Source organism: Brevundimonas sp. SL161 (assembly GCF_049896985.1).
Taxonomy (GTDB): domain Bacteria; phylum Pseudomonadota; class Alphaproteobacteria; order Caulobacterales; family Caulobacteraceae; genus Brevundimonas.
Genome location: NZ_JAFCVJ010000001.1, coordinates 111,171 through 333,501, shown reverse-complemented (window position 1 = coordinate 333,501; position 222,331 = coordinate 111,171). Strand labels below are relative to the sequence as shown.

At 67.5% G+C, this 222,331-nt stretch carries 221 protein-coding genes, 3 tRNA genes, 1 other RNA gene and 1 pseudogene (2 of these 226 only partly in view); 108 read left to right on the top strand and 118 right to left on the bottom strand.

Features of this window, described 5'->3' with window-relative positions; genetic code table 11:
* A protein-coding gene (locus ACP7AU_RS01675; protein ID WP_426050310.1) for an acyl-CoA dehydrogenase crosses the window boundary here: on the top strand, window positions 1-115 show its 3' end. The gene continues 1,670 nt to the left of window position 1, outside the view; 115 of the gene's 1,785 nt are visible here — the last part of the coding sequence; the start codon falls outside the window, past its left edge; the stop codon is at window positions 113-115.
* Between the two features lie 470 nt (window positions 116-585).
* On the opposite strand, the gene ACP7AU_RS01670 is transcribed toward ACP7AU_RS01675, so the two are convergent.
* A complete protein-coding gene (locus tag ACP7AU_RS01670) occupies window positions 586-1,377 on the bottom strand; it encodes a trypsin-like serine peptidase (protein ID WP_426035533.1) in 792 nt (263 codons plus the stop codon).
* 88 nt (window positions 1,378-1,465) lie between these two features.
* Here ACP7AU_RS01670 and ACP7AU_RS01665 point away from each other — a divergent pair, with 88 nt between their 5' ends.
* Entirely contained in the window at window positions 1,466-3,682 is a 2,217-nt protein-coding gene (locus ACP7AU_RS01665; RefSeq protein WP_426050309.1) for a S9 family peptidase, read from the top strand.
* Window positions 3,679-4,227: a GNAT family N-acetyltransferase gene (locus tag ACP7AU_RS01660; RefSeq protein WP_426050308.1), complete on the top strand. Its 549-nt coding sequence runs from the start codon at window positions 3,679-3,681 to the stop codon at window positions 4,225-4,227. Before ACP7AU_RS01665 ends, ACP7AU_RS01660 begins: the two co-directional genes overlap by 4 nt.
* Here the strand turns inward: ACP7AU_RS01660 and ACP7AU_RS01655 are convergent, their stop codons facing one another.
* On the bottom strand, window positions 4,228-4,683 hold the full coding sequence (locus tag ACP7AU_RS01655; RefSeq protein ID WP_426050307.1) for a response regulator: 456 nt from the start codon (window positions 4,681-4,683) through the stop codon (window positions 4,228-4,230). It lies immediately after the preceding gene.
* A gap of 133 nt (window positions 4,684-4,816) precedes the next feature.
* Between ACP7AU_RS01655 and ACP7AU_RS01650 the strand changes: the two genes are divergently transcribed.
* Window positions 4,817-5,419, top strand: coding sequence for a sensor histidine kinase (locus tag ACP7AU_RS01650; protein ID WP_426035525.1), 603 nt, complete (start codon window positions 4,817-4,819; stop codon window positions 5,417-5,419).
* A gap of 47 nt (window positions 5,420-5,466) precedes the next feature.
* On the opposite strand, the gene ACP7AU_RS01645 is transcribed toward ACP7AU_RS01650, so the two are convergent.
* A tRNA-Gln gene (locus tag ACP7AU_RS01645) sits at window positions 5,467-5,540 on the bottom strand.
* Between the two features lie 155 nt (window positions 5,541-5,695).
* Here ACP7AU_RS01645 and ACP7AU_RS01640 point away from each other — a divergent pair.
* Window positions 5,696-5,772, top strand: a tRNA-Pro gene (locus tag ACP7AU_RS01640).
* A 68-nt stretch (window positions 5,773-5,840) separates the two neighbouring features.
* On the opposite strand, the gene ilvC is transcribed toward ACP7AU_RS01640, so the two are convergent.
* On the bottom strand, window positions 5,841-6,857 hold the full coding sequence (ilvC, locus tag ACP7AU_RS01635) for a ketol-acid reductoisomerase (RefSeq protein WP_426035523.1): 1,017 nt from the start codon (window positions 6,855-6,857) through the stop codon (window positions 5,841-5,843).
* On the opposite strand from ilvC, the gene ACP7AU_RS01630 reads away from it, so the two are divergent.
* From ACP7AU_RS01630 to ACP7AU_RS01605, 6 genes are all read left to right on the top strand, one after another.
* A complete protein-coding gene (locus ACP7AU_RS01630) occupies window positions 6,856-7,398 on the top strand; it encodes a DUF924 family protein (protein WP_426035521.1) in 543 nt (180 codons plus the stop codon). The two genes, ilvC and ACP7AU_RS01630, sit on opposite strands and share 2 nt — an antisense overlap.
* A gap of 323 nt (window positions 7,399-7,721) precedes the next feature.
* Window positions 7,722-8,579 carry a thymidylate synthase gene (locus tag ACP7AU_RS01625; RefSeq protein ID WP_426050421.1) on the top strand — a complete coding sequence of 286 codons (858 nt, stop codon included), beginning with the start codon at window positions 7,722-7,724 and terminating at the stop codon, window positions 8,577-8,579.
* Entirely contained in the window at window positions 8,576-8,890 is a 315-nt protein-coding gene (locus ACP7AU_RS01620; RefSeq protein WP_426035519.1) for a phosphoribosyl-ATP pyrophosphohydrolase, read from the top strand. The genes ACP7AU_RS01625 and ACP7AU_RS01620 overlap by 4 nt, the downstream gene beginning before the upstream one ends.
* Window positions 8,891-8,983: 93 nt before the next feature.
* A complete protein-coding gene (locus tag ACP7AU_RS01615; protein WP_426035517.1) occupies window positions 8,984-9,199 on the top strand; it encodes an aquaporin in 216 nt (71 codons plus the stop codon).
* A gap of 173 nt (window positions 9,200-9,372) precedes the next feature.
* Window positions 9,373-9,900 carry a dihydrofolate reductase gene (locus ACP7AU_RS01610; RefSeq protein WP_426050306.1) on the top strand — a complete coding sequence of 176 codons (528 nt, stop codon included), beginning with the start codon at window positions 9,373-9,375 and terminating at the stop codon, window positions 9,898-9,900.
* A gap of 17 nt (window positions 9,901-9,917) precedes the next feature.
* A complete protein-coding gene (locus ACP7AU_RS01605) occupies window positions 9,918-10,238 on the top strand; it encodes a YbjQ family protein (RefSeq protein WP_303695630.1) in 321 nt (106 codons plus the stop codon).
* On the opposite strand, the gene ACP7AU_RS01600 is transcribed toward ACP7AU_RS01605, so the two are convergent.
* The 3 genes from ACP7AU_RS01600 to ACP7AU_RS01590 form a co-directional block, all read right to left on the bottom strand.
* Window positions 10,205-10,969, bottom strand: coding sequence for a sterol desaturase family protein (locus ACP7AU_RS01600; RefSeq protein ID WP_426035513.1), 765 nt, complete (start codon window positions 10,967-10,969; stop codon window positions 10,205-10,207). The genes ACP7AU_RS01605 and ACP7AU_RS01600 overlap by 34 nt on opposite strands.
* Window positions 10,970-11,012: 43 nt before the next feature.
* Entirely contained in the window at window positions 11,013-12,110 is a 1,098-nt protein-coding gene (locus ACP7AU_RS01595) for an NADH:flavin oxidoreductase (protein WP_426050305.1), read from the bottom strand.
* A 250-nt stretch (window positions 12,111-12,360) separates the two neighbouring features.
* Window positions 12,361-13,410 (bottom strand): Mrp/NBP35 family ATP-binding protein, encoded by a 1,050-nt coding sequence (locus ACP7AU_RS01590; RefSeq protein ID WP_426035509.1) that lies wholly within the window; start codon window positions 13,408-13,410, stop codon window positions 12,361-12,363.
* A gap of 70 nt (window positions 13,411-13,480) precedes the next feature.
* Here ACP7AU_RS01590 and miaA point away from each other — a divergent pair, with 70 nt between their 5' ends.
* Window positions 13,481-14,350, top strand: a complete 870-nt coding sequence (gene miaA / locus ACP7AU_RS01585) for a tRNA (adenosine(37)-N6)-dimethylallyltransferase MiaA (protein ID WP_426035507.1) — start codon at window positions 13,481-13,483, stop codon at window positions 14,348-14,350.
* Window positions 14,351-14,378: 28 nt separating this feature from the next.
* Here miaA and ACP7AU_RS01580 read toward each other — a convergent pair whose 3' ends face one another.
* Together ACP7AU_RS01580 and ACP7AU_RS01575 are read right to left on the bottom strand one after the other, a co-directional pair.
* A complete protein-coding gene (locus ACP7AU_RS01580) occupies window positions 14,379-15,779 on the bottom strand; it encodes a TonB family protein (RefSeq protein ID WP_426050304.1) in 1,401 nt (466 codons plus the stop codon).
* 58 nt (window positions 15,780-15,837) lie between these two features.
* The gene (locus ACP7AU_RS01575) at window positions 15,838-16,242 is read right to left on the bottom strand and encodes a BlaI/MecI/CopY family transcriptional regulator (RefSeq protein ID WP_426050303.1); all 405 of its coding nucleotides are present in this window, start codon (window positions 16,240-16,242) and stop codon (window positions 15,838-15,840) included.
* Between the two features lie 210 nt (window positions 16,243-16,452).
* Between ACP7AU_RS01575 and ACP7AU_RS01570 the strand changes: the two genes are divergently transcribed.
* Window positions 16,453-16,674: a hypothetical protein gene (locus ACP7AU_RS01570; protein ID WP_426050302.1), complete on the top strand. Its 222-nt coding sequence runs from the start codon at window positions 16,453-16,455 to the stop codon at window positions 16,672-16,674.
* A gap of 46 nt (window positions 16,675-16,720) precedes the next feature.
* On the opposite strand, the gene ACP7AU_RS01565 is transcribed toward ACP7AU_RS01570, so the two are convergent.
* Window positions 16,721-18,415 (bottom strand): bifunctional protein-serine/threonine kinase/phosphatase, encoded by a 1,695-nt coding sequence (locus ACP7AU_RS01565; protein WP_426050301.1) that lies wholly within the window; start codon window positions 18,413-18,415, stop codon window positions 16,721-16,723.
* 174 nt (window positions 18,416-18,589) lie between these two features.
* On the opposite strand from ACP7AU_RS01565, the gene ssrA reads away from it, so the two are divergent.
* The 4 genes and pseudogenes from ssrA to ACP7AU_RS01545 all read left to right on the top strand — a co-directional run bounded on the left by ssrA (window position 18,590) and on the right by ACP7AU_RS01545 (window position 20,984).
* Window positions 18,590-18,957: a transfer-messenger RNA gene (ssrA, locus tag ACP7AU_RS01560) on the top strand.
* Between the two features lie 138 nt (window positions 18,958-19,095).
* Window positions 19,096-19,581, top strand: coding sequence for an SspB family protein (locus tag ACP7AU_RS01555; RefSeq protein ID WP_426035497.1), 486 nt, complete (start codon window positions 19,096-19,098; stop codon window positions 19,579-19,581).
* 186 nt (window positions 19,582-19,767) lie between these two features.
* Window positions 19,768-20,523 (top strand): C13 family peptidase, encoded by a 756-nt coding sequence (locus ACP7AU_RS01550; protein ID WP_426050300.1) that lies wholly within the window; start codon window positions 19,768-19,770, stop codon window positions 20,521-20,523.
* Between the two features lie 61 nt (window positions 20,524-20,584).
* Window positions 20,585-20,984, top strand: a pseudogene (locus ACP7AU_RS01545) (GFA family protein).
* On the opposite strand, the gene ACP7AU_RS01540 reads toward ACP7AU_RS01545, so the two are convergent.
* Window positions 20,981-21,274, bottom strand: coding sequence for a RusA family crossover junction endodeoxyribonuclease (locus ACP7AU_RS01540; protein ID WP_426036060.1), 294 nt, complete (start codon window positions 21,272-21,274; stop codon window positions 20,981-20,983). The pseudogene ACP7AU_RS01545 and the gene ACP7AU_RS01540 sit on opposite strands and share 4 nt — an antisense overlap.
* A gap of 62 nt (window positions 21,275-21,336) precedes the next feature.
* A complete protein-coding gene (locus ACP7AU_RS01535; protein WP_426050299.1) occupies window positions 21,337-21,951 on the bottom strand; it encodes a peptidylprolyl isomerase in 615 nt (204 codons plus the stop codon).
* Between the two features lie 97 nt (window positions 21,952-22,048).
* Between ACP7AU_RS01535 and fumC the strand changes: the two genes are divergently transcribed.
* Window positions 22,049-23,440, top strand: a complete 1,392-nt coding sequence (fumC, locus tag ACP7AU_RS01530; protein ID WP_426050298.1) for a class II fumarate hydratase — start codon at window positions 22,049-22,051, stop codon at window positions 23,438-23,440.
* A 2-nt stretch (window positions 23,441-23,442) separates the two neighbouring features.
* Complete coding sequence (locus tag ACP7AU_RS01525) at window positions 23,443-24,174, top strand: AAA family ATPase (protein WP_426050297.1); 732 nt, start codon at window positions 23,443-23,445, stop codon at window positions 24,172-24,174.
* A 7-nt stretch (window positions 24,175-24,181) separates the two neighbouring features.
* Here ACP7AU_RS01525 and ACP7AU_RS01520 read toward each other — a convergent pair whose 3' ends face one another.
* Both ACP7AU_RS01520 and ACP7AU_RS01515 read right to left on the bottom strand, forming a co-directional pair.
* Window positions 24,182-24,574 carry a YccF domain-containing protein gene (locus ACP7AU_RS01520; protein WP_303695611.1) on the bottom strand — a complete coding sequence of 131 codons (393 nt, stop codon included), beginning with the start codon at window positions 24,572-24,574 and terminating at the stop codon, window positions 24,182-24,184.
* A 108-nt stretch (window positions 24,575-24,682) separates the two neighbouring features.
* Window positions 24,683-24,925 carry a DUF2171 domain-containing protein gene (locus ACP7AU_RS01515; RefSeq protein ID WP_425987210.1) on the bottom strand — a complete coding sequence of 81 codons (243 nt, stop codon included), beginning with the start codon at window positions 24,923-24,925 and terminating at the stop codon, window positions 24,683-24,685.
* A gap of 66 nt (window positions 24,926-24,991) precedes the next feature.
* On the opposite strand from ACP7AU_RS01515, the gene ACP7AU_RS01510 reads away from it, so the two are divergent.
* Together ACP7AU_RS01510 and ACP7AU_RS01505 are read left to right on the top strand one after the other, a co-directional pair.
* On the top strand, window positions 24,992-25,168 hold the full coding sequence (locus ACP7AU_RS01510; RefSeq protein ID WP_426050296.1) for a DUF4169 family protein: 177 nt from the start codon (window positions 24,992-24,994) through the stop codon (window positions 25,166-25,168).
* A 3-nt stretch (window positions 25,169-25,171) separates the two neighbouring features.
* Window positions 25,172-25,351 (top strand): hypothetical protein, encoded by a 180-nt coding sequence (locus ACP7AU_RS01505; RefSeq protein ID WP_426050295.1) that lies wholly within the window; start codon window positions 25,172-25,174, stop codon window positions 25,349-25,351.
* Here the strand turns inward: ACP7AU_RS01505 and ACP7AU_RS01500 are convergent.
* Both ACP7AU_RS01500 and ACP7AU_RS01495 read right to left on the bottom strand, forming a co-directional pair.
* The gene (locus ACP7AU_RS01500) at window positions 25,348-26,262 is read right to left on the bottom strand and encodes a DMT family transporter (RefSeq protein WP_426050294.1); all 915 of its coding nucleotides are present in this window, start codon (window positions 26,260-26,262) and stop codon (window positions 25,348-25,350) included. The genes ACP7AU_RS01505 and ACP7AU_RS01500 overlap by 4 nt on opposite strands.
* 102 nt (window positions 26,263-26,364) lie before the next feature.
* Window positions 26,365-27,126 carry a Coq4 family protein gene (locus tag ACP7AU_RS01495; RefSeq protein WP_426050293.1) on the bottom strand — a complete coding sequence of 254 codons (762 nt, stop codon included), beginning with the start codon at window positions 27,124-27,126 and terminating at the stop codon, window positions 26,365-26,367.
* A gap of 75 nt (window positions 27,127-27,201) precedes the next feature.
* Here ACP7AU_RS01495 and ACP7AU_RS01490 point away from each other — a divergent pair, with 75 nt between their 5' ends.
* Both ACP7AU_RS01490 and ACP7AU_RS01485 read left to right on the top strand, forming a co-directional pair.
* A complete protein-coding gene (locus ACP7AU_RS01490) occupies window positions 27,202-27,426 on the top strand; it encodes a ribbon-helix-helix domain-containing protein (RefSeq protein ID WP_426050292.1) in 225 nt (74 codons plus the stop codon).
* Between the two features lie 42 nt (window positions 27,427-27,468).
* Window positions 27,469-28,185 carry an SIMPL domain-containing protein gene (locus ACP7AU_RS01485; protein ID WP_426050291.1) on the top strand — a complete coding sequence of 239 codons (717 nt, stop codon included), beginning with the start codon at window positions 27,469-27,471 and terminating at the stop codon, window positions 28,183-28,185.
* 55 nt (window positions 28,186-28,240) lie between these two features.
* Here the strand turns inward: ACP7AU_RS01485 and ACP7AU_RS01480 are convergent, their stop codons facing one another.
* Window positions 28,241-28,567: a hypothetical protein gene (locus ACP7AU_RS01480; RefSeq protein WP_426050290.1), complete on the bottom strand. Its 327-nt coding sequence runs from the start codon at window positions 28,565-28,567 to the stop codon at window positions 28,241-28,243.
* Complete coding sequence (locus tag ACP7AU_RS01475) at window positions 28,568-28,759, bottom strand: hypothetical protein (RefSeq protein WP_425987218.1); 192 nt, start codon at window positions 28,757-28,759, stop codon at window positions 28,568-28,570.
* Window positions 28,760-28,882: 123 nt separating this feature from the next.
* On the opposite strand from ACP7AU_RS01475, the gene ACP7AU_RS01470 reads away from it, so the two are divergent.
* The 4 genes from ACP7AU_RS01470 to parE all read left to right on the top strand — a co-directional run bounded on the left by ACP7AU_RS01470 (window position 28,883) and on the right by parE (window position 35,231).
* Window positions 28,883-31,258: a UvrD-helicase domain-containing protein gene (locus ACP7AU_RS01470; RefSeq protein WP_426050420.1), complete on the top strand. Its 2,376-nt coding sequence runs from the start codon at window positions 28,883-28,885 to the stop codon at window positions 31,256-31,258.
* A 136-nt stretch (window positions 31,259-31,394) separates the two neighbouring features.
* A complete protein-coding gene (locus ACP7AU_RS01465; RefSeq protein ID WP_426050289.1) occupies window positions 31,395-31,799 on the top strand; it encodes a hypothetical protein in 405 nt (134 codons plus the stop codon).
* A 41-nt stretch (window positions 31,800-31,840) separates the two neighbouring features.
* Window positions 31,841-33,187, top strand: coding sequence for an O-antigen ligase family protein (locus ACP7AU_RS01460; protein WP_426050288.1), 1,347 nt, complete (start codon window positions 31,841-31,843; stop codon window positions 33,185-33,187).
* Complete coding sequence (parE, locus tag ACP7AU_RS01455; protein WP_426035469.1) at window positions 33,153-35,231, top strand: DNA topoisomerase IV subunit B; 2,079 nt, start codon at window positions 33,153-33,155, stop codon at window positions 35,229-35,231. The genes ACP7AU_RS01460 and parE overlap by 35 nt, the downstream gene beginning before the upstream one ends.
* Here parE and ACP7AU_RS01450 read toward each other — a convergent pair.
* On the bottom strand, window positions 35,228-36,592 hold the full coding sequence (locus tag ACP7AU_RS01450; protein ID WP_426050287.1) for an MATE family efflux transporter: 1,365 nt from the start codon (window positions 36,590-36,592) through the stop codon (window positions 35,228-35,230). The two genes, parE and ACP7AU_RS01450, sit on opposite strands and share 4 nt — an antisense overlap.
* 125 nt (window positions 36,593-36,717) lie before the next feature.
* Window positions 36,718-37,077 carry a hypothetical protein gene (locus ACP7AU_RS01445; RefSeq protein WP_426050286.1) on the bottom strand — a complete coding sequence of 120 codons (360 nt, stop codon included), beginning with the start codon at window positions 37,075-37,077 and terminating at the stop codon, window positions 36,718-36,720.
* Window positions 37,078-37,375: 298 nt separating this feature from the next.
* On the opposite strand from ACP7AU_RS01445, the gene ACP7AU_RS01440 reads away from it, so the two are divergent.
* From ACP7AU_RS01440 to ACP7AU_RS01430, 3 genes are all read left to right on the top strand, one after another.
* On the top strand, window positions 37,376-38,971 hold the full coding sequence (locus tag ACP7AU_RS01440; protein WP_426050285.1) for a DEAD/DEAH box helicase: 1,596 nt from the start codon (window positions 37,376-37,378) through the stop codon (window positions 38,969-38,971).
* Window positions 38,972-39,084: 113 nt separating this feature from the next.
* Window positions 39,085-40,140 carry a GGDEF domain-containing protein gene (locus ACP7AU_RS01435; protein WP_426035461.1) on the top strand — a complete coding sequence of 352 codons (1,056 nt, stop codon included), beginning with the start codon at window positions 39,085-39,087 and terminating at the stop codon, window positions 40,138-40,140.
* 66 nt (window positions 40,141-40,206) lie between these two features.
* Window positions 40,207-40,992 carry a lysophospholipid acyltransferase family protein gene (locus ACP7AU_RS01430; RefSeq protein ID WP_426035459.1) on the top strand — a complete coding sequence of 262 codons (786 nt, stop codon included), beginning with the start codon at window positions 40,207-40,209 and terminating at the stop codon, window positions 40,990-40,992.
* Here the strand turns inward: ACP7AU_RS01430 and ACP7AU_RS01425 are convergent.
* The 12 genes from ACP7AU_RS01425 to ACP7AU_RS01370 are packed head-to-tail and all read right to left on the bottom strand — an operon-like array spanning window position 40,982 to window position 50,735.
* Entirely contained in the window at window positions 40,982-41,350 is a 369-nt protein-coding gene (locus tag ACP7AU_RS01425) for a TfoX/Sxy family protein (protein WP_426035457.1), read from the bottom strand. The genes ACP7AU_RS01430 and ACP7AU_RS01425 overlap by 11 nt on opposite strands.
* Window positions 41,351-41,353: 3 nt before the next feature.
* A complete protein-coding gene (locus tag ACP7AU_RS01420; RefSeq protein WP_426050284.1) occupies window positions 41,354-42,157 on the bottom strand; it encodes a MetQ/NlpA family ABC transporter substrate-binding protein in 804 nt (267 codons plus the stop codon).
* A 20-nt stretch (window positions 42,158-42,177) separates the two neighbouring features.
* Window positions 42,178-42,840: a methionine ABC transporter permease gene (locus ACP7AU_RS01415; protein ID WP_426035453.1), complete on the bottom strand. Its 663-nt coding sequence runs from the start codon at window positions 42,838-42,840 to the stop codon at window positions 42,178-42,180.
* Window positions 42,840-43,835 carry a methionine ABC transporter ATP-binding protein gene (locus tag ACP7AU_RS01410; RefSeq protein WP_426050283.1) on the bottom strand — a complete coding sequence of 332 codons (996 nt, stop codon included), beginning with the start codon at window positions 43,833-43,835 and terminating at the stop codon, window positions 42,840-42,842. Before ACP7AU_RS01410 ends, ACP7AU_RS01415 begins: the two co-directional genes overlap by 1 nt.
* Window position 43,836: 1 nt before the next feature.
* Complete coding sequence (locus ACP7AU_RS01405; RefSeq protein WP_426050282.1) at window positions 43,837-44,256, bottom strand: HesB/IscA family protein; 420 nt, start codon at window positions 44,254-44,256, stop codon at window positions 43,837-43,839.
* Between the two features lie 9 nt (window positions 44,257-44,265).
* Window positions 44,266-44,652, bottom strand: coding sequence for an SUF system Fe-S cluster assembly protein (locus ACP7AU_RS01400; RefSeq protein ID WP_303695925.1), 387 nt, complete (start codon window positions 44,650-44,652; stop codon window positions 44,266-44,268).
* 5 nt (window positions 44,653-44,657) lie between these two features.
* Window positions 44,658-45,899: an aminotransferase class V-fold PLP-dependent enzyme gene (locus tag ACP7AU_RS01395; RefSeq protein ID WP_426035447.1), complete on the bottom strand. Its 1,242-nt coding sequence runs from the start codon at window positions 45,897-45,899 to the stop codon at window positions 44,658-44,660.
* On the bottom strand, window positions 45,878-46,900 hold the full coding sequence (gene sufD / locus ACP7AU_RS01390) for a Fe-S cluster assembly protein SufD (protein ID WP_426050281.1): 1,023 nt from the start codon (window positions 46,898-46,900) through the stop codon (window positions 45,878-45,880). Before sufD ends, ACP7AU_RS01395 begins: the two co-directional genes overlap by 22 nt.
* Window positions 46,897-47,646, bottom strand: a complete 750-nt coding sequence (sufC, locus tag ACP7AU_RS01385) for a Fe-S cluster assembly ATPase SufC (RefSeq protein WP_426035443.1) — start codon at window positions 47,644-47,646, stop codon at window positions 46,897-46,899. The genes sufD and sufC overlap by 4 nt, the downstream gene beginning before the upstream one ends.
* A 14-nt stretch (window positions 47,647-47,660) precedes the next feature.
* Window positions 47,661-49,127 (bottom strand): Fe-S cluster assembly protein SufB, encoded by a 1,467-nt coding sequence (sufB, locus tag ACP7AU_RS01380; RefSeq protein ID WP_426050280.1) that lies wholly within the window; start codon window positions 49,125-49,127, stop codon window positions 47,661-47,663.
* Between the two features lie 4 nt (window positions 49,128-49,131).
* Window positions 49,132-50,274 (bottom strand): cysteine desulfurase family protein, encoded by a 1,143-nt coding sequence (locus ACP7AU_RS01375; protein WP_426035439.1) that lies wholly within the window; start codon window positions 50,272-50,274, stop codon window positions 49,132-49,134.
* Window positions 50,271-50,735 carry an Rrf2 family transcriptional regulator gene (locus ACP7AU_RS01370; RefSeq protein ID WP_426050279.1) on the bottom strand — a complete coding sequence of 155 codons (465 nt, stop codon included), beginning with the start codon at window positions 50,733-50,735 and terminating at the stop codon, window positions 50,271-50,273. The genes ACP7AU_RS01375 and ACP7AU_RS01370 overlap by 4 nt, the downstream gene beginning before the upstream one ends.
* Window positions 50,736-50,891: 156 nt before the next feature.
* On the opposite strand from ACP7AU_RS01370, the gene ACP7AU_RS01365 reads away from it, so the two are divergent.
* Window positions 50,892-51,542: an alpha/beta hydrolase gene (locus tag ACP7AU_RS01365; RefSeq protein WP_303695578.1), complete on the top strand. Its 651-nt coding sequence runs from the start codon at window positions 50,892-50,894 to the stop codon at window positions 51,540-51,542.
* 71 nt (window positions 51,543-51,613) lie between these two features.
* The gene (locus ACP7AU_RS01360) at window positions 51,614-52,435 is read left to right on the top strand and encodes a transporter (protein ID WP_426050278.1); all 822 of its coding nucleotides are present in this window, start codon (window positions 51,614-51,616) and stop codon (window positions 52,433-52,435) included.
* A gap of 1 nt (window position 52,436) precedes the next feature.
* Here ACP7AU_RS01360 and ACP7AU_RS01355 read toward each other — a convergent pair whose 3' ends face one another.
* The gene (locus ACP7AU_RS01355; protein ID WP_426050277.1) at window positions 52,437-53,636 is read right to left on the bottom strand and encodes an exo-beta-N-acetylmuramidase NamZ family protein; all 1,200 of its coding nucleotides are present in this window, start codon (window positions 53,634-53,636) and stop codon (window positions 52,437-52,439) included.
* Window positions 53,633-54,139 (bottom strand): DOMON-like domain-containing protein, encoded by a 507-nt coding sequence (locus tag ACP7AU_RS01350; protein ID WP_426035431.1) that lies wholly within the window; start codon window positions 54,137-54,139, stop codon window positions 53,633-53,635. Before ACP7AU_RS01350 ends, ACP7AU_RS01355 begins: the two co-directional genes overlap by 4 nt.
* Before the next feature lie 191 nt (window positions 54,140-54,330).
* Here ACP7AU_RS01350 and tyrS point away from each other — a divergent pair, with 191 nt between their 5' ends.
* The 4 genes from tyrS to ACP7AU_RS01330 all read left to right on the top strand — a co-directional run bounded on the left by tyrS (window position 54,331) and on the right by ACP7AU_RS01330 (window position 58,110).
* Complete coding sequence (gene tyrS, locus ACP7AU_RS01345; RefSeq protein WP_426035429.1) at window positions 54,331-55,590, top strand: tyrosine--tRNA ligase; 1,260 nt, start codon at window positions 54,331-54,333, stop codon at window positions 55,588-55,590.
* 150 nt (window positions 55,591-55,740) lie between these two features.
* Entirely contained in the window at window positions 55,741-56,193 is a 453-nt protein-coding gene (locus tag ACP7AU_RS01340; RefSeq protein ID WP_426035427.1) for a peroxiredoxin, read from the top strand.
* Window positions 56,194-56,390: 197 nt separating this feature from the next.
* Entirely contained in the window at window positions 56,391-57,539 is a 1,149-nt protein-coding gene (locus tag ACP7AU_RS01335) for a peptidoglycan DD-metalloendopeptidase family protein (protein ID WP_426050276.1), read from the top strand.
* A complete protein-coding gene (locus tag ACP7AU_RS01330) occupies window positions 57,529-58,110 on the top strand; it encodes a bactofilin family protein (RefSeq protein ID WP_426050275.1) in 582 nt (193 codons plus the stop codon). The genes ACP7AU_RS01335 and ACP7AU_RS01330 overlap by 11 nt, the downstream gene beginning before the upstream one ends.
* 55 nt (window positions 58,111-58,165) lie before the next feature.
* Here the strand turns inward: ACP7AU_RS01330 and prfB are convergent.
* From prfB to ACP7AU_RS01315, 3 genes are all read right to left on the bottom strand, one after another.
* Window positions 58,166-59,288 (bottom strand): peptide chain release factor 2 gene (gene prfB, locus ACP7AU_RS01325; protein WP_426035421.1). Its coding sequence is split into 2 segments (ribosomal slippage): window positions 58,166-59,218 and window positions 59,220-59,288, totalling 1,122 coding nucleotides; the frame shifts between segments, so codons are not numbered across the junction.
* A 147-nt stretch (window positions 59,289-59,435) separates the two neighbouring features.
* Window positions 59,436-61,862, bottom strand: coding sequence for a penicillin-binding protein 1A (locus tag ACP7AU_RS01320; RefSeq protein WP_426035419.1), 2,427 nt, complete (start codon window positions 61,860-61,862; stop codon window positions 59,436-59,438).
* A 76-nt stretch (window positions 61,863-61,938) separates the two neighbouring features.
* On the bottom strand, window positions 61,939-63,159 hold the full coding sequence (locus tag ACP7AU_RS01315) for an N-acetylmuramoyl-L-alanine amidase family protein (protein WP_426050274.1): 1,221 nt from the start codon (window positions 63,157-63,159) through the stop codon (window positions 61,939-61,941).
* Window positions 63,160-63,685: 526 nt separating this feature from the next.
* On the opposite strand from ACP7AU_RS01315, the gene ACP7AU_RS01310 reads away from it, so the two are divergent.
* From ACP7AU_RS01310 to ACP7AU_RS01275, 8 genes are all read left to right on the top strand, one after another.
* Entirely contained in the window at window positions 63,686-66,379 is a 2,694-nt protein-coding gene (locus ACP7AU_RS01310; protein WP_426035415.1) for an Rne/Rng family ribonuclease, read from the top strand.
* 55 nt (window positions 66,380-66,434) lie between these two features.
* Complete coding sequence (locus tag ACP7AU_RS01305; RefSeq protein WP_426050273.1) at window positions 66,435-67,859, top strand: M48 family metalloprotease; 1,425 nt, start codon at window positions 66,435-66,437, stop codon at window positions 67,857-67,859.
* Between the two features lie 22 nt (window positions 67,860-67,881).
* The gene (locus ACP7AU_RS01300; protein ID WP_426035412.1) at window positions 67,882-68,679 is read left to right on the top strand and encodes a thioredoxin domain-containing protein; all 798 of its coding nucleotides are present in this window, start codon (window positions 67,882-67,884) and stop codon (window positions 68,677-68,679) included.
* Between the two features lie 231 nt (window positions 68,680-68,910).
* Window positions 68,911-70,350, top strand: coding sequence for an IS1182 family transposase (locus ACP7AU_RS01295; protein WP_426050272.1), 1,440 nt, complete (start codon window positions 68,911-68,913; stop codon window positions 70,348-70,350).
* A gap of 164 nt (window positions 70,351-70,514) precedes the next feature.
* The gene (locus ACP7AU_RS01290; protein ID WP_426050271.1) at window positions 70,515-71,198 is read left to right on the top strand and encodes a glutathione S-transferase family protein; all 684 of its coding nucleotides are present in this window, start codon (window positions 70,515-70,517) and stop codon (window positions 71,196-71,198) included.
* Between the two features lie 320 nt (window positions 71,199-71,518).
* Window positions 71,519-72,465, top strand: a protein-coding gene (locus ACP7AU_RS01285; RefSeq protein ID WP_426050270.1) for an IS630 family transposase whose coding sequence is annotated in 2 segments (ribosomal slippage) — window positions 71,519-71,855 and window positions 71,855-72,465 — 948 coding nt in all. Because the reading frame shifts where the segments join, the coding sequence is not laid out codon by codon here.
* Between the two features lie 72 nt (window positions 72,466-72,537).
* Window positions 72,538-72,831 carry a VOC family protein gene (locus ACP7AU_RS01280; RefSeq protein WP_426050269.1) on the top strand — a complete coding sequence of 98 codons (294 nt, stop codon included), beginning with the start codon at window positions 72,538-72,540 and terminating at the stop codon, window positions 72,829-72,831.
* A 254-nt stretch (window positions 72,832-73,085) separates the two neighbouring features.
* Window positions 73,086-73,523 (top strand): BLUF domain-containing protein, encoded by a 438-nt coding sequence (locus ACP7AU_RS01275; RefSeq protein WP_426050268.1) that lies wholly within the window; start codon window positions 73,086-73,088, stop codon window positions 73,521-73,523.
* 321 nt (window positions 73,524-73,844) lie between these two features.
* Here ACP7AU_RS01275 and ACP7AU_RS01270 read toward each other — a convergent pair whose 3' ends face one another.
* Complete coding sequence (locus ACP7AU_RS01270; RefSeq protein ID WP_426050267.1) at window positions 73,845-74,741, bottom strand: sigma-70 family RNA polymerase sigma factor; 897 nt, start codon at window positions 74,739-74,741, stop codon at window positions 73,845-73,847.
* Window positions 74,738-75,040, bottom strand: coding sequence for a putative quinol monooxygenase (locus ACP7AU_RS01265; RefSeq protein ID WP_426050266.1), 303 nt, complete (start codon window positions 75,038-75,040; stop codon window positions 74,738-74,740). Before ACP7AU_RS01265 ends, ACP7AU_RS01270 begins: the two co-directional genes overlap by 4 nt.
* On the opposite strand from ACP7AU_RS01265, the gene ACP7AU_RS01260 reads away from it, so the two are divergent.
* Window positions 75,039-75,278, top strand: a complete 240-nt coding sequence (locus ACP7AU_RS01260; protein WP_426050265.1) for a hypothetical protein — start codon at window positions 75,039-75,041, stop codon at window positions 75,276-75,278. The genes ACP7AU_RS01265 and ACP7AU_RS01260 overlap by 2 nt on opposite strands.
* 205 nt (window positions 75,279-75,483) lie before the next feature.
* Window positions 75,484-76,068, top strand: a complete 585-nt coding sequence (locus ACP7AU_RS01255; protein ID WP_426050264.1) for a hypothetical protein — start codon at window positions 75,484-75,486, stop codon at window positions 76,066-76,068.
* A gap of 224 nt (window positions 76,069-76,292) precedes the next feature.
* Here the strand turns inward: ACP7AU_RS01255 and ACP7AU_RS01250 are convergent, their stop codons facing one another.
* From ACP7AU_RS01250 to thiS, 4 genes are all read right to left on the bottom strand, one after another.
* Window positions 76,293-78,002, bottom strand: a complete 1,710-nt coding sequence (locus ACP7AU_RS01250) for a hypothetical protein (RefSeq protein ID WP_426050263.1) — start codon at window positions 78,000-78,002, stop codon at window positions 76,293-76,295.
* A gap of 69 nt (window positions 78,003-78,071) precedes the next feature.
* The gene (locus ACP7AU_RS01245) at window positions 78,072-78,575 is read right to left on the bottom strand and encodes a DUF3224 domain-containing protein (RefSeq protein WP_426050262.1); all 504 of its coding nucleotides are present in this window, start codon (window positions 78,573-78,575) and stop codon (window positions 78,072-78,074) included.
* A 57-nt stretch (window positions 78,576-78,632) separates the two neighbouring features.
* Window positions 78,633-79,439, bottom strand: a complete 807-nt coding sequence (locus tag ACP7AU_RS01240; RefSeq protein WP_426050261.1) for a thiazole synthase — start codon at window positions 79,437-79,439, stop codon at window positions 78,633-78,635.
* 40 nt (window positions 79,440-79,479) lie between these two features.
* Window positions 79,480-79,677, bottom strand: a complete 198-nt coding sequence (gene thiS, locus ACP7AU_RS01235) for a sulfur carrier protein ThiS (RefSeq protein ID WP_426050260.1) — start codon at window positions 79,675-79,677, stop codon at window positions 79,480-79,482.
* Window positions 79,678-79,806: 129 nt separating this feature from the next.
* Here thiS and aroQ point away from each other — a divergent pair, with 129 nt between their 5' ends.
* The 4 genes from aroQ to aat are packed head-to-tail and all read left to right on the top strand — an operon-like array spanning window position 79,807 to window position 82,860.
* Window positions 79,807-80,268 carry a type II 3-dehydroquinate dehydratase gene (gene aroQ, locus ACP7AU_RS01230; RefSeq protein WP_426050259.1) on the top strand — a complete coding sequence of 154 codons (462 nt, stop codon included), beginning with the start codon at window positions 79,807-79,809 and terminating at the stop codon, window positions 80,266-80,268.
* A gap of 25 nt (window positions 80,269-80,293) precedes the next feature.
* Window positions 80,294-80,806 (top strand): acetyl-CoA carboxylase biotin carboxyl carrier protein, encoded by a 513-nt coding sequence (accB, locus tag ACP7AU_RS01225; RefSeq protein ID WP_426035386.1) that lies wholly within the window; start codon window positions 80,294-80,296, stop codon window positions 80,804-80,806.
* A gap of 4 nt (window positions 80,807-80,810) precedes the next feature.
* On the top strand, window positions 80,811-82,163 hold the full coding sequence (gene accC, locus ACP7AU_RS01220; RefSeq protein WP_426035384.1) for an acetyl-CoA carboxylase biotin carboxylase subunit: 1,353 nt from the start codon (window positions 80,811-80,813) through the stop codon (window positions 82,161-82,163).
* A 1-nt stretch (window position 82,164) separates the two neighbouring features.
* Complete coding sequence (gene aat, locus ACP7AU_RS01215; protein ID WP_426035382.1) at window positions 82,165-82,860, top strand: leucyl/phenylalanyl-tRNA--protein transferase; 696 nt, start codon at window positions 82,165-82,167, stop codon at window positions 82,858-82,860.
* Here the strand turns inward: aat and ACP7AU_RS01210 are convergent.
* Window positions 82,827-83,492, bottom strand: coding sequence for a DUF2155 domain-containing protein (locus tag ACP7AU_RS01210; protein WP_426050258.1), 666 nt, complete (start codon window positions 83,490-83,492; stop codon window positions 82,827-82,829). The two genes, aat and ACP7AU_RS01210, sit on opposite strands and share 34 nt — an antisense overlap.
* Complete coding sequence (locus tag ACP7AU_RS01205; protein ID WP_303695551.1) at window positions 83,489-83,881, bottom strand: NADH:ubiquinone oxidoreductase subunit NDUFA12; 393 nt, start codon at window positions 83,879-83,881, stop codon at window positions 83,489-83,491. The genes ACP7AU_RS01210 and ACP7AU_RS01205 overlap by 4 nt, the downstream gene beginning before the upstream one ends.
* Before the next feature lie 205 nt (window positions 83,882-84,086).
* Here ACP7AU_RS01205 and ACP7AU_RS01200 point away from each other — a divergent pair, with 205 nt between their 5' ends.
* The 4 genes from ACP7AU_RS01200 to ACP7AU_RS01185 all read left to right on the top strand — a co-directional run bounded on the left by ACP7AU_RS01200 (window position 84,087) and on the right by ACP7AU_RS01185 (window position 88,803).
* Complete coding sequence (locus tag ACP7AU_RS01200; RefSeq protein WP_426050257.1) at window positions 84,087-86,855, top strand: TSCPD domain-containing protein; 2,769 nt, start codon at window positions 84,087-84,089, stop codon at window positions 86,853-86,855.
* Window positions 86,856-86,861: 6 nt separating this feature from the next.
* Complete coding sequence (locus ACP7AU_RS01195; protein WP_426050256.1) at window positions 86,862-87,284, top strand: acyl-CoA thioesterase; 423 nt, start codon at window positions 86,862-86,864, stop codon at window positions 87,282-87,284.
* Between the two features lie 65 nt (window positions 87,285-87,349).
* Window positions 87,350-87,832 (top strand): pentapeptide repeat-containing protein, encoded by a 483-nt coding sequence (locus tag ACP7AU_RS01190; protein ID WP_426050255.1) that lies wholly within the window; start codon window positions 87,350-87,352, stop codon window positions 87,830-87,832.
* A 62-nt stretch (window positions 87,833-87,894) separates the two neighbouring features.
* On the top strand, window positions 87,895-88,803 hold the full coding sequence (locus ACP7AU_RS01185; protein ID WP_426050254.1) for a pentapeptide repeat-containing protein: 909 nt from the start codon (window positions 87,895-87,897) through the stop codon (window positions 88,801-88,803).
* A 41-nt stretch (window positions 88,804-88,844) separates the two neighbouring features.
* On the opposite strand, the gene aspS is transcribed toward ACP7AU_RS01185, so the two are convergent.
* Window positions 88,845-90,680: an aspartate--tRNA ligase gene (gene aspS, locus ACP7AU_RS01180; protein ID WP_426050253.1), complete on the bottom strand. Its 1,836-nt coding sequence runs from the start codon at window positions 90,678-90,680 to the stop codon at window positions 88,845-88,847.
* A gap of 382 nt (window positions 90,681-91,062) precedes the next feature.
* On the opposite strand from aspS, the gene ACP7AU_RS01175 reads away from it, so the two are divergent.
* The 3 genes from ACP7AU_RS01175 (at window position 91,063) to ACP7AU_RS01165 (ending at window position 95,540) form a co-directional block, all read left to right on the top strand.
* Window positions 91,063-91,746: a chromosomal replication initiator DnaA gene (locus tag ACP7AU_RS01175; RefSeq protein ID WP_426035366.1), complete on the top strand. Its 684-nt coding sequence runs from the start codon at window positions 91,063-91,065 to the stop codon at window positions 91,744-91,746.
* 93 nt (window positions 91,747-91,839) lie between these two features.
* On the top strand, window positions 91,840-94,056 hold the full coding sequence (locus tag ACP7AU_RS01170; protein ID WP_426035364.1) for an RNA degradosome polyphosphate kinase: 2,217 nt from the start codon (window positions 91,840-91,842) through the stop codon (window positions 94,054-94,056).
* A 62-nt stretch (window positions 94,057-94,118) separates the two neighbouring features.
* Window positions 94,119-95,540: a Ppx/GppA family phosphatase gene (locus ACP7AU_RS01165; protein WP_426036055.1), complete on the top strand. Its 1,422-nt coding sequence runs from the start codon at window positions 94,119-94,121 to the stop codon at window positions 95,538-95,540.
* A gap of 9 nt (window positions 95,541-95,549) precedes the next feature.
* Here ACP7AU_RS01165 and rnd read toward each other — a convergent pair whose 3' ends face one another.
* A complete protein-coding gene (gene rnd / locus ACP7AU_RS01160) occupies window positions 95,550-96,698 on the bottom strand; it encodes a ribonuclease D (RefSeq protein ID WP_426035362.1) in 1,149 nt (382 codons plus the stop codon).
* An 80-nt stretch (window positions 96,699-96,778) separates the two neighbouring features.
* On the opposite strand from rnd, the gene purM reads away from it, so the two are divergent.
* The 4 genes from purM (at window position 96,779) to ACP7AU_RS01140 (ending at window position 102,122) form a co-directional block, all read left to right on the top strand.
* Entirely contained in the window at window positions 96,779-97,810 is a 1,032-nt protein-coding gene (gene purM, locus ACP7AU_RS01155) for a phosphoribosylformylglycinamidine cyclo-ligase (protein ID WP_426050252.1), read from the top strand.
* 203 nt (window positions 97,811-98,013) lie between these two features.
* Window positions 98,014-99,390, top strand: coding sequence for a M28 family metallopeptidase (locus tag ACP7AU_RS01150; RefSeq protein WP_426050251.1), 1,377 nt, complete (start codon window positions 98,014-98,016; stop codon window positions 99,388-99,390).
* Window positions 99,387-99,989 (top strand): phosphoribosylglycinamide formyltransferase, encoded by a 603-nt coding sequence (purN, locus tag ACP7AU_RS01145; protein ID WP_426050250.1) that lies wholly within the window; start codon window positions 99,387-99,389, stop codon window positions 99,987-99,989. Before ACP7AU_RS01150 ends, purN begins: the two co-directional genes overlap by 4 nt.
* Before the next feature lie 90 nt (window positions 99,990-100,079).
* Window positions 100,080-102,122, top strand: coding sequence for a M13 family metallopeptidase (locus tag ACP7AU_RS01140; protein WP_426050249.1), 2,043 nt, complete (start codon window positions 100,080-100,082; stop codon window positions 102,120-102,122).
* Window positions 102,123-102,216: 94 nt separating this feature from the next.
* Here the strand turns inward: ACP7AU_RS01140 and ACP7AU_RS01135 are convergent, their stop codons facing one another.
* Both ACP7AU_RS01135 and ndk read right to left on the bottom strand, forming a co-directional pair.
* Window positions 102,217-102,426, bottom strand: coding sequence for a hypothetical protein (locus ACP7AU_RS01135; protein ID WP_426035352.1), 210 nt, complete (start codon window positions 102,424-102,426; stop codon window positions 102,217-102,219).
* A gap of 182 nt (window positions 102,427-102,608) precedes the next feature.
* Window positions 102,609-103,028 (bottom strand): nucleoside-diphosphate kinase, encoded by a 420-nt coding sequence (gene ndk / locus ACP7AU_RS01130; protein WP_425987315.1) that lies wholly within the window; start codon window positions 103,026-103,028, stop codon window positions 102,609-102,611.
* Between the two features lie 149 nt (window positions 103,029-103,177).
* Here ndk and ACP7AU_RS01125 point away from each other — a divergent pair, with 149 nt between their 5' ends.
* Both ACP7AU_RS01125 and ACP7AU_RS01120 read left to right on the top strand, forming a co-directional pair.
* Entirely contained in the window at window positions 103,178-105,058 is a 1,881-nt protein-coding gene (locus ACP7AU_RS01125) for an ABC-F family ATP-binding cassette domain-containing protein (protein ID WP_426035350.1), read from the top strand.
* Window positions 105,058-105,300, top strand: coding sequence for a DUF2164 domain-containing protein (locus ACP7AU_RS01120; protein WP_426050248.1), 243 nt, complete (start codon window positions 105,058-105,060; stop codon window positions 105,298-105,300). Before ACP7AU_RS01125 ends, ACP7AU_RS01120 begins: the two co-directional genes overlap by 1 nt.
* A gap of 378 nt (window positions 105,301-105,678) precedes the next feature.
* On the opposite strand, the gene pyrC is transcribed toward ACP7AU_RS01120, so the two are convergent.
* Genes pyrC through ruvX form a run of 4 tightly spaced genes read right to left on the bottom strand, consistent with a single transcriptional unit; the run spans window position 105,679 to window position 109,381 of the window.
* Window positions 105,679-106,956, bottom strand: coding sequence for a dihydroorotase (gene pyrC / locus ACP7AU_RS01115; protein WP_426050247.1), 1,278 nt, complete (start codon window positions 106,954-106,956; stop codon window positions 105,679-105,681).
* Entirely contained in the window at window positions 106,953-107,933 is a 981-nt protein-coding gene (locus ACP7AU_RS01110; RefSeq protein ID WP_426035344.1) for an aspartate carbamoyltransferase catalytic subunit, read from the bottom strand. The genes pyrC and ACP7AU_RS01110 overlap by 4 nt, the downstream gene beginning before the upstream one ends.
* 48 nt (window positions 107,934-107,981) lie before the next feature.
* Window positions 107,982-108,905: an AEC family transporter gene (locus ACP7AU_RS01105; RefSeq protein WP_426050246.1), complete on the bottom strand. Its 924-nt coding sequence runs from the start codon at window positions 108,903-108,905 to the stop codon at window positions 107,982-107,984.
* A complete protein-coding gene (ruvX, locus tag ACP7AU_RS01100) occupies window positions 108,902-109,381 on the bottom strand; it encodes a Holliday junction resolvase RuvX (protein WP_426035340.1) in 480 nt (159 codons plus the stop codon). The genes ACP7AU_RS01105 and ruvX overlap by 4 nt, the downstream gene beginning before the upstream one ends.
* 72 nt (window positions 109,382-109,453) lie before the next feature.
* Between ruvX and ACP7AU_RS01095 the strand changes: the two genes are divergently transcribed.
* From ACP7AU_RS01095 to ACP7AU_RS01065, 7 genes are all read left to right on the top strand, one after another.
* Window positions 109,454-109,990: a hypothetical protein gene (locus ACP7AU_RS01095; protein ID WP_426050245.1), complete on the top strand. Its 537-nt coding sequence runs from the start codon at window positions 109,454-109,456 to the stop codon at window positions 109,988-109,990.
* Window positions 109,991-110,064: 74 nt separating this feature from the next.
* Entirely contained in the window at window positions 110,065-110,352 is a 288-nt protein-coding gene (gatC, locus tag ACP7AU_RS01090) for an Asp-tRNA(Asn)/Glu-tRNA(Gln) amidotransferase subunit GatC (RefSeq protein ID WP_426035336.1), read from the top strand.
* Window positions 110,353-111,831 (top strand): Asp-tRNA(Asn)/Glu-tRNA(Gln) amidotransferase subunit GatA, encoded by a 1,479-nt coding sequence (gatA, locus tag ACP7AU_RS01085; RefSeq protein WP_426035334.1) that lies wholly within the window; start codon window positions 110,353-110,355, stop codon window positions 111,829-111,831.
* A 252-nt stretch (window positions 111,832-112,083) separates the two neighbouring features.
* Entirely contained in the window at window positions 112,084-113,271 is a 1,188-nt protein-coding gene (locus ACP7AU_RS01080; RefSeq protein WP_426036053.1) for a thiolase family protein, read from the top strand.
* Entirely contained in the window at window positions 113,271-114,245 is a 975-nt protein-coding gene (locus ACP7AU_RS01075) for an alpha/beta hydrolase (RefSeq protein WP_426050244.1), read from the top strand. Before ACP7AU_RS01080 ends, ACP7AU_RS01075 begins: the two co-directional genes overlap by 1 nt.
* 195 nt (window positions 114,246-114,440) lie before the next feature.
* Window positions 114,441-114,782 (top strand): VOC family protein, encoded by a 342-nt coding sequence (locus ACP7AU_RS01070; RefSeq protein ID WP_426035330.1) that lies wholly within the window; start codon window positions 114,441-114,443, stop codon window positions 114,780-114,782.
* Complete coding sequence (locus ACP7AU_RS01065; protein WP_426035329.1) at window positions 114,779-115,183, top strand: YkgJ family cysteine cluster protein; 405 nt, start codon at window positions 114,779-114,781, stop codon at window positions 115,181-115,183. Before ACP7AU_RS01070 ends, ACP7AU_RS01065 begins: the two co-directional genes overlap by 4 nt.
* 131 nt (window positions 115,184-115,314) lie before the next feature.
* On the opposite strand, the gene ACP7AU_RS01060 is transcribed toward ACP7AU_RS01065, so the two are convergent.
* Window positions 115,315-115,716, bottom strand: coding sequence for a hypothetical protein (locus ACP7AU_RS01060; protein ID WP_426050243.1), 402 nt, complete (start codon window positions 115,714-115,716; stop codon window positions 115,315-115,317).
* On the opposite strand from ACP7AU_RS01060, the gene ACP7AU_RS01055 reads away from it, so the two are divergent.
* Window positions 115,709-116,311, top strand: a complete 603-nt coding sequence (locus ACP7AU_RS01055) for a hypothetical protein (protein ID WP_426050242.1) — start codon at window positions 115,709-115,711, stop codon at window positions 116,309-116,311. The genes ACP7AU_RS01060 and ACP7AU_RS01055 overlap by 8 nt on opposite strands.
* A 108-nt stretch (window positions 116,312-116,419) precedes the next feature.
* Here ACP7AU_RS01055 and cydB read toward each other — a convergent pair whose 3' ends face one another.
* The 4 genes from cydB to thiE form a co-directional block, all read right to left on the bottom strand.
* Window positions 116,420-117,457 carry a cytochrome d ubiquinol oxidase subunit II gene (gene cydB, locus ACP7AU_RS01050; protein ID WP_426035323.1) on the bottom strand — a complete coding sequence of 346 codons (1,038 nt, stop codon included), beginning with the start codon at window positions 117,455-117,457 and terminating at the stop codon, window positions 116,420-116,422.
* Window positions 117,454-118,899: a cytochrome ubiquinol oxidase subunit I gene (locus tag ACP7AU_RS01045; protein ID WP_426050241.1), complete on the bottom strand. Its 1,446-nt coding sequence runs from the start codon at window positions 118,897-118,899 to the stop codon at window positions 117,454-117,456. Before ACP7AU_RS01045 ends, cydB begins: the two co-directional genes overlap by 4 nt.
* 120 nt (window positions 118,900-119,019) lie before the next feature.
* The gene (locus ACP7AU_RS01040) at window positions 119,020-120,690 is read right to left on the bottom strand and encodes an ATP-binding protein (protein ID WP_426050240.1); all 1,671 of its coding nucleotides are present in this window, start codon (window positions 120,688-120,690) and stop codon (window positions 119,020-119,022) included.
* Window positions 120,691-120,774: 84 nt separating this feature from the next.
* Complete coding sequence (gene thiE / locus ACP7AU_RS01035) at window positions 120,775-121,413, bottom strand: thiamine phosphate synthase (protein ID WP_426050239.1); 639 nt, start codon at window positions 121,411-121,413, stop codon at window positions 120,775-120,777.
* Window positions 121,414-121,544: 131 nt separating this feature from the next.
* Here thiE and ACP7AU_RS01030 point away from each other — a divergent pair, with 131 nt between their 5' ends.
* The gene (locus ACP7AU_RS01030) at window positions 121,545-121,730 is read left to right on the top strand and encodes a (2Fe-2S)-binding protein (protein ID WP_426035317.1); all 186 of its coding nucleotides are present in this window, start codon (window positions 121,545-121,547) and stop codon (window positions 121,728-121,730) included.
* A 145-nt stretch (window positions 121,731-121,875) separates the two neighbouring features.
* Window positions 121,876-122,376 carry a bacterioferritin gene (gene bfr, locus ACP7AU_RS01025; RefSeq protein ID WP_426035315.1) on the top strand — a complete coding sequence of 167 codons (501 nt, stop codon included), beginning with the start codon at window positions 121,876-121,878 and terminating at the stop codon, window positions 122,374-122,376.
* A gap of 137 nt (window positions 122,377-122,513) precedes the next feature.
* Here bfr and ACP7AU_RS01020 read toward each other — a convergent pair whose 3' ends face one another.
* Both ACP7AU_RS01020 and ACP7AU_RS01015 read right to left on the bottom strand, forming a co-directional pair.
* Window positions 122,514-123,239 (bottom strand): ABC transporter permease, encoded by a 726-nt coding sequence (locus ACP7AU_RS01020; RefSeq protein ID WP_426050238.1) that lies wholly within the window; start codon window positions 123,237-123,239, stop codon window positions 122,514-122,516.
* On the bottom strand, window positions 123,239-124,183 hold the full coding sequence (locus ACP7AU_RS01015; protein WP_426050419.1) for an ABC transporter ATP-binding protein: 945 nt from the start codon (window positions 124,181-124,183) through the stop codon (window positions 123,239-123,241). The genes ACP7AU_RS01020 and ACP7AU_RS01015 overlap by 1 nt, the downstream gene beginning before the upstream one ends.
* A 70-nt stretch (window positions 124,184-124,253) precedes the next feature.
* On the opposite strand from ACP7AU_RS01015, the gene ACP7AU_RS01010 reads away from it, so the two are divergent.
* The 6 genes from ACP7AU_RS01010 to ACP7AU_RS00985 all read left to right on the top strand — a co-directional run bounded on the left by ACP7AU_RS01010 (window position 124,254) and on the right by ACP7AU_RS00985 (window position 128,275).
* Window positions 124,254-124,778: a DUF2975 domain-containing protein gene (locus ACP7AU_RS01010; protein WP_426035311.1), complete on the top strand. Its 525-nt coding sequence runs from the start codon at window positions 124,254-124,256 to the stop codon at window positions 124,776-124,778.
* A complete protein-coding gene (locus ACP7AU_RS01005) occupies window positions 124,778-125,020 on the top strand; it encodes a helix-turn-helix domain-containing protein (protein WP_426035309.1) in 243 nt (80 codons plus the stop codon). The genes ACP7AU_RS01010 and ACP7AU_RS01005 overlap by 1 nt, the downstream gene beginning before the upstream one ends.
* A gap of 63 nt (window positions 125,021-125,083) precedes the next feature.
* Window positions 125,084-125,641 (top strand): tryptophan-rich sensory protein, encoded by a 558-nt coding sequence (locus ACP7AU_RS01000; protein ID WP_426050237.1) that lies wholly within the window; start codon window positions 125,084-125,086, stop codon window positions 125,639-125,641.
* A gap of 83 nt (window positions 125,642-125,724) precedes the next feature.
* The gene (efp, locus tag ACP7AU_RS00995) at window positions 125,725-126,294 is read left to right on the top strand and encodes an elongation factor P (RefSeq protein ID WP_426035305.1); all 570 of its coding nucleotides are present in this window, start codon (window positions 125,725-125,727) and stop codon (window positions 126,292-126,294) included.
* A gap of 121 nt (window positions 126,295-126,415) precedes the next feature.
* Window positions 126,416-127,222 (top strand): inositol monophosphatase family protein, encoded by an 807-nt coding sequence (locus ACP7AU_RS00990; protein WP_425987344.1) that lies wholly within the window; start codon window positions 126,416-126,418, stop codon window positions 127,220-127,222.
* Window positions 127,223-127,264: 42 nt separating this feature from the next.
* Entirely contained in the window at window positions 127,265-128,275 is a 1,011-nt protein-coding gene (locus ACP7AU_RS00985; protein WP_426050236.1) for a glycerophosphodiester phosphodiesterase, read from the top strand.
* On the opposite strand, the gene ACP7AU_RS00980 is transcribed toward ACP7AU_RS00985, so the two are convergent.
* Window positions 128,272-130,128, bottom strand: a complete 1,857-nt coding sequence (locus ACP7AU_RS00980) for an ABC transporter transmembrane domain-containing protein (RefSeq protein ID WP_426050235.1) — start codon at window positions 130,126-130,128, stop codon at window positions 128,272-128,274. The genes ACP7AU_RS00985 and ACP7AU_RS00980 overlap by 4 nt on opposite strands.
* A gap of 133 nt (window positions 130,129-130,261) precedes the next feature.
* On the opposite strand from ACP7AU_RS00980, the gene rpmE reads away from it, so the two are divergent.
* Together rpmE and ACP7AU_RS00970 are read left to right on the top strand one after the other, a co-directional pair.
* Complete coding sequence (gene rpmE, locus ACP7AU_RS00975) at window positions 130,262-130,486, top strand: 50S ribosomal protein L31 (protein WP_303695506.1); 225 nt, start codon at window positions 130,262-130,264, stop codon at window positions 130,484-130,486.
* A gap of 158 nt (window positions 130,487-130,644) precedes the next feature.
* Complete coding sequence (locus tag ACP7AU_RS00970) at window positions 130,645-132,234, top strand: L,D-transpeptidase family protein (RefSeq protein ID WP_426035297.1); 1,590 nt, start codon at window positions 130,645-130,647, stop codon at window positions 132,232-132,234.
* Between the two features lie 308 nt (window positions 132,235-132,542).
* On the opposite strand, the gene ACP7AU_RS00965 is transcribed toward ACP7AU_RS00970, so the two are convergent.
* Window positions 132,543-133,061, bottom strand: coding sequence for a DUF1465 family protein (locus ACP7AU_RS00965; protein ID WP_426036049.1), 519 nt, complete (start codon window positions 133,059-133,061; stop codon window positions 132,543-132,545).
* A 132-nt stretch (window positions 133,062-133,193) separates the two neighbouring features.
* Window positions 133,194-133,436 (bottom strand): DUF1192 domain-containing protein, encoded by a 243-nt coding sequence (locus ACP7AU_RS00960; protein ID WP_426050234.1) that lies wholly within the window; start codon window positions 133,434-133,436, stop codon window positions 133,194-133,196.
* 41 nt (window positions 133,437-133,477) lie between these two features.
* Between ACP7AU_RS00960 and ACP7AU_RS00955 the strand changes: the two genes are divergently transcribed.
* Complete coding sequence (locus ACP7AU_RS00955) at window positions 133,478-134,449, top strand: NAD(P)H-quinone oxidoreductase (RefSeq protein WP_426050233.1); 972 nt, start codon at window positions 133,478-133,480, stop codon at window positions 134,447-134,449.
* A gap of 4 nt (window positions 134,450-134,453) precedes the next feature.
* Here ACP7AU_RS00955 and ACP7AU_RS00950 read toward each other — a convergent pair whose 3' ends face one another.
* Both ACP7AU_RS00950 and ACP7AU_RS00945 read right to left on the bottom strand, forming a co-directional pair.
* Window positions 134,454-135,128 carry a beta/gamma crystallin-related protein gene (locus tag ACP7AU_RS00950; protein WP_426050232.1) on the bottom strand — a complete coding sequence of 225 codons (675 nt, stop codon included), beginning with the start codon at window positions 135,126-135,128 and terminating at the stop codon, window positions 134,454-134,456.
* A gap of 101 nt (window positions 135,129-135,229) precedes the next feature.
* Complete coding sequence (locus tag ACP7AU_RS00945) at window positions 135,230-135,790, bottom strand: beta/gamma crystallin-related protein (RefSeq protein ID WP_426050231.1); 561 nt, start codon at window positions 135,788-135,790, stop codon at window positions 135,230-135,232.
* Between the two features lie 199 nt (window positions 135,791-135,989).
* Here ACP7AU_RS00945 and ACP7AU_RS00940 point away from each other — a divergent pair, with 199 nt between their 5' ends.
* Window positions 135,990-136,655: a DUF1013 domain-containing protein gene (locus ACP7AU_RS00940; protein WP_426050230.1), complete on the top strand. Its 666-nt coding sequence runs from the start codon at window positions 135,990-135,992 to the stop codon at window positions 136,653-136,655.
* An 89-nt stretch (window positions 136,656-136,744) separates the two neighbouring features.
* Here ACP7AU_RS00940 and ACP7AU_RS00935 read toward each other — a convergent pair whose 3' ends face one another.
* A complete protein-coding gene (locus tag ACP7AU_RS00935; protein WP_426035285.1) occupies window positions 136,745-136,918 on the bottom strand; it encodes a YdcH family protein in 174 nt (57 codons plus the stop codon).
* A gap of 137 nt (window positions 136,919-137,055) precedes the next feature.
* On the opposite strand from ACP7AU_RS00935, the gene ACP7AU_RS00930 reads away from it, so the two are divergent.
* Genes ACP7AU_RS00930 through ACP7AU_RS00920 form a run of 3 tightly spaced genes read left to right on the top strand, consistent with a single transcriptional unit; the run spans window position 137,056 to window position 138,389 of the window.
* Window positions 137,056-137,658, top strand: a complete 603-nt coding sequence (locus ACP7AU_RS00930) for a UbiX family flavin prenyltransferase (protein WP_426050229.1) — start codon at window positions 137,056-137,058, stop codon at window positions 137,656-137,658.
* On the top strand, window positions 137,655-138,125 hold the full coding sequence (locus ACP7AU_RS00925) for a TIGR02444 family protein (RefSeq protein ID WP_426035281.1): 471 nt from the start codon (window positions 137,655-137,657) through the stop codon (window positions 138,123-138,125). Before ACP7AU_RS00930 ends, ACP7AU_RS00925 begins: the two co-directional genes overlap by 4 nt.
* A 39-nt stretch (window positions 138,126-138,164) precedes the next feature.
* Window positions 138,165-138,389: a YdcH family protein gene (locus tag ACP7AU_RS00920; protein ID WP_426035279.1), complete on the top strand. Its 225-nt coding sequence runs from the start codon at window positions 138,165-138,167 to the stop codon at window positions 138,387-138,389.
* A gap of 187 nt (window positions 138,390-138,576) precedes the next feature.
* On the opposite strand, the gene ACP7AU_RS00915 is transcribed toward ACP7AU_RS00920, so the two are convergent.
* Entirely contained in the window at window positions 138,577-139,164 is a 588-nt protein-coding gene (locus tag ACP7AU_RS00915; protein ID WP_426035277.1) for a GGDEF domain-containing protein, read from the bottom strand.
* A 123-nt stretch (window positions 139,165-139,287) separates the two neighbouring features.
* Between ACP7AU_RS00915 and purE the strand changes: the two genes are divergently transcribed.
* Window positions 139,288-139,779, top strand: coding sequence for a 5-(carboxyamino)imidazole ribonucleotide mutase (purE, locus tag ACP7AU_RS00910; RefSeq protein ID WP_426035275.1), 492 nt, complete (start codon window positions 139,288-139,290; stop codon window positions 139,777-139,779).
* Window positions 139,780-140,880, top strand: a complete 1,101-nt coding sequence (locus ACP7AU_RS00905; protein ID WP_426050228.1) for a 5-(carboxyamino)imidazole ribonucleotide synthase — start codon at window positions 139,780-139,782, stop codon at window positions 140,878-140,880.
* Between the two features lie 171 nt (window positions 140,881-141,051).
* Here ACP7AU_RS00905 and ACP7AU_RS00900 read toward each other — a convergent pair whose 3' ends face one another.
* Window positions 141,052-141,717 carry a COQ9 family protein gene (locus ACP7AU_RS00900; RefSeq protein ID WP_426035271.1) on the bottom strand — a complete coding sequence of 222 codons (666 nt, stop codon included), beginning with the start codon at window positions 141,715-141,717 and terminating at the stop codon, window positions 141,052-141,054.
* 185 nt (window positions 141,718-141,902) lie between these two features.
* Between ACP7AU_RS00900 and rpsU the strand changes: the two genes are divergently transcribed.
* Window positions 141,903-142,142 (top strand): 30S ribosomal protein S21, encoded by a 240-nt coding sequence (gene rpsU / locus ACP7AU_RS00895; RefSeq protein WP_298161710.1) that lies wholly within the window; start codon window positions 141,903-141,905, stop codon window positions 142,140-142,142.
* A 232-nt stretch (window positions 142,143-142,374) separates the two neighbouring features.
* Here rpsU and ACP7AU_RS00890 read toward each other — a convergent pair whose 3' ends face one another.
* The 6 genes from ACP7AU_RS00890 to ACP7AU_RS00865 form a co-directional block, all read right to left on the bottom strand.
* Entirely contained in the window at window positions 142,375-143,760 is a 1,386-nt protein-coding gene (locus tag ACP7AU_RS00890; protein ID WP_426035269.1) for an ABC transporter permease, read from the bottom strand.
* The gene (locus ACP7AU_RS00885; RefSeq protein ID WP_426035267.1) at window positions 143,757-144,722 is read right to left on the bottom strand and encodes an ABC transporter ATP-binding protein; all 966 of its coding nucleotides are present in this window, start codon (window positions 144,720-144,722) and stop codon (window positions 143,757-143,759) included. Before ACP7AU_RS00885 ends, ACP7AU_RS00890 begins: the two co-directional genes overlap by 4 nt.
* Before the next feature lie 112 nt (window positions 144,723-144,834).
* On the bottom strand, window positions 144,835-145,443 hold the full coding sequence (locus ACP7AU_RS00880; protein ID WP_426035265.1) for a M23 family metallopeptidase: 609 nt from the start codon (window positions 145,441-145,443) through the stop codon (window positions 144,835-144,837).
* Window positions 145,444-145,733: 290 nt separating this feature from the next.
* Window positions 145,734-147,539 carry an SGNH/GDSL hydrolase family protein gene (locus ACP7AU_RS00875; protein WP_426050227.1) on the bottom strand — a complete coding sequence of 602 codons (1,806 nt, stop codon included), beginning with the start codon at window positions 147,537-147,539 and terminating at the stop codon, window positions 145,734-145,736.
* Window positions 147,540-147,629: 90 nt separating this feature from the next.
* Window positions 147,630-149,522: a phosphoglycerate dehydrogenase gene (serA, locus tag ACP7AU_RS00870; protein ID WP_426050226.1), complete on the bottom strand. Its 1,893-nt coding sequence runs from the start codon at window positions 149,520-149,522 to the stop codon at window positions 147,630-147,632.
* Between the two features lie 51 nt (window positions 149,523-149,573).
* The gene (locus ACP7AU_RS00865) at window positions 149,574-151,019 is read right to left on the bottom strand and encodes an SDR family oxidoreductase (protein WP_426050225.1); all 1,446 of its coding nucleotides are present in this window, start codon (window positions 151,017-151,019) and stop codon (window positions 149,574-149,576) included.
* Between the two features lie 173 nt (window positions 151,020-151,192).
* Here ACP7AU_RS00865 and ACP7AU_RS00860 point away from each other — a divergent pair, with 173 nt between their 5' ends.
* Window positions 151,193-152,122, top strand: a complete 930-nt coding sequence (locus ACP7AU_RS00860; protein WP_426050224.1) for an Hsp33 family molecular chaperone — start codon at window positions 151,193-151,195, stop codon at window positions 152,120-152,122.
* Here the strand turns inward: ACP7AU_RS00860 and ACP7AU_RS00855 are convergent.
* The gene (locus ACP7AU_RS00855) at window positions 152,116-153,918 is read right to left on the bottom strand and encodes a gamma-glutamyltransferase family protein (protein ID WP_426050223.1); all 1,803 of its coding nucleotides are present in this window, start codon (window positions 153,916-153,918) and stop codon (window positions 152,116-152,118) included. The genes ACP7AU_RS00860 and ACP7AU_RS00855 overlap by 7 nt on opposite strands.
* 173 nt (window positions 153,919-154,091) lie before the next feature.
* Here ACP7AU_RS00855 and ACP7AU_RS00850 point away from each other — a divergent pair, with 173 nt between their 5' ends.
* Window positions 154,092-154,973: a bile acid:sodium symporter family protein gene (locus ACP7AU_RS00850; RefSeq protein WP_426050222.1), complete on the top strand. Its 882-nt coding sequence runs from the start codon at window positions 154,092-154,094 to the stop codon at window positions 154,971-154,973.
* On the opposite strand, the gene phoB is transcribed toward ACP7AU_RS00850, so the two are convergent.
* The 6 genes from phoB to ACP7AU_RS00820 form a co-directional block, all read right to left on the bottom strand.
* Window positions 154,949-155,638 (bottom strand): phosphate regulon transcriptional regulator PhoB, encoded by a 690-nt coding sequence (phoB, locus tag ACP7AU_RS00845; protein WP_303695483.1) that lies wholly within the window; start codon window positions 155,636-155,638, stop codon window positions 154,949-154,951. The genes ACP7AU_RS00850 and phoB overlap by 25 nt on opposite strands.
* 13 nt (window positions 155,639-155,651) lie before the next feature.
* Window positions 155,652-156,389: a phosphate signaling complex protein PhoU gene (gene phoU, locus ACP7AU_RS00840; RefSeq protein ID WP_426035251.1), complete on the bottom strand. Its 738-nt coding sequence runs from the start codon at window positions 156,387-156,389 to the stop codon at window positions 155,652-155,654.
* Entirely contained in the window at window positions 156,386-157,189 is an 804-nt protein-coding gene (gene pstB, locus ACP7AU_RS00835; protein ID WP_426050418.1) for a phosphate ABC transporter ATP-binding protein PstB, read from the bottom strand. The genes phoU and pstB overlap by 4 nt, the downstream gene beginning before the upstream one ends.
* Window positions 157,190-157,307: 118 nt before the next feature.
* On the bottom strand, window positions 157,308-158,621 hold the full coding sequence (gene pstA, locus ACP7AU_RS00830) for a phosphate ABC transporter permease PstA (protein WP_426035249.1): 1,314 nt from the start codon (window positions 158,619-158,621) through the stop codon (window positions 157,308-157,310).
* Window positions 158,614-160,056: a phosphate ABC transporter permease subunit PstC gene (gene pstC, locus ACP7AU_RS00825; protein ID WP_426050221.1), complete on the bottom strand. Its 1,443-nt coding sequence runs from the start codon at window positions 160,054-160,056 to the stop codon at window positions 158,614-158,616. Before pstC ends, pstA begins: the two co-directional genes overlap by 8 nt.
* A 147-nt stretch (window positions 160,057-160,203) precedes the next feature.
* Window positions 160,204-161,604, bottom strand: a complete 1,401-nt coding sequence (locus ACP7AU_RS00820) for a sensor histidine kinase (protein WP_426035245.1) — start codon at window positions 161,602-161,604, stop codon at window positions 160,204-160,206.
* Window positions 161,605-161,778: 174 nt separating this feature from the next.
* Here ACP7AU_RS00820 and ACP7AU_RS00815 point away from each other — a divergent pair, with 174 nt between their 5' ends.
* A complete protein-coding gene (locus ACP7AU_RS00815; protein WP_426050220.1) occupies window positions 161,779-164,076 on the top strand; it encodes a response regulator in 2,298 nt (765 codons plus the stop codon).
* 92 nt (window positions 164,077-164,168) lie between these two features.
* Here the strand turns inward: ACP7AU_RS00815 and ACP7AU_RS00810 are convergent, their stop codons facing one another.
* Window positions 164,169-164,387, bottom strand: coding sequence for a hypothetical protein (locus ACP7AU_RS00810; RefSeq protein WP_426035241.1), 219 nt, complete (start codon window positions 164,385-164,387; stop codon window positions 164,169-164,171).
* Window positions 164,388-164,406: 19 nt separating this feature from the next.
* Window positions 164,407-165,687: an isocitrate lyase gene (aceA, locus tag ACP7AU_RS00805; protein WP_426050219.1), complete on the bottom strand. Its 1,281-nt coding sequence runs from the start codon at window positions 165,685-165,687 to the stop codon at window positions 164,407-164,409.
* A 188-nt stretch (window positions 165,688-165,875) separates the two neighbouring features.
* On the opposite strand from aceA, the gene ACP7AU_RS00800 reads away from it, so the two are divergent.
* A complete protein-coding gene (locus ACP7AU_RS00800) occupies window positions 165,876-167,318 on the top strand; it encodes a helix-turn-helix domain-containing protein (protein ID WP_426050218.1) in 1,443 nt (480 codons plus the stop codon).
* 130 nt (window positions 167,319-167,448) lie between these two features.
* Here the strand turns inward: ACP7AU_RS00800 and ACP7AU_RS00795 are convergent, their stop codons facing one another.
* The gene (locus ACP7AU_RS00795; protein WP_426050217.1) at window positions 167,449-168,435 is read right to left on the bottom strand and encodes a helix-turn-helix transcriptional regulator; all 987 of its coding nucleotides are present in this window, start codon (window positions 168,433-168,435) and stop codon (window positions 167,449-167,451) included.
* A gap of 89 nt (window positions 168,436-168,524) precedes the next feature.
* On the opposite strand from ACP7AU_RS00795, the gene ACP7AU_RS00790 reads away from it, so the two are divergent.
* Window positions 168,525-168,755, top strand: coding sequence for a hypothetical protein (locus tag ACP7AU_RS00790; protein WP_426035233.1), 231 nt, complete (start codon window positions 168,525-168,527; stop codon window positions 168,753-168,755).
* Here the strand turns inward: ACP7AU_RS00790 and ACP7AU_RS00785 are convergent.
* Window positions 168,752-169,171, bottom strand: a complete 420-nt coding sequence (locus tag ACP7AU_RS00785) for a DUF1801 domain-containing protein (RefSeq protein WP_426050216.1) — start codon at window positions 169,169-169,171, stop codon at window positions 168,752-168,754. The genes ACP7AU_RS00790 and ACP7AU_RS00785 overlap by 4 nt on opposite strands.
* Window positions 169,171-169,599, bottom strand: a complete 429-nt coding sequence (locus ACP7AU_RS00780) for a cupin domain-containing protein (RefSeq protein WP_426050215.1) — start codon at window positions 169,597-169,599, stop codon at window positions 169,171-169,173. Before ACP7AU_RS00780 ends, ACP7AU_RS00785 begins: the two co-directional genes overlap by 1 nt.
* 328 nt (window positions 169,600-169,927) lie before the next feature.
* On the opposite strand from ACP7AU_RS00780, the gene ACP7AU_RS00775 reads away from it, so the two are divergent.
* Window positions 169,928-171,199 (top strand): lytic murein transglycosylase, encoded by a 1,272-nt coding sequence (locus ACP7AU_RS00775; RefSeq protein WP_426050214.1) that lies wholly within the window; start codon window positions 169,928-169,930, stop codon window positions 171,197-171,199.
* A gap of 5 nt (window positions 171,200-171,204) precedes the next feature.
* Here ACP7AU_RS00775 and ACP7AU_RS00770 read toward each other — a convergent pair whose 3' ends face one another.
* From ACP7AU_RS00770 to ACP7AU_RS00735, 8 genes are all read right to left on the bottom strand, one after another.
* Window positions 171,205-171,639, bottom strand: a complete 435-nt coding sequence (locus tag ACP7AU_RS00770; RefSeq protein ID WP_426050213.1) for a hypothetical protein — start codon at window positions 171,637-171,639, stop codon at window positions 171,205-171,207.
* Between the two features lie 38 nt (window positions 171,640-171,677).
* A complete protein-coding gene (locus tag ACP7AU_RS00765; protein ID WP_426050417.1) occupies window positions 171,678-174,884 on the bottom strand; it encodes a discoidin domain-containing protein in 3,207 nt (1,068 codons plus the stop codon).
* A 2-nt stretch (window positions 174,885-174,886) separates the two neighbouring features.
* On the bottom strand, window positions 174,887-175,702 hold the full coding sequence (locus tag ACP7AU_RS00760; RefSeq protein WP_426035221.1) for a carbohydrate ABC transporter permease: 816 nt from the start codon (window positions 175,700-175,702) through the stop codon (window positions 174,887-174,889).
* Complete coding sequence (locus ACP7AU_RS00755) at window positions 175,699-176,589, bottom strand: carbohydrate ABC transporter permease (RefSeq protein WP_426050212.1); 891 nt, start codon at window positions 176,587-176,589, stop codon at window positions 175,699-175,701. Before ACP7AU_RS00755 ends, ACP7AU_RS00760 begins: the two co-directional genes overlap by 4 nt.
* A complete protein-coding gene (locus tag ACP7AU_RS00750; protein WP_426050211.1) occupies window positions 176,586-177,842 on the bottom strand; it encodes an extracellular solute-binding protein in 1,257 nt (418 codons plus the stop codon). Before ACP7AU_RS00750 ends, ACP7AU_RS00755 begins: the two co-directional genes overlap by 4 nt.
* Entirely contained in the window at window positions 177,839-179,275 is a 1,437-nt protein-coding gene (locus ACP7AU_RS00745; RefSeq protein WP_426035215.1) for a glucoamylase family protein, read from the bottom strand. Before ACP7AU_RS00745 ends, ACP7AU_RS00750 begins: the two co-directional genes overlap by 4 nt.
* Before the next feature lie 92 nt (window positions 179,276-179,367).
* Window positions 179,368-182,373 (bottom strand): TonB-dependent receptor, encoded by a 3,006-nt coding sequence (locus ACP7AU_RS00740; RefSeq protein WP_426050210.1) that lies wholly within the window; start codon window positions 182,371-182,373, stop codon window positions 179,368-179,370.
* Window positions 182,370-183,410, bottom strand: a complete 1,041-nt coding sequence (locus ACP7AU_RS00735; RefSeq protein ID WP_426035211.1) for a LacI family DNA-binding transcriptional regulator — start codon at window positions 183,408-183,410, stop codon at window positions 182,370-182,372. Before ACP7AU_RS00735 ends, ACP7AU_RS00740 begins: the two co-directional genes overlap by 4 nt.
* Window positions 183,411-183,679: 269 nt before the next feature.
* Between ACP7AU_RS00735 and ACP7AU_RS00730 the strand changes: the two genes are divergently transcribed.
* Window positions 183,680-185,026, top strand: a complete 1,347-nt coding sequence (locus tag ACP7AU_RS00730) for a GH1 family beta-glucosidase (protein ID WP_426050209.1) — start codon at window positions 183,680-183,682, stop codon at window positions 185,024-185,026.
* Window positions 185,027-185,159: 133 nt separating this feature from the next.
* Here the strand turns inward: ACP7AU_RS00730 and ACP7AU_RS00725 are convergent, their stop codons facing one another.
* Window positions 185,160-186,686: a carboxylesterase/lipase family protein gene (locus ACP7AU_RS00725; protein ID WP_426050208.1), complete on the bottom strand. Its 1,527-nt coding sequence runs from the start codon at window positions 186,684-186,686 to the stop codon at window positions 185,160-185,162.
* Between the two features lie 98 nt (window positions 186,687-186,784).
* Between ACP7AU_RS00725 and ACP7AU_RS00720 the strand changes: the two genes are divergently transcribed.
* On the top strand, window positions 186,785-188,296 hold the full coding sequence (locus ACP7AU_RS00720) for a sensor histidine kinase (RefSeq protein ID WP_426050207.1): 1,512 nt from the start codon (window positions 186,785-186,787) through the stop codon (window positions 188,294-188,296).
* On the top strand, window positions 188,289-188,666 hold the full coding sequence (locus ACP7AU_RS00715; protein ID WP_426035203.1) for a response regulator: 378 nt from the start codon (window positions 188,289-188,291) through the stop codon (window positions 188,664-188,666). Before ACP7AU_RS00720 ends, ACP7AU_RS00715 begins: the two co-directional genes overlap by 8 nt.
* Here the strand turns inward: ACP7AU_RS00715 and ACP7AU_RS00710 are convergent.
* The 11 genes from ACP7AU_RS00710 to serS all read right to left on the bottom strand — a co-directional run bounded on the left by ACP7AU_RS00710 (window position 188,638) and on the right by serS (window position 199,250).
* The gene (locus ACP7AU_RS00710) at window positions 188,638-190,236 is read right to left on the bottom strand and encodes a phytoene desaturase family protein (RefSeq protein ID WP_426050206.1); all 1,599 of its coding nucleotides are present in this window, start codon (window positions 190,234-190,236) and stop codon (window positions 188,638-188,640) included. The genes ACP7AU_RS00715 and ACP7AU_RS00710 overlap by 29 nt on opposite strands.
* Entirely contained in the window at window positions 190,236-190,868 is a 633-nt protein-coding gene (locus ACP7AU_RS00705) for a squalene/phytoene synthase family protein (protein WP_426050205.1), read from the bottom strand. Before ACP7AU_RS00705 ends, ACP7AU_RS00710 begins: the two co-directional genes overlap by 1 nt.
* On the bottom strand, window positions 190,861-191,478 hold the full coding sequence (locus tag ACP7AU_RS00700; protein WP_426035197.1) for a hypothetical protein: 618 nt from the start codon (window positions 191,476-191,478) through the stop codon (window positions 190,861-190,863). Before ACP7AU_RS00700 ends, ACP7AU_RS00705 begins: the two co-directional genes overlap by 8 nt.
* Before the next feature lie 74 nt (window positions 191,479-191,552).
* Window positions 191,553-192,536: a protein translocase subunit SecF gene (gene secF / locus ACP7AU_RS00695; protein ID WP_426035195.1), complete on the bottom strand. Its 984-nt coding sequence runs from the start codon at window positions 192,534-192,536 to the stop codon at window positions 191,553-191,555.
* Window positions 192,533-194,137 (bottom strand): protein translocase subunit SecD, encoded by a 1,605-nt coding sequence (secD, locus tag ACP7AU_RS00690; protein WP_426035193.1) that lies wholly within the window; start codon window positions 194,135-194,137, stop codon window positions 192,533-192,535. The genes secF and secD overlap by 4 nt, the downstream gene beginning before the upstream one ends.
* Window positions 194,138-194,168: 31 nt before the next feature.
* Entirely contained in the window at window positions 194,169-194,486 is a 318-nt protein-coding gene (yajC, locus tag ACP7AU_RS00685; RefSeq protein ID WP_303695452.1) for a preprotein translocase subunit YajC, read from the bottom strand.
* Window positions 194,487-194,599: 113 nt separating this feature from the next.
* Window positions 194,600-195,679: a peptidoglycan DD-metalloendopeptidase family protein gene (locus ACP7AU_RS00680; RefSeq protein WP_426035191.1), complete on the bottom strand. Its 1,080-nt coding sequence runs from the start codon at window positions 195,677-195,679 to the stop codon at window positions 194,600-194,602.
* A 260-nt stretch (window positions 195,680-195,939) separates the two neighbouring features.
* Entirely contained in the window at window positions 195,940-196,584 is a 645-nt protein-coding gene (locus ACP7AU_RS00675) for a protein-L-isoaspartate(D-aspartate) O-methyltransferase (RefSeq protein WP_426050204.1), read from the bottom strand.
* Entirely contained in the window at window positions 196,581-197,369 is a 789-nt protein-coding gene (gene surE / locus ACP7AU_RS00670) for a 5'/3'-nucleotidase SurE (RefSeq protein WP_426035187.1), read from the bottom strand. The genes ACP7AU_RS00675 and surE overlap by 4 nt, the downstream gene beginning before the upstream one ends.
* Before the next feature lie 66 nt (window positions 197,370-197,435).
* Window positions 197,436-197,816 carry a hypothetical protein gene (locus ACP7AU_RS00665; protein ID WP_426050203.1) on the bottom strand — a complete coding sequence of 127 codons (381 nt, stop codon included), beginning with the start codon at window positions 197,814-197,816 and terminating at the stop codon, window positions 197,436-197,438.
* A gap of 159 nt (window positions 197,817-197,975) precedes the next feature.
* On the bottom strand, window positions 197,976-199,250 hold the full coding sequence (gene serS / locus ACP7AU_RS00660; protein ID WP_426035183.1) for a serine--tRNA ligase: 1,275 nt from the start codon (window positions 199,248-199,250) through the stop codon (window positions 197,976-197,978).
* Window positions 199,251-199,505: 255 nt separating this feature from the next.
* On the opposite strand from serS, the gene ACP7AU_RS00655 reads away from it, so the two are divergent.
* The 3 genes from ACP7AU_RS00655 (at window position 199,506) to ACP7AU_RS00645 (ending at window position 200,704) form a co-directional block, all read left to right on the top strand.
* Window positions 199,506-199,943, top strand: a complete 438-nt coding sequence (locus ACP7AU_RS00655; RefSeq protein WP_426035181.1) for an HIT family protein — start codon at window positions 199,506-199,508, stop codon at window positions 199,941-199,943.
* Window positions 199,944-199,974: 31 nt separating this feature from the next.
* A tRNA-Thr gene (locus tag ACP7AU_RS00650) sits at window positions 199,975-200,050 on the top strand.
* Window positions 200,051-200,071: 21 nt separating this feature from the next.
* Window positions 200,072-200,704 (top strand): TetR/AcrR family transcriptional regulator, encoded by a 633-nt coding sequence (locus tag ACP7AU_RS00645; RefSeq protein ID WP_426035179.1) that lies wholly within the window; start codon window positions 200,072-200,074, stop codon window positions 200,702-200,704.
* 125 nt (window positions 200,705-200,829) lie between these two features.
* Here ACP7AU_RS00645 and ACP7AU_RS00640 read toward each other — a convergent pair whose 3' ends face one another.
* From ACP7AU_RS00640 to ACP7AU_RS00610, 7 genes are all read right to left on the bottom strand, one after another.
* On the bottom strand, window positions 200,830-201,588 hold the full coding sequence (locus tag ACP7AU_RS00640) for a prepilin peptidase (protein WP_426035177.1): 759 nt from the start codon (window positions 201,586-201,588) through the stop codon (window positions 200,830-200,832).
* Window positions 201,589-201,763: 175 nt separating this feature from the next.
* Window positions 201,764-203,650 (bottom strand): ferrous iron transporter B, encoded by a 1,887-nt coding sequence (gene feoB / locus ACP7AU_RS00635; protein ID WP_426050202.1) that lies wholly within the window; start codon window positions 203,648-203,650, stop codon window positions 201,764-201,766.
* Window positions 203,650-203,934 (bottom strand): FeoA family protein, encoded by a 285-nt coding sequence (locus ACP7AU_RS00630; protein WP_426035173.1) that lies wholly within the window; start codon window positions 203,932-203,934, stop codon window positions 203,650-203,652. The genes feoB and ACP7AU_RS00630 overlap by 1 nt, the downstream gene beginning before the upstream one ends.
* A gap of 229 nt (window positions 203,935-204,163) precedes the next feature.
* Window positions 204,164-207,400: an efflux RND transporter permease subunit gene (locus tag ACP7AU_RS00625; RefSeq protein WP_426050416.1), complete on the bottom strand. Its 3,237-nt coding sequence runs from the start codon at window positions 207,398-207,400 to the stop codon at window positions 204,164-204,166.
* The gene (locus ACP7AU_RS00620) at window positions 207,400-208,581 is read right to left on the bottom strand and encodes an efflux RND transporter periplasmic adaptor subunit (protein WP_426050201.1); all 1,182 of its coding nucleotides are present in this window, start codon (window positions 208,579-208,581) and stop codon (window positions 207,400-207,402) included. The genes ACP7AU_RS00625 and ACP7AU_RS00620 overlap by 1 nt, the downstream gene beginning before the upstream one ends.
* Before the next feature lie 118 nt (window positions 208,582-208,699).
* Entirely contained in the window at window positions 208,700-209,485 is a 786-nt protein-coding gene (locus tag ACP7AU_RS00615; protein ID WP_426050200.1) for a hypothetical protein, read from the bottom strand.
* Entirely contained in the window at window positions 209,485-210,249 is a 765-nt protein-coding gene (locus ACP7AU_RS00610; protein ID WP_426035167.1) for a class II aldolase/adducin family protein, read from the bottom strand. Before ACP7AU_RS00610 ends, ACP7AU_RS00615 begins: the two co-directional genes overlap by 1 nt.
* Before the next feature lie 161 nt (window positions 210,250-210,410).
* Here ACP7AU_RS00610 and ACP7AU_RS00605 point away from each other — a divergent pair, with 161 nt between their 5' ends.
* From ACP7AU_RS00605 to ACP7AU_RS00595, 3 genes are all read left to right on the top strand, one after another.
* Window positions 210,411-211,550 (top strand): DUF2336 domain-containing protein, encoded by a 1,140-nt coding sequence (locus tag ACP7AU_RS00605; protein ID WP_426050199.1) that lies wholly within the window; start codon window positions 210,411-210,413, stop codon window positions 211,548-211,550.
* A gap of 51 nt (window positions 211,551-211,601) precedes the next feature.
* A complete protein-coding gene (locus ACP7AU_RS00600) occupies window positions 211,602-212,381 on the top strand; it encodes an NAD kinase (RefSeq protein WP_426035163.1) in 780 nt (259 codons plus the stop codon).
* Between the two features lie 116 nt (window positions 212,382-212,497).
* Entirely contained in the window at window positions 212,498-212,977 is a 480-nt protein-coding gene (locus ACP7AU_RS00595; RefSeq protein WP_426035161.1) for an Hpt domain-containing protein, read from the top strand.
* Window positions 212,978-213,499: 522 nt separating this feature from the next.
* Here ACP7AU_RS00595 and ACP7AU_RS00590 read toward each other — a convergent pair.
* Entirely contained in the window at window positions 213,500-214,645 is a 1,146-nt protein-coding gene (locus ACP7AU_RS00590; protein ID WP_426050198.1) for a DUF2336 domain-containing protein, read from the bottom strand.
* Window positions 214,646-214,724: 79 nt separating this feature from the next.
* Entirely contained in the window at window positions 214,725-215,516 is a 792-nt protein-coding gene (locus ACP7AU_RS00585) for a transglycosylase SLT domain-containing protein (protein WP_426036043.1), read from the bottom strand.
* A gap of 191 nt (window positions 215,517-215,707) precedes the next feature.
* Here ACP7AU_RS00585 and ACP7AU_RS00580 point away from each other — a divergent pair, with 191 nt between their 5' ends.
* Entirely contained in the window at window positions 215,708-216,451 is a 744-nt protein-coding gene (locus tag ACP7AU_RS00580; protein ID WP_426035159.1) for a TonB family protein, read from the top strand.
* Here ACP7AU_RS00580 and ACP7AU_RS00575 read toward each other — a convergent pair.
* On the bottom strand, window positions 216,432-217,454 hold the full coding sequence (locus ACP7AU_RS00575) for an NAD(P)/FAD-dependent oxidoreductase (protein WP_426050197.1): 1,023 nt from the start codon (window positions 217,452-217,454) through the stop codon (window positions 216,432-216,434). The two genes, ACP7AU_RS00580 and ACP7AU_RS00575, sit on opposite strands and share 20 nt — an antisense overlap.
* A 54-nt stretch (window positions 217,455-217,508) precedes the next feature.
* Entirely contained in the window at window positions 217,509-219,371 is a 1,863-nt protein-coding gene (locus ACP7AU_RS00570; RefSeq protein WP_426035155.1) for a phosphoenolpyruvate carboxykinase (GTP), read from the bottom strand.
* A gap of 144 nt (window positions 219,372-219,515) precedes the next feature.
* Between ACP7AU_RS00570 and ACP7AU_RS00565 the strand changes: the two genes are divergently transcribed.
* From ACP7AU_RS00565 to ACP7AU_RS00555, 3 genes are read left to right on the top strand one after another with little or no spacing between them, the layout of a single operon-like run.
* Entirely contained in the window at window positions 219,516-220,220 is a 705-nt protein-coding gene (locus ACP7AU_RS00565; RefSeq protein ID WP_426050196.1) for a DUF938 domain-containing protein, read from the top strand.
* 14 nt (window positions 220,221-220,234) lie between these two features.
* A complete protein-coding gene (locus tag ACP7AU_RS00560; protein WP_426035151.1) occupies window positions 220,235-220,726 on the top strand; it encodes a GlcG/HbpS family heme-binding protein in 492 nt (163 codons plus the stop codon).
* A gap of 4 nt (window positions 220,727-220,730) precedes the next feature.
* Complete coding sequence (locus ACP7AU_RS00555; protein ID WP_426035149.1) at window positions 220,731-221,486, top strand: pseudouridine synthase; 756 nt, start codon at window positions 220,731-220,733, stop codon at window positions 221,484-221,486.
* Window positions 221,487-221,787: 301 nt separating this feature from the next.
* Here ACP7AU_RS00555 and ACP7AU_RS00550 read toward each other — a convergent pair whose 3' ends face one another.
* Window positions 221,788-222,331 carry the 3' portion of a M56 family metallopeptidase gene (locus ACP7AU_RS00550; RefSeq protein WP_426050195.1) on the bottom strand. It continues 1,319 nt past the right edge of the window, so 544 of the gene's 1,863 nt are visible here — the last part of the coding sequence; its start codon lies off the right edge, out of view — the gene reads right to left on this strand; the stop codon is at window positions 221,788-221,790.

The window sequence follows — 222,331 nt, the reverse complement described above, 5'->3', positions numbered from 1 at the left end:
CCTCTATGAGGTCTATGCCGCCAACATCCTCGGCCACGCTTCCAGCCGCCTCGCGGCCATCGGTCAGGGCGGCGACCTGCTGTCGCGGATGACCCGCGAAGCGCTGGGGGCTTAGGCGCTCCTGTCTCTTCCCGGTGCGGTGGTGGGTTAGAGATTCATCCAGGCGCCCTTGGCTTTTCCGTGCACCCCGGCGAAGGCCGGGGTCCAGATCACAGACCCAGGCGGCTGGAATTTGGCGCTCATCTTCGTGCCGAGAGTCGGAGTGCGCCATCTGGACCCCGGCCTTCGCCGGGGTGCACGGTGATAAAGTCAGCACCGTTGAATGTAGAGCAGCGCCAAGCGAGCGAAGGTAAGAGGTATTTATTCCTCACGGCCTCTTGCGCGGCAGGAGAGCCACACCCACCTCCTCAAGGAGGCTTGTGAAATCGTCGGATCAGGCAAGAGCGTTGGACTCGCATTGGACTCGAGTCCAATCAGGACATCGTTCCAACACCCTGAAGATGTTCGAAATTTACTGGTCGTTGGACTCTTTGGACTCGGTTTTTCCGGAGTCCAATCCAGCCCGGCCTGAGCGTCGTGCGGAGCCTATCGGTCCAGCATCTCGATTGCCTCGCGGATATAGACGGCGTGGGTCACCACCCCGATCTCGAGCTGTTCGTCGTTGACCCTCACCTCCTGGCTCAGCAGGCCGGCGATGAAGGCGGTCTCCGGCTCCGTCGTGCCGGGACGCTTCCGCGCGCTCGGGGTCCAGAAGACCGGCCCCCCGGAGTTGCCGGGGAAGACGGTGAAATCCAGCAGGAAGGTCGGAAACGCGCTGACGGGCGAGAGGGGATACGACGCGATCCGCCCGACCCTCAGGATCGGAAAACCGGCCCGGTTGGCCGACAGTCCGCGCGGAAAGCCCAGCGACAACAGCTCATCGCCCGGCCCCACCTGCCAGGCGTCGAAGGCGTTCTCGTCCGCCAGCCAGCCCAGGGGGATCGCTGCCCGGGCGAAAGCTTCCGGGGCCTGCACCTCCATCACGGCCACATCGCGATCCGGATGCTGGGTCCACAGCGGCTGCCCCTCCGCGTCGCGGATCGTCAGGGGCTCGGGATCAAAACGCCACGTCCCGTCACCCAGCGGCGTGCGCCAGCCGATCCGCGCCTCGGCCTCGTTCATGGTCTCCAGCACATGGGCCGCGGTGACCAGAACGACCCGCGGCGTCCCGTCGGGCCTCGGCGCCTGGATCAGAAACCCGGTGCCCACGGTCCGCGTGGTCGGTCCCGACGGCTGGTCCAGCTGCACCGTCGCGTCGATCAGACCGACCGTCAGGTCCCAGACATGGGCGACGATCGGCGGCGGCGCGGCGTCCTGGGCGGGCGGGATCTCGATCATGGGCAACCTTCCTGGACGGGCGCTGCATTTGACGGCGTGCATGCCGGTCGCACAAGCTGCGCCACTGACTTACAGGGGAGCGACCACGATGAACCGCCGCGAATTCGTCGCCACGACCGCCGCCTCGGCGCTCGCCGCCGCCTCCCCCGCCCTCGCCCGTTCCCCCGGAGCCCAGATGTCGCCTTCGCCCCCCGTCGCCCGGAAGATTCCCGTCGTCATCGAACAGTTGGGGCGCATACGCACCGACGACTATCAGTGGATGAAGGATGACAACTGGCAGGCCGTCCTGCGCGACCCGACCCTAATCAAGGCCGATGTCAAGGAGCACCTGGAGGCCGAGAACGCCTATCGCGAGGCCATGCTGGCCTCGACCCTTCCGCTGCAGGCGCAGCTGTTCGAGGAGATGAAGGGCCGCATCAAGGAGGACGATTCATCCGTCCCCTCGCCCGACGGCCCGTGGGAGTATTTCACCGAATACCGCACCGGCGACCAGCACCCCCGCTATATGCGTGTCGAGCGCCAGGGAACTTGGATCGCCGACGGGCGACAGGTGACTAAGAACTTCATCGTCGCCCCGACGCCCGAACTGCTGCTGGACTGTAACCTGCTGGCCGAGGGCAAGGCCTATTCAGAGGTCTCGGCCGTCGAGCACAGCCCCGACCACACCCTGTTCGCCTATGCCGAAGACGCCCAGGGGTCGGAGGTCCACCACATCTACACCCGCGACCTGGCGACCGGCGAGGTCCTGCCCGACCCGATCACGTCGGCGACCGGCAACTTCACCTTCTCGCCCTGCTCCTGCTGGATCTTCTGGACCAACCGCGACGACAACGGCCGCCCGGACAAGATCTTCCGCCGCCCCTCCCGCGGCGGCGAAACGACACTGGTCTACGAGGAAGCCGATGACGGCATGTTCATGGGCGTCGAACGCACCTCCGACGACGCCTTCATCGTCATCTCGATCCAGAATCAGGAGACTTCGGAGGCCCGCTACATTTCCGGCCAGCGGCCGACGAACCTGCCCGTCATCCTGGCCGAGCGCGAGGTCGCCGTCCGCTACGACGTCGATCACTGGCAGGACCGCTGGGTCATCCGCACCAACGCCGACGACGCCATCGACTTCAAGATTGTCCAGACCCCGACCGAAAGGCCCGCCCGCGCCAGCTGGGAGGACCTGGTCCCCCACACGCCCGGCCGCTTCATCGAGGGCGTGGCCGTGGTGAAGAGCTTCCTCGCCCGGCAGGAGCGCGCCGACGCCAATACGAAGATCGTCATCCGCAGCCGCGCGGGCGACGAGCACGAGATCGCCGTCGACGAACCGGCCTACGCCCTGTCGCTGGCCGGGGCGTCGGAGTTCGAAACCACGACGATGCGCTACGGCTACAACTCGCCGTCGACCCCGACCTCGAGCTACGACTACGACCTCGCCACCCGTGTGCGGACCTTGCGCAAGGTACAGGAGGTCCCTTCGGGCCACGACCCGGCGGACTATGTGGTCGAGCGGCTGAACGCCCCTGCTTCGGACGGCAAGCTGGTGCCGGTCACTGTTCTGCGTCGTCGCTCGACGCCCGTCGACGGGTCCGCACCCCTGCTGCTCTACGGCTACGGCTCCTACGGCATCCCAATGTCGGCTAGCTTCTCGACCGGAAGGCTGTCGCTGGTCGATCGCGGCTGGATCTACGCCATCGCCCACATCCGGGGCGGCTCGGACAAGGGCTGGGGTTGGTTCCTCGACGGACGCAAATTTACTAAGAAGAACACCTTCACGGACTTCACGGCCGCCGCCGACCATCTGATCAGCCGCGACTACGCCCGCGCCGGGAACATCGTGGCGCAAGGGGGGTCCGCAGGCGGCCTGCTGATGGGGGCGGTGACCAATATGAGGCCCGAGCTCTGGGCCGGGGTCATCGGCCAGGTGCCGTTCGTGGACGTGATCAACACCATGTCGGACGTCAGCCTGCCCCTGACGCCGCCGGAATGGCCCGAGTGGGGCAATCCGATCGAGGACGTCCAGGCCTATGACTACATTGCCAGCTACAGCCCCTATGACAACGTCGAGGCCAGGGCCTATCCGGCGATCCTGGCCACGGGGGGCCTGTCCGATCCCCGCGTGACCTACTGGGAGCCCGAGAAGTGGGTCGCCCGGCTGCGGCCCGCGACGACCTCGGGCAAGCCGGTCCTGCTGAAGATCAACATGGAGGCCGGCCACGGCGGAGCCTCCGGCCGTTTCGATTATCTGAAGGAAGTCGCCCACGACTACGCTTTCGCGGTCTGGGCGATCCAACGGGGGTGGGAGGCCGCGTGATCCGCGAGGCGACACCCGACGACCTCCCCGCCATCACGGCCCTCTACGGCCGCGAGGTTCTGACCGGCACGGCGACGTTCGAGCTGGAGCCGCCCTCGCTGGCCGAGATGACCGGCCGTTTCTCCGCCGTCCGCGCCAGGGGTCTGCCGTGGTTCGTGGCAGAGATCGACGGCGCCTTCGCGGGCTATGCCTACGCCTCGCCGTTCCGGCCGCGTCCGGCCTATCGCTACGGCGTCGAGGGCTCGATCTATGTCGAGGAGACCGCGCGCGGCCGCGGCATCGGCCGCGCGCTGCTGGTCGCCCTGATCGATCGGGCCCGCGAGCTGGGCCTGCGCCATATCATCGGCGCCATCAGCGACAGCACAACCAGTCAGGCGTCGATCGCCCTGCATGAACGCCTCGGATTCGGCCGCGTGGGTCGCTACCATCAGGTCGGCTGGAAGTTCGATCGGTGGCTGGACGTCCACCTGATGCAGCTTGATCTCGATCCGACCGGCGTCCCGCCCAAGGCTCCGGGAATCGATCTGACCGGAGGTCTCACCTGATCAGTGCGGGGCGATGTCCGCCGGCGGCGTGGTCAGCCACGGCGCCAGCCGGAACCGCCTCGGCGGATCGCCCACCGTCCGGGTCAGGATAAAACGCTGTGCGAAGGCCTCAACGGCGCGGATCGTCTGCTCGTCGAACGGCTTGGACACAGCGCCTAGCGCGCCCGCGAATCCGTCGGGAATCTGTTCCGGGTTGGCGGTCAGGAAGATCACGGCCATACCGTAGTCGCTCACCAGTCGATGCGCGATCTGCGGCCCGGTCATCCCGTCCAGCAGGTTGACATCCACCAGCGCCAGCCTTGGCCGCTCGCGCTCGGCGATCTCGAAGGCGCCCTTGCGATCCATGGCGCAGCCGACCACGTCGCACCCGGCGTCGCCAAGCACGAGCTCAAGTTCCATCGCGAGGATCGCCTGGTCCTCCCCGATCATGACCCGCAGGCCAGACGTCTGCTGCAATCTACTCACCAAAGCGCCCCGCCGACGGTCGTAAAGGTTACTGTGTCGGTTACCGCACCATCCAAACGCGCGCTTGGAAAGTTGGTTCACCGTGAGGTATCAGAATCTCCGATTTACGCGCCTTGGGGGGCGAATGGCCGCCGACTCGGAACTGAGACTCGCCGAGATCGATCCGCCGCTGCCTGGCGGCTATCAGCTGCTCCAGGCGCTGGTCGGCATCCGGCTGCGCAGCGTCCGGGATTCCGAGAGCCGGCGGCATCTGACCTGGCTCAGCGACATCGTCGCCGCCATGGGTCTGATCAATCGCCGCGTGGTGGAGGGCGGGTCAGTCGATTTCGCCGCCTACCTGGATGACGCGACGGGCTTCTGGCGGCGGACCTGCGAGACTCGCGGCGTGCGCATCGACCTCCGCGCCGCCCCGACCGCCCTGCCGGAAAGCCACGCCCTGCCCTTGGCCATCATCGTGCACGAGTTGATCTCCAACGCCGTGCGCCACGCCTTCCCGGAAGACCGCCGGGGCTCCATCGCCATCGCCTGCTCCCGGGCCTCCGACGGCGTCAGCCTGGTGGTTCGCGATTCGGGGATCGGCGCGGACGACCTCGCCAAGGGGGACGGCCTGGCGCTGGTGGAGGGGCTGGTCGCCCATCTGGGGGGCGCCATGGTCATCGAATCCGCGGCCGGAGCCGGTGTCGGCATCCGCGTGCGCCTGACTATACGGCCCGAAACGACGCACTGACGCCCGCCCCTGAGGGCGTGGTCATGGCTGGACTGCCTGGAAGGCCGTGGCTGGGGAACAAGGACTCGAACCTTGAATGACGGTACCAAAAACCGGAGTGTTACCATTACACCATTCCCCAGCAGGACCGGTGCGCCCGAGGGCCTGGGCCCGAAGGAGGCGGTCGAATACGCCAAGGCTGCCGGGGATGCAACACCCGGTTTCCGGACTATTTTGCAAAGCCCCGGATCGCGCTTGCAGGCTCCGAAACCCCTCGCTATAAGCCCGCCTCCAAGTCGGAGTGTGGCTCAGTCTGGTAGAGCACTGCCTTCGGGAGGCAGGGGTCGGAGGTTCGAATCCTCTCACTCCGACCATTTATGCAGGGGTGTCCGAACCCCCGATACGATCGAAAGAGCGCCCCGTCAGGAGCGCTCTTTTCGTTTCAGTCCTCCGCCCTTGTCGCCACCTCCCCCAGACGCAGGCCCACGGCCTCGATCGTACGGCCTCCCAGCGCCTTCCTGCGCGCCAGCAGTTCGGGCGAACCGGCGTCGTAGTCGGCCATCAGCCGCTTCACGAACGACCCGTCGCGCACATCGGCCAGCACCCCGTCCATCGCCGTCCGCGACGCCTCCCCGATCACGCGAGGGCCGGTCAGATAGGCGCCGTACTCGGCGGTGTTGGAGATCTTGGCGAAGGCCCCGGCGATGCCGCGTTCGTACATCAGGTCCGTGACCAGCTTGACCTCGTAGAAGCATTCGAACCACGCCACCTCCGGCGGATAGCCGGCGTCGACCAGCTTCATGAAGGCCGCGTCGATCAGTTCGCCGACGCCGCCGCACAGCACCACCTGTTCCCCGAACAGGTCGCTCTCGCATTCAGCGGCGAAGGTGGTCTCCAGAATGCCCTTGCGGCCGCAGCCCAGAGCCGCGGCATAGGACAGGCCGAGGGCGTGGGCTCCGCCGGTCGCGTCCTGATGGACCCCGAACAGGCAGAAGACTCCCTCCCCGGCTTCGTAGAGATCGCGGATGCGCGGTCCGATGCCCTTGGGCGAATCGAGGATGACGTCGAGGTCGGTGCGCGGCGTCACCAGCCCGAACCGCACCGACAGGCCGTGGGCGAAGATCAGGGCCGCGCCCGGCCGGATGCTCGGCTCGATCTCATCGCGATACAGGTCACGATGCGCCTCGTCGGAGACCATGACGGCGATGACGTCGGCGCCCGCCGTCGCCTCGCCGGCGGTCAGGACACGGAAGCCGTCGGCCTCTGCCTTCGCCCGCGTCGTCGAACCGGCCTTCAGCCCCACGACGATGTCGACGACGCCGCTGTCGCGCAGGTTCAGTGCGTGGGTCCGCCCCTGGCTGCCGTAGCCGATGATCGCCACCCGCTTGCCGCGGATGATCGACAGGTCGCAGTCGCGGTCGTGGAAGACGGGAAGCGGATTGGGTACAAGCTGGCTCATGACCGTCCTCATAACGCCTTCCTCCGTCGTCGCCTTCTGGAAAGAGGCGGGGCCGCAGAAGTGGTACGCCAAGGACGAGGCCTTCGACCGCGCGTTCCGCGAGGCTGCTCTCGACCCGCACTGGGCCGCCGCCCGGCGGGAACTGGATGACTGGATCGAGACGGCCGAGGGCGCCCTGGCCCTGATGATCCTGCTCGATCAGTATCCCCGGAACTCTTACCGCGGCACGGCGCACCAGTTCGCCACCGACAGCCTGGGGCTGATGTACGCGAAACAGGCCTGGGAGCGCGGTTGGCCCCAGACGTTCGAGCCGGATCTGCGCCAGTTCTTCGTCACCCCGTTCGAGCATTCCGAGGCCCTGGCCGAACAGGACGCCGCCCTGCCCTTGTGCGCCGACATGCCCGAGGTGCTGAAGTACGCCCACATCCACCGGGACATCATCGTTCGCTTCGGCCGCTTCCCGCACCGCAACCGGGCGCTGGGCCGCGAGACGACGGCGGAGGAACAGGCCTTTCTGGATCAGGGCGGGTTCGGAGGCTGAACCGCCGGATTGGACTCAAAAAAACGGAGTCCAAAGAGTCCAACTTCTCTGTGTCCGTGAGCGATAATTTCCCCATCTCATTCAAATCATGGGAGTTACTGGACCGAGCACGAATAGAGGCAGGGGTTGGCGAGCGCACCCCGTCGGCGGGGCATCGCGCCGCCCTGACCGTAGATGTCCGGGAGAGTTGATCTGGCTGGCGCGGTTCAAGCCGGAACCCTGCCACGCGGGTGCGCCAGATTCGGTCGCAGGCGAGGCCAATTTCCTGTGAGCAACCGAATCGCGCCGATGTGACGGCGGCGAATCACCGGCACACTGTGGCGATGAACGCCGTGGCCCAGATCAGTGAACTTCAGGACCGTATCGGCGCCGCGCCGGCCGATCATCCGGAATTCCAGTACCTCAACCTGTTGCGCGACATTCTCGACAACGGGGTGCGTCGCGACGACCGCACCGGCACAGGCACCCTGGGCGTGTTCGGCCGCCAGTTGCGCTTTGACCTGTCTAAGGGCTTTCCCCTTCTGACGACCAAGAAGCTGCACCTGCGCTCGATCATCGTCGAACTGCTGTGGTTCCTGCGCGGCGAGACCAACACCCGCTGGCTGAAGGAGAACGGCTGCTCGATCTGGGACGAGTGGGCCGACGAGAATGGCGAGCTGGGTCCGGTTTACGGGAAACAGTGGCGGTCGTGGGCCGCGCCGAACGGCGAGTCGATTGACCAGATCGCGCGCCTGCTCGAGGGGCTGAAGGCCAACCCCAACAGCCGGCGTCACATCGTCTCGGCCTGGAACCCGGCCGATATCGAGGACATGGCCCTGCCGCCCTGTCACTGCCTGTTCCAGTTCTTCGTCGCCGACGGCAAGCTGAGCTGCCAGCTGTACCAGCGCTCGGCCGATGTCTTCCTGGGTGTGCCGTTCAACATCGCATCGTATGCGCTGCTGACCATGATGGTGGCCCAGGTCACGGGGCTGGAGCCGGGCGACTTCGTCCACACCCTTGGCGACGCCCACCTGTATTCGAACCACGTCGAACAGGCCGCGCTCCAGCTGACCCGCCAGCCGCTGGCGTTGCCGACCATGACCATCGCGGCAAAGCGCGACCTGTTCGCCTTCGATCCGTCGGACTTCGTCCTGTCGGGTTACGAGGCGCACCCGCACATCAAGGCGGCCGTCGCCATATGATCCTATCCGAACTGTCGGAGAAGGTCGCTCGCATCTCCGACATCTATGCCGCCGAACACGGCATCGACCGCTCCGGCGACTGGGCGATCCTGAAGCTGCAGGAGGAACTGGGCGAGCTGACGGCCGAACATCTGCGGATCAGCGGCCGCGCGCGGGGCGCCGCCGATCCGGACGCGCTAGGCGACGAGGCGGCCGATGTCCTGGGCATGCTTCTGATCTATTGCGACCGCGCAGGCATCGATCTGGAGAAGGCGATGCAACGCAAATGGCTCCACTGGCTCGAGCCGAAGACCGGCGTTCAATTCGCCTAGCGTCACCATAGGACTCGGCGCGGCCTTCCGTCTGGATCCGCATCGGGCGGCCGGGGTGCCAGCGGCGACAAGGGTCACGGACCGTTCGCGGGCGTGGCCATCGGCGTCACCCCTGCGGTCATCCACATCGTCGGCATCCAGGCGACCGGCGTCTCGGTCAATCCGGCCCGCAGCTTCGGTCCCGCTGTCCTCGCGGGGGCGCGGGGGCACGGAGATCCGCGAGCTGTGGCTGTTCATCGTCGCCCCGGCCGTGGGCGCGGTGCTGGGGCTCTGTTGTTCCGGTTGAAAGTGCTGGACCCGGACCCCTGACACAGGTCAGTGGGCGGCCAGAGCATGATCGTTTCTGGTGGACTCGCTTCGCGGGTCCGACATGAAGCGTGAATCAAGCTTTCGCTTAAACCTGGAGCCTGATTCACGGCATCAGCGGAATCGCGAAGCGATTCCTCCTCAGCCGATCAGGTTCTGCATCGACGGAGCCGCCCATGCCCATTCCTCACATTGCTCTCGTGGTGGCACGCGCCCGGAACGGCGTCATCGGCAGGGACGGCGACCTGCCGTGGACGCTGCGCAGCGACCTGCAACGGTTCAAGGCGATCACCACGGGCAAGCCCTGTATCATGGGCCGCAGCACCTGGGAGAGCCTGCCGCTGCGCCCCCTGCCCGGCCGGCTGAACCTGATCCTGTCACGCGACCTGTCCTATGAGGAATCCGGCAAGGCGAGGGGCGCCGTGGTCGTCTCCAGCTTCGCCGACGCCATCGATATCGCCCGCGAGACGGCCGAGGACGACGACATCGACGAGGTTTGCGTCATCGGCGGCACGGCCCTGTTCGAGACCGCCCTGCCGCGTGCGAAGCGGCTCTACATCACCGAGGTGGATGCGGAGCCGCAGGGCGACGCGGTCTTTCCGGCCTTCGATGAATCCCTCTTCCGCGAAGTCTTGATCGAGCGGCATGATGCGGGCGAGAAAGACGACCACGCCTTCGCCTTCCGCATCCTCGAACGCCTCTGACCCCGGAGCCGCCCGTCATGATGACCTCCACCACCAACGAGATCTTCGGCCACAAGGTCGTGCGCCACATCGGCGTCGTGCGCGGCATCACCGTGCGCTCGCGCAACGCCATTTCGGACATGGTGGGGGGCGTCCAGTCGATGCTCGGCGGCCGCGTCGGGGCCTATGTGAAGCTGGCCGAGGTCGGGCGGCAGGAAGCCTTCGAACATCTGGTCGAACACGCCAGGGCCGCCGGGGCGAACGCCATCCTGGCCATGCGCTACGACGCCACCGAGATCATGCCCGGCGTGACCGAGGTGCTGGCCTACGGCACGGCGGTCGTCGTCGAACCCGTCTGAGTCCTGTCCGCAGGCGGCATGGCGTCGGTCCCGCACCAGCGGTCCCAGACCCGGAAATAGAGCCCGAAATTCGTCCTCATGTGGGTGTGGTGCCGGCTGTGATGGGTCGCCGTGATCAGCTGTGAGCCGATCCGCCCGCGCACCCAACGATCCGGCCACATCTCCCGGCCGCAGTGATTCATCACCGCCGTCGCCGTCATCACCGTCAGCATCACGGCCAGCATCCAAATGTTCAGCGGGACGATGAAGGCCAGAACCGGCAGCAACCAGGCGGTCAACACGGCCTCCGCCGGATCGAAGGCGAAACTGGCGAAGGGGCTGGGGTCGCGCGCCCGGTGATGCGCCGCATGGGCCCAGGCGAAGACCCGCCGGTCGTGCAGCAGCCGGTGGGTCCAGTAGTAATGGGCGTCCTGCACGATGAGCAGGAGCAGGAAACTGAGCGGCAGCCACCACAGGGGCCAGGCGGCGGGATCGAGATACAGTTTCGTCCCGCCCGCCTTCCACGCCTCCAGGGCGATGGCCGCGGGGAAGGCGTAGATCGGCGTCGACAGTAGTGAGTAGCGGATCTCGTGCAGCATCAGCCTGCGCGACGGCCGCTCGCGGTTCAATCGGCGCCCGACGCCGTTCGGTCGCCCCCAGGTGATCCACCACATGCCGCCCGCGACCAGCAGATAGCGCGCACCGATGATCAGGCTGAGCCAGACTGTGGTGACGAGGACGGCGACGACCATAGATTCACCTTACCCCTTCCTCCCCCGTCGGGGGAGGACCCCATCAGTGCAGCACAGCCATATGGCTGCGGTCGAAATCGGTCAGCTCGGCCTGGCGGCCGTCGCGGACCTTCTGCACCCAGTCCGGATCGGCCAGCAGGGCGCGGCCCACGGCGATCAGGTCGAACTCCTCGCGCTCCATCCGCCCGATCAGCCCCTCCAGCGACGCCGGTTTCGACCCGGCCCCGCCGAAGGCCGCGATGAACTCGCCGTCCAGACCGACCGAGCCTACGCTGATGGTAGGCTTTTTGGTGATCACCTTGGCCCATCCGGCGAAGTTGAGGTCCGAGCCCTCGAACTCCGGCTCCCAGAAGCGGCGCTGCGAACAGTGGAACACGTCCACGCCCGCATCCGAAAGCGGGAGAAGCCACTCGGCCATCTCGTCAGGATTGGCGGCGATCTTCGCGTCGTAATCCTGCAGCTTCCACTGCGACAGACGGATGATCAGAGGAATGTCCGCCCCCAGGCCTTCACGCACAGCCTTCACGACCTCGACCCCGAACCGGGCGCGTTCGGCGATCGACGGACCACCCCAGTGGTCGCCGCGGGCATTGAGGCCGGACCAGTAGAACTGGTCGATCAGATAGCCGTGGGCCGAATGGATCTCGGCGGCGTCGAAGCCCAGCTCACGCGACGCCCGTGCCGACCGGCCGAAGGCGGCGATGGTGTCGGCGATATCCTCCTCGGTCATCGGCTCGTATTTCTGCTTGCCGGGCGCGACGAGGCCGGACGGGCTGTCGACCTGGCCCAGCGGCTCCCAGTCCGCCGTTCGGCCGCGCGCGGCGCCGACGTGCCAGATCTGCGGCGCGATCAGGCCTCCGGCCGCATGGACCTCGTCGACCACCTTCTTCCATTCGGGCAAGGCCTCGCCGTGGAAGACCGGCACACTGGCGTCGTTGCGCGCGGCGGGACGCTCGACCACCGTGCCCTCGGTGATGATCAGTCCGACCTCGCCCTCGGCCCGGCGACGGTAGTAGGCCGCGACATCCGAGGTCGGGATGCCGCCCGGAGAGAAGGATCGCGTCATCGGCGCCATGACGATGCGGTTCGGCAGCGTCAGCCCCTTGATCGTGAAGGGCCGGAACAGGGTGTCGACGCTCATCGGAAGTCTCGCGGGAGGATGCAGGAAGCGGCAAGGTGGCCGTTTCCGTTGCGTTTGAAAACCCTCGATTTTGCTATTTTCATTCGTCATCCTCCGGCGCGAAGCGACCGGGGGACCCAGCGGCGCGCGAGAGCGCGAACCTGTCGCGCCCCCTGCTGCGTCCGACATCGGGCCTGGACAGATCGCCTTCGGCGCCGCTGGGTCCCCCGGTCTCCGCTGCGCTTCGCCGGAGGATGACGAAAGTGAGGGGCTACAGCCCCAGTTTGGCGACCAGGGCTTCCGCCATCGCGTCGAACCGATCCGCGACCCGCCCGGACGTGAGAGGCGCGCCTGCATCCGCTGCCTCTCGCAACGAGGCATCCAGCGGCAGGTCGCCGAGGAAGTCGACGCCCAGCCGTCCGGCCTCCGCCTGCGCTCCGCCGCGCCCGAAGACGTCGCCGCTCATGTTCTCGATCAGGCCCAGGGTCGGAACATTCACCCGCTGGAACAGGGTGTGGGCCCGCCGCGCGTCGGCCAGGGCCACCTCCTGCGGCGTCGAGACGATCACCGCGCCGTCCAGCGGCGTCTTCTGGATCACGGTCAGCTGCACGTCCCCCGTGCCCGGCGGCAGGTCGACGACCAGCACATCCAGCGGCCCGGCTTCCGTGCCCCAGCGCGTCTGGGTCAGCATCTGGGTGATGGCCTGGGACGCCATCGGCCCGCGCCAGATCATGGCGTCGGTCCTCTGGGTGAGCAGGCCCACCGACATGGCCTTCAGCCCGTGCGCCACATGCGGCACGATCGCCCCGTCCTCATAGGCGGGCTGGCCCGACAGCCCCAGCATGGTCGGCAACGACGGCCCGTAGACGTCGGCGTCGAGGATGCCGACGCTCAGGCCGCGCCGCGCCAGGGCCGTCGCGAGGTTGACCGCGACGGTGGACTTGCCCACCCCGCCCTTGCCGCTGGCCACGGCCAGCACGCGCCGCACATGGGCCGGGCGATCAGTCGGCACGGGCGCCCTGGCGCGCGTCTGGTCGACGGCGGCGGGCGACAGGGAGGCCTTGCGCCCGACCGGGGCCGTCTCCGACGTCAGCACCACCGACACCCGCGCCATTCCCGGCATGGCCTTCAGCGCCGCCTCGGCCGCGTCTCGCACCGGGGCCCAGGCGGCGGTCCGGTTGGCCGGGACCTCGATCACGAAGCCGGCGCGATCCTCGGCCACCGTCAGCCCCTTCGGCACCCCGGCGTCGATCAGTCCTTGGCCCGTGTCGGGATCGAGGATGGCGTTGAGCACGGCTTCGACGGAGGCGCGGTCGATCAAGGGGATCTGTCCCGGTTGCGAGGGAAGGATGCGCGTTCTATCGCCATCCCCTGTCCCGCGCGAGCACCCGTTGTCCCATCCGCCCATTACATTGATCGCCGGACCGACCGCCTCGGGAAAGTCGCGCCTCGCCCTGGAGCGCGCCCGGGCGACCGGCGCCGCCATCGTCAACGCCGACAGCCAGCAGCTCTATGCCGACCTGCGCGTCCTGACGGCCCGACCGTCGCGCGACGAGGAACGGCAGGCGTCGCACCATCTCTATGGGACCGTCGATGCGGCGGAGGCCTGGTCCGTCGGACGCTGGACCCGCGCGGTCCTGCCCCTGATCGACGAACTGGCCAGCCAGGGTCGCCCGATCCTCCTCGTCGGCGGCACGGGGCTGTATTTCACCGCCCTGACGAAGGGACTGGCCGACATCCCCGAGGTGCCGATCGAAGCCCGCGACGAGGCCATGGCGCTGTATGACACCGAGGGCGAGGCCGCCTTTCGCCTGCGACTGATCACCTTCGATCCGCCGGCCGAAGCGGGCATCGCGAGCGGCGACCGTCAGCGTCTGACCCGCGCCTTCGCCGTGGCCCGGTCGACCGGTCGGTCCCTGTCGGACTGGCAGGCGGGCACCACGCCGCTGCTGAAACCCGGGAGATACGACCGGCTGGTTCTCGAGCCGGAGCGGGAGACTCTCTACGCTGGCTGCGACGCCCGGGTCCTGGCGATGATGCAGGACGGCGCCGTCGAGGAGGTCCGCGCCCTGATCGCCCGCGACCTAGACACGGCCCTGCCCGCCATGAAGGCCGTGGGGGTCCGGGAGATCGCCGCCTGGCTGGCAGGCGAAACCACCCGCGCCGATGCGGTGGCCGCCCTTCAGCAGGCCACCCGCAACTACGCCAAACGCCAGCTGACCTGGTTCAGGAACCAGTGCCGGGATTGGGCGAGGGCCTGACTGCGAGCACCATCAGGCCCTCGTCTCACTACTCGGCGGCCCTAATGAACCGGACGGTGAAGCGAACCGTGCCCCCGACCGCGACGCCATCGACGCTCCGGGGCGACAGGCGCGCGGCGGCCGCAGCTTCCACGGCGGCGCCGCCGTATCCCGCGCCGACAGGCGTTTCATTGACGATGGCGCAGTCCGAGACGCGGCCGTCGGCTTGCACATTACAGGAAAGGTCGGCGTTGCCACTGGTCGAACCCTGTTCAAGAGCCGCCGCCGGGTAGGTCAACGGCATCGGCATCCGGGACCAGCTCGGATTGGTGATCACCTCGGCCTGACGCTGTGCCTCAGGGGTTGGCGTCGGGAGCGGCGCGGGTTCCGACGTCGGCGCGGGCGCGGCGATTGCTCGCGAAGCGACGGACGGCAGGGCTCGCGTCGCGGAGACGACCGACCGAGGCGTGGGAAGCGCACGGCTCACGGTCATGACCGGAGCAGGTTGCGGGGCGACTACGGCCTCCCTCTGGGCCGCGAGGGCATAGGCGCTCGTACCGGCCACTGCCGCGACGGCGACGCCCAGACCGAGGACGGCCAGGCGCTGGCGAACGCCCGAGGTCGGGACCGGGGACAGGATGGCTTTCAGGCGACGCATGACGAGTATCCTTCTGCTGCTGGTGAACGTGAGTGCGGGCGCGTCATCGCCCTTGGGCGAGGCGCGAAGCGCGTCGAGGAGTGAGCGGGCGTAGAGCCTGCGGGCATCGTCTCCGGCGTGAGCGAGGGCCGCAGCGTCGCAGGCCTCCTCCCGCGCGGCGGAGCGATAGTCGCGAATGATCCGGAGGAGCGGGTTGCAGGCCAGAACCGTGAGGAGCGCCTCCTCGATCCACAATGCGCGATGATCGCCGCGCTTCAGGTGCGCCAGTTCGTGGGCGCAGACGGCGCGCAGGGATTGCGGATCCGTCGCGTCGAGAAGGCTGGCCGGCAAGACGAGAACGGGCCTGAGCAGTCCGGCGATGAGCGCCTCGGCTCCGGCCGCGCGCACCCGGACCTCCGGCGTCGGCGCGCCGAGACGCCGGGCCGTGTCTTCAACGATCTGTCGGACGGCGGGCGAGGCCTCGCCCGAAGCACGGATCAGGCGATTCAGGCGCAGGCTGCGCCTGGCCAGCCAGATCACCCTGATAAGAAACAGCAAACCGGCCAGGGCGAGGATGCCGAGCGCCAGCGGTTCGCCGACGGGCGCCACGGCGGCGCCCTGCGGGACGATGATCTCGATCACGTCGGGGCCGGTTGCCGGACCTTCGAGCCCGACGGCGCTCGCAACGGTCGGCGGCGGCAGTAACAGCGCAGCCCCGACGAGGACGATCGGTAAGGCAGGGAGATAGAGCGCCAGAGCCCAGGCGGTATCGCGCAGGACCGGGTCCGGCGCACCGGCCTCGAACAGCCGCACCAGTCCTTAGGCTGCGCCGTCCAGAATCAGCGACAATCCCAGCGACAGCGCGAGCAGTTCAGCCGTTCCCATTGCCGACCTCCCGCTTGGCGACCGGCGCGTTGAGCATTGCCTCCAGTTCGGCAATGTCGGCATCGTTCAGAAGCTGGCTGCCGGTGAAGGCGGCCGCCGGCAACGCCTCGTCCATGTCGAGCAGGGCCGAGAACCGGCGCATCAGTCCAGTCAGGACCTCCACCTTGGGCCGGGTCTGGGAATAGACGGCCACGCCATGCACATCGCTCCGCGAGACCAGGGCCTTGGCCCGCATCCGCTCCAGGACGGTGCGGGTCGTGGACGGCGTCCAGTCCATCTGGGCCGCGATCCGGTCATGGACCTCGCGCGACGACAGATCGCCGTCGCGCCAGAAGCACTTCAGGACCTCCAGTTCGGCGTCCGTCGGGGTCGGGGTTCCGGTCTGCGACATGTCGGCTCCGTACTTGTCGTGTATACGCTACAATTGTCACGCAGACACGTCAAGCGTCGCCGTATTGTCCTTGCGCTCACGAGGCGATCCTGGATCGGGCGAGAGTTCAGGCGAGGCTGGAATTGAACCCTTCTGGCTGGGCATCCAAAGAGGCTTGTCCGTGTGTCGTCTTGCCCGTATAGATTGCGGACCGATCATCTGGAGAACGCTATGAAGTTGCGGATGGTGACCGGCGGCTTTCTTGTGCTCGTCGGACTAGCGGCCGTTGTCTTCGGCGCAGCGTTCGTCAAAGGCCCGCTTTATTTCTGGCTAGACGCCTTCGCGGCGGACAGGGTTCAGCTCCATGCGATCACCGTAGGGGTCTCCGCACTCGTCATCGGGGCCGTCACCATGGCGTCGGCACGATGGAGACCGGGGCCGTCCAAGGCGTAGCATCTCCGGTTGCGAGTTCCGTGACCGGTTCGATGCGGCTCATGGCTCACCCCACCATCAACGACGCCAGCAGCAGCACCAGCAACACGGCGCTGATCCCCTGCCAGAACCGCACCGGCTCGCGCTCCATCAGCGACAGGTCGCGGCTGGGCGGCACGGCGGCGGCGCTGCCGCCTTCGAGGACGTGGATCAACTCCTCGACGTCGGCGAAGCGGTCGCCGGGCTCGACGGCGAGGGTCCGCAGGATCGCGGCCTCCAGCCAGGCGGGCATGTCGGGGCGATGGCTGGTCGGGCGGGTCGGCTTTTCGAACCGTATGCGGTTGAAGTCCTCTTCCTGGCCGCTCGGATAGTCGCCGGTGAAGAGGCGATAGAGAGTCACGCCCAGGGCATACTGGTCGGTCAGGGTGTCGCCCTTGTTCCCGGCGAACATCTCCGGCGCCTTGTAGCCGGGGGTGCCGGGTGTCTCGGCCTCGGCGAACTCCTCGATCCGCGGCAGGCGCGCGACGCCCAGGTCGATCAGCTTGAGGCCGCCGTTCGTCTCCAGAAGCACATTGTCCGGCTTGATGTCGCGGTGGGTGATGCCCTGGCGGTGCAGGGCCGCAACCGCGCGCGACAGACGGATGGCGATGCTCGCGCCTTCCGGGATATCAAACGGTTCTTCGGCGATCCTGGCGTGCAGGGTCCGGCCGACATAGAGGGGCTGGGCGATATAGAGGCGGCTCTGGCGCCCGGCGTCGAGCGTCAGGGTCTTGCCGACGAACGGACTGTCGATGCGCCGGCCGATGAAGCTCTCGCGCAGGAAGGCACCCCGTGCACCGCTCTCGGACAGCAAGGCGGGCTTGGGGAATTTCAGGACCACGGGGCCGCCGCCCTCCTCGTCCTTCGCCGCGAAGACCCGGGTGTATTTCCCGTCGGACAACAGCCGCTCCAGCCGGAACCGGTCGACATTGTCGCCGACGTCGGGCGGCGGCGGGATCGCCAGGCCGGCGGCCTCGGCGCCGATGGCGTCCTGATCCACCGCCCCGATGCGGATGACGTCGATGACGATGGCGGTAGCGTTGTCGCGGGTCTCTTCCTCGCCCGCCTTGTCGACGATGGCCTGGGCGTCGGCCTCGGGCGACGCGCGCCGGGCCAGCAGTCGCGTCAGATCCTCGTCCGACACTGCGCCGTGCACGCCGTCGGTGGTTAGCAGCAGCCGGTCGTGCGCCTTTAGCGCCACCGCCCGCGCATCGAGCCTCAGGTCCGGCTCGATGCCGATGGCGCGGTACAGGACGTGGCTCAGGCCGGGCTGGGCCAGCACATGGTCCTCGGTCAGCAGGGTCAGGACGCCGTCCCGGAAATGCCAGGCCCGGCTGTCGCCCACATGCAGGACCGTCGCCTCGCGCCCGCGCATGACCAGGGCGGTGAAGGTCGTCGCCGCTCCGGCCATCTCCGGATCCGACCGGCCCTTGGCGTGGAGCCAGCGGTTATAGCCCGACAGGGCCGCCACCCCGGCCGCAGCGATGCCCTTCAGCGGGCTTTGGTCCAGATAGCCGTCGATAAAGGTCCTGCCCGCCAGTTCCGACGCGACGCGCCCCGCCTTCGACCCGCTGACTCCGTCGGCGACGATGGCCAGCATGCCATGCAGGGCCTGTTCGGACGGCGTGCCGAGGTGCACCGCGCCGAAATCCTGGTTGTCCTTGCGCGGCCCGAGCGCCGTGGCGAACCCCGCCGCGATCTCCAGCCTGCCCTTCGCGTCCATGGTCGATCCCCCTCCACCCCACCGTGCACCCCGGCGAAGGCCGGGGTCCAGACGGTGGTTGGGATTTAGACACGCGGCCGGCGGCTGTACGCGTCTCCTGGATCCCGGGCCTTGGTTCATCCTCGGGCCGGCGAAGCCCGACCCGGGGGCCGGCTGAACGGAACGGAGAGCGGGGAACTTGGCATTCACCCGCAGGGCCCCTATATTGGCCTTGCCGGGGCTTGCTCCGGATATGGCGATAAACGCGCTTGTAATAAGCGGACCGGACCCGGGTGCGATTCCCGGCGGCTCCACCATCTCTTCCTCCGCGTTATCGGCGGGACAGCATGGGGCCGACTAGCATCGACGGACGTGTAAAGAAGACTGCTTTTGCCCGTCCTGGCCCACCGTATCGGGCCATTTTCTAACTGCGAACGATAACTTCGCTGGAGAAGTCCGCCTCGCCGCGTAATGCGGTTCGGTTGATTTCGAATCTTAAGTCCTAGGGGTTCAGATCCTTAGGCGGGGCCGCCGGAGGGCCTGCCAACAGAACCTCCGGCACTTTCCCTGTTTGAAGAGGCAATCCTTCTGATTCTTGAAGGATGGGGGCCTGCCAACAGAACCTCCGGCACTTTCCTCGCATTCTTATCTTCCGCCCAGGGCACGGTCCCGCTATCTGTCGCCCCGCAGCGAGGATACCCATGGCCGAAGAGACCCCGCCCGTCGACGAGATGCAGTACGAGAAGCTGGCGCAGGACGCTCTGCGCGGGGTGATCCGTTCCGCCCTCGAACGCGCGGCCAGCCCCTCGGGCATCCCCGGCGCCCACCATTTCTACATCACCTTCAAGACGCGCGGCCCCGGCGTCTCCGTCCCGCCTGACGTCATCGCCAAATATCCCGACGAAATGACGGTCGTCCTCCAGCATCAGTACTGGGACCTCGCCGTCGAGTACGACCTGTTTTCGGTCATGCTGAAGTTCGGTGGAATGCCCAAGGTCCTGACCGTGCCCTATACGGCCGTGACCCGCTTCTACGACCCCAGCGTCCAATTCCTGCTTCAGTTCGAGGCGCCCGAGCCGGTGCCAGAACCCGTCGCTGAATTGCCCGCCCCGACCCGCACCGATCCGACGCCGTCCGGCGACGACGGCCCCAAGGTCGTCTCGCTGGACCAGTTCCGGAAGAAGTAAGCCGTGCGCCCCGGCCCCCGGGTCCGGCTTCGCCGGCCCAAGGATGAACCAAGGGCCGGGGGCCGGATCGTGCACGCGATCGCCTGGATTTGAAGCTCGACCCGGACTCCGACTGCGAGATTTTCCATCTGGACCCCGGCCTTCGCCGGGGTGCACGGTGTGAGGTGGATTGGCGTCGGGGGTCGCATGTTCAGACTGGTTTTGTCGGTGCTGCTCAGCATGGCCTGCGCGACGACGACGGCCGCTCAGACCGCGCCCGCCAGCCGTTTCGACGGCTGGGCCTCCGCCGTCGTCGCCGCCGACTGGCGCACCAGCCAGGGTGAGCCGATCCAGGCCTTCGACAACGCCCGCCGCGACCTGACCTCGGGCTTCCTCGCCGCAGGCTTCTCGCGCGCCGACATGGTCGACTACAGCCTGCGTCCCGATGTGACGCCCGTGACCACCGACATGGCGGCCGTCCGGGGCATCGCCGAGGCGACGGCGAGAGCCACGCGAGGCTGCCTGCTCTACATGACCTCGCACGGCGGTCCTCAGGGCATTGTGTTCGGCCCGAACCGGATCCTGAGCCCGACCAGCATGGTGACGCTGGTGCGCGGCTGGTGCCAGGACCGGCCGACAGTGGTGGTTCTCTCCGCCTGCTATTCCGGCATCTTCGTGGACTCCCTCGCCGCGCGTAACCGGATGATCATGACCGCGGCCCGCCGTGACCGCTCCTCGTTCGGATGCAGCGAGGATACGACCTACCCGTATTTCGACGCCTGCGTGATCTCGACCCTGCCGACGGCGACGGACTTCATCGCCCTGGCCAACGGGGTCCGCGCCTGCGTCAAAACCCGCGAGGAGGCTGAGGGCCTTTCACCCGCCTCGGAGCCGCAGGTCTCGATCGGGGCCGACCTGCAACTGCTTCTTCCGACGCTGCGCTTCACCCGGCCGTCGCCTTGACGGATTGCGTCGCCATCATTCCGGGTATAGAACAGAACATGAACGCGGAAGGAGGTTGTCGATGCTGACCGGAGGCTGCCATTGCGGCGCCATTCGCTATGAGACCGCCGAGGAAGCGATCCATCACGCCCTGTGCCACTGCACCGATTGCCGTAAATGCGCGGGGGCGCCCGCGGTCGCATGGGCCCTGGCGCCGTCCGATCAGGTGAAGATCACGGGCGAGCCGGTCTGGTATGCCTCCCGAACATGGACGGCGCGGGTTCTGCGGACGGTGCGGGACCGGCCTGTTCTACACCAACGAAGACATCTTCCCCGACCAGATCGACGTTCAGAGTGCGACGCTCGATAACCCCGACGCCATTCCCCTCCAGGCCCAGATCCAGACTGCCGACGGCATAGGCTGGATGGCCGAACTGCACAGACTCCCGTCGTTCGAACGCTATCCCGGACCGCCGGGCTAGGCCTTGCGCGGAAACGCCCGGATGGTGATCCGCTCGCGTTCCCCCTCGCGCCGCTCGACCAGCAGCCGCGCCACCTGGGCATCGTCGTGGAACAGATAGCCCTTGATCGCGTCCAGCAGCGCCTTGGCCAGGTTGTCCAGGTCCATCCATGGCGGATCGCCGACATGCTCCATCACGATCTCGACGACGAAGTCGCCGTAGGCCGGCCGTGATCCGCGCCATTCCCTGCGGAAGAACTCGTAGACCAGCGGCTTGTAGTATTTGGCCTGGGTGGTCAGGCCGTCGATCATGATGACGACGGCGTCCCCCTCCTCGCGCGCGCGGACCTTGCCGGAGATGATCCAGTCGTCGTTCACGCGCGGCAGACTGCCGGCAGCCCGGTCGACAGGGTAGCCGCCCCGATGACCACCGGGCTGATGAGTTGCTCGTCCTCGGCCGGCGCCGAATGAATCGCCTGGATGATCTCCATGCCGGAGATGACCAGGCCGAACGCCGCGAACCCCTGGCCGTCCGGATTGCGTCCACCGCCGAAATCGAGTGCGGGCGTATCGCTCGTGACGATGAAGAAGCTGGACGTCGCCGTGTCCGGGCCGTCCCGCGCCATCGAGATTGCACCGGCGGAATGCCTCAGGCCGGTGTCGATCGTCCTCTCCAGCGTGATGGGACCCAGTCCGGGATCGTCGCTTCCGGCCGTGGTCGCGGCCTGGATCACATCGATGGGGGCAGGACTGTCGTTGGTCTCCGCCACGACGGTGCGGAAGAATGTTCCCCCGGCATAGCGGCCGGCCTGGACGTAGCGCAGGAAGTTGCAGGTGGTGATCGGCGCCTGCCCGGCGTCGAGACGAACGATGATGTCGCCCTGCGTCGTATGCAGTGTGACGAGGGGCTGATTGTCCTGCGCGAGAGCGGGGCCGCTGGTCATGGCCAGCACCGTCATCGCCAGTATCGTCAGGGTTCTTCTGATCACGCGTATCCCAGTCTCCGACGCCCGTGCGCTTGTCCGGTCATTCCTCCGTGCTACACCGCCGCGCATCCTCCCGCCACGCCCTGAAGAGCCGAAGCCGATGACCGCCTACCGCACCGAAACCGACACCTTCGGCCCCATCGAAGTCGATAACTCGAAGTATTGGGGCGCCCAGGCGCAGCGCAGCCTCGGCAACTTCAAGATTGGCTGGGAGAAACAGCCCCTGCCGGTCGTGCGTGCCCTCGGCATCGTCAAGCGCGCCGCCGCCGAGACGAATATGGCCCTGGGCAAGCTGGACCCGACCATCGCCGACGCCATCATCTCCGCCGCCAACGAAGTGATCGAGGGCAGGCTCAACGACCACTTCCCGCTGGTGGTCTGGCAGACGGGTTCGGGCACCCAGTCCAACATGAACGCCAACGAGGTGATCTCGAACCGCGCGATCGAGATGCTGGGCGGCGAGATGGGGTCGAAAAAGCCGGTCCACCCCAACGACCACGTCAACATGAGCCAGTCGTCCAACGACACCTACCCCACGGCCATGCACGTCGCCTGCGCCGAACAGGTGGTCAACGACCTGCTGCCCGCGCTCAAGACGCTGCACGCCGCCTTGAAGGCCAAGTCGGAGGCCTGGGCCCACATCATCAAGATCGGCCGCACCCACACCCAGGACGCCACGCCCCTGACGCTGGGCCAAGAGTTCGGCGGCTATGCGCAGCAGGTCGAGAACGGCATCGAGCGGATCGAACTAACCCTGCCGAAACTGATGGAACTGGCCCAGGGCGGCACGGCCGTCGGCACAGGCCTGAACGCCCCCGTCGGTTTCGCCGAGAAGGTCGCCGAACAGATCGCCGGCATCACCGGCCTGCCCTTCACCACGGCGCCGAACAAGTTCGAGGCCCTGGCCGCCCACGACGCCATGGTCTTCAGCCACGGCGCGATCAACACGGTCGCCGCGTCGCTGTTCAAGATCGCCAATGACATCCGCTTCCTGGGCTCCGGCCCGCGTTCGGGCCTCGGCGAACTGGCCCTGCCGGAGAACGAGCCGGGCTCCTCGATCATGCCGGGCAAGGTCAATCCGACCCAGTGCGAGGCCCTGACCCAGGTCTGCGTCCAGGTGTTCGGCAACAACGCCGCCATCACCTTCGCCGGCTCGCAGGGCCATTTCGAGCTGAACGTCTACAACCCGGTGATGGCCTACAACTTCCTGCAGTCGGTCCGCCTGGTCGCCGACGCGGCCATCAGCTTCACCGACAAGTGCGTTGTCGGCATCGAGGCGCGCGAAGACAACATCGCGCGCGGCCTGAATAATTCGCTGATGCTGGTCACGGCCCTGAACGGCAGGCTCGGCTACGACACCTGCGCCAAGATCGCCAAGACCGCCCACAAGAACGGGACCACCCTGCGTCAGGAAACCGTCGGTGGCGGCTATCTGACCGACGCCGAGTTCGACGAGGCCGTGCGCCCCGAGAAGATGATCTCGCCGGGTTGAGGATGACCGCCCTTACCCAACCCTACTGGATCGAGGCGTGGTTCGAGCGGCGCGAGGGGTGGGATGAGGGCGTCTATCCGTTCAACCTGCCGGCCGTGCGGTCCCTGCACACGCTGGAATTTCATCCGAACGTCACCTTCCTTGTGGGTGAGAACGGTTCCGGCAAGTCGACCCTGATCGAGGCCCTGGCCGTGGCCTGGGGTTTCAATGCCGAGGGCGGCGGGCGCGAGCACCGGTTCGGGACTCGGCAATCGCATTCGCCCCTGCACCGGTTCGTGCGGCCGATCAAATCACCGCTGCGGCTTCAGGACGGCTTCTTCCTTCGCGCCGAGAGCTTCTTCACGGTCGCCAGCTATCTCGAGGCCGCCGGCACCAATCGCTTCGGGCAGAAATTCCTTCACGAACAGTCTCATGGCGAGAGCTTCTTCGCCCTGTTTGACAATCGCTTCATCGGCGACGGCCTCTATATCCTCGACGAACCCGAAGCCGCCTTGTCGCCGAGCCGGCAGCTGTCGTTCCTGGCGCGGATGCACGAACTGGTGCTGGCCCGGTCGCAGCTGATCATCGCCACCCATTCGCCGATCCTGCTCGGCTATCCGCACGCCTGGATCTACCAGGCCTCGGAGCATGGGCTCGACCGGATCGAGTACGAGGACACCGACCACTATAAGGTCACGAAGAACTTCCTGACGCGGCGCGAGAGGATGCTGGACGTGCTGCTGAAAGACGACTGACCGGCAGTCAGGGCTTGTCCCGGATCGTCGCGCCGACCGGGGCCAGGGCGAGCTTGGCCAGTTCGAGGTCCTTCAGGGCGAAGGGGATGCCGATGAGGGTGATGGCCTCGGCGAAGGCGATCAACAGGTGCGACAGGGCGATGTACCAGCCGGCGAAGAGGAACCAGATGATGTTCAGGCCGACGCCGAAACAGCCGATGTCCTTGCCGTCCGCCTCGCCTCCCCAGACAACTTCGCGTCCGAACGGCCAGAAGGAATAGCTGGCGATCCGCCAGGCCGCGAAGCTCCACGGCAGGCCGACGACGGTCAGGGCCAGCACCGCGCCCCCGATCAGCCACAGCAGGCCGGAGATCCAGCCGCCGAGGATGAACCACAGGATATTCAGGATCAGTCGGATCACGGCGCCTCTCTCCTACCGGCGGAGTCGCCGACGGACCCTAGATAGGCGAAAGGCCCCGCCAATATCAGCGGGGCCCTCGTGAATTCGCGGTTAGTCGTGTGGCGAGATCTAGTGGGATTGCTTTTCGGTCCACTGCGCCTTGGCCTGATCCTTGGTCAGGGTCAGGCGGACCTTGTCGTCATCGACATGGTCGACCCAGCTGGTCGGGATCATGTGATGTTTGAAGCCGCCGGCGAGATCGAGCTTGGCCAGTTCGATCTGGTCGCCGAGTACGTGATCGACGCGGCCCACATGGCCGCCGTCGGAGCCGACGACTTCGAGGTGTTCCTTGATGAGCGTGAGGTCTACCATCGGGTGTCTCCTGTCGAATGGTGAGACCCTGAAACGCCGCTTGCTTCAGCCGGTTGCGAGGAACCGATGGCCGAGATCGTCAATCTGAACCGGGCCAGAAAGGCGCGCGACAAGGCCGTGGCGAAATCCGACGCCGCTGCCAATCGTGGCGCCCACGGCCTGACGAAGGCCCAGCGCGAAATGGCGAAGGCGGAACGCGAGCGGCTGTCGCGGCTTCTCGATCAGACGAAGCGCGAGGACTGACTCATGGGCGCGACCTGTACACCCGGCGCCTCATCCCGGACCCATCATGGGCTGATCGCCCTGATCGCCATCCGCCAGGCCAGGGCCATGCGCGAACGTCGCAAGCTGGAAGAGGCCGAACGCGAGGCAAAGACGGCGGCAAAGGTCGAAGCGAAGCCGAAGAAGCGCGGCTGGTTCCGCTAGGGGACCTTCGGCGCCCGAATTAACAGGGCCTGCCCGGCCAGGACCAGCAACAGGCCAACCAGCGCCGTCCAGCCGAACCGGGCATCCTCGAACAGGACTGACACCAGCATGGCGATCGGGGGCGTCAGGGCCGAGATATAGCTGGCCAAAGCATAGCCGCGCGCTCGAGCAACGGCGAAATAGACGACGAAGGCGACCACCGATCCCAGCACCACCAGGTAGACCAGCGAGATCAGGTACCCGGGCGACGGATCAATGGTAAACTCTGCGCCGGTGACCAGGCCGTGCAGCGCCAGCATGGCCGTGCCATAGCCCATGGCCCAGGCTGTCTGCGGCAGGATCCCGGACCCGAGCTCCTGCCCCTTCCAGGAGAAATAGTTGCCGACGGCCGAACTGCTCACAGCCAGCACGGCCAGGCCGATGCCGGTCAGGGCGCGGGCGTCGAACCCGGCCCCCAGGGCCTCGCCGCCGGACAGCACGGCGACCCCGACGACACCCAGGATCGCTCCGACCCACGCCATGCGCGACGCCTTCTGGCCGACGAAGACCCGGAACATCACCAGATTGAGGAAGGCCAGGGCCGCGAACACCACGGCGACGATGGCGGAGGTTACATGCCCTTCGGCGGCATAGGTGAAGGTGTAGCTGACGGCGAAGACGAACGCCCCCTGCCCCAGCGCCGCCAGATGCTGGCCCCGGTTCAACGCCAGCGACCGCTGCGTCGCCGCACAGCCGACGAACAGGACAAGAGCCGCCAGCCCGAACCGCCAGGTCAGGGACGCCACCGGATCGACCGTTCCCAGTTGCCAGGTGATGGCATACCAGGTCGTGCCCCAGATGACCGCGCACAGCGCGACGCCGGCGATGGCCAGGACGCCGGCGGACGGCCGGCGCAGCTCGGAAAGGGTCAAGGCAGACTCACGAAACGCGGGGAGACGGGATTGCGCTGGATGCGCTCCCGACGGGAACGGTGCAACACCGATACCGAAGACTGCTGACAAGCGCCGCTTATGTCAGCCGCGAAGCTTCAGCGCCGCCAGATTCGCCGCAGGCACAGCGGCGTAAACGGTCGCCGGTCGAATGCCCAGCCGCGCCTGGGCGGTCGCCAGCGGCTCGGCGAACAGGGCCTCGTAATCCAGCCCCGGCAGCCACTGCGCCCGGCGCCCGTTCGACCAGGCCTGCAAGACGGCCCGCCGCGCCGGGATGGACCGCTTCTCGCGCTGGATTTCCCGCGCCGCGCCGTAGCCGATGAAACCGAAGCCGAGATTGTGAGTCTGGGCATAGGAGAAGCTGACCACGCAGGCTTCGCCCAGAGCGTCGGTGCCGTAGCCGGTCAGAACATGCCAGATATCGTGCACGTCCCGGAGCCGGCGCGAGTACCAGATCACCGGATGCGGCGCATCGATCTCGGGCGCCACTTCGCGCGCGGTCTCGGCCAGGCCGTCTGCAGTGAACCCTCGCGCTTCACGGAACGCCTTGTATTCCGCCCCGACCGTGCCCGGCGCGAACCGCGCCAGCCAGACCGGATCGTCCAGCTTCAACGCCAGTTCGTCGCGCAGGAAGGCCTGACGCCCACCCTCGACCGTCTTCAGCATCCGGCCGTAGCCCCTGGCGCCTGACCGGCCGGCCAGGGCCCGCATGATCTCGAACACCTGGGCGGTGTCCTCCTTGTCGCGGATCAGCTTGCGGAAGGCGCGAAACGCGGTGACCGGCCGAATCCGTTGCGGCTTGAGCACCTGGAATTCGTCGGGGTAGACGGCGGCGCCCATCGTCATCGGAAACATCCTGCTCGAAGTCGGGTATCCTATCGCAACCCACCGTCCGCTCAAAGCCGTTCCGCCGGAGATCCTGTGCTCAAGAAACGCTCCGTCGTCCTCGCCGGCCACGCCACTTCCGTGGCGCTTGAGCCCGAATTCTGGGCCGTGCTGGACCGTATCGCCCTGGCGCGCGGTCTCAGCCACGCAGGCCTGCTGGTCTGGGTCGACGAAACGCGCGGCCGCCGCCCCCTGGCTTCCGCCTGCCGCCTTCTGGCGCTGGAATTCGCGGCGTCAGAAAGGGTCATTGGCGAACGCTGAATTCAAGGCGCAGCCTGCCCTTCTCGACAAGGGGAAACCAACGTGCAGATCGACCGCAGCCTCATTCCACCGGCCGTCATCGGCGGCCTCATCGCCTTAGGCCTGATCGGGGCCGGCATCGCCGTCGGCGGGGGCGTGGTCAACGCCAACACCGGCAACCGCCAGGTCACCGTACGCGGCGTCGCCGAGCGCAATGTCGAGGCCGATCTGGCCATCCTGTCGTTGCGGTTCACCGTGGCCGGCGAGGAACTGCCGGGGGTCCAGTCCAAGATCGACGGCGATCTGGCCAAGGTCCGGGCCTTCCTGACCTCACAGGGCTACGCCGACGACATCATCACTATCGGCCGCCTGGAAGTCACCGACACCCAGTCGCAGAGCTATGCCCCGTCCGACGGCACGCCGCACTATATCGTTGCCCAGAGCGTGACGGTCCGCACGACGGACGTCGCCCGCGTGGCCCAGACCGAACGCGCCCTGAACGACCTGGTCCGTCAGGGCGTCCTGCTGGACTTCACCGCCCCGACCTATGTCTTCACCAAGCTCAATGACGTGCGTCCGGAGATGATCGCCGAGGCCACCGCCTCGGCCCGTTCGGGCGCCGAACAGTTCGCCAAGGATTCGGGGGCGCCGCTGGGTCCGATCAAACAGGCGACCCAGGGTTCGTTCGAGATCCTCGCCCGCGAGGACGTCGACAGCGAATCCACCTCGCTGGACAAGCGCGTCCGCGTGGTGGCCACGGTCACCTACCAACTGCGCTAGCTGTTGCAGCGTCTCCTCCCCACCGCTTCGCGGCAGGGAGGAGACATTCAGTCGATCAGTTCGACGGGGCCGGACCCGGCGACGGCAGGGTCGGCGGCTCGATCGGTGGAAGCGTCGGGGCATCCGGAAGCTTCGGCGCTTTCGGCAGACTTGGCAGGTTTACATCGACATCGACGTTGGTGTCCGCCGCGTCCGGCGTGGCCATGCCGCCACCGTTCCAGACGAAGAAGGCGATGACCGCGACGACGACCAGAAGGCCGCCCACGATGAAGGCCATGGCGCCACCGCCCCCGCCACGACGCTCGGGCTGGACATTGACGGTGGTCTGGCGCGGCGGATCGACGACCACGACGCGTTCGGGCGGCATATTCGGGTCCGTCATCTAGTTGGTCCCCGGGACGGCCGGCGCCTCGACCGACGGCAAATTCACGTCGACGTTGACGTCCTTGGTGTCTCCACCCATGCCGCCGCGTGCAAAGACGAAGTACGCCACGATCGCCAGCACGACCACGACCGCGCCAACGATAAAGGCGAGGCCTGTGTTGCCGCCGCCGCTGTTTGTATTCTCAGCCATTGTATTTCCCTCTCAGAAGCTTCCCCTGACCCGACAAAACTCCGGCCACGCTTGCCGGTTCCGGGAGATGAACCGTGAGGGCCTGACTTTGCCTCATGTGCTCATTATGTTCTCGAATCCCGCATCGCTCCCGAGTGCCTCTGTTTGACCGATTCCCTGCCCAATCCTCCAGTGTCCGGGCCGCGCATCTCCGACCTGGCCCGCTCGCGCGGTCCCGGAGGCGTGGCACATGAGACGCCGGACTATCTCAGCGGCCTGAACCCCGAACAGCGCGAGGCCGTCGAGACGACCGAGGGGCCTGTCCTAGTCCTCGCTGGCGCCGGCACCGGCAAGACCCGGGTCCTGACCACCCGTCTGGCCCATATCCTCGCCACCGGCCACGCCCGTCCGTGGGAGCTGCTGGTCGTCACCTTCACCAACAAGGCCGCGCGCGAGATGCGCGAGCGAATCACCCATCTGATCGGTCCGTCGGCCGAGGGCCTGCGCTGGCTCGGCACCTTCCACTCGGTTGCGGCCCAGATCCTGCGCCGCCATGCCGAACTGGTAGGACTGAAGTCGACCTTCACCATCCTGGACACCGACGATCAGGAGCGGCTGCTGAAACAGCTGCTCGAGGGCGCCAACATCGACACCAAGCGCTGGACGCCCAAGTCCCTGGCCGGCCTGATCGACCACTGGAAGAACCGCGGCTGGAGGCCCGATCAGCTGCCCGCCGGCGAGGATTTCGCCAACGGCAAGGGCCAGGCCCTCTACGCCGCCTACCAGTCGCGACTGGCCACATTGAACGCCTGCGACTTCGGCGATCTGCTGCTTCACAACCTTACTATTCTGTCTCAACACGCGGATATCGCAGAAGACTATCGAAATCGTTTCCGCTACATCCTGGTCGACGAGTATCAGGACACCAACGTCGCCCAGTATCTGTGGCTGCGGCTGCTGACGGCCTCGACCGGCAATGTCTGCTGCGTCGGCGACGACGACCAGTCGATCTACGGATGGCGTGGCGCAGAAGTCGACAACATCCTCAGGTTCGAAAAGGACTTCCCCGGCGCCAAGATCGTCAAGCTGGAGCGCAACTATCGCTCGACGAGCCATATCCTCGGGGCCGCGTCCGGCCTGATCGCGGCCAACCGCGACCGGCTGGGCAAGACCCTGTGGACGGAGGACCAGACGGGCGACAAGGTCCGGGTGCGCGGCGTCTGGGACGGCGAGGCCGAGAGCCGGCTGATCGCCGACGAGATCGAGACCGCCAAACGCGATGGCTTGAAATACAAAGACATGGCCGTCCTTGTTCGGGCGTCGTTTCAGATGCGTGCCTTCGAGGAACGGTTCGTCCTCCTGGCCATCCCCTATACGGTGATCGGCGGGCCGCGCTTCTTCGAGCGCGCCGAGATCCGCGACGCCCACGCCTATCTGCGCCTGATCCAGTCCGAGGACGACGACCTGGCGTTCGAACGGATCGTCAATGTGCCCAAGCGCGGCATTGGCGAAACCTCGGTCCAGAAGATCCTCCAGATCGCCCGTCATCGCGGCGTCTCGGCCATGACCGCCGTGCGTGAGCTGATCGGCTCCGACGAGCTTCAGGCCCGCACGCGCACGGCCCTGTCGACCTTCGTGCGCGACCTCGACCGCTGGCGTACCCTGGCCGCCGACACCCGCCACTGGCTGCTGAACGAAACCGTGCTGGAAGAGAGCGGCTACACCGACATGCAAAAGGCCGACCGAGTGACCGGCCCGACCCGCCTCGACAACCTCAAGGAACTGACCCAGGCGATGCAGTCGTTCGAGACGCTCGGCGCCTATCTCGAACACGTCTCCCTCGTAATGGACCTCGATCGCGGCCCGTCGTCGGACGCGGTGCAGATCATGACCCTGCACGGCGCCAAGGGGCTGGAGTTCCCGCTGGTCTTCCTGCCGGGCTGGGAGGAAGGCGTCTTCCCGTCCCAGCGCAGCATCGACGAAAAAGGCGAGAAGGGCCTCGAGGAAGAGCGTCGCCTCGCCTACGTCGGCGTCACCCGCGCCAAACAGGATGCGCGAATTTCGTTCGCCGCGAACCGGCTGGTCTACGGCCGCTGGACCTCGCAACTGCCCAGCCGCTTCGTCGACGAACTGCCTATCGCCCACGTCGAGGCCGAAAGCGACACTGGCTACTACGGCGCCTCGACCGGGATGAAAGAGGCCAAATCCCGCTGGGATGACGCCCCCACCTTCGGCGCCGGCTACACCTCTCCGGGCTGGCAGCGGGCCCAGGCGGTCACCGCGTCCAGAGCCCCCGGCGCACGCCCCGCCCGCAATACGGTCATCGAAGGCGAAGGCCGGCCGGTGGCGACCGCCGACCCGAAGTCGGGCTCGGGCTTCACCAAGGGCCAGCGCGTCTTCCACCAGAAATTCGGCTACGGCTCGGTGCGGATTGTCGAGGGCAACAAGCTGACCGTCGAGTTCGAAAAGGCCGGCGAGAAGAAGGTCATCGACACCTTCGTGGAGAGGGCGGGCGACTAGGCAGTCTTTTCAGTCAGCGTCGCCAGTGCGGCCAAGACGGCGAGGGTCGCGCCGGAGCGGTTTCGTCCAGCACGCCCTTTCCCCGGCTCCGCTTTCCAATCACAGTGACTATTCAATAGCCTGGGGAGGGCTAGCCATGTCCCGGATCATCGCCATCGGCCTCGCCGGCCTCGTCCTCGCGGCCTGCAAACCCGTCGCCGAACCGGCGCCCCCTGCCGAACCTGCGGCGGCCGCCGCGCCGGCCCCCGCAGCCCAGCCTGCCATCGATGCGGCCTGGGCGGCGGAACAGGAGCGCTATCTGGCGGTCAACGTCGAGCCCTCGGACCCCGTCGAGGCCGTGATGTGGCGCGGGGTGCGCTGCGACTTCCTCGGCAGCGAGTTCGGCGGCGACAACTCCGAACAGGATCGCGCCATCAACGCCCGCATGGACGAACTCCGCTGCGGCGACGAACTGCTGGCGGAGGGGCGGGAATTGCGCGCGACGCGGGCGGGCGACCCGGCTGCCGTTGCCCGCCTCGACGCCCTTCTGGCGCGCTGGTGAGGCTAACGGTTCGTTAGCGGCGATGGCCGACCCTGCGGGTCGTGCGACTGCCTGGCGAATCCCCTGACCTGACCGACCCCGGCCCGCCCCTGTGGGAACAGGGGGCGGCTATCGTCGTGATCATGATGCTGACCCAGGCCTTCATCGGCCCGGTGTTCGCCCCGACACAGGTGGAGACGCCGATCCTGCGTCTCGTCTGGCTGCCGGTCTATGCCGTCATCGCGGGCCTGATCGCCCTGCGTCCGGCGGTCCTCGTGCGCGCCTGGCCGGCGTGGCTGATCCTGGCGGTGCTGGTGCTTCAGGCCTTCGCCTCGAAATGGTGGTCCATCGATCCGGGTGTGACCCAGAGGCGGGTCATCGCCATGGCCATCTCCAGCGCCTTCGCCATCTATCTCGGCGTCGCCTTCACCGGCCGCCACCTGCCGCGCATGCTGATGCTGGCCTCGCTGATCATGGGGCTGGGCAGTCTCGTCATGGTCTTCGCCAACCCGACCATCGGCGTGCACCAGATCGAGAACGCCGGCCTGTGGCGCGGCCTCTGGTACGAGAAGAACCAGATGGGGCTGGTCATGTCGGCCGGGGCCGTGGCCGCCGCCGCCTGTCTCGCCTCTGCGGATCAGCGACGACTGCTGCCCGCCATCACCCTGGCCATCACCACGCTTCTGGTGCTGGCGACCCAGTCCAAGACCTCCCTCCTCTGCCTGATGCTCGGCGTCGGCGCGGTTGGAGGCCTTTGGGCCATGAAGCGCGGCGGCGCAGCCTTCTCCATCGTCGCCGTCTGGTTCGGCGTCGTCCTGACGGCGAGCGGGGCCTATGTCTTCATCACCGACCCGGCCATGGTGCTTCAGGCGCTGGGCAAGGACCCCTCCCTGACCGGCCGGACCGACATCTGGGCCGCCCTGATGCGGGAGGTCTCCGAACGGCCGTGGACCGGCTTCGGCTACCAGGCTTTCTGGGGCAAGGATTCGGTGCCCGCCGCCTTCATCCGCGCCGAGACCCAGTGGCCCGTGCCGTCGGCGCACAACGGCTGGATCGATCTGCTGATCCAGCTCGGCTGGCCGGGCGCGATCACGGTCGGCATCACCGTCGCCATCGCTACGGTCGTCACCGTCTTCCGTATCCCGGGCTCGGGCGCCCGCGAAGGCTATTGGGCCGTCGGCTATCTGCTGGTCTTCCTGCTGCTGAGCCTGTCGGAGAGCGTGTTGCTCAGCCACGCCAACCTGCCCTGGACCCTGCTGCTGGCCATCCTGGCGCGCGCCCTGGCGTTCGAGCCCGATCGCGTCCGCGCGCCGCTTGCTACGGCGAGGTCACGGGCCTACCAGACGGCTCCCCGAATCGCCGCACACTCTGCTCATGCCCGCGTCCACCGTCCCGTCCCTGTTCGATGACATGCCCGAAGCGCCGAAGCCGGCGGCTGCGGAACGCGCACCCGCGCCCGCCCCGGAACCGGCCCTGAAGCTGCAGGCCGCAGCGCCTGCGCAAGCCGTCCAGCCTCACGTCCCCGGCAGCTACTCCGCCTCGTCGATCGAGGTGCTGGAAGGGCTGGAGCCGGTCCGCAAACGCCCCGGCATGTATATCGGCGGCACCGACGAGCGGGCCCTGCACCACCTGTTCGCGGAAGTCCTCGACAACGCGATGGACGAGGCGGTCGCCAAGCACGCCAAGATCATCAAGGTCGATCTCGACGCGGACGGCATCCTGTCGGTGTTCGACGACGGACGGGGCATCCCGGTCGATCCCCACCCGAAACATCCGGGCAAGTCGGCCCTGGAAGTGGTCATGACCGTCCTCCACTCGGGCGGCAAGTTCTCCGGCAAGGCCTATGAAACTTCAGGCGGTTTGCATGGCGTCGGCGTCTCGGTCGTCAACGCCCTGTCCGATATTCTCGACGTCACCGTCTGGCGCGACGGCTTCGAGTGGAAACAGTCCTTCTCGCGCGGCATCCCGCTCGGACCCATCCAGCAGCTGCAGCCGTCGAAGAAGAAGGGCACCCTGATCCGCTTCCATCCGGACCCGGAAATCTTCGGCGTCGGCGCGGCCTTCAAGCCCGCCCGCCTGTTCCGCATGGCCCGGTCCAAGGCCTATCTGTTCCGCGGCGTGGAGATCAAATGGACCTGCGCGCCCGAACGGATCATCGACGCGACGCCAGAGACCGCCACCTTCCATTTCCCCAACGGGCTGGCCGACGCCCTGGCCGAGCGGATCGGCGAGCTGGACACGGTCACCCCGGCCTTCTCGGGCCGCGTCGAACGCAAGGGCGAGACAGGTGCCGTCGAATGGGCCGTGACCTGGTCGCCGATCGGCTTTGGCGAGGCCGACGGCTTCGTCCAGTCCTACTGCAACACCGTCTCGACCCCCGACGGCGGCACCCACGAGGCCGGCCTGCGCGCCGCCCTGGTCCGGGGCCTGAAATCCTATGGCGAACTGACCAACGAAAAGCGGGCCACCCAGATCACGGCCGAGGACGTCACCGCCAATGCCGGCGCCCTGATCAGCGTCTTCATCAGGAACCCCGAGTTCCAGGGCCAGACCAAGGACCGCCTGTCCTCCGCCGAGGGCCAACGCCTGGTCGAGGCCCTGCTGCGCGACCCCCTGGACCACTGGCTGACCGAGAATCCGAAACAGGCCAACATCCTGCTCGGCTTCATCATCGAGCGGGCCGAGGACCGGCTGCGCCGTCGCAAGGACAAGGAGGTCCAGCGCGCCCAGGCCACCCGCAAGCTGCGGCTGCCCGGCAAGCTGTCGGACTGCAGCCGCCAGTCCGCCAATGGCACCGAACTGTTCATCGTCGAGGGCGATTCGGCCGGCGGCTCGGCCAAACAGGCGCGCGACCGCCAGACCCAGGCGATCCTGCCCCTGCGCGGCAAGATCCTGAACGTCGCCTCGGCCACCGCCGACAAGCTGCGCCAGAACATCGAGCTGTCGGACCTCACGCTCGCACTCGGCGTCACCCCCGGCCCGCGTTTCGACATCGACACCCTGCGCTACGAGCGGGTGGTGATCATGACCGACGCCGACGTCGACGGCGCCCATATCGCGGCGCTTCTGATCACCTTCTTCTATCGCTCGATGCCCGAGGTTATCCGCCAGGGCCGCCTCTTCATGGCCCTGCCCCCGCTCTACCGGATCAGCGCCGGGCCGCTGTCGGAATACGCCCGCGACGACGCCCACCGCGACGAGCTGATCGCCACCGTGTTCAAGGGCAAGAAGACAGAGATCGGCCGGTTCAAGGGTCTCGGCGAGATGATGGCCTCCCAGCTCAAGGAGACCACCATGGATCCGAAGAAGCGCACCCTCGCCCGCGTCACCGTCCCGGAATCCGAGGACGACATCGAGGACCTGGTCGAGCGGCTGATGGGCAAGAAAGCCGACGCCCGGTTCCGCTTCATCCAGGACAATGCGCAATTCGCGAAAGCCGATCTCGACGTCTAGGCGACGGCACCGCGCGGCGTCAGGCCCGCCAGCTTGAGCTTCAGCTGGCCGCGCAGGAACCATAGCGCTACCAGGCAGTGGATCGCCACCGAGGTCGCCGATAGCCACCAGATGTATTCAAGCTTGGCCCAAGGCTGCCCCGACAGCCAGATCGCCGGGATCGCGAAGGTCGCCAGCCGGCTGAAGCTCCCCCACAGCGCCGGCCGCGTGTCGCCCAGCGCCTGGAAAGTCCCGGACGCCACGAAGATCAGCCCCGTCGCCAGGAAGTTGATCGAGGCGATCCTCAGGAACATGGCCCCGACATCGATGACCGCCGGATCATGGGCGAAGACCGCGATCATGGCGTGCGGCCAGACCTGACAGATCAGCGTCAGCACCAGCATCAACCCCGATGAGATCACCGCCGCATCCCGCACCGTGCGCCGGACGCGATCTGCGCGGCCTGCGCCGAAGTTCTGGCCCGCGACCGGCGCCACGGCGAACGACACCGCCATGGCCGGCAGGAAGATCGACTGCATCACCCGCGCGCCGACGCCATAACCGGCCTGGGCCTCGCTGCCGAACTGACGGATGACGCCATAGACGACGGCGGTGATGACGAACATCAGCAGGAACTCGCCGGCGGTCGGCAGGCCGATGCCGACGATCCGGCGACACACGCTCCAGTCCGGCCTCGGCAGTTTCAGCGGATGTGCAATCAGGGTCTGGGACCGGCCGAACACGAACAGCATGCCCAGAAAGCCGAACAGGGCCGCGATCGAACCGGCCAGACCGGCGCCGAACACGCCGAGCGGAATTCCCGTGCCCCAGCCCGCGATCAGCACAGGCGCCAGCGCCGCGTTCAGCAGCACCGAGGCCGTCTGCAGCAACATGGTCGGCCGCGCCACGCCCGCTGCCCGCAGCGCCGATCCCATGGCGTTGGTCGGGAAGCTCAGTGCCAGGGCCGGCAGGAAGCCGAACAGATAGGCCTTGCCCATGGCCGTCGTCTCCGCGTCCGCCGCAATCGTCGCCAGCGCCGGCTCGGCCAGCAGATAGCCGGCGATCAGGGTCAGGGCGCCGAGCCCGAGCGACAGGATCATCGCCTGGCGATAGACCCCCTCCGAGGCGGCGAAATCCCTGGCCCCGAGCGACCGCGCGATCAGCGACAGGGCGCCGACGCCCACCATCTGCGCGAGCGCGAGACTGAGGAAGAAGGCGTTCCCCGCCAGACCGACGCCGGCGATCGCCGCCGCGCCCAGTCCGGCGACGAAATACAGGTCGATGATGAAATACAGGGTCTGGAACACCAGACCGATGCCGATGAACCCGGCCATCCCCACCAGTTTCCCGGAGATGGACCCTTGGGTCAGATCCTGTTGCATCGCCATTCTCCTCCAAGATCCGGCAAACTCGGATGCGCGGGAGAGGATTTACCCGGACGAAATAGTAACGTCAATATTGCCCGGGTTTTATTATTCGTCTCTCCGAGGGAGGACCCTCGGGTTGCCTATCGCCCCGGCTGCAGGACGTTGGTCACCCGCCGGCCCAGCGGATCGCGCGACACCCAACTCTGGCCAAGGCTGGCCTCGATCAACGGAGAACAGAAGCGCGAGATCATCATGAACGAGGGCCGGATGCCATTCAGACAGATGCGCTCGCCCTCAACGCGCCAGCGGGCCGCCAGCCGGCGACCGTCGGAGGATTCAGCGGAATAGGAACCGTCCTGATTGAACCAGTGCTTGACCCAGCCGCCGTCCGGATAGCGCGACAGGACGGTGTTGCCGAAGGTCTCGTCAATCTCGGCCGAGGCCGTGATCGGGGCCATCACGGCCGCCGCCAGCGCCAAGGCGCCGATCCATTTCCTCATGCCCTACCCTCACGCGGCATTCTAATCCCCATGGTCGATTATTACCGTTCGTTCACGAATTGCCAAGCGGCGCCTTGGCCCGCGAATACTTGACTCTGGCGAGGGGGCTTCTATATCCGGCCCACGTTCGGGACAGGACTGGCTTACCGCGCCACCCGCTCGCCCAAGAGACAGGGTGGTTCCGCGTATTCCCCGCCTCGCCACCGATGGCGCGGCCCTCCTCGATCGATCCGTCTCGCATCGGTCGAACAGTCCCAACCCGGCGCCCCTGGCGACCGGGCCTTAGTCCTAAGGACGCATGACCGAATTCTCCCAGCTGGGCCTCTCGCCCACAACCCTGCAAGCCGTCATCGACACCGGCTATACGATCGCCACCCCGATCCAGGCCCAGGCCATTCCTGTCGCCCTCGCCGGCCGCGACGTTCTCGGCATCGCCCAGACCGGCACCGGCAAGACCGCCGCATTCACCCTTCCCCTCATCGAGCGCCTGTCCAAGGGACGCGCGCGGGCCCGCATGCCCCGCGCCCTGGTCCTGGCTCCGACCCGCGAGCTGGCCGACCAGGTCGCGATGAGCTTCGAGAAATACGCCAAGGGCACCAAGCTTTCTTGGGTGCTGCTGATCGGCGGCGTCTCCATGGGCGACCAGGTCGCGGCCCTGAACAAGGGCGTCGACGTCCTGATCGCCACGCCCGGGCGCCTGCTCGACCTGTTCGAACGCGGCAAGATGATGCTGAACGGCGTCGAGCTCATGGTCGTCGATGAAGCCGACCGGATGCTCGACATGGGCTTCATCCCCGACATCGAGCGCATCTTCAAACTGACGCCGCCCAAGCGCCAGACCCTGTTCTTCTCGGCCACCATGCCGCCCGAGATCACCCGTCTGACCCAGGCCTTCCTCAAGGACCCGACCCGGATCGAGGCCTCGCGCCCGGCCATGACGGCCGAGACCATCACCCAGTATCTGGTCCGCATCCCGTCGGCGGATCCCAAGGCCAAGCGCGCGGCGCTGCGGGCCCTGATGGAGCGTGCGGACGTCAAGAACGGCATCGTCTTCTGCAACCGGAAGTCCGAAGTCGACGTCGTCGCCAAGTCGCTGAAGCAGCACGGTTTCGACGCCGCCCCGATCCACGGCGACCTGGATCAGTCGCTGCGCACCAGGACCCTGGCGGACTTCCGGTCCGGAGCGCTGAAGATCCTTGTCGCGTCCGACGTCGCCGCGCGCGGGCTGGACATTCCCGACGTCAGCCACGTTTTCAACTACGACGTCTCGCACCACGCCGACGACTACGTCCACCGCATCGGCCGCACCGGCCGCGCGGGCAAGACGGGTCAGGCCTTCATGATCGTGACCCCGGCCGACGACAAGTCGCTCGACAAGGTCATGAAGCTGATCAAGATGCAGCCTGAAGAACTGGTGCTGGATATCGATTGGTCCAACCTGGGCGGCGCTCGCCGGTCGGAAGGTCGCCCGGCGCCGGCTCGCCCCGCCGAGCGCGCGGAAGGCCGTCCCGCCCGGGGCCGCAGCCGTGGCGAACGTCCAGCGCCCGAGCCCGTGCCCGAGGTTGAGGTCGCTGTAGCGGCTCCCGCCTCCGCGCCCGCAGCAGCTTCGCCCGAAGGTGAAACCGCGCCGCCCGCCCGCCGTACCCGCAGCCGCCGCTCCAGCAAGCCCGTCGAAGCCGCTCAGGCCGAGATCGCGCCCGCCGAAGTGGTCTCGGCGCCCGTCGTGACGGAAGAAGCCGCCAGGCCCGTCGCTGCCGCCGAACCCCGCCTGCGTCAGGCCGATCGCCGTCCCGGCGGCCGGACCGAAGGCGATGCGCCGCCGGCCCGCGAAGGCGCCGGTTTCGGGGGAGACATCCCTGCGTTTCTGCGTCGCTCGACTTCTCGTAAAGGTTGATTTCTGAGCGGGGTTCGCCGATTTGACGGCCTCGCTTAACCCGGTGTTACGGAACGCCAGCCTAGAGTTCTGACCGTAGAGCGTCAAAAAAGAACGGCGGTCGGGAAAACAGAATGTCCACACAGGTGCAGACTACGCTCCGGGGGCCAGAAGCCTTCTGCCTCGCCCGCAAGGCGGTCGAGGAGATGGAGCGTGCCGGCGTGTGGCCGACCCCGCTCAATTTCGAACTCTGGCTTCACTACCTCGGCGATCCAGGCGGCGCGCTCGGCCAGGAGATGACGCGGCTGCTGGCGGCAGGCGACGCCTTCACCGAAGGTACGGCCGAGATGCTGGCCGCCGAATACCTGCCCCGCGGCCGCCTCTCCGAGGAAATCCGCGACGCAGGCGCCGTGCTGAACCGCGAACTGTCGACCGTCTCGGAGGCCATCGCCAAGGCCCAGAGGTCGCAGGCTGCCTATGGCGAAACCCTGGCCGGCGCCTCCGCCCATCTGGAAGGCGCGTCCGAGCCGACCGCCCTGCTCGGCGTCGTGTCCAAACTGACTTCGGCGACGACCCAGGTCCAGGCCGAGAACGCCACCCTCGAAAAGCGTCTGGAAAGCTCCACCAAGGAAGTCGCCCGTCTGCGCGAACATCTGGAACAGGTCCGCCGCGACGCCATGACGGACGCGCTCACGAACCTGGCCAACCGCAAGGCCTTCGACGAGGAACTGCTGCGGGCCTGCGACGAGGCCGAAAACAAGCGTCAGACGCTCAGCCTCGCCGTCATCGACATCGACCACTTCAAGCGGTTCAACGACACCTGGGGCCACCAGACCGGCGACCAGGTCCTTCGCTACGTCGCCAGCGTCATTGGCCGCGTCTCCAAGGCGCCCCGCGTCGCCGCCCGCTACGGCGGCGAAGAATTCGCCATCATCTTCCCGTCGGAGAGCGCCTCCATCGTCGAGGCCGTGCTCAACACGATGCGCGAGGAGGTCGGCACCCGGGCGCTGCGCCGTCGCTCGACCAACGACGAGCTCGGCGCCGTGACCATCTCGGCCGGCGTCGCCCAGCGTCGCCCCGGCGAGACCGGCTCCTCCCTGCTCGACCGCGCCGACGAGGCCCTCTACGCCTCAAAACGCACCGGCCGGAACAAGGTCACCAACGGCGAGCGGCTGGAACAGGCGGCCTGATCAAACCGATCAAGGTCAGACGCCAATCGGGTGAACCTGATCAACACACTCTGGCAGGCTGATCGCATGCGAAACTTTGCGTTCAACATCGCCTACTGGTTCCTGTCGATCGGCTACGGCCTGACCGCCGCCTTCGCCGCGCTCGCCCCCGGCCGGAACGCCGCCACCTGGGTGATCCGCCGCTATGTGAAGCGCATGGTGCAGGCCATGTGGATCCTTGCCGGAATCCGGATCGAGGTGCGCGGCCGAGAACGTCTGCCCGCCGGCGCCTTCATCATCGCCTCGAAACATCAGAGCTGGGGCGACGGCTTCGCCACCTATGACCAGTTCGATGACCTGGCCTTTGTCACGGGCGACCACCTCGAGAAGTTCCCGCTGCTGGGAACTGTCCTGCGCAAGCTCGGCGCCATCGTCGTCAACAACTGCGGCGGCCGCGAAGCCCGGGATTCGCTCAAGCAGAGCGGCGCGACGGCCCATGCCGAGGGCCGCAAGATCCTGATCTATCCAGAGGGCAATCTGGCGAAGGTCGGCGAGAAGTTCCGCTATCGCTCCGGCGTCTGGCACCTGTACCGCGACTTCGACATGCCGGTTGTGCCCCTGGCCTCCAACCTCGGCCTGTTCTGGCCGCAGGAGGCCTATGAGAAACACCCGGGCACGGCGACCCTTGAGTTCCTCGACCCCATTCCGACGGGTTTGGGCAAGGACGAATTCCTCGCGCGACTGGAAGCTGTGGTCGAGAACCGCACCGCCGAACTGATCGCAGAGGCGCGTGGAGGGCCGGTCATCCAGAACGTTCGCGTGCTTGCCCCTGACGAAGCCGCCCGCGCTGCCAAGGCGGCCGCTACGGCCTAGGCTTGGCTTTTCGAGGCTTCTTCGCCGCCGCCTTGCGCAGCGCCGAGTCGATCGACCGGCGCGCCCAGTCGACGGCCTCGTCCGGGTCGTCGAGCGCCGTCTCGGGCAAGGACCAGTAGGCCATGCTCATTGTCTCGCCGTCCTTGGTCGGATAGGTGAACTGGCGCGACCCGGCCGCCTGCAACAGCGGTTCGTTGATCTCGTCGGCCTTGAGCCAGACCGTCCCGTCGTCCAGCAGGGCGAAGATCAGGTCGTGGGCATAGACGGCCCCGGCGCCGAACATCCGCTTGATCTCCAGCGGCCCAAGCCCTGCGAAATGCTCGCGCACCCATTCGCCGAACTCGGGGTCGTAGGCCATGCGTCAGGCCGCCGGGACGACTGCACCGTCGTATTTCCGGGCGATGAAGTCCTTGACCGCCTGGCTGCGCAGCGCCCGCGCCAAAGCCTGGATGCGCGGGTCATTCTGATTGTCCGGCCGGGCGACCAGATAGTTCACATAGGGGCTGTCACCGCCTTCCAGCGCCAGGGCGTCGGTCTTCGGCTTCAGACCGGCGTCCAGCGCATAGTTGGTATTGATCACCGCCAGGTCGACCTGGTCCAGCACGCGCGGAAGGGTCGCTGATTCAAGCTCGCGAAACCGCAGGTTCCCCGGATTTTCGGCGATGTCCCGCACGCTCTGAAGCGGGTTGGTCGGGTCTTTCAGGCGGATCAGCCCCGCCGTCTGCAGAAGGATCAGGGCGCGCCCGATCGAGGACGCATCGTTCGGGACCGCCACATCGGCCCCGTTCGGCAGTTCGGCCAGCGTCTTGAAGCGGCGTGAGTAGGCTCCAAGCGGCTCGACATGCACGCCCGCCACGGTGATCAGATTCGCACCCCGGGCGGCGTTGAACTCGTCGAGATAGGGCTTGGTCTGGAAGTAGTTGGCGTCGATGCGACGCTCGGACAGCTGGGTGTTCGGCTGAACATAGTCATTGAAGACCTTGATTTCTATCGGGACCCCTTCAGCCGCCAGAGTCGGCTTGATGAACTCGAGAATCTCGGCGTGCGGTACGGCCGTGGCACCCACGATCAGCGGCGCCGATCCGTCGGCGGCCTTTTCCACCCCCTGTCCGCAGGCGGCCAGGGCCAGCGCGGCAGCGGCGAGGATCAGGGAGCGTCGAAGCATGGAAGTCTCTCAGTCTGAAATCAGCGGTGCGAGACCCTAGCGACCAACCGGTCGCCGATCATCTGCAGAATTTGTACGAGCACCAGCAGCAGAACTACGGTCACCACCATGACATCGGTCTGGAAGCGCTGATAGCCGAACCGGATCGCCAGGTCGCCGAGGCCGCCCGCGCCGACCACGCCCGCCATCGCCGTGTAGCTGACGAGCGCGATCGCCGTGACCGTGGCGCCTGCGATAATACCGGGCATGGCCTCGGGCAGCAGGGCGCGGGTGACAATCTGGAACGTCGACCCGCCCATGGCCTGGGTCGCCTCGACCACGCCCTTGTCGACCTCGCGCAGGGCCGTCTCGACCAGCCGCGCATAGAAGGGGGCGGCTCCGACGACCAGGGGAGGAATGGCGCCCGCGACGCCCAGCGACGTCCCAACCAGAAGCACCGTCACCGGCAGCATGACGATCAGCAGGATGATGAAGGGCACCGACCTCAGGATGTTGACCACCAGAGACAGCAGACCGTTCAGCACGGGATTGGCCGCCAGCCGTCCCTTGCCGGACAGGTAGAGCAGCACGCCCAAAGGGACCCCGAACACCACGGTCAGGACCATGGCCCCGCCCAGCATCAGAAGCGTGTCGCGCGTCGCCCGCAGGATTTCGGGCCAGTCGATGTTAACGAAGAACTCCATCACAACGCCTCCACCACGACGCCGCGTCCGGTGAGCTGGGCCACAGCGGCGTCCGCGTCACCCCCCGTGAACGCCACGACCATCTGGCCATAGGGCTCGCCCCGGATGCGGCTGATGCGGCCGGAGAGGATCGAATAGTCGACGCCCGTCGTGCGCGCCACACGGCTGAGTTCGGGCGCGTAGGTCGAACCGCCCCGGAAGGTCAGTCTGGCCAGCCGCCCGCCGGCGGGAACGACCGAGGCGTCATGGGTCTCGCCGCCTTCGCCTTCGGCCAGCATGGCGCGGGTCACCGGTGACTTCGGGTGCAGGAAGACATCGGCCGTCCCCCCCTCCTCCACCAGCCGTCCGTCCTTGAGCACGGCGACCCGGTCGCAGACGCGACGCACGACCTCCATCTGGTGGGTGATCAGGACGATGGTCAGGCCGAGGTCGCGGTTGAGCCCGTCGAGCAGGCCGAGAATCTCGTCGGTCGTCTCCGGGTCGAGCGCGCTGGTCGCCTCGTCGCACAGCAGGACGTCGGGTCCGCAGGCTAGGGCGCGGGCGATGCCGACGCGCTGCTTCTGGCCGCCGGACAGCTGGGCGGGATACTTCTTCGCGTGCTCCGCCAGGCCGAGCTGGTCCAGCAACTCCGCGGTCCGCCGCTCGATCTCGGCGGCCGGACGGCCTTCGAGCTGAAGGGGGAAGGCGACGTTCTCGGCGATGGTCCTGGCGTTCAGCAGGTTGAAATGCTGGAAAATCATGCCGATCCGCCGGCGCGCGGCGCGCAGCTCGGCCGGCTTCATCGCCGTGATCTCCTGATCGCCGACGAAGACCTTGCCCGCGTCCGGGGTCTCCAGCCGGTTGATGGTGCGGATCAGGGTCGACTTGCCGGCCCCGGAGCGTCCGACCACCCCGAACACCTGACCCCTGGCGACAGACAGGTCGACGGCGTCCAGCGCCACGCGCACGCCCGCCGCGCTGCGATAGCGCTTGGTCACGCCTTCAAGCCGGATCATGTCAGTCGGTCTCGAGCGCCGCGGCCGGGATGATGGTGACGCTTTCACCGCAGCCGCAGGCGTCGGTCTGGTTCGGATTGCGGAACACGAATTTGGACGCCAGCCTGGTCGCCTCGTAGTCGATCTCGGACCCGATCAGGAACAGGATGGCCTTGGGCTCAACCAGAATGGTGACGCCCCTGTCCTCGACGACCTCGTCCATCGGGCCGATCTCCTCCGCATAGGCGAAGGTGTATTCCTGTCCGGCGCAGCCGCCGTTCTTAACCCCGACGCGAAGGCCGATGTAGCTCTTCTCTACATTGGCCATGATCTCGCGCACCCGCTCTGCGGCGGCGTCGGTCAACGTCACGACCTTGGGGCGCGGGCGACGCGGGCGTCCCCCGGTCAGGCCGGAGGATGACGATGTCTCGAAGTCGGTCATCGCGTCACCTCAGAACATGTTCAAGGCCAGCTTGGCCTCGTCGCTCATCTTGGAGGAATCCCACGGCGGGTCGAACACCAGGTTGGCGCGCGCCGACTTGATGCCCTCGACCTTCATCACCGCGTCCTCGATCCAGCCGGGCATCTCCCCGGCCACCGGGCAGCCGGGCGCCGTCAGGGTCATGTCGATCAACACGTCGCGGTCGTCCGAGAGGTCGACCTTGTAGATCAGGCCCAGCTCATAGATGTCGACCGGGATTTCCGGATCATAGACCGTCTTCAGCGCTGCGATCAGCGCATCGGTCAGCCGATCCAGTTCGGCCTGGGGCAGGGCGGCCGTCTGCGGTTCCGCCCAGGTCTCGGCGAAGGCGTCGCTGCTGCTGATCTGTCCGTCCATCTCGCTCACACAAAGAACTCCCGCGCCTTGATCAGCGCGTCCACGAAGGCATCTGCATCCTCTGTGGTGTTATATAGGGCGAAGCTGGCCCGCGCGCTCGACGTGATGCCAAATCGCCTCGACAGTGGCTCGGCGCAATGGACACCGGCCCGCACGGCGACGCCGTACCGGTCCAGGATCTGGGCCACGTCGTGGGCGTGCGCCCCTTCCACCGTGAAGGTCAGGATGGCGCCCTTGCCCGGAGCCTCGCCGATGATCCGCAGCCAGTCCAGGCCGGACAGGCGGGCGACGACATGGTCGTAGAGGGCCCGTTCATGAGCGGCGATCGCCGCGCGGTCGAAGGCCATGATCCACTCCAGCGCGGCTCCCAGACCGATGACCTCAAGGATCGGCGGGGTGCCCGCCTCGAACCTGTGCGGAATGCCGGCATAGGTCACCGCATCCTCGGTGACGGTGGCGATCATCTCGCCCCCGCCCTGATACGGCGGCAGGGCCTCCAGAGCGGCGCGCTTGCCGTACAACCCGCCGATACCGGTCGGGCCGTACAGCTTGTGGCCGGTGAAGACGTAGAAGTCGCAGTCCAGCGCCTGGACGTCGGGACTGCAATGCACCGCCCCCTGGCAGCCGTCGACCAGCACCAGAGCGCCCGCCGCATGGGCCAGGTCGGCGACGGCCTTCACGTCGTTCACCGTGCCCAGCACGTTGGACATATGGGTCACGGCGACCAGCTTCGTCCTCGGCCCGATCAGAGCCGCCAGACCCGTCATGTCCAGCGACCCGTCGTCCAGCACTGGCGCCCATTTCAGCACGACGCCCAGCCGGTCGCGCAGCATCGACCAGGGCACGATGTTGGCGTGGTGCTCCATCTGGGTGGTGACGATCTCGTCGCCGGGATTCAGGCTCTGCGCCAGCCCCGCCGCGACCAGGTTGAAAGCCTCGGTGCCGCCCTTGGTCCAGACGATCTGGTCGGGGGTCTCGGCATTCAGGAACCGCGCGACGGTCTCGCGCGCAGCTTCAAAGGCTTCGGTCGTCTCGTTGGCCAGGGTGTGCAGGCCGCGGTGGACATTGGAATAGCTCCCCTCCATCGCCGCCGTCAGGGCGTCAATCACCGCGCGCGGCTTCTGCGCCGAGGCGGCCGAGTCCAGATAGACCAGAGGCTTGCCGTTCACCTTCCGCGACAGGATCGGGAATTGGGCCCGGGCGGCGTAGGGGTCGAAACGGGTGACTACAGTCGTGCCGTCAGCCATGACCTCACCACCTCTCTCGCGCCTTCGTGGGCGATGCGGTCGACGACCTCGAACAGGAAGGCCTGGGTCAGAAGGGCTCTCGCCTCGTCCGCCGGAATGCCGCGCGACTGCATGTAGAACAGGGCGCTTTCGTCCAGATTGCCGATCGTATTGCCGTGGGCGCACTGCACGTCGTCGGCGTAGATTTCGAGCTCCGGCTTGGCGTCGACCTCGGCCCGTTCGCCCAGGATCAGGGCATGGTGGCCCATCCTCGCATCGGTGCCGTCGGCGCCGCGCTCGACGACGATCTTGCCCTGGAACACGCCGCGCGCGGTGTCGCGCACGACGCCCTTGGTCAGCTGCGAGGTGACGCCGTTCAGGCCGTGGTGACGCACCACGCTGGTCAGGTCGGTGTGCCGCTCGCCGGACAGGGCATAGAGGCCATCAATCTGGACTTCTGCCCCCTCTCCCCCGTGCATCAGCCGGGTCTCCTGGCGCTGCAGCTTCGCCCCACCGGTCATCGTCGTCTGGCGATAGACGCCGCCCGGCGCCACGCGGACGTCGATCTCGGTCAGGGAGATCGCATCATGGGGCTCGTCGACCAGGACGATCCGCGTGACCTCCGCCCCGCCGGCAACATCGATGTCGAGGCGGTTGTGGGCGACATAGGCCGATCCCGAACCCTCGTGCGTCTCCAGCAGCAGGAGCCTAGCGCCCGGCCGCGCCACGACCCGCGCGGAGGCGGTGTGGCCGGTCTCCGTGGCCTGCGAGATAAAGCGCAGACGCAGGGTCTGGTCGCCCGAGGCGATGAAGTCGGTGACGCCCACCGCCCGGCCGTTGGCGAAGACGATCGCCTCGCCGCCGAGGTCGTAGAAGGGTCCGGGCGGGCCGATCGCCGTGGTCGGCGAGGGTTCAGGGGCCTCGCGCAGATAGCGGCGCAGGTCGCTGTATTTCCAGGCCTCCTCCCGCCGTGAGGGGAAGGTCGCGGCGTCGGTGAGGTCGATCTTGTGCAGGACGGTCAAGCGGCCTGCGGCAGGTATTTGTCGTACCCTTCCGCCTCCAGCTGGTGCGCCAGTTCCGGGCCGCCCGAGGCCACGATGCGACCAGCGGCCAACACGTGGACCCGGTCGGGTTTGATATAATCGAGCAGCCGCTGGTAGTGGGTGATGACCAGCATGGCGCGGTCGGGCGAGCGCAGGGCGTTGACCCCCTCAGACACGATCCGCAGGGCGTCGATGTCGAGGCCGGAATCGGTCTCGTCCAGGATCAGCAGCGACGGCTCCAGCAGGGCCATCTGCAGGATCTCCATCCGCTTCTTCTCGCCGCCCGAGAAGCCGACGTTCAGCGGCCGCTTGAGCATGTCGAAATCCATCTTCAGCGCTGCCGACGCCGCCTTGACCTGTTTCAGGAAGGCGGGAGCCGACACTTCTTCTTCGCCCCGCGCCCGCTTCTGGGCGTTCAGCGCCGTGCGCACGAAGGTCAGGGCGGGAACGCCGGGAATCTCGATCGGATACTGGAACGACAGGAAGACGCCCCTGGCCGCCCGTTCGGCCGGGTCGAAGTCGAGCAGGCTCTCGCCCCGCCATTCGACCGAGCCCTCAATGGCCTCATAGCCGGGCCGTCCCGAGAGGGCATAGCCGAGCGTCGACTTGCCGGCCCCGTTCGGCCCCATGATGGCGTGCACCTCGCCCGCCGGAACGTCGAGCATCAGCCCCTTGAGGATCGGCTTGTCGCCGATCGAGACGTGGAGGTTATTAATCTTGAGCATTGTTTTTCTTTGTCTTACCCGACCGAGCCTTCAAGGCTGATCGCCACCAGCTTCTGGGCTTCCACGGCGAACTCCATCGGCAGTTTCTGCATCACGTCCCGGACGAAGCCGTTGACCAGAAGGGCCACGGCCTCCTCCTGCGACAGACCGCGCTGCTGGGCATAAAACAGCTGGTCGTCGGACAGGCGCGTCGTCGTCGCCTCATGCTCCAGCTGGGCCGAGCCGTTGCGGGCCTCGATATAGGGCACGGTGTGCGAGCCGCAGTCGCCGCCGATCAGCAGGCTGTCGCACTGGGTGAAGTTGCGCACCCCCGTCGCCTTGGGATGCACCGAGACCAGACCGCGATAGGTGGAGTCCGACTTGCCCGCCGAAACCGCCTTGGCGATGATCCGCGACTTCGAATTCTTGCCCAGATGGATCATCTTGGTGCCGGTGTCGGCCTGCTGATGTCCGTTGGTGATAGCGATCGAATAGAATTCGCCCGAGCTCTCCTCGCCCTTTAGGATGCAGGACGGATATTTCCACGTCACGGCCGAGCCGGTCTCGACCTGGGTCCAGCTGACCTTCGAGCGGTCCCCGCGGCAGTCGGCGCGCTTGGTGACGAAGTTGTAGATGCCCCCCCGCCCTTCCGCGTCGCCGGGGTACCAGTTCTGGACCGTCGAATATTTGATCTCGGCGTCGTCCAGCGCGACCAGCTCGACCACCGCCGCATGCAGCTGGTTCTCGTCGCGCATCGGGGCCGTGCAACCCTCCAGATAGGAGCAGTAGCTGCCCTTGTCGGCGATGATCAGGGTGCGTTCGAACTGGCCGGTCTGGCTCGCATTGATGCGGAAATAGGTCGACAGCTCCATCGGGCATTTCACGCCCGGCGGGATGTAGACGAACGATCCGTCGGAGAAGACTGCGCTGTTCAGCGCCGCGAAATAGTTGTCCGAGACCGGCACGACCGATCCCAGATACTGACGCACCAGTTCGGGATATTCCCGCAAGGCCTCGGAAATCGGCATGAAAATCACCCCGACCTTGGCCAGCTCGGCCTTGAAGGTGGTGACCACGCTGACACTGTCGAACACGGCGTCCACGGCGTATCGCGGAGCCCCTTCGACGCCGGCCAGCACCTCCTGCTCCTTCAGCGGAATGCCCAGCTTCTTGTAGATCTCGAGGATTTCCGGATCGACCTCGTCCAGCGACTTGGGACCGTCCTTCTTTTTGGGGGCGGCGTAGTAGAACAGCGACTGGTAATCGACCGGCGTGTATTTCACCGACGACCAGGTCGGCTCCTCCATCGCCAGCCAGCGCTCATAGGCGGCCAGACGCCATTCCAGCATCCACTCCGGCTCGCCCTTCTTCTCGGAGATGAAGCGGACGATGTCGGCGTTCAGCCCGCGCGGGGCGAACTCGGTTTCGATGTCCGAGGTGAAGCCATGCTCGTACTTCTCCAGCGCGGCGACGGCGTCGATGGTTTCCTGAACGGCGGCCATGATCTTACGCGGTTTCCTTCACGCGGGCGGCCTGACGCGCGCAATGTGTCTCGTATGCCTTGGTCCACGCTGCAGCGAAGCGTGACCAATCGTCTTGCGTGGTGCCCCAGCCGCCCGAGACGCGCACGCCTCCGGTCGCCAGGTCCATCCGGCCCATGGCGACGATGGCGCGGCTGGGCTTGGTCTTGCCCGACGAGCAGGCGCTCCCGGCCGAGACCATGACACCATCCAGATCGAGCAAGATCAGGGCCTGAGGGCTGTCCCAGCCGGCGACCGACAGGAACAGGGTGTTGGGCAGACGCGGCGCCCCCTTGCCCAGGATAGTCGCGCCGGCCGCCTCGACGGCCGCCTCGGCCGCATCGCGCCACGGACGATGCGCCTCGGCCATGGGCAGGTCGCGCGCGGCGCAGTCGGCTGCGACGCCGAAGCCCGCGATGCCCGGCACGTTCTCGGTCCCGGCGCGCAGGCCGCGCTCCTGACCGGCGCCGTGCAGGATGCGAACCGCCGAGGATCCCTCGCCCAGCACCAGAGCGCCCACGCCCTGCGGCCCGCCCAGCTTGTGCGCGGACAGGGTCAGGCTGTCGGCGCCCAGGGCGCGCATGTCGACCGGGATCTTGCCTGCCGACTGGATGGCGTCGACGTGCAGCCAGCCCTTCGCAGCACGCACCAGACGCGCCGCCTCGGCGATCGGCTGGATGACGCCGCTCTCGTTGTTGGCGTGGTGGATGGCGACGACGGCCCGGCCGCCGGTCTGGTTCAGCAGTTGACCCAGCTTGACCAGATCGATGACGCCACGCTCATCGACGGGCAGCGGCTTGACCGACTTGCCCGACGCCATGGCCGCCTCGACCACGCAGGGATGTTCGGTGGTGCAGACGATCAGACGCTCGCACCCGGCCGCCAGCGCGCTCTGCAGCGCCTGGGCGTTCGCCTCGGTGCCGCCGGAGGTGAAGATGACGGCCGTCGGATCGGCGCCGACCAGTTCGGCGACCTTCGCCCGCGCCGTCTCGACCCGCGCCCGCGCCCGCCGACCGGCCGCATGGACCGCCGACGGGTTGCCGTTGTCGGCCAGGGCCTCGGTCATGATGTCCAGAACTTCGGGCCGCACGAGGGCCGAAGCGTTGTAGTCCAGATAGACGCCGCTCATGCCGCTACTCCCACGCTCGCAGGGCGACGGCTGGTGCGGTTCAGGATCACGTCCTCCAGAGAAACACTGGCCAGATAGCGATGGATCTCGTCGCCTAGGTCGTCCCACAGATTGTGGGTGATGCAGCGTTCGCCGCCCAGCATGCAGCCGCGCGGCGTGCCGTGGGCCGCGCAACGCACCGCCCGGATCGGCTCATCGACCGCCAGGACGATTTCGGACACCACGGTTTCGCCGGCCGTCTTGGCCAGACGATAGCCGCCGCCCGGACCGCGCACGCTGAGCACCAGCCCGCTTTTTCTAAGTCGAGCAAACAGCTGTTCCAGATAACTCAATGAAATCTCTTGTCGGGTTGCGATTTCGGCCAGGGACACGGCGCGGCCCGCACCGGCGTCTGACCGACCGTGCCGAGCCAGATCGGCCATCGCCATCACGGCGTATCGTCCCTTGGTCGACAGTCGCATCGCCCATCCTCAAAAATCGCGCGCTTTTCGGAGGTCCTGTGCTATGACCCGCCGCTTCGCGAGGCGGCCGAACGCAGACAGGACTTAGAAAGTCCTACCCCTGTAGTCAAGTATTCGGCGGGCCCGAAATGACAGTTGAACGGATTCCAGAGCCCCATGCCTGAAGTCATCCTGCCCGGCGCCTCCGGTCGCATCGAGGGCCGCTACTCCCCCGGCAAGCGCGCCAACGCGCCGATCGCCCTGATCCTGCACCCGCACCCCAAGGCGGGCGGGCACATGAACAACCCGGTGACGGTCACCCTGTACCAGCTGTTCCAGAAGCGCGGCTTCGCGACCCTGCGCTACAATTCGCGCGGCGTCGGCAAGTCGCAAGGCGAGTTCGACAGCGGCATCGGCGAACTGGCCGATGCGGCCACGGCGCTCGACTGGCTGCAGTCCAACAACCCTGCCGCCACCCAGACCTGGGTCGCCGGCTATCAGTTCGGCGCCTACATCGGCATGCAGCTGCTGATGCGTCGCCCGGAGACGGACGGCTTCATCTCGGTCTCGCCGCCGTCGAACATGTACGACTTCTCCTTCCTGGCCCCCTGCCCGGCCTCCGGTCTGTTCCTGCACGGCACGGCCGACACCATCGTGCCGCCGGTCGAGGTCGAGCGCGTGGTCAACAAGCTGCGCACCCAGAAGGGCATCATCATCGACTACGAACTGGAAGAAGGCGCGAGCCACTTCTGGCAGGACCATATCCCCGCCGTCGACCGCCGCGTGGGCCTGTATCTGGACAAGCGGCTGGAAGAAAAGCCGGCCTGATATCGTCTGACTGCCGCTTCTTCGCGGCTGCGCTTGCCCCTATGGTTCAGCTCGGGATTCGGGGAGCTGACATGATCCGCAACTTCACCGTGGGCGTGCTTGCGTTGGCTGGCGTCTGGCTCGCATCCGCATCCGCCTCGGCCCAGACGAACGATCTGCGTCCCTTCTGCGCCGACCGTCCGGGCAAGGGCGCGGCCAGCTGCGTGCTGAATCAGGGCCATGTGCAGATCGAGGTGGGCGCCTTCGATGGCGCGCGCCAGAGGGATGCCGCGGCCGAGATCGACAGCTGGTCGGCCGGGTCCATCACCGCCCGCTTCGGCGTCGGCCCGGCAACGGAATTCCAGATCGGCGTCACGGCCTTCGAGCGCGAGAAGTTCACCGACCGCGTCGCGGGCGTCGAGGACGTCGCCGAGGGCACGGGCGACCTGTTCCTGGCCGTCCGCCAAGGGCTGATCCGGCCGGATGGCGAGGGTTTCTCAATCGCACTGATGGGATACGCCATCCTGCCGACCGGCGGCGACGAGGTCCGCGCCAGCGGCATCGAGGCCGGCGTCGTCGTCCCCGTCTCGATCGACCTGGGCAATGAGTGGGGCCTCGGCCTGTCGCCCTACCTCGACATCGTCGGCGACGAAGACGGCGAAGGATCGCACGCCGCATATTCGTTCGCGGTCGACGTGGATCGCGATCTCGGCGACTGGATCCTCGGGGCCGAGGTTTGGGTCAGCCGCGACGACGATCCTCTCGTCGAAACGACCCAGGCCAGCGCCGACCTCATCGCCATCTGGACCCCGGCCTTCCTGCCCGACAGCCAGATCGACTTCGGCCTCAACTTCGGCCTGAACGACGACAGCCCGGACGTGGAGTTCGGCGTGGGCGTGGCGCGGCGGTTCTAGGTCAGTAGATCAGGAACGGCTTGCGCGCCTCGACCCAGGCCGCCTCATCCGGCTCGGCGATGGCGTCCAGATCGGCCGCCGTCGATCCGGCATCATCGACCCATTCGCGCAAGCTTGGCCCGCCGTTGATGACATCGATCGGCAGCTTCCCGAACGCGTATTCATACGGGAAGTCCCGCCACAGGTCGTAGTCGGGATACAGCCGCCGAATTGCCTTGAAGCCCAGGGCCTGGACCCGCCACGGCCGGAAGGCGGCGTGGTCATAGTGCGGGCCCTCGACATGGATCTGGACGCCAGAGCACAGCTGGCCGAGGTGTTTGTGGAAGGTCGGCTCGAACCACATGTCGCGCAGGGCACAGCCCTTCACCCATTCGGGCGCGAAGGCCTTCATCTCGGCGATCACGGCCCGGGCGTCGATGTCGGGCGCGCCGAACAGTTCGAGCGGCCGCGTCGTGCCCCGCCCTTCCGACAGGGTCGCGCCCTCGACCATCACGGTGCCGGGATAGGCGCGAGCCATCGACAGGTTGGGCGCATTCGGGCTGGGGTTGATCCAGGCCCGCTCTCCCAGCGGCCAGCCGAGGCCCGGCGCCGCCTCGGGGTCATAGCCCTGCATCTCGATGACGCGATAGGCGACCTTGAGCTTGAAGTGGTCGATGAACCAGTGACCCAGTTCGCCCAGGGTCATGCCGTGCCGCATCGGCATCGGCCCGGCGCCGACGAAACTCTCCCAGCCCGCGACCAGGGTCGTGCCCTCGACCGGCCGCCCGGCGGGGTTGGGACGGTCCAGCACCCAGACATCCTTGCCGTGCTCGGCCGCGGCCTCCAGCACGTACAACAGCGTCGTGATGAAGGTGTAGATGCGCGTCCCCAGGTCCTGCAGGTCGATCAGAACGACGTCGAACGTGCTCATCATCTGGCCGGTGGGGCGACGCACCTCGCCGTAGAGGCTGAACACGGGAAAGCCGTGGACCGGATCGGTCTCGTCCGGGCTCTCCATCATATTGTCCTGCAGGTCGCCCTTCATCCCGTGCTGGGGCCCGAAGGCGGCGCTGATCCGCACGCCCGAGGCGATCAGGGCGTCGATCGAATGGGTCAGGTCGGCCGTCACCGAGGCCGGATGCGCCACCAGCGCCACCCGCCGCCCCTTCAGCGCGGCCTGCAGATCGGGCTCGGAGACGAGGCGGTCGATGCCGAATTTCATGGCAGGTCCAGAACGAAGGAATCGGGATGATGGAAGTCAGGCTTATCGGACGGATGGGCCAGCGCCCACCAGGTCCTGGCCCCGTCGAGGGTCTCGATCACCGCCGACAGGGCCAGCTTGCGAGCCTCGACCGGCAGTTCGATCCGGCCTTCCAGTGCGACGTAGTCCGAGCCGCCGTCGAGCCCCTCGACCACACAGACCTCGTCAGCCGGGCGCATGCCCTCACGATACCCGTCGAACCGGTAGCTGGCCCACTGGCCGGACGGCGACAGGTTGAACTCGCGATAGCCGTCGTCGGTCGTCACGAAGGCCTCGAAACAGGTGTGTTTCCACAGCTCGTCGGCCCGCCCGACCGGCGCCTCGCCGGGCCAGGCGATGAAATCCGGATTGTCGTCAATGACGAACCTCAGCCACAGCAGGCCGTCCTCGCGCTCGAACTCTACCGAGATCGCCTCGGGATAGACCTTGGTCTCGTCGGGAAAGGGGATCAGCGTAGCGCGCATCCTGCACCGATAGCGGCTGGTTGACGCCGGTCAACGCCGGGCGCTACGAACGGCCCATGTTCGCGCCCCGCGCCCTGCCCGGCTTCTATTACCGCCCGCTGATCTAGCGAGCGGCCGCGAACCCACGCGCTGCATTTTGCCGGCGCGACACCCGAGACAGAGCGCCGGCCTCCCTGCTAACGGAGCCGACCATGACCGACCCTGTTTTCCAGTCCGACTTCCTGCAGACGCTTCAGGCGCGCGGATACATCCATCAGATCACCCATCCGGCCGAGCTGGATGCGGCGGCCAAGAACGGCGTCGTGGCCGGCTACATCGGCTTCGACGCCACGGCGCCCAGCCTGCACGTCGGCAGTCTGATCCAGATCATGATGCTGCGACGGCTCCAGCAGGCGGGCGGCAGGCCCGTCGTCATCATGGGCGGCGGCACCACCAAGGTCGGCGACCCGACCGGCAAGGACGCCTCGCGGCCCCAGCTCACCGACGCGACCATCCAGTCGAACATCGCCTCCATCAAGACGGTGTTCGAGAAATTTCTGACCTTCGGCGATGGTCCGACCGACGCGATCCTGATCGACAACGACGAGTGGCTGTCGAAATACGGCTACGTCGAGTTCCTGCGCGACTACGGCGCCCATTTCACGGTCAACCGCATGCTTGCCTTCGACTCGGTCAAGCTGCGGCTCGAGCGCGAGCAGCCGATGACCTTCCTCGAGTTCAACTACATGCTGATGCAGTCGGTGGACTTCCTGGAGCTCAACCGCCGCCAGAACGTCACGCTGCAGATGGGCGGATCGGACCAGTGGGGCAATATCGTCTCGGGCGTCGACCTGGTGCGTCGTGTCGATCAGAAGGCCGCCTTCGGCCTGACCACGCCGCTGCTGACGACGGCGTCCGGCGGCAAGATGGGCAAGACGGCCCAGGGCGCCATCTGGCTCAATGCCGAACAGCTCAGCGCCTACGACTACTGGCAGTTCTGGCGCAACGCCGAGGACGGCGACGTCGGCCGCTTCATGCGCCTGTTCACCGACCTGTCGCTGGACGAGATCGCCCGCTTCGAAGCTCTGGAAGGTGCCGCGATCAACGACGCCAAGAAGGCGTTGGCCGACGCGGCCACCACGATGCTGCATGGGGCGGGGGCGGCGGCCTCGGCCCGCGCGGCGGCGGAAGGCGCGTTCGAGCAGGGCGTCACGAGCGCTGACTTGCCGGTCATCGACTTGCCCAAGGACGAATGGGAGCAGGCGCGCTCAACTCGCGCCCTCGTCAAGGCCGCCGGGTTCGCTCGGTCGTTGGGCGAGGCGGGCCGCCACATGGCCGGCAACGCGATCCGCATCAATGACGAACTTGTCGTCGAAGATCGGATGCACAGCTACGATGAACTCCTGCCCGATCACGGAGCCTTCAAGGTCCAGTTCGGGAAGAAAAAGATCGTCCTGGTTCGCCCCGTCTAACCCCATTCCCGTGCATCCTCGCGAAGGCGGGGACCCAGTGCTTTCGTGAGGCACAGGTGCGCGGGAACGATTGCGGTGGCGAACCGGAAAAGGGCCGGAGCGCCCACAGAACTGGGTCCCCGCCTTCGCGGGGAGGATCGGAGTGTTGAAGTGACCGTTGAAGAAGGCTCGAAAGCCCCCGCGTTCGACATCCCCGCCGACGGCGGCGGCCGCGCGACCGTGTCCGGCCCTACGGTCGTGTTCTTCTATCCGAAGGCCGACACGCCAGGCTGCACCAACGAGGCCATCGCCTTCTCCGCCCACATCGACGCCTTCACGGCGGCCAGCGTTCAGGTCATCGGCATTTCGCGCGACCCGGTCAAGAAGCTCGACCGGTTCAAGGCCAAACACGACCTCAAGGTCATCCTCGGATCCGACGAGGCCGGGGCCGTCACCGAGGCCTATGGCGTCTGGGTCGAGAAGACCCTCTACGGCCGCCAGTATATGGGCGTCGAGCGGGCGACCTTCCTGATCGACGGCGCAGGCGCGGTCCGCAAGGTCTGGCGCAAGGTCTCGGTGAAAGGCCACGCGGAGGCGGTTCTTGCCGTCGCAAGAGAGGTTTGATCCGAGGCCGGACGGATCCGTGAAGTCTAGCCGGCGCCCTCCACAGTCTATCGGAATACGCCCAGCACGCGAATCTTCGCCTGAATAGATTCGTTTTGATCGCTCAGGACGGGCAACGTGGTTAACATTGCGTGAACGGTATTGCCCACAGGCAACAGTTCGCGGATAAAGCCTCCAGTGCGTGGGGGCGTGTTCAAATGGATGAAGAACAGAGAGTGGTCAGACGCTCTTTGATCGAGCGTTGGTTTCCTGAGCGCCATGTTTATCTGCGCTCGAACGGCGACACGCGCGGTTACGTCCTGACAAGCGGCCGCCAGATGATGATGGCCGGCGTCGCCTGCGCCGCCGCCGCATGGACCCTGGTCGCCTCGGGCGGCTTCGTCTTCGACATCATCGCCCGCAGCCAGGCGGACACCCAGGTGGTCCGCGCCCGCGCGGCGTCCGAACGCCTGAACGCCGACCTGCAAGCCCGCCTCGAGACGGCCGTCGTCCGCATGTCCGCCACGACGGGCGGCTTAGACGAGATGGCCCGGATGGTCGAGCGCCGCCACGCGGCCCTGACCAACGTCATGGGCATGTTCCACGGCGTCGACGGCGCCGAGGCCGCCCTGGCGCCCTCCCCGGCCCTCAGCGCCACCGAAGCCCGTCCGGTCCAGCGGATCGTCGCGGTCCGCATGGACCAGGAGCGGCTGATCGAACGGGCCGGCGACTTCGCCCAGACCCGCGCCGAACGCTTGCGCCTCGCCTTCCGCCTCGCGGGCCTGAACCCGGCCGCATACGGCGCGGCCTCCGGATCAGCTCTCGGTGGACCTCTGGTCGAGGCCAGCGATCCCAAGGCCCTGGCCACCATCCTCGACGTGGACGAGCCCTTCGCCGTCAGAATCCGCCGCGCCGCCGACAATCTGTCGGAGATGCGCAACCTTTCGGACGCCGCCGAACACCTGCCGTTCGACCGCCCGACCCAGGCCCGCACCACCTCGGGTTTCGGCGTCCGTTTCGATCCCTTCAACGGCCGTCCGGCGGTTCATCAGGGCCAGGATTTCGCCGCCCCCCTGAACACGCCGATCTACGCCACCGCTCCCGGAATCGTGTCCTTCGCCGGCGTTCGTTCAGGGTATGGCAACACCGTTGAGATAGACCATGGTCGCGGTTTCAAGACCCGCTTCGCCCATTTGAACGCCATGGCCGTCCAGCCCGGCCAGCGCATTGCGCTGGGCCAGCGGATCGGCGCCATGGGTACGACAGGACGCTCCACCGGCGTTCACCTGCACTATGAAGTGTGGATGGACGGCCGACCCCAGAACCCCGCCCGCTTCTTCCGAGCAGGAGACCAGATTGTTCAATAAAACCAGATCCCCCGCACCCGCCACGCCGGACCGTTCGTCCAACGCGCCGCCGATCCCGCCGCTGCCCGACCTGCCGTCGCCCGGCATGGGCCGCAGCCCCGTCGCGGCTCCGGCCCCCTCGCCCATCGCCTCCTCGCGCGGCCTGTCGACCCTCTCGTCCGACCTGCAGTTCGAAGGCAATATCTCGGGCGCCGGCGATCTCCAGGTCGACGGCTCGATCAAGGGCGACGTCCGCGTCGGCCGTCTGATCATCGGCGAGACCGGCGCCGTCGAGGGCAATGTCACCGCCGACTATCTTGAAGTTCGCGGCCGCATCGTCGGCGCGGTCAACGGCAAGCAGGTGAAGCTGGTCTCGACCGCCTATGTCGACGGCGACATCACCGCCGAACAGCTGTCGATCGACATCGGCGCCTATTTCCAGGGTCGCGTGCTTCAGAGCCGCCGCGATGCGCCCGCCGCGGTCGCCACTGCTCCGCGTCCTGCTGCCCAGGCGTCGGCCGCCGCCGACTTCGAAGCGCCCGCCGCTCCGGTCGAGGACAAGCCGCAGATCATCGACCTCAAGACGGTCTGATCCACGGTCCAGGACTGAGATAAGGGCGGCTCCTTCGCGGAGCCGCCCTTATCTTTTAATCCACCGTTGATCCGCGGGTCTCGCCGACCCGCTGCGCCAGGGCTGCGCCCATGAAGGCGTCCAGGTCGCCGTCCAGTACGCCCTGTGTGTCCGAGGTCTCGACCTCGGTCCTCAGATCCTTGACCATCTGATAGGGCTGCAGGACGTAGCTTCGGATCTGGTGACCCCAGCCGATGTCGGTCTTGGCGTCCGCCATGGCCTGGGCCGCGGCCTCGCGCCTCTGAAGCTCCAGCTCATACAGACGCCCGCGCAGCATCTTCCACGCCTGTTCGCGGTTCTGGTGCTGCGATCGCCCGGCCTGACAGGCCACGACGGTGTTAGTCGGGATGTGGGTCAGACGGACAGCGGAATCGGTCTTGTTGATGTGCTGTCCGCCCGAGCCGGAGGCGCGATAGGTATCCGTGCGCACGTCGGACGGATTGATGTCGATCTCGATCGTGTCGTCCACCACCGGCGAGACCCCGATCGAGGCAAAGGATGTGTGCCGCTTGGCCGCGGCGTCGTACGGGCTGATCCGAACCAGACGGTGCACGCCCGATTCCGACTTCAGCCAGCCATAGGCGTTGGGACCTGTGACGAGGATCGTCGCCGACTTGATGCCCGCCTGATCGCCGTCTTCCGACGCCTCCATCTCGACCTCATAGCCGTGCGCCCTGGCCCAGCGCGAATACATGCGCAGCAGCATCCCCGCCCAGTCGCAGCTCTCCGTGCCGCCGGCGCCGGCGTTCACTTCCAGATAGGCGTCATTGCCATCGGCCTCGCCGGACAGCAGGGCTTCCAGCTCGGCCCGCGCCGCGCGGTCCTTGATGGCCTTCAGCTGGGCGCGCGCCTCTTCCAGCGTCGCCTCGTCGCCTTCCTCATCGGCCATTTCGGACAGCATGACACCGTCCTCGAGCTCGCGCTCCATGGCCTTGACGGTGTTGATCTGGGCTTCGAGCTTCGAGCGCTCGCGGCTCACGGCCTGGGCCTCGTCGGGCTTGTCCCACAGGGTCGGGTCTTCGACCCGTGCGTTCAGCTCATCGAGCTTTCGGTTGGCGACATCCCAGTCAAAGACGCCTCCTGAGCAGAGCGACGCTCTGCTCGATGTCGGCCTTCATGGCCTCGACATCCGGTCTCATATGCAAATCCTTACGGTGCGAAGGCGCGGAGATAGGGGGGATCGAAGGCAGTAGGCAATAGGCAGCAGGCAGTAGAGGAGGTTTTCTTCCCGCCGGCGACGCTCGCCCTTCCTGCTGCCGACGGCCTGACCCCTGCTGCCCAGCGTCCTAGAACAGCCCGTCCAGATCCTCGGCCGGCTCCTGCTTCGGCGCAGGGGGCGCGGTTGGCGGGGGCGCGGACGGTCCGGGCGTGATGCCGGCGGCCGCCTGCTGCTCGCGACGGATGACTTCGTTGTAGTTCTGCGGCCCCTCCGGCACGGCGGGGCCGGTATCGCGACGCTCTTCCTCGCGGCGACGCTCTGTGCCGGGGCGGAAGGCCTCCTCGATGCCGTTGATGTTGCGGAAGATGGCGCCGCGCGGACGGACGAACGGCCGCGCCGGCCGCTCTTTCAACGCGTCTTCCATGAAGTCGATAAAGATCGGCACGGCGGCGGAGGCGCCGGCTTCCCCGGATCCCAGCGACCGGTTGTCGTCGAACCCGATATAGACCCCGACCACGATGTCGGTGGTGAATCCGACGAACCAGGCCGAGCGATATTCGTTAGTCGTGCCGGTCTTGCCGCCGACCCAGCGGCCCAGTCCGCGCGCGCTGGCGGCGGTGCCCCGCTGGACCACGCCTTCCAGCATCGAGCTGATCTGATAGGCGGTGATCGGATCGATTACCTGGGTTCCGCGCGCGTCCAGATAGGGGGAGGCCTGGCCCGAGAAGGCGCGGCCGCAGTCGCGGCAGCGGCGCTGGTCGGCGCGATAGATGGTCTCCCCGTCCCGGTCCTGGACGTATTCGATCAGATAGGGATCGACGCGCCGCCCGCCGTTGACGAAGGCGGCATAGGCGGCGGTGAGGTGATAGGCCGTGACCTCCCCTGCCCCCAGCGACACCGACAGATTGGGCTGCAGATTGTCGGCCACGCCCATGCGGGCCGCGAGGTCGACGACCCTGTCCATGCCGATGGTGTTGGCCAGGCGCACGGTCATGACGTTGCGTGACAGCTCGAGGCCACGCCGCAGTGTCGAGGGACCGTAGTAGCGACGGCTGTAGTTTTCGGGCGTCCAGCGTTGACCATTCGCCCCGCCGGCGAAGCTGATAGGCCCGTCGACAACGATCGAGGCCGGGGTGAAGTCGCCCTCCAGAGCGGCGGCATAGACGAAGGGCTTGAACGAAGACCCCGGCTGACGCTGGGCCTGGGTCGCACGGTTGAAGCTCGACAGGGCGTAGGAATAGCCGCCGACCATGGCCAGGACCCGACCCGACTGCGGCTCGATGGCAACCATGGCGCCGTTCACGGCCGGGACCTGCTTCAGGGCGAACTGGCCGTTGCGCGGCTCGACGAAGATCAGGTCGCCGCGCTTGAGCGGCCGGTTGGCGTTGGCCCAGGCGGCATCGGAGACGATCAGGCTGCCGGTCGTGTCATCACGGGCAGTGCGGATCTGGACCGTGTTGCCCGACACGCTCTCGACCGCGGCGGCGCGCCACTCGCGCCGTTCCGGCGGAGCGGTCTGGCGCAGGGCCACGGCCTGCCAGCCCGGCGCGAAGTCGGTCGTGCCCCAGGCCCCGCGCCAGCCATGGCGGCGGTCGTAGTTCTCGAGCCCGCGCATCAGGGCGTCGCGCGCCGCCGTCTGCAGCGAAGGATCCAGGGTGGTGCGCATGTAGAAGCCGCCGGCGTTCAGCTGGTCGCCGAACTCCGGATTGGCGGCGGCCTGACGACGCGCTTCCTCGACGAAGAAGTCGGCGTCCTGGTATTCGGCGCGGCGTGGGGCGGCGCGGGTCGTCAGCGGACGCGCGATCGCCTCGACGTACTGCGCCTGGGTGATGAACCGGTTCTGCGCCATCTCGCCCAGAACCCAGTCGCGACGTCCCTTGGCCGCCTCGGGGTGCCGCTTCGGATGATAGTTGTTGGGGCCCTTGGGCAGGGCCGCCAGGAAGGCCGCCTCGTCCGGCGTCAACTGGGCCAGCGACTTGCCGAAATAGTTGTAGGCGGCCGAGGCCACGCCGTAGGACCGGTAACCCAGGAAGATCTCATTCAGATACAGCTCGAGAATCTGCTCCTTGGACAGCGTCGCCTCCAGGCGGCTGGACAGGATGGCTTCCTTCAGCTTGCGGCCGATGGTCGATTCATTGGTCAGCAAGACGTTCTTGGCGACCTGCTGGGTGATGGTCGAACCGCCCTCCAGCCGCCGTCCGGTGGCAGCGTTGAAGACATTCTTGAGCATCGCCCGGCCCAGGCCCGACACGTCGATACCGCCGTGCTGGAAGAAGTTGCGGTCCTCGGCGGCCAGGAAGGCCTGCACGACCGGCGTCGGAATCTGCTCGTAGGGCACATAGATGCGGCGCTCGTCCGAGAATTCGCCGATCAGGGTCCCGTCGCCGGCATAGACCCGCGTCGCGGTCGCCGGCCGATAGTCGGCCAGCTCGGATGCGTCGGGCAGGTCATGGAACAGCCAGGCGGCGTAAACCGCCACGATCAGCCCCGCGAGCGCGATCGCGCCCAAAAGGCCGATGCCCGCAATCACGAACCACCGTTCGGCAACCTTCACCAAGACTTCTCCGACTACGCCCTTGGCCCGATGTAACCCGCGCCGGGTCCGGCGGGAAGGCCGGAATCGTCCAGGATCAGCCGCCCGCGCTCGGCATGCCGGCGATCTGGGTTCCTGCCGACGGTTCACGGAAATAGCGGTCGATCCCCTCGGCCACGGCGCGGACCAGCGTGCGTCGCTGACCGGTGTCGCCCAGCGCCCGCTCGTCGTCGGGATTGGTGATGAACCCCATCTCCAGCAGCACGGCCGGCACGTCGGGGGCCAGGAGCACGGCCAGACCGGCGTCGCGGTGGCTGCGGCGCAGCAGCGGATGGTCGGCGGCCTCCAGGTGGGTCAGCAGGACGCGGGCGAACTGGGCCGAACGATTCTGGGTCGCCCTCTGGGTCATGTCGAGCAGGATCCGGTCCACCGAAGGATCCCGCCCCGGAAGATGCAGGTCGCGGTGCCAGTCATCGCTGCGTGTCACTTCGCGGACGGCCCGCGTCGCCCCCTGTTCGGACAGGGTATAGACCGACGCCCCGCGCGTGGCCGGATCGGCCCCGGCGTCGGCGTGCAATGAGATGAACAGGTCCGCGTCGGCCTGACGCGCGATCCGCACCCGGCGGTACAGGTCGACATAGACATTGGTCTCGCGCGTCAGCATGACGCGATAGCGGCCTGTCCGGGTGAGTTCGTCGCGCAGGGCCAGGGCGGCGGCCAGGGTGACCTCGCTCTCGCTGCGCTGTGCGCCTTGCGCGCCCGGATCGCGGCCGCCGTGACCGGCGTCGATGACGATCAACGGGCGCCCGGCGCGGCGCTGTTCGGGACGCGGGGCCTGGCGCGCAGCCGCCGGAATCGCAGCCGATCCGGTCGCGGCGATATCGATGACATAGCGATAGTAGGGGACCCCGTCGCCGGGCGGCAGCAGGAACCGACGCTCGATCCGCGCCGTCCGGGCCAGGCCCAGTTGCACCCGCGAAGCCGTGCCCGATGCAGTGACGCGCCAGTCGCGCACCAGTCCCGAGCCCGCGCCGTCAACGCCGCGACCGGCGCCAACCCCGGCCAGGGTCAGGACGACCGATCCGCGGTCCCCGCTCTCGATCACCTCTCCGCGAGCGGACCGGTCCAGATCGATGACGACCCGGGTCCGCTGCACGTCCCCGCCGAAGCGCACGCCGCGCACGTCACCGCTCGCGCCGGCCGCCAGACCGCGCGTACTGACCAGCAGCACCACGCCCAGCACCAGCAGGGCGAGCGCGGTCATGGCCCACTCACGCGGGCCCCAGCCGGACAGGTTAAAATACTTGCGACCAGTCATTCTGACGGCGGGCCCACCTTTATCGTTGGTTCCGTTGTGGCAGGGCCCGGTTTGGATTGGGTTAAGCGACAGCGCTTTCTGCGCATTCGCCACCCAAAGCCGAGGGCTGCCTTTCCATTCCGTGACTTGATGCTTATGCTTGTATCCGTCCGCGAACGATCGCGCCGCCGCTTTGTCGGTTTGGCGCGGCCCCGGCGCGGTGCCGACTTCCCGCCTTCGCGGATCGTGTCGCCCCCCGTCTCTGACCGTGGTCACTGACTGACTGGCCCATCGATCGACAAAGCCGGGCCTATTCCGAACCGGACCTTGCGACGCCCTCGGCGCGTGCGGGTCGAGGACCTACCAGAACCCATGGGCATTTCCGCCTGCTTCTCCCGTGAACCGACAGCCCTCTTCGGGCCGGTCGCAGTCGTCTTCGGCCATCGCCGCGACGACGGGATGACGCACGCGTCCGCCCCTTACCCCGTTCGGCGAGCCGCCGTTGCCTCCCCCGGCAATGGCCGAGCGCGCCAGAGAGATACCTTCAATGTCAAAGACGATGCTAATCGATGCAGCGCACGCGGAAGAAACCCGCGTCGCTATCGTGGACGGCCGCCAGGTTGAGGAATTCGACTTCGAGTCGAAAACCAAACGCCAGCTTCGCGGCAACATCTACCTCGCCAAGGTCACCCGCGTAGAACCCAGCCTGCAGGCCGCCTTCGTCGAATACGGCGGCAATCGCCACGGCTTCCTGGCCTTCAACGAAATCCACCCCGACTACTACCAGATCCCGGCCGCCGACCGCGACGCGATCATGGCCGAGGCCCATTCGGCCGAGGACGATCACGACGACGAGCACGCCCGCGACTCGGACGACGGCGATTCCGAAGGCGGCATGGCCGAGGAAGAGCGGCTGAAGCGTCGCCTGATGCGGCGCTACAAGATCCAGGACGTCATCAAGCGCCGCCAGATCCTGCTGATCCAGGTCGTCAAGGACGAGCGCGGCGGCAAGGGCGCGGCCCTGACCACCTGGCTGTCGCTGGCCGGCCGCTACTGCGTCCTGATGCCCAACACCGGCAAGGGCGGCGGTATCTCCCGCAAGATCACCCAGGCCACGGACCGCAAGCGCCTTAAGGCCGCCGCAGCCGCCCTTGACGTCCCGCGCGGCATGGGCCTGATCATCCGCACGGCCGGCGCCAAGCGCACCAAGGCCGAGATCAAGCGCGACTACGAATATCTGCTGCGCCTGTGGGAAACGATCCGCGAGACCACCCTCGCCTCGCACGCCCCGTCACTGATCTACGAAGAAGAAAACCTCGTCCGCCGCGCCGTGCGCGACATGTTCGACAAGGATTTCGACGGCATCCAGGTCGAGGGTGTTGAAGGCTTCAAGGAGGCGCGCGACTTCATGCGGGTGCTGATGCCCTCGCAGGCCAAGAAGGTGCATCTGTACCAGGGATCCAGACCCCTGTTCGCCGCCAACGGCATCGAGGAGCTGCTGACGCAGATCCACCAGCCCATCGTGCCGCTGAAGTCCGGCGGCTATCTGGTGATCAACCAGACCGAGGCCCTGGTCGCGATCGACGTCAACTCGGGCCGCGCCACCAAGGAACGCAACGTCGAGGCCACGGCCTTCAAGACCAACTGCGAAGCCGCCGTCGAGGCCGCCCGTCAGTTGCGCCTGCGCGACCTCGCCGGCCTGGTGGTCATCGACTTCATCGACATGGACGAGTCCAAGAACAACCGGACCGTCGAGCGCATCCTCAAGGATGAACTGAGCCACGACCGCGCCCGCATCCAGATGGGCCGCATCTCCGGCTTCGGCCTGATGGAGATCAGCCGCCAGCGCCGCCGCCTCGGCGTGCTGGAAGGCGCCACCGAGGTCTGCCCCCACTGCCAGGGCGCCGGTCGCGTCCGCTCGGCCGAATCCGCCGCCCTGATGGTGCTGCGCGCCGTCGATATCGAGGCCGGCAAGAACGGCGCGGGGTCGATCAACCTGAAGGTCTCCTCGGCCGTTGCCCTTTATATCCTGAACCACAAGCGCGACTATCTGCAGCGTCTGCTGGAGCGTCGCGGCCTGGCCGTGATCATCCAGATCGACGACCGTCTGGGTCAGGGCGAGAGCGCAATCGAGCGCACCGAAACCAACGAGGACTTCACCCCGCCTGAAGCCATCGTCTCGCTGGCCGATCTCGACGACGATTTCGACGACAACGCCTGGCAGGACGAAGACGACGACGACGAGGACGACATCATCGCCGGCGACGACGACGAGGACGCGCTGGATCGCGAAGACTCCGACGACGACGAACCGCGCGAGCGGGCCGAACGCGCCGAGCGTTCGGAGGGCGACAAGGGCCGCGGTCGGGGTCGCCGCCGTCGGGGCGGCCGTCGTGACGAGGAGGCCGCTCCCGTGGCCGCCGACGCCGAGGTCGAGGGTCTGGCCGCCGATGACGATGACAGCGAGGCCGGCCGCCGCCGTCGTCGGGGTCGTCGGGGCGGACGTCGCATCCGAGAAGACGGCGACACCGCTGGCGCCGGCGCCGGCGCGGGATCCTTCTTCTGGGTCCGGGGCCGCACGCCGTCGCTGGACGATCCCTATGTCTGGTTCGACCCGATCAACCCCGCCCCGCGCGCCGAACGCCCGGCCGCGCCAGCCCGTGACACAGCCGAGGCCGCGCACGACGTCGAGGAGCTGATCGGCGAACGTCCCGAGGGCGAAATGGCCGGGGACCGCGAAGGCGGTCGCTCGCGTCGCCGCCGTCGCGGCCGGGGTCGCGGCGAACGCGCCACGCCGCAGGATCTGAGGGTCGAGGGTCGCGCCACCAACGAAGGCATGCCCGCCGACGGCGATCCCGAGACCCCGATGGCCGTGGTCTTGTCGGATGACGCCTCCGAGGCGGTCGTTCCGGTGATCGCGCCCGAGCCCCAGCGTCGCCGCGTCCGTCGCAAGACGACCGGCTCGCCCGTTGAGACCGAAGTCGTTGCTGCCGAAGCCGTCGAGGCTTTCGCGCCGCCGCTGGAGCCCGAGATCGCCTTCGTCGAGGCGGAGCCGGAAACCGCGCCCGTCTCCGTCGAGCCTGAGCCGGAATCGGTCGTCATCGGGACGGAGACCCTGGTCACCGCCGAGGCGTCTGTCGCACCGGCCCCCGAGGCCGATCTCAGCGCGATCATCGCCAACGATCCGAACCAGATCACCGCGCCACCCGCCAAGCCGAAACGCGGATGGTGGCGTCTGTGATGAACCGCGCCTAGATTAGACCGTGGGGCGGGGGCGCCCGTCGAAGGAGTTCGCCATGATCCGGCCGACCCGCGTCACGTCCTCCCTCCTCGGGCTGGTCGCCGCGTCCGCCGCCGTCCTCGTGATGGCGGCGGCCGGCCCTGTTTCCGCCCAGAGCACGATCCGCGATACCGAGGTCGAGGGCATCATCCGCGGGTGGTCGGACCCGGTGTTCGCGGCCATGGGTCTCGAACCTTCCGAGGTCGAGGTCCTGCTGATCAACGATCCCGAGTTGAACGCCTTCGCCACGCGCGGACGGATCATCGGCATCAACACGGGGCTTATCCTGCGCACGCGCGATCCCAACGAGTTGCTGGGGGTGCTCGCCCACGAGGCCGGTCACGTCAAGAACCGGCACACCCTGCGCGACGGCGCCCAGAGCGCGGGCATGCAACCCATGCTGATGTCGATGGCGCTCGGCGCCCTGGCCGTCGCGGCCGGTCAGCCGGGCGCCGGCATGGCGCTGATCGGGTCCGGCCAGTATTTCGGTGCCCTGGGCTCCCTGCGCTACATGCAGGGCCAGGAAGGCGAGGCCGACATCACCGCCGCACGCGGCCTGGAGGCCGCCGGCGAATCCGGTCGGGGCCTGGTCGAGTTCTTCGAGAATTTCCGCAGTCAGGAAGTGTTCTCCGACGCCCGCCGCTATCCCTATTTCCGCAGCCACCCCCTGTCCGGCCAGCGCATCGAGGCCCTGCGCAGGCCCGTCGAGGCCGCGTCCCACTACAGCCACAGGGACAGCCCCGAGAGGCTGGCCGAGCACGCCCTGATCCTGGCCAAGGTCCATGCCTTCATGGATGCGCCGACCCAGACCCTGCGCACCTATCTGGAGAGCGACACCTCCTTCCCGGCCCGCTACGCCCGCGCCATCGCCTGGTATCGCGACGGCCAGACCCAGCGCGCCCTGGACGCGACCGACGCTCTGATCGCCGGGGACGTCGACAACCCCTATCTGTGGGAGCTGAAGGGCCAGATCCTGTTCGAGGAAGGCCGTCCGCGCGAGGCCATCGACGCCCACCGCGAGTCGACCCGGCTCAAGCCCGACGCCCCCCTGCTGCGCATCAACCTGGCCCACGCCCTGATCGAGACCAACGATCCCGCCAACCTCGAGGAAGCCGTCGATCAGTTGAAGCGCGCCACGGCCCGCGAAGGCGACAACACCCTGGCCTGGCGCCTGCTCGGTCAGGCCTATGCCTCCCAGGGCAAGGAGGGCGAGGCGCGTCTGGCCTCGGCCGAATACTATTTCGCCGCCGGGGCTGAGGAACAGTCGACCCAGTTCGCCCTGCGCGCCCGCGACATGCTGCCGCCCGGCTCGAACGAGTGGCGGCGCGCCATGGACATCGTTCTGGCGTCCGGGGCCACGATGGACGACATCGCCGACGTCGATCGGCGCAACGAGCGTCGCCGCGAACAACAACAGACCGTCATCGCGCCCGGCGCCTGACCGCCCCTTTTCCGAGACCTGAATGACCGACCAAGCCCCCGCCCCGTCCCCGGACGACAAGCCGACTCGCGACCCCCTGGCCTGGTTCGCGTCCGGTCGCGGCGGCGCGGCGGCCCTGGCGGTGTCCCTCGTGGCCCTGGGTCTGGCGGCCGCCCCCTATGTCACCGGAGGCGACTTCGGCGGCAAGGTCCGCGCCTATCTGCTCGCCAACCCCCAGGTCATGACCGAGGTCCAGGCCGCGTTCGAGACCCGGGCCGAGACCGTCCGCGTCGACACGATCAACGCGGCCGTCGCCGCCAACGCCGCCCTGATGGCGCCCGACCCGCGCGATCCGGCCTTCGGTCCCGCCGATGCGAAGGTCACCGTGGTCGAGTTCTTCGACTACCAGTGCCCGGGCTGCAAGGCCGTCTCCGAGGACTATCTGGCCCTGATGCGCGCCCATCCGGACGTCCGTTTCGTCTTTAAGGAGTGGCCGATCCTCGACCGGGGCGACAGCACCACGTCCAACTACGCCGCCCGCGCCGCCCTCGCCGCCCATCGCCAGGGCAAATACCTCGCCGTCCACCAGGCCCTGATGGCCGAACGCAGCCTGACGCCGGAGGCGGTGGATCGCATCCTCGCCGCCAACGGCGTCGCCCTGGACCAGGCCGCCGCCGTCATCCGCGACACCGGCACCGACCGCCTGCTGGCCGACATCCACACCACCGGCGCCACCCTCGGCCTCATCGGCACCCCGACCTTCCTGATCAACGGCAAGACCACGGCCACCATCAACCCGCAGGAAGTGGCGGCGGCGATTGCGGCGGCCAAGGCGGGGTAGAAAGAAGCAGCTGTGCTTGGGGACAAGGCAGAACCGCGAGCTGACGACGCTGTTGCGCCCGACCCGGTCATTCACCGAGCGCCGGAAACACGACATTCAGCCATGCCGTCTGAGCCTGGGAACGTCCGCTTTTCGGTCCAACGCCTTTGACCGCTTCCGACCGAGGCTGTGTGAAAACGCCTGCCATCCGAGCGAATTAGCTTATCCTTCTGAGGTCAGCAGGAGGTGGGTATGAGCCGCTTCGTACAGGGTGCCGATCGCCAGCAGCAGACGCTGCTTCCCGAGTGTCTCGACGACTATGTGGCCGAGGATAATCCGGTCCGGGTGGTCGATGTCTTCGTCGACGAACTGGACCTCAGGGGCCTGTGCTTCGAGGGCGTAACCCCGGCGGCGACGGGCCGGCCGGCCTATCACCCGGCCATGCTGCTGAAGCTGTACGTCTACGGCTATCTGAACAAGGTGCAGTCGAGCCGGCGGCTGGAGCGCGAGGCTCAGCGCAACGTCGAGCTTATGTGGCTGACGGGACGGCTGGTGCCGGACCACAAGACCATCGCCGACTTCCGCCGCGAGAACGGTCCGGCGATCCAGGTGGCCTGCGCTCAGTTCGTCGTATTGTGTCGCCAGCTCGGCCTGTTCGGAACGGCCCTGGTCGCCATCGATGGCTCCAAGTTCAAGGCGGTGAACACCCGTGACCGCAACTTCACCGCCTACAAGGTGAAGCGGCGGATCGAGCAGGTGGCCGAGCACATCGCAGGCTATCTCCAGGACCTCGACACAGCCGACCGGCAGGAGAGCGAAGCAACTGAAGCGCGGTCCGGGCGGCTGGTGGAGAAGATCGACCGGCTCCGCACTCAGATGGCGATGCTCAAGGCGATGGAGGCCGAGGTGGAGGCGTCGCCCGACGGACAGGTCTCCCTGACCGACCCCGACGCCCGCGCCATGGCGACGTCCGGCCGGGGCAGCGGCATGGTCGGCTACAACGTCCAGTCCGCCGTCGAGGGCGAGCATCACCTGATCGTCGCCCATGAGGTGGTGATGACGGGAAGTGACCGCGAACAGCTGGCGTCGATGGCGGGCAAGGCCAAGGACGCCATGGGCGTGGAAGCGCTCGATGTACTGGCCGACCGGGGGTACTTCTCCGGCGAGGAGATCCTCGCCTGCGAGGCCATGGGCGTAACGCCCTACGTCCCGAAGCCCCAGACGTCAGGGGCCAAGGCCGCGGGCCGCTTCGGCAAGCAGGACTTCGTCTACCTGCCCGATCAGGACGTCTATCGCTGCCCGGCCGGCGCGCTGCTGCCGCGCCACATGACGACCGTCGAGAAGGGCATGACTTTGCACCGATACTGGGATCGGGCCAGTTGCACCGGCTGCTCGCTCAAGAGCCAGTGCACCCCCAGCATCGAGCGTCGGGTCACCCGCTGGGAGCATGAAGCGGTGATCGATGCGCTGCAGGCCCGGACGGACCTGGCACCGCGCGCCATGCGCATCCGACGACGGCTGGTCGAACACCCCTTCGGCACCATCAAGGCCTGGATGGGACACACCCACTTCCTGATGAAGCGCCTGCCCAACGTGAAGACCGAGATCAGCCTCCACATCCTCGCCTACAACATGAAACGCGTGATGGCGGTGCTCGGAACGAAGCCACTGATCGAGGCGATCAGGGCCTGAGGCGATGACGCTTGGCGTCTAACGCCAACGACGCCCCGCCACTGCCCGACCCGTTTTTACACGGCCTCGACCCATTGCGGACATGCGCTTAGGGGCATCGGAACTCGAAACCTATCATGCGCCTTTCCGAGTAGGGCGTCAGCTAACCGCCTAAGGATCCGAGCATGATCACCATCACAGCCTTCAAGTGGGTCGCGCCATTTGCCGCCGGACAGGTCCGCGACCACCGGGTGCGATGGATCCTTAACGAAGCGGGCTGGTCCTACGAGGTGCGCTTGCTTGATGCCGTGGATCAGAAGTCAGCGGCCCACCGGGCCAAGCAGCCCTTCGGTCAGGTGCCCACGCTCGAAGAGGACGGCAGGCCACCGATGTTCGAAAGCGGTGCCATCGTGTTGACGGTGGCGGAACGGGCGGGCGTTCTTATCCCGACCGATTCTGTGCAACGCGCTCAGGTCTTGGAATGGTATTTCGCTGCCCTCAACACGATCGAGGGGGCGCTGATGAATGTCGCTGAAGCAGAGTTTTTTCTGCCCGACGAGGCGGCCAAGGCCGTGCGGCGACCGCAGGTTTTGCCTTTCGCACATCAGCGTCTGGCCGAGCTTCAGGCTGCTCTCAGCAACCGCGACTGGCTGGTTGGCGACGAGTTCTCAGTCGCCGACCTGATGATGAGTTCCGTGCTCAAGATCGCCGTGTCGCTGGACCTTCTGAAGACCTATCCTGCGCTCAGAGCCTATCAGGAACGCTGCCTGGACCGACCTGCCTATCGCAAGGCAATCGACGATCAATGCGCCATCATCGCCGCCCATGGGCCAGGGGACATGCGCTACAAAGAAGCCCAGTCGGCCTGATCCGAACTCTTAGCCTGCGCTACTGTCGTCCTTTTGCGGAGTCCGCTACCCACCCCCAGCGGCGGTTGGGACCTCTGTTCTCGGACCTGGCGGTCAATGTCTGGTTTTCGGCCTGACGTCGATGTCGTGGTCCGACCCATAGCGGTCCTTTACGCCAGTCTGTAGCGTGAAGGCAGCAGCAATCAGGAGGCGTTCGAGTGGATCACGTGGGGATTGGCGTTGCGGACCTAGAGCACTTTGCGATCTGATTGAATCGCAGGGATTCCCAAGGGAGCCGGGTTCTGATTCAACATTCCTGCTGGAGGCGGAGGCCAGCATGAATGAGCAAGGCGCTTTCGGTGGATCTGCGGGATCGTGTGATCGCCGCGATTGAGGACGGGATGTCGTGCCGTCAGGCGGCGGCGCGGTTCGGGGTCAGCGCGGCCAGTGCGATCCGCCGGCGGTCACGGATGCGGACGCAGGGCGATGTACGACCTGGACCGCTGGGCGGGGACCGTCGATCCGGTCGCATCGAGAGCCACGCCGGCCTGATTCTGGGTCTGCTGGATCGGCAGACGGACATCACGCTTGCGGAGCTTCGGGCGGCGCTGGCGGAGCAGGGCGTGGCGACCAGCCTGTCGAGCCTGTGGCGGTTCTTCGTGCGCCGCCGGATCACGCTCAAAAAAAGTCGGCGCACGCGGACGAGCAGAGCCGTCCCGACGTCCTGATGCAACGGCGAGCCTGGTTCGAGAACCAGCTCGATCTCGATCCGGAACGGCTGGTCTTCATCGACGAAACCGGAGCCTCCACCAAGATGGCCCGCCGCCACGGGCGTGCGCCGCGCGGCCAGAGGCTGAGGTGCAGCGTGCCCCATGGTCACTGGAAGACCACCACCTTCGTCGGCGCCCTGCGGCTGACGGGCATGACCGCCCCGATGGTGCTCGACGGCCCGATGAACGGGGCCTGGTTCCTGGCCTATGTCCAGCAGGTGCTGGCCCCGACCCTGAATCCCGGCGACGTGGTGATCATGGACAACCTCGCCGCCCACAAGAGCACGCCCATCAAGGACGCGATCGAGGCCGTCGGCGCACGACTGCTGTTCCTGCCGCCCTACAGCCCTGACCTTAATCCGATCGAGAACGCCTTCGCCAAGCTCAAGGCCCTGCTGAGAAAGGCCGCCGCCAGATCCATCGAGCAGCTCTGGGACGCCATCGCCCGCATCATCCAGACCTACTCACCGCAGGAATGCGCAAACTACTTCGCCGCCGCAGGCTACGATGCAGACTGATCCGAAAATGCTCTAGAAGTCGCGCTTGCGTTCTACGACGCGGCTCTCGCACCGCTCGGGATCAAACGACTGATGTCCTACGGAGCGACAGAAGGACAGGTCGATCACGTCGGCTATGGAAGTGGCTCCAAACCCTACTTTTGGATCGGTCGTGGCGAAGAGATTGGTGGCTATGTCCATCTCGCCTTTCCCGCGCCTGATCGCCCGTCCGTCGATGCCTTCTATTCAGCGGCTCTCCAAGCCGGTGGGCAGGACAACGGCGCCCCCGGCCTAAGACCTCAATACCATCAGGGTTACTACGGAGCGTTCGTGCTCACCCCGGAGGGCCTTAACCTTGAAGCCGTGCATCACACGTTCACGGCCTAAGGCTGCGACCTCCTCTTGGACGTCTGCTCCCCACCCTAAGTCGATACCCAGCGCGTCTGCTTTCCGGGCGCAAGCCGAAAAGCGATGTCGACCCGTTGCGGACATTTTATCAAGCTGTTCGACCGCTCGCCGACACGACCACGGCTGAAGCGCGAGCCGCGACAGCCACGGCGAACCAATTCTTTTTCCATATGTCGGTGAGTTGACTGACGCGACGCCGGCGAGGTGAGCCGCTGGTGCGGGGGATCCAAGCCATGCAGTTTGAACGACTAACCTACGTCAGCCACGCGACGGACCCGGCGGAATCGGTAATGGCTGCCTCCGACATTCTTGAGCAGTCGGTCCGAAAAAACCCTCGCAACAACATCACCGGCGCACTCGCCTTCACCCCGTCGCGCTTCGTTCAGGTGTTGGAAGGCTCACATGGGTCGCTAGACGTCCTGCTGTTGAAGCTCGCTATGGACCCGCGCCACCACGACATGATCGTCCTAGCCCGCATTCCGATCCAACACCGGCTCTTCAGCGATTGGTCGATGATCGCGCCTGTCTTCACACCTCAGGGGCGGGCTCGCCTGGTGGCCTTGGTGGCGGATCAGACGCCGCCGTTCGGGGCTCTCAACGAACTCATCTATGAGATGTGGGCCGAACAAGGGTCCGCAACGGCCCGGTCCCCTAGTCCGGAGGTTCAGTGACGCCACCCTCGATCCGATGCCTGTAGTTTCCGACCGCTAACCACCGAATGAGACCTGGGCAACGTCCGCTTCCGGCGCGCCTGTCCAATGTCTGCTTTCCGACATAGGGCTAATGACGGGGCGCGACCGGTGCAGACATTGCTGGGTTCCGCTTTCGGCGTTGAAGCCAAGACTATCCGGCCACTGCGACCGATGCCGAATAGTTCTACGTTTGGGTCCGTGGCGGCACCCTACGACGCAGTATGCCAAGGCGCGCGGATCTGCGATTTCCAACGACCGACCGTGGCACGGAGCTGGCCGAATGCTCTTTGATCGTCCGCGTCACCCGGCACACGGCGGGGCTCCAAGATAATGGACAAGGGCGGCCAGTTTGTCGGGGTTGCGAAGGACAAAGATGTCCGAGACTTCTTGGCCGTCGGTGCTGGCAAACCAGATCAGCACCACAGGCGTGTACCCGTCAGACATCAGAAACCCCCGACTCCGGGCGAGATCTACCGGTCGCCACACGTAGTGCGGCCACCACGCCCTCGCCTGTGCCAGGAAGGCTAGGGCCTCTTCCGATCCGCAGATTGCCCCCACTGACGGCGCCTTGCCGCCGCTGTCGGCGGTCAGCCTGACGTCCCGGGACAGGAAGGCGCCGAACTCCGCCATGTCGTCGGTCCGGATCGCCCGTTCGAACGACTCGAGGAGGGCGCGATGACGGCCAGGCTCGACGACGACGCGAGGCGCATCGGCAGAGATGGCAGCGCGGGCCCGCGACACGAGCTTGCGGCTGGCACCGGGCGTCAGGCCGAGCGCCACAGCGACCTCAGTATGAGGCATGTCGAACACTTCGTGCAGCAAGAAGGCCGCGCGTTCGCGGGGTGTGACCCGCTCAAGCAGTGTCAGGAAAGCTGTTTCGAGACTGTCAGACAGCGCCGCCGGCTCATCAAGCGCTGCTGCGTCCATCGGCTCCGGCAGCCACGGGCCCACGTAATCGGTTCTTGAGCGAGCGGCGGACCGCAGCACGTCGATACAGCGTCGGGTGCATGCGGTCACGAGCCACGCCGCGGGCTCCTGGATGGCCTCGCGATTAGCCGCCTGCCACTTGAGGAAGACATCCTGAAGGACGTCATCCGCATCAGACCGCGATCCCAGCATGCGGTAGGCTAGGCCGAGCATGGCGCCACGGCTGTCCTGAAAGGCGACTATGTCCCGCGGTCCGACGGATTGGGTCACGAGAGACCCTTTACCCATTTCGCCTGTAGAACCTCGACCTGCGGAGGGCCGTCCAGCAGCGGAGTAACCTCCAACTCATAAGCCTCGTAGGCATCGGAACGGAGGAACGCCTGGGCCTCCTCCGCCGACATGTAGACCTGAAAGGCGCAGATGCGGTCCTCATCGACTCCAAAGGCGTAGATGTAGGCGAGGTGGCCGGGATTGGTGGCTACGGCGGGCCGCACATGCTTGTTCCAAACGGCCTGAACCTGCGCACGAGCGCCGGGGCGGGTGCGGTGTTCAAGGAAAATGGTGTGCATGTTCGTTGTCCTGCTGGAGACCTCAGACGGGTCTCGATCAGATGACGATCCGCCGTCCCGTATTGTGACGTCGGTCAGCCAAAAAGCGAAAACTGCCGAGCAACACGGCGCTGAGTTCCTTCAGGCTTGGGTGGCGGAGGTCACCGGTGCGCCCGGCGTGATTACGCCTGAAAATTTGTCCGACGCTGTCCGCCAGCGATTCGGGGAAGCCCTTGACGATCTGCTGCGAGACCCGTGAACGCATCCCCTCAGGGTCCGGATTGCCAATGCACGCTCCCCACCCGTTACCGACGTTGGAAGCGTCCGCTTTCAGGCGCATCGATGTATGCGATAGCCCTGATACCAGGGCGCGGATCGTCCCCAAACCCCTTTAAATTCAACGCCCGGCTCTAACGAGAGCCATTTTACGCGCCCTGGTTCGAAACGGCCGGACAATGCCGGGCATGACCCAGACCGAACACAGACCGCCCCGCCTCACCGCCGAAGCCTGGGCCCGCGCCCGCGAGGACTTCCTCGCCGGCATCAGTTGCGCCGTCATCGCCGAACGCTACGGCACGACCGACCGCAGCGTCCGCCGCCGCGCCGCCATCGAGGGCTGGCGACGCCGTGATTTCCTTCCGGCGCGCCCCGCCGCGCCGCCGCCCTGGATGGCGGCGCCGCGCACCAAGGACGATGAGATGGAGATCGATCCGGCGCTGGAGGAGGTGGACGCGGCCGAGTCGACCTCCCGCTTCGGCCTCCTGTTCAACCCCCATCCCCGGACCCTGCGTCGCTTCGCCTTCCGCCAGGCGGCCGAGAACGCCGCCGTCGACCGGCCGCAGCAGGCCGTCGCCTGGATGCGACTGTGCCAGCTCGTGGAGCGCTGCGGCGACGGTCTGGACAGCGACGCCGCCGCCTTCCGCGACGTCGACTACGTCCGCGCCGCCTATCTGCACCGGCTCAACGAGGCCATCGCCGAGGGGCGGGTGGAGGACGAGGCGGCGGCAGCGGATGCGGAAGACGCGGCGGAAGGAGCAGCGGAGACCTGACCTCCCTTAACCGTGCACCCAGGCGAAGGGCGGGGGCCAGATCACAAACCGAAGCGGCCGGGATTTCGCACCTGAACGACTGATCGACAGACAGCGTCTGCCATCTGGACCCCGGCCTCCGCCGGGGTGCACGGAGATCAGGAAGGCCGACCTGGCGGTTTCGTCCGTTTCGTCAGGGTGTTTTTCGTCCGGACCAATGGACGAAACGGGACAGACCCGCGGCCCTAGGCCAGTTTCAGACTCATCTCCCCGCCGATCCATTCGACCCGCGCCTGCGCCCGCGCGGCTTCTGAGGCGGCCGTGTTGCCCAGGGCGGCCTCGGCCTCGGCCAGGACGAAATAGCTGTAGGGGTCCATCGGCCAGTCGGTCAGAAGTTCCTCGATCCTGGCCTTCGCTCCGGCGGCATCGCCGTTGGCCAGCATCGCCGCGGCCAGGCTGCGACGGGTCGGGAACCAGATGATCGGCGGGTCGCCGCCCTCCTCCTCCTGGCCCTGTGTCTCGGCGGCGCGGGTGAAGGCGGCCACGGCGGCGGCGGCATTGCCCTCCAGCATCGCCGCCCGACCCTCCAGCACCCGCTGCGAGACCTCGATGAAGTCCTTCATGTCGGCGGCCTGGGCGCCGGTGATGGCGTCGCCTTCGCGGATCGCCCGGATGGCCTCGGCCTCGGCGCGGACGGCGCCCGCGTCGCCGGCCCGGGCCGCCGCCTCGCCGCGCCCGTAGCGCCAGTTGGCGCGCTGCACCGGCTTGTCTTCCGGCGGTTCCGGCAGGGCCGCGACCTGGGCCGCCGTGCCGAAACGGCCGAAGATCGCATAGGCGTCGTTGGCCATCAGCTGACGCCACAGGTTCTCGGCCGGGATGTCGGGATAGGTCGACAGGAAGCCCTCGGCCAGCGCCAGCCCCTCCTCGGCCCCGCCCGCCATCAGGGCGCCGCCCATGCCGAAGTGGATGTTGTGGGCGTGCAGGGCCATGCCGGTGATCCCGCCCGGAGGCGCGGCCAGCCGGTCGTAACGTTTGTCCAGAGCCACGGCCTCGACGTTGGAGCCCATGGCGTCCCGGTAGCGCCCGACGCGATAGAAGGTGTGCGACGGCATATGCACCAGATGGCTGGCCGAGGGCGCCAGTTGGGCCAGCTTCTCGCCATAGGGAATGGCCTTGTGCGGGTCGTCGGACCACTCGGTCAGGTGGATGTAGAGGTGGATGGTGCCGGGGTCGTCGGGCGCCTTCGTCAGCGACGCCTCGAGGATGTCCATGGCCCGGACAATGCCGCGGTCCTTGGGCGCGCCGTCGTCGTCGAACCACTCATCGGCCTGCAGCATCCAGGCGTCGGCGGCGATGGCGGCGATCAGAGGGCTGTCGGGATTGCGGCGAACGATCCGGTCCATGGCCCGGGCGAAGCGAACGCCCTGGCTGGCCTTGGCCCCGGAGTAGCGCTGGATCAGCGCGTCGATCATCTGGCGCTGGACCGCAGTGGCGCCTCCCGCCTCGCGCCGGGCCAGCTGGGCCAGCCTGAGCCCGGCCCGCAGGGAGTCGTCATCCGTGCCGCCGCCGTTGAGGTTGGGCCCGGTCGCCCAGGCCTCGCCCCAGGCGCACAGGCCGCAGTCGGGATCGATGGCCCGCGCCCGGCGGAAGGCCCGGACCGATTCCTTGTGTTCAAAGGCCCAGCGCAGCCGCACCCCGTGGTCGAACCAGGCCTGGGCCTCGGGATTTGTGGTGTCGACGGTCCAGCTCGCGACCTCGCCGAAACCGGGCACCAGGACCATGGAGGCTTCCGGCGCGGCGTCCAGCACCGACCCGACCCGGCCGCATCCCCGGGGGTTCTGCAACAGGGAGGCGCTCGCCTCTGCATCCGCCGCGGCAGAGGTCGCGTCCGCGACGGCGGCCGGCCCCGCCAGACAGAGGGCGACGGCGGTGAAGGTGAGCAGTGTCAGTCGCATCGTCTTCCCCTCGATCCGAGGCGACGATCCTGCACCAGTCGAAGAGCGCTTCCAAGCGCCCCGATCGTCTCAGGGGTTTGGCAGGCTGTAGCTCAGGTCGTAGCGGTGTTCCCCGCCTTCGAGCGTCAGGGCGAAGTCCCCGCTGATCCCCGCCAGCGCTCCGGTGCCCGAGTTCGGCACCACGGTGATCGACAGCGTATAGCCCTCCGGGCTCATGTCGCCGCGATGGGCCAGCAGGAAGGCCCCCTCCTTGCCATCCAGCGTGCCGACCACGCGTTCCAGCGCGATATAGGTCCCGGTCGTGTCGCCCGGAGGCCCTCCCGTCAGCATCTGGCCGCTCGACACGCCCTGGATCCCGCCGCTGAAGGTCTTGGACAGGATGTAGCGGGACAGACCCAGACCCGCCTCGATCACCTCGGCATCGGCGGGCGCCATCGCCACCTCGAAAGTCCCCACGGCGTGATGCACTGTTGTCTCCTGGGCCTTGGCGCTTCCTGCGGCCATGACCCCGATCGCGATCAACAGGCCGAGAACAGCCACGGCGAGATAGCCTCGGAGAGTCAGGGTGCGCATCGGTCGCTCCGGAACATTACAGGAACACCCTGTCGCCAAACCCGCGTTCCGTCAAGCTCAGATCAGCCCGCCCAGCGGCGACGACGGATCGGCGTACATCTTCTTGGCCATCCGTCCCGCCAGATAGGCCTCGCGCCCGGCGATGACGGCGTGCTTCATCGCTCGCGCCATGCCGATGGGATCGCGCGCCCCGGCGATGGCCGTGTTGGCGATCACGGCGTCGCAGCCCAGTTCCATGGCGATGGTCGCGTCCGAGGCCGTGCCCACGCCGGCGTCCACCAGCACAGGCACGGTCGCCTGCTCGACGATCAGCCAGATATTGACCCGGTTCTGGATGCCGAGACCCGATCCGATCGGCGAGGCCGCCGGCATGATCGCCGCCGCGCCCGCGTCTTCCAGCCGCTTGGCCATGACCACATCGTCGGTGCAGTAGACCATGACGTCGAAGCCGTCCTTGACCAGCAGGTCCAGCGCCCTGAGCGTCTCGATCATGTCGGGATACAGGTGCGCCGAGTTGGACAGAACCTCCAGCTTGACCAGGTCCCAGCCGCCCGCCTCGCGCGCCAGCCTCAGGGTGCGGACCGCGTCCTCCCCGGTGAAACAGCCGGCTGTATTGGGCAGAAAGGTGAACCGGTCTGGCTTCAGATAATCGACCAGCATCGGCTGGGACGGATCGCTGAGGTTCACCCGGCGCAGGGCCACGGTGACGATGTCGGCGCCCGCAGCCTCGGCCGCCGCCGCGTTCTGGGCATAGTCGGCGTATTTGCCTGTGCCCACGATCAGGCGCGAGTTGAAGCTGCGCCCGGCGACGGTCCAGCAATCGGTCGGGGAATCGGCGGTCGGTGCAACGAAGGGAGCGTTCATCGCCTTAATCTAGGCCTGCGCGCTGGGGAACGGAACCCGCTCACCCGCCGCCGACGAACTGGACCAGCTCGATCCGGTCGCCGTCCTCCAGCGCCGTCCCGGCATGCAGCGACCGGGGCACAATGGCCAGGTTGCGCTCGACGGCGACCTTGCGAACGTCGAATCCGAGCTCTTCGACCAGCGCCAGCACCGTCCGTGCGGCCACATCCCGCGTATCTCCGTTGACTTGAATGCGCATGTCGTTACGTCAACCTGACCTGTCCGGCGCAACCTCGGCTTTGACGAGCGACGCCGTTCCGCTAAAAGGCCCGCCCACCGAAGCGGCGAACCACTCTCATTGGCCCCGTCGCCAACCCATCCGGAGCGAATGCCCGAAACCCCCGTCCTCTACGTCCTGAACGGCCCCAACCTCAACCTCCTGGGTGAGCGGGAGCCGCACATCTATGGGCGCGAGACCCTGGCCGACGTCCAGGCCCTGTGCGAGACGGCCGCTGACGGCGCGACCGTGGTCTTCCGCCAGTCGAATCATGAAGGCGAACTCGTCGACTGGATCCAGGAAGCGCGCACGGAAGCTGTGGCGCTCGTCATCAATCCGGCGGCCTACAGCCACACCTCCATCGCCCTGCTGGACGCGCTCAAGGCCCTGACGATCCCGGTCGTCGAGTGCCACCTGTCCAATCCGGCGGCCCGCGAGGAATTTCGACGTCACTCCTACGTCTCGCTGGCGGCCACGGGCATCGTCTCAGGCTTCGGCGCCCATTCCTACGAACTGGCCGTCAAGGCCGCCCTCCGGCTGGCGCGGGAACGCTCCGCATCGCCTGCCCGTTGAACCCAGACCACAAGGCATAGCTCTCATGGCGACCGACAAGAAACTGGATAACGAGCCCTCGGTGGAGATCGACACCACGCTGGTCCGCCAGCTGGCCGACATTCTCAACGACACCTCGCTGACCGAGATCGAGGTTGAGCGTGGCGAGCTGCGCATCCGCGTCGCCCGCGAAATCACCGCCGCCCCGGTGATGCAGTACGCGTCGGCTCCGGCCTACGCCCCGCAGGCCGCCGCAGCGCCTGCGGCCAGCGCCGCGCCTCTGTCCATGCCGTCGGACCCGGCCACGATCGTCGCCAAGTCGGGCGAGCAGGTGAAGTCGCCGATGGTCGGCACCGTCTATCTGCAGGCCTCGCCCGAGGCCCCGCCGTTCGCCAAGGTCGGCGACAAGGTCAAGAAGGGTCAGACCCTGCTGATCGTCGAGGCCATGAAGACGATGAACCCGATCCAGTCTCCACGCGACGGCGTCGTGCAGGAGATCCTGGTCGGCGACGCCCAGCCCGTCGAGTTCGGCGAACCTCTCGTCGTCCTCGAGGCCTGATCCCGTGTTCACCAAAGTCCTCATCGCCAACCGCGGCGAGATCGCGCTGCGTATCCACCGCGCGTGCAAGGAGATGGGCATCTCCACCGTCGCCGTGCACTCGGAAGCCGACCGCGGCGCCATGTGGGTGCGGCTGGCGGACGAAAGCGTCTGCATCGGCCCGGCCCCGGCCGCGAAATCCTATCTGAACATCCCGTCGATCATCGCGGCCGCCGAGATCACCGGCGCCCAGGCGATCCACCCGGGCTACGGCTTCCTGTCCGAGAACGCCCGCTTCGCCGAGATCGTCGAGGCTCACGGCATGACCTTCATCGGTCCAAAGCCCGAGCACATCCGGGTCATGGGCGACAAGATCAGCGCCAAGCAGACGGTGCTGGAAGCCGGCATCCCCTGCGTGCCCGGCTCGGCCGGCGAGGTCGAGACGATCGAGGCCGCCATCGAGGCGTCGAAGTCCATCGGCTTCCCGCTGATCGTCAAGGCGGCGGCGGGCGGCGGCGGACGCGGCATGAAGGTCGCCCTGACCGCCGAAGATCTCGTCGAGGCCGTCCAGACCGCCCAGACCGAGGCCAAGGCCGCCTTCGGCAACGGCGCGGTCTACATGGAGCGCTACCTTCAGAAGCCCCGCCACATCGAGATCCAGGTTGTGGCCGACAGCCACGGCAACGTCGTCCACCTGGGAGAACGCGACTGCTCGTTGCAGCGTCGTCACCAGAAGGTGCTGGAAGAGGCCCCGTCGCCCGCCCTGTCGGCCGCCGAACGCATCCAGATCGGCGAGGTCGTCAACAAGGCGATTGGCAAGATCGGCTACCTCGGCGTCGGCACCATCGAGTTCCTGTGGGAGGACGGCGAGTTCTTCTTCATCGAGATGAACACCCGGCTGCAGGTCGAACACCCGGTCACCGAGGCCGTCACCGGCGTCGACCTGGTCCGCGAACAGATCCGTATCGCCGCCGGCCTGCCGCTCTCGTTCACGCAAGACGATATCCACTTCGAGGGCCACGCCATCGAGGTCCGGATCAACGCCGAAAACTCGGAAACCTTCGCCCCCTCGCCCGGCACGGTCACCGACTTCCACGCCCCCGGCGGCCTCGGCGTGCGGCTGGATAGCGCCATCTACGCCGGCTATTCGATCCCGCCCTACTACGACAGCCTGATCGGCAAACTGATCGTCCACGGACGCGACCGCGCCGAGTGCGTCGCCCGGCTCAAGCGCAGCCTGAACGAGATGGTCATCGGCGGCATCGACACGACCATTCCCCTGTTCCAGAAGCTGTTGAACGAGCCCGACATCCTGTCCGGTGACTACGACATCCACTGGCTGGAGAACTGGGCCAGGCGTCAAAAGACCGACGCCTGACGTGACCGATCCGGCGGCCAGCGCATTCACGCCGCCGGATCCGTTCGACGCCCACGCCCTGTTGCAGTGCTATGCCCACGGCGTCTTTCCGATGGGCGAGGACCGGGACGACCCGCGCGTCTATCTGGTCGAGCCCGAGCAGCGGGGCGTTATCCCGCTCGACTGCTTCCACATTCCCGCCCGTCTGCGCCGCACGATCCGCAGCGAACCGTTCGTCGTGCGCGTCGATACGGCCTTCGACGCGGTCCTACATGCCTGCGCCGCATCGGGGCCAGGGCGAGAGGACACCTGGATCAACGACCCGATCATGGGCCTGTATCTCGATCTGCATATGCGGGGTCACGCCCACAGCATCGAATGCTGGAGAGACGAGGTCCTGGTCGGCGGCCTCTACGGCGTCACCCTGGGCGGCGCCTTCTTCGGCGAGAGCATGTTCAGCAGTACCACAGACGCCTCCAAGGTCGCGCTCGTCCATCTGGTGGCGCGGCTTCGGCTCGGCGGCTGGCGACTGCTCGACGCCCAGTTCCGCACGCCGCATCTGGATCAGTTCGGTCTGCTGGAAATCCCGCAGCGCGCCTATCTGAAACGCCTGGCCGACGCCTTGCCCGCGATCCCGGACTCGTCCGCCCTCACCCGGCCGCTGTCAGGCACGGAGGCCGTGACCTATGCCTTGCAGCCCACGACCCAGGCATCATAGATCGGGTGTTGCAGTCCGCTGATGGCCGGGCTCGACGAGAACATCCAGCCCCGGAAGATCTGGCGCGCCGCGGCGCCGGCTGCCTTCGGCTGCAGAGTCACATCGACATAGGCGATAGCGTCCGAGACCAGTTCGTTCTCCGCCGAAACCTCGCAGGCGCGGGCGGTGAAGATCAGCGCCTGGTTGAAGCGTACCGGGCGACCGCCGACCTCGACCTCGAACCGCATGCTTTCGGCCGTGATCTTGTCGATCGCCTCGATGATGGCGACGCGGCGACGCTGGCGCGGGAGCACGGTATCGGCGGCCAGGCGTTTCGCCTTGTCCACTTCAGACTCGGCGTCCTCGTCTTCCTTGTCCGCATCGGCGTCGGCCTCATCCCCTTGCAGGGCGACCGTCTCGATCTGAATCGCGGGCGTCGGCGGGGTGATGGCGATGGGCACGGCCGGGGCGGGGTCGCCGGCGGGCGCCGTCTCTTCCGTCGGCGCGGTCGATCTCAGGACGTCGCCGATGGAATCGGGCGCCGGGGTCGCATCCTGGGCCGGCGCATTCTGCCAGCCGCCCGCGACCACGCCGCCCGACACGGCCAGTCCGACGACCGCCGTACTGATCAGCAGGATGCGAGCGCGGTTCATTCGGGCTTCCAGGCCTCGTAGTCGCCGGTCGCTGCCGGGCGCACGCCCTCCTCCAGCAGTGACCCTTGAGGATGCCAGGCCAGCGGCGTTCCGGTCATGTTGGGGCGGTGATCCAGTTCCCAGCGACGGCGCGGCAAAGGCGCCTCGGTCGGCGGCTCATCGAAAGTATAGTGCAGCCAGCCGTGCCAGTCAGGCGTCACCTTCGACGCCTCGGCGTAGCCGTCGTAAACGACCCAGCGGCGCTTGCGGCCGTCGTAGCTGACGTTGTCGCGCGACTGATAATAACGGTTGCCGTTCTCGTCGGTCCCAATCAGTTCGCCGCGCTTGGCGATTGTGAAGAGGGTGCCGATCGTCGCGCCGGACGTCCAACCGAAGATTCTGCCGAGCACGAGGCGATTCCAGTCCAGATTCGGATCGGCGGGAGCCCCGATCCACTCACCCGATCATAGAAACCGGCCGCGTCCGCGTCCAGCGTCCAACCCAAATCACATGGAGCAACATCTTGGGGGTAACCTCGCCTCAACCCGCTACATCTATTGCGGCGACCGTGCGGAGCGCCCTAGGCTGGCGAACCGATCCAGTCCGGGCCTGCGAATGCGTTTCACCCCCTTCCTGACCGACCTGTCCGCCTCCGTCGTGTGCGAAGCGCGCGAGATCGAGCGCGCCGACCGGGTTATCAGGGTGCTGGCCCCCGCCGGCTGGAGCGACGCCAGGGTCGAGTCGTGGCTGGACTGGTACGACCAGTCGCCCGATGACTGGCCCCGCCTCGAGGGGGCGCCGACCCGCACCGCGGCCGCCGGACCGCCCGTCCTGGACGGCGCACTGGATCGCTGGGCCGCCCGCCTCGCCGCCTGGGGCCGCTCCACCGGCATATTCCCGTCCGCGATCGCTGCCGACACCTTCGCTTCGGAACTGGTCGCCAGCGTCATTCTGGGGCTGGCCGCGCCGTCCTCAGTCCTGGCTGAGGGCGCGCGGACTCCCCCTGCAGCCGAGGATCAGCCCGGTCCGACGCGCAACGCGACCGTCTTCGATCTCGGCGACGCGGGGGTGCGCGCGCGATTTGAAAGCGACACGGCGCGGCGGCGCACCGCGCGCGTCACCGCCCACGCCCTGTCCGGTGTCACCCGTACCCTGCGGGCCGTGACCGACGCGGTCAGGCGTTGCGACGGCCCGGCGTCGGTATGCTCCGACCCCGCCGCCAACCCGGTCCTGGGCCGCGCCGCCCTCGCCGCCCGCCGGGCCGGCGCCGACGACACGGCCATCCTGGACGCCATCGCCGGACGGATGTTCTCCGCGCCAGAGCCCGAGCCGTTGAAACAGACGCGGGTCGTCGCGGTATCCGATCCCGACTCACCGATGGATGCCCCGCTGCGCGCCGCCGCCGACGGCTGCCTCGCCGATGACCTCGTCGTGGCCTTCTCCGTGCGCGACGCCGAGGCCGCTGCGGATCTCGCCATCGCTCCGGGCTGCGCCATCGCCCTGCCCGCCGTGGCCGCTGCCCTGCCAGACATGATCGCAGCACTGGACGCCCTCGCCCGGCTGTGGACGACGGCGCTGGAGATCGAGGTCGCCTGCGGCTTCGCTCCGGACGGGCGTCTGGCCCGACGGCGTCACGCCGTGCGTCCCGTGGTCCTGACGCTGGTGGGCGGGCTCGACTGGCTGGCCTCCCGGGCCGCCGGAGCGATCAACGAGACCGAGTTCGTGGCCGCCTCCAGCCTGCTGGCGGCGTCAGCCTCCCTGGCCTCCAGCGAACTGGCCGAGACCCTGCGCCCCGCCGCCGACTGGCCCGTCGCCGCCGAGGCCATCCTGGCCGCACTTGCGGCGCGCGAGGCGCGCCTCGCCGACCTGACGAGCGATCTGGGGCGCGCCGCGGCCCTGCGTACCGCCCAGGCCCACGCGGCCGCAAGCGCGTCCGGTCGCCGCCAGTGCCTTATCGCCACCCTGGCGTCGGACGCGGAGCGGGATCTGCGGCTGGGCGTCGCCCCCCTGTCCGGCGTCGAAGTCTTCCAGACCCGCGACGGCGAGATCGTTCGCCGCCTGCATCCGACGCTGGCCGTCGCCATCGCGGCCCAAGGCGGCGACGTGGAGGGCGCCGAGCGCTGGCTACTGGGCCGTCGGACGTTGGGGGACTCGCCGGCCCTCGGCCATGCCGAACTCTCGGCGAAAGGGTTCACAGAATTGGAGCTGGAAGCCGTCGAGACGGCTCTGACCCATGTCGAGCGGCTCGAAGACGCCTTTAGACCGCCGACGCTGGAAGCCGGCTTCATCCGCGACGTCCTGGGCATCGATCAGGAGACCCTGATTCAAGGCGGACTGCTGGCCCAGCTGGCGTCCCCCGATGAAATCGCGGCGGCGACGGAGCATGTGTTCGGGCATCAGGACCTGTCCGCCTGGCCCAGCACGCCCATGCGGCTGAAGACCGTTCTCGCTGACCTCGATGGCGCGGCCGCCGCCCTCATCCGCGCGGCGGAGCCGTCAAGCGACGTCGGGGACATGACATCGGTGGAGCTGCCCAGCCGGGCGGGCATCGGCGCCGCCATGGCGATGCTGACCCAGGCCGCATCCGAGGGCCGCCGCGCGATTCGTCTGTCCCGCCGTCAGGCAGCGAACCAGCCCCTGCTTCTGCTGCCGGATGTCGAACCGGCCCGGCGCGCGCCGGAACCCGCTCCCTCGCCCCGTCCCGCCAAGACCGAGCGGGTGGTCGAAAGGGTCATCGAGCGCGTCCGCACTCGCCGCAAACTCCCCGACCGCCGCAAGGGCTATATCCAGAAGGCCGCTGTCGGGGGCCACAAGGTCTATATCCACACCGGCGAATACGAGGACGGCGAGCTCGGCGAGATCTTCATCGACATGCACAAGGAAGGCGCCGCCTTCCGCAGCCTGATGAACAATTTCGCCATAGCGGTCTCGATCGGGCTGCAATACGGCGTGCCGCTGGACGAGTTCGTCGACGCCTTCGTCCTGACGCGGTTCGAGCCGGCCGGGCGGGTTACCGGCAACGATTCGATCGGCTCGGCGACCTCGATCCTCGACTACATCTTCCGCGAACTGGGCGTCAGCTACCTGGATCGGCACGAGCTGGCCAACGCCGACGCCGAGCCCCTGGACGCCGACGGTTTGGGCTCTGGCAAGGCTGACGAACTGGTCCCGGCGGCCCGTTTCATCTCCAAGGGCTTCGCGCGGGGCGCCACGCCTGACAATCTGGTCGTCCTGCCCTTCGGCCGCCGCACCGAGGCGCCCTTCGTCAGCGGCGACCACAGCGAGGCCGATGCCTGCCCCGCCTGCGGCGACTTCACCCTGCAACAGCGTGGGGCGGCCTGGATCTGCGACACCTGCGGGATCGCGCCCCAGATGCGTGGATAGGCGCAAATGTCCGGGTTCAGTTGCCCGCTCCGCGTCCGCTGGGGCGAGGTCGATGCCCAGGGCGTCGTCTTCAATCCCAACTATTTCGCCTATGCCGACGTCGCCGCGACCGAATTCTTCCGCGCCGCCGGGGTGATGACCGACGACCATCCCGACATGGCCCAGAGCTATGTCGTCGATGCGCGGGCCAGCTTTCGCAGTTCGGCCCGGTTCGACGACCTTCTGGACATGGAGGTCTCCCTGCCCCGTATCGGTCGCTCCAGCTATGAGCTTCGCGTCGATATCCGGCGTGACGGCCAGATCCTGACCGAGGTCTCGTTGACCTATGTCCGCGCCCTGGAGGGCAGATCCGAACCGCTCTCCGACGCCTATCGCGCCATGCTCGCCCGCGTGGCTGCTCCCGACCGAGCTCGGTTCAACAGATCGTAAGCACCTGTGCGCTAACCAAAGGGCGACGACTGCCGCCGGTTCGCCGGCTTCGGAGCACGACCGCCGTGAAACGCCTGATCCTCGCCGCCGCCCTGACCCTTATCGCCGCCCCGGCCCTTGCCCAGAACGCTGGCCAGATCGCTCGTGTGCGCGGCGGCGCCAGCTGTTCCGGCTGCAATCTGTTCCAGGGCGACTTCTCGGGGCTGGAGGCGCGCGGCCTGAACCTCAGCGGCTCCCGGCTGCGCCAGGCGGACCTGAGCCTGGCGGTGATGAACCGCACCCGGTTCTCCAGCGCCGATCTGCGCGATGTAGAGGCCTATGGCGGCGTCTTCTCCAGTTCGAACTTCAACCGCGCCGATCTGACCAACGCCAGCTTCGTCGGCGCCTACCTGGAGGGGGCAAGCTTTTCGGGCGCGACCCTGACAGGGACCAACTTCTCCGGCGCCCAGCTGGCGCGCGCCACGGGCCTGATCCAGAGCCAGCTGAACCGGGCCTGCGGCGACGCCGCGACCTCCCTGCCCGGAAGCCTGCGCATTCCCGCCTGCTGAAGACCTCTATCCTTACCGCGATTTAAGTAGGGTTTCGCGTGATCAGGGATCATCTAGAGGGCGTGAATCAAGCCTTGGTCTTCTCCCGCCGTTTTTCCACCGCCTTGTCGGCCCTGGCGCTCTTCGCCGGCCTCTCGGCGCTCGCGGCACCGGCCGCGGCCGAAGTGAGCCTGCCGTTCCAGGACCGCGACGTAACCCGGATGATCTCACTGGGGGGGGCCTGCCACCGCTGCGAACTGTCGGGCCGCAACCTGGCCGGCGCGACCTTCACCGGCGCCAGCTTCATCAGCGCGACCCTGGTCGGAGCGGATCTGCGTGGCGCCGAACTGGTCGGCTCAAACTTCTCGAACAGCGACTTCACCGACGCAAACATGACCGGTGTGCAGATTCAGGGATCGAACTTCGGCGGCGCGGTCTTCATCAACGCCAATATCAGCGGAGCGGAGGCCCAGGGCGCCGTCTTCAGCCGCGCTGATCTCAGCCGGGCCAACCTGTCGGGCGCCGAACTCATGGGCGCGAACATGAACGGCGCGGTGCTGTCAGGGACCAATCTGTCCAACGCCGAGCTGTTCGGCACCACCCTGGCCAACGTCAGTGCACGTGGAGCCTCCTTCGCCAACGCAGAGCTGAACGCCGCTAACATGGCCAACGGCGACTTCAGCGCCGCCAACTTCAGCAACGCCCAGCTGGACGGAGCCCGCCTGTCCCAGGGGACCTTCGGCCGGGCCCGTTTCACCGACGCCTCGATGCGCCGCGCCGACATCCGGGGCGCCGACCTGTCGAGCGCCCGGGGCCTGACCCAGGCCCAGATCGCGCAGGCCTGCGGCGACTCCTCGACCCGCCTGCCGAACGGTCTCAGCGTCCGGAGCTGCGGCTCCCGGGTCATGATCCGGACGCCTGCGCCGCCGTTCCCGCCCGCGCCTCCGGCGGCGCCCTCGCCGCGCCGCAACTTCGCCAGCGCCGACCACTGATCGCGGCGGCCGTCGAAGCCGCCGCTCTGTGGGCGGAAGCCCTACTTCAGCGGCAGGCTCTGGCGGATGTGCAGTTCCTTGTACTGACGGTCCTGCGCCTCGGCCGGGGCGCTCATCAGCAGATCCTGCCCCTGCTGGTTGAGCGGGAAGGCGATGACCTCACGGATGGCGACCTGGTTGGCGAGCAGCATGACGATGCGGTCGATGCCGGGCGCCAAGCCCCCGTGCGGGGGCGCGCCGTAACGGAAGGCGTTCAGCATGCCGCCGAACTGCTCCTCGACCACCGAGGCATCGTAGCCGGCGATTTCGAAGGCCTTGAGCATGATCTCGGCCTTGTGGTTCCGGATCGCGCCCGAGCACAGCTCATAGCCGTTGCAGACGATATCATACTGATAGGCGCGGATGGTCAGCGGGTCCTGGGTTTCGAGAGCCTCCAGCCCGCCCTGCGGCATCGAGAAGGGGTTGTGCGAGAAGTCGACCTTCTTCTCTTCCTCGGACCATTCGAACATCGGGAAGTCGACGATCCAGCAGAACTTGAACTGCGCCTCGTCGACCAGCTTCAGCTCGGTGGCGACGCGGGTGCGGGCCAGACCGGCGAATTTGGCGAAGACCGACGGCAGACCGGCGGCGAAGAAGGCGGCGTCGCCCTTGCCGAGACCCAGCGCAGCCATCAACGCGCCGGTGGCCTCGCCGAGGTTCTTGGCGATCGGGCCGCCCCAGGCGTTGTTGTCATCCGACCAGAAGATGTAGCCGAGGCCGGGCTGCCCTTCGCCCTGGGCCCAGGAGTTCATGCGGTCGCAGAAGGCGCGCGAGCCGCCGGTCGGGGCCGGGATGGCCCAGACGGCGTTCTTGGGGTCGGCGCCGAGGATCTTGTTGAACAGGCCGAAGCCGCCGTCGCGGAAATGCTCGGAGACGTCCTGCATCTTGATCGGGTTGCGGGTGTCCGGCTTGTCCGTGCCGTACCACTTCATCGACTGTTCGTAGGTCAGGCGCTCGAAGCCGGCGTGCTCCAGCGTCTGGCCGAAGTCGTTGGTGAAGGTGTGCGACGCGCTGATCGGCGAGACCGGCTTGCCGTCGGCGAACTCCTCGAACACGCCGTGCATGACGGGTTCGATCGCTGCAAAAACATCCTCTTGCGTGACGAAGCTCATCTCGACGTCGAGCTGGTAGAATTCCAGCGAACGGTCGGCGCGCAGGTCCTCGTCGCGGAAGCAGGGGGCGATCTGGAAATAGCGGTCGAAGCCCGAGACCATCAGCAACTGCTTAAACTGCTGCGGGGCCTGCGGGAGCGCATAGAACTTGCCCGGGTGAAGACGCGACGGCACGAGGAAATCGCGCGCGCCTTCGGGGCTGGAGGCCGTCAGGATCGGGGTCTGATATTCGAGGAAGCCCTGACCGACCATGCGCTGGCGGATCGAGGAGATCACGCGGCTGCGGAGCACGATGTTCTTGTGCAGGGTCTCGCGGCGAAGGTCGAGATAGCGGTGCTTGAGGCGGATTTCCTCGGGGTATTCCGGCTCGCCGAAGACCGGCAGCGGCAGTTCGGCGGCCTCGGACAGGATCTCGACGCCCGTGACGCGCAGCTCGATCTCGCCGGTCGGCAGGTTCGGGTTCACCACCGAGGCGTCACGGGCGACCACTTCACCGTCCACGCGGATCACGCTTTCGGCACGCACGCGCTCAACGGCTTCAAAGCCCGGGGTCTCGGGGTGGAAGACCAGCTGGGTCAGGCCGTAGTGGTCGCGCAGGTCGATGAACAGCAGACCGCCGTGGTCGCGCTTGCGATGCACCCAGCCGGACAGACGCACATTGGAGCCCGCGTCCGAAGACCGGAGGGCGCCGCAGGTGTGGGAGCGATAGGCGTGCATGTCGGACATCGGGGGGAAATCGTCTGAATCGGCCGCGAAACGGCGGGAATTGGAAGCGGCGTAAGGCGCATCCGCGCCCCCGAAAGTCAAGGTCGGACGCCGGTTTCGGGCCCTGCGCGACTCCAAAAACGGAGTCGATAGAGTCGACGGAGTCTACACGTTCGCGGCCGACGTCCGAGCCAGCCCCGTAGTCTATACCCGCAGACCGCCAAGGCGCGGACGAGAGGCCTCGATGCCCGCCCGCCGGGAAGAGGCGCCTTCCAGAGCGTCGAATGACTTTTTATGTTTGACGTCAGAAGCGGTCGCAGCGGTCCACAGGGCCGGATCGTCTGTCCACGTCGCAAGACAATCCCGTATCAGGACAATCCGGGCGATCTGCTATGGTGAAGCCATGTCGGTGCGCCGTCCCCTTCGCGAACAGCTCAGACTGCCCCTGACCCGGGAGGCGTCGCATGGCGCGATGGCCTTTGTGCGCTCGGCGTCCAACGCCTTTGCTGTCGATGCGCTCGCTGCCTGGCCGGACAGCGCGGGTCAGGTCATGGCCATCTGCGGTCCCGCCGGATGCGGCAAGAGCCATCTGGCCGCCCGCTGGGCTGAACGGGTCGGCGCCATCCCTCTGAACGGGGCCGAGGCGGCGCTGGCCGATCCGCTCGAGCTGGAGGGCCGCCCTGTCCTGCTCGACATCGCCCAGGACGCCGACGACGAGACCCTGTTCCACCTGATCAACCTCGCCCAGCACGACGGCGGCGCCCTGTTGATGGTCTCGCGGCCATCGCCGCGACGCTGGGATGTGGCGGTGCCGGATCTGCGGTCGCGGCTCGATGCCGTGCGGGTGGTGGCGATGGAGGCGCCGGACGACAACGTCCTGTCAGCCATCCTGACCGCCCGTTTCGCCGAACACAGCATCACGCCGGGTGAAGGCGTGATCGACTACCTGGTCAGACGCATCGACCGGTCGGCAGCCGCCGTCGCCGACGTGGTCGACCGGCTGGATGCGGAGCACAGGCCGGTCACGCGGACATTGGCGCGGCAGGTGCTGGAACTCTCGTCTCCGTCATCCTTGGACGAAGCGTAGCGGAGATCCGAGCGGGACCGAGGGTGGGGGCGAGGATGACGGAGAGTTATGGGAAGGGTTGCAGCCGTAACAATCGCGCCCCACAACCGGCCCATGTCCGACGCCGCCATTGCCGACGCCACCCGGGGCGAGGAAGTCCCCTCTTCCCGAGCGCCCCAGCTGCACCTGGACGAGGCCCTGATGGCCTCGCCCACACGGTTCTTCAATCGCGAGATCAGCTGGCTGGCCTTCAACGCGCGGGTTCTGGAAGAAGCCGCGAACCCCAGCCACCCGCTGCTGGAACGGCTGCGGTTCCTGTCGATCTCGGCCAATAACCTCGACGAGTTCTTCATGACCCGCGTCGCCGGTCTGAAGGGTCAGGTGCGCGAACGGGTGCGGGTGCTGTCCGCCGATGGCCTGACGGCCGCCGAACAGCTGGAAAAGGTCAACGTCGCCGCCGGCGAGCTGATGGACGAACAGCAGGAACGCTGGCGCCAACTGCGCAAGGAACTGACCGGGGCCGGGATCGAGGTTGTTCAGCCAGGCAAGATCACCAAGACGGACAAGGAACGGCTTGAGCCCGAATTCCTGAACCAGCTGTTCGCCGTGCTGACGCCGCTGGCCATAGACCCGGCGCACCCCTTCCCCTTCCTGCCCAACCTCGGCTTTTCCCTGGCGCTGAAGCTGCGCCGTAACCGGGACAACAAGACGCTCTATGCGCTGGTGCCCGTGCCGACCCAGGTGCGGCGCTTCTGGGAACTGACCGGCGACGGGCGGTCGGTGAAGGGGCGCAGGCGGTTCATCTCGCTCGAAAACGTCTTGCTGCTGTTCATTGAGCACCTGTTTCCGGGCCACGAGGTGCTCGAGAAAGGCGTGCTGCGCCTGATCCGCGACTCGGACATCGAGATCGAGGAGGAGGCCGAGGATCTGGTGCTGGAGTTCGAGGAGGCGCTGAAGCAGCGTCGTCTGGGGTCCGTCGTGAGGGTAAAGATCGAGGCGTCGATGCCGGCCGATCTACGCGATTTTATCATCGGCGAACTGGAGGCCGCGCCCCAGGATGTCGTTCTGGTCGACGGCATGCTGGGCCTGGCGCAGATGGGCGAACTGATCCCCTCCGGCCACCCGGACCTGAAGTTCCCAGGCTATGAGCCCCGCTATCCGGAACGGGTTCGCGACCAGGGCGGCGACGTTTTCGCCGCGGTACGCGAGAAGGACATCCTCATCCACCACCCGTTCGAGAGCTTCGATGTGGTGGTGCAGTTCCTGCGTCAGGCGGCGCGCGACCCCAACGTCATCGCCATCAAGCAGACGCTCTATCGCACCTCCAAGGACAGCCCGATCGTAGCAGCCCTGATCGAGGCGGCCGAGAACGGCAAGAACGTCGTGGCCCTGGTCGAGATCAAGGCCCGGTTCGACGAGGAGGCCAACCTGCGCTGGGCCCGCGCCATGGAGCGGGCCGGAGTCCACGTCGTCTTCGGCTTCGTCGAATACAAGACCCACGCCAAGCTCAGTGTCGTCGTGCGGCGCGAGGGCGATGCGCTGAAGACCTACTGTCACTTCGGCACCGGCAACTATCACCCGATCACGGCCAAGATTTACACCGACCTCAGTTTGTTCTCCTCCGATCCCGTGCTGGCCCGCGATGCGTCGCGGGTGTTCAACTACATCACCGGCTATGCCCAGCCCGAGGATCTGGAAGCGCTGGTCGTCTCGCCCCTCAACATGAAATCGACCCTGATCGAGCTGATCGGCAAGGAGATGTCGGCGGCGGCCAAGGGCAAGCCGGCGGCCATCTGGGTCAAGCTCAACGCCCTGGTCGATCCCGAGATCATCGATGCTCTGTACCGCGCCAGCCAGTGGGGCGTGCGGATCGAACTGGTCGTGCGCGGCATCTGCTGCCTGCGTCCCGGCGTACCGGGGCTGTCCGAGAACATCCGAGTCAAGTCGATCGTCGGGCGGTTCCTGGAACACAGCCGCATCATCTGTTTCGCCAACGGCAAGGACCTGCCGCACGACAAGGCAAAGCTGTTCATTTCCTCGGCCGACTGGATGACCCGCAATCTCGACCGGCGCGTCGAGATCATGACGCCAGTGTTCAACGCCACGGTCCACGACCAGGTGCTGGACCAGATCATGGTCGCCAACCTGAAGGACGACGCCCAGAGCTGGGTTCTGGGCGCCGACGGCGGCTACACCAGGGTCACGCCGGCCGATCCGGCTCGGCCCTTCTCGGCCCACAAATACTTCATGACCAACCCCAGCCTCTCGGGCCGGGGCCGAAAGGTGAAGACCCGGCCGGAAGCGCTGCGCTACGATCGGCCCGGTCAGTGAACGCACTCTATGCGACGCCGCGCGAGGCGGCGGTGATCGACATCGGCTCGAACTCCGTCCGCATGGTGCTGTATCGGCTGGAAGGCCGCGCCATCTGGACCGTGTTCAACGAAAAGGTCCAGGCCGGCCTCGGCCGCGACCTGCCGGAGACCGGCAAACTGTCGCCGGCGGGCGTCGAGTTGGCGATGACGACGCTGCGCCGGTTCGCGGCCGTGCTGGAGGGGGTGCGTCCCGCCTACACCTTCGTCGCCGCCACCGCCGCCGTGCGCGAGGCCGCAGACGGCCCGGAGTTCTGCGACCGCGTCGCCGCCACGACGGGCCTGCGCGTCCGTGTCCTGACCGGCGAGGAGGAGGCGAAATACGCCGCCCTGGGCGTCCTCGCCGGAGAGCCGCGCTCGACAGGCGTCGCCGCCGACATGGGCGGGTCCAGCCTGGAGCTTATCAAGGTCGGCGACGGGACCGCGTCGTCAGGCATCACTCTGCCGCTCGGGCCATTCAGCCTGGCCGATCCGAAAGGGTTCGACGCCGGGCGACTGCGCGCCACGATCGCGGAACGGCTGAGACCGGCGGCGAAACGATTCGCCGCCGACGAACTCCATGCCGTGGGCGGCGGCTGGCGCTCTCTGGCCCAGTTGCACATGGAGATGAGCGGCTATCCGCTCCGCATCGTCCACCAGTACGCGATGAGCGCCGAAGACGCGCGCGGGGTGGCCCGACTGGTGGCTCAACAATCGAAGGCCTCGCTCGACCGCCTTCCGGGCGTCTCAAAACGCCGCGCCGAGACCCTGCCCTACGCCGCCCTGGTGCTGGAGGGACTGATCGATACCCTGGGACTGAAGACCCTCACCTTCTCCGCCTGGGGTCTGCGCGAAGGCCTGCTCTACGAGACGCTCGATCAGGACGAGGCCCCCGCCGATCCGCTGATCGCCGGAGCCGCCGCCCTGGGCGCGCGCCAAGGCATTTCGCCGGCCATGCCGGCCGCCCTTAACGCCTGGCTCGCCGATGTCATCGCCGCCTTGCCCGTGGCCTTCGACCGCGAACGCGACGCCGTCCTGGCCGCCGCGGCCTGCCGCCTCGCTGACCTCGGGGCCCGGCTGCATCCCGATCACCGGCTGGAACTGGTGTTCGATCAGGTGCTGCGCGCGCCGATCCCGGGCCAGACCCACCCCGAGCGCGTGTGGCTCGCCTGCGCCCTGAACGGTCGCTACGGCGGCGGGGCTTCGACGCCCGCGCCGGCTGCCGTCACCCGCCTTCTCAGCGATGACGCGCGGGTCAGCGCCCGGGCCCTGGGCCTGGCCATGCGGCTGGGCTGCGACCTGTCGGGCCGCTCGCCCCAATTACTGGCCAACGCCTCGGTGACCGTGAAGAACGGCGCGCTGAAGCTGACCGCGTCGCCCGGCTATGCCGACGTGCTGCTGGGCGAACAGACCCGTCGCCGCGCCAAGGCCCTGGCCGAGGCCATGGGGCTGAAGCTGGAGATCTGAACGGGCGGCCTATTCGATCTCGACGACCTCGACCCGGGCGCCATTGAGGACCAGGGCGATCTCGCCGCGCTTGAGTTTCAGCGCATCCTCGCCGAACAGCTGACGCCGCCAGCCGGTCAGGGCGTCGACCCCGGCATTGTCGTCGATGGCGATCCGCTCGAGGTCGGCGACGTTGGCGATCAGCTTGGACGCGACGCCGGCATTGTCGCTCTTGGCCTTCAGCAGCACCTTGAGCAGTTCGACGACCGAGGGCGGCGCCGGCTGGTTGTGGGCCGGGCGGTCCAGCTTGGGCGCATGGGCCTCCGGATCGGCCATGACCCGCTTCAGCTCTTCCGTCAGTTCGAGGCCCAGGCGCGAGCCGCCGAAGCCCTTGGGCACGGAGCGCAGGCGGTTGAAGGCCTCGACGTCCATCGGGGCCTGGGTCGCGATCTCGTCGATCGCCTCGTCCTTGAGGATACGGCCGCGCGGCTGGTCGCGATCCTGCGCCGCCTTCTCGCGCCACACCGCCGTGGCCTTGAAGGCCGCGAGGTACTTCGCGTTGTACTTCTTGGGTTTCAGCCGCTTCCAGGCCTTCTCCGGATCGGTGTCGTAGAGGGCCGGATCGACCAGATCCTCCATCTCCGAGGTCACCCAGTCGAGCCGGCCGTCCTTCTCCAGCCGATCCCGAAGCTTGGGATACAGGGCCGCCAGGTGGGTCACGTCGCCGATCGCATAGGTCAGCTGGGCGTCGGAAAGGGGCCGACGCGACCAGTCGGTAAACCGGCTGCCCTTGTCGAGGTCGATGCGCAGCATCTGGCGGACCAGCCCGTCATAAGCGACCTGATCGCCGAACCCGGCCGCCATCGCGGCGACCTGGGTGTCGAACATCGGCCTGGGCATGGCGCCCAGCTTGACGAAGATTTCCGTGTCCTGCCTCGCGGCGTGGAAGACCTTCACGATCTTCGGATCGCGCAGGATGTCCAGGAACGGCCCCAGGTCCAGGCCCTCGGCCAGCGGATCGATGATGGCCTCATGCTCCGGCGTGGCGGCCTGGATCAGGCACAGCTTGGGCCAGTAGGTCGTTTCCCGCATGAACTCGGTATCGACCGCGATGAACGGAGCGTGGGCGACGGCCGCGCAGAACTGAACCAGCGCGTCATTAGTGGTGATCGGCGTCATTGAAATGCTATAGCCCCCCGCGACGCGGTCGTGGCAAGAGCCGCGACCATATTTCCGCACCGATTCCAGGCCCGTGAGCGATGAGCGACAATAAAGACCCATTGCCGAACGGCCTGACCTACGCCGATGCAGGGGTCGATATCGACGCCGGCGACATGCTGGTCGAGCATATCAAGCCCTTGGCCAAATCCACAGCCCGCCCCGGTTCGGAGCCCTCGCTGGGCGGATTTGGAGCCCTGTTCGACCTGAAGGCGGCCGGGTTCGTCGACCCGTTGATCGTCGCCACAACCGACGGCGTCGGCACCAAGCTGAAAATCGCCATCGAGACGGGCCGTCATGACGGCGTCGGCGTTGATCTGGTCGCCATGTGCGTCAACGATCTGCTGGCCCAGGGCGCCGAACCGCTGCTGTTCCTCGACTATTACGCGACTGGTAAGCTCGAAATCGACGCGGCTCGCCGCGTGGTTTCGGGCATCGCCGAGGGTTGCCGTCAGGCCGGCACCGCCCTGGTCGGCGGTGAAACAGCCGAGATGCCGGGCATGTATTCGGGCGGCGACTACGACCTGGCCGGCTTCTCGCTGGGCGCCGTGGAGCGTGGTCACGCCCTGCCCCGGCTGGATCTGCAGAACACCGGCGACCTGATCATCGGCCTGGCGTCGTCGGGCCCACACTCCAATGGTTATTCGCTGATCCGCAAGGTCGTGGACCGCTCGGGCCTGGCCTGGGGCGACGACGCGCCGTTCGCAAAAGATCGTTCGCTGGCCCAGGCCTTGATGGAGCCGACCCGAATCTATGTGAAGCCGGTCCTGCCGCTGATGAAGGCGGGCCTGATCAAGGGCGCGGCCCATATCACCGGCGGGGGACTGATCGAGAACCCGCCCCGCTGCATCGCCGAGGGCCTGACCGCCTCGTTCGACTGGAACGCCTGGCCGATGCCGGCGGTGTTCCAGTGGCTGGCCGAGACCGGCGGCATCAGCGACCACGAGATGCGCCGCACCTTCAACTGCGGCATAGGCTTCATCCTGATCGTCGCGCCGGAGAACGCCGAGGATGTGCTGGCCGGGCTGCTGGAGGCGGGTGAAGCGGCGTTCGTCTGCGGGCAACTGGTCTAACTTCCCTCTCCCGGTGGGAGAGGGCTTGAGGCCCGCAGAGCGTTAGCGATGAGACTTGGCCGAAAGGGTGAGGGCCGCGCCCTCACCGGTTATCGCCAACCCCTCACCCTTTCGCGTTTCCAATCGATTCGCTCCTGGACGCTCAAGCCCTCTCCCGCCGGGAGAGGGATATGGTTAGGTTGCCGCTGAAAACGGAGTCGTCCATGCGTCTGATCGCCCTCGCCGCCCTGCTGGCCCTGCCCGCCGTCGCTCACGCCCAGACGCCGGCGGCGGTCGAACAGCCGCTGCTCCACACCATCGTGTCCCAGGTCGAGGCCGACCGGATGCACGCCGACATCACGGCCCTCGTCGGGTTCGGCACCCGCCACACGATGTCACAGACCGATTCGGACACGCGGGGCATCGGCGCCGCCCGCCGCTGGGCCGAGAGCCACTTCCGGACCATCAGCATGGAATGTGGCGGCTGCCTCGAGATCGCCCTGCCCGCCGACACGGTCACCGGTCCCCGCGTTCCGACGCCGACCGAAGTCGTCAACGTCGTGGCCATCCAGCGCGGAACCGGCGACCCGAACCGCGTCATCATCATCTCCGGCCACATCGACAGCCGCGTGACCGACGTCATGAACTTCACCGCCGACGCACCGGGCGCCAACGACGACGCCTCGGGCGTGTCCGCGGTGCTGGAAGCCGCCCGCGTCCTGTCGAAACACTCGTTCGACGCCACACTGGTCTACGCCGTCCTGTCGGGCGAGGAGCAGGGTCTGCTGGGCGGCAAGATCCTGGCCGACTATGCCAAGGCACAGGGCTGGGTCGTCGAGGCCAATCTGAACAACGACATCGTCGGCAACTCCGAAGGCCAATCGGGCATCCGCGACACGACCCGGGTGCGCGTGTTTTCCGAGGGCACCAAGACTGTCGAGACGGCGTTGCAGGCCGAACGCCGTCGCTACAACGGTGGGGAGGTCGATAGCTCCTCGCGCAATCTCGCCCGCTACGTCGACGGAATCGCTGACCGCTACCTGACCAATTTCGACGTCGACATGATCTATCGCACCGACCGTTTCGGCCGGGGCGGCGATCAGGTGGAGATGCTGCGCGCCGGCGTCCCCGCCGTCCGCATCTCCGAGGGCTCCGAAAACTACGACCGCCAGCATCAGGACCTGCGCACCGAGAACGGCGTCGAGTACGGCGACACGATCGAGGGCGTGGACTTCGACTATCTGGCCCAGGTCGCCCGGCTCAACATCGCCACCATGGCCGCCCTGGCCTCTGCGCCCATGGTCCCGGCCGACGTGACCATCGAGGGTGCGGTCAAGCCCGACACCACCCTGCGCTGGTCAGCCGTACCGGGCGCGGCCGGTTATCGCGTCTGGTGGCGTTCGACGACGGCGCCGCAGTGGACGTTCAACCGTTCGGCCGGAACGGCGACGTCGCTGGTCCTGACCGGGGTGCCGATCGACGACTATTTCTTTGGCGTCTCGGCCCTGTCCGACGACGGGTTCGAGAGCCCGGTCGTCTATCCCGGCCCCGCCGGCGCCTTCGTCTCCGTGGGCGATCCGCCGGCGCCCGCCACCCGATGAACCAGCCGTCGGGCCGCGTACGTGTGGCCGTGATGATCTCCGGGGCCGGGTCGAACATGGCCGCCCTGATCGATGCGGGTCAGGCGGCAGATGCGTCGTTCAAGGTGGTTCTCGTCCTGTCCAATGACCCCGAGGCGGGCGGCCTGTCCGTCGCACGCGCCAAGGGCGTGCCCACCGCCGCGATCGACCACAGGCCGTTCGACAAGGACCGCGCCGCCCACGAGGCTGCGATTGAGGCAGAACTGATGGCTGCGGGGACCGATGTCGTCGCCCTGGCCGGATACATGCGGTTGCTGACGCCCTTCCTCGTGCACCGTTGGGAAGGCCGGATGCTGAACATCCACCCCAGTCTGCTGCCGAAATATCCGGGGCAGGACACCCATGCCCGCGCCCTGGCCGCCGGTGACGCCGAGGCCGGCTGCACCGTCCATCTGGTCACCGAGGGCGTGGACGAAGGCCCGATCATCGCCCGGCAGGCCGTGCCCATCGTCGACGATGACACGTCCGCGACCCTGGCCCAGCGCGTCCTGCAGGCCGAGCATATCCTCTATGCCCGCGCGATGGACGACTTCTGCCGGGCCCGGATTAGAAGTTTGTAATCATCGCGCTTTGCCCGCGACAGGCCGACGTGACGGAGTCAGTCTGCCGCGAAATTCCATCGGGGTATCCTAATGTCCAGAATTCGCCTCATGGCGTGCGCCGCCGGCGCCGCCCTCCTGCTGGCCTCGCCCGCCCTGGCCCAAACCACGCCCCTGCCGGTCGAGATTCCGTCCGAGGACCAGGCCGAGATCGGCGCCTTCGGCGTGGACCTGAACGGCATGGATACGTCGGTGAAGCCCGGCGACGACTTCAACCGCTACGTCAGCGGCAACTGGCTGGCCAACACCCCGATCCCCGCCGACAAGCCGTCCTACGGCATGTTCACCGTGCTCCGGGACCGCTCGGACGCCGATCTGCGCGCCATCATCGACGAGAGCGCCGCTAACCCCGGCGCCAGCGCCGATGCGACCCGCATCGGCGCCCTGTATTCCGCCTTCCTCGACGAGGCTGCCGTCAACGCCCTCGGCGCCTCGCCGCTGCAGTCGGACCTGGCGGAGGTCCTCGCCGCCGACACCCGTGAAAAACTGGCCGTCCTGATGGGCCGCACCCAGTACGGATTCGGCTCCAGCCTGTTCGGCGTCCAGACCTTCGAGGATCTGCGGACCCCCGACCGCACCTCGGCCTATGTGGTCCAGGGCGGCATCGGCATGCCCGACCGCGACTACTATCTGGAAGACCGTTTCGCGACCCAGAAGGCCGCCTATCGCGTCTATGTCGAACAGGCCCTGAGCCTGGCCGGCTGGGCCGAGCCCGCCGCAGCCGCCGACGCCATCCTGGCCTTCGAGACCGCCATCGCCCAGGAGCACTGGACGGCCGTCCAGAACCGCCAGATCGACAAGATCTACAACCCGATGACGGTAACCGAACTGACCGCCGCGGCCCCCGGCTTCGACTGGGCCGGCTGGGCCGCAGCCGCCGGCGTTGGAACGAATCGCACCCTGATCGCTGCCAACAACACCGCCTTCCCGGGAATGGCGCGGGTGTTCGCCGAGACCCCGATCTCGACCCTGCAGTCGTGGGAAGCCTTCCACGTCATCGATCAGGCCGCCCCCTATCTGTCGCAGCCCTTCGTCGACGCCCGCTTCGAATTCTTCGGCAAGACCCTGAGCGGTCAGCAGGAAATCCAGCCCCGCTGGAAGCGCGGCGTGACCCTGGTCGAGGGCTCGCTCGGTGAATCCCTGGGGCGCGAATACGTCGCCCGCCACTTCCCGGCCGAGTCCAAGGCCCAGATGGAGGACCTGGTCGCCAACCTGCGCGCCGCCATGACCATCCGCATCCAGAACCTCGACTGGATGAGCCCGGAGACCAAGGAACAGGCGCTCTACAAGATGAGCCGGTTCGGGGTGAAGATCGGCTATCCGGACGAGTGGCGCTCCTATGACGGGCTGAACCTCGTGGCCGGCGACCTCTACGGCAATGTCGAGCGCTCGGCGGCCTTCGAATGGGCGTTCAACCTCTCCAAGCTGGATCGCCCGGTGAACCCGCTGGAATGGGGGATGACGCCCCAGACGGTGAACGCCTACTACAACCCTCCGCGCAACGAGATCGTCTTCCCGGCCGCCATCCTGCAAGCGCCCTTCTTCGATCCGCGCGCCGATCCGGCGGTCAACTACGGCGGCATCGGCGCCGTCATCGGTCACGAGATCACCCACGGCTTCGACGACCAGGGCCGCAAGACCGACGGCGACGGCGTGCTGCGCGACTGGTGGACGGCTGAGGACGCCGCCAAGTTCGAGGAGCGGGCCGCCGTCCTGGGGGCCCAGTATTCGGCCCTGTCGCCGGTGGAAGGCGCCAACGTCAACGGCGACCTGACCATGGGCGAGAACATCGCCGACCTGGGCGGTCTGCTGATGGCGCTGGACGCCTATCACATGTCGCTGAACGGCCAGCCGGCGCCGGTGCTGAACGGCCTGACGGGCGATCAGCGCGTCTTCCTCGGCTGGGCCCAGGTCTGGCGGACCAACAGCCGTGAGGAATACCTGCGTCAGCAGGTCACGACCGACCCGCACTCGCCGGGCATGTACCGCGCTGCAGTCTCGCCCCGGAACATCGACGCCTGGTACCAAGCCTTCGGCGTCCAGCCCGGCGACGAACAGTATCTGGCCCCAGAAGCCCGGGCGCGGATCTGGTGAATGCGAAAAAGGCCCCGGATCGCTCCGGGGCCTTTCATTTTGGTCTCGCTAACGCGAGGCTCGCGGAGCCCCGCTGCCTGAGGGACGGTTCTGCCTAGTTCGGACGACGCGGGGTGGTCGCAGCGCCGGCCACGCCGCCGATCGCGGCGCCGGCCACGGTCGAGCCGGTGTTGCCGCCGATGACCTGGCCGGCGACAGCGCCGCCGATGGCGCCGGTGGCGGCGCGTTGTTCCATCGTCGTTCCGCAGGCGGCCAGCAAGGCCATCGCGCCGACCAGCGGGGCCATCTTCAGGATCGTCTTCATGGTCAAATCTCCAGTTTCGCTTCGGGGACAGCGTGGAGATCAAACGGAAAGGCCCGCGTCCGGTTCCGGACGCGGGCCTCTTTGTTAAGTGTCGCTATCGTTCGCCCCCGGTCCGATCTCCGATCGGCCGGAGCACAGGCTTGCGGTCGCTCTCTGCTTGAGCGACGTTTTATATCAGCCGCTTAGCCGACGATGTCGGCGTCCGTGAAGAACTGGGCGATCTCGAGCGCGGCGTTCTCTTCGCTGTCCGAACCGTGGACCGAGTTCTCGCCGATCGACAGGGCGAACAGCTTGCGGATCGTGCCGTCGGCGGCGTCCTTCGGGTTCGTCGCGCCCATGACGTCGCGGTATTTTGCGACGGCGCCTTCGGCTTCCAGCACCTGGACGACGACGGGCTCGGCGATCATCTGGCCGACCAGTTCGCCGTAGAACGGACGCTCGGCATGGACTTCGTAGAATTTCTTGGCCTGGGCCTCGGTCAGCTTGATGCGGCGCTGGGCCACGATGCGCAGGCCTGCGCCCTCGATCACGGCGTTGATCGAGCCCGTCAGGTTGCGGCGCGTGGCGTCGGGCTTGATGATCGAGAAGGTACGGTCGGTCATGGATAGACTTCTTGTTGGGAGTTTGAAGGTCGCGGGCTTATAGACGCCGCCTCCCCGGTTTCCAACATCATGTTGGCTCCTATCGTTCCCCGCGCGGCGGCTCGCTGCTTGAGGAGCGGATTTTCGCCTTTCGGACGTTTTCTTTCGCCATGCTCCAGATCACCAACCTGACGTTCAACGCCTGGGGTCGCCAGTTTCTGGACGACGCCTCGGTCAGCCTGCCCCCGGGCTCCAAGGTCGGGCTGGTCGGCCGTAACGGCATCGGCAAGTCGACCCTGTTCAAGATCATCCTGGGCGAGCTGGCCGGCAATGGCGACGAAGTCTCCCTGCCCAAGACCGCCCGGATCGGCTCTGTCGATCAGGAGCACCCGGCGACGCCCGTCAGCGTGGTCGAAACCATTCTCGAGGCCGATACGGAGCGCCACGACCTGCTGGGCCGTCTCGAAACCGCCGAGCCCGAGGAGATGGGCGAGATCTGGACCCGGCTGATCGAGATCGACGCGGACGGCGCCCCCTCTCGCGCGGCCGAAATCCTCGCCGGCCTCGGCTTCGACCACGAGAACCAGCAGCGGCCGATGTCGGAATTCTCCGGCGGCTGGCGCATGCGCGTCGCCCTGGCCGCCGCCCTGTTCGCCCAGCCCGACATGCTGCTGCTCGACGAACCGACCAACTACCTCGACCTGGAAGGCGCCCTGTGGCTCGAGGCGCGGCTGAAGAAATATCCGGCGACGGCCCTGATCATCTCCCACGACCGCGAGATGCTGAACGAGGTCTGCACCCACATCCTGCACCTCGCGAACCGCAAGCTGGAGATTTACACCGGCAACTACGACCAGTTCGAACAGGCGCGCGCCGAAAAGGCCCGCCTGCAGCTGTCGGCCAAGGCCAAGCAGGACGCCGAACGCGCCCACCTCCAGTCCTTCGTCGACCGGTTCAAGGCCAAGGCGTCGAAGGCCGCGCAAGCCCAGAGCCGCATGAAGCGCCTGGCCAAGATGCAGCCTGTCTCGACCACGATTGAGGAGCGCGTCGCCCCCTTCACCCTGCCCTCGCCGCCCCGTCCCCTGGCGCCGCCGCTGATCCGGCTGGAGCGCGCCAATGTCGGCTACGAGACCGGCCGGCCGATCCTGCGCAATCTCAACCTGCGCATGGACCTCGACGACCGCATCGGCCTGCTGGGCGTCAACGGCGCCGGCAAGTCGACCTTCGCCAAGATGATCGCGGGCGCGCTCAAGGTCACCGAGGGCGAACTGCATCGCGACAGGAAGATGCGGGTGGGCTGGTTCCACCAGCACCAGATCGAGGCCATGGACCCGACCGACACGCCGCTGGAGATCATCCGCCGCGCCATGCCGGAAGCCACCGAGGCCGGGCGGCGGTCCAAGCTGGCCCAGTTCGGCCTGAACTACGAGAAGCAGGAGACCACGGTCGACAGCCTGTCCGGCGGCGAGCGCGCGCGCCTGCTGCTGAACATGGTCGCCATGGAGGCGCCGCACGTCCTGATCCTCGACGAACCGACCAACCACCTGGACATCGACAGCCGCCGCGCCCTGCTTGACGCGCTGAACGACTACACGGGCGCGGTCATCCTGATCACCCACGACCGGTCGCTGATGGAGATGGTCGCCGACCGGCTGTGGCTGGCTGCCGACGGCACGGTGAAGCCCTTCGACGGCGACATGGACGACTATGCGAAATTCGTCCTCGACCGCGCCAAACAGGCGGCGGTGAAGCCCAGCCAGATCAAGAAGGAAGAGGCGGCCGTCGCCTCGACCCCCAACGCCAGGCCTCAGAAGCAGAAGGGCGGCCCTTCTCCCTCGACCCTGCGGCATGCGGTGAAGAAGGCTGAGGAACGGGTCGTCGCCCTGACGGCGGAGATTTCCCGAATCGACGACGACCTGGCCAACGCCGCCGTGTCCAATCCGAAGGCGCTGGAAGGGCTGACCCGCGCCCGCGCAAAAACCCAGGTCGACCTCGACGCCGCCGAAGCCGCCTGGATGACGGCGGAGGAAACCCTGGCCGAGATTTCCTGATGAAGCCGATCGTGTTTTCGAAGGAAGAACAGCGCGACCTGATCCCGCGCATCAAGGCCTTCGTGCGCGACGAACTGGATCTGGAGATCGGCGACCTGCAGGCGTCGATGTTGATGGACTTCTTCGCCAATACCCTGGGCCACGCGGTCTATAATCGCGCCGTTTACGACGCCCAGGCCCTGATAGCGACCAGGGCCGAGGAGATGGCCGAGGCGCTCTATGCGTTGGAGCGGAAGCCGTAATTCAATCACCGTGCACCCCGGCGAAGGCCGGGGTGCAGATGGAAGTCCGCAGCCCAGATCAGCTGGACCGGTGCGAAATCCCAGCTGGCTCGGTCTGTGACCTGGACCCCGGCGTTCGCCGGGTGCACGCAGGCTGGATCGGCGGCAGGGGCCCAATCATGTCGCGCAAATTTTTCTACGCGACGCTCAGATCACGATCTGGTCAGTCACAGCGGGACCCGCACCGCGATTTGCGCGCCTTGGTCCCCCGAGGCCCTATACTTCCCAATCACGGTTCGCGGAGAGAGCGAACAGCGGCGACTTCGTCCGTTTCGTCCGTTTCGTCAGGGTGTTTTTCGTCGGGATGAACTGACGAACCTCTTGCCGGCAGCCGGGACGTCAGTGCTCGAACACCACCCGCCCGCCGACGATCGTCATCTGCACCCTGCCCTGCAGCCTGCGCCCGTCGAACGGAGAGTTCTTCGACTTCGATCGCAGACTGGCGGCGTCGACGATCACCGGCGCGCCCGGATCGAACAGGATCAGATCGGCCGGCGCTCCGGCCTCCAGTACCCCCGCGTCCAGCCCCAGAAGGCTCGCAGGCCCATGGGTCAGCGGCCGCAGCACGTCGAGGATATCGAGCCCCTCCTCGTGATGCAGGCTGAGGGCGGCAGGCAGAAGTGTCTCCAGACCCACGGCCCCCGGCGCGGCCTCGGCGAACGGGCGGCGCTTGTCCTCGGCGGGCGCGGGGGTGTGGGCCGAGGTAATGGCCTCGATCAGCCCGTCGCGGACCGCCTCGATCAGGGCGCGACGGTCGCTCTCGGGGCGTAGCGGCGGCTCCAGCCGGAAGAAGGTGCGGTAGTCGCCGATGTCGATCTCGTTGAAGCACAGGTGGTTGATCGAGACCGAGGCCGCGACCTCAAGCCCCCGGCCCCGCGCCCGCGCCAGCACCTCCAGCGCCGCCTCGGTCGAGATTTGATCCACAAGGAACCGCACGCCCGTCTGTTCGACCAGGGCCAGATCCCGCTCCAGCTGGATGCGTTCGGCGATGGCGGGCGCGCCGCTCAGGCCCAGACGGGTCGCCAGCTCGCCCGACGTCGCCACCGAGCCCTCCGTCAGCCACGGATCGGCTGGACGACAGGCGATCAGGGCGTTGAACGCCGTCGCATAGGCCATGACCCGCTGCAGCACGCGGCTGTCGGCGATGACGTGGTCGCCGTCGGTGAAATACAGGGCGCCGGCCTCGTGCATCAGGCCGATCTCGGCCATCCGCTTGCCGTCGCGGGCCTTGGTCGCCGCGCCTGCCGCCCGCACGTTGACGAGGTTCAGGGCCGCGCCGCGCCTCTGGATGAAATCAACCATGGCCGGATCATCCACAGCCGGGTCGGTGTCCGGCTGAATGACCACCGTGGTGACCCCGCCGGCCGCCGCAGACAGGCTGGCGGACTTCAGGGTCTCCTTGGGCTCGGCGCCCGGCTCGCCGGTGCGGACGCGGATGTCGATCAGACCGGGCGACAGGCAGAGGCCGCGCGCGTCGAGGATTTCCGTGGCCGAGACCGCGATAGACCCGCGCTCGACGCGGGTGATGACGCCGTCCTCGATGACCACCGAGCCGGGGCCGTCGTAGTCGCTCGCCGGGTCCAGCAGGCGGGCGTTGATGATGGCCTGCGAACTCATGCCGCGCCCTCCAGACGGGCCGACAGCGAGGCCAGGACCGCCATTCGCGCGGCGACGCCCATCTCCACCTGATCCTGGATCAGAGAGACGGTAAGGTCGTCGGCAACGTCGGAATCAATCTCCACGCCCCGGTTCATCGGTCCGGGGTGCATGACCCTAGCGCCGACGTTCGCCCAGGCCAGCTTCTCGCGGTCGAGACCCCAGAAGCGGAAATACTCGCGCGTCGACGGCACCAGGGCCCCATCCATCCGCTCCAGCTGCAGCCTCAGCATCATGACGACGTCGCAGCCGGCCAGACCCTCTCGCATGTCGTGGAAGACCTCGCAGCCCCAGCGGTCGGCGTCGCCGGGCACCAGGGTCGGCGGCCCGATCAGCCGCACCCGCGCCCCCATCATCGACAGCAGGGCGACATTGGACCGCGCCACCCTGCTGTGGGCGATGTCGCCGCAGATGGCGACGGTCAGCCCGCCCACGTCGCCGAAGGCGCGGCGCAGGCTCAAGAGGTCCAGCAGGGCCTGGGTCGGATGCTCGTGTCGTCCGTCGCCGGCGTTGACCACCGCGCAGCCGACCTTCTGCGACAGCAGGGCCGCCGCGCCCGACGCGCCGTGCCGGACGACCAGAATGTCGGGCTTCATGGCGTTCAGGGTGACCGCCGTGTCGATCAGGGTCTCGCCCTTCTTCACCGAACTGGCCTGCACCGGCATGGTCACGACGTCGGCGCCCAGCCGCTTGGCCGCGATCTCGAACGAGGAACTCGTCCGGGTCGAGTTCTCAAAGAACAGGTTCATGACCGTGCGGCCGCGCAGCAGATCGAGTTGCTTGGTCGACTGGCGGTTCAGGTCGACGAACGAGTCCGCCAGATCCAGCAGGCTCAACACGAACGGCGGGTTCAGATCGCCGGCGGCGAGGAAATGGGCTTTCGGAAACGGGACCAGCCGGTCGGCGATAAGGTCGGCGGCGGCATAAAGCTGGGTCATCAAAGCCCGGCTATACGGACGTCAGGCCTCGACCTCAAGACAATGGCCTCAAGTCAGGTGATGCAGGAACAGCAGCAGCGGCATCATCAGGGCGCTGATCACCGTCGTCAGAGCGATCACACCCGCCATCAGGGGCGCATCGCCGCCCATCTGGCGGGCCAGCAGATAGGCCGCCGCCGCCCCCGGCGCCGCCCCGCACAGCATGGCCACGCCCTGAGCCAGATGATCGCCGCCGAACAGGATGCACAGCCCCCACATGAGGGGCGGCATCAGGAACAGTTTGACGAACGACACCCCGGCGATGGTGAACTTCCTGCGCGCCACCTCGGCGAAGCTCAGGCCCGCGCCGGCGATGATCAAGCCCAGCGGCAGGGCGGCCGAGCCCAGCAGCTCCAGCGTGTCCGAAATCCCCGGCAGGCGCGGCACCCGTGCGAAGTTCAGCGCCAGGCCGATCAGACAGGCAAGCAGGATCGGATTGGCCAGCATCGCCTTCAGGAGCTGGAACGGTGTCACGACCCGCTGATCGGCGCCCCATTTCGCCAGCACGGCGACGCAGGCGATATTGGTCACAGGAATGATGCAGGCGATCATCACCGCCGCCAGCGCCAGCCCCTCGGCACCGAACGCGGTCTGGATCACAGGCAGGAAGACGAAGCTGTTCCACCGGATCACGCCCTGGAACACGGAGGTGTAGGCCGGCCCCTCGATCGTCATTAGAGGCTTGGCCAGCAGCGTCGCCGCCGACACGATCAGGACCGCGACGACCGCTGCCGCCGCCGCTGCCCGGGCGCTGCCGCCCGAAAGGTCGGCGCCCCAGATCGCCGGGATCAGGAAGCCGGGATACAGCAGGTTGATCGACAGTTTCTCGATCGGCCGCCACGTCGCGTCGGGCAGAAAATCCGTCTTCCTCAACCCGTAGCCCAGGGCGATCAGGATGAAGACCGGGACGACCCCGGCGATCAGGCCGATCATGTCCAGGTCTGCTGGTCGCGCACCCGGTCCAGGGCTCCCTGCAGGATCCAGGCGGCGGCCGTCCGATCGACCACCCCGGCGCGACGCTTCCGTGACAGGTCCAGCTCGTCGATCAGGAACCGCTCGACGGCGCTGGTCGACAGCCGCTCGTCCCAGAAGGCGACGCTTGTCGGTCGAAGCCTGTCCAGATTGCGCGCAAACGCCCGGCACGACTGGGCGCGAGGTCCCTCCGTGCCGTCCATATTGACCGGCAGGCCGATGACGAGGCCGGAAACCTTGCGGGCGTCCATCAGCTTGAACAGCGCGGCGGCATCGTCGGTGAACTTCGATTTCCGGATCAGCGACAGCGGGCTGGCGATCAGCCGCGTCGTATCCGACACCGCGACCCCGATGGTCTGCTCGCCGAGATCCAGCCCCATCCAGGCGGTGCCGGGCGGGCAGGCGGCGGGCAGGTCGAGGATGTCTAGAACTGGCACACGCGGGCGGTAGGCGTTGCCATTCTCCCTGTCAAAGGCGACTGTGGCGTATCACCGGTCCGGGAGAGATCCATGTCTACGCGTTCTTCGGTTATGAGTATCACCGTCGCCGCCGCCCTGTCGCTCGCGGCCTGCGACGCCACCCCGGCTGTCAAGACAACCAAGACGACGGAAGGCCCGGCTGAGCCGGCCCAGGCGGCGCCGCGTGCGCCCTCGGGCGCGCCGGAGCCTCTGACCGTCGCCGACGCCTCGGAACGCGACGACGGACTGCAATGGGCGGCGGGCGTGGTCCGGGTCGACGAGGTCCCCGGCGAGAACGCCAAACTGTTCGGCACGGCCGGTGGCGATCCGGCCATGAACGGCCTCTACACCTACATCGCCTTCTACCTGTCTCCGGCCGAGGGCTGGGCGGTCTACAGGATCGGCGATTTCCTCGACTACACGGTCCTGTCCAGCGCCAACGGCCGAGTCGATCTCGACGTCCAAGAGAGCACGATGGACGAGGCGACCGGCAACATTGGCGACCGCCACCGCAAGATCATCGTCCAGTGGACGCAAGCCGCCGAGGAAACCGCGCCGACCGCAGTCACGGTCACCCCGGGGCAGTAGGTCCTGCGGTCCTTGTGCAGCGCGGCACGGGCGGCTAATCCCGCCCGCTTGCACTGAGACTATCGGAGGGCCGGATGGCCATCGACGCAGAGACGGTGAGGAAGGTCGCGCACCTCGCCCGCATCAAGACCCCCGACGACCGGCTGGAGCCACTGGCCGGCGAGCTGAACGGCATCATGGCCTGGATCGACCAGCTCAACGAGGTCGACGTGGTCGGCGTGGAGCCGATGACCTCGAACGTCGCCCAGCCGCTGCGCCTGCGTGACGACGTCGTCACCGACGGCGCCAGGGTCGGGGCGGTCCTGTCCAATGCGCCCAAGTCCGCCGACGGCTTCTACGTCGTGCCCAAGGTGGTCGAGTAGATGTCTGACCTTACGAAACTGACCCTCAAGGCCGCCGTCGACGGCCTCAAGGCCAGGGCCTTCTCGTCCGAGGAGATCACCCGCGCCTTCATCTCGAACATCGAGGCCGCCAACCCGACCCTGAACGCCTTTGTCGTGGTCACCGCCGACAAGGCGATCGACATGGCGAAAGCTTCCGACGCTCGCATCGCGGCCGGAACCGCCGGCGCCCTGGAAGGCGCGCCGCTGGGGATCAAGGACCTGTTCTGCACCGAGGGCGTCCAGACGACCGCAGGCTCCAACATGCTGCGCGGCTTCGTCCCGCCTTATGAGTCCACCGTCACCGGCAACCTGTGGCGCGACGGGGCGGTCATGCTGGGCAAGCTCAACATGGACGAGTTCGCCATGGGCTCGTCGAACGAGACCTCGGCCTTCGGTCCGGTCGTGAATCCATGGAAGTCAAAGAGTTCAAACGCTGACTTAACTCCGGGCGGCAGCTCTGGCGGGTCGGCCTCGGCCGTCGCCGCCGACCTCTGCCTGGCCGCCACAGCGTCCGACACCGGCGGTTCGATCCGCCAGCCTGCCGCCTTCACCGGCACGGTCGGGATCAAGCCCACCTATGGCCGCGCCAGCCGGTTCGGCATGGTGGCCTTCGCCTCGTCGCTGGATCAGGCGGGGCCGATCACGAAGACGGTCGAGGACGCCGCCCTGATGCTGCAGTCGATGTGCAGCTTCGACGTCAAGGATTCGACCAGCCTCGACATCCCGACGCCCGACTGGTCCGCCTCGGTCGGCAAGTCGGTCAAGGGGCTGCGCATCGGCGTGCCGCGCGAATACGTCGTGGACGGCATGCCCGCCGAGATCCAGGCCCTATGGGACCAGGGCGTGGCCTGGCTGGGCGACGCGGGCTGCGAGATCGTCGACATCTCCCTGCCGCACACCAAATACGCCCTGCCGACCTACTATATCGTCGCCCCTGCCGAGGCCTCCTCGAACCTGGCCCGCTATGACGGCATGCGCTTCGGCCATCGGGCGTCGAACACAAGCTCCCTGACCGACCTGTACGAGACCAGCCGCGCCGAGGGCTTCGGCGCCGAGGTCAAGCGCCGTCTGGTCATCGGGGCCTATGTGCTGTCGGCCGGGTTCTACGACGCCTACTACGTCCGCGCCCTGAAGGTCCGCCGCCGCATCGCCGAGGATTTCGACAAGGTCTGGGGCCAGGTCGACGCCATCCTGACGCCATCGACGCCGTCGGCCGCCTTCGCCATCGGCGACAAGCAGATCGACCCGGTGACGATGTATCTGAACGACGTCTTCACGGTGACGGCGAACCTCGCCGGCCTGCCGGGGATTTCGGTGCCGGCGGGCGTGGATGCCAACGGCCTGCCGCTGGGTTTGCAGGTGATCGGCAAGGCGCTGGATGAGGCGACCGTGCTTCAGGTCGGCGCCGCGCTGGAACAGGCGGCGGGCGGCGTGGGTCGGGCGGAGCGCTGGTGGTGATCTCTTCCCTCTCCCCTTGCGGGAGAGCGAGCCCGCGCACGGCGGCGTAGCCGTCGTCCTTGCACGGTCGGGTGAGTGGTTGCACCGGCAGCTGGAATGGCCGGATCGAGCGCTGACCGTCGACGTCAGCGTGACCCCTCATCCGACCTTGCTTCGCTCGGCCACCTTCTCCCGCAAGGGGAGAAGGGATTTCCCCTCCCCTCGCAATCCCCCTCGGTGAACGCTACATCCGCTCCACGTCATTGTGAGAGCCTGTCCATGTCCGATCCCGTCGTCATCGTCGCCTTCGCCCGCACGCCCATCGGCGGCTTCCAGGGGGCGTTCAACGGCGTGAAGGCGACCGAGCTGGGCGCCACGGCGGTCAGGGCGGCGGTCGAGCGGGCGGGGGTCGATCCGGCAAAGATCGAGCAGATCTATATGGGTTGCGTCCTGCCCGCCGGCCTCGGCCAGGCCCCTGCGCGCCAGGCCGCCATCGGCGCCGGCCTCGGCCAGCACGTCGAGGCGACGACCGTGAACAAGATGTGCGGCTCGGGCCTGCAGGCGGTGATGATGGCCTCGGACAGCCTCGCGGCAGGCAGCGCCGACATCATCATGGCGGGCGGGATGGAGTCGATGACCGGCGCCCCCTACCTGATGAACAAGCATCGCGGCGGTGCCCGCATCGGCCACGATGTGATCGTCGACAGCATGTACATGGACGGGCTGGAGGACGCCTATACGCCCGGCAAGCTGATGGGGAATTTCGCCGAGGACTCGGCCCGGACCTATCAGTTCACACGCGAGCAGCAGGACGCCTATGCCCTGGAGAGCCTCAGCCGCGCGCTGAAGGCCATCGAGACCGGGGCCTTCAAGGCCGAGATCACCCCGGTCGAGGTCACGGGTCGCAAGGGGACCGTGACGGTCACCGAGGACGAACAGCCCGGCAAGGCCATGCCCGAGAAGATCCCGACCCTGAAGCCCGCGTTCTCGAAGGACGGCACCATCACCGCCGCCAACGCCTCGTCGATCAGTGACGGCGCCGCCGCCCTGGTCATGACGCGCGAGAGCGTGGCCAAGGCGATGAACCTGCCCATCTTGGCCCGCATCGTCTCCCATGCCGCCCACGCCCACGAGCCAGGCCTGTTCACCACCGCCCCGGTCCCGGCCATGCAGAAGGCGCTGAAAAAGGCCGGCTGGTCGGTCGAGGACGTCGACCTGTGGGAGATCAACGAGGCCTTCGCCGTCGTCCCCATGATCGCCATGCAGGAGATGGGCATTGAGCACAGCAAGCTGAACGTGAACGGCGGCGCCACGGCCCTGGGCCACCCCATCGGCGCCTCGGGCGCGCGCGTCCTGACCACCCTGATCTCGGCGCTGCAGAACCGGGGCAAGTCGAAGGGCGTGGCGTCCCTGTGCATCGGGGGCGGCGAGGCCGTGGCTGTTGCGGTCGAGCTGGCCTGATGATCGATCTCAGCCGCCGTTCCCTCCTCGGCGCGGCGGCTGTCACCGCAGCAGCGGCGGGCGCCGCCCGGGCGCAGACCATCGCCCCGGCCGATCCCACTGAAGTCGTCCATCTGTGGCCAAACGGCGCGCCAGGCGGTGAGACTGTCACCGTCACGCCGATCGTGCCGGAGCGCTCGACCGACCCGGCCTTCCACGACCGCTTCGCCCAGTACACCACCGACCCGATCCTGACCGTCATGCGGCCGGAGCGACCGAACGGCGCCGCCCTGCTGCTGATCCCCGGCGGCGGCTATCGCTGGGCGGTGGTGGACAAGGAGGGGATGGACTGCGCCCGCGTGTTCGCGGCGGCCGGGATCACCTGTTTCGTCCTGCGCTATCGTCTGCCCGCCGACGGCTGGGCCGCTGGACCGAACGCGCCGTTGCAGGACGCCCAGCGGGCCTTGCGCCTGATCCGCGCCGATGCCGCCGTCTATGGCGTCGATCCGTCCCGCATCGCCAGTCTGGGCGCCTCCGCAGGCGGTCACCTTGCCGGCCTGCTCGCTGCCCGTCATGACGCGAGCTACGCGGCGATCGATGCTGCGGACCATGTCTCGCATCGCCCCGACCTGAACATCCTGCTCTATCCGGTCGCGACCATGGCTAATCCATTCGTTCATGCCGGATCGCGTGAACACCTGCTGGGCCTGTCGCCAACGCAGGAACAGATTGCACAGTGGTCACTGGACAGGCTGGACTGGACCGGTGTCGGTCCCACCGTCCTGATCCACGCCCTCGATGACGCCAGCGTGCCGCCGGAAAACAGCCTTCAGCTCCTGACCGCGCTCCGTGCCGCCCATGTCGTCAGTGAGGCCCATCTATTCCAGGAAGGCGGCCACGGCTTCGGCATCCGCCTGATCGCCGGCAAGCCCGCCGCCGTCTGGCCCGCGCTTGTCACGGCATTCGGCCGCAGGAACGGCTGGCTCAGCGCGTAAATACGCGGACGACAGGTTTTCGAGGCGTCGGCGCGGGCTGTGGCCTCGCCTCCCGCATCAGGCGGATCAAGGCGTCCGGGCCTGTCGACAGAACGATCACCGGGCGTCTCCTCGTTGCGAACCGTTCGCAAGATTGCTTGGGCTTTCGCGCCGTGGCAAGCCGGTTTCCGGCGGTTTTTTCATCGGATCATGACAATGCGAAGCGACGGAAAACTCGACTATCTGGAACTGCCCTCGACCGGGCTGCCTGAGACCAAGACCTTCTATGAGGCGGCATTCGGCTGGACCTTCCAGGACTACGGCCCGACCTACGCCGCGTTCGACCAGGGTCTGGACGGCGGCTTCGACGCCGACGCGGACCGGCCGAAAGCGCCCCTTCCCGTCCTCTATGCCGCCGACCTCCCGGCCATGTTGGCCAGGGTCGTGGAGGCGGGCGGGACGATCCTGAAACCCATCTTCGACTTCCCCGGCGGCCAGCGCTTCCACTTCCGCGACCCGTCCGGCAACGAGCTGGCGGTCTGGTCCGAGGGCGGATGAAGACCTGCGGCGACTGCGGTCTATGTTGCAAGATCATGGGCGTCACCGCCCTTGAGAAGCCGGCAGGCCGCTGGTGCCGCCATTTCGGCAAGACGACCGGCTGCGCCATCTACGACGACAGGCCGAACGACTGCCGGGTGTTCAACTGCCTCTGGCTGCTGACCGAGGCGCTGGACGACAGCTGGAAGCCGACGACCTCGGGCTTCGTCCTGCACTCGGAACTGGGCGGGGGGCGGCTGATCGTCGAATGCGACGCCGCCCGCCCCCATGACTGGCGGCGCGAGCCCTATCAGACACAGCTACGTCGCTGGGCCGCCGCCGAGGGTCAGGAAGTGCTGATATTCGCCGGCAAACGCGGCGTACGGCTCGGCGTCACGGACACGCCCGTCAGACGCGCCTAGAGCAGGATCGGCTGAGGAGGAATCGCTTCGCGATTCCGCTGATGCCGTGAATCCTGCTCCAGATATCAGCGAGGGCCTGATTCACGCTTTCGACAGAAGCGCGAAGCGCTTCCGTCTCAAACGATCAGGCCCTAGCGGACGTCCACCGACTGACCGATCCGCTCCGCCAAGGTTCGGTCAGCGCCGTCCACGCTGGTAATCCAGACGTGGACCTCCCGCGGCGCAGACGTGCGGGTGAACAGATGCTCCAGCGCCACGCGCCGCCCGTCCTCAGTCGCCACGACCGAGGCGCGAGCTCCGGCCTCGACCATCTCGCCGCTGTAGATCGGGAACTGCGACGCCGGTCCGGCATAGACCATGACCAGCGGCTGCTGCCCGCGCCGGATAGTCCAGATGTTGAAGTTCGGCCCGGGCCGACCGGTCGTGATCGTGAAGCCTGCCGGCAGGTCGATGGTGAACGGCAGGGCGCGGATGGCCGGCGCGTCCAGCACCGTCATCGGCGGCGGAGGCGGCTCGGCGGGGGCCGTGACCACCGGGGCCGGGGCCGGGACAGTCGCCGCCGGAGGGGTCGGTCGGGGCGCCGGACTGGTGACGGGCGTCGTGGCCGTGGTCGGAGCGGCTGGGGTGGTCCGAGGCGCAGCAGTGGTCGGAGCGGGCGTGGTAGCGCGCGGAGCGACGGCGCGCGGCGTGGGAGCTATGGGTCGGGGCGTCATGACCGGCGCCGTCGCAGTCGGCGCACGAGCAGGCGCGGCAGTCGTCGGCGCGGGTGTTGCGGGTGTCGCCAGAGGCTGGGTCCGGGGCGGATTGGCCACCCCCGGCGGGGTGATCGGCGCAGCCCTCGGCGGCGCGGTCACGGGCGCCGAGGGAATCGGCGCCACCCGTCCGGGCGGCGGGAGGCTTAAGATGGGCGGCGGCAGGGTCGTCGCGGGGGTTGGCGATACGGTCGCCGGGCGCGGAGCCGGCATGGCTGCGGCGGGAGGCGCCGCGTTCAGGCTGCGGGTCAGGGCGCTGCCGGTGGAGGGCGCGGCCTGGGTCTGGGCGATCAGGAGGACGGTGAGGACGAGGATATGCGACATGGCCGCGACCATCGCCTCTCAGCCCATGAACGGCAAGCTTCTCAGCGCATAGGCGACGACGGCGACCGTGGCCGACCCGGAGAGGCAGAGGCCCGCGAACCAGGCCAGCTTCTTCCACAGCGGGCCGACGTCTTCGCCGGCCTCGGGTGGGGGAACGGGCTCAATGATGATAACCAGCCTCCTCGTCGATCTTGCCGCGGAACACCCAGTAGACCCACGCCGTGTAGGCCAGGATCAGCGGCAGGATCGCCGCGGTCCCCACCAGCATCAGCCCCAGCGCATTGTCGGGCGCCGCCGCCTGCCGGAAGTTCAGGGCGTAGGGCACGATATAGGGGGCGAACCCGACCGCCAGCCCGAGATAGCCGGACAGGAAGACGAGGATCGCTCCGACGAACGGCCAGCGATGCGACCCCTTGCGGCTCATCACGAACACGATGCCCAGACCGATCAGGCCGAGCAGCGGGATCGGCAAGAGCGGCAAGAGCTTCGCCAGCTCCAGCGCGAACCCGTCGTGCAGATCGAAGCCCCAACGCTCTGCGACCCGCGGATGGATCAGCAGGGTCGCCACGCTGACCGCCGCCAGCAACCCGGTCACGATCAGGGCCGAAATGCCGGTCCAGCGCTTCGCATCGCCGTGCAGATTGTCCTTGGTCTTCATCATCAGCCAGGCCCCGCCCAGCAGGGCGTAACCGGCCACCAGCCCCGCCGCAACCAGCAGGGTGTAGGGCGTCAGCCAGTCGAACTGGCCGCCGGCGAACCGGTCGTCGCGCACCGTCACCCCCTGGATGAATCCGCCCAGCACCAGACCCTGGGCCACTGCGGTCAGGATCGACCCGCCGGAGAACATCTGGGTCCAGAATTTGCGGCCCTTGTTGCGCGCCCGGAAGCGGAACTCGAACGCCACGCCTCTCAGGATCAGCCCCGCCAGCATCAGCAGGATCGGCAGATACAGCGCCGGCATCAGCACCGAATAGGCCAGGGGGAAGGCCGCCAGCAGCCCCCCTCCTCCCAGCACCAGCCAGGTCTCGTTGCCGTCCCAGACCGGGGCGATGGTGTTCATCATCACGTCCCGCTCGCCCGGGGACTTCGCGAATGGGAACAGGATGCCGATCCCCAGGTCGAAGCCGTCAAGCGTCACGTACAGCAGGACGGAGACGGCGATCAGGCCAGCCCAGATCAGTTGCAGGTCGAGGTTCATTTCGGGTCTCCCGGCACGCCGTCGGGTCGGCCCGGGGTCGTGTCCTCGGGCGCCTTGGCGAGTGGCGTGCCCGGCGATCTCTGCCCGCGCGGCGACGGCTCCGTGACGGCGGCGACCGGCCCTTCGGCCATCAGCCTCAGGATGAAGATGGCCCCTGCGGTGAAAACAACAGAGTAGACCAGGACATAGGCGATCAGCGAGGTGGCCACCTGACTGGTCACCACCGGCGAGACGGCGTCGCGCGTCTTCAGCACGCCATAGACGACCCAGGGCTGGCGTCCGACCTCGGTGACCATCCAGCCGGCCAGGACGGCGATGAAGCCGGCCGGCCCCATCAGGACGGCGAAACGCAGGAACAGCGGGCTGTTGAAGATTTTCTTGCGCCAGATCAGCACCGCGCCCCAGGCGCCGAGCCCGATCATCAGCAGGCCCAGTCCGACCATGATCCGGAAGCCGAAGAAGGGGATGAAGGGCGGCGGCTGATCCTCGCGCGCCCAGCTGTCCAGCCCCTTGATCACCTCGTCCTTCGGCACGCCCTGAATCAGGTTGCCGACGCCCGGGATGGAGACCTCGAAATGGTTCTTCTGCGCGTCACGGTCGGGAATGCCGAACAGGTGCAACGGCTGGTCGGCCCGGGTCTCCCAGTATCCCTCGATGGCGGCCGTCTTGGACGGCTGGTATTTGTGCGCGACCTCGCCCGAGGCGTGGCCGACCACGAGTTGCAGCGGGGCCAGAACGGCGATCAGCCCCACCGCCATGACCAGGGAGATGCAGCTTTCGCTCCAGCCCTCGGTCTTCACGCCCGCGGCGCGGTCCTTGAGCAGCCGATAGGCCGAGACGCCGCCGACCACCAGTCCCGTCGTCAGGAAGGCGGCCAGCAGCATGTGCGCCAGTCGCGTCGGGAAGCTGGGGTTGAAGATGACCTGCATATAATCGGTCGCCTCGAACCGGCCGTCGGCCATGATCTGGAACCCCTGAGGCGTCTGCATCCAGCTGTTGGCCGACAGGATCCAGAAGGCCGAAATCGTGGTCCCGACGGCCACAAGAACGGTGGAGGCGAAGTGCAGCTTCGGCCCCACCTTCTTCCAGCCGAACAGCATGACGCCGAGGAAGGACGCTTCGAGGAAGAAGGCCGTCAGCACTTCGTAGGCCAGCAGTGGCCCGATCACCCCGCCGGTCAGGCGAATGAATTCACTCCAGTTGGTGCCGAACTGGTAGCTCAGCACCACGCCTGACACGACGCCCATGCCGAAGCTGAGCGCGAAGATCTTGACCCAGAACAGATAGAGGAACTTGAAGGCCTCGCGCTTGGTCCACAGCCACAGCCCTTCCAGCACCGCCAGATAGGCCGCCAGCCCGATGGTGAAGGCCGGGAACAGGATGTGAAAGGCGATGGTGAAGGCGAACTGAAGGCGTGACAGCAGTAGGGCGTCGAGGTCCACGGTGTGTTCCTGGTGACAATGCGATGGCGGCGGATTGCGCCCTCTCATCGGCGGTGTCCACCAGCGCGAACGGCGCGCGACAGTCGGTCGCGTTATTTCATCAAGCAGTGAATACTGACGTCAGGCGGCGGGCAGTTCGATCCAGAAAGTGGCGCCCTCGCCCGCAACGGACACGACGCCGATCGACCCGCCCTGCAGCTCGACCAGCCGCTTGGCCAGGGCCAGGCCGATGCCGTGCCCCTCGATCGCCGATCGCTCGAGACCCAGTCGGTTGAACGGTTCGAACAACTGGGCCTGTTTATCGGGCGACAGGCCTGGGCCCTTGTCGCTGACCTCGATGCGGACGCCGTCATAGACCCGCTTTGCCAGGAAGAGGACCTCGCCTCCCGCCGCGCCGTATTTCACGGCATTGGTCGCCAGATTGTCGATCACCTGGGCCAGGCGCTGGGAATCGGCCAGGGCCACGAGCCCGTCGCCCTCGCAGCTGACCTTCAGGGACAGCATCCGGGCTTCCGGGCGCATCGCCGTGGCGCGTCGAACGTCTTCCAGGATGCCGGGGATGTCGGTCGGGCGCATCTCGACCTTGACGGCCCCGGACTCGGCGCGGGCGACGTCGAGCAGGTCGTGCGACAGGGCCTCGACCTGGCGGGCCGTCTTGACCAGCATGGCGGCCATCTCGGCCTCGGTCTCGGTGATGGGGCCGAGTTGCCCGGTCGACCACAGGTCGCCGATGCCGATGATGCCGCCGATGGGGCTCTTGATTTCGTGGGCCACATTGGCGAGCAGGCGCGACTTGGCTGCCGAAGCCTTCTCGGCGCGAAGCTGCCCCGCCTTGGCACGCGCCGACAGACGGTCCCGTTCCTCCAGCAGGGAGGCGACCAGCAGGATCGGCAGATAGCCGAACAGGAGCGTCAGTTGCAGCAGGACGGCGCGTTCGGACAGATCGCCGATCACCAGGTGCCAGGGCCCGGCGCCCATCATCAGTGAGCCCAGAGAAAGCACGGAGATGACAACCAGGGCGGCGGTTACCCCTATGACCCTCAGGCGGGCCGCAATGACGATGAGCACGGGCACCATGACAAAGCCCAGCGGCATGTCGAGCACGAAATAGACGGTCACGCAGATGACGATCAGCAGGCCGAATGTCAGCACCGTCTCGGCCGCGCGCCACGGGTTGAACATCGCCCGGACGGCCCGCATGTCGAGGGCCAGGATGAATGATCCGATCACCGCCAGGCCCAGGGCATGGCCGAACCACCAGGTCTGGAAGGTCGGCACAAACGGCGTCCCCCGGGTCAGCAACAGGAAAGTCCCGGCGGCCAGTCCGGCGACGGCGGGCGCGACCCCCGCGGTGCAGAGGATGAACCGGCACGCGCCTGCCACTGTGGCCAGGTTAAGGGTGGGAGCGAACCGCCGGGCCAGCCACACGGCCAGCACGATCTCCAGCATGTTGAGCGCCGTAAACCCGACGGACAGGATCGGGCCGTTGCCAGCAAGGAACTCACCGGCGAGGACCCCGAAGGCGATCAGCCCGCCGAAGGCCAGATCGTAGCCGAACCCACGGCCGCTTCTCAGCCAGACGGCGACGGCCAGGCCGTTGGCCGCCCAGAGCGCCGCGATCATGTCGGCCGTGCGGGCCGTGGAGATCGCCGCAAAGACCAGGACGGCGACACCCAGAACCGTCAGCATCGGCGCCAGGGGCTGGGCGAACAGCCCGGCAGCCGTGGACGTGCGCCCCGGACGCGCGGCTGCGGCGATAGGCTCCAAGGCGTCCGTATCGGTCGCGGTCATCGCGCGGCTTTGAAGCATACAGTATAACTCTGGGTGGGCAGACGAGGCCCAACCTTAACCAGAGCTTCCTAATATCCCCTGAAGTTAGACGCTTTCCGACAGAAGCTGCGAAAACCGGCGCACCGCCTCGGCGGCCCCCTCGGGATGCGCCCATACGCCGGCGCTGACTGCCAGGAAGTCGGCGCCTGTCGCGATCAGGGGCGCGGCGTTTTCGATCGTGATGCCGCCGATCGCCACCGACGGGATTTCCATCGTCTCCTGCCAAATGGTCAGGATTTCGGGTTCCGGACGATGCACGGTGTCTTTGGTCGAGGTGGGATAGAAGGCGCCGAAGGCGACGTAGTCGGCCCCCTGCTCCGCCGCCTCCATGCCCAGATGGCGGCTGTCGTGGCAGGTCGCGCCGATCATCGCCGACTTGCCCATGATACGCCTCGCCGAGGCGACTGAGGCGTCGCCTTGCCCCACATGGACGCCGTCGCAGCCCAGCGCCGACGCCAGGTCCGGCCGGTCGTTCAGGATCACGGCCACGCCCCGACTCTGCGCGACAGGCGCGAGTCGGCGCACCGCCGCGGTGATCGCTTCGTCGCTCGCCGGCTTGATGCGTATCTGCAGGGCGGCGACCGGTCCCGCATCCAGGGCCGCCTCCAGCCGGGCGGCGAAGGCCTCCAGGTCGTCGATGACGGGCGGGGTGATCAGATAGAGCTGGCAGGCGGGCGCGGACATGGGCCGCAGGTGCGACGCCCGGAGCCTGTCGTCAACCACCCCTCCGGCCGATGTCTTTGCGAACGCGTTGCAATCGCCCGAAGACCTGCTATAGCGAACCAATCGCAACTGACGCTTCGGGGCGGCCCACCTTGTACGTGTGTAACTGTAACGGTCTGAGACGACGCGATGTGGCGCGCGCGATCGAGGCGGGTGCGACCCGCCCGCGCGAGGTTTTCCAGCGCAATCAATGCGCAGCGCAGTGCGCCAAATGCGTTTGCGAAATGCGCCAGATGATCTCGGAGACCCGCGAATCCTGGGCCCTCGCAGCCGAGTAGGTTCGTAGTCCTGCGGACCAAAATCATTCGCAATATCAATGTGCCGATAAGCATTCGCAACTGAACACAGGCGATTGCCCTGTGCTATGCCACCCGACATGAACGGCTCCGAAAGGGCCGCCCGCAGAGCAAGGACGAGACGGCCATGAAGGGCGATCCCGCGATCATCCGCACCCTCAACGCGGTGCTGACCAACGAGCTGACGGCGGTCAACCAGTACTTCCTGCACGCCCGCATGTTCGAGAGCTGGGGGCTGAAGCACCTCGGCCAGATCATCTATGACGAGTCGATCGGCGAGATGAAGCACGCCGACAAGCTGGTCAAACGCATCCTCTTCCTCGACGGTCTGCCCAACCTGCAGGACCTGCACAAGCTCAAGATCGGCGAGACGGCGGTCGAATGCCTCGGCGCCGATCTGCAACTCGAACTCGGCGGTCGCGACACCGTGGTCGCCGGCGTGGCCCAGGCCGAGGCCGCATCCGACTTCGTCAGCCGCCAGATCCTGATGGAGATCCTGTCCGACACCGAGGAGCACATCGACTTCCTCGAGGCCCAGTTCAAGCTGATCGAACAGCTGGGCGAGCAGAACTACCTGCAGTCGGCCATGACCGAGATCGCCCCGGACAAGTCCGCCACCGGCAACTGACCCTAGAGCCTGATCGACTGAGGAGGGATCGCTTTGCGATCCCTCTGATGCCGTGAATCAGGCTCCAGATTTGAGCGAGAGCCTGATTCTCGCTTCATGTCGGAACCGCGAGCGGTTCCTCCAGAAACGATCAGGCTCTACAGCACCTCGCGGCGGCTCAGATGAGCAGCCGCGAGGGCCAGGACGACAAGCCCCAAGCCACAGCCGAGCCCCAGAGCCGTGTTCACGCGCCAGGCTTCGCCGGCCAGCATGTTGACCGGCATCTGCCAGGGGAAAAACACTCCCTGCTTCGCCGACGTCGCCACGACCGAGAAGAAGGTCCCGCCGATCCCGACTACCAGGGCGGGCACGAAGCTGGCGAAGCGCAAGGCGATCCACAACTGGATGGCGACCATCAGAGTGGCCGCGAGGAAGACCTTGCTCATGGTCGCGGCGTAGAGCCCGACGTCCAGTAACCCGGTCGGGCTGAGCTCCGGCTTGATCGCCACCGCCAGCATCACCGCGCCCCAAGTCATGACGAGGGTCAGGACGCTCATGATCGCGACCACGGCCAGGACCATCACCGCCTTGGCCGCATAGAGGTGCCAGCGCGGCAGGGGCAGGCTGCGCAGATGGTCCCACGACTTCGGGCCGTGCTCCATATGGGCGACGAGGGCCGTCAGGGCCGTCACGCTCATCGGCAGCATGAAGTAGGCCCAGATGCCGATCGAACTGAGCATCCACATCTCCCAGGGCTGGGCCGCTTTCCCGCGCAGCAGCATGAAGAAAGCGAAGACGGCGATCAGCGAAGGGGCGGCGACCGCAAGGACGGAGGCCAGCGACCGGTTCAGCTTGCGGATTTCGACGGACAGGACGGCGAGCATCAGACGGTCTCCATTTGGCGTGCGGCCGCAGCGCGCGGCGCGGTGACGTTGCGATAGATGCCCTCCACCGAGGGGGTGCGCGGGCCGATGGCGAAGACCCTGACCCCCGCATGGACCAGGTCGCTGTTCACGGCCGCTGTCGCCGCGTCATGGTCCGCCCCGGGCCTCAGCCGCGCGACCAGACCGGCCGCGTCCGACGTCAGGGTCAGGTCGTGGCCCTTCAGCACCCGCCTTGCCCGGTCCGGATCGTCGACGCGCAGGCCGATCTCCGGCGCGAGGCCCGCCTTCAGCGCCGCGAGTTCGCCCTCCAGCACCAGCCGCCCGTCGTGGACGATTCCGATATGGGTCGCTGTCTGCTCGATCTCACCCAGCAGATGGCTGGACAAAAGCACTGTGGCCCCCGTGCGATCCGGCAGGCTCCTGAGGAAGCGTCGCATGTCGGCGATACCGTCGGGATCAAGCCCGTTCGTCGGCTCGTCGAGAATCAGCACCGGCGGCGCGCCGAGCATGGCCCGCGCGAGACCGAGTCTCTGGCGCATGCCCAGCAAACAGTCCGCGACCCGCCGGCGCCCGTTGTCGGTCATGTCGACGACCTCCAGCACCCGGTCGATCTCGGTCGCCGGCAGGGCGAACAGCACGCGTGTCAGGTCCAGATTCTCCCGTCCCGTGAGGTTGCCGTAGAAGCCGTGGGCCTCCAGCAGCGCCCCGATTTTCCGCGCCGCACCGATCCGGTCCCGGCCCACGTCAACCCCGCAGATCCGCACCGATCCGGCGGTCGGCTTCAGCAGACCCAGCAGCATCTTCAGCGTCGTGGTCTTGCCCGCCCCGTTACGGCCCAGGAAGCCATAGACGGCCCGTTCCGGCACGGTCAGCGACACCGCATCGACCGCCCGATGCTTGCCGAACCGCCGTGTCAGCCCCTCGGTCTCGATCGCCGCCACCATCCGTCCGTCCCCGTTCCGTTTAAGTCCCATATAAAGTCGCGAAGGTCGCGCCTTTAAGTCAAGATTAAAGATGAGACAGGAATTCTTCGACGCCATGACCACCCACGACCTCACCCGTTTCCGCCGGATGTGCGGCCAGTTCCGCTGGCTCGCCATCTTTATGGTGTGCAGCGTGGGCGCGATCCTCGCCCTCATCCACGTCGTGGAGCCGGCCATTTTGACGGCCCGCGGCGACACCCGGATCGACCCTGCCATCTGGCTGGAAAAGGCCATCTGGGCGACGCCCACGCTGTTCTATCTCTTTGCCGTCTGGTCGATCGGATCGGCCCTGGGCCAGGTCGCCAAAGGCCGTCTCATCCAGCCGATTCTGGGCAGAGCGTTGCGACACGTCGGAATCGCCCTGGGACTCGGCGGTCTGCTGAGCGTTTTTGGCATCACCAACATCTCGCGCCTGATCGGCGGCGAGCAGGGCAGTTTCGCCTATTTCGATGTCGCCGGCATGACCCTGGGCATGATCGGCGGGGCATTGTTCCTGCTGGGCCGCGTCGTCGACCAGGCCGACCGCATCCAGTCCGAGTTGGACGAGATGATCTGATGCCGGTCCGCGTCACCCTGGACCGGCTGATCGTTGCGCGCGGGATCAAGGCCCGCGACCTGGCGGCAGAGGTGGGTCTCAGCGAGACCCAGCTATCCCTGTTCCGCTCCGGCAAGGTGAAGGGCATCCGCTTCTCGACCCTGGCCCGCATCTGCGCCGCCCTGAACTGTCGGCCCGGCGACCTGCTGGACTACGACCACGACCCGGCCGACCTGGCGCGCGCCGACGACAACGGCATCTGAGCGGGAATCGCCCGGAACCGCATGGGCCGCCGACCATTCCTCCTCCGCTGGAGGAACGAGGCCATGACCGACATCGACGAGACCATCGACGACGTGCGCGAGGCCGCCGCCGACTTCCTCAATGCAGATGGACGCAGCGCCGGCCACGTCGCCCTCGGCATCGCGGCGACCGTCGGTTTCGCCTTGCTGGCCACGGCGCTCGCGAGCGGCGCGATCAAGCCGCCCCGGCGCACGGCGGCCCAACGGCGTGACGGCGACGCCCCCGTGGCCGAGCGCCCTCGCGGCGCCTTCAGCCTGATCCTGCCCGCCGTCTTCTCGGCGACCACCCTGTCCGCGGTGCGGGTCTGGAATGCTCCGTCGAACGGCACCCGGACCAGCGCCATGGTCTTGTGGGCCGGGGCCCAGACGATCAACGCCCTGTGGATCGCCCTTCGACCGGCCAGCCGGGGCATGCAGATCGCTGCGGCCATGACCTCCGCCGGCCTTGCCGCCGCCTTCGCCCACGAGGCCCGCAAGCTGGACCCGACGGCCGGAAAGCTGGCCAACCCCACCGCGCGCGGCGTCGGCTTCGTCAACGCCATGGGCCGCAAGGCCGAGGCCCGGCAGGCGACCATGCACTGACCTTGCCCTGACGACCCGCCTCCTATAGGGATCGCGCCCGATTTCGCGCAGCTGCTGGCAGCGCCTCAACCCCAGTGATTCCCATGGCGAAAATCAACGGCAACACCATCAAGCCGGGCATGGTCCTGCAACACAACAACGGCCTGTGGGTCGTCACCAAGGCCAGCCACGTCAAGCCTGGCAAGGGCGGCGCCTTCGCCAACGTCGAGGCCAAGAACCTCGAGACCGGCAACAAGCTGAACGAACGCTTCCGCTCGGAAGACAAGGTCGAGCGCGTCACGCTCGAGCAGAAAGGCTTCTCCTTCCTGTACGAACAGGGCGACGCCCTCGTCTTCATGGACGACGCGACCTACGAACAGATCGAACTGCAGAAGACCTGGGTCGGCGAGGATTCGATCCCCTACCTCCAGGACGGCATGAAGGTCGTCATCGAGATGCACGACGACCGTCCGATCGGTCTCAACCTGCCGGATCAGGTGACGGTGACCGTCGCCGAAACCGAGCCGACCGTGAAGGGCCAGACCGCCTCGTCGTCCTACAAGCCCGCCATGGCCGACAACGGCGTGCGCATCATGATCCCGCCCTATATGTCGGCCGGCGAGCGCATCATCGTCGACACCACGACCGGCGAATACGTCCGCCGCGCCGAATAGGCCGACGCACCACCGACGACCGGAGGCGCATGTCGCGCCCCTGTGAACTTCTCCGTCTGTCCGGGCGCCACTCCATCGAGGGTGGGGGCCTTTTCAGGACAGGCGGACCAGGAGATTCTCCATGGCCCTCGCCTCCGCCCTCGTTTCCGTCATCATCGACGCCGTTCGCAAGACGGCCCGGCCCATGCTTCGCGACTTCGGCGAGGTCGCCCAGCTGCAGGTCTCGCGCAAGGGGCCCGGCGACTTCGTCACCGCCGCCGACATCAAGGCCGAGGATACCCTCTACGAACTGCTGATGAAGGCCCGCCCCGGCTACGGCTTCCTGGGCGAGGAGCGCGGCATGATCGAGGGCACCGACAAGTCCCACACCTGGGTGGTCGATCCAATCGACGGCACGACCAACTTCATGCACGCCATGCCCCACTTCGCCATCACCGTGGGCCTGCAGCGCTATGCGCCGGACGGGTCGTCGGAGATCGTCGCCGGCGTCACCTACAACCCGATCATGAACGAGCTGTTCTGGGCCGAGAAGGGCAAGGGCTGCTATCTGAACGACCAGCGCATCCGTGTCTCCGGCCGTCGCGACCTGTCTGAATCGCTGATCGCCACCGGTCTGCCCTTCATCGGCAAGACCGGCCACGCCCAGTCGATCAAGGACATCCACGCCGTCGGCCAGCGCGTCGCCGGCATCCGTCGTCTGGGTTCTGCGGCTCTGGACTTCGCCTGGGTCGCCTGCGGTCGCTTCGACGCCTACTACGAGCGCAATCTGAAGCCCTGGGACGTGGCGGCCGGCATCCTGTTCGTCACCGAGGCCGGCGGCCAGGTCACCACCATCGACAACGACGGCGATCCCAAGACCGGCGTGTCCATCCTGGCGTCCAACCCGGAACTGCACCCCCGGCTGCGCAAGGTGCTTCAGGCCTCCTAGGAGGGTCACAGGGGCGTCACGCCCCTCCCCTACCGCTGGCGAATGATCCGGTTCATCCTCGCCGCCCTGCTCCTCGCCAGCCCGGTCGCCGCCCAGACAATGCCCCACCCCCTCGTCATCGCCCACCGCGGCGCCTCCGGCGAGCGACCCGAGCACACGGCTGCCGCCTATGAACGGGCCATCGAACAGGGCGCCGACTTGGTCGAGCCCGATCTGGTCATGTCGAAGGACGGCCAGCTGGTCGTCCGGCACGAGAACGAGATCGGCGGCACGACGAACGTCGCAGACCATCCCGAATTCGCCCTACGACGCACGACAAAGATCATCGACGGAGTCTGCACCAGGGGCTGGTTCACCGAGGACTTCACCATCGCCGAGCTCCGCACGCTGCGCGCCCGCGAGCGGTTGCCGGCCCTGCGTCCGGGCAACACGGCCTGGACCGACGAGACGATCCTGACCTTCCAGGAGGTCATCGACATCGCCCGCGCCGCCTCGGCCCGCACCGGCCGCGTCATCGGCGTCGCGCCGGAGCTGAAACACCCGAGCTATTTCGAGAAGGCGGGCCTGCCGATGGAGCCCGCCTTCGTCGAGGCCCTGCGCGCCAACGATCTGACGAGCGCCGACAGCGCGATCATGATCCAGTGTTTCGAGATCGACTGCCTGCGCTCCCTGAACCAGCAGACCGATGCGCCGCTGCTCCAGCTGATGTCGCCGTCCGGCGGCCCCGCCGATCACCCCGAGATGACCTACGCCGCAATGGCGACGCCGGAGGGCCTGGCCGAGATCGCGACCTATGCCGACGCCATCGGGGTCGAGACCGCCCTGATCATTCCCCGCACGCCCGCCGGCGCCCCTGGTGTTCCAACGACATTGGTTGAGGATGCCCACTCCGCCGATCTGAAAGTCGTGGTCTGGACCTTCCGCGCGGAGGACATCTTTGTCCCCACCGACTATCGCGGCGACCTGCCCGGCTGGATCAGGCGCTTCTACGATCTCGGCGTGGACGCGGTCTTCAGCGACTTTCCGGGCGTGGCTGTGCAGGCACGAGACTAGCCCTCCCGGAACTGCAACTCCGCCAGACGCGCATAGAGCCCGCCCTTGGCCACCAGTTCGTGATGCGTGCCTTCCTCGACCGCGACGCCGTCCTCCATCACCACGATCCGGTCGGCGCGCAGCACGGTAGCGAGCCGGTGGGCGATCACCAGCGTCGTGCGCCCCTCCATCGCCAGATCCAGCGCCGCCTGCACCAGCCGCTCGTTCTCGGCGTCCAGCGCGCTGGTCGCCTCGTCCAGCAGCAGGATCGGTGCGTCGCGGACGAGGGCCCGTGCGATCGCCAGCCGCTGGCGCTGTCCGCCGGACAGGCTCTTGCCGCGCTCGCCCAGCGGCGTCGCGAAACCCTCCGGCAGGGCGTCGATGAAGGTCAGGGCCTGCGCCTCCTCCGCCGCCTTGCGGACCTCGTCTTCGGAAGCCTGCTCGCGACCGAAGCGGATGTTCTCCAGCGCCGAGCCCGAGAACAGCGGCGCCTCCTGCGACACCCAGGCGAACCGCCCGCGCACCTCGGCCGGATCAGCGGACCGGACATCGACGCCGTCCACGCTGACCGCGCCTTCCTGTGGGTCGTAGAAGCGCAGCAGCAGGCGGAATACCGTCGACTTGCCCGCCCCGGACGGCCCAACCAGGGCCACGGTCTCGCCGGGCCGCACCGTCAGGTCGAAGCCCTTCAACGCCGGCAGGTCGGGCCGTCCCGGATAGGCGAACCGCACCCCCGCCATAGCCACACGCCCTTCAGGCGGGCTCGGCAGGGCGACGGGTTGCTCCGGCGCGGCGATCGACGCCTGGGCCTTCATCAGTTCGTCGATCCGCTGCATGGCGCCCGAAGCCTTCTGCACATCGCCCCAGCTCTCGCCCAGCGCGCCCACCGCCCCGGCCGTGAACACCGACAGCAGCACGAACTGCAGCAGGGCGCCGGGCGTCATCGCGCCCCGAATCACGTCCTGGGCCCCGAGCCACAGCACCAGGGTGACGCCGCCGAAGATCACCACAATGACCACCGCCGTCATCCAGGCCCGCGCGCGCATTCGGATGATGGAGACGCCGAACGCCTCTTCCACCACCCCGCCGAACCGCTCCACCGCGCTGCGGACGCGACCGAAGGCCTGCACTGTCTCGATGGCGTCCACGCTCTCGCCGGCGAAGCCCACAGCATTGGCGAACCGGTCCTGGGACTTCACGGTCAGCTTCCTCACCGACCGCCCGAACAGGAAGATCGGCGCCAACAGCAGGGGCGCGGTCATCAGGACCAGTCCCGTCAGCTTCGGGCTGACGATGAACAGCAGGATGACACCGCCGATCAGGGTCAGGAAATTCCTCAGGGCGAAGGACACCGAGGTCGTAAGCAGGGTCTCGACCAGGGCGATGTCCGTGGTCAGGCGCGACAGCACCTCTCCGGTCCGCATCCGCGCGAAGAAGGACGGATCCAGCGTCAGGATACGGTCGAACAGGGCCTTTCGCAGGTCGGCGATCATCCGTTCGCCGGTCTTGGTCACGTAAAAATACCGGACTGCCGTCGCGACCCCCAGAATCACCGCGTTCAGCCCAAGGATCAGGAACCAGCGATTGATGTCCGCGCCGCCATTCTCGAACCCGTGGTCGATGGCGCCCCGCGCCGTCGCCGTCAGGCCCAGGGACGCCGATGTGGATCCCAGCAGCCAGAAGCCCGCGATCACGGCGTCCAGCCGGTGCTGCATGAGATAGGGCCACAGCCGCAGCAGGGGCCGCACATCCTTGCGCTTCTCGCGCCGCGCCCCCGCCTCGCCCATCTGTTCGACAAGCACGGCCCCGGCGCCGGGGCGTCCCACCGCCTCCGTGCTGGAATAGGCGTCCTGGGTCGGCGAGGGGGTGCTCATGCGCGGGTCTTGCCCCGGAACGCCCTGCGGTGTAAACGCCGCCGCTCATTCCCGCCGGACTCTGGCGGGTTTTCTCATTTTTCACGCACCGACGGTCGGCATCGTCACCGCGTACAGAGACCGGAATACGACCATGAAGGCCGATACGCACCCCGACTACCATTTCATCACCGTCACCCTGACGAACGGCGACACGTACAAGACGCGTTCGACCTACGGCAAAGAGGGCGACACGCTGAACCTGGACATCGATCCCTCGACGCACCCGGCCTGGACCGGCGGCAACCAGCAGATGCTGGACCGCGGCGGTCGCGTTTCGCGCTTCAACAACAAGTTCGGCGGCTTCATCAAGAAGTAGGCCTCAGCACCACACGGGTGCGACAAAGACGACACGAAGAGCGCCGGTCACCCGACCGGCACTTTTTGTTTGTCCGGAACGTCGATAACATGGGCTCGTTCGATACCCGGGCGTGGACACGGGGCTCCACCAGGCGTCGCACCAAGGCGAATACGACCATGAATCGACGCGAACTCACCCTCGGCGCAGCCGTATCGGCTCTCGCCGGTTCGGCCGCGGCGCAGAACGCTCCGATGGGCGCCCAGATTCAGGGCCAGCCCCAGACCGTCGTCGTCACGCCGACCAGCCCTTACTACGCCGCCTTCAACGCCCAGCTGGAGCGCCTGCCCGCTGCGATCCAGCCCGACGTGCGCGCCTTCTACGAACTGAACGGCTGGCAGCCGGCCTGGACTGGTGCCCGACTGCGCACCCTGAACCAGGCCTCCGCCCGCGCGGAGCGCCACGGGCTGTCGCGTTCGGACTTCTTCGACTTCGTGGGCCTCGCCGCCGATCCGGACACGGCGGACATGCGCACCACCGCCGCCGCCATCACCTACGCCCGCGTCCTGGCCGAGGGCCGCATCCGTCCCGAGACGGTCGAGGACCTGTGGGAGATGGAGAAGAACCGGGTCGATCTGCCGGTCGGCCTGAACGACGCCCTGGTCCAGAACAAGGTCGTCGAATGGTTCGAAGGCCTGGCGCCGACCGACATCGGCTATTCGAACCTGTCCGCCGGCTACGTCCGCTACCGCCGAATTATCCGCGAGGGCGGCTGGCCCCGCTTCGTCGCAAGGTCCGGCACGATCGAGCCGGGTGCCAGCGACAACCGCGTGCCCGCCATGATTGCCCGCCTGGTGGCCGAGGGCGACCTCAGCGCATCTGACGGCGCCCGCCTGACCGCCGAGGGGCTGGTCTACGGTCCGCAACTGCAGACCGCCATGCGCGGCTTCCAGGCCCGACACGGACTGGCGGCCGACGGCCGCATCGGCGCCGGCACCCAGAGCTCGCTCGGCGCATCGGCCGAAGACCGCGCCCGCCAGATCGCCCTCAACCTGGAACGCCGCCGCTGGCTGAAGCGAGACCTGAATCCCGAGCGGATCGAGGTCAACACAGCCGCCGCCATCATGGTCTACTGGAAGGAAGGCCGCCCGGTTCATTCCAACCGCGTCGTCTGCGGCTCGCCTGCCAACCAGACGCCCAGCCTGGAAAAGCCCTTCGCATCGGTCGTCGCCAATCCGCCCTGGTATGTGCCCGCCGGCATCGCCCGCCGTGAGATCCTGCCGCGCGGCCCCGGCTATCTGGCCAGCCAGAACATGTACATCTCGAACGGCACGGTCATCCAGCGCGCCGGCCCCACAGCCGCGCTCGGCTATGTGAAGTTCGAACTGCGGGACAGCTACGCCATCTTCCTGCACGACACCCCGTCCAAGGCCGCCTTCAACCTGTCGATGCGCCAACGGTCGCACGGCTGCGTCCGCGTCCAGAACGCGGTCGAGTTCGCGCGCCTGCTGCTGTCGCCCGATCCCATGCTGCTGGGCCAGTTCGACGACGCCCAGGTCAGCCGCGAGACCCAGCGCATCCAGACGGGCCGCGAGATCACCGTGCGGCTGCTCTACTGGACCGCCTTCGTCGACGGACAGGGCCGCGTCGCCTTCCGCGAAGACGTCTATCGCCGCGACCAGAAGCTGGCCGAGGCCCTCGGCATCGCCGTCAGCCTGCCGGCCGTGATCGATGACGGGACCGCCGTGGCCAACGACGTCGGGCCGTAAGGCTTAGAGCGCCAACTTTTCCCTCCCCCTCGGGGGAGGACAGATCGCGAAGCGATCGGGTGGGAAGGGCAAGGCGACATGGCGATCATCGCCAAGGCTCGCGAAATGCGAAAGGCAATCACGCCGGCCGAGGCCAGGCTGTTCTGGCCCCGGAAGGGTTGTTGACCCTGCGATACGGAAATCTTCTGCTCCGGGATCGCCTGGATAAGATCATGGCGGAGGTGCGTGCGGTTTGCCTTGCCCGCCCCAACCGGTCTCCGCTTCGCTCCGCCCCCCCCTCCCCCGCAGGGGGAGGGAGAACTTTAGTCCTACCCCCTGAACGCCGCTTCCAGCAGGCCCATCTGGCTCAGTACAGGGTTCGCATCCGGTTCGGGCGCGTCATCGAGATACATCCGCTTGTCCAGATACAGGACGCGGTCATGCAGTTTCTCGGCGCGGACCAGGTATTCGACCAGAGCGATCGGCATCTCCGGGTGGCTCGGCTCGGCCTCGATCTTGCGTTCGTTGAGGCGATAGCGCGGCTCGCAGGCGGCCTCCGGCGCCATGTCGCCCTCGCGCACGGCGCGTTGCACCAGCAGCCAGGACGCGACCTGCATCAGCCGCGTCGTCAACTTCATGCTCTCAGCGGCATAGGCCAGGGCGGCCGAACGCGACAGCAGCTTGGAGTCCCGGCGTCCGTCGCCGTCCAGATAGGCGGCGGTCTCCTCGACCAGGTCCATACCGTCCTGGAAGGTGCGCTCGAACAGTTCGGACCGGGCGAAGTCGCGGATCTCCCCGGCGCGTGACGCCGTGGACCCGGTACCCGGCGCGGAATTCTCGGTGCCCATCAACTCAACCATACTCATCGTGATCCGCAACGTCCGCTGGTCCATCGGCCCGGAACGGCGCCGCACGGGTTTCGCCTGCAACCGGCATGCCACGAAAAAGGGGGCCACGGAAAGCCGCCACGCAGAACCGCATCAGTTGCCGAAGTTGAACAGGGCGTCGGCGGCGGACTTCTTGGCCGTCTTGCCGGCGATGGCGCCGCGCGCCCGCGCGATCTCGGCGTCCAGCGCCTCGATGCGCTCGCCCAGTTCCTCGACCGAATAGAGGTCCAGGTCCTCGCGACCCAAGGCCGCCACGGACGCTCCGCGTTGCGGACGCGGTTCAAGATCCTCGAACGTGATCGTCGCCTCCTTGGCCAGAACCCCGAAGAAGCCCATTTACGCTCCCGGACACGGACGATTGCAAGGCTTGGACGGATATGCGGGTGATCGAGATTGACGGCGGCTCAGGTCCCGCAGAGGCCCTGTGGCTCTCCGAACGCCCCGATCCCCAGGCGGGACCGGGTGAAATCCGCATCCACGTGCGCGCCGCCGGGGTCAATCGCCCGGACCTTCTCCAGCGCAAAGGCGGCTACCCTCCTCCGCCTGGCGCGTCCGAGATCATGGGGTTGGAGGTCGCGGGCGAGGTCGATCAGGTCGGACATGAGGTCACGCGCTGGCGGGCCGGCGACCGGGTCTGCGCCCTGCTCGGCGGCGGAGGATATGCGGACTATGCTGTCGTCGACGCCCGCCACGCCCTGCCGATCCCCGACGCCCTCGACTTCATCCAGGCCGCGGCCCTGCCCGAGACCGTCTTCACCGTCTACGCCAATATGTTCGAGGCCGGCGCCCTGAAGGCCGGCGAGACCCTGCTGGTCCACGGCGCGACGTCCGGCATCGGGGTAACGGCGATCCAGATGGCCCGGGCGGCGGGCGCCCGCGTCATCGCCACGTCCCGGGGCGCAGCGAAGACGGCGGCGGCGCTCGATCTCGGGGCGGACGTCAGCCTGGACGCCTCGGCCGGAGACCTGGGATCCGCGATCCGGGATGCGGGCGGCGCAGACGTCATCCTCGACATGGTCGGCGCCGCTTATGCCGAGGTCAATCTGAATGCCTTGAAGCCCGGCGGACGCTGGGTCGTGATCGCGACGTTGAGCGGCGCGCTCGCCGAGGTCGATCTGATGCGGATCATGATGAAACAGGCGACCCTGACCGGATCGACCCTGCGTCGCCGTCCGGCCGACGAAAAGGCCCGACTTGCGGCGGCGATCGAGGCCACGGTCTGGCCCTGGGTCGTCTCGGGCCTCGTGCGCCCGCCGGTCGAGGCGACCTTCCCCCTGGCCGAAGCAAAACTCGCCCACCTCCGGCTGGAGGCGGGCGAGCATGTCGGCAAGATCGTGCTGACGGTCTAGATCGCTACCAGCGACCGCCCCCGCGAGCCGGACGCATCGACGAGATGCGGTCGTTGACGCTCGTATAGTTCAGGTTGCTAGTGCTGGAGGTGATCACCTGGCACTGGCCGCGGAAATAGGCGTCGGTGCAGACTTCCCAGGCGCCGTTGAGCTCCATCGAGCTGATCTGATCGTTGAGACCCGAGCGACCGAGGTCGGCGATCTCGCTGCGGAACGTCTGCGAATAGCCGCGGTAGTTGCTGTCGGCGTAGACGGTGATGCTCGTGCGGCCGTTGTTGCCGCCCCAGCCGCCGCCATTGTTGCCGCCATTGCCCCAACCGCCGCCGTTATTGCCGCCGTTGCCCCAACCGCCGCCGTTATTGCCGCCGCCGTTGTTGCCGCCGCCACTGCCGCGCTCGTACTCGCCGCGCACATTGCCGCAGATCAGCAGCCCGTCATTGTTGGCGATGTCGAAGGCGGAGCAGCGCGCCAGTTCAATCGAGGTGCCGCGGACATTGCCACGCATGTCCCGGCAGTCGGCGTAGAGACGGCCCTGGTTGACGTAGGATCCGCTGCAGCTGTCTGCGAAACTGCCGCGCGGCGCGACTCGCTGGGCGCCATCGTCAATCGACGGCGCGCGTTCCTGGGCGCCGCCGGCCAGCACGGCCAGCGCTGCGAGAGATGTGAGTGCGATAGACATGGGCTTCCTCCAAGTGATCCCTAAGGCCGCTGAACGCGTCCGATGTCACACTGTTCAACATCCAGCATGAACCGAACCTGTATGGCTCCGCTTGCCTTAGCTTAACGTAGCGGCCGGAGCGACAGGATGACGTTGTCGAAACCCACATCACTGAGGTTGCTCACCTGACCGGCGAAGCTCTGGCATTGGCCGCGATAATTGGCCCCGGAGCAGGCCTGCCACCCGCCGGTCAACCGCATCGAACTGATCTGATTATTCAGGCCCGAGGCGGTCAAGTTGGGCTGGGCTGTCGTGTAGGTTCGGGAATAGCCGACGAAATTGATGTCCCTGTAGATTGTCACCGAGACGGTCGGCGTCGGCGGGTGTGTGACGGCGGTGCTCGTTTCGAGTCGCCCCGCCGTGCCGCCGCACGTCAGTGTCCCGTTGATGTTGGCGACGTCCACGCCCGTGCACGATGTCAGCGGGATCGATGACCTTACGAAGGCGCCCGAGGTGTTGCGGCAGTTGGAGAACAACCGTCCGCCGAGCACATGGGACGCGGCGCAGGTCTGGGAAAAACTGCCTTGCGGCACGGCGCTCGCCTGGGCCAGTAGCGTCGCCGGCGCGGAGTCGAGGCCGGCGCCCGCAACAGCCGCCACGGACAGCAATGTGATGAGTTTCAAGGTCTCCCCCGGGGATGAGGCCGGCCGCACAGTCTGGCCGAGCAACGATATATAAACCCGTGATCGATCACCAGCCAGTGACGTTTTCTTTTGCGCCGAAACGGCCTATATCGAAATCATCAGCGCCCGGCCGAAAGGTCGGGCGCCGTCGTATCCAGAGCCCGCGATCGCCGGGCCCCTCATTTCCGGGACTGCCCCCATGACCGACATCCTGATGCCCAAGGCCACCGCGGTCTGGCTTGTGGACAACACTTCGCTCACCTTCGAACAGATCGCGGACTTTTGCGGCCTGCATCCGCTGGAAGTGCGCGGCATCGCCGACGGCGACGTGGCCCGCGACATCCGGGGTGTCGATCCCATCACCGGCGGCCAGCTGGGCCGTGAGGAACTCGACAAGGCCCAGGGTGACGAGACCTACCGCATGAAGGCGATCGTCAGCCGTCACGCCGAACTGATGAAGGCCCACAAGCCCGCGCCGAAATACACCCCGGTGTCGCGCCGCCAGGACCGTCCGGACGCCATCATGTGGTTCGTCAAGAACCACCCCGAGGTCACCGACGCCCAGATCGCCAAACTGCTCGGCACCACCAAGTCGACGATCGACAGCGTGCGCAACCGCACGCACTGGAACAGCCCCCAGATCAAGCCTGTCGACCCGGTGACCCTGGGTCTCGTCGGACAGCTGGTGCTGGACGACCTGGTATCCAGGGCCGCCGAGAAGAAGAACCGCGACGACGCCAAGAAGGGCGGCGCCGCCCTCCAGCCCATCGAGGCCGAACCCGCCGAGCCGGAGTTCGTCCCCGAAGAACGCGAACGCCGCACGGCCGAACCGACCGCCGCGTCGGTGTTCGGCACGAACGAGTAAATCCTTCCCCTGCGCTGCGCTTGGGGGAGGACTGAAAACGGCCTTGGGATCGCTCCCGGGGCCGTTCGTTTTTCTGGCGGAGACCGGGGCTAGCCTGCCCTGGCCTCCAGACTGGTGATTTCTTCCTTGAGCCGGAGCTTCCTTCGCTTGAGCTCCCTGACCTGCAGCGGATCCACGGAAGGCCTGCCCACCTCCAGCCGGATAGTGTCATCTAGCTGACGGTGACGATTTCCCAGTTCGCGGATACGAGCTTCGATGGTCATGGCTTGCGCCTCCATGTCTAAGGGACCACACAATGAGCGCCTGGATTTGCCGCCTGTGAAATCACGGTTCAGTGACGTCAACGGAACGTAAAATTTCTCCGGGCACGGCCTAGCCTGGCCCCAACCTGGACCATGATGTGAACGTAGCGGTACGGAACCCGCCGCCCCGGCTGGTGGTCGGAATCTCCGGCGCATCGGGAGTCATCTATGGCGCCCGGGTGCTGGATGCGCTGAACGACCTGGGCGTCGAAAGCCATCTGGTGGTCACCCGCGCCGCATTGCTCACATTGTCGCAGGAGACCGATCTCAGCCCTGACGACCTGACCGCCAAGGCCACCGTCCTTCACAAGCTCAATGACGTCGGGGCCTCGATCGCCTCGGGCTCGTTCCGGTCGCTGGGCATGATCGTCGCGCCCTGTTCGGTCAGGACCATGAGCGAGATTGCCACCGGCGTAACCTCGACCCTGCTGACCCGCGCCGCCGACGTCGTGCTGAAGGAGCGCCGCCCCTTGGTCCTGATGGTGCGCGAGACGCCCTTCCACCTCGGCCACCTGCGCACCATGACAGCCTTGGCCGAGATGGGCGCGACCATCGCCCCGCCCCTGCCCGCCTTCTACTCCAAACCCGCCTCGATCGCGGAGATGATCGACCAGTCCGTGGGCCGCGCGCTGGACCTGTTCGGTCTCGACTGGGCGCCGGTGAAGCGGTGGGAGGGGCTCAGGGGCCCCGTAACGGAGTGAGCGACCCTTTCTGGGACTGGGCGCTGAAAGCCTACGCTGCGCCCGGCGTGCAGGAGGCGTGCCTGCAGCTTCAGGATGGAACCGGCCAGAACATCCCCTTGTTGCTCTGGGCCGGCTGGACCGCCGCGACGGGCCGCGTGCTCGACGGGGACGCCATCGAGGGCGCCTGCGACTGCGCCCGCGCCTGGGATGCCGCAGCCGTCACGCCGCTGCGCACCCTTCGCCGCACGCTCAGGAACACCAACCCCGACATCGACAATGCTGCGCGCGAGAGCCTGCGTGAGGCCGTGAAGGTCGTCGAACTGGCCGCGGAACGCCATCTGATGGCGGGACTGGAGGCACTGGCGCCCTCCCGCACGGGCCCGCCCCGTCCGGCCATAGACGCGTTGGCCGCCGTCGCCCGCGTCTGGAGCCGGGTCGTGCCACGCCCGGCGCTGACGACGCTCGCCGAATGCCTTCCGGCCTGACCCGGCCTCGGCTATAAGCCCGCCTTCGCGGGGACCGGCATGAACGACGACCAACCCTTTCTGACCGACGACGAGATCGCCCTGCACGCCCAGGTCAAGGACCTGCGGCTGGAGCACGCCGACCTCGAAGCCTCGATCGACGCCTTGTCGCACATGCCGATTCCGGACCAGCTCCTGATCGCCCGCCTGAAGCGAAAGAAGCTGTTGCTGCGCGACGAGATCGTGAAGATCGAAAGCCGCATCCTGCCGGACATCATCGCCTGATCCCTTCCCTTATCCCACCGGGAGAGGGAAATCCGTTGGCCTCTATGAGTCCAAAAAAGTGCACACAGAGTTATTAGAATTCAATGGATTGCACTCTTTGGACTTGGTTTTTTAAGAGCCCAGTCTGCGGAGCGCCTAGTCTTTGGCTTCGCTTGCGCAAACCCGAATAAGTCGTTGTTTTTACAACTTATCGTCCACGCTTTCGGACCCACATGGCGGCGTCAGCCTCGGCGAGCCAGGTCTCGACGTCCGCCTGGCCGGCGAAGGCCCGCACCCCGAACGATCCGCCCAGCGACGCGGGGGCGCCCTCCCAGCGGAACTCGGCCTCTTCCAGCGCTTGCTTGAGACCCGCCGCCTTCTCGCGCCCTGCCTCCAGGCCGGAGTTCAGCAGCAGCACGCCGAACTCGTCCCCGCCCAGCCGGCCGACCGCGTCCGTGGCCCGCACATTCTCCAGCAGCAGCTCGGCGACCCGCACCAGGGCGGCATCACCCGCTGCATGGCCGAGTGAGTCATTGACCGTCTTGAACCCGTCGAGATCCAGATACAGCAGCACCGCCGGCACCTTGTAGCGGCTGCAGTAGGCCATCGTCCGCACCATCGCCGCCGCGAAGCCGCGTCGGTTCAGCACCGGGGTCAGGACGTCATGTTCCGCCGCAGCCTCGGCCGCCTCGGCGCGCGCGGTCAGGGCCGCCACCTCGGCGCGCAGCCGGGCGATCTCGGCCACAGGGTCCAGGCCCGGGTCGACGATCTCATTGATGTTCGGCGCGTCGGTCACGTCGAGAAGCCACTCCGGGCGCGACTCAATACGGGCGCCTCCTGCGCCCAAGCTAACGCCCTTGGTTGCGGGCGCAACGCGCGTGCTGTAACCGACCGCTTTCCTCGCAAGGCTCAGTGACGCATGGCGACGACGACCCCCCCGGTGGCGATCATCATGGGCAGCCGCTCGGACTGGCCCACCATGAAGCACGCGGCCGACATGCTCGACCGGCTGGGGGTCGGCTGGGACGCCCGCGTCGTCTCGGCCCACCGCACGCCGCAACGCCTGTTCGACTTCGCCAACGGGGCCAGGGTGGCCGGTTTCAAGGTCATCATCGCCGGCGCCGGCGGGGCCGCCCACCTGCCGGGCATGGCCGCCTCGATGACGCCGCTGCCCGTGCTGGGCGTGCCGGTCCAGTCGAAGGCGCTGAAGGGCCTCGACAGCCTTCTCTCCATCGTCCAGATGCCTGGCGGCGTCCCGGTCGCCACCCTGGCCATCGGCGATGCAGGGGCTAAGAACGCCGGCATCCTCGCCGCCCAGATCCTGGCCCTGTCCGACGAGACCCTGGCCGGCCGTCTCGACGCCTTCCGCGAGGCCCAGACCAAGTCGGTCCACGAGACGGTCGAAGACTGAGTGCCCGTTCTGTCTGAAACAGCCCTGCCCGCTCCTCTCGCGCCCGGCTCGACCATCGGCATCCTCGGCGGCGGCCAACTGGGCCGGATGCTGTCGCAGGCCGCCTCGCGCCTTGGCTTCGACGTGGTCATCCTCGATCCCGAAGAGAACAGCCCCGCCGGTCGCGTCTCGCGCGGCCAGATCGTCGCCGCCTATGACGATCCGACGGCCCTGACCGTCTTCGGTCGCGTCTGCGACGTCGTCACTTTCGAATTCGAGAACGTCCCCGCCGCCTCGGTCGAGCGTCTGGCCGAGGCTGGCGCCCTCGTCGCCCCCGGACCCACCGCCCTCGCCGTGGCCCAGGACCGGGTCGACGAAAAGACCTTCCTCAACGCCGTCGGCGCCATGACGGTCGCGTTCGCCCCCGTCGACAGCCTCGACGACCTGACCGCCGCGCTCGAGACCCTCGGCACGCCCGCCCTGCTCAAGACCCGTCGCGACGGCTACGACGGCAAGGGCCAGGTCTGGATCAAGTCGACGAAACAGGCCGCCGCCTCTCTCGCCGAACTCGGCGGACGCCCCGCAATCCTCGAAGCCAGGGCCGCCTTCACTCGCGAGCTGTCGATCATCGCCGCCCGGGGCCGGGACGGCGCCGTGGCCGTCTATCCGCTGGGCGAGAACAGGCACGCCGGCGGGGTCCTGCGCACCACCAACGCCCCGGCGAAGGTCGACGCCAGGACGGAGAAGCGCGCCCGCGCCATTGCCGCCGCCATCCTCGACGGCCTCGCCTACGTCGGCGTCATCGGCATCGAGCTGTTCGACCTCGGCAACGGCCAACTGCTGGTCAACGAGATCGCCCCTCGCGTCCACAACACCGGCCACTGGACCCAGGACGGCTGCGTCTGCGACCAGTTCGAACAGCACATCCGCGCCATCGCCGGCTGGCCGCTCGGACCGACGAAGGCCCACGCCCGCGTCGAGATGACCAACCTGCTGGGCGACGAGGTCGAGCAGTGGTCGAAACTGGCCGCCGGACCCGATCAGCGCCTCCACCTCTATGGCAAGGCCGAAGCCCGGCCCGGCCGCAAGATGGCGCATGCGAACCGGGTGCGGCCGCTCTAATTCTCCCTCTCCCAGAGGGAGAGGGCTTGAGCGCACGGCGGCTTACCGTCGTCCTTGCGCGAAAGGGTGAGGGGTTAGTCGCCAACCGGTGAGGGCACGCCCCTCACCCTTTCGGCTGAAGACGCATCGCTTCGCTCTGCGAGCCTCAAGCCCTCTCCCACCGGGAGAGGATCAAACGCGTGTGGGATACCGCAACCGGCTCAGCATCTCGGTGACCCGCCGCACCGGCGCGTCAAAGTCCTTGCCCGCCTTCCACTTCTCGAAGGCCATGACGTTCTCGATCCGCGCCGCCACGAAGGCGTCGGCCGCATCCTTGCCGTCGAACAGCCGCAGCGTCATCGCCGGGACCAGGATGCCCGACAGGATCGTCCGCTTCGAATAGTGGTTCCAGTCGGTCGCCGTATCTCCGGCCCAGCGCCACAGCCGGTCCGCCGTCGCCCAGGTCAGGCTCAGCACCAGGTCGGCATTGGTCGGCAGGGCCATGAAGCCCGCCGCCCGCTTCTCGGCTTCCGGATGCGCCATCGCGACCTCCAGCCGCGTTTCCAGGGCCCGGGCGATTCGCTCGCGGATCTTCAGCAAGGCGGGATCACCCAGCACCGCCAGGGCCTCATCGTCGTGCCGTCGCCACAGGAGAACCGCCAGATCGCGCGCGCCGTTGGGCAGCAGCAGCTCCTGATCGCCTTCGCTCAAGCCCTGCGCCTCGCAGGCCGCACGCACCATCCGCCCGTTCCAGCCCAGCCGCGGAGCCAGACCCAGCGCCGAATCAAGCACCGACTGCTCCATCCGATCGGCCCAGTCGCCTTCGGGCGCATTCGACAGCTGCGGGGTATCGGTCATCTGTCCATGATACGCCTGTCCCAGCGGGATCGCGAGCGTCACGGAAGCGCCGCGACGATCTGGACAGAGGGCGGGGCTTGGTGTATCCGCAAGCCTTCGCTCGCCGGGCTGTCGCCCGCGAGAACCGTTTTTATTTGTCTGCCCGCCTCTCAAGGACGCGGCGGGCAGCCAAAGGAGAGTTCAACCTGGTACAGATTTTCGTTCGCGATAATAACGTCGATCAAGCGCTCAAAGCCCTCAAGAAGAAGATGCAACGCGAAGGCAGCTTCCGTGAAATGAAGCGCCACGTGCACTACGAGAAGCCCTCGGAGAAGCGCGCCCGCCAGAAGGCCGAGGCCGTTCGTCGCGCCCGCAAACTGGCCCGCAAGCGCATGCAGCGCGAAGGCCTGCTGCCGCCTCCGAAGCCCCGGGTACCGCGCGCCTAAGGCCGCGACCGGAGTTCAAGATTTCAAAGGCCGTCCCGGGAAACCGGGGCGGCCTTTTTGATTCCAGCTTGATCTTCTCTCTCCCCTTATGGGGAGGGTGGTCGGAGCGCAGCGGAGACCGGGTGGGGGCGGCAAGGCAAAACTCCCCGGGCCTCTGTCTGGATCGCCCTGCCGCCCCCACCCCGTCGCTACGCGACGCCCCCACCCCTTCGGGGAAGGGAGACTTCTCGCTCTACCGCCCGCCCCCACTGATCGCCTGGCCGAAGCTCTTCCAGCTCAGCTTCACGTCCGACAGCGCACCCGCACGGAACGCCCGCCCGGCCAGCCACACCATCAGCAGGGCCACCGCGAACATCCCCGCCATCGTGCCGATGATCTCGATCAGCGGCGGCCCCGACGGCGCCCGCGCGCTCATCAGGAAGGGCGTGAAGAAGGGCACCCAGGACAGAAACTTCACGGCCGGCGCATCCGGGTTCACCAGGGCCATCTGGACGACCAGCAAGGGCACCACCAGCACCATCATGATCGGGCCCATCAGGGTCTGGGCGTCGCGCGGCGTCTCGCAGAAGGCGCCGATGGCCGCGAACAGCACCGCGTACATCAGATAGCCGCCGACGATATAGCCCATGAAGTAGAAGATCAGCCCGTCGGTCATCAGCACCGAGGCCACATCCGCCGCGACGGACGGCGCCGCCGTGATCAGCCCCACGGCCCCGATCCCGCCCCAGACGACCAGCACCGACAGGGTCAGCATCGCCACCCCAAGTACCTTGCCGGTCAGGATCTCCGTCGCCGAGGCCGACGACAGCAGGACCTCGAGGATCTTGTTCGACTTCTCCTCCATCACGCTGTTCAGCAGGATCGAGGCTCCGGTGATGATCAGCGACCACAGGATGAAGCTGAAGGCCAGGCCGATGATCCCGGGCAGGCGGTCCTTGAACGACACCTCCCCTCCCCCCGCCGAACGCGGTGAGAAGACGTTGATCTCGGGTCGGAAGGCGTCGACCTGCTCGACCACGGCCGCGTCGATTCCGGCCTCGCGCAGGACGGTGTCGCGGTTCTCGTCGCGCAGGGCCCGGCGCACGAAGTCCTCGACCGTGTCGTCGGTCGCGCGCGCGGCCCAGACACGGGCCGCCGGCCCCTCGGGCGTGCGGGTCAGGAAGACGACGGCGTCCAGCCTCTGTTCCTTGGGCGTCGCGTCGGTCAGATAGCGCCGCACCACGACCTCCTGGGCCGCGCCGGTTTCCGCACCCGCCAGATCGCCGGGGGCGTCGACAAACCGAATGCGCGACCGGGTCATGGAGGCGATCGCGCTCTCCGCCGCACCGGGAGGCGCCCCGGACGATGCCGCGGCCTTCTCGGCGGCTTCGCGGGCGCGTTCCGCCTGTCGTTCGGCGTCGGCGGCCAGAGCGCCCTTCACAGCGGCGGCCAGGCCGGTCGCGGCCGGGCCCTCTTCGATCAGGACGACGGCGCGCACGGGATCGGCGCCGCGCATCAGCAGAGGCACGGCGCCGCCGAGCACGGCGAAAAGGGGGAAGGCCAGCAAGGACAGCCAAAACCCGACCGTTTTGGCGTAGGCGAGGAACTCGCGCTGGGCGATCAGCAGGATGCGGTTCATTGGCTCACCTCCGATTTGGCGGCAGGTCGGGCCACGCTCTGATCCTGATCGGGATGGTCGCCGGTCAGGTCGATGAAGGCGTCATGCAGGGTCGGTTCCTTCAGTTCGAACCGGCGTACATCCAGGCCGCTGATGAAGGCGGTCTTCAGCGCCTCCTGACCGCCGGCGCCACTGGCCAGGGCGCCCTTCAGCACCCTCACGCCGCCGTTGTCCGACACGACCTCGACGCCGGTCACGCCCGGCAGGGCCGCCACGGCCTCGGGGGTGATCTCGCCTTCCAGCTCCAGGAACCGTCGCGAGGTCGCCCGCGCCTCGGTCACCGTGCCGTCGAAGGCCTTGCGGCCCCGCGCCATCAGCACGACCTGGTCACACAGCCGCTCCGCGTGCTGCATCACATGGGTGGAGAACAGGACGGTCGCTCCATTGGCGGCCAGGTCGCGGATCACCGCCTCCAGCCCCTGCTGGTTGACGGGATCGAGCCCGCTGAACGGCTCGTCCAGGATCACGAACTCGGGCCGATGTACGACCGAGGCGATCAGCTGGACCTTCTGGGCCATCCCCTTGGACAGCTCCTTCATCTTCTTCTTCTGCGAGGCGCCGAGGCCCTGGGCCTCCAGCATCTCGCGGGCGCGGCGCTTGCCTTCGCGCGTCGGCAGCCCCTTCAGCGAGCCGAAGAAGGCGATCGCCTCCACCGGCGTCATCTTCTTGTAGAGCCCGCGTTCCTCCGGGAGGAAGCCGATCCGGTCGCGCACCTTGCGCCCGTCGGACGCGCCAAGGATGTCGATCGTGCCCGCGGAGGCTGCCTGAAGCCCCAGGATCATGCGGATGGTCGAGGTCTTGCCCGCGCCGTTGGGGCCCAGGAAGCCGCAGATGGCGCCCTTCCGGACCTCGAAACTCAGGTCCTTCACCGCCTGAAAGTCGCCGTAGCGCTTGCTCACGCCTTCGAGCGTCAAGGCCACCATATTCATCCCCTGGTCGATTACGGACCTAGAGGTAGCAAAGGACACTTTACATTGGAACCGTAATCGACGTCCCGACCGTTACGCACCGGTCACGAGAAAAGCGGCATCGAAATCAGTCGGCGACCACGACCTGAAATGTCTCACCGACGACACGGGACGGGTTCACCTGCGACCCGCCACGACGCACTTCGAAATGCAGGTGCGGGCCGGTCGAATAGCCTGTCGAACCGACGAGACCGATCCGCTCGCCGGCCAGCACCCGGTCGCCTGATCCGACATCGATCCGGGACAGGTGGGCGTACATCGTCGTCATGCCGTTCGGGTGGCGCATCTCGATGAAGTTGCCGTACCCCTCGGGCTGACGGCCGATTCGGGCGATTTCTCCTTCAGCGGCTGAATAGACCGAAGTGCCCTGAGGCGCGGCGATATCCACGCCCTTGTGCATCCGGGCTCCCGGCTCCCCGCCCAGCCGGCGCATGCCGAAGCGGGAGTTGATCGCAAAGCCGCGCACCGGTTCCTCGAAGGTCATCGGTCGGGTCAGCGGCCCGGCGGGCTCGGCCACGGCGGTAACGGGCGGACGCTCCGGCAGGGCGAAGATCTGGTCGCGGGGTTCCCGCTCGGCGGGCGCCATGGCCATGGCCAGAACAGCGACCCCGATCAGGGCGACGGTCTGGCCGGAGTGGGTCACAAAGGCACGGGCGGTCGGAAACAGTCGGCGCATGAAGTCGTCGGCTCGGTGGCGCTTTTGCGAAAGCAGTGGAGGCCAGAGGGCGCGGGTCCGGGACCGGCACACGCTTCGGCAAGCGGACGTATCAACAATTCATGGGGCGACTTTGGGGCGCGGGTGTTGCGTCCGGGGGGCGACAGGGCGTCGCACCTGCGATCCTCCCCCAGCGGGGGAGGTGGCGCGGAGCGGTTTCGTGACGTGACGGAGGGGGCCGACTCCAGACGCTGTGTCTGCAGCCAGCCCCCTCCACCACTTCGTGGTCCCCTCCCGACGGGGGAGGACGTTTAGAGCGGCAGGGTCAGGGTAATGCCGCCCATGTGGCTGTCGGCATGGTCGCCGAAGCGGCCGCGATAGCCGATCTCGACTTCGAGCGGGCCCAGATCCCCGCTCAGCCCGGCAGAGGCCAGGACCGAACCGCCGAACGGGTCGTCGAACCGACGCGACAGGACCTGGGCGGGGTTGCCCGCGATCCCGACGCGGACGGCATCGGAGCTGTCGTCGAGGCTGTCGCGATAGCCGCCCTCGACGAAGACGGCGAAGCCGCCCATGTCGCCCTCGGCCCGCAGCACGGCCTCGGCGGTGACGCCTTTGACCGAGCGGTCACGGTACTGGTAGGAGGCCGCCGCCCCCTGCTCGATGTAGCCGTCGACGTCGGAGTTGGCGTAGGTCACCGCCACGCGCGGCGAGATGGCGATCCCGCCCGCATCGAACCACATCCCCCCCTGCAACCGGGCGCCGGAGCTGAAGCCCCGCGTGGTCGCTGTCTGGATAATCGGCGCCAAGGCGCTGACTCGTTCGATATTGTTGTAGTCATCACTGGCGAAGCCGGCGGCGACATTGATGAACATCGCATCCGACCGCCAGCCCGCAGCGGCGTCCAGCGCCAGGGTCTGCAGTTCGAAGCTGGTCGGTCCGGCGCTGACGTCGGCGTTGCGATAGCTTCCCGTCAGTCCGAACCGCATCGTCTCGGTGCCCGACTCCAGCGTCATCTGGGCGCCGTAGCCATCGGACTTGGCCGAGGCCACCGTAGCGCGCGCGTCGGTCTCGGAGCGGTCATAGAGAGCGCCGATCGAGATCGAGGTTCCCGCAGTCCAGGGCGCGTGTCCCGACATCCGGGCGCCGGCGGCGTCCAGGGCGTCTTCGCGGTGACGATAGGCGGTCTCGCCCTGCATGGTCGAACCAGCGGCCCGGTCACCATAGTAGAGGTAGTCGCCGGACAGGGTGGCGATCAGCCGGTGTCCGGCCGCTGTCGGGTGGACGCCGTCAAAATACAGGTAGGAGTCAGGGTTGGCGCAGACCGTGACGCCATTGAAGCAGGCCTCGGTCACGTTGCTCAGGCCGAACCGGCCGGGGCTGGAGGCCAGCAGATCACTGACCTTGGCCAGATCGAACAGGATGATGTTCGTGCCTGGACGGGCGGCGGCGGTCGTCAACAGAGCCGTCTGCAGGCTGCTGTTGAAGGTCGATCCGGCATAGTCGGCCAGGGCAGCGGCCGGCGAGGTGCGGAACTGAGGCGTGATGCCCAGGCGCGGCAGGTTGGTCACGAGAATCGTCCCCGCGCCACGACCGGCGATGTCGTTCACCAGGAAATTCATGTCCGCGACGGCGGCCGCCAGGGTCGGGGTGATGGCGGCAACCGGGTTGGTGCTGACGCCGGCGGTCGGGAGCGCCTGGAAGATGTTGTTGGCGCCGCCCAGGACACTGACCAGATCATTCGCGCCGAACGCTCCGCCCCGGCCGAGATAGGTCGTCAGTTGCTGACGCATGCCGGGCGGGAAGGCGACGTTGTTGTCGGTCCGCGACCCGCCGTAGGCGAGGTTGATGCTGCCGGTGACCGCACCGTTGAAGTTGGCGGCGTTGAAACCCAGCAGTTCCGTAAAGACGCGCCCGTTGGAGAACCGGCCCTGGAAATAGGGCGGCGATGGCGGCTGGGTCCCGCCGGATGCAAGGTACAGGTTGCCGTTGTCACTCAGCGAGTCGCCCAGCACGACCAAACGGCCGTAGGACTGGGCCGAGGCGGCAGTGGCGAGCGCGGCGGATGCGGCGAGCGTCAGCGCAGCCAAGGCTGCGCCGCGGAGATAACGTGACATGGTCTTCCTCCCGTCGGTCGATTGAGCACGACCGTTACACGACAGTCTGCGCCCGTTTTGCGGGAGTGCAAGATGCCGCCGGGGAAGCTTCTAGTGCAGAAGTCGGAAGCGCAGCGTTCCGGCCACACTCTTCAGGACACGGAGCGCCTGCGGGTCATAGTCGCGGTCCACGTCGGTGATGACGTAGCCAGTGCGTTCGTCGGTCTTCAGATGCTGGCCGAGGATGTTGAGCCCGGCCGCCGACAGCTCTCGGTTCAGCTCGGCCATGACGCCGGGCTGGTTCCGGTGGATGTGCAGGATGCGGTGGCCGCCGGAAACCTCGGTCAGCTGCACGTTGGGCAGATTGACGCAGAAGGTCGTGTCGCCGCGGTTCAGGTATCCCAGCAGCCGTTCGGCCGCGAACTCGGCGATGGCCTCCTGGGCCTCCTCGGTCGAGCCGCCGATGTGCGGGGTCAGGATGACGTTCTTCAGCCCCATCAGCGGGCTGTCGAACGGATCGGCGTTGGTGCGTGGTTCCTCGGGGAACACATCGAGCGCCGCACCGCCGATCCGGCCCGACCCGATCGCTTGGGCCAGGGCCCCGACGTTGACGACATGGCCGCGCGACAGGTTCAGGAACAGGGTCCCCGGTCGCATCATCTGGAACTCGGACGCGCCGATCAGATTGGCGTTCTCGCGCCGCCCGTCGACATGCAGCGTGACCACGTCCGCCTCGGCCAGAAGCGCATCCAGCGACCGCATCCGCTTCGCATTGCCCAGCGCCAGCCGCTCCGACAGGTCATGGAAGATGACCCTCATGCCCAGGGCCTCGGCCAGCACCGACAGCTGCGATCCGATGGCGCCGTAGCCGACGATGCCCAGGGTCTTGCCCCGCAGTTCGCGCGAGCCATCGGCCGACTTTTTCCATCGGCCCTCGTGCATGGCCGCCGACTTGTCGACCACGTCGCGCATCAGGGTGATGGTCAGGCCGATGGCCAGTTCGACCACGCTGCGGGTGTTGGAATAGGGCGCATTGAACACCGCCACGCCCTTGGAGGCCGCTGCGTCCAGATCGATCTGGTTGGTGCCGATACAGAAGGCCGCGACGGCCAGCAGTCGGTCCGCCGCCTCCAGCACCGCTTCAGTCACATTGGTCTTGGAGCGGATGCCCAGAACGTGGACGCCCTTGATCTTCTCGATCAGGTCCGCCTCGTCGAGAGCCCCCTTGATCGTCTCTACCGAATAGCCCGCCTCTTCCAGACGCTCGACGGCGGCGGGGTGGATATTCTCCAGCAGCAGCATGCGGATGCGGCTGCGCGGATAGGACCACCGCCCGGCCAGCCCCTCGGCGTGCAGAAGTTCGTCGATGGATTTGGCCTCGCCGTCGGCCACGGCGACGACCTTGTCGCGACGGGCGATCTCGGTGAAGGCGTAGAACCGGTCGGCCGCGCCACCCAGTTTGACCTCGGCGTCGTTCCAGCCGTCGCCCACCATGACGACCGGTCCTTTCAAACCCAGCGCCTTGATCACCGTAGGCTTGCCATTCTCATGCGACAGCGGGTTGGCGTCGTCCACGCCCGTGACACGACCTTCGGCGTCGTAGATCAGGTCGTTGCAGATGACCCGATCCGGCGACACGCCCAGCCGTTCGGCGATGGGCGCGATGATCTCGCGGAAGCCGCCTGACAGGATGATGATGTTGGCCGCGTTCTCGTTGAAGAAGCGCAGGTTCCGCCGCACTGAAGGCGTCCCCTCGTCCAGAATCCGGTCCGCCAGAGCTAGAACGTGGATCCGCGTCAGCGGCAGCATCGCCAGCCGCGCCCTCAGCGCTTCGCCGAAATCGACATCTCCGGTCATGGCGCGATCGGTTAGGGAGGCGACCTGCGCCCTGATCGACACGGCATCGCCATGCCCCTCCAGAGAGATATCTGCGAGGGCCTCCAGGGTTTCGATGCGCACAAGGGTCGAATCGAAGTCGAAAATCAGCGTCGGAGCGGCGGTCATGCCCCTCTTTCGCCGACCTTCGCACTCGCAGCAACGGCTTTGTGAGAGGGCTTACAGCCCGGTCAGCCGCCGCACCCGGCTGTCGGGCCGGCGGCTTTCCAGAGCCGCCGCTCCGATGGCCGCTGCGATCGTGGCCACGGCCAGCAGGGCCCCGCCCTCACGGGCGTGATCCTTGGCGTAGCGACCGGCGTCCCCGGCATAGCGACGCGCCGAACGGCCGGTCTCCTCGGCATAGAGGCGCGCTTCGCGGGCGTACTTCCGGCGCTGCTTGTCAGACATGGCGCGCTGGCCACGCTTCATGAGCTTCCTGGCCTCGTGGCGGGCGTCATCGCCCAGATCACTAACCCGCTCGCTGACTTCCCCGGCCCGCTCAGTCAGACCGCGCGAGATGTCGTCGAAGCGGTGACGCAGGGCCTCGGCGTCGATCCAGCCGCGCGGATCTATCCGGTCACGGATCTCCTCGAACCGGCGCGGTCCCGTCCGCTGGGTGAGCAGAAAGGTCACCAGGGCGGCCGTGGCGACAAGGGCCAAGGATCCTGCGGTGATGCCGGGATGTTTGCGGACTTCGGCAAGGGCGCTGAACTGTCGGACCATGGGATAATGAACCTCTTCATCGAGGCCGTCGTCGGTCGGGTCATAGAGCCCGTCGTCATACGGCTGATAGGCGGAACCCCTGTCCCGCATGGCAACTGGAGCGAACCGCGCGAAAAGTGGTTCCGCCAGACCCGGCAGCAGGGCGTAGAAAGACGCGATCACGCGCCCTCCTCCGCCGACGGTAATCTCCCGGATCGGATGGGTCGCGCACCACAGCACGGTGTCCGCCACCACATGGGTCGCATAGACCGGCTGCGGGTTCTGCACCGCATAGCCCGTCAGGTTTCGGGCGTGCTTCGGATAGGGCGTATCCACCGCCGCCGGCTTGACCAGACTGACGGCGACCGGCGACCCTTCGCGCATCAACTCCATGCGGAAGGCGTTGGTGAAACCCTTCACCGCATGTTTGGACGCCGAATAGACGCCCTGCACCGGCATGGGGGCGTCGCCCAGAACCGAGCCGACGTTGACGATCGTCCCGCCGTCGGGCTGCGCCCTCAGATGCTCTGCGGCGATCAGCGACCCGTTCACGACGCCCCAGTAGTTGGTCTCGAACAACTGGTGCTGATCTTCCAGCGTCGTCTCGCGGATGGGGCCGTAGATCGACACGCCGGCGTTGTTGACCCAGGTGTCGAAGCCGCCGAACAGCCGCCGGCACTTGTCCGCCGCCTCGGCCAGGGCTTCATAGTCGGCGACGTCAGCGACCGCATAGGCGACCCGCGCACCCTCCTGCTGCAGTTCCTCGACCAGCGCCTTCAGGTCATTCTCGCCGCGCGCGATCAGGAAGACACAGGCACCCGCCTTCGCCGCCCGGCGCGCGGTGGACAGGCCGATCCCTGAGGTGGCGCCGGTGATTATGATGGCCTGCTGATCGAGGGGTTTCAGGTTCGGCTTGGCGGGCATGATCGGGCTTTCGTCGGTGTCGGCATGCAAGAACGGGCGGGGCGTGCGCCCGGTTGCGACAGATAGCACGCGAACGCAGCCGCGCCAGACGACTGGCGGTCGCCCTTACCAACCGCCCTCGCCTCTCCTATCTTGCACCGTTCTCGACATTTCTCACCGCCCAAGGATCCGCCGTGACCGATCACGAGCCTGCCGCCGTTTCCGCGCCGACCGACGACCTCGCCGCCGCCTTCCAGATCGAGGGCTGGCCTGTGCGCGGCCGCCTGGTCCGTCTCGGAGACGCCATCGACAAGATCCTGTCGGCCCACGCCTATCCCGAGCCGGTCGCCGCCCTGCTGGGCGAGGCCAGCGCGCTGGCCGCCTTGGTCGGCTCGGCGCTGAAGTTCGAAGGCCGGCTGATCGTCCAGGCCCAGGGCGACGGTCCGGTCCGCTATGTCGTCGCCGATTACGACACTGACGGTCACCTGCGCGGCTACTGCCGCTTCGACGAGGACGAGGTCGCCGCCGCATCCAGCGGTTTCTCGCGCCCCGGCGCCCGCACCCTGCTGGGCCAGGGCGTCTTCGTCATGACCTTGGATCGTGGACCCGACTTCGAACGCACCCAGGGCATCACGCCGATTGAAGGCGAGAGCCTGTCGCTGGCCGCCGAACACTATTTCGTCCAGTCCGAGCAGATCCCGACCAAGGTCCGCCTCGCCGTCGGCTCCGTCACCGACGAGACCGGCACGACGTGGCGCGCGGGCGGCGCCCTGATCCAGCTGATCGCCGCCGACGATGCGCGCGGCTCGACCGAGGAGGTCTGGGACCGCACCCGCGCCCTGTTCCAGACGCTTGCCGACGACGAACTGGTCGATCCGACCATCACGCCCGAGACCCTGCTGTTCCGCCTGTTCCACGAGGACGGCGTGCGGCTGGAAGACGCCCGCGCTCTGAAGGCCCAGTGCCGCTGTTCGGCCGAGCGCATCGCCGGCGTCCTCGCCTCCTTCGGCCCGGAGGAACGCACCGACATGGTCGAGCCCGACGGCAAGATCCACGTCACCTGCGAATACTGCGGCACGCTCTACAAGCTCGCCCCTGAGGCGGCGGAGGCCCAGGCTCAATAGGCCAGGGCGATCCCGTCCTTGCGCATTTCAGTCGCCGCGCCATAGGTCCAGCGGCCTTCGCCGTTGTCCTGACGCACCACGTTCTGATAGCCGCCGAAGCCGCCGTCGGTCGGGCCGAGGACCCACCCACGCTGTTCCAGACCGGCGCGCGTCGCCTGCGGCACGCCGTTTTCCAGATGCAGGATTCCGACGCCCTCGGCGGCCTGGCCTGTCGGCTCGGATGAGCCCTCATGCTGCCAGCGCGGGCTGTCCCCGGCCTCCTGCGGGTCGAGGCCATAGTCGACCATGTTGATGATGATCTGGGCCTGGCCCTGGGGCTGCATGCCGCCGCCCATCACGCCGAACGCCATCCACGGCTCCCCGTCCTTGCAGGCAAAGCCGGGAATGATGGTGTGGAAGGGCCGCTTGCCCGGCGCGTAGACGTTCGGATGGCCGTCGGTCAGGGCGAACAGCTCGCCCCGGTCCTGGAACATGAAGCCCAGCGGGCGTTCGCCATCGTCGGGCGCCAGCCCCGAGCCCATGCCGCGATAGTTGGACTGGATCCAGCTGACCATCATCCCGTCCTTGTCGGCGACGCTGAAATAGGTCGTGTCGCCTTGGGTCGGCGCATCGCCCGGAAAGGCGCGGTCCATAATCCGGTCCGGCCGGATCAGCCGTGCCCGTTCGGCGGCGTAGGGCTTGGAGTTCAGCCATTCGACCGGCGTCTGCGAGAACCGGTCGTCGGCGAACCATTTGGCCCGATCCTCGAACGCCAGCCGCTTGGCCTCCGCCTGGTGATGGATCGAGGCCGCCGACTGGAAGCCCATACCCTTCAGGTCGAACTGCTCGCAGATGTTGAGGATCTGGTTGGTCGACAGGCCCTGGGTGTTCGGTCCGAGGCCATAGACATCGACCCCGCGATAGTCGGTCCGGATCGGCTGAACCCATTCGGTCCGGTGCGCGGCCAGGTCCGCCCGCGTCATCCAGCCGCCGATGCGCCGGAAATAGCGCTCGATCTGTTCGGCAATCGGTCCTTCGTAAAAGGCGTCGCGGCCGCCCTCGGCGATCAGCCTCAGCATGCGACCGAGGTGCGGATTGGCGAAGACCTCGCCGACGCGCGGCGTCCGTCCGCCCGGCGCATAGACGGCCTTGCGATTGTCGTTCTCCTCGATGCCCCCGGCCCGGTCGAACCCGGCCATGTTGCGCTCCATGTACCAGGCGATGGTCTGAGGCATGGGCACGCCCTGCTCGCACAGTTCGGCGACCGGGATCAGCACGTCCTTCCACGGCAGCTTGCCGTAGCGCTGGTGCGCGCTCCACCAGGCGTCCACCGTGCCCGGCACATTGACCGTCACCGCGCCATAGCGCGGCAGGTAGCCGTCCACCGCCCGGCTGCGAGCCGTCTCAAGCGACAACGCGAGGGGACTGTTTCCAGACCCGTTGAAGCCGACGACCTTCCGCTGCGCCGGATCCCACAGCATGCAGAAAGCGTCGCCGCCGATGCCGTTGGCGGTCGGCTCGAGGAAGCCCAGGGCGGCGTTGATGGCGATGGCCGCATCGATCGCCGAGCCGCCGCGCCTCAGGGTGTCGACCCCGATCAGGGTCGCCGTCGGATGCGCCGTCGCCGCCGCGCCGTTCATGCCCCAGACGGTCGAGCGGCCCGCAAACGGAGCCCCCGTGATCCGGTCGCCCATGGTGACGCCAACGAACGGGTTCTCGGGCCGGGCCTGGATGACAGGTCGGGAGGCGGCGGGCGTCCCGGCTGTCGCCATCAACGCCCCGGCGGGCAGGGTCGACAGGAAGGTACGGCGGCGCATGGGCGAGACTCCCTTAAGACTGAGGCCGGGACCGTAGCGGTTTCGGGGGCGGAGGAAAGACTCAGGGCCGGCGCGGGCGTCGTTCGATACGCTGCGCCGTGGCTTGGTGCTCCGGGCATCACGTGACACGCTGACCCCCAAAAGGCGCAAAACCGCGTCGGGGGAACACGCTCATGGGTTCAGCCATCACCGTCATCGGTCTGCCGGTCGCGCTGGGGATCATCATGTTCGGCTTGGGGCTCAGCCTCACGACCGGTGATTTCGTCCGGATCGGGAGACAGCCGAAGGCGGTGTCCATCGCCCTGGCCTGCCAGCTGATTCTCCTCCCGCTGGTCTGCTTCGGCCTGGTGCTGCTGTTCCGGCTGCCGCCGGTGCTGGCTGTGGGCATGATGCTGCTGGCGGCGTCGCCGGGCGGGACGACGGCGAACCTCTACAGCCACCTGTTCCGGGGCGATGTGGCGCTGAACATCAGCTTGACCGCCATCAACTCGGTCGTGGCGGTGATCACCCTGCCGATCGTGGTCAATCTGTCGCTCGGCTATTTCCAGCCCGGCGGCGGCCAGGTGGGACTTCAGCTGGCCAAGACGATCGAGGTGTTCATGATCGTGCTGGCGCCGGTGGCGCTGGGCATGCTGGTGCGCGCGCTGAGGCCCGGCTTCGCGGCGGCCATGGACAGGCCCGTGCGGATCGCCTCGGTGATCATCCTGACCCTGGTCATCATCGGCTCCGTGTCGGCTCAACTCGACGTGCTGACGGCCAATCTCGCTGCCCTGGCCGGCGTCGTCGTGACCTTCTGCCTGATTAGTCTGGGGATCGGATTCCTGATCCCCCGCCTGCTCAAAATCGACCGGCCACAGTCGATCGCCAGCGCTTTCGAGGTCGGGCTGCACAACGCTACCCTGGCCATCGTCATCGCCCAGTCGGTGCTGGGAAACATCGACATGTCGCTGCCGGCGGCCGTCTACGGTGTCCTGATGTTCCCGCTGGCGGCGGCTTTCGGGGTGCTGATCACGCGGGGATCAGCGAAGGCTCAGCCTTCGAGATCCAGCGAATAGCCCGCCGACCGCACCGTGCGGATCGGGTTGGCGCTGTCCTCGACATTCAGGGCCTTGCGCAGTCGGCCGACGTGGACGTCCACGGTGCGGGCCTCGACATAGACGTCGGAGCCCCAGACGGCGTCCAGCAGCTGTTCGCGGCTAAAGACCCGGCCCGGGTGGCGCATGAAGTGGTCCAGCAGGCGGAACTCGGTCGGGCCCAGATGGACCTCCTTGCCCGAGCGACGCACGCGATGGGCGACCCGGTCGATGATGATGTCGCCGTGCCCAACGCGGTCGTCGGCCAGTCCCGGCCGGATACGACGCAACACGGCCCGGATCCGCGCGATCAGTTCGGTCATTGAGAAGGGCTTGGTCAGATAATCATCGGCGCCCGTGTCGAGGCCGCGCACCCGGTCCGATTCTTCGCCTCGCGCGGTCAGCATGATGACCGGCAGGTTGCGCGTCTCGGGCCGGCCGCGAAGACGCCGGCAGACCTCGATGCCCGAGACCTTGGGCAGCATCCAGTCGAGCAAGACCAGGTCCGGCTGACGCTCGTCGATCTGGACCAGACCCTCCTCCCCGTCGGCGGCGACGACGACGTCGTAGCCCTCCTTTTCGAGGTTGTACTGAAGCAGGGTCGCCAGGGCGTCCTCGTCTTCCATCACCAGGATATAGGGCTGCACTCAGGTCTCTCCGTCAGGTCGTCGGTGGCGTGGGCAGGTGCCCCGAATCCGCATCCCAGTCGCCCGGCGAAGGCGTCCAGCGCGGGCGCTCGCCGGTCATCTCGTCGCCGGTGATCTCGTAGTGGATGACCTCGGCGATGTTGGTCGCGTGGTCCCCGATCCGCTCAAGGTTCTTGGCCATGAACAACAGATGGGTGCAGGCGCTGATCGTGCGCGGATCGCCCATCATGTAGGTCAGCAGTTCTCGGAACAGGGCGTTGTAATGCTCGTCGACCTCGTCATCGGACGCCCAGACGGCCATGGCCCGGTCGATCTCCGAGGCCGTATAGGCGTCCAGAACGTCGCGCAGCCGCATCGACACCAGCTTGCCCATCCGCTCGATCGAGCGGGTCAGGGGTTGCATCGGCTCGGTCTCGGCCAGCGACAGGGCGCGCTTGGCGATGTTCTTGGCCAGGTCGCCGGTGCGCTCCAGATCGACCGACAGCTTCATCGCCGCCAGGGTCTTGCGCAGATCCGACGCCACCGGCTGGCGCAAAGCGATCAGGCGGATGGCCTTCTTCTCGATGTCGCGGTGCATCGCATCGACCTTGGCGTCGCGCTCGACCACAGCCCGCGCCAGGGCGATGTCGCGACGCGCGACCGACTCGACCGCATCCGCCACCTGGGCCTCGGCGAGCCCCCCCATGCGGGCAACCTCGGCCGTCAGCTGATTCAGTTCGTCGCCGTAGGCCTTGACCGTGTGCTGGTTCAACCGAAGCGTCCCGTGATGTAGTCGAGCGTGCGCCGTTCGCGGGGATTCGTGAAGATTTCCTCGGTGTTTCCGTGCTCGACGAGACGACCCATGTGGAAGAAGGCCGTGCGTTGCGACACGCGGGCCGCCTGGGCCATCGAGTGGGTGACGATGACGATGCAGTAGCGCTCGCGCAGTTCGTCGATCAGCTCCTCGATCCGGGCCGTGGCGATCGGGTCCAGCGCCGAGCAGGGCTCGTCCATCAGGATGACTTCGGGGTTCACCGCGATGGCGCGCGCGATGACCAGACGCTGCTGCTGGCCGCCCGAAAGGCCGGTACCGGCCGAGTGCAGACGGTCGGCGACCTCGTCCCACAGGCCCGCCTTCTTCAGCGAGCTTTCAACGATGCTGTCCAGCTCCGACTTCGACGTCGTGAGACCGTGGATCCTGGGGCCGTAGGCGACGTTCTCGTAGATGGTCTTGGGGAAGGGGTTCGGCTTCTGGAACACCATCCCGACCTGGGCGCGGAGCAACACGGGGTCGACCGAGCGGGCGTTGATGTCCTGGCCGTCCATAAGGATCTTGCCGGTCACGCGGCAGCCCTGGATGGTGTCGTTCATCCGGTTCATCGTGCGCAGGAAGGTTGATTTGCCGCAGCCGGACGGGCCGATGAGGGCGGTGACCGTCTTGTCCGGCACGTCCAGCGAGACGTCGTACAGAGCCTGCTTGTCGCTGTAGAAGACCGAGACGTCCCGCGCGGCGATCTTGGTCGGGCCCGCAGGAGCCGACGGCGACTTCACCTCGGGCACGCGCCCGGCCATGACACCGGCGGCTTCAGGTACGGGCGTCAGGACGGATTCGTCACGGCGCTCGGTCGGGTCGGCGGAGCCGCCGCCCTCTCGCCCGTCAGGGCTACGGAAGAAGGGAAGTTTCATTGTCTTACCACCGACGCTCGAACCGCCGACGCAGCAGGATCGCGGCGGCGTTCATGACGATCATGAAGGCGAGGAGAACGAGGATGGCCGCAGCCGTCCGCTCGTGGAACGCGCGTTCCGAGGCGTTCTCCCAGATATAGACCAGCGACGGCAGGGCGCCGGCCGGCTCGTCGATCGCGCCCGGGATGCCCGGCACAAAGCTCACCATGCCGATCAGCAGCAGGGGCGCAGTCTCGCCGAGGGCGTGAGCCATGGAGATGATGGTGCCGGTCATTACGCCCGGCATGGCCAGGGGCAGGACGTGGTGGAACACCGTCTGGGTCCGGCTGGCGCCCATGGCCAGGGCCGCCTCGCGAATCGACGGCGGCACGGCCTTCAACGCCGAACGCGTGGCGATAATAATGGTCGGCAGCGCCATAAGGGCCAGCACGAGCCCGCCAACCAGCGGCGACGAGCGCGGCAGGTGCATCCAGTTGATGAACAGAGCTACGCCCAGGAGGCCGTAGACGATCGACGGCACGGCCGCGAGATTGTTGATGTTGACCTCGATCAGGTCGGTGATCCGGCCTTTGCGGGAGAACTCCTCCAGATAGACGGCGGCGCCGACGCCCAGTGGAATGGCGATCAGGGCGGTGACCAGCAGCATCAGGGCCGAACCGACCACCGCGCCGAACACCCCGGCCAACTCCGGCTCGGTCGAATCGCCGTTCGTGAACAGCTGGGCGTTGAAGGTCGTCGAGACGTGCCCGTCGCGCTTCAGCCCGTCCAGCCAGGCCATCTGCTCGTCGCTGACGCGGCGTTGATCGGCGGCCGTCTCGCGGGTGATCTCGCCCTTGTAATAGAGGTCCGCCTCATCCGATACGGGGGCGGTGATCTCCACCGTCCGGCCGATCAGCGACGGGTCGTTGCGGATCAGATCGGCGGCGCGGAACTTCAGCTCCGAGGAGATAAGCAAGCGATAGGCCGTCGCTTTCGTGCCCTGCGCGTCGTCCGTTTCGCCGAGGCGGGCCAGTTGTTGCTGCGCCACCATCTGCTGAAAATTGGTGCCCTGAGGATAGGTGCGATCGATCCGGGCCGGATCCATATAGACCTGCACCGTCATCTGGTTGGCGTAGAAGGCTGTGTGCCCTTGCTCGATGATCCGGCCCAGGAGCAGCAGCAGGAAGCCGATGGCCACGGAGACCGCCAGGATGCCGTACAGCTTGAATCGTCCCTCGCGGGCATAGCGCTTCTTAAGCCCGCGCTGCAGTCGCGCCGCGCGCGCGGGATCCTCGGCGGCCAGACGCGCCCACATTTTGTCTGCGCCGGTCTCAGTCATACTGTTCCCGATAGGTCTGGACGATCCGCTGGGCGACGATGTTCAGCAGCAGGGTGACGAGGAACAGGGTCAGTCCGAGGCCGAACGCGGCGAGCGTCTTCGGGCTGTCGAACTCTTGGTCGCCGGTCAACAGGGTGACGATCTGGACCGTGACCGTGGTCACCGTGTCGAGCGGGTTCAGCGTCAGGTTCGCCGCAAGACCCGCCGCCATGGTCACGATCATGGTCTCGCCGATTGCCCGCGACATGGCCAGCAACAGGGCGCCGGCGATGCCTGGCAGGGCGGCCGGCAGAAGCACCCGCTTCACCGTCTCGGACTTGGTCGCGCCCATCGCATAGGAACCGTCGCGCAGGGACTGGGGCACGGCGTTGATGATGTCGTCGGACAGGGACGAGACGAACGGGATCAGCATGATCCCCATGACCGCCCCGGCCACCAGGGCCATCTGGTTCTGGACCAGCATCAGGTACTGCCCGATGCCGTCCAGAGGTCCGCCGACCATCATCGCGCCGAGGCCGTTGAAGAACTCGCGGAACGCCGGGCCCACCGTCAGGGCGGCGAAGAAGCCGTAGACCACCGTCGGCACGCCCGCGAGGATCTCCAGCACCGGTTTGACGATCCCGCGCGACAGGGCGCTGGCGTATTCAGACAAATAGATGGCCGAGAACAGACCGACCGGCGCGGCCACGATCATGGCGATGATCATGATAAGGAAAGTGCCGGCGAACAGGGGCACGGCCCCGAAAGCGCCCGACGACCCGACCTGATCGGCGCGGATGGCGATCTGCGGGCTCCACTGGGTGCCGAACAGGAACTCCGTCACAGGCACGGCCTGGAAGAAGCGCAGGCTGTCCCACAACAGGGAGAAGACGATGCCGACAGTGGTCAGGATGGCCACGGCGGAACAGGCGAACAGCAGGCCGCCGATCCAGCCCTCGACCCGGTTCCGCGCCCGCAGGGTCGGCCGGACCTGGCTCCAGGCGAACAGGCCGCCCATCACCGCCGCCAGGATTGCGGCGAGGACGCCGCCCCAGGTCAGGGTCTGGTGCAGGCGGGCAGAGCGGGCCGCTTCCGCCGTCAGGGCTTCGCCCGGGTCACCCGACCAGACCTGAAAGGCGCGCTGCCCCTCCCCCGTCAGCCGCGCGTCATTGAAAAAGGCCTCGCGGCGGAAGGGCTCCAGCGCCTGCACCGAGGCCGGTGCATCTGCTGCCAGAAGGTTGTGGGCCACAGGACCGGAAAAGACCCCCGCCAGAATGGTAACGACCAGCGCGGGCACGGCGACCCAGATCATGGCGTAATAGCCGTGCTGCTCAGGCCGCGAGTGCGCCTTCTGCCCGCCGCGCAGCGCCGCGGCGCGACGCTGCGCCACGCCGCGCCCGGCCAGATAGGCGAGCACGGCGAACACCGCCACGAGAGGAATCACAAGCCAGATCATCAGGTCCCGCGAGCGCGCACGCCAGAATCAGAGCGTGCGCGGAAATCCGGCCCGTCCAGGCGCGGAACCTGCCCTTGGATGGTCAGCGGATTAAGACGGCTGGATGACAGTTCTGCAACGTCGTAAACGATCGCCGTTCTTCGACGGTCAGGCCGGCTCCGATATGCTCCTCGACGCGGTCGCCATCGGAAAATAGACATTGAACAAAGATCCTTCGCCCGGGGCGCTTTCCACCGTCATCCCGCCGCGGTGTCGGTTGACAATGTGCTTGACGATCGCCAGCCCCAGGCCCGTCCCCGGACGCTCCCCGCTCTTCTGGCCCTCGACGCGATAGAACCGCTCGGTCAGCCGCGGCAGATGCTCACGCGCCATTCCCGGCCCGTAGTCGCGCACCGTCACCACCACATAGCGCGCCCCGGCCTCGCGGTCGGGCGTCAGCAATGACAGGCGGGTCGCCCCGGGCACGCGCGATGCCGCGGCGGCCTCGATGTCCAGCCCGTGCCGCACCGTCAGGTCCACCGTGCCGCCGACCAGGGAGTATTTGATCGCGTTGTCCGTCAGGTTCTGGATGACCTGAACGATCTCGTCGCGGTCGCCGGTGATCCGCGCGTCGCCTGGCTCCACATCCAGCAGGACGGTGACGCCCTTCTCCTGCGACAGCACGCTGATGGCGTCGACCACGTCCGAGGCCGCGCGGGGCAGATCGACCTTCCCCGATGGCGGGATGTGCTCGTTCAGTTCGATCCTGCTCAACGACAGCAGGTCGGCGACCAACCGTCCCATCCGGTCTGCCTGGGCCGCCATGATGTCGAGGAACTTGTCCCGCGCCTTCGGGTCGTCCCTGGCGTGTCCCTTCAGCGTTTCGATAAAGCCGCTCAGCGAAGCCAATGGCGTGCGGAGTTCGTGGCTGGCGTTGGCGAGGAAGTCGACACGCATCAACTCCATGCGCCGCACGTCCGTCTCGTCTCGCAGGCCCAGCAGAGCCATGGTCATGCCGTCCGGTGAAGGCAGCGGGCGCACCCAGGCTTTCCAGTGCCGCGTCCGGGCGCCGGCGGCGTTGTAGTCCGTCGTCCGGCTCACGCCGCCGAACAGGGCTTCGTCCACCGCCTCGAGTACGTTCGGGTCGCGCATCGCTGACACCAGCAGGGCGCCTTCTCGCTGGATGCGCAGCACTTCACGCGCGGCGCGATTGGCGAGCACGATGCGCCGGCCGGCAATGTCGTCCGCCTCCCCGCCGCTGACGATCATGACGGGGTCGTCCAGAGCCTCGAACACGCTGTCCAGCAGGCCGGCATTTTCGGGCGCCGAAAGGCTCGCCCCGACGGCGACCGCAGAAGTCTCTTTCGCGACCTTGCGCGCCCCTCTGAGGCCCATCAGCGTCGTGAAACCGATGACGCCGGCGCCAGCGAGCAACCAGGCGGCCGCGTCCGGCCGCGCGGCCGCTAAGGCCAGCATAATGATGATGGCGACGCCGCCGATAGCGCCGTTGGTCCACAGCCGGGAGGTGGCGAGCGGGGCGACGGGGGACGGAGACTCGTCGAACGGCATGGTGTCGTCGCGCCTCCCGTCCGACGCGCGGGCCTCCGGCGTCTTCCTCTTTTTCCTAGAACGGGACAGCCCGGTAAGGCGAGCGGATTCGAGCCCGCCATCCCGCTTGATCATACACCCGTTTTTTTACCTCTGCGGTTCAGAGTGATCGCGAACGTCGGGGAATGGGCGCCTTTGAACTGGATAGTGAACTGCCTGGTGGTCCAGCATGACTGGCGGCTGACGCTGCTGGCCGCGACCGTCTGCGCGATCGGTATGGCCACTTGCATCGCCATGATAGGCAGGGCCCGCCACAGCGCCGCGCGCATGAGGGTGGCCTACGGCGCTGTCGCCGGCCTGGTCGGCGGCCTGGCAGTCTGGGCGACCCATTTCCTGGCCATGCTCGGCTACCGGTCCGACGCCCTGATCCGCTATGCTGCGGGCGAGACCCTGCTGTCGCTGGGCATCGTCATCGCCGGAATGGTTCTCGGCGTCGCCGTCGCCCTGAACGGCGGCTCTCGCCTGACGCGCGCGCTGTTCGCGATGCTCGCGGCCTCGAGCGTAGCGTCGATGCATTTCATCGGCACGTCCGCCATGCGTATTCAAGGGGCCACGCTCTCCTGGGACCTGGGCACCGCGGCCGCGGCCGTCGGCCTCAGCATCCTGCTCTCGCTCTGCACCGCCTTGTGGGTCAAGCGAGACGGCTGGTGGCGCATCCCCGCGAATGCGGCCTTCGCGGTGCTGAGCGTCGTCACCCTGCATTTCGGCGCCATGGCGGCGATGACCATCGTTCCCGATCCGTCTTCGGTCCTGTCCCCCAGCCTGATCTCGCAATCGGGCCTGCTGCTCTGGGTCGTCGCCGGGGCCACCCTGGTGGTCATTATCGCTTCGATCGTGACGAGCCTGGACCTGTGCCGCCGCTCCACCGTGCTGAACCATCTTCGGGAAGCCATAGACACCATGCCGGACGGTCTGGGGTTCTACAACGCCGACGACCGCCTGCTGATCTGGAACGCACGCTACGCGGAGGTAAATCCCGAGGTCGCCAATGCCCTCGCCGTCGGCGTCAGCTTCCGCGACCTGCTCCAGAGGGGTCTCAAGCAAGGACTTTACGAAGATGCTTTCGGTCGCGAACAGCAATGGATCGAGGATCGCCTCGCGTCCCGCCGGCACCTGTCGAACACCTTGGAGCAAAAGATCGCGGGCGACCGCTGGCTGCGCGTCCAGGACCGCCGCACCTCGAACGGGGGCATCGTCACCGTCGTCAATGATATCACCGACCTGAAGCGCGACGCCAAGTCGCTGGCCGAGGCGCGGGATGCGGCGGAGGCGGCCAACAGGGCGAAGTCCGAGTTCCTGGCGAACATGAGCCACGAGATCCGGACGCCCCTGAACGGGGTCATCGGCCTGACCCAGGCGCTGGCTCGCACAAGCCTGGCCCCCGAACAGCGCGAGATGCTGGATCTGATCCAGTCGTCGGGACACACGCTCCAGACCCTGTTGAGCGACATACTGGACCTCGCCCGCGTCGAATCCGGCCGTCTGGAGATCGCCGACGAGATCTTCGACCTGACCCGCGCCGTCAACGACGCCGCCCATCTCTACAGAGAACCGGCCACCGACAAGGGCCTGCAATTTTTCGTCGAGATCGAGCCGAAGGCCGCCGTCTGGGTGCGCGGCGACGTCGTGCGCGTGAAGCAGGTCCTGACCAATCTCGTCTCCAATGCGGTAAAGTTCACCACCACCGGCTTCGTCAGCCTGACCGCCTGCGTCGGCAAGGACCGGGCCGGCGCGCGGATCATGCGCTTCACCGTCGAGGACACCGGCGTCGGCTTCGACGCCGCCGCCAAGGCCCGACTGTTCACCCGTTTCGAACAGGCCGACGGCACCATCACCCGCCGCTTCGGCGGGACCGGCCTGGGCCTCGCCATCTGCCGTCAGCTGGCGGGCTTGATGGGCGGCGAACTGGATTGCGAGAGCGAGCCCGGTGGCGGCTCGGCCTTCATCCTGACGCTCCCTCTGACCATGGCTGAGGCGCCGGCGCAGCCGACCGTGGCGGCGGCTGCGCCCGCGACCGAGGATCATTCGAACCAGCGCCTGCGCGTGCTCGTCGCGGACGACCATCCGACCAATCGCAAGGTCGTCGAGCTCATCCTGTCCCAGGCGGCGATCGATCTGGTTCAGGCCGAGAACGGCGCCGAGGCGCTGCAAGCCTGCCGCGCCCAAGGTTTCGACATCATCCTGATGGACATGCAGATGCCGGTGATGGACGGCCTGACGGCCGTGCGCGAGATTCGCCTGCACGAAGCGGCCATGGGCCTGGACCGCGCGCCGATCGTCATGCTGACGGCCAATGCCCTGCCCGATCACGTCGCTGCGGCAAGGGCGGCCGGCGCCGACCGCCACCTGGCCAAGCCGTTCGACGCGGCCGAGTTGCTCGCGCTGGTGGCGGAACTCGGTGGTGAGAGTCAGCAAAAATCCGCTGCGGCCTGAACTGCAAAAATTCGGCGACGTGAACCGCCAACACCGCTTTCCGACACCGCGGAAGCCGCCGACACTGCGAAGTGCCGGCGGCTTCTGTCTTTCTACTCGTAGCCGTGGGCGGCTTCGTTGATCACCTGTGAGGGCATCTGGCTGAAGTCGACCGTGGTGGGCGCCGAGGCGACAGCCAGCTTGGTCTGGTAGGTCTTGATGACGTGCTCCAGACGACGGCGGACTTCACGTTCGGCCTCAGCGCCGGAGTCCAGCGCGAGGGGCGCCATGCAGAAGTCGATAATGGCCTGGGGGCGGCTGAGCGGTTCCATATGCGTCTCTCCTGTTTGATTATTCGGCCGCGACGAACTGCGCAGTCTCGGTGGATTCCTTCATGGCGGTCGTGGACGACTGCCCATTGGAAATGACGGTGGCGACGGTGTCGAAGTAGCCGGTGCCCACTTCGCGCTGGTGACGGGTCGCGGTGTAGCCTGCCGCCTCGTTGGCGAACTCGCGCTGCTGCAGTTCGGAGTAGGCCGCCATGCCGCGGTCGCGGTAGCCGTCGGCCAGTTCGAACATCGAGTTGTTCAGGGCATGGAAGCCGGCTAGGGTCACGAACTGGAACTTGTAGCCCATCGCCCCAAGCTCGCGCTGGAATTTGGCGATGGTGGCGTCGTCCAGCTTGGCCTTCCAGTTGAAGGAGGGCGAGCAGTTGTAGGCCATCAGTTTGCCGGGGTGCTCCTTCTGGACCGCTTCCGCGAACTTCCTGGCGTCCTCCAGCGACGGGTGGCTGGTCTCCCACCACAGCAGATCGGCGATGTTGGCGTAGCTCAGGCCGCGCGCGATGCAATGGTCCAGCCCCGTGCCTTCCTTCAGACGGAAGAAGCCCTCCGGCGTGCGGTTCTCGCGGTCGATGAAGGGCTGGTCGCGCTCATCGATGTCCGAGGTGATCAACTGGGCGCTCTCGGCGTCGGTGCGGGCCACGGTGATCGTCGGCGTGCCCATGACGTCAGCCGCCAGACGCGCCGCGACCAGGTTGCGGATATGGGCCTGGGTCGGGATCAAGACCTTGCCGCCCAGGTGGCCGCACTTCTTCTCAGATGCCAGCTGGTCCTCGAAATGGACGCCCGCGGCACCCGCCTCGATGAAGGCCTTCATGATCTCGAAGCTGTTCAAAGGCCCGCCGAAACCGGCCTCGGCGTCGGCTACGATGGGGGCGAACCAGTCGCGCTTGGCGCCGCCCTCGGCGTGCTCGATCTGGTCGGCGCGCTGCAGAGTGCGGTTGATGCGGCGGCACAATTCCGGCGCAGCGTTGGCGGGGTACAGCGACTGATCCGGGTACATGGCCCCGGCCGTGTTGGCGTCGGCCGCGACCTGCCAGCCCGACAGATAGATGGCCTTCAGTCCGGCACGGACCATCTGCATCGCCTGGTTGCCGGTGACGGCGCCCAGGGCGTTGATGAAGGGCTCGGTGTGCAGCAGCTCCCACAGGCGGTTGGCGCCGCGCTCGGCCAGGGTGTGGGTGATCGGCACCGAACCGCGCAGCTTCAGGACGTCTTCCGGCGTGTAGGGGCGCTCGATGCCGTCGAAGCGGCCTTTGGGCGAAGAGACGAGATCGGCGAAGGTGGTCATGGCGCTCTGCTCAGGATCTGACCGGGGCGAACGTCGCGCCGGTTCGGTCAGCTAAGAGAACACGGCACTGTCATTTTTTATACAGAATAGACCCTCAGGTTCGTGTCATGTTGTCATATAATGACCTTGCTATTTATGACATATCATGACAATTATCCCCTTCGCCGGGCTGCACGGAGGAGATACCGATGGACACCACGGCCGATCGCAAGCTGTTCCTCGGCGCCCGCCTGAAGCGGCTGCGGCGCGATCGGGGCCTGACCCAGACGGCCATGGCCGGCGACCTAGGCGTCTCGCCCAGCTATCTGAATCACATCGAGCGCAACCAGCGCCCGGTCTCTGCACAGCTCCTGCTGCGGCTGGCCCAGACCTATGACGTCGACCTGCGCCAGCTGGGCCAGTCCGGCGCGGCTGGTGAGGCCGAATTATCGGAAGTCTTGGCCGACCCCCTGTTTCAGGGCCTCGAGGTTCCCCGTCACGAGCTACTGCTGCTGGCCGACGACGCGCCCGGCGCCGTCGAGGCCTTGCTGCGCCTGTACCGCGCCTTCGCCGAACAGCGCGACCGGTCCCGCGCCGCCCTGATCGACGGCGGCGAGTCTGCAATCGGCCCCTCCCCGGCCGACTGGGTGCGCGACCATATCCAGTCACGCGCCAACCATTTTCCCGATCTCGATGCCCTGGGCGAGGCCCTGCATGCGGCGCTGGACCCCAACCAGACCGGCGACGGATTCGAGGCCCTCGCGCGCGCGCGCCTTCAGAGCCGCCATAATCTGTCAGTCCGGGTTATGCCCGCCGAGGTCATGGTCGAATGGACCCGCCGCTTCGACCCGCACCGCCGGCGCCTGCTGTTATCCGAGACGCTCGATCCGTCGTCCCGCGCCTTCGCCACCGCCTATCAACTGGCCCTGTCCGAACACGAGGCCGAGCTGTCGGCCCTGGCCGACGCCGCCCGGCCGCCGGACGACATCACACGCGCCCTGCTCAAGGTTTCGCTGACCAACACCTTCGCCGCCGCCATCCTGATGCCCTACGCCGCCTTCCAGCGGATGGCCGAGGCGACCGGCTACGACATCGCGCGGCTCCAGACCCGGTTCGGCACGTCGTTCGAACAGGTCGCCCACCGGCTGACGACCCTGTCGCGCCCCTCCGCGCGCGGCGTGCCCTTCTTCCTGATGCGGGTGGATCAGGCGGGGAATGTCTCCAAACGCTATGCCTCGGGCGCCTTCCCCTTCGCCCGCTTCGGCGGCGCCTGCCCGCGCTGGCGGCTGCATTCGGCCTTCCGCACGCCCGGCCGCCTCGTCACCCAGATCATCGAGACGCCCCCCCAGAACACTGAACCCGGCCAGCGCTGGTTCACCCTGGCCCGCACCGTCGATCGCCAGGGACACGACGGCTACGGCGAGCCCCACGACCTGGCCATCGGCCTGGGCTGCGAGCTGAAGGACGCACATCGGCTCATCTATGCCCGCGGCCTCGACCTGACCGCGCCGGAGGTCACCCCGATCGGCCCGGCCTGCCGCCTGTGTCATCGACATCCCTGCGCCGAACGCGCCGCCCCGCCGGTGGACCGGGCGCTACGCGTCGACGACTGGTCGAAATCGGTCAGCCCCTACCCGTTCGCGGCGGCCTAGACTGATCGGCCGAGGAGTACTCGCTTCGCGAGTCCGCTGAGACCGTGAATCGGGCTCCAGATCATGGCGAGAGGATGATTCACGTTTCATGTCAGGCCCGCAAAGCGGGCCCACCAGAAACGATCATGCTCTAGGACGCACTGTCCAACGCCCGCTGCGCCGCCGCCAGTTCCCCGGCCATCACAGCCTTCAGCCGCTGAGGCGCCAGGATCTTCACCTGTTCGCCCCAGGTGAACAGATGCCAGGCCAGTTCCCGCATGCCCGAGGCCCGGAACCGCACGATGACCGATCCGTCCGCCTGATCCTCCAGCGTCTGGGTCGGGTGCCAGCGCCAGCCGCGCGCCTCGGCCGCCCCTTCGGGCGAGACGCGCAGGACCACGTCCTCGATCTCATCCTGATAGATTCCGAACGACTGGCTGGCGAAGACCGACAGGTCGAATTCCGGCGGCGGCGGGGCGAACCCGGCCAAGGCCTCCACCGCGCTCATCCGGTCGAGGCGGAAGGTCTGCACCCTCCCGCTGTCCCGGTCCGCCGCGACCAGATAATTGGCGCGCCCGAACATGACGCCACAGGGCGCCACGCTGCGCCGCCGCGCTTCCGCACCCGGCCGTGAGTAGGTGAAGCCCAGCGGCGATTGCGCCAGCACCGCGCCCCGGATGGCCGCCAGCATGGCCTCGTCCGCGTTCGGCCTGGGCCCCGCCTGTACGGCGATCGTTTCGGCTCGCACCAAGGCTTCCAGGTCGGGCGCCAGCCGGTTCAGGGTCGTCGACCGCATCGCCGACTTGAGCTTGCGTTCCAGCCCCTCGAGCGCCGCCGCCCGCCCGGCCTCGCCTGCGGTCCTCAGTCCCTGCGCCGCCTTGGACAGTTCCAGCAGTTCGGTCGCCGTCGGGGCCTGTTCGAAGGCCGACAAGCCGCCGCGAATGCGCCAGCGCTTGGTCGGCGGGTCCGACACCTCCTCCACCGACGGAAAGAGCAGGATCACCGCGTCCCGTATCCGCTCGGCCGTGCGTCGGCCAACCCGCGATTCGTGCGCTATTTCGTCCAGCGTCAGCCCTTCGGCCGAAGCCGCCATGCGCCGCGCCAGTTCGATGACCAGGACCGCCTTGTCGTGTCGCACGCGTCGCCTCAGAAATGATACGTCCGAAACTGACGTAACTCTGTCCTATCTCAGACTCATCGGCAAGCACACACTGACCGGAGACACCCATGGCCCGCGCATCCGCTCCCCAGACGCAAATCAACACCTCCCGTTACCTGATCGTCCCCTGCGAGGCCGACGGCTGCGGCGACCTGGCCGTGATCTGGGACCGGCTGGAGGAACAGGTGGTCGATGTCATCGACGCCCGCGCCAGCGCCCGCTACTCGGACGAAGACGCCCTGTGGGACGAGGCCCGCGCCGCCGACACCTGCTACGACGACTTCCGCATGGCGGCCTAGCCCAGATAGCGCGCCCTGGTCGTGTCGATCGTGACCTGGATCATCTCGCGCAGGACGTCCGGATCCAGATCGGACAGCCGGTTCACATAGACGCAGGCCTTGCTGGCCTTGTGCTTGCCGAGCCGGGCTAGCCGCTCGCTGTAGCCAGGCTCGTCGCCGGCGAAATACAGCACCAGGTTCGCCTTTCTCGGCGAGAACCCCACCACCGGCGCATCGCCCTCATGCCCGCTGGCGTATCGGTAGTGATAGCGGCCGAAGCCGATGATCGACGGCCCCCACATTGTCGCCGGCTCGCCCGAGATCTTCGCCATCAGCGCCGCCACGACCTTCGCGTCGTCGCGCCGCCTCGGATTTTCGACCTGGGCGATGAAATCCTCGACCGATGCAGCCGTGAATTTGGTCTTGAGCTCCGCCATCACACCTCTCCCAGCTCCGGCTCCCAGCCCTCAGAAGCCATCTCAAAGCCGATGAAGTCAAACCCCGGCGCGACGGTGCAGCTGACCAGCGTCCAGGCGCCGAGGCTCCTCGCCGCCTGCCAGGCGCCCGTCGGCACGACGCCCTGCGGCCGCTCACCCGCCCTCAGGTCCGGGCCCAATACCATGCGCCGTTCGGCCGGATCGGCGATCCTGAGCTCGAGCGGCGCGCCGGCGTGAAAATGCCAGATTTCTGCCGCGTCGACGCGGTGCCAGTGCGACGCCTCGCCCTCGGCCAGCAGGAAATAGATCGCCGTCCCGGCCGACCGCCCGCCGATCTCATGCGGATCGCGGAAGGTCTCGCGATAGTGCCCCCCCTCGGGATGGGGCTTGAGGTCCAGCAGGGCGATGATCTCGGCAGCGGTGGGCATGTCCTCACCTGTAGCGCGTCCGAAAGATATGAGGGAATTCGCGCTCAAGCAGCGAGCGACCGCGTCGCTCGCGTTAGCGCACCAAAAAGTGCTTGGAGGCCTGGCCTCCGAGTTGAACGGAGGGTTCACGGGCTTGCACACCCGTCGCGTCGCCCCTCCGCCACCAGGCCGTGTCCGAGAGCGAGGACAGAATGTCGCACATTTCCTAAGATCGAGGAATCGAACACGGTGGAGATCGCATTCACCCTTTCGCCGCAACGCTTCGCCATACTCGCGCGCTATTTGCAGGCTCTTGATCGGATCAGAGCTGTCTGGAACTCTTCGCCTCATGCGCCTCGACTATCGCCTTGTCCTGATTGCCGCCGTCTCGGCCTGCGCGCCGATGCTGCCGGAGGCGCCTCCGGTCATCGCCAGCCCGGCGCCGCCCCGCGCCGCGCCGGTCGCGCCGGCCCCTGTCGTGCCGACCCCGCCGCGCGCGACCCCGGATCAGGCCGGGTTCGAGGGCTGGAAACAGGGCTTCCTGTCGCGCAAGGGCGGCGCCCGCCGCGCCCTCTATGAACAGCAACTGGCCAATCTGACGCCCGACCCGGAGGTCATTCGTCTGGACAGCAGCCAGCCGGAGTTCAGCCGCCCCGCCGGGGCCTATATCGCCAACGCGGCGTCGGCCGCGCGTATCGCCGAGGCCCGTCGCCGCATCGACGCCGTGCCTTGGGCCGTGACCCAGCGTTTCGGCGTGCCGGCGGAAATCCTCGTCTCCATCTGGGGCAATGAATCCAGCTTCGGCGAGGTCCAGGGCGACAAGGACGTTATCCGTTCGCTCGCCACCCTCGCCTTCGACGGTCGCCGCCGCGACTGGGCCGAGGACCAGCTGAAGAACGCCCTCGACATCGTCGTCGATGGCCGCCGCGAGCGCTCCGGCCTGCTCGGCAGCTGGGCCGGGGCCATGGGCCAGACACAGTTCATGCCCGACAACTATCTGCGTCTTGGTGTCGACCAGAACGGCGACGGCCATGTCGACATCTGGGGCTCGGACGCCGACGCCCTCGCCTCCGCGGCCAACCTTCTGGCCCAGGCCGGCTGGAAACGCGGCCAGGCCTGGGGTTACGAAATCCAGCTGCCGGCCAACTTCGACTATGCCCTGGCCGAGGCCGATGGCCGCCCGTGGAGCGACTGGACCCGGCGCGGCGTCACCCTCGCGCGGGGCGGCGCCCCAACCTTGGAGGAAGCGGCCGAGAACGGGATCATCCTGCTGCCCCAGGGCGCGCGGGGTCCGGCCTTCCTGGCTCTGCCGAACCACTACATCATCCGCCGCTACAACAACTCGGTCAGCTATGCGCTCGCCATCGGCCTGACCGCCGACGGCGTGGCGGGAAAGCCCGGCCTTCTCGGAACCTGGCCCAACGACGGTCCGATCTCGCGCGAGCAGCGTTTCGGCGCCCAGACCGCCCTCGCCCGCGCCGGCTACGATCCCGGAGCCATCGACGGCGTCGTCGGCTCCGGCACCCGCCGCGCCCTCAAACAATGGCAGATCGCCCACGGCCGCATTGCCGACGGCTACCTGACAGCGGCCCTGGCCGACGAGCTGATGCGCGGGATGTAGCGCCGCTACCGCTTGCTGAAGCGCGCCGCCTCGGCCGCCATGCCGGCGCCCCAGTCGCTCTTCTCTTCGGCGGGCTCAGGGACGAACGGCGCGTCCGGCAACATCCCGGCAACGCCGCGCATCGCCAGGGCCAGCGGCTCGCACAATACCGCCAGCATCCGCAGCGGCTTGCGCCTGGCGTCACGAACGTCCCAGCCCTCGGCCTCGAACGTGTCCGCCTGGTCGGCCGGAGACAGCCGCTCGATCCCGTCCCAGTCGTCGGGACGCGCCGCTTCCTCGGCCTGTTCGGCGGTCAGTCCGAAGACGGCGGCCAGGACCTCGTCCACCTCGGGAAATTCGTCGCGGCGCGAGGGGTCGGCGTAGCCGGGCTTCATCAACGCCTTCGCTTCGAGGTCGGCGACGCCGGGCAGGTCGAGAAGGCGGCGGAGGGCATAGGTCATGGGGACGATCTATTCCCTTCTCCCCGCCCCGAAAAGCGTCAGCGCAGTTCGATGCGCCGTGCGCCCGTCGGGATGACCAGTTCGCGACCCGTCCACTCCCCGTTCCGTCCGTCGATGCGGATACGGGCGGGCAGATCCTGGCCCTCCGGCCATTGCAGGACGAAGCCGCCCGGAGGCGTCACGCCCGGACCCAGGGTCAGGGTGGTCAATCCGGCTCGACGACGCAGGGCATAGGTCAGCAGCCCATAGGGCGTGCGGACGTCCCGGACGCCCACGCCCGTCACGCTGTCGATCCAGCTCATCGGCAGGCCGCCGGCGAGCACCAGGGCGTGATCCTCGTCCCGATCGTAGACGAATAGATCGAGCGCCGAACGGATATAGTCCGAACTGATCCAGGCGTGCGGCATGTCGCCGATAAAGCGCGGCTCGCGCAGGTCGCGGCCGACCACCTCGGCCCAGCCGTTCCAGGCCGGGGGCCTGCGGTCGGCGAAGAAAAAGTCCAGCGCCGCCATCGCCCGGTCGCGCTGGCCCAGTCGCACGAAGGCCCCGACATTCCTCAATTCATACGGGGTGTAGTCCCGCCACGCCGCGCGGTTGGCCTGGCGCGCTGTGAAGTTCTCCCAGTATTTCTCGAAGGTCCGGATCAGCAGGCCCTGCGGCAGCTCGGCCTGCAGACCGCCCGGCGACAGCCCGATGGTCGTGGAGGTGGCGTCGAAATCGCCCCGGTCGGCCGCGCCCGCGATCCAGTCGATGCGGTGATGGATGGCCGTGCCGGTGATGGAGGCGGTGACGTCCACCGCGAACTCCGCCCGCGCCGCCGTGAAACGGGCGGCGGCCTCGGTCTCACCCAGTGCGGTGGCGATCTCGATGGCGTCGCGGTAGCCGAGCAGGCCCCAGAAGTCGTCCCAGTAGGACCAGGCCGCCCGGTCCGAATAGCCCTCGTGGCTGATGGACGGCGGCAACAGGCCGTAGAAGTGGCGCGTTGCGGGTGTCCGGTTCGCCTCTGTACGCGTCGACGCCCGCAGCGTGTCTATATAGCCGATCGCGGCCTGAACCTGGGGCCAGACAGCGCGCAGTTGGGTCAGGTCGCCGGTGTAGCGATACGTCTCGGCGGCGAGGAAGACGAACTCCCCGTGGCTGTCGTTCTCGGGCACCGGATCGGCGCCCCGGCTGTCGACGCAGCACGGGACCTTGCCGTTGTCGAAGACATTGGGGGCGTACCAGCGAAGATAGTCCTGCGACAGCGAGGCATGTCCCAGCCGGTTCAGCCCCTCGGCCATCATCGCGCCGTCGCGGATCCATGAGCGGTTATAGCTGCGCGTGCCGGGCTGCAGGGCCGGACCCTGACGCGACATCAGCATGTGGGCCAGCGAGGTCTTCATGGTGTCCTCGATCCGCTGACCCTCGGGCGGCATGATCAGGTCGAACCGGTCCAGATTCTCGCGCCAGCCGGCGGCGACGCGGTGCAGCACGGTATCGAGCGCCGCCTCGACCGAAGCGGTCGCCGGCAGGGCCGGACGCGGGCCCTCCAGCCCCGAGACCCAGCCGAATGTCCGCGTCTCGCCGGGACGCAGCGTCACCGAATAGAGCATGGCCGCCGCCATCAGACCGGTCCGGTCAGACTCCACCGCCGCATCGCGGGGCCCGTCGGGTCCACGCGCCAGCAGGCTCTGCGGATCGGCCCCCGAGGCGAAGGTCGCCAGCCGAACGTCGTCGGGCGCGATCAGCGGATGGATCCGCAACGCATCGTCCAGCACCAGCTCCGCGCCGGTCCACTGCATCTGGAGGATGGGCGCCGCGCCGCCGGGCACGGCCAGGAACTGAACCGGCCCGTTGACCTGCATCGGCCGCGCAGCGAGCGCCAGCGTCAGGGTCCGCTCCTGAGCCGAGGTGTTCGTCAGGTCATATCGGCCATAGAGCGCCGCCGCGTCAGGCGATCCCTCGGCCATGGCCGTGACTTTCAGGGTCCAGTCATCCTGGGTCCAGGTCACGGTCGGGGTCGGCAGGTCGTCCTCGACCAGGGCCTGATCGATGCGCGCATCCGCCCAGGTCACCAGCCGGCCGTTGTCCAGCACGAAGGGTTCGATCGACGGCCCGCCGCGCTTCAGCTCGATGGCGCCGTCTTCCGAGATCAGCCCGCTCTCCCCGCCGCCGTCGACGCCGACGAGCGTCCAGTAGGGCTGCTCGCCGCGGAAGCCGCGCGGATAGAGACCGCGCCGGCTCTGGCCTGCGATGGCGGTCATGAAGGCGGTCTCGTCGGCGCCGAACGCCAGCGGTTCGATGCGCAGATCGGCCAGCGCATAGGCGGTCGCCGCCGCTGCGGCTGTGCCGAAGCCCGCGCCCATCTGACCCGAGCCCGGCCCGGTCTGCGGGGTCGTCAGGTCCAGCCGCAGCCAGCGGGCCGAGGCTTCCGGCGTGCGGATCCAGTCTGTCCCGCCGTCGCCGCCCTGGACCCTGGCGATCTCATGCCACTGGCGGCGGTCGCTGGAGGCCATGACGCGATAGGCCGACGCCGCCTTGCTGTCGGCCCAGCGCAGGGTGAGGCCGCCGAACTCCCGCTCGTAGCCGAGATCGAGCGTCAGGGACTGTTCGCCCGCCCCGACCGTGCGCCACGCGGTGGCGAGGTCGTCGTCCACGGCCAGGGCCGCAACCGACAGGCCGTCTTCGCTCGTCGCCTCGGCTAATGGGCGCGGCGGGACGGACGGCTCCGGCGCCAGGGTGCGCAGGGTCAGGTCGTCGATCTCGATGAAGCCCCTGCCGCCCTCTCCGGCCGTGACGACGAATTCGACCCGCTCGGCGCCGCGGAACGTCCGGTCGGGGTTCGGCCCCCAGGCCCAGGCGACCTGTCGCTTCTTGATCGTGAACAGGGTCCAGCCGTCCGGGAAGGCGTGGCGGGTGGTCTGGCGCCAGTGGACGTTCTCTCCGCTCGCGTCCGTGAACTTGACCTCGAAGGTGTTGGTCGGCCCCTCGCCCCGAACCCGGAACGTGATCTCGTAGTTCCCGGGCGCCTCGAACGACAGGTCGCGCGCGGCGAAGGCGTAGCCCGACCGGCCATTGAAATCATAGTCCAGCCGCAGTGCGTCGCCGCGATGGCCAGCGACGGACGACAGGATCGAGGTCACGTCGGTCGAGGCGTCGGCGCTCCAGGGCGACAGGTCCTCGAACGCATCCAGCGTCCGCGTCGACTGGGCGTGGACGGGCGCAGCGATCAGGACAGCGGCGATGAGGCCGAGGAACACACGCATACTCAACCCTTCACACTCCCGGCCAGCATGCCGCGGATGTAGAACCGTTGCAGCGCCAGGAACAGGATCAGCACCGGCGCCACGGTGATGACGGCGCTCGCCATCATCAGTTCGATATCCTGCACATGCTCGCGCGACAGCGCGGCCAGCGCGACCGGCAGGGTATAGTTCGACTGATCGGTCAGGATGATCAGCGGCCACAGGAAGTCGTTCCAGCTGCCGAGGAAGACGAACAGGCCCAGCGTCACCAGGATCGGCGTCAGGGTCGGCAGGACGATGCGGCGGAAGATCTGGCCCTCGCTGGCGCCGTCTACGCGCGCGGCCTCCAGCATCTCGTCGGGAATCGACAGGGCGTACTGGCGCACCAGGAACAGACCGAAGATCGAGGCCAGCCAAGGCACCAGCGCCCCGGCGTAGGTATTCACCAACCCCATCGACTTCAGCATCAGGAACAGCGGCAGGGTGCCGATCTGGGCCGGGATGACGAGGGCGCCGATGAGGAGCTGGAACAGCCGGTCCCGGCCCTTGAAGGTCAGCTTGGCGAAGGCGTAGCCGGCCGGGACGGTGAACGCCAGAGCCAGCCCGGTGGCCAGGGTGGCGAGGGCGAAACTGTTCCACATATAGCGGCCCATGCCCTGGTTCACGAACAGGTCGCGGTAATGCTCCAGGGTCCAGCGGCTGGGTAGCAGCGGCGGTGGGAAGACGGCGGCCTCGCCCGTCGACATGAAGCTGACCGACAGCATCCACAGCAGGGGAAACAGGACGATCAGCCCGATCAGGGCCACGCCGATGTTCAACAGGATCACACGGGGCTTCATGTGTGATCTCCGCCCAGCCGCCGCGATACGGCCAGCTGCACCAGGGTCACCGCGAAGATGCACAGGAACAGGATGAAGGCGACGGCCGAGGCGGATCCCAGATTCCACCATTTGAAGCCCTCTTCGTACATGAAGTAGAGCACCGTCACGGTCGACTGGGCCGGTCCACCCTGGGTCATGACATAGGGTTCGGCGAACAGCTGGAAGAAGCCGGCCACCGAGATGATCGAGACCAGCAGCAGCGTGGGCGCGATGGCTGGCAGGGTGACATTGGTGAACCGCGCCCACGGTCCCGCCCCGTCAATGCGCGCGGCCTCATAGAGGTCGTCCGGCACGGTCTGCAGCACCGCCAGGAAGATCAGCATATTATAGCCGAAGATCTTCCACACCACGAAGATCAGGATGGCGGGGATCGAGGCGTCGGGGTTGCCCAGCCAGTCGACGGCGGGCAGGCCCACACTGGTCAGGGCCCAGTTGATAACGCCGTAGCGGGTGTGCAGCAGATAGTTCCACAGCACCGCCGTGGCGACGAGCGTCGTCACATAGGGCGCAAAGAACATGACCCGCCAGACGGGCCGCCATTTGATCGTCCGCGCGTTCAGGATGACCGCCGCCGCCAGCGAGGCGCCGATCGCGAGCGGCACACCGAGCACGCTGAACCAGACGGTGTTCTTCATCGCCTGCCAGAACAAGGGATTGGTCAGCAGCCGCTCGTAGTTCTGCAGGCCTACGAACCTCATGTTGCCGAGATCGGCCAGCGCATAGATATCGAAGTCGGTCAGGCTGAGCAGCAGCGACGACACCACCGGCACGACGAAGAAGACCGCGATGGCGATCAGCGACGGGGCGACGAAGCCCCAGGCGGCGCGTTCGCGGCGAGAGATCATCCCGCCCGCCCCTGTTCGATCATCCAGCGGCGCTTTTCGAGAAGGCGGTCAGCGCGGCGGTCGATCTCGGCGCCGGCCTGCTGGACCGTGAATTCACCGCGCACCATCCGTTCGGCGACGATCTGCATCTCTGTGACGATCCGCTCCCACTCAGGGACCTTGGGCACGGCTTTGGCGCGCGCGAGCTGGCCGTTGAAGGCGGTCACATAGGGGTCGGACGCCACTTTCGGCGCGGCCCAGGCCGAGGGGCGCGCCGGCAGGTCGCCGGTGATGACGTTGAAGCGCGCCTGCACCGCTGGATCGGACAGATAGCGCACCAGTTTCCACGCTGCGTCCTGATGCGGCGAAGAGCGGAACACGGCCAGCGATGACCCGCCTGGCGCCGAGGCTCCGGGGCCGGTCGGACCGGGCACGCCGGCCGTGGTCCAGTGCGGCTGGATCTCGGCGGGCAGCCGGCTCTTCATGTCCCCGATGGTCCATGGGCCGGAGAAATAGAAGCTGAAATAGCCGCGTGCGAACTCGGTCCAGACGTTCGAGATCTGCGCCGCCGAGGCCAGGGGCGCGAGGCCTTCGTCGAACAGGCTCTTGTAGAAGGACAGCGCCGCCTGAAAGGACTCGCTGGAGAAGTTGCCGCGCGTGTCCCGGTCGCGGAGCAATGGTTGATCGCCCTGTAGACCGAATGTCAGAAGCTGCTCGAACTCATTGACCGGCAACAGGATTGCGAAATTTCCATCGCCTGCCACGCGCTTGACCGCATGCATGGCCCGCTTCCACTCGGCCCAGGTCACCGGCATGGCGTCGAAGCCCGCGCGGGCTAGAAGATCGGTGCGCAGATAGATCAGGCGGGTGTCGACATACCAGGGCGTGGCCATCGCCCGGCCGCCGATCCGGTTGGTCTCCAGCACCGCCGGAAACTGATCCTGCAGCAGGTCGTCGGCGAAGGCGGGCGTCGGCGACAGGGCGCCGATCGCGGCCAGTTCCGCCACCCAGGTATTGCCGATCTGGCTGACGTCCGGCAGCGACGCCCCGGCATAAGCGGTGAGCAGCTTCTGGTGCGCGGCGGTCCAGGGCAGAGGCTGGACCACGACCTTGATGCCCGGATTGGCCGCCTCGAACGCAGTCAGGATCTGAGGCGCGTGGGTCGCCTCGTTGCCCATGGCCCAGAAGCGCAGCCGGGTGATCCCGTCGGTTCGCCCGCAACCCGCCAGAGACGCGCTCGCCATCAGCCCCAGGGCGGCGCGGCGATCGATCATGCGTCCAGCCATCCGCCGCTGAATCCGGCCCGCCTCAGCCCGCGCGTGACGTTCGGTTCGCCGCGCATATGGCGCCAGACCAGGTCGGAGCGCCCGTTCTCGATCATGATGACGATCGGTCCCTGGTCGATGCCGAGGTAGTCGCTGTCGACCCAGCCCACGCCGGGCACGATCCGACCGTGCTGCAACCGCCCCTCCCGCTCCGTCAGGGTCGGGTTGAACGAGTCGAGGAAGCCCCACTGCGTGTAGATCCCGGCGCCATAACGCGACTTCATCGCCTTGAGGGTCGCGGTGACCTCGGCGGGGGCGAAGGGATAGCTGGCCAGGGCCGCGGTCGGCGCGAGGGTGCCGTCGTCACGGTCACCCGGACCCCGCGCGGAATAGCTGAAGAACTCACGTTCCCGCGCGTCGATGACCTGTTTGAAATCGCCCGGTCCGTCGCAGGCGGTCAGGCCCCAGACCTCGGCCGAATAGCCGTCCCAGCCGCCCGGATTGGCGACGGCGTAGGCGCGCTGGGCCGCCACCGCGCGCACGCTGTTCTCGAAATAGTCGAAGCCTTCGACCTCGGCCGCCTTCGCCCGCATCCAGGCGTCGCGGATGCCGCGATAGTCGACGAACATATGGCTGTACTGATGCCCGAACATCGGCGGGAAATGCAGGTGGGCCGGGCCCCGGGTGTCCGACCAGCTCTGGTCATAGACCGAGCACCACTCGTCCCAGACGGCGGGCGGAACAGGATGGGTCGTCGAGCCTATGGCCAGCAGCAGGACCAGCATCCCCTCGTTGTAGACATGCCAGTCGGCGGGGATGAAGCCGGTCTCCGGATGCCAGCCCATGCTGATCCGGCGCGGCCGGATGACGACCCAGTCCCATTCAATCCGGTCGTAGATCGCCTGGCTCAGACGCCGGATCTCGGCTTCTTCCGCGTCGTCCCCATCGAAGAAGCGGGCGGCGAACAGCATGCCGGCGACCAGCAGGGCGGTGTCCACGGTCGACAGCTCGACCCGGCCATAGCGGTGACCCGTCCGGCGGTCGAGGAAGTGGTAGAAGAAGCCCCTGTGCCCCGCGACGCCGGTCGCCTCCGGCCCCTGGGGCGCGTCGTGGAAGAAGCGGACGGTGTTCAGCGTTCGCGTCCGCGCCTCGTCCCGCCTCATCCAGCCGCGCTCGACCCCGACCGGCCAGCAGGTCAGGGCGAACCCGACCGCCGCGACCGAACAGAAGGAGTCCGCCGGCCAGCGGTCCGGCGTCAGCCCGCGCTCGCGGTCGGTGACATGGACGAACCAGTCGAAGGTCCGGCGCTGGAGTTCATCGACTTCGGGGTCCAGCCGTATCGCGCCGCCGGACATGGGCAGGCCCAGGCTCCCACAGGCCGACAGGCCCGCAGGGGCGAAAGCGACGGCCGTAGAGGCCAGAAGAAATCGACGACGGTCCATACTCAGTTACTCTACGCCAACGCCCCCGCGTCGCCCGCAAAAAATACGGCCGCCCCTGTAACCCAGGGACGGCCAGTCTCAGGAGAGAAGGATCAGAAGCTGTAGCGAGCGCCGAACTGGAGGGTCCGTGTCGGGAACAGCACCGACGACGGGTTGCCGAAGTTGGGGGAGCCCTTGTCGCCGTTGAAGCCGGAGTAGTTGTAGAAGTCGAACACGTTGATGGCGTCGACGTACAACTGGAGCTCGCCCGCATCCCACAGGTCGATGGACTTGGTCAGGCGCAGATCCAGATTCCGGTAGGCGAAGGCGGCGGGGATGATGAAGTTGTCCTGCTCCGGATAGGCGCCGGACGGACGGTAGTAGAAGCGCGAACCGGTGCCGTCGAAGACGTTGAACGGCGTGCCCGAACCCAGGGTGAGGATACCCGACAGCTGGAACCCGGCCGGCAGATCGACGATGCCGTTGGCGACAATCCGGTGGTGCTCGTTGTTCGGGGAATTCCGCATCGGCGAGGTCGCCACGCTGAAGCAGTCGAAGCAGAAATTATCGTCGCCGCCGTTCTGCTGGGAGTCGGCCCAGGTGTAGGCGACGTTCAGACCCCAGCCGCTTTCACGCGTGTAGTTCTTGTCGAGCTTGACGTAGAGCGCGGTGAACTCGCGTTCCTTGCTGTGATCGCTGACCAGATAGGTGCGGTACGGGTTCGTGCCGCCCGGCGAGCAGAAGCCGCCGTTGTCGCCGAATCCGTCGCCGTCATTCGGCGCGTTGGGTTCACGGCAGCGGTTCAGATACTGCCAGGTGAACTCGTTCTCGGTCTTGCCGTAGGCCAGGGTGAACTCGGTCTGCCAGTCGCCGAAACGCTGACGCAGACCCAGGTTGAACTGGTCCGTCCGGGGTGGCTCGAAGGCGTTCTTCAGCAGGAAGGCTTCGCCCCGAGCCGGGATGTTGTTCAACACCGGATCGAGGCCGGCGGCGGTGAAATAGCTGGCCTGCCACAGGATGGGATCGGTAGGTCCGCCGTTGGCGACACCTGCGGGCCGGCCAGTGGTCGAGAAGAAGGCGTTGCGGGTGAAGTCGCCGCCCTTGGCCACTTCGTCGAAGGCGAAGTTGAAGTTGACGCGGTCGTAATAGCGTCCGGCGCCGCCGAAGATGACCGTCTCCCGGTCGCCGAAGACGTCGTAGGAGAAGCCGATGCGCGGCTGGAAGGCCTTGGCATAGGCGTCGCGGTTGCTCCCGGTCGAGATGTAGTCGTTGACGTTGAACCAGCTGGGCTTGTAGCCGGCCGGCTTGCCGCCGTCGGTCGAGGCGATCCACTGGTTCAGGCCCGTCAGCACATTGGCGGGGGTGACGTAGTCGATGTTGTTGGCGTTATCCTCGTAGTCCCAGCGGATGCCGAGGTTGATCTCCAGCTGGTCAGTCAGGCGCCAGTCGTCCTGGATGTAGAGCCCGTAGACGTTGTTATCCAGATCGACCGTCGGGAACCGGTTGCCCAGCTGGACCCGGTAGGGAACCGCCGCATTGCCGCTGGCCGTGCCGTTCAGATCGAAGAAGAACTCCGGGTTGCGCCCGAATTCCTTGTCGACGACATAGTTCTGGGCCGAGAATTTCACGCCCATCTTGAGGGTGTGGGAGCCGTGGAAATCGATGTCGGTAAAGGTCAGGTCATCCCGGAACGTCATCGTCCGGTCCGTGATGTTCTGGCGGCTGCCCGAACCGCCGATATTCAGGATAGAGACGCCGCCGAAGGGGTCGTAACCGGTTTCGAAGATGCGGAAGCTGGTGCCCCTCGTGTCGAAGTTCGATGCGGTCGGATTGTAGTTGTAGTCGCGGTAGTCGATCGAGGCTTCGTTGACGAAGCCCTCGCCCTGCCACTGATAGCGGAGCTGGGCGCTCTTGGTGGTTTGTTGCAGACCCGAGGCGCGCTCGATCGAGTTTGCCCCGCCGACGCCGGTGGTGTCGGCTTCGTCGCGATAGGTTACGCTCAGGTCGAACAGGTGACCCTCGGCCGCCTGGAAGCTCAGTTTGCCGAAGAACAGGTCTTCCTCGAACGGCGTCGCAAAGGTGCCGATATATTGGGCGAACTGGGTCTGATACGCGGGCGTCTGGCGGCCCAGGTTGACGGTGGCCGCGCGGTTCTCCTGCTTGTGCTCATAGCTGCCGAAGAAGTGCAGACGATCCTGGATGATCGGTCCGCCCAGCGCCGCGCCGTACTGCTGTACTTCCAGATCGGCCTCGGTCTGGTTGCGACGACGCGAGAACACGTCCTGTTCGATGAAGTCCTGATCGCGATAGGCGCCGAAGATCTCGCCATGAAACTCATTGGTGCCCGAGCGGGTGATGGCCGTGATGATCGCCGACGAGGCCTGTTCGTACTCGGCCTTGAAGTTCTGGGTGATGATCCGGAACTCGCCGATGGCGGCCTGGGGGAAGGGGTTGCCCCGGCTGTCGTCCTGGCCCTGAATACCGCCCGAGATGACGTTGGACTTCAGGCTCGCGCCGTCGATGAAGGCGTTGATGGCCTCGGCCCGCTGGCCGCCCGCGCTGATCGTCACTTCCTGCTCGTTCTGCGAGACCCGAACGCCGGGCGCCAGGGCGGCGAAGTTGAGGAAGTTGCGGTTGATCTGCGGCAGGGTCTGGATCTGCTGCAGCGTGACGTTGGTGGAGTTCTCCGGCGTGCGGACTTCGACCAGCCGCCGGCCGGTGACGACGATATCGCCGACGTCGGTGGCGTCATCGCTCACTGCGCCTGTTACGGCTCCGACGCTGAGATCCAGGCTGGCGGACTGGGCCACGCCGACGGACACGACATCCGTGGCGACCTGGCCGTCGGCCGTCGTCGCCGTGATCGCATAGGAACCAGGTCGCACGCCCACCAGAGCATAGCTGCCGTCCGCATTGATCCGGCCGCGGTAGGAGAAGCCCGTTGCCGTCTCGCGGGCAACGACTTCTCCCCCGTTTTCCGGCGCATCGCCCTCATAGACCGTGCCCCGGATCGTGGCGTTAGTGGTCTGCGCCGAAGCGGCGCCGGCCGTTATCAGGGTCGCCACGGCCAGGGCCGAAACGGCGCCCAGCGCGCGGGAGCGCAGGGTCATGCGGGTCATTGGGTGTCTCCGTTGAAGGCGATGCTGGATTGGGGACCGCCGCTCGACTGGCGGACGACGAGTTGGGGTCGAATGATTTCGCAGGCGGCGTCGGGCTTAGCCTGCGGGTCGTTGGAGGCGGCGATCAGGGCGACCAGCCGGTCCATGGCGCGGCGGCCCGTCTCGGCGATTTCGATGCGAAGGGTGGTCAGGGCCGGCCGCACGAGGGCCGCGATCGGCACATCGTCGAAACCAACCACGGCGACGTCCTCGGGGCAGCGGACGCCCGCGTCCTGCAACGCCAGAAGGGCGCCGATCGCCGTCATGTCGTTGGCCGCGAAGATTGCATCGGGCCGCACGCCCTCGGCCAGCAGCAGAGCGGTCGCGTCGTGTCCCGAGGCCTGGGTGAACTCCCCGCCGACGATCACCGGGTCGCGGCCTGCGGCGGTCATGGCCTGGACATATCCGGCCTGACGCTCGCGCGCTTCGAGGTTTCCGGATGGCCCGCCGATGTGGACGATCCGCTCGCGGCCCTGAGCCAGCAGGTGTTCGACCGCCGCGACCGCACCGCCGACATTGTCCACGACCATCGACGGCCGGCCGGCGTCATTCGCCCCGCCGTTCATCAACAGCACCGGCAGACGCCCTGCGAGGCTGTGCGCCAGATTGGCCGAATCGAGATGGGGCGACAGCACGATCAGCCCGTCCACACGGCCTCGCATCGAACGGATGGCCGCGGCCGCATCCGAGGCGTCGTCATGCGAACTCGACACGATCAGGTGCAGTCCGTTGGCGCGCGCCGCCACATCCATGCCCCGGATCAGCTCCGAGAAGAAGTCCCCGAAGAGGTCCGGCAGGATGACCCCGACCGTGTCGGTGCGGCTGGTCGACAGGCTGCGGGCTCCCGAATGGGGGACGTAGGCCAGGGCCTCGACAGCCTCCAGAACCTTCAGCCGGGTCGGCTCGGTGACGGCCCCCGCGCCGGTCAGGACACGGGACACCGAGGCCACGGAAACCCGGGCGCGCTCGGCCACGTCACGGATCGTCGCCGGCTTCACGCCGCGCGTCCCATCGGCGCACAGCCGGCTGAGCTGTGAGTACGGTTGCGATGCACCCAGCGTGTCCTGAAACGTCCCGGCCGTACCGGCCTCCGTTAATCGAAGGTCCGTCGACAAAATTCTGTAATCGGTTACATCGCACACTGGTAATGGGGCCCGCAAGTGCCGTAGTTTGGCCACACCAGACTTTCTGATCGGCGTCGGGCCTGCGGCAACGGTTCCGGCCTCTCCCTCCCCCACCTGCTCGCCTTCCGAACGAAAGCCTTAAAATGAGCGCCAACTATCAGTTTCCCGAGGGTTTTCTGTGGGGCGCAGCCACGGCCGCCTATCAGATTGAGGGCTCGTCCATGGCCGACGGCGCGGGCGAATCCATCTGGGACCGGTTCTGCCACATTCCGGGCAATATGAAGGACGGCGACACGGGCGACGTGGCCTGCGACCACTACAATCGCTGGCGCGAGGACGTCGAACTGATCAAGCGGCTGGGTCTGAAGGCCTACCGATTCTCGGTCAGCTGGAGCCGGGTCATGCCGGACGGCACAGGCCGGCTGAACGAGGCGGGCCTGCAGTTCTACGACAACCTGATCGACGCCCTCATCGAGGCGGGGATCGAGCCGCTCGTCACCCTCTATCACTGGGATCTGCCGGCGGCGCTGGACGACCGGGGCGGCTGGCTGAACCACGACATCGCCGACTGGTTCGCCGACTACGGCCAGGTGCTGTTCGAGCGTTTCAAGGGGCGGGTGAAGACCTGGGGCACGATCAATGAGCCCTGGGTCATTGTTGATGGCGGCTATCTTCATGGCGTCCTGGCCCCCGGCCACAAGTCCCACTACGAGGCCGTGATCGCCGGCCACAATGTCCTGCGCGCCCACGGCGCCGCCGTTCGCCGCTTCCGCGAAGTCGGTGAAGGCCGGATCGGCATCGTCCTCAACATCGAACCGAAATATCCGGCCAGCGACAGGCCGGAGGACGAGGCCGCGCGCAAACGCGCCGAGGCCCAGATGAACCGCTGGTTCCTCGATCCCGTGATGGGCCGCGGCTACCCGGCCGAACTGCACGACGTCTATGGCGATGCGATGCGCAACTTCCCGGCCGGGGACTTCGACCTGATCGCGACACCGACCGACTGGATGGGCCTCAACTGGTACACCCGCGCGGTGCCCGAGAACGCGCCCGACGCCTGGCCCGTCCGCGCCCGGCCGGTGAAGCAGATCCAGCACGCCCATACCGAGACCGGTTGGGAGGTCTATCCCCCGGCCTTCACCGACACCCTGGTCTGGCTGCATGAGCAGACGGGCGGCCTGCCCCTGATGGTCACCGAGAACGGCTCCGCCTGGTACGATCCGCCTCACGCCATCGACAGTCGCATCCAGGATCCGATGCGGGTCGACTATCTGAAGACCCACCTGAAGGCGGTCCACGACGCCATCGGCAGGGGGGTGAAGCTGGAGGGCTATATGGCCTGGTCGCTGCTCGACAATCTCGAATGGTCGCTCGGCTATTCGAAGCGGTTCGGCATCACCCACGTCAACTTCCTGACCCAGGAGCGGACGATCAAGGACAGCGGCCTGCTATACGCCGAGGTGATCCGGACCAACGGAGCCTGTCTCTAGAGCATGATCGTTTCTGGTGGACCCGCTTCGCGGGTCCGACATGAAGCGTGAATCAAGCTCTCGCTTAAATCTGGAGCCGTGATTCACGGCATCAGCGGAATCGCGAAGCGATTCCTCGTCAGCCGATCAGGCTCTAGCGTCGGACGCGCCCATAGAACCGCTCGATCAGGTCCAGGCGGTCACCGAACGGGACCGCCTTGGCCGCCGGCCCGTCGTTGGTGAACTCCAGCAGCCGGTCCGGCGCGGCGCCGAACTCGGGCCAGGCCGGCCGGTCGCCGCCGTTCGGGTCGCCGGCCCTGGCGAATGTGGTCCAGTAGTCGGCCATGACGGTCGCCGCCCGGTGGTCGCGCCCGCCCATCGGCCTCCCGACGGTATCGAGGTTGTCGAAGACATAGGGCCGCTCCGAAGCATGGGTCGCCCCGCCGCTGGGCTCGGGGTTGGATTCCGGCACCACGTCGAAACGGTAGAGGTAGGCCGCGTGTCCGGCATGCGCATGCAGTCGCGCCAGATGCCGCGCCGGCTCGTTGAAGATCAGATCGCTGACCACATGGGCGTCGTACCCGTCCTGCCCGCCGTAGGCCGCCAGAAGGGCGTCGTACTCGGGGTCGGTCATCGCGTCGTCGGTACGGCCATAGGCGCCGGCGTCCACAGGGCGGATCCACCAGAACTCGGCGCTGTTGGTCCCGATGATCAGGGGCACGGGCGCCTGGCGTCCGGCGGCGAAGGCCTCGACCACGTCCTCCGGCACGACCTCGCCGTCGACGATCAGGTTGTCACTGTAGAAGGCTGGCATGGGCGTCAGCAGACGCTCGGCCGGAAGCGCGCGCAGGGCCTCCGCGGTCGCATCCGCGCCCAGCCCGGCCGACCTCGCGAAGGCGACGCCCAGCGATTGGGCCGAGGGCCGACCCGGCCGATCCTCGGCCAGCAACGCCGAGCGTTGCCGACCCAGCCCCGACTGCGCCGCCGCACGGCTGAACAGGCCGCGCGCGGCGGGCGCGACCATCAACTGGGTCACCGCAGCCCCGCCCGCCGACTCACCGAAGATCGTCACCTGCGCCGGATCCCCCCCGAAAGCGGCGATGTTGTCGCGCACCCACTCCAGGGCCGCTATCTGGTCCATCACGCCATAGTTTCCGGCGGGCTGGCCCGCCGGCCGCTCGGCTGCGAGCGCCGGATGATCGAAAAAGCCCAGCCGCCCCAGCCGGTAGTTGATCGTCACCACCACGACGCCGCGTCGCGCCAGGTTGGCACCGTCGTAGAGCGCCGCCGTGCCCGAGCCGTTGCTGTACCCGCCGCCGTGAATCCAGATCATCACGGGCAAGGTCCCTGCCCGCTCCGCCGGCGTCCACACGTTCAGGGTCAGACAGTCCTCGCTCGATGGAGGCGGTCCGACGCCCGGATCGCCATTGGCCGGGGCCTGGACGCAGATCGCGCCGACCGAGCCAGCATCACGGTCGCCTGCCCATAAGGCCGGCGCCTGGGGCGGCATCCACCGCAAGGCCCCGACCGGCGGCGCCGCGAACGGGATCCCCCTGAAGGAATCGACCTGGTCCGCCTGTCGGCCGATCAACCGCCCCTGCGCCACCTGCGCATCCGGGTGGGCCGGCGAAACGGGCACGAGGATCATGAGGATGGCCATGGCGAGACTGGTGAAGGACATGCGGCGATCCTAGCCACCCGGGTTCGCGACACAATCTTCACCGCGTCGGGAACCTTTCTCCGCGTCAAGCGCTTGCACGCACCGGGGAGACGCTAGGCGTGCGGGCACTTGAACAGGCGACAGACCTTGCGGCGGCCTTCGAGGCGTCGACAAACCCCTACATGCTGCTGACGCCGGACCTGCGCTACGCCGGCATAAATGCCGCCTATCTGGCCGCGGTCGGCATGGCGCGGGAACAGCTGATCGGTCGCCCGATCTTCGATATCTTTGACGGCGGGCCGACTGCGGCTGGGGCGGAGAATGTCCGCCAGCTGCGGGCTTCCTTCGAAAAGGTGCTGACGACCGGCGAACGGGATCACCTGGCGCTGCTCCAATACGCCATCCCGGTCGCCGGCCCGGACGGCGTAGTCAGCCATGAGGATCGCTACTGGAGCGCCAGCCACACGCCGCTACACGACGTCGAAGGCCGGATCGTGCTGATCCTCCAGCATACGTCCGACATCACCGAGCTGGAGCGGCTGCGGCGCGCACGGGACGACAGCCCCACCGTCAGCGCGCTGGACATGCTCCTCGGCGGCGGGGTCATGAACCGAGCCCGTGCCGTTCAGGAGGACAATCGGCGCCTCGAGACCGAGCGCAACCGGCTCGTCGAGATGTTCATGCAGGCGCCCGGCTTCGTCGCCATCCTGTCCGGGCCCGACCATGTCTTCCAGATGCACAACGACGCCTATGCCCGCATCGTCGGGCGCGACGACATCGCCGGCAAGTCGATCCGGGAGGCCCTCCCCGACCTGGCCGGCCAGGGCTTCTACGAACGGCTCAATTCCGTCTTCGAGACCGGCGAACCCTATGAGGGCAAGGGCGTCGCCGTCACCTTCCGGCCCGAAGGCGCAGACCGCGAACTGACCCGCAACGTGGATTTCATCTATCAACCCGTCCGGAACCACCACGGGACGGTCGTCGGCATCTTTGTTCAGGGACACGACGTCACGGACGCCGTTGTCGCCGCGCAGCGCCAGAGGCTGATGATCGACGAGTTGAATCACCGTGTGAAGAACACCCTCGCCACAATCCAGTCGATCGCCATCCAGACGGCCCGCTCCCATGAGGACCCCAGGACCTTCGCCGAGAGCTTCCAGGCGCGGTTGCTGAGCCTGTCGCACACCCACGACCTCCTGACCCGCAGCCACTGGGAGGGCGCCGATCTCCGCGACGTGCTGGAGCATGAGACCGCGGCCCATGGGACGACCCGAATCGTCCTGAACGGCCCGCCCCTGGCGCTCGGTCCGGCAGCGGCGGTGTCGCTGGGTATGATCTTCCACGAACTGGCCACCAATGCCGCCAAATACGGAGCATTGTCAGACCCCGACGGCCGCGTGTTCGTCGACTGGACCGTTGCCAACCAGACCAGCCGGATCCTGAGCGTCATCTGGCGCGAGGCCGGCGGCCCACCTGTGTCCTCCCCGACGCGCAAGGGATTCGGCAGCCGGCTGATCGAGAGGAACGTCCGGCACGATCTGGCGGGCGACGTCAAACTCGGCTACGCAAGCGACGGTTTTATAGCAGAATTCTCGATTCCGCTTGATAGGGATACGCAACAGCATGTCTGAAGGTTTGACCGGGCGCCGTATCCTTGTGGTCGAGGACGAGTCCTTGGTCGCCATGCTGCTCGAGACCATACTGGAAGACATGGGCGCGATCCCGGTCGGCGCCGTCGCGACGGTGGACGCGGCGCTGGACGTCGTGGCCAGCGATCCCCTGCTGGACGCCGCCCTGCTGGACGTGAACGTGGCTGGCCGCGAGGTCTTCCCGGTCGCCGAGGCGCTGAAGGCCAAGGGTATCCCGTTCGTCTTCTCCACCGGCTACGGACAAGGCGGCCTCCCCGACCATTGGCGCGGCCAGTCGACCATCCAGAAACCCTTCACCGAGGACGCGGTGAAGGCGGCCCTGTTCAACGCCCTGGGCGTCGCCCGCGTCTGAGGTCCTTCAGCACGGCCTTCGCCGCGTTGTGTCCCGGCGCGCCGGTCACGCCTCCCCCCGGATGCGCCCCTGACCCGCACAGATAGAGGCCCGGCACGGGCATCCTGTGGTCCGCGTGCCCCAGCACCGGCCGGGCGCTGAACAGCTGGTCCAGTGTCAGCCTGCCGTGGAAGATATCCCCCCCGACCAGACCGAAGCGCCGCTCCAGATCGCGCGGCCCCAGCGCCAGCCGCCCCAGCACCGACGCCCTGAAACCGGGCGCATGGGCGTCGACCGTGTCGATCATCAGGTCCGCCACCGTCTCGCGGTGCTCGTCGCCCAGCGCCGGATCAACGTGTTGGCAGAACAGGCTGGCCACATGCTGTCCCGGCGGCGCGAGACTGTCGTCCAGGGTCGAGGGGATCAGCATCTCGACGATGGGCTGCCTGGACCAGCCGTGCAGCCGCGCCTCGGCATGAGCGCGGTCCATGTAGGCCAGGCTCGGCGCGATGATGATGCCCGCCGTATGGTGGTCGCCGGGCGCCGGCAGCACCGAAAAGCGCGGCAGTTCCGACAGGGCGACGTTCATCCTGAAGGTGCCGGACCCGGACGCATAGCGGCTCATCCGCTCGGTGAAATCCGCCGGGACGACGGCCGGATCGACCAGCCGGTCAAACAGCAGGCGCGGATGCAGGTTCGACACGACCGCCCGACCCCGCACCGTATCGCCCGCCGTCGTCAGCGCGCCGATCGCCCTGCCCTTACCGGTCAGGACCTCCGCCACCTCGGCGTCCAGCCGGATGTCCACGCCCTGTTCGCGGCACGCTACGGCCATGGCTTGGGTGATTGCGCCCATGCCGCCAATGGCGTGGCCCCAGACGCCCTTGCGCCCGTTCACCTCACCGAAAACGTGGTGCAGCAGGACATAGGCCGAGCCCGGCGTGTAAGGGCTGGCGTAGTTGCCGACGATGCTGTCGAAGCCGAACAGGGCCTTGATCGGATCGCTCTCGAACGAGCCGTCCAGCCAGTCGCCGGCCGACTTGGCGAACAGGTCCAGCACGTCGCGCCGCCCCGTCAGATCAAGTCCGCCCAGCCGTTTTGCCAGGGACGCCGACTTCAGCATCTCCGGCAGGGCCTCCAGCCAGCCTCCAGTCGGCAGATTGGGCGGGGTCTCCAGCACCAGCGCCCGCAGCACCGCCGCCACCGCCTCCAGCCGCGCCTCATACTCCGGCAGCCGTTCCGCATCCCGCGCCGAGAACCGCGCCACCTGTCCTTGCGTCCGACCCTCGCCCGCCGTGAAGTAATCGCCGTCCAGCGGCAGGAAGTTCGACATCCGCCGTTCGAGAACCTTCAGCCCGTGCCGGGCCAGCTCCATCTCGGCGATAACCTTGGGGTTCAGCAGGCTGACGGTGTAGCTGGCGGTCGAGTTGCGGAATCCGGGATGGAATTCCTCCGTCACCGCCGCCCCGCCGACGACGCCGCGCCGCTCCAGCACCGTGACCTTCAGCCCTGCCCTCGCGAGGTAAAAGGCGCAGACCAGCCCATTGTGTCCCCCGCCCAGGATGACGACGTCGGTCTGGGTCACGGCCATCAGATACGGCCTCTCAGCGTCGCCCAGATCAGCATCAGCCGCTTGAGCGGCTCGGCCGCATCCGTAGCCAGGGCCGCATGAGCCACCGCAGGAAAGGCGACCGGCGGCAAGGTCTTCAGCGCACGGTTCGCGGCCGGTCTCAGCGCCGCCGCCTCGTCCCTGCGGCCCACCTGCAGAAGACCCCGGACCCGCGCCGCGTCGGCCACGACGAGGTCATGCCCCCGCCCGGCCAGCAGGCGCACCGCCGTCTGCATCGGCCCGACATAGAAGGCGTCCAGATCGTGCGGCTCGCCATGGACCCGGTCGATGTGAGCCTCGATCAGGGCCTCGAACGGCGCACGGTCCAGACTGTGGCGCGCCACCAGTTCTGTCAGGGCCTCCAGCAGAGGATGCCCTCGTCTTTCGGCGCCCGAGAACACCCCGTCCATCTGCTCGCGCCACCAGGCGTAGCGCATCTCGGCCAGCAGGGGTTGGGTCACCCGCGTCGGGATGCTCATCAGCTCCGCCTCGAAGGCGTAGAGCGCGATCAGGTCCGCACGCGCCTGAGCGTCGCCGACGAACCGGCTGGACAGCCAGCGGTCGGGATCGGCCTTACGGGCCTGATCGTCGAGACTGTCGGGAGCGTCAGCCAAACAGGGTCTGGTACATCGCCATGGAGGTCAGCATCGGCAGGCTGAGCAGCAGGTTGGTGCGGCTGGCCAGCATGGCCACGCGGGCAGCCTTCGCCTTCTTCTCATCATCGACCACCACGATGCCCAACGCCCGCTTCTGGTTCGGCCAGATGATGCCCCAGACGTTCAGGAACATGACGATGGCCAGCCAGACGCCGACGCCCATCAGGGCGAAGCCCTGATCGCCCTGGACCAGGCCGCCGGCGAAGCCGAAGCTCAACACTTCCATCGAATAGACGTGGCCCTTGAGGCCCATGACGGCCAGACCCGCCAGGACCGTGCACAACGCCGACCAGCGGAACCAGAACAGGGCCTCAGGCGCGACATATTTCGAGATCGCCGGCTTCAGCTCGGCCGGGATGGTCGGCATGACGCGGATCTGGACGAAGTTGAAATAGTAAAGCAGCCCGATCCACAGGATGCCGAAGCCGACGTGGAACCAGCGGGCCACCGCCTGCCAGAATTGGACCGCGTCCACCTCCGCGATGCGGAAGAAGGCAAAGATCATCACCCCCGCCAGCACAAAGCTGAGGATCAGCGTGTTCCTGAAATTCGAAAGCAGATTGGCCATGTGTTCGCTCCCCCGAGTCGGTGTTTGACGCTCACCCTACCTCTCCCTCCCCCTGAAGGGGAGGGAGAAAGCCTCTAGGGCCGCGACGCCATACCCAGCTTGATCGGCTTGGCGTCCTCGGCGAGCTCGCCGCGCTTCACGCCCCAAAGCAGGATGATCGGCGCCCCGACGTAGATCGAGGAATAGGTGCCGACGACGATGCCGAACATCAGGGCGATCGAGAAGCCGAACAGGGCCTCGCCGCCGAAGAAGGCCAGGGCCGCAAGCACCATGACGGCGGTGACGCCGGTGATTATGGTCCGCGACAGGGTCTCGTTCAGCGACAGGTCGATCACCTCGCGCAGCGGCATGGTCTTGTACTTGCGCAGGTTCTCGCGAAGGCGGTCGAACACCACGACCGTGTCGTTCATCGAATAGCCGATCACGGTCAGGATGGCGGCCACCATGTTCAGGCTGAACTCCAGCTTGAACAGCACGATCAGGCCGAACGTCAGGATCACGTCGTGCAACAGGCCGGCCACGGCGCCGAAGCCGAACTGCGGCTCGAACCGGAACCAGATGTAGGCGAACATCAGCACGATAGCCGAGCCCAGAGCCAGAAGGCCGGAGGTGAACAGTTCGCCCGAGACCTTGGAGCCCACGACGCTCACTCCGGAGTAGGTCACCTCGCCGACCGCGCCGGTGATGGCGCCCTCGACCTGGTTCACGACGGCCGTCTGGTCGCGACCTTCGGGGATCTGGAAGCGCAGGACGGCGGTCGAGCCGTCCTGGACGTTGGTGTCGCGCCGGGCGATGCCCTGCACGCCCACGTCACCGAGCTCCAGTTCGCCCACCGAGCTACGCACGGCCTCTAGGTCGATCGACTGACCGGCCGGCTTGGCGACCTCAAGCGAGGCGCCGCCCCGGAAGTCGATGCCCATGTTCAGGCCGGGATAGAAACACGACACGATCGCCGCCGTGCACAGCACGACGGACAGAACGGCCGCGACCCGCGCGTATTTGACGAAGTGGAAGTTCGTCTTCTGCGGCAGGGTCCTGATAAGGGGCCACCAGGTCATCGGGCGGACTCCGCGATCGGAAGGGACTTGGGTTTGGCGATCTTCAGCCAGTAGGCGAGCAGGATCTGCGCCACGAGCACAGACGAGAAGACCGAGGTGAACACGCCGATGGTCAGGGTCCAGGCGAACCCGCGTACCGGACCGGCCCCGAAGATGAACATGATCATCGCCGCCACCAGGGTGGTCAGGTTGGCGTCGATGATCGTGCCCATGGCCTTGTTGAAGCCAGCGTCCATCGAGGCGATCACCGACCGTCCGGCCCGCGCCTCGTCACGCATGCGCTCGAAGATCAGCACGTTGGCGTCGACGGCCACCGCGAAGGTCAGGATCAGACCGGCGATGCCGGGCAGGGTCAGCGTCGCCTGGGTCAGGGACATGGCCGCCACGATCAGGATGCCGTTCAGGATCAGCCCCAGCACCGAGATGCCTCCGAACAGGAAGCCGTAGGCCAGCAGCATGAAGGACACGATGATGATGAAGCCGATCATCGTCGACAACGCGCCGGCCTTGACGGCGTCGGCCCCAAGTTCGGCCGTCACGGTGCGGCGTTCCTCGACCGTCAGCGGCGCAGGCAGAGCGCCGCCATTCAGCAGGTTCACCAGCTCGGAGGCCTCGGCGATGGAGAAGTTGCCGGTGATCTGGCCTGTGCCGCCCGTAATGGGGCTCTGGATCGTGGGCGCCGAAATCACCTTGCCGTCCAGGATGATGGCGAAGGGCTTGCCGATATTGGCCGCGGTCGTCTCGCCGAAGCGACGCGCGCCCTGGCCGTCGAAGCGGAAGTCGATGGCGGGGCGACCGCTCTGGTCGGCGCCGACGCCGGCGCGGGTCAGGTTCTCACCCGAGACCAGCACGCGCTTCTTGACCAGATAGGGCGTCACACCGTCCGAACCCATCAGCAGTTGGGCGTCCGGCGGCACACGACCGGCGACCGCGTCCTGCACCGAGTTTTCGGTGTCGACCATCTGGAAGGTCAGCTGGGCCGTCTGGCCGATGACCCGTTCCAGGGCGGCGGGATCACTCTCCCCGGGGGCCTGGACGACGATACGCTCGGCGCCCTGGCGGGTGATGGAGGGCTCGCGGGTGCCCAGGCTGTCGATCCGGCGGCGCACGACCTCGATGGACTGGTCCACCGCCGTCGCGCCCATGCTGTTCAGCGTCGCCTCGGTGAAGGCCAGGCGAATGCGGTCGGGGCCGACGCGCTGCACCTGACGCTCGGCCACGCCGCTGGCGTTCGTCGGGCCGACCAGGGCCTGCAGCGCCGTATAGCCGGCGTCCTGGCGGGTCGGATCCGACAGGGTGATGATCGCGCCGCCCGCTTCACGCGAGATCTGGTTGGTGGCGATGCCCGCCTCGCGCAGCGAGACCCGGACGTCCTCGATCAGGTTGTCGACGCGCTTCGTCCGCATCGCGGCCACGTCGACTTCCAGCAGCAGATAGGATCCGCCCTGCAGGTCGAGACCCAGGTTCAGGGCGTTCTTCGGCAGCCAGCCCGGCAACGATTCGCGTTGCGCCGGAGACAGGGCGTTCGGGAAGGCCAGCAGCACGCCGAAGACGAGCGCAAACACGACCAGGATGATCTTCCAGCGCGACAGCTGAATCATGGACGGGGGTTCCGGTTCAGCGAGCCGAGGCTCACGCCTTGGAGTCGTTGGCGGCGATGGCGGTGCGGTTGCGCACCTCGGCGATCATGCCCTTGACCACCCGCACATTGACGCTGGGAGCGATCTCGACATTGACCTCTGCCTCTTCGACGCGGGTCACCTTGCCGATCAGGCCAGACGACAGGACGATGGTGTCGCCGCGCTTCACGGCCGCGATCAGGGCCTGATGTTCCTTCGCCCGCTTCTGCTGCGGACGGATCAGCAGGAAGTAGAACAGCACGAAGATCGCGACGAACGGCAGGAACTGCACGATCATGGCCATCAGGCCGCCTTCACCAGTGGGCGTCATTTGGTCATTCCCCGGGGGATGGGGCAGCCGCTTCCGGGCGCCCGTTTAAAACAAGGCGCGGAACCTAGGGCCGAGCCCCTGCGATTGCAACGCGGCGTGATGGTTCGGCGTCTCTACCGTGGCAAAACAGTCAACGGATCGATCGCCACCGGCTCGTCGCCCTGCATGCGGCGGGTCTCGAAGTGGATCGAGGGACGCCCGTCGCCGGCGGTCAGCCCGACCGTGCCGACCTGCTGGCCCGCCCGCACGTCCGCGCCGTCGTCGACCGTCGCCGAACCGAGATGCCCATAGACGGTCCGCCAGCCGTCGCGGTGAATGATCAGGACGGTCAGGCCCTGGCCGATGATGTCGTCGCCGACATAGGCCACGCGCCCGCCGGCCGCGGCGTTCACCGGTGCGCCCGCCGCCGCACCGATATTGATGCCGTTGTTGCGCTCGCCCAGACCGACCGGCCCGAACCGACGCAGGACCTCGCCCCGCACAGGCCATTGCAGGCTTGTGGCTCCAGCGGACGCGACGCCGGTCGAGCCGGTCGCATCCGGCTGTCGCGTCGGCGGCGGCGCGGCCGGATTTCCGGACGGCGGCGGAGGCGGCGGCGGAATCACCCCGTTCTCGGGCACCATGACCCCGACCGGCGCGGGACCGGTCGCATAGGGATCGGGGCCGGTGTCCAGCGCGCTGTCGGGCAGGATGATCGACTGGCCCACGGTGATCGCGCCGCGCGGCCCCAGGCCGTTCAGGTCGATCAGGTTCTGCACCGGGGTCTGGAAACGTCGTCCGACGCCCGAGATGGTATCGCCCGGCTGGATGACATAGGCCGCGCCCGCGTTGACGCTCATGGGCGCCCGGGGCGTCACATAGGACGGCGAGGTCGCGGGCGGCGTATAGGCGGGGGGATTGTAGGCCGGCGGCGGATAGTTGTCTGACGACGAGGATGAAGGCGGCGGCAGCGCCCCGCCCTCGATCCGCTCGGTCGGCGCGGTCATCGGCGGCGGCGCCTCATAGACCGGCGGCTGGGGCTGGGCGCCGTAGGGGTCGGCCGGGCGCACGCCGGGCGCGCCATAGCCTTCCATCGGCCGGGTCGAATAGCGCGGGGCCTCCGGATAGCTGGCGCAGGCCGTGGCCGCCATTCCGGCAAAGGCGATCGCCGCCGCCCTGATCCAGTTCGCCCCGACCCGATTGAAAAGACGCATCCGCCGCTCCCCGTTCACCCTGCCCGACATGCCCCGCCGGAGCCCGTAAGCCAACCCGCCAAAGCGCGCGAAAGTGGGGCGGAGAGGTTAACGGGCGGGCGCGAGACGTCTCCTCCCTGTTCGCCACCTGGCGAATGGGGAGGTGGATGCGAGCCCCTCGCGAGCAGACGGAGGGGTTGTTCGTGGGGCCAGAACCCCTCCGTCTCTCCGCTTCGCGCCGAGCCACCTCCCCCTGCGCAAGCGCGCACGGGGAGGTGACTTCACCCCTCCTTCGCCGTCCCCTCGACCAGGGGCACGAAGCGGACCTCGCACAGGCTCTCGCGGCGGAAGGACCCGTCTTCCTGGCCCGTATAGCGATGCAGCATCTGCACCGAGGTCCGGCCCACCGGCGCGACCAGCACCCCGCCGGGCTTCAGCTGTTTCAGCAGTTCGGTCGGCTCGTTCGGCGAGGCGGCCGTGACCATGATCCGGTCGAACGGCGCCTGTTCGGGCCAGCCGAGGCCGCCGTCGGAGTGTCTGGTGATGACGTTGTCGATGCCCAGAGTCCGCAGCTTGCCCTCGGCCTCGACCAGCAGGCTGCGATAGCGTTCGACCGAATAGACATAGCGCGCCAGCCGCGACAGCACAGCGCACTGGTAGCCGCTGCCGGTGCCGATCTCGAGCACCCGGTGGCGCGGCTCGACCTCCAGCGCCTGGGTCATCAGGCCGACGATATAGGGCTGGGAGATGGTCTGGGCGCAGTCGATCGGCAGGGCCTGATCCTCCCACGCCTGATTGAGGAATTTATGGTGCACGAACACGGCGCGGTCGATCGATTCCATCGCCGCCAGCACCCGGGGATCGGTGACCCCCTGTTGCCGCAGCGACAGGATCAGCCGCCCCGCCCTGTCGTCCTTCAGATTCATCCCGCCAGCGCCTTCGGCGGCGCCCCGCCCAGCAGGCCCTTCAGGTCGTGGACGCTGGGCTTGTGGGTCAGGTCGATATGCAGCGGCGTGACCGAGATCTTGCCGTCGTCCATGGCCCGCAGGTCGGTGCCCGGCGCGTGGTCCTGTTTCGAACCGCGGAAGCTCATCCAGTAGTAGTCGCGGCCGCGCAGGTCGGTGCGTTTGACCGCATGCATCTCTCCGGCCTGACGGAAGCCCTGCACGGTTACCTCGACCGCCTTGACCGCCTCAGGCGGCCGCGCCGGGAAGTTCAGGTTCATCACCACGCCCGCCTGCCAGGTCTCGGCCAGAAGACGGCTGATGATCGGCGGGGCAAAGGCCTCGGCCGTCTCCCAGTGGGCGGTGACGTCGTCGTGGAACCGCTCCAGCGACTGGCTCAATGCGATCGAGCGGATGCCGAACGCCATGCCCTGCAGCGCGCCTGCCACCGTACCGGAATAGGAGCAGTCCTCGCCCACATTGTGCCCGCGATTGACGCCCGACAGCACCAGGCCCGGCCTGGCGTCCATCAGGTTGTTGACGGCCAGGACGACGCAGTCGGTCGGCGTGCCCGTGACCGAGAACCGCTTGTCCCCGAACCGGTTGACCCGCAGCGGCTCGGTCAGGGTGATTCCCCGGCCCTTGCCCGACTGTTCCTCGTGCGGCGCAACGATCCAGACGTCGTCCGACAGCGTCCGCGCAATCCGTTCCAGACAGGCCAGGCCCTCGGCCTCGATGCCGTCGTCGTTGGTCAGCAGGATGCGCAAATCAGAAGCCTTTGGTGAGTCGGGAGGGAATAGCCGAATCCCCGCCCCCGCGCACCCTGCGACACCCTACTGGATGACGGCGATGTCCGTGCCCAGGATCACGAAGGCACCATCGCACTCGTTGCGGATGCTGGAACCCTCGTAATCATAGCGGTCGCCCGGCAGGTCGTCGGACCATTCCATGGGCGTGCCGGTGACCCGCACCTTCTGGCGCCCGATCGTGCTCGCCGCCATGCGCTGTTCGTCGCGCGGCAGGGCCCCCGAGACGCAGGGGCGACGCGTGCCCGCGACGTAGCGGTTCTCGCTCTCGATCAGCTGGAATTCCTCGCCCGAGAAATTGATCCAGCCTTCGAAGGTGGTCTGATCGGCGGTGAAGCCGGTGCTCTGGGCGGCGGCCGGACCGGTCGCGGCCAGCGACAAGGCCAGGGCTGCTAGAATCATCTTCATCTCCGGACTCCCTTGTTTCCGCTCATCCCCGCGAAAGCGGGGACCCAGTTCTGCAGGCGATCAACGCGGCAGAATTCGCACCGTTGCCCGATCCAGACGCCGTGACTCGAAAAACCACTGGGTCCCCGCTTTCGGGGGGATGAGCGGACTGGAAAAAAATCACCCGACGTGCGTCGCCCCGCCCATATAGGGCAGCAGGGCCGCCGGCACGGCGATCCGCCCGCCCTCGTCCTGATAGTTCTCCATGATCGCCACCAGCGTCCGCCCGACCGCGAGGCCTGAGCCGTTCAGCGTGTGCACGAACTCCGGCTTGCCTTCCTTGCGCTTGAACCGCGCGTCCATCCGCCGCGCCTGGAAGTCCCCGCAGTTCGAGACCGAACTGATCTCGCGATAGGTCCCCTGCGACGGCAGCCAGACCTCCAGGTCAAAGGTCTTCCGCGCCGAAAAGCCCATGTCGCCCTTGCACAGCAGCATCCGGCGATACGGCAGCTCCAGCTTCCGCAGCACCGCCTCGGCGCAGGTCGTCATCCGCTCGTGTTCGGCGTCGGACTGGTCCGGCGTGGTGATGGAGACCAGCTCGACCTTGTGGAACTGGTGCTGGCGGATCAGCCCGCGCGTGTCCCGCCCCGCCGACCCCGCCTCGGCCCGGAAACAGGGCGTCAGGGCCGTGAGCCGCAGCGGCAGCTCCTCCTCCGGCGTGATCTGCTCGCGGACGAGATTGGTCAGGGAGACCTCGGCGGTGGGGATGAGGAGGTGCTCGCCGACGCGGAACAAATCCTCCTCGAACTTCGGCAGCTGCCCCGTCCCGAACATCGCCTCGTCGCGCACCAGATACGGCGGATTGACCTCCAGATAACCGTGCTCGGTCGTCTGCACGTCGAGCATGAACTGGCCGATGGCGCGTTCCAGCCGCGCCAGTCCGCCCTTCAGCACCGCGAACCGCGCGCCCGACATCTTCGCCGCCGCCTCGAAGTCCAGCAGCCCCATGGCCTCGCCGAGATCTGCGTGATCCTTGGCCGGGCCACCGGCGCGCGGCGTGCCCAAGCGCGCGGTCTCGACATTGCCCGCCTCGTCCTCGCCGTCCGGCACGTTGTCGGCCGCGAGGTTCTTCTGCGCCGCCAGCAGGTCGCGCAGGGCCTTGCCCTTCGCCGCCTCGACTTCGCCGTGGCTCGCGATGTCGCCCTTCAGGGTCTCGACCTCGACCTTCAGCCGGTCGGCCTCCTCCATGTCCTTGCGGCCCATGGCGGCGCCGATCAGCTTGGAGGCCGCATTGCGCTTCGCCAGCGCCTCCTGCCCCGCCGTCTGGGCGGCGCGCAGTTCGGTGTCGATGCTCAGGATCTGGTCGACCAGCGCCTGCGCATCGTCCACGCCGCGCGACGACCAGCCGGCAACGAAATGGCCGGGGTTGTCTCGAATGGCTCGGATATCGTGCATGGCGCGGTCTTTTGGGCAGGCTTTGGGGAAGCGGATGCTCTAGCGGGCGTCGCCGCAGGGGGCAAACGCCCTCTCTTTCGTCATCCTCCGGCAAGCCGCGTCTTCGCGGCGCAGACCGGGGGACCCAGCGGCGCGCGATAGCGCGAACCTGTCGCGAACGAAGCGGTTTCGGATAGTCTGTATGAACAGATCGCCTTCGGCGCCGCTGGGTCCCCCGGTCTCGCTGCGCTCGCCGGAGGATGACGAAAGGATTTCATGACCCTGCACGCCCCCTACGACCCCTCGAACATCTTCGCCAAAATCCTGCGCGGCGAAATCCCTGCGGTGAAAGTCTGGGAGGACGACGCCGTCCTCGCCTTCATGGACGTGTTCCCCCAGTCCGAGGGCCACGTCCTCGTGATCTCGAAAACATCCACCGCCCGCACCCTGCTGGAGGTCGAACCCGACGTGCTGACCGGCCTCGCCGCCGCGACCCGGCGCACCGCCCGCGCCGTGGAGAAGGCCCTCAAGCCCGACGGCGTCTCGATCATGCAGTTCAACGGCGAGGCCGGCGGCCAGACCGTCTTCCACCTGCACGTCCACGTCATCCCCCGCTGGTCCGACCGCGCGCTGAAGGGCCACGGCCAGGCCGGCATGGCCGATGTCGAGGAACTCAAGGCGACGGCGGCAAAGATCGCGGAGGCGCTGGACTAATCTCCGCCTCCCCCGCTAAAGGCGGAGCAAGGCCGGCTTAGCTCAGTTGGTAGAGCGCCAGTTTTGTAAACTGGATGTCGCGGGTTCGATTCCTGCAGCCGGCACCACTCCTTCCGGGCCGCTCCCTCATGGCCGAACGCGCGATCAACAAACTGGGTCACCGCATCGGCGCGCGGGGCGGAAAGACGCGCGCCGCGATCCTCGACGCCACCCGCCGTCTGCTGGACCGCCAGCACCTCGGAGAAATCCGGGTCGCCGACGTTGCGCTCGAGGCCGGCGTGTCCCCGTCGAATTTCTACACCTATTTCAAGACGGTGGAGGAGCCGGTCCTGGCCCTGTGCGAAGCCGCCTCCGTCGATTTCGCACCCCTGTCGCGCCACCTTGACGGCGACTGGTCAACGGAAAACGCCTTCGCCGCTGCCCGCGCCTACGTCATGGACGTGCTGCTGATCTGGCGTGACCACGGCCCGGTCCTGCGCATCGAACACATGCTGGCCGACAAGGGTGAAGCCGGTTTCGTCGAGGCGCGCATCCGCCGTCTCCGTCGGGTCCACCTGTCGCTGGAGCGTCGTATCGCCGTCGCCCACGCCACCGGCTATCACGCGCCCGGCCTCGACCCGCGCCTGACCTCCTACGAGGTCGCCAACCTGGTCGAGTCGGTCGCCGCCGGCTTCGACCTGATGCGACGCGGCGACACCCCGCCCGACGCCATCATCGACACCACCGCCCACATCGTCGTGAAACTGGTGACCGGCCGCTGAAGCTGCGTCCGAAACTGTCGTGCGGCGCGCCTATGATCGTCGCGTCGAACGGTCTTTGACATCGCCTCAGAGATTTCCGCCGCGCGACTCTGTCGAGTCTGTAGACTCGTTTTTGGAGTCGCACCTCAGGTCGCCAGCGGCCCATAGAGCCAGGTCAGCCAGATCCCGATCGCCAGAAACGTGCCGAATGGCAGCTTCTGGGTCATTTCGACCTTCCTCCGCGTGATCAGCAGGGTCAGGACGATGCTGAAGCCCGCCGCACAGGCCCACAGCAGGACCGTCGGCAACCCCGTCCAACCGATCCAGGCCCCCGCCCCCGCGAACAGGATCGGATCCCCGCCGCCGAGCCCTTCCCTGCCGCGCACCCGCCGATAGATCTCGGCCAGCCCCCACAGGATGCCGAACCCGGCCACGGCGCCGACCAGTTGCGGGATCGGCCAGCCCTGGGCCAGCAGCGCCCCCGCGATCAGCCCCGTCGCGATCAACGGCAGGGTCAGCTCGTCCGGCAGCCAGAAATTCTCGGCGTCGATCAGGGCGATCAGCAGCAGTTGCCACCCGAGGGCCGCAGTCGCCCCGACCAGCAGCCAGCCGCTGTCATATCCCCACAGCGCCGCCCAGACCCCGATGGCCGCCGCCCCGCATTCGATCAGGATATAGCGCGGCGACACCGCCGCCCCGCACATCGCGCACCTGCCGCGCTGGACCAGCCAGCTGATCGCCGGAACCAGCTGCCAGGCTTTAAGCGTCTCGCCACAGCTCATGCAGTGCGACGGGGTGACGACGATCTCCTCGTCCCTCGGCAGGCGCACGGTCACCGCGGCGATGAAGCTGCCGAAGATCAGGCCCAGCAGGCCCATGACGATGGAAGCGTAGACAAGGCTCATCACTCCCCATACCCGCCACCCTCGGGATTGTCCCGAGGGCCCGGCCCCTTTCACCGTGCATCCCGGCGAAGGCCGGGATCCAGTGTTCGGTCAGGGCATGGAGCGCAGAGCCTTGAAGCATCAGCGTGTGCGTCTCTGGCCCCCGGCCTGGGCCGGGGTAGACGGAAAGGAAGCGTCAGCCCCCTCCGAGCGCCACTGCGATCCGGTAGGTGGCGAAGGACGCCAGATAGGCCAGGGCGAACATGTAGACGACCATGACCCACATCCATTTCCAGCTGTTCAGTTCGCGCTTCACCACCCCCAGGGTCGCCACGCACTGCGGCGCGAAGACATACCAGGCCAGGAACGACAGCCCCGTCGCCAGCGACCACTGGGCCGCCAAGGTCGCGCCCAGCAGGCTTCCAGCGCTCTCGACGTCGGCGATGGCATAGACGGTGCCGAGGGCGGCCACGGCCACCTCGCGCGCCGCCATCCCCGGGACCAGAGCCACGACCATCTGCCAGTTGAAGCCGATGGGGGCGAAGATCGGCTCCAGGGCGTGGCCGATCATCCCGGCGAAGGAATAGTCGATGGCCGGCTGGGTCGCGCCCTCGGGCGGATAGGGGAAGGTCGAGGCGGCCCAGACCAGGATCATTAAGGGCAGGATGATCCGCGCCGCCCGCTCCATGAAGATCCTGGCGCGGATCCACAGGTTCAGCAGCACCGACTTGGCGTCGGGCGTCTTGTAGGCCGGCAGCTCCATCATGAAGGGCTCGACCGCGCCCCTCCAGAACACCTTGCGGATGACGAAGGAGACCAGCAGCGCCGACACGATCCCCGCCGCATAGAGGCCGAACATCACCAGCCCCTGCAGGTTGGCGAAGCCCCAGACCGTCTGCTGCGGAATGAAGGCGCCGATGATCAGGGTGTAGACCGGGATGCGCGCCGAACAGGTCATCAGGGGCGCGACCATGATGGTCGTCAGCCGATCGCGCTTGGCGTCGATCACCCGCGCCGCCATCACGCCGGGAATGGCGCAGGCGAAGGAGGACAGCAGGGGGATGAAAGCCCGCCCATGCAGCCCCGCCCCGCCCATGATCCGGTCCATCAGGAAGGCCGCCCGCGCCATGTAGCCGAAGTCTTCCAGCAGGATGATGAAGGCGAAAAGGATCACGATCTGCGGCAGGAAGACGAGCACGCCCCCCACGCCCGCGATCACCCCGTCGACGATCAGGCTCTGCACCAGAGGCCAGACCGGCCCGCCGTGGGGCACGACCGCGCTGACACCCGCACCGATCAGGCCGAAACCCGCCTCGATCGCGTCCATCGCCGGCGTCGCCCAGGCGAACACCGCCTGGAACATGACGAACAGCAGGGCCATCAGGACGACCAGTCCGATGACCGGATGCAGCAGGACCCCGTCGATCCTGCCGGTCAGGGTGTCCGGCCGCTCCGGCGGACGCACCGCCGACCGCATGATCTGCTCGGCCCGGCGATGAGCCTCGCGAATGGCCTCGGCGTCCGGCGCGGTCCATGTCTCGCCCTCGGACGTCCACCCCGGTCCCGCCGCCGTCTCGATCTCGGCGACCAGGTCCTCGATGCCACGCCTGCGCGTCGCCACCGTGGTCACGATCGGCACGCCCAGTTCGACGCGCAGCCTCTCAAGATCGATGCGCAGGCCCTGTCGCTGGGCGATGTCGTACATGTTGAGCGCCAGAACCATCGGCCGCCCCACGGCCTTCAGCTCCAGAATTAGCCGCAGCACCAGCCGCAGATTGGTCGCATCGGCCACCGCCACGATCACATCCGGCACGGCCTCGCCCACCAGTCGCCCGAGGACCGCGTCGCGCGTGACCTCCTCGTCTGGGCTGCGGGCGCGCAGCGAATAGGTCCCCGGCAGGTCCAGCACCGACATCGACCGGCCCGAGGCGGCCAGAACCCGGCCCTCCTTCCGCTCCACCGTGACCCCGGCGTAGTTCGCGACCTTCTGGTGCGCGCCGGTCAGGGCGTTGAACAGGGCGGTCTTGCCCGAGTTGGGGTTTCCGACCAGGGCGACCCGCAGGGGCCTGACAGCGACGTCCATTATTCAGCGGCTTCCAGCAGGATCGGGGCCAGGTCGACAGTCAAGCTGGCCGCCTCCTTGCGGCGCAGGGCCACCCGCATGTCATCGACCTTCAACGCCATCGGATCACGGCCGAAGAGACCCTCGTGCAGCAGTTCGACGTTCGCCCCCTCGACAAAACCCAACTCCAGCAGACGGCGCTCCAGCTCCACTTCGCCGGCCTGATGGTGGCAATGGTCGCCGACCGAGACGATGACGCCGCGGTCGCCTACGCGGGCGTCGCTCAACTTGATGACACTGGACATTGCGAACGCTTATCAGGAGCGGAAGGAAAGTCCAGCGACAGACCTCTCTCTCCCCCTCCGGGAAGGGTTGTTGGAGCCCCCGGGTCCGAGCTTCGCTCGGCCCGAGGATGAACTGCGCGGAGACCGGATGGACGCGGCAAGGCGACCCAGACAAGGCCGTCATGGGACACCATGCCGCCGTCACCCGGCGGTTCGCGCCTTGCCACCCCCTAGGGGTGGGGCGAGAGGGCTATTCGGCGGCGGCCGGGACAGGATCGTTTGCGACCGCTTCCTGGGCCTCCCACTCCTCGATCTTGCGGGCGGTATATTCGGGCGACCTGGTGAAACGCGCGAGCGCTCCATAGATCACCGGCACCACGAACAGGGTCAGCAGGGTCGAGAACATGGCTCCAGTGAAGATCACCACGCCGATCGTCTGGCGGCTTCCGGCCCCCGCACCCTGCCACAAGACAAGCGGCAGAGCCCCGAAGGCCGTGGCGATAGACGTCATGATGATCGGGCGCAGACGCAGCGCCGAACTCTCGACGATGGCCTCCTTGATCGAACGGCCCTGGTCTCGCAACTGATTGGCGAACTCCACGATCAGGATGCCGTTCTTGGCCGCGATCCCGATCAGGATGATCAGCCCGATCTGCGAATAGATGTTCAGGCTGGAGCCGGCCATCAGAAGACCGAACAGCCCGCCCGCCGCTGCCAGAGGCACTGTCAGCATGATCACCGCCGGGGTGATCCAGCTCTCGAACTGGGCGGCCAGCACCAGGAAGACGAGCAGCAGGGCCAGGGCGAAGGCCCAGGTCACGGCGCCGCCGGCCTCCTGCTGGTCGCGCGCCGCGCCGCCGTACTGCAGGGTGACGACGCCCTGCGGCTGCTGCGCCGCCTGCTCTTCCATGAAGGTCACGGCATCGGCGATGGTCATGCCGGGGTCAAGGTCCGCCGACAGAGTGATCGCACGTTGGCGGTCGAGACGGCGACGGTCGGGCGTGTCGCCCGAGGTCTGCGTCGTGACCACCGACGACAGCGGCACCAGTGCGCCGGACCCCGCTCCCACATACAGCCGTTCCAGATCCCCGACAGACGTGCGATTGGCCCGCTCGGTCTGCAGGATCACGTCGTATTCCTGCCCGCCGCGGATGTAGGTCGTGGCCAGGCGGGATCCGAACATGGTCTCCAGTGTCCGCCCGATCTCCTGGGCGGACACGCCGAGGGCGGCAGCCTTCTCCGGATCGACATCGACCAGCAGACGCGGCGCATTGGGCTCGTAGTTCAGACGCGGGCGTGAAAAGCCGGGGTTCTCCAGCGACGCCGCCAGAAGCGGTTGCAGCCAGTTGTAGATCTCTTCGTACTCAGCGCCCGTGGCAATCAGTTCGATCGAGTTCCCGCCGCCGCCCCCGCCACCACGCTGGAAGGCCCCGGGAGTGGAGGCGTTGACCTGGGCGCCCGTCTGGGAGCGCAGCTTGCCGTTCAGTTCCTGGGCGATTTCGTCCGCCGAGCGCTCGCGCACCGACCAGTCCTTCAGGATCAGAGACGCGTTGCCGGAGTTGTAGCTGCCGCCGCCGAACCCTGGGGCGGAAATCAGGAAGCTGTCGACCTCGCCCGCGTCCTTGTACTCCGCCAGGATCGGCTCGAGGCCCATCATGATCTGGCGTGTGTAGTCGAAGCCGGCGCCCTCAGGCCCCTGGACGCGCACCTGAACCCGACCCCGATCCTCGGGCGGCACAAGTTCGTCCGGCAGGCTCAGGAATATGCCCCCGGCCCCCGCGCCGACCAGAAGGATCAGCAGGGAGACGCCGATCACGGCCACCCGCTTGCCGACCATCGCGTCCAGCGAATGGGCGTAGGAGTTCTTCAGCCCGTCCATGGCCCGGTCGACGTTGCGCGCCAGCCAGCCCGAGCCGGCAGCGGGCTTCAGGATCTTGGACGCCAGCATCGGCGACAGGCTCAGCGCCAGGAAGGCCGAGAAGGCCACGGCCGCGGCGATGGCCGCCGCCAGCTCGACGAACAGCCGCCCGACGTATCCGGGCAGGAACAGCAGGGGCGCGAACACGGCCAGCAGGGTCACGGTGGTGGCTATGACGGCGAAGAAGACCTGACGCGTGCCACGCTCGGCGGCGACCAGCGGCGGTTCGCCGTGGTCGAGGCGGCGCTGGATATTCTCGGTCACCACGATGGCGTCGTCGACCACCAGTCCGATGGCCAGCACCAGAGCCAGCAGGGTCAACAGGTTCAGCGAGAAACCAAGCGGCGCCAGGACGATGAAGGTCGACAGCAGGCAGATGGGGGCCACGATTGACGGGATCAGCGCCGCCCGGAAGCTGCCCAGGAAGATGAAGTTCACGAAGGCCACCAACACCATGGAGATGCCGATGGTGATCCACACCTCGTCGATGGCGTGCGACGTGAAGACCGAATTGTCCGAGCCGACGACCAGCTCGGTGCCGGGCGGCAGTGTGCCTTGCAGTTCCTCGACCAGGGCCTCGACGCCCTTTGAGATTTCCAGATCGTTTGACTGGGCCTGACGGGTCACGGCCAGACCGATCTGATCCAGTCCGTTGCCGCGGAAAAGGCGGCGCGACTCGGCGGGGCCTTCCTCGACCCGGGCGATGTCGCCCAGACGGGTCACATAGGTCGCGCGGGCCTGCAGGGCGCCGGTCGCGCCCGAGCCGTTGGGTATGGGGCCGGTCGAGACCGCACCCGAGGCGCCCGCCGAACCGATCGAGGCCGATCCGGCCGTGCCGATCGGCAGGCGGGCGAAGTCCTGGGCCCGCGCATAGGTGCGGGCCACCCGCACGGTGTAGTCCTTGTCCGTCGATTCCAGCGCGCCTGCGGGCAGTTCAACGTTCTGGCTCGTCAGGGCCTGTTCGACGTCCGAGACGGTCAGGCCGCGCGCGCCCATGGCGGCGGCGTCCAGCCAGATGCGCATGGCGTAGCGCTGCTCGCCGTAGATCTGGGCCTGGGCTACGCCCGGCACGGTCGCCAGACGGTCCAGCAGGTTGCGGTCGGCGTAGTCGGTCAGCTCCAGCCGGTTCATCGACGACGACCGCAGGAACAGGATCATGATCGGCTGGCTATCGGAATCGGCCTTTGCGACTTCCGGCGGCTGGGCCTGGGCCGGCAAGCGGCCCTGCACGCGGCTGACCCGGTCGCGAACGTCGGAGGCGGCGACGTCGATATCCCGGTCCAGAGCGAATTCGATGGTGACGTTCGATCGGCCGTCGCGGCTGGACGAGGTAATCCGCTCGACGCCCTGGATGCCGGCGACCTGCTGCTCGATCGGCTCGGTGATCCGGTTCTCGATGACTTCGGCCGAGGCGCCTGCGTAGCTGGTCGAGACCGAGACGATCGGCGGATCGACGTCCGGCAGCTCCCGCACCGGCAGGAAGAAGAAGGCAGCCGCGCCGATCACACACAGCACGATCGCGGCCACGGCCGCGAACACCGGCCGCCGGACGGAAATGTCGGAGAGCATCATCGTGCGGCCGCCTGCGGCTGCCCGGCGGCGGACGGTGCAGGCGCCGGGGCCTGGGCGGCGACCTGTGTGGCAGGCCTTGCGCCCCCGGCTCCCGCAACCGTGATCGGCGCATTGGGCTGAATGCGGTTCAGGCCGGAGCCGACAACGCGGTCATTGGCCGCCAGACCCGAGACGATCTCGACGAAGCCGTTCTCCACCGCTCCCGTCTCGACCGTCACACGCTGGGCGGTCGAGCCGCGCTCCCCTGAGGCGATGCGATAGACGAAGGCGCCGTTGCCTTCGTACTGGATGGCGGATTCAGGCACCGACGGCGTCTGGCGCTGGCCCTGCTGGATACCGACCCGCATCAGCATGCCGGGACGGATGCGTCCGCCGGGGTTAGGGAACTCGGCACGTGCGGTCACGGCGCGCGTCGTCTCGTTGATCCGGGTGTCGATCAGGGCGATCCGGCCCGAGAACTGTTCGGAGCCATAGGCGTCGGCCGTGGCCACGATCGGCAGGCCCTGACGCAGCAAGGCGAGGTAGCGTTCAGGCACCGGGAAATCGACGCGGATCACCGAGGTGTCATCCAGGGTGGCGATGACGGCTCCCGGGCTGATCAGGGTGCCCGGCGTCACCGACGACAGACCCAGGGTGCCGGCGAACGGCGCCCGGATCATCCGGTCGCCGCGACGCGCCTCGGCGGCGGAGAGCGAGGCTTGGGCCGTCTCCAGCGCCGTTTCGGCGTCTTCGGCGGACACGCGCGGCGCGATGCCGCGCTCGGCCAGCGCCTTGAACCGGTCGAATTCGCGCTGGGCCTGCGCCACCTGTGCACGGGCCTGAATGATGCTGGCGTCTTCCTCGCGCGCCTGCAGCTGAACCAGAGGCGTCCCCGCTGCCACGCGCTGACCGTCGCTGAACAGGACGGCGGTGATCAGCTCGGAGGTGCTGGAGGTGACGTTCACCGACCGTCGGCCGCGTGCAACGCCCAGCACATTGATCTGGTCGCTGAAGGGCCGCAGCGCCACCACAGCCTCGGACACCGCCTGGCCGCGCCCGCCGCCGGGTCCGCCCCGACCTCCCCCCGGCCCGCCGGCGCCTGGCTCATCACCCGCGAAGGCGACGCGCAACACGGCCGCGACGATCATCAGACCGAGCACGGCGGCGGCGATGACGAGGAACAAATGACGTCTGATCACGCGGTTCGATCTCTTTGAGCAAGCGGGCGGCCCGGAATACCCATTCCGCCTCGCTAGGCAACCTAAAGAGTTTGTAACGTGCGCCGTTCCAGTTTCCGGCGCGCCAGACTGTCGCGGATCAAAATCTCCGCCAGAGGGCGATCACCGCACCCTCCGCCAGCGGCGTTTCCCGGCCCGCGACCGTGCGCCGCCACCCGGCCTGCAGGCTCCAGCGACCGAAGTTACGCACCACCGAGGTCTCGACAGACAGCCAGCGTGCGCCGTCGCCGTCTGTCATGCCGCCAAAGGCCTGGCCCAGCACCATCCAGCCTTCGCCGAAATGGCCGCCCACGGTGAAGTCCGCCCGGGTCTCGTCCGGCAGGCCGTCGCGCATGCGCCGGGCCGCCTGGATCTCGACGAATGATCGGTCCGGTCCCCATCCGCCGGCCAGACCCCTTCCCGGCCCGCCCAGCGAATGACCGGCCGACACCCGGACCTCCCAGTCCTGCTCGCCGGCGCCCGGCGCGGCATAGCCTGCGTTGCGCCCGTCGCCGGAGATCGAATAGCCGGCATACAGGCTGACCGCGTTCCGATCGTCACGATACGCCTGCCAGGCCACGCCCAGTTCGACGGGCCCCCGCCCGTCATAATCGACGAAGGCGTCCTCGCCCGACTGCCAATCGCCCTTGAACTGGACGGTCAAAGTCTCGGTCAGCCCGTATTGGGCGAATACGCCCAGCGACCGGTCCTCGCGTTCCATCGGCAACGGCAAGACCGCGCCGGACGGATCGCAACCCTCCTTCGCCCGCATCGTCTCCGCCTTGACGATGACCTGGCCCTTGCCCTTGCGCTGGGTCCAGGCATTGGCGTCGGCCGACGTAGCCGCCGTCGCGAGCAACAGGCCCGCGAGGCAGCGACAGAGCATCAGGCGTCGTAGCCAGGCGATTTGCGATCCACCAGGCGCAGCGCGCCCGGCCAGGCCAGAGCGGCGATGAAGCCGATGCCCCTGCCCTGCTCCTTCGTCTCGGCCTGGGCAGCATCGGGCGCCATGAGGACGTGTTCTCGCCCGCCGGACAGCGCCGCGACCTGCTGGGCGCAGGCGCGCTCGAGGAAGAACATCCCGACCCAGGCCGCAGCCGCCGTCTGTCCGACCGCCAGCGTCCCGTGGTTTCGCAGCAGCATCAGAGGCTTGTCGCCCAGGTCCGCCACCAGCCGCTCGCGCTCATCGTGGTTCAGCGCCAGACCCTCATAGCCGTGATAGGCGACCTGGTGCTGCAGCAGACAGGCGTTCTGGCCGATCGGCAGCAGCCCCTCGGCTTGCGCCGCCACTCCGACGCCGGCCACGGTGTGCAGGTGGATGACGAAATGCGCGTCCTCGCGCGCCGCATGGATCGCAGAGTGGATCGTGAAGCCGGCCGGATTGATGAAGTTCTGTGTCTCCTCGACGATGTTACCCTCCAGATCGACCTTCACCAGGGACGAGGCGGTGATCTCCTCGAAATAGAACCCGTAAGGGTTGATCAGGAAATGGTGTTCCGGCCCCGGCACTCGCGCCGAGATGTGGGTGAAGATCATGTCGTCCCACCCGTTCAGGGCGACGAGCCGGTACAGGGCGGCCAGGTCGACCCGCGCCTGCCATTCCTCGGCTGAGACCCGCGATTTCAAAGACTGGGCTGCGCCGTCGGCCATACTAAATCCTCCATCGCCTCTTGCCGGGCGACGTTGGCAACGTCGCGCCAACACCGGATCGGGTCAAGACGCACCACATTCAGGCTTCGTTAACCGAGTTTTCACCTCCTGCGGCCAAGGTTGAAACTGCTCGGATGCTCAACGTCCGGCCGGAGTTCGCCGTGACCGCTGTTGTCCAACTTCAGTCCCATCGCTCCACCGACGCGGAGACCCTGTCCTCCGCACAACATCTCCTTGAGCTCGCACGCGGCAAAGGTGTGGACGATCGCCGCCGGTTGCTGCTTGGCATTGCGGCCCTGTGCGACGCGACCCCGCCCGGCGCCGAGGCCTCGCCCATTCTCGGCGAGATTTTTATGGTCATCGCCGGCCAGGCCGAACGCGATATCCGAAAAGCCCTGTCCGACAGCCTCGCCGCCGCCGAATGGGCCCCGCCCGCCCTCATCGCCATGCTGGCGCTCGATGAAATCGAGATCGCCCGCCCCGTCATCGCCCAGAGCCCGCTTCTGAAGGATCAGGACCTGCTGCGGGTCCTGGTCGAGGCCACCATCGAGCACCAGATCGAGGTCGCGCGCCGCCCCCGCATCAGCGGCCGGGTCGCCGACGCCATCATCGACCGCGGCGAACCCGCCAGCCTCACGGCGCTGGCCGGCAACAAGACCGCGGAAGTCAGCGAAGACGCCCTCGGCCGTCTGATCGAGCAGTCGCGCCGCATCGCCGCCCTGCGCGCGCCCCTGACCCGACACCCGCGCCTGAACGACGCCCTGGCGACGCAGCTCTATCAGTGGGTCGGCCAGTCCCTGCGCGAGGCCATCGGAGAGCGCTTCCGCGTCGACGAGACCCGACTGGCCGAAGCCATTGACGCCGTAACCCGATCCGTCGCCGCTCCGCCCAGCGCCGAGCCGCTCGGCATGGAACCCGCCGACGTCACCGATCACGAAGAGATGGAACGCCGTCTCGTCGCCAAGCTGCAGAGCGCCGGCCAGCTGCGCGCCGGCTTCCTGATCCGCGCCGTCCGCGAGAAACGCCTCAGCCTGTTTGAACACGGCATCGCGGCCTTGGGCGGCTTTCCGATCAGCCACATCCGCGCCGCGATCGTGCGCCCCAGCCCGGACGCCCTGTTTTTGGCCTGCGCCGCCGTGGGGATCGACCGCGCCGTCTTCCCGGCCGTACTCGAAGAAATCCGCAAGCTGAACGGCGGCTGGCCCGGTGACGGCGACGAAGGCTATGCGGGCCGCATGACCCTGCCGCCGTCCGCCGCCATGCGTGAATTCCGTGCCCTGATGGGCCACATCGGGGCCTGACGACCACGACGGCGTTTGACTTACCGGCCCGGCTCGGCTTCTCGTGAGCGGGTGAGTGTCGACCCCTCCTCCCTTCGAATCGCCTTTTGCGCCAGCGACCGGCCCGAGGCCGTGCAGGCTCGCGATCGCCTGACTGAACGTTACGGATCGGCGCCGGAGGCCCAGGCCGATGTCATCGTGGCCCTGGGCGGCGACGGCTTCATGCTGGAGACCTTGCACGCCAACCTGATGCGCAAGATTCCGGTCTACGGCATGAACAGGGGTTCCGTCGGCTTTCTGATGAACGACTACGACGAGGAGGCCCTGCCGGAGCGGATCGCCGCCGCCGGCCGCGCCGTCATCCACCCGCTGCAGATGGACGCCTGGACCGAGAGCGGCGCGGTGCATACCGGCCTGGCCATCAACGAGGTCTCCCTGCTGCGGCAGACACGCCAGTCGGCCAAGCTCAGGATCAGCGTCGACGGGAAGGTCCGGCTGGAGGAACTGGCCTGCGACGGCTGCATGGTCGCCACGCCCGCCGGTTCCACCGCCTACAATCTGTCGGCGCACGGCCCGATCATTCCGCTGGACGCGCGGATGCTGGCCCTGACGCCAATCAGCGCCTTCCGGCCGCGTCGCTGGCGCGGCGCCCTCCTGTCTCACCGCGCCAGGGTCGAGTTCGAGGTGCTGGAGGCCGACAAGCGCCCGGTCAGCGCCGTGGCGGACAGCCTGGAGATCCGCCGGGTCGTCAAGGTGGTGGTCAAGGAGCGACGTGACGTCGGCTTGACCATGCTGTTCGACGCCGGCCGCTCGTTTGAGGAACGCGTCCTCGCCGAACAGTTCACGGGGTAAGGCCTGACCCGGAAAAGTGCAGGCGGTTTTCCGATTGGCTCAGGACTCTGCATGCAGGTCACGGGTTCTTAAGAGCCCTCGTGCATCCTGAGATAGTCAGTCTTCAGGAGTTCATCGTGAGCAACCCGGCTCAGGTCATCCGTCCGCCCAACATGCTGCGCGCCAAGGTCGGCGGCGGTTTCGGCGGCATCAACGCCGACGCCATCGCCAGGGCCGAAGAGGCTCTCAAGGCGATGTCCGGCCAGTTCGGTCAGTGGCTCCAGGACGAGATCACCAAGCTCGACGCGGCCCAGGCCGCGATCCGCGCGGAGGGTTACAACAGCCAGACCGCCGAGGGCCTTTATTTCCGCGCCCACGACCTCAAGGGTCTCGGCGCCACCTATCAGTATCCGCTGGTCACGCGCCTCGCCGGCTCGCTGTGCAAGCTGATGGACGATCCCATCAAGCGGCTGGAAGCGCCGATGATGCTGATCGACGCCCACATCGACGCTATCCGGGCCGTCGTCCGCGACCAGATCCAGACCGACGACCACCCCACGGGCCGCGTCCTGGCGGAAACCCTCGAAGCAAAAGTCGCCGCGCACCGGGCGGGCTGACCCTTCCATCGGGATGTCGGGACCTTTTCGATATCTTCTGGCCCCTAACTAAAGTGGGAAGCCGGTGCTTATCGAATTGCCGCCTCCCTCAGGGTTTGCACCACTAGCGGCGCGATCTCGGCCCTGGCTTCGACCCCGTATAGGCGACTACGCGTGGTCCAGATCGACCCAGAGGGCCACCCTCCACTCAAGCGCCCTCCCTCCGGGAGAGGGGTTCTTGCGTCATACCCATCAACGGACGCCCGAATTCAGCTAACGAATTCAACGCTCCGATCTTTTGAGAGCCGTTTAACCAGGCGCCCTTCAAATCGGGCGTACACTCTCATCACCCGGTCTTTGACAATCCAAGTGAGCAGAAAGACCCCGTCGGACGAAGCGCCCCTCGGCTAACCCCCTGATTTTACTTAGCCCACGGTCCGTTTCGTCCGTTTCGTCAGGGTGTTTTACGTCCGGACAAACAGACGAAACCGGCGCTCAAGCAGCGAGCGACCGCGTCGCGAGCGGAAGCGCACTAAGAGAGCTTCAGGCCGCGTTCGCCGCCGTCATTCGAGCGGGGGGGCTGGTCGGCTGATCCAGCCGTTCCATCAGATAGGCCAGGTCATCCCTCGGCGCGTTCGGACGCTGGGTCAGGAACCGCTCCAGCATCCGCTCGCGGAAGGCCTCGCCTGACGTGTCCGCCCCTTCGGCCGACAGCTGACGCCAGGTGTCGACGCCGGCCCGGAACGCCTGGAACAGGCGCGGCGGCAGACCCGCGCGGTCGTAGATCGCCTTCAGGCCCAGCGGCCCGGCGTCATGCACCATCAGCCAGGCGCGCGGGTGCGGCGTCGACGACAGCTCGGCGACGCCGTGCTCGAACAGGGTCATCTTGCCCCGCGCCAGGGCCCGCAGCAGCAGCGACGCAGTCAGGGCCTTGCGCGCATTCAGCTGGGCCACGAACATCGGCAGGTCCGCGCTGGCGCCCGCCTGGTCGATCAGGTCCACCGTCGCGCGTTCACGGGCGAAGCTCGACAGGCGGATGGCGGTCTCGGGCGCCACGGCATGGCGGGTGATCAGATGCTCGCGCACCGCGTCGGACGCCAGGGCGACCAGCCGTTCGGTGATGCCCAGCGGCAGGACCTGGCGATAGGCCAGGGCGGCCACGACCTCGGGTGTCTGGCCGAACCGGTCGACCACCTTGCCCATCGCGCCTTCGGAAATGTCAGCGTTGTCGTTGGACGCCAGGGTCCGCACCGCCTGTTCGCAGCCGTCCGAGCTCAACACGTCCGCAAGGTCGCGCGACACGGTCGGGCGGGCGGCGATCGCGATCTGGCGCACGGCCGAACCGGCGCGCACGATCTCGATCAGGTCCTCGTCGGTGAAGACGGGCGAGGCGCCGATGACCGGGAGGGCGATGGAATCCACGTCCGCCGCCAGAATCCGCGCAACATCGCGCGGCAACAGGTCCGAACTCTTCAGCGTCACCGCCAGCGCCCGGCGAACCAGTTCGGCGGCGTCATTGGCCAGGACGCGCATGATCTTCTGCGCCGCCTCTCGGTCCTCGGCGGTCAGCTCTGCCCGGTCGATGCTGCGGCACAGCTTGTGCGCGGCCGAGGCGCGTTCGTCGTCATCGGTCGCCTTGATCAGGCGGCGGATGTCGAACTCGGTGAGGCGGGCGCGGTGAGCGGTCATGGGGCTTCTTCAGGCGAGTCGCGTTCGGACGACATCAGGGTGAGCCTGCAGGCTTAACGCCCGGTTTACTATGGGCGGATCACGCGCTCGATCCGGCTCCTGGGGAGAAGGCGCCGCCGAAACCGCCACCCTTGCCATCGCCATCCTGGCCCAGCAGCAGGGCGAGCAGGCTCTGGTCCTGTTTCAGCCGGTCCAGACGCGCCGCCAGGGCGGTGTCCTGCTCGCTCAACAGCGGCGCCGTCGGACCGACCGGCGCGACCGCCCCGCCGGACCCGGCCGTTCGCTGCAGGTTGGCGTGGACCTCGGCCACCGTCGCCGCCCGCCCGTCGCGATAGAAGATCGAGCGGTTCGCCGCCGCGGCCTGCGGGAACATGGCGACCGCGCTCGAGCCGGGCCGTGTCGCCATGGCCTCCATGATCTGAGCCGCGCCCGCCGGTCCCAGGAAGTGCGCCGCGTAGAGATCTCCGGCGCCCGGTTCGCTGCCTGTCCGACCCCGCAGATAGGCGGCGTTCGACGCCGTCAGCTCCCCCGCCATGGTCGAGGCGGCCTGTGGGTCGAAGCGAAGATCCAGCACCACGTTCCGCGCCGATCCCTCGACGCGCCAGCGCCCGTCCGAGCCGCGATGGATCAGGTCGGCGTACTGGCCGTATCCGTGCTTGGCTCCGTGCTGTTTGACGGTCGCGAGCCAGGTCTGTTCGATGAACTGGAACAGGCCGGACGCGGAAGACGTCGGCGCCCGCGCATTCGGATTGAACGAACTCTCCCGCCGCGCCGTCCGCATCAGGAAGTCGTAGTCCACGCCGGTGCTGCTAGAGGCGCGCCGAATCGCGGCCTCCACTCCTCCCGACGCTGGAATCGCTCCGACGGACATGCCCGGAAACTCGGAGATCATGGTTAATCGAGCGTTAATGTCGGTTAACGGCCACGCCCGGATGTCACACCGATAGCTGATCGACGTTCAGTCAGAAACCGTGGTTTCAGACGCCCCAATCCCGCCATGGACCGGGCGCGTCATTCTCCCATGGGTTGCTGGGGAGCGGCTTCTACGAGGGAGTGACGGCCATGATCATACAGACTGCAGGCGGCCCCGGACTGGTCAGCCCCATCGACTTCGGCGAGCGGCGAAAGCCCCTGCCCCCCGCGACATGGATCGCCGTCGGCATCGTCGCCCTGGCTCATGTGGGGGTCGGGACGGCGCTCTACTACCAGCGGTTCGAGCTGAAGATGCTGCCTGACCGAAGCGAGCCCCGCGTCATCGACGGCAGCGTGATCGTGCTCCACCGGGAGCCACCGCCGCCCGTGGTCACCCTGACGCCTCCAGCGCCGAACCCGCCAGTTCACCGCCCGGAGAGCCCGCCGACCAACGTCGAAACCCTGACGGCGGTCATTCCCGACATCCCGACGGCGGCGACCGGCCCTGTGATCAACACCACCGTCCTCGTCGATCCGACCACCGCGACCGGGACGGCCAGCGAGTCCGTGATCGAAGCGCCACGCGGCCCTCCGGTCATCCGCTCGCCGCAGTGGATCAGCCGCCCCACTGGCGAGCAGCTCACCCGCGCCTATCCCGACCGCGCCCTCGACGGCAGGGTCGCCGGCTCGGCCACCCTCAGCTGTCGTGTCCAGGCGGCGGGTACGGTCACGGGCTGCACCGTCGTCTCCGAAACGCCGGGCGGCTACGGTTTCGGCCGCTCGGCCCAGCAACTGGCCCGCTACTTCCGCATGAGCCCCCGGACGGTGGACGGCCAGGCGGTCGACGGCGCCCAGGTCACAATCGGCATCCGTTTCACCCTCCCGGAAGACTGAACCTCAGCGGGTCGAGGGCGGCGGCGTACGGACCGCGCGGCCGCCTTTCGATCCCGTCTGCCACGATCCGTCCGACCAGCGGCCCCAGCAGCCAGCCGTTCCGCCTCGGCGCCAGGGCCAGATGCAGTCCGCCCCCGACCGGCCCCGCCAGGGGCAGGCCGTCAGCGGTCGCGCCGCGCACGCCGCCGCGCCACTCGATCGTCTCAGGCGCTGCAAGCCCGGACAGCCGCGCGGCCACTTCGGCCAGCCTCGCCGACGCCGCCGGATCGGACGCCGTCTCACGGCTGCCGTGGACCATCGTCGCGCCGATCAGGGATCCGGCGGGCGCCGGCGTGAGATAGCCCCCGACGCCTCTCACCACCCGGTCGGTCAGGGACGCTTCGATCCGACCGATCTGGCCCGCGATCGGCTCGATCCGGTTGATGATGTCCGTGACCGCTTCAGGCAGACCCGCAAGAGCGGCGGCTGCTCCCGTGGCGATGATCAGTTGACGGGCTTCGACCCGGCAAGCCGTCGTCTCCACCCGCCAGCCTTCCGGGGCCCGGTCGACGCTCCGCGCTTCGGCGACGACGAACGCGGCACCCAGTCCCGATCGCAGGATCACGAGGGCCGTCTCCGCATCGATGCGCACATCGCCTTCGGCGCGGACGACATCGCCATCCGCCTGCACAGAGAAGCCAAGGCCGGTCAGGGTCTCCGCGACTGCTTTGGCATCGGCCCCGCGCCATTCCGCCGGTGTTCGATCCAGAACCAGTCCCGACTGCCCGGCGAAAGCGGGCCATAGCCCGGCCGCGTGTCTCAATAGGGCTGCACGTGCGGCATCCGCACCGTCCAGCTGGCTCTCGAACGCCGGCGCGATCATCCCCGCCGCGACCGACGAGGCATTCGGCCGCCCCGGATCGACCACGCGCACGTCATGCCCGCGCGAGGTCAGTTCGGCGGCGGCAGACAGGCCCAGCACGCCGGCCCCGATCACCACAATGTCACAGGAGATGTCCGCCACGGCCGGTCCTTCGACCGACCGGGCGGTGATTTCAAGCCTCGGAGGGCCTTGTCGTCACTCTGCCGCCAGTTCCGCCGCCTCGCGTTCGTCCTTCGCCGCGTCCAGACGGTCTACCAGGGCGTCGTGCTGACGCCACAAGGCGTTCGGCAGGCGCTCGGCGAACCGGGCGTAGAACTCCGGGATCAGTGCGGCCTCCTCGGACCAGACGTCCACATCGACGTCTAGCAGGGTCGCCAAGGCGGCGTCCGACAGCGACAGGCCTTCGAGGTCCAGCGCCGCCTGTGTCGGCACCCGGCCAACGGCGGTGTCAAGCGCCTCGGCCTTGCCGTCCAGACGCTCGAAAATCCACTTCAGGACGCGGGCGTTGTCGCCGAAGCCAGGCCACACGAAGCGACCGGCCTCGTCCTTGCGGAACCAATTGACGAAATAGATGCCCGGCAGCTTGGCCGGATCGGCCTTCTCGCCCAGCGCCAGCCAATGCGCGAAATAGTCGCCCATGTTGTAGCCGCAGAAGGGCAGCATCGCGAACGGGTCGCGGCGCAGCGTCCCGATGGCGTTCTCCGCCGCCGCCGTGCCCTCGGACGCCACTGTCGAGCCCATGAAAACCCCGTGCTCCCAGTCGAAGGCCTCGGTCACCAGAGGCACGGCGGAGGCGCGACGGCCGCCGAACAGGATGGCATCGATAGGTACACCCTTGGGGTCTTCCCACTCCGGAGCGATGGTCGGGCACTGGGACGCGGGCGCCGCGAAGCGGGCGTTCGGGTGGGCGGCGGGTTCGCCCGAGGCCGGGTCATGCGGCTGACCCTTCCAGTTGGTCATGCCCTCGGGCGTTTCCTTGGTGAGGCCTTCCCACCAGACGTCGCCGTCGGCCGTCAGGGCCGTATTGGTGAAGACGGTGTTGGTCGCGAGCGTCGCCAGGGCGTTCTGGTTGGTGTTGCGGCTCGTGCCCGGGGCGACGCCGAAGAAGCCGGCCTCCGGATTCACGGCGTACAGACGTCCGTCATCGCCGAACCTCATCCAGGCGATGTCGTCGCCGATGGTCTCGGCCTTCCAGCCGGGGATCGAGGGCTGCAGCATGGCCAGGTTGGTCTTGCCGCAGGCGCTGGGGAAGGCGGCCGCCACGTATTTGGCCTGGCCCTCAGGGCTCGTCAGCTTGAGGATCAGCATATGCTCGGCCAGCCAGCCCTCATCGCGGGCCATGACCGAGGCGATGCGCAGGGCGTAGCATTTCTTGCCCAGCAGGGCGTTGCCGCCATAGCCCGAGCCATAGGACCAGATCTCGCGTGTCTCGGGGTAGTGAACGATCCACTTGTCGTCGTTGCAGGGCCAGGACACGTCGGCCTGACCCTCGGCCAGCGGGGCACCTAGGGTGTGCACGGCGGGCACGAAGACGCCGTCCTCGCCCATCAGGTCCAGCACCGGCTGGCCCATGCGGGTCATGATGCCCATCGATATGGCGACATAGCCGCTGTCGGTGATCTCGACGCCAAGGGCGCTGAGATCGGAGCCCAGCGGGCCCATCGAGAAGGGCACGACGTACAGGGTGCGGCCAGCCATGCAGCCGTCGAACAGGCCGTTCAGGCGGGCGCGCATCTCGACCGGATCGGCCCAGTTGTTGGTCGGGCCGGCGTCGATCTCTTCGGCCGAGCAGATGAAGGTGCGGCTTTCGACGCGGGCGACATCCTTGGGGTCCGAGGCGGCGTAATAGCTGCCGGGGCGTTTCGCCTGGTCGAGGGCTTTCAGCGTACCCTTGTCGACCAGGTCGGCGATGATCGCGGCCTTTTCAGCCTCCGAGCCGTCGCACCAGTGGACGCGCGCAGGCTTCGTCAGCGCGGCGATCTGTTCGACCCAGGCGAGCAGGGCCTGGTGACGGGTCGGTGCCGGGCGAAGGCCCGGTACAGCGGTGCTGGAATCCACGCGAACTCTCCTGATGCGCGGCCCGGCTGGTCTGTCGCCGCCGTGGCCTCTCCCTAGTGTTACAGAACCTCACGGACTGTAACGGCGCAAAGACACCTCGGGCAACGCAACGTCAACCGCTGCAAGATTTCGCCCCGCGTCATCGTGACCACGCACGCCTATGGGCCGAATCCGGTCGCGCTTCCCGCCGGGCGGCTGTATCCCGAGCCTGTGCAGACGCTCGATTCCGTCCAGACCGCCGCTTCGCAAGGCGCCCTCGCCTCGCCCGCCGTGGCCCGCAACGCCGCGCCCATCCTCGCGGTGCTGTGCGCCCACCTGCCCGCCCGCGCCCGCGTGCTGGAGATCGCGTCCGGCTCGGGCGAGCACGCGATCGCCTTCGCCCGCGCCCTGCCCGCGACGACCTGGACGCCCAGCGACCCGTCGCCGGAGGCCCGCGCCAGCATCACCGCCTGGAGGGCGGAGGCCGCGCTGGCGAACCTGAACCCTCCGCTCGAACTGGACGCCGCCGAACCGAACGCGTGGCCCGAGGTCGACGCCCAGGTCGTCTTCTGCGCCAACATGATCCACATCAGCCCGTGGGCGGCGACCCAGGGGCTGATGGCCGGCGCAGGACGCATCCTGCCCGAGCCGGGCGGCCTTCTCGTGCTCTACGGCCCCTACCGCGAGGCCGAGGTTCCGCTCGCCCCATCCAACGCCACCTTTGACGACAGCCTGAAATCGCGCGATCCGGCGTGGGGCCTGCGCGAGCTCGACGAGGTTGTGGCGCTCGCCAGGGTCCACCGCCTTGATCTGACCCGTCGGATCGAGATGCCCGCCAATAACCTGATGCTTCTTTTCCGCCGCGTCTGACCGGAGTTTCGACCATGAAAGCCCTTTTCCTGGCCCTGGCCCTCGCGGTCGTCGCCCCCGCCGCCCTGGCCCAGACCACGCCAGGCCTCTCCAAACAGGCCAGCCCGCCATCCTATGGAGCGCCGATCTCGCTGACGGCTGCCGAGGCGCTGATCGACCGGGCGGTCACGGCGGCGCGCGCCGGCGGCCATCGGATGGCCGTCGCCATCGTGGAGCCGAACGGGGAGCTGGTCGCCTTCGTCCGCATGGACGACACCCAGTACGGCTCCATCCTGATCGCCCAGCGCAAGGCCTGGACGGCCGCCCGCTACCGCCTCGCCACCTCGACCATGGAGGAGCGGACCCTGGCCGGGCGCACGGTCACCCTGGCCAATGACGACGCCCTGCCGATCGCCGGCGGCATTCCGATCGTCGTCAACGGCCATGTCGTCGGCGCCATCGGCGTGTCGGGCGCCTCGGCCGCCGAGGACGCCGCCGTCGCCACCGCCGCCCTCGCGGCCGACTGACGCCTTGGCCTTCTCACGCACCTACGACGGCGCCGAGCCCAGCCGGATCAACAAATGGCTGGGCCAGACGGGCGTCTGTTCGCGTCGAGAGGCCGACGCCCTGATCGCCGACGGCCTGGTCTCTATCGACGGAGAGGTGGTCGCCGACGCGGGCCGCAAGATCGAGCCGGGTCAGACCCTGACCCTGTCCGACCGGGCCGAGAGCGCTCTGGCGGCGGGCGTCACCATCGTGATGCACAAGCCGCTGGGCTATGTCTCCGGCCAGCCGGAGCCGGACAAGATCCCGGCCGTGCGGTTGCTGACCGACGCCAACCGGATCGGCGAGGGCGTTACGCCCGCCGCCGACGCCTCCCTGCCCCCCATCGGCCGGCTGGACGAGGATTCGCGCGGGCTGCTGATGCTGTCCTCGGACGGGGTGGTGGCCAAGGCGGTGATCGGGCCGGAGTCGCGGCTGGACAAGGAATACCTGGTCCGCGTCGCCGGAGATGTGACCGAGAAGAAGCTCAACCTGCTGCGCCACGGCATCATGTTGGACGGGCGGCAGCTCAAGCACGCGCGCGTGTCGCGGATGGAGCAGCAGCGCCTGCGGTTCATCCTGACCGAGGGCCGCAACCGGCAGATCCGACGCATGTGCGAACATGCTGAACTCGATGTCATCGACTTGATCCGTGTACGGATCGGGCCGATCCAGCTGGACAATCTGCCTGAGGGCGCCTGGCGGATGCTGACGGCCGAGGAGCGGGTGGCGCTGGTGGGCTGATCGTCCAGACTCCTGAAAACGGAGTCCAGATAGTTCGTAGAGTCTGGGAACGACCCGGACTCAAAAACACAGTCCGAAGCGTCCGAAGAGACCGAAGCGGTCGGATCGGTCGACCAGCTTGCACCGTTTGGACGTTTCAAAGACCGTTCGGGCAAGCTGGTGACCGGGTCACGAGAGCACAAGACCGCGTGAGGAATTATTTCCTTTCACGTCACTCTTTCCATGCATCCCTCCCTAGACCACCGCTGTCGGCGTAGCGAGAGCGGGCGGCCGGGTCCAGCCCGACCGCCCACCCCTTGGCTCAGGCGTCATTGGCGCGGGCGGCCGGCTCAGTGGCACGACGTTCCATGTCCGCCGCCTGACCGGGCATCCTGCGGCCGGCAGCCTGTAGCTCGGCATCGGTGACCGTGTTGCCGCGCGCCGCGTTCTCGCGGATCTGTCGGGCGCGGTAGGCCGGATCCTCCAGACGGCGGCTCTCCTGTCTCAGCTGCTCGGCGCCGCGACGCAGGTTCTCGACGCCCATCCGCATGTTGACGCGGGCGTTGGCGCGGGCCTCGCGGGCGCCTGCCATGGCGACACGGGCCTGGGCCCGGGCGCGTTCGGCGGAGCGGCGACCCTCGGCGGCGTGGGTCAGACCGATCTGGCGGGCCTGTTCGCCGGCGGCGCGGGCGTGGTCGCCGGCGATGCGGACGGATTCGGCGTGGGCGCGCATAACGGCGGCGTGGCTGCGGTCGGCCTCGGCGCGAGTGCGGGCGTCTTCAGCGAAGGCGCGTTGCTCGGTGGCGTGGGCACGGGCCTCCATCGCTGCCTGTCGGGCCTCGACGGCGGCCTGGCGGGCTTCTTCG

What these genes read in the sequence shown, in the direction of transcription:
- ACP7AU_RS01440 (WP_426050285.1), top strand. Translation starts at nt 37,376, where the DNA reads ATGACCGAATTCTCCCAGCTGGGCCTCTCGCCCACAACCCTGCAAGCC.
- ACP7AU_RS00640 (WP_426035177.1), bottom strand. Translation starts at nt 201,588, where the DNA reads ATGAGCCTTGTCTACGCTTCCATCGTCATGGGCCTGCTGGGCCTGATC.
- ACP7AU_RS00960 (WP_426050234.1), bottom strand. Translation starts at nt 133,436, where the DNA reads ATGGGCTTCTTCGGGGTTCTGGCCAAGGAGGCGACGATCACGTTCGAG.
- parE (WP_426035469.1), top strand. Translation starts at nt 33,153, where the DNA reads ATGCCCGCGTCCACCGTCCCGTCCCTGTTCGATGACATGCCCGAAGCG.
- gatA (WP_426035334.1), top strand. Translation starts at nt 110,353, where the DNA reads ATGTCTGACCTTACGAAACTGACCCTCAAGGCCGCCGTCGACGGCCTC.
- ACP7AU_RS00790 (WP_426035233.1), top strand. Translation starts at nt 168,525, where the DNA reads ATGGCCCGCGCATCCGCTCCCCAGACGCAAATCAACACCTCCCGTTAC.
- ACP7AU_RS00765 (WP_426050417.1), bottom strand. Translation starts at nt 174,884, where the DNA reads ATGCGTGTGTTCCTCGGCCTCATCGCCGCTGTCCTGATCGCTGCGCCC.
- ACP7AU_RS00585 (WP_426036043.1), bottom strand. Translation starts at nt 215,516, where the DNA reads ATGTCCGTCGGAGCGATTCCAGCGTCGGGAGGAGTGGAGGCCGCGATT.
- purE (WP_426035275.1), top strand. Translation starts at nt 139,288, where the DNA reads ATGGCGACGACGACCCCCCCGGTGGCGATCATCATGGGCAGCCGCTCG.
- ACP7AU_RS00855 (WP_426050223.1), bottom strand. Translation starts at nt 153,918, where the DNA reads ATGCGCCGCCGTACCTTCCTGTCGACCCTGCCCGCCGGGGCGTTGATG.
- pstB (WP_426050418.1), bottom strand. Translation starts at nt 157,189, where the DNA reads ATGGCCGGGCGCGTGCCCGAGGTGAAGTCGCCGTCGGCTCCTGCGGGC.
- ndk (WP_425987315.1), bottom strand. Translation starts at nt 103,028, where the DNA reads ATGACCGACCGTACCTTCTCGATCATCAAGCCCGACGCCACGCGCCGC.
- ACP7AU_RS01610 (WP_426050306.1), top strand. Translation starts at nt 9,373, where the DNA reads ATGCCCATTCCTCACATTGCTCTCGTGGTGGCACGCGCCCGGAACGGC.
- ACP7AU_RS00810 (WP_426035241.1), bottom strand. Translation starts at nt 164,387, where the DNA reads ATGGAACCGCTCAGCCGCCCCCAGGCCATTATCGACTTCTGCATGGCG.
- ACP7AU_RS00880 (WP_426035265.1), bottom strand. Translation starts at nt 145,443, where the DNA reads ATGCGCCGACTGTTTCCGACCGCCCGTGCCTTTGTGACCCACTCCGGC.
- ACP7AU_RS01415 (WP_426035453.1), bottom strand. Translation starts at nt 42,840, where the DNA reads ATGGAGTTCTTCGTTAACATCGACTGGCCCGAAATCCTGCGGGCGACG.
- ACP7AU_RS01195 (WP_426050256.1), top strand. Translation starts at nt 86,862, where the DNA reads ATGTCCGGGTTCAGTTGCCCGCTCCGCGTCCGCTGGGGCGAGGTCGAT.
- ilvC (WP_426035523.1), bottom strand. Translation starts at nt 6,857, where the DNA reads ATGAGCCAGCTTGTACCCAATCCGCTTCCCGTCTTCCACGACCGCGAC.
- ACP7AU_RS01465 (WP_426050289.1), top strand. Translation starts at nt 31,395, where the DNA reads ATGTCCCGGATCATCGCCATCGGCCTCGCCGGCCTCGTCCTCGCGGCC.
- ACP7AU_RS00865 (WP_426050225.1), bottom strand. Translation starts at nt 151,019, where the DNA reads ATGCCCGCCAAGCCGAACCTGAAACCCCTCGATCAGCAGGCCATCATA.
- ACP7AU_RS00730 (WP_426050209.1), top strand. Translation starts at nt 183,680, where the DNA reads ATGAGCGCCAACTATCAGTTTCCCGAGGGTTTTCTGTGGGGCGCAGCC.
- ACP7AU_RS01395 (WP_426035447.1), bottom strand. Translation starts at nt 45,899, where the DNA reads ATGGCTGACGGCACGACTGTAGTCACCCGTTTCGACCCCTACGCCGCC.
- ACP7AU_RS01165 (WP_426036055.1), top strand. Translation starts at nt 94,119, where the DNA reads ATGGTGCTGTATCGGCTGGAAGGCCGCGCCATCTGGACCGTGTTCAAC.
- thiS (WP_426050260.1), bottom strand. Translation starts at nt 79,677, where the DNA reads ATGCGCATTCAAGTCAACGGAGATACGCGGGATGTGGCCGCACGGACG.
- ACP7AU_RS01105 (WP_426050246.1), bottom strand. Translation starts at nt 108,905, where the DNA reads ATGATCGGCCTGATCGCCGGGGTCGTCCCGGTCTTCATCCTGATCGCC.
- ACP7AU_RS01135 (WP_426035352.1), bottom strand. Translation starts at nt 102,426, where the DNA reads ATGAAGACGATCCTGAAGATGGCCCCGCTGGTCGGCGCGATGGCCTTG.
- ACP7AU_RS01110 (WP_426035344.1), bottom strand. Translation starts at nt 107,933, where the DNA reads ATGACCCAGCTTTATGCCGCCGCCGACCTTATCGCCGACCGGCTGGTC.
- ACP7AU_RS01210 (WP_426050258.1), bottom strand. Translation starts at nt 83,492, where the DNA reads ATGAACCGCGCTCGCATCCTGCTGATCAGTACGGCGGTCGTCGGACTG.
- serA (WP_426050226.1), bottom strand. Translation starts at nt 149,522, where the DNA reads ATGACCGCCGCTCCGACGCTGATTTTCGACTTCGATTCGACCCTTGTG.
- ACP7AU_RS00935 (WP_426035285.1), bottom strand. Translation starts at nt 136,918, where the DNA reads ATGACCATCGAAGCTCGTATCCGCGAACTGGGAAATCGTCACCGTCAG.
- cydB (WP_426035323.1), bottom strand. Translation starts at nt 117,457, where the DNA reads ATGAACCTCGACCTGCAACTGATCTGGGCTGGCCTGATCGCCGTCTCC.
- ACP7AU_RS01300 (WP_426035412.1), top strand. Translation starts at nt 67,882, where the DNA reads ATGACCGACCAAGCCCCCGCCCCGTCCCCGGACGACAAGCCGACTCGC.
- yajC (WP_303695452.1), bottom strand. Translation starts at nt 194,486, where the DNA reads ATGACGCCCACTGGTGAAGGCGGCCTGATGGCCATGATCGTGCAGTTC.
- ACP7AU_RS01140 (WP_426050249.1), top strand. Translation starts at nt 100,080, where the DNA reads ATGGCGTGCGCCGCCGGCGCCGCCCTCCTGCTGGCCTCGCCCGCCCTG.
- efp (WP_426035305.1), top strand. Translation starts at nt 125,725, where the DNA reads ATGGCGAAAATCAACGGCAACACCATCAAGCCGGGCATGGTCCTGCAA.
- sufB (WP_426050280.1), bottom strand. Translation starts at nt 49,127, where the DNA reads ATGGCCGCCGTTCAGGAAACCATCGACGCCGTCGCCGCGCTGGAGAAG.
- ACP7AU_RS01375 (WP_426035439.1), bottom strand. Translation starts at nt 50,274, where the DNA reads ATGAGCGGCGTCTATCTGGACTACAACGCTTCGGCCCTCGTGCGGCCC.
- aceA (WP_426050219.1), bottom strand. Translation starts at nt 165,687, where the DNA reads ATGACCACCTTCGCCGATCTCGTCTCTTCGCCCAAAGGCCGCTTCGAC.
- aroQ (WP_426050259.1), top strand. Translation starts at nt 79,807, where the DNA reads ATGCCCGAAACCCCCGTCCTCTACGTCCTGAACGGCCCCAACCTCAAC.
- ACP7AU_RS00740 (WP_426050210.1), bottom strand. Translation starts at nt 182,373, where the DNA reads ATGACCCGCATGACCCTGCGCTCCCGCGCGCTGGGCGCCGTTTCGGCC.
- ACP7AU_RS01370 (WP_426050279.1), bottom strand. Translation starts at nt 50,735, where the DNA reads ATGCGACTGTCGACCAAGGGACGATACGCCGTGATGGCGATGGCCGAT.
- ACP7AU_RS01410 (WP_426050283.1), bottom strand. Translation starts at nt 43,835, where the DNA reads ATGATCCGGCTTGAAGGCGTGACCAAGCGCTATCGCAGCGCGGCGGGC.
- ACP7AU_RS01255 (WP_426050264.1), top strand. Translation starts at nt 75,484, where the DNA reads ATGACCCAGACCGAACACAGACCGCCCCGCCTCACCGCCGAAGCCTGG.
- ACP7AU_RS01565 (WP_426050301.1), bottom strand. Translation starts at nt 18,415, where the DNA reads ATGGACGCGAAGGGCAGGCTGGAGATCGCGGCGGGGTTCGCCACGGCG.
- ACP7AU_RS01290 (WP_426050271.1), top strand. Translation starts at nt 70,515, where the DNA reads ATGATCACCATCACAGCCTTCAAGTGGGTCGCGCCATTTGCCGCCGGA.
- ACP7AU_RS01515 (WP_425987210.1), bottom strand. Translation starts at nt 24,925, where the DNA reads ATGGTAGACCTCACGCTCATCAAGGAACACCTCGAAGTCGTCGGCTCC.
- ACP7AU_RS01200 (WP_426050257.1), top strand. Translation starts at nt 84,087, where the DNA reads ATGCGTTTCACCCCCTTCCTGACCGACCTGTCCGCCTCCGTCGTGTGC.
- ACP7AU_RS00850 (WP_426050222.1), top strand. Translation starts at nt 154,092, where the DNA reads ATGGGTTCAGCCATCACCGTCATCGGTCTGCCGGTCGCGCTGGGGATC.
- serS (WP_426035183.1), bottom strand. Translation starts at nt 199,250, where the DNA reads ATGCACGATATCCGAGCCATTCGAGACAACCCCGGCCATTTCGTTGCC.
- ACP7AU_RS01280 (WP_426050269.1), top strand. Translation starts at nt 72,538, where the DNA reads ATGTCCTACGGAGCGACAGAAGGACAGGTCGATCACGTCGGCTATGGA.
- secF (WP_426035195.1), bottom strand. Translation starts at nt 192,536, where the DNA reads ATGACCTGGTGGCCCCTTATCAGGACCCTGCCGCAGAAGACGAACTTC.
- ACP7AU_RS01575 (WP_426050303.1), bottom strand. Translation starts at nt 16,242, where the DNA reads ATGTCGCAGACCGGAACCCCGACCCCGACGGACGCCGAACTGGAGGTC.
- ACP7AU_RS01120 (WP_426050248.1), top strand. Translation starts at nt 105,058, where the DNA reads ATGAAGCCGATCGTGTTTTCGAAGGAAGAACAGCGCGACCTGATCCCG.
- ACP7AU_RS01480 (WP_426050290.1), bottom strand. Translation starts at nt 28,567, where the DNA reads ATGACGGACCCGAATATGCCGCCCGAACGCGTCGTGGTCGTCGATCCG.
- ACP7AU_RS01000 (WP_426050237.1), top strand. Translation starts at nt 125,084, where the DNA reads ATGACCGACATCGACGAGACCATCGACGACGTGCGCGAGGCCGCCGCC.
- ACP7AU_RS01625 (WP_426050421.1), top strand. Translation starts at nt 7,722, where the DNA reads ATGAACGCCGTGGCCCAGATCAGTGAACTTCAGGACCGTATCGGCGCC.
- ACP7AU_RS01430 (WP_426035459.1), top strand. Translation starts at nt 40,207, where the DNA reads ATGCGAAACTTTGCGTTCAACATCGCCTACTGGTTCCTGTCGATCGGC.
- ACP7AU_RS01605 (WP_303695630.1), top strand. Translation starts at nt 9,918, where the DNA reads ATGATGACCTCCACCACCAACGAGATCTTCGGCCACAAGGTCGTGCGC.
- ACP7AU_RS01435 (WP_426035461.1), top strand. Translation starts at nt 39,085, where the DNA reads ATGTCCACACAGGTGCAGACTACGCTCCGGGGGCCAGAAGCCTTCTGC.
- ACP7AU_RS01550 (WP_426050300.1), top strand. Translation starts at nt 19,768, where the DNA reads ATGTTCAGACTGGTTTTGTCGGTGCTGCTCAGCATGGCCTGCGCGACG.
- pyrC (WP_426050247.1), bottom strand. Translation starts at nt 106,956, where the DNA reads ATGAGTTCGCAGGCCATCATCAACGCCCGCCTGCTGGACCCGGCGAGC.
- ACP7AU_RS01420 (WP_426050284.1), bottom strand. Translation starts at nt 42,157, where the DNA reads ATGCTTCGACGCTCCCTGATCCTCGCCGCTGCCGCGCTGGCCCTGGCC.
- ACP7AU_RS01495 (WP_426050293.1), bottom strand. Translation starts at nt 27,126, where the DNA reads ATGACGATGGGCGCCGCCGTCTACCCCGACGAATTCCAGGTGCTCAAG.
- ACP7AU_RS00560 (WP_426035151.1), top strand. Translation starts at nt 220,235, where the DNA reads ATGAAAGCCCTTTTCCTGGCCCTGGCCCTCGCGGTCGTCGCCCCCGCC.
- ACP7AU_RS00965 (WP_426036049.1), bottom strand. Translation starts at nt 133,061, where the DNA reads ATGGGCACCGAGAATTCCGCGCCGGGTACCGGGTCCACGGCGTCACGC.
- ACP7AU_RS00900 (WP_426035271.1), bottom strand. Translation starts at nt 141,717, where the DNA reads ATGACCGATACCCCGCAGCTGTCGAATGCGCCCGAAGGCGACTGGGCC.
- ACP7AU_RS01245 (WP_426050262.1), bottom strand. Translation starts at nt 78,575, where the DNA reads ATGCGCACCCTGACTCTCCGAGGCTATCTCGCCGTGGCTGTTCTCGGC.
- ACP7AU_RS01010 (WP_426035311.1), top strand. Translation starts at nt 124,254, where the DNA reads ATGAGACAGGAATTCTTCGACGCCATGACCACCCACGACCTCACCCGT.
- ACP7AU_RS01450 (WP_426050287.1), bottom strand. Translation starts at nt 36,592, where the DNA reads ATGCAACAGGATCTGACCCAAGGGTCCATCTCCGGGAAACTGGTGGGG.
- ACP7AU_RS00655 (WP_426035181.1), top strand. Translation starts at nt 199,506, where the DNA reads ATGACCCTGCACGCCCCCTACGACCCCTCGAACATCTTCGCCAAAATC.
- ACP7AU_RS00750 (WP_426050211.1), bottom strand. Translation starts at nt 177,842, where the DNA reads ATGATCGATCGCCGCGCCGCCCTGGGGCTGATGGCGAGCGCGTCTCTG.
- ACP7AU_RS01005 (WP_426035309.1), top strand. Translation starts at nt 124,778, where the DNA reads ATGCCGGTCCGCGTCACCCTGGACCGGCTGATCGTTGCGCGCGGGATC.
- ACP7AU_RS01650 (WP_426035525.1), top strand. Translation starts at nt 4,817, where the DNA reads ATGGCCGCCGACTCGGAACTGAGACTCGCCGAGATCGATCCGCCGCTG.
- ACP7AU_RS00780 (WP_426050215.1), bottom strand. Translation starts at nt 169,599, where the DNA reads ATGCCCACCGCTGCCGAGATCATCGCCCTGCTGGACCTCAAGCCCCAT.
- sufC (WP_426035443.1), bottom strand. Translation starts at nt 47,646, where the DNA reads ATGCTCAAGATTAATAACCTCCACGTCTCGATCGGCGACAAGCCGATC.
- ACP7AU_RS01310 (WP_426035415.1), top strand. Translation starts at nt 63,686, where the DNA reads ATGTCAAAGACGATGCTAATCGATGCAGCGCACGCGGAAGAAACCCGC.
- ACP7AU_RS00775 (WP_426050214.1), top strand. Translation starts at nt 169,928, where the DNA reads ATGCGCCTCGACTATCGCCTTGTCCTGATTGCCGCCGTCTCGGCCTGC.
- ACP7AU_RS00715 (WP_426035203.1), top strand. Translation starts at nt 188,289, where the DNA reads ATGTCTGAAGGTTTGACCGGGCGCCGTATCCTTGTGGTCGAGGACGAG.
- ACP7AU_RS01175 (WP_426035366.1), top strand. Translation starts at nt 91,063, where the DNA reads ATGTCGGTGCGCCGTCCCCTTCGCGAACAGCTCAGACTGCCCCTGACC.
- ACP7AU_RS01335 (WP_426050276.1), top strand. Translation starts at nt 56,391, where the DNA reads ATGGATGAAGAACAGAGAGTGGTCAGACGCTCTTTGATCGAGCGTTGG.
- ACP7AU_RS00875 (WP_426050227.1), bottom strand. Translation starts at nt 147,539, where the DNA reads ATGTCACGTTATCTCCGCGGCGCAGCCTTGGCTGCGCTGACGCTCGCC.
- ACP7AU_RS00580 (WP_426035159.1), top strand. Translation starts at nt 215,708, where the DNA reads ATGATCATACAGACTGCAGGCGGCCCCGGACTGGTCAGCCCCATCGAC.
- ACP7AU_RS00950 (WP_426050232.1), bottom strand. Translation starts at nt 135,128, where the DNA reads ATGTCTATCGCACTCACATCTCTCGCAGCGCTGGCCGTGCTGGCCGGC.
- pstC (WP_426050221.1), bottom strand. Translation starts at nt 160,056, where the DNA reads ATGATCTGGCTTGTGATTCCTCTCGTGGCGGTGTTCGCCGTGCTCGCC.
- ACP7AU_RS00755 (WP_426050212.1), bottom strand. Translation starts at nt 176,589, where the DNA reads ATGATCTCTCGCCGCGAACGCGCCGCCTGGGGCTTCGTCGCCCCGTCG.
- ACP7AU_RS00745 (WP_426035215.1), bottom strand. Translation starts at nt 179,275, where the DNA reads ATGGACCGTCGTCGATTTCTTCTGGCCTCTACGGCCGTCGCTTTCGCC.
- ACP7AU_RS01365 (WP_303695578.1), top strand. Translation starts at nt 50,892, where the DNA reads ATGCCTGAAGTCATCCTGCCCGGCGCCTCCGGTCGCATCGAGGGCCGC.
- ACP7AU_RS01400 (WP_303695925.1), bottom strand. Translation starts at nt 44,652, where the DNA reads ATGGACGGACAGATCAGCAGCAGCGACGCCTTCGCCGAGACCTGGGCG.
- ACP7AU_RS01665 (WP_426050309.1), top strand. Translation starts at nt 1,466, where the DNA reads ATGAACCGCCGCGAATTCGTCGCCACGACCGCCGCCTCGGCGCTCGCC.
- ACP7AU_RS01265 (WP_426050266.1), bottom strand. Translation starts at nt 75,040, where the DNA reads ATGCACACCATTTTCCTTGAACACCGCACCCGCCCCGGCGCTCGTGCG.
- ACP7AU_RS00955 (WP_426050233.1), top strand. Translation starts at nt 133,478, where the DNA reads ATGCGGGTGATCGAGATTGACGGCGGCTCAGGTCCCGCAGAGGCCCTG.
- ACP7AU_RS01260 (WP_426050265.1), top strand. Translation starts at nt 75,039, where the DNA reads ATGTTCGTTGTCCTGCTGGAGACCTCAGACGGGTCTCGATCAGATGAC.
- purN (WP_426050250.1), top strand. Translation starts at nt 99,387, where the DNA reads ATGAACCAGCCGTCGGGCCGCGTACGTGTGGCCGTGATGATCTCCGGG.
- ACP7AU_RS01350 (WP_426035431.1), bottom strand. Translation starts at nt 54,139, where the DNA reads ATGCGCGCTACGCTGATCCCCTTTCCCGACGAGACCAAGGTCTATCCC.
- ACP7AU_RS01295 (WP_426050272.1), top strand. Translation starts at nt 68,911, where the DNA reads ATGAGCCGCTTCGTACAGGGTGCCGATCGCCAGCAGCAGACGCTGCTT.
- ACP7AU_RS01630 (WP_426035521.1), top strand. Translation starts at nt 6,856, where the DNA reads ATGACCGTCCTCATAACGCCTTCCTCCGTCGTCGCCTTCTGGAAAGAG.
- ACP7AU_RS00680 (WP_426035191.1), bottom strand. Translation starts at nt 195,679, where the DNA reads ATGCGTCTTTTCAATCGGGTCGGGGCGAACTGGATCAGGGCGGCGGCG.
- ACP7AU_RS01540 (WP_426036060.1), bottom strand. Translation starts at nt 21,274, where the DNA reads ATGATCGACGGCCTGACCACCCAGGCCAAATACTACAAGCCGCTGGTC.
- aspS (WP_426050253.1), bottom strand. Translation starts at nt 90,680, where the DNA reads ATGTCCGACATGCACGCCTATCGCTCCCACACCTGCGGCGCCCTCCGG.
- secD (WP_426035193.1), bottom strand. Translation starts at nt 194,137, where the DNA reads ATGATTCAGCTGTCGCGCTGGAAGATCATCCTGGTCGTGTTTGCGCTC.
- ACP7AU_RS01150 (WP_426050251.1), top strand. Translation starts at nt 98,014, where the DNA reads ATGCGTCTGATCGCCCTCGCCGCCCTGCTGGCCCTGCCCGCCGTCGCT.
- ACP7AU_RS01445 (WP_426050286.1), bottom strand. Translation starts at nt 37,077, where the DNA reads ATGAGGAAATGGATCGGCGCCTTGGCGCTGGCGGCGGCCGTGATGGCC.
- ACP7AU_RS01405 (WP_426050282.1), bottom strand. Translation starts at nt 44,256, where the DNA reads ATGACCGACTTCGAGACATCGTCATCCTCCGGCCTGACCGGGGGACGC.
- ACP7AU_RS01305 (WP_426050273.1), top strand. Translation starts at nt 66,435, where the DNA reads ATGATCCGGCCGACCCGCGTCACGTCCTCCCTCCTCGGGCTGGTCGCC.
- ACP7AU_RS00770 (WP_426050213.1), bottom strand. Translation starts at nt 171,639, where the DNA reads ATGACCTATGCCCTCCGCCGCCTTCTCGACCTGCCCGGCGTCGCCGAC.
- ACP7AU_RS00990 (WP_425987344.1), top strand. Translation starts at nt 126,416, where the DNA reads ATGGCCCTCGCCTCCGCCCTCGTTTCCGTCATCATCGACGCCGTTCGC.
- ACP7AU_RS01065 (WP_426035329.1), top strand. Translation starts at nt 114,779, where the DNA reads ATGAAGACCTGCGGCGACTGCGGTCTATGTTGCAAGATCATGGGCGTC.
- ACP7AU_RS01170 (WP_426035364.1), top strand. Translation starts at nt 91,840, where the DNA reads ATGTCCGACGCCGCCATTGCCGACGCCACCCGGGGCGAGGAAGTCCCC.
- thiE (WP_426050239.1), bottom strand. Translation starts at nt 121,413, where the DNA reads ATGTCCGCGCCCGCCTGCCAGCTCTATCTGATCACCCCGCCCGTCATC.
- ACP7AU_RS01015 (WP_426050419.1), bottom strand. Translation starts at nt 124,183, where the DNA reads ATGGTGGCGGCGATCGAGACCGAGGGGCTGACACGGCGGTTCGGCAAG.
- ACP7AU_RS01600 (WP_426035513.1), bottom strand. Translation starts at nt 10,969, where the DNA reads ATGGTCGTCGCCGTCCTCGTCACCACAGTCTGGCTCAGCCTGATCATC.
- ACP7AU_RS00700 (WP_426035197.1), bottom strand. Translation starts at nt 191,478, where the DNA reads ATGGCCAATCTGCTTTCGAATTTCAGGAACACGCTGATCCTCAGCTTT.
- ACP7AU_RS00785 (WP_426050216.1), bottom strand. Translation starts at nt 169,171, where the DNA reads ATGGCGGAGCTCAAGACCAAATTCACGGCTGCATCGGTCGAGGATTTC.
- ACP7AU_RS01475 (WP_425987218.1), bottom strand. Translation starts at nt 28,759, where the DNA reads ATGGCTGAGAATACAAACAGCGGCGGCGGCAACACAGGCCTCGCCTTT.
- fumC (WP_426050298.1), top strand. Translation starts at nt 22,049, where the DNA reads ATGACCGCCTACCGCACCGAAACCGACACCTTCGGCCCCATCGAAGTC.
- ACP7AU_RS01425 (WP_426035457.1), bottom strand. Translation starts at nt 41,350, where the DNA reads ATGGCCTACGACCCCGAGTTCGGCGAATGGGTGCGCGAGCATTTCGCA.
- rpmE (WP_303695506.1), top strand. Translation starts at nt 130,262, where the DNA reads ATGAAGGCCGATACGCACCCCGACTACCATTTCATCACCGTCACCCTG.
- ACP7AU_RS01510 (WP_426050296.1), top strand. Translation starts at nt 24,992, where the DNA reads ATGGCCGAGATCGTCAATCTGAACCGGGCCAGAAAGGCGCGCGACAAG.
- ACP7AU_RS01355 (WP_426050277.1), bottom strand. Translation starts at nt 53,636, where the DNA reads ATGAAATTCGGCATCGACCGCCTCGTCTCCGAGCCCGATCTGCAGGCC.
- ACP7AU_RS01250 (WP_426050263.1), bottom strand. Translation starts at nt 78,002, where the DNA reads ATGCGACTGACACTGCTCACCTTCACCGCCGTCGCCCTCTGTCTGGCG.
- ACP7AU_RS00725 (WP_426050208.1), bottom strand. Translation starts at nt 186,686, where the DNA reads ATGTCCTTCACCAGTCTCGCCATGGCCATCCTCATGATCCTCGTGCCC.
- ACP7AU_RS01020 (WP_426050238.1), bottom strand. Translation starts at nt 123,239, where the DNA reads ATGCTCGCCGTCCTGTCCGTCGAAATCCGCAAGCTGAACCGGTCGCTG.
- ACP7AU_RS01360 (WP_426050278.1), top strand. Translation starts at nt 51,614, where the DNA reads ATGATCCGCAACTTCACCGTGGGCGTGCTTGCGTTGGCTGGCGTCTGG.
- ACP7AU_RS00630 (WP_426035173.1), bottom strand. Translation starts at nt 203,934, where the DNA reads ATGTCCAGTGTCATCAAGTTGAGCGACGCCCGCGTAGGCGACCGCGGC.
- ACP7AU_RS00920 (WP_426035279.1), top strand. Translation starts at nt 138,165, where the DNA reads ATGAACGACGACCAACCCTTTCTGACCGACGACGAGATCGCCCTGCAC.
- rnd (WP_426035362.1), bottom strand. Translation starts at nt 96,698, where the DNA reads ATGACGCCGATCACCACTAATGACGCGCTGGTTCAGTTCTGCGCGGCC.
- pstA (WP_426035249.1), bottom strand. Translation starts at nt 158,621, where the DNA reads ATGACTGAGACCGGCGCAGACAAAATGTGGGCGCGTCTGGCCGCCGAG.
- ACP7AU_RS01125 (WP_426035350.1), top strand. Translation starts at nt 103,178, where the DNA reads ATGCTCCAGATCACCAACCTGACGTTCAACGCCTGGGGTCGCCAGTTT.
- ACP7AU_RS01040 (WP_426050240.1), bottom strand. Translation starts at nt 120,690, where the DNA reads ATGACCGCGACCGATACGGACGCCTTGGAGCCTATCGCCGCAGCCGCG.
- ACP7AU_RS00615 (WP_426050200.1), bottom strand. Translation starts at nt 209,485, where the DNA reads ATGCTCTGTCGCTGCCTCGCGGGCCTGTTGCTCGCGACGGCGGCTACG.
- ACP7AU_RS00625 (WP_426050416.1), bottom strand. Translation starts at nt 207,400, where the DNA reads ATGCTCTCCGACATTTCCGTCCGGCGGCCGGTGTTCGCGGCCGTGGCC.
- ACP7AU_RS00970 (WP_426035297.1), top strand. Translation starts at nt 130,645, where the DNA reads ATGAATCGACGCGAACTCACCCTCGGCGCAGCCGTATCGGCTCTCGCC.
- ACP7AU_RS00645 (WP_426035179.1), top strand. Translation starts at nt 200,072, where the DNA reads ATGGCCGAACGCGCGATCAACAAACTGGGTCACCGCATCGGCGCGCGG.
- ACP7AU_RS01570 (WP_426050302.1), top strand. Translation starts at nt 16,453, where the DNA reads ATGAAGTTGCGGATGGTGACCGGCGGCTTTCTTGTGCTCGTCGGACTA.
- ACP7AU_RS01525 (WP_426050297.1), top strand. Translation starts at nt 23,443, where the DNA reads ATGACCGCCCTTACCCAACCCTACTGGATCGAGGCGTGGTTCGAGCGG.
- ACP7AU_RS01670 (WP_426035533.1), bottom strand. Translation starts at nt 1,377, where the DNA reads ATGATCGAGATCCCGCCCGCCCAGGACGCCGCGCCGCCGCCGATCGTC.
- ACP7AU_RS00890 (WP_426035269.1), bottom strand. Translation starts at nt 143,760, where the DNA reads ATGAACCGCATCCTGCTGATCGCCCAGCGCGAGTTCCTCGCCTACGCC.
- ACP7AU_RS00985 (WP_426050236.1), top strand. Translation starts at nt 127,265, where the DNA reads ATGATCCGGTTCATCCTCGCCGCCCTGCTCCTCGCCAGCCCGGTCGCC.
- ACP7AU_RS00820 (WP_426035245.1), bottom strand. Translation starts at nt 161,604, where the DNA reads ATGCCGTTCGACGAGTCTCCGTCCCCCGTCGCCCCGCTCGCCACCTCC.
- ACP7AU_RS01070 (WP_426035330.1), top strand. Translation starts at nt 114,441, where the DNA reads ATGCGAAGCGACGGAAAACTCGACTATCTGGAACTGCCCTCGACCGGG.
- bfr (WP_426035315.1), top strand. Translation starts at nt 121,876, where the DNA reads ATGAAGGGCGATCCCGCGATCATCCGCACCCTCAACGCGGTGCTGACC.
- ACP7AU_RS00980 (WP_426050235.1), bottom strand. Translation starts at nt 130,128, where the DNA reads ATGAGCACCCCCTCGCCGACCCAGGACGCCTATTCCAGCACGGAGGCG.
- tyrS (WP_426035429.1), top strand. Translation starts at nt 54,331, where the DNA reads ATGACCGACCCTGTTTTCCAGTCCGACTTCCTGCAGACGCTTCAGGCG.
- ACP7AU_RS01275 (WP_426050268.1), top strand. Translation starts at nt 73,086, where the DNA reads ATGCAGTTTGAACGACTAACCTACGTCAGCCACGCGACGGACCCGGCG.
- purM (WP_426050252.1), top strand. Translation starts at nt 96,779, where the DNA reads ATGAGCGACAATAAAGACCCATTGCCGAACGGCCTGACCTACGCCGAT.
- feoB (WP_426050202.1), bottom strand. Translation starts at nt 203,650, where the DNA reads ATGGACGTCGCTGTCAGGCCCCTGCGGGTCGCCCTGGTCGGAAACCCC.
- ACP7AU_RS00610 (WP_426035167.1), bottom strand. Translation starts at nt 210,249, where the DNA reads ATGGCCGACGGCGCAGCCCAGTCTTTGAAATCGCGGGTCTCAGCCGAG.
- ACP7AU_RS00675 (WP_426050204.1), bottom strand. Translation starts at nt 196,584, where the DNA reads ATGAATCTGAAGGACGACAGGGCGGGGCGGCTGATCCTGTCGCTGCGG.
- ACP7AU_RS01505 (WP_426050295.1), top strand. Translation starts at nt 25,172, where the DNA reads ATGGGCGCGACCTGTACACCCGGCGCCTCATCCCGGACCCATCATGGG.
- ACP7AU_RS00800 (WP_426050218.1), top strand. Translation starts at nt 165,876, where the DNA reads ATGGACACCACGGCCGATCGCAAGCTGTTCCTCGGCGCCCGCCTGAAG.
- accB (WP_426035386.1), top strand. Translation starts at nt 80,294, where the DNA reads ATGGCGACCGACAAGAAACTGGATAACGAGCCCTCGGTGGAGATCGAC.
- gatC (WP_426035336.1), top strand. Translation starts at nt 110,065, where the DNA reads ATGGCCATCGACGCAGAGACGGTGAGGAAGGTCGCGCACCTCGCCCGC.
- ACP7AU_RS00590 (WP_426050198.1), bottom strand. Translation starts at nt 214,645, where the DNA reads ATGACCGCTCACCGCGCCCGCCTCACCGAGTTCGACATCCGCCGCCTG.
- ACP7AU_RS01555 (WP_426035497.1), top strand. Translation starts at nt 19,096, where the DNA reads ATGGCCGAAGAGACCCCGCCCGTCGACGAGATGCAGTACGAGAAGCTG.
- ACP7AU_RS01315 (WP_426050274.1), bottom strand. Translation starts at nt 63,159, where the DNA reads ATGACTGGTCGCAAGTATTTTAACCTGTCCGGCTGGGGCCCGCGTGAG.
- ACP7AU_RS01240 (WP_426050261.1), bottom strand. Translation starts at nt 79,439, where the DNA reads ATGAACGCTCCCTTCGTTGCACCGACCGCCGATTCCCCGACCGATTGC.
- ACP7AU_RS01095 (WP_426050245.1), top strand. Translation starts at nt 109,454, where the DNA reads ATGTCTACGCGTTCTTCGGTTATGAGTATCACCGTCGCCGCCGCCCTG.
- ACP7AU_RS00940 (WP_426050230.1), top strand. Translation starts at nt 135,990, where the DNA reads ATGACCGACATCCTGATGCCCAAGGCCACCGCGGTCTGGCTTGTGGAC.
- ACP7AU_RS00710 (WP_426050206.1), bottom strand. Translation starts at nt 190,236, where the DNA reads ATGGCCGTGACCCAGACCGACGTCGTCATCCTGGGCGGGGGACACAAT.
- ACP7AU_RS01595 (WP_426050305.1), bottom strand. Translation starts at nt 12,110, where the DNA reads ATGAGCGTCGACACCCTGTTCCGGCCCTTCACGATCAAGGGGCTGACG.
- ACP7AU_RS01075 (WP_426050244.1), top strand. Translation starts at nt 113,271, where the DNA reads ATGATCGATCTCAGCCGCCGTTCCCTCCTCGGCGCGGCGGCTGTCACC.
- ACP7AU_RS01620 (WP_426035519.1), top strand. Translation starts at nt 8,576, where the DNA reads ATGATCCTATCCGAACTGTCGGAGAAGGTCGCTCGCATCTCCGACATC.
- ACP7AU_RS00760 (WP_426035221.1), bottom strand. Translation starts at nt 175,702, where the DNA reads ATGAAGCCCCGTGTGATCCTGTTGAACATCGGCGTGGCCCTGATCGGG.
- ACP7AU_RS00665 (WP_426050203.1), bottom strand. Translation starts at nt 197,816, where the DNA reads ATGAAGATGATTCTAGCAGCCCTGGCCTTGTCGCTGGCCGCGACCGGT.
- ACP7AU_RS00885 (WP_426035267.1), bottom strand. Translation starts at nt 144,722, where the DNA reads ATGGTGGCCTTGACGCTCGAAGGCGTGAGCAAGCGCTACGGCGACTTT.